Source organism: Pseudomonas sp. LBUM1670, assembly GCF_059695695.1.
Window position 1 is genome coordinate 2,850,792 of sequence record NZ_CP166783.1, and the last position, 230,686, is coordinate 3,081,477.

A 230,686-nucleotide genomic window follows, 5' to 3' on the forward strand; every position below is an offset into this window, starting at 1 on the left:
ACATCGACGCGCTGGTACGCGCCCAGCATCACGACCCCTTTGCAATTCTCGGCCCCCATGGCGATGACGCCGGCGGGCAGTTCATTCGGGCTTATCTGCCTGACGCGTTGAGCGTACAGGTACTGGCCAAGGACTCCGGGGAAGAACTCGGCGCGCTTGAAGCCACTGAAACGCCCGGGCTGTTTGTCGGGCATTTCGATCGGGCGCAGCCGTATGTGCTGCGCACGCGTTGGGCGGGCGGCGAACAGGTTGCCGAAGACCCTTACAGCTTCGGTCCGTTGCTCGGTGAAATGGACTTGTACCTGTTCGCCGAAGGCAATCACCGTGACCTGAGCAGTTGCCTCGGTGCTCAGTTGAAAAACGTCGAGGGTATCGACGGCGTGCGTTTCGCCGTGTGGGCACCGAACGCCAAACGGGTGTCGGTGGTTGGCGACTTCAATAACTGGGACGGCCGTCGGCACCCGATGCGCCTGCGTCACCCTACCGGCGTCTGGGAGTTGTTCATCCCGCGCATGCAGGCAGGCGAGGCCTACAAGTACGAGATCCTCGGTGCCCACGGCATTCTGCCGCTCAAGGCCGATCCGATGGCGCTGGCCACCTCGATGCCGCCGGACACCGCGTCGAGAGTGGCTTCGCCGCTGAACATCGACTGGCAGGACCACGAGTGGATGCAGGCACGGGTCGAGCGTTCACACCCCGGTGCACCGCTGTCGATCTACGAATTGCACGCCGGTTCCTGGCAGTGCGAGCTGGACGATCTGGGCGAAGTGGCCCGTCAGTACAATTGGCATGAGCTGGGCGAACGGTTGATTCCGTACGTCAAGGAACTGGGTTTCACCCACATTGAACTGATGCCGATCATGGAGCACCCGTTCGGCGGCTCGTGGGGCTATCAACTGCTCTCACAGTTCGCCCCGAGCGCCCGTTACGGTTCGCCGGATGATTTCGCGGCGTTCGTCAACGCCTGCCACCTGGCCGACATCGGCGTCATCCTCGATTGGGTCCCGGCGCATTTTCCGACCGATACCCACGGTCTGGCGCAATTCGACGGTACTGCGCTGTACGAATACGGCAACCCGCAGGAGGGTTTCCACCAGGATTGGGACACGCTGATCTACAACCTCGGGCGTACCGAAGTGCACGGCTACATGCTGGCCTCGGGGTTGCACTGGCTCAAGCATTTCCACGTCGACGGCCTGCGCGTCGATGCGGTGGCGTCGATGCTGTATCGCGATTACTCGCGCAAGGCCGGTGAGTGGGTGCCGAACCGCCACGGCGGTCGCGAAAACCTTGAAGCGATCGACTTCCTGCGCCACCTCAACGACGTGGTCAACCTGGAAGCGCCTGGCGCGCTGGTGATCGCCGAAGAATCCACGGCGTGGCCCGGCGTCAGCCAGAGCACGCAACAGGGCGGCCTTGGCTTCGACTACAAATGGAACATGGGCTGGATGCACGATTCGCTGCATTACATCCAGCAGGACCCGGTGTATCGCGCGCATCACCACAACGAACTGAGTTTCGGTCTGGTGTATGCCTGGTCGGAACGCTTCATCCTGCCGATTTCCCACGACGAAGTGGTCCACGGCAAACACTCGCTGATCGACAAGATGCCCGGTGATCGCTGGCAGAAATTTGCCAACCTGCGGGCTTACCTGAGCTTCATGTGGGCGCATCCGGGCAAGAAACTGTTGTTCATGGGTTGCGAATTTGGTCAGTGGCGCGAGTGGAACCACGACCAGCAGCTGGATTGGTACTTGCTGCAGTATTCGGAACACAAAGGCGTGCAGAAACTCGTTGGTGACCTGAACCGGTTGTACCGCGAAGAACCCGCCTTGCATGGGCAGGACGACGCACCGCAAGGGTTCCAGTGGTTGATTGGCGATGATGCGATCAACAGCGTTTATGCGTTCCTGCGCTGGAGCAAAGACGGGCGGCCGGTGTTGGTGGTGGCTAACTTTACGCCGGTGCCGCGCGAGAGCTATCGGATCGGCGTGCCGTTTGCCGGGCGCTGGACTGAGGTGATCAACAGCGATGCGGCGATGTATGCCGGGTCGAATTACGGGAACAGCGGCGGGGTGTATGCCGAGGAAGAGGCGAGCCACGGCCAGGCGTTGTCGCTGGTGCTGAACTTGCCGCCGTTGGCGGTGTTGATGTTGCGGCCGGAGGGTTGATCTAAAACCGCGTCGCTGCTTTCGCGAGCAAGCCCGCTCCCACAGGGATCACGCTGTCCTGTGGGAGCGGGCTTGCTCGCGAAAGCGGTAGACCAGACAACACACCTCTTGAAGTCAGTCCCTCACCAACGCATCCGCACACCCAGACTGCCAATCAAACCATTCAAATCATTGTCATCCACATCACTGCTGTAATCGGCGCTGAAGTACAGACTCACCGCGGGTGTCACTCTGGCCACCAGCCCCAACCCCACTTCGACGGTCGATGAGTAGCGGCTGCTGCTGATCTTGTCGACCTGATCGAGGGTCACGGTATTGCCGGTGTACACCGTATGCCACAAGTTGGTCCGCACATACGGTTCAACCGCCAGACCGTTGATGTCGTAACTACCTTTCAACCGTGCACCGACCCGGCCGCTCCAGGCGCTCAGGTCGCTGGACGAGGCATTTCCCGATCCGGCATAGGGCGTGTCCAGCGTGATTCGCTGATTGATCAACTGCGCCTGGGGTTCGACGACCCAGTTGTCGCTCAGACCAATCGGAAAGCCGCCTTCCACCGAGAAGGTGACTGCACTGCCTTCAGTGACTTGCCGGGCGCCTTGTTCGTTTCGGCTGACGCCGTTGACCCGACCTCCGCTGGCCGTCAAATCCACGTGCCAGCCTTGGGGGGCGGTCAGGCTCCAGTAGGCGCCCAGGCTCTGGCCTTCAAGGTTAAGCGTGTCGGTGTCGGGGGCGGCGAGGGCGCGACTGGTCAGCAGGCCGTTGCCGTTACTCTGGAACTGACTGGTGCCGCCGATCAAACCGATCTGCTGGGTATGGCCGCTGCCACTTTGCAGGGTGAGAATCGCCGGGCCTTTGAATTGATTGGCGCCAGGAAGCGTGAAGCCTTGGGACTGGTAATCGGTTAGCGCCTGCCGCGACGCCTGTCCGTAAAGCTGATCCCAGGCCGAAGGCGCAACGTCTTCGATCGTCAGGTGTGAACTTCGCAAATCAGGGTTGGCACTGAAGCGGCCGGGGTAGGTAGATGCGAGAGTGGGCAAGGTAAGCACCGGGACCTCCTGGTCATACCAGGGGGTTGTTTCTTCCGCGGCAGGCGAGGCCTGCACTTCCATGGATGAGCACAGCAGGAGTGAACTCGATACCGTGCAAAAAGTGACTTTGATCTCTTGTGGGGTGAATGAAGTTCTCATGGGGGTCTACCTTGCAGTCGCATGTGGCATCTCGCTCTGGCGTCTCTCCTACCCCTGATTGAGGGGCGACCGAATGGATTGGGGCAAGCCTCGGCCCGCCCGTTTTCACGGGTGTCTGATGGTTTGCCTCAGGTGATACTTCCGGGGGTAGTACGGTGTAGCTAAGAAGACTCACGGCCCCGCGTCAAGAAAATGAACGATGAGCGGTATGACTAAATTAGCGAATGCAACTGATTGTTTTTCTGCGCTTATCTAAGTTCTTGTTTGTACGAAAAATCATCGTGGAGGCCGTGATTCAGAGGTGTTCGGCAGCCGACCATCGGTAAGGCGCTCAGTAGGACTCACGGGATTTCCGATCACATTCACCCTCAAATTGCTGTCAATAGTGCTTCAGCAAACGGGGGGCGCGGCCGCGTTACAAATGCACTTCCACCGCTAATGGCAAATGATCCGACAAATGCGTCCACGGCTTGCTGCCCAATATCCGCGGGTCGTGACTACTGGCATTGCGCAGATAAATCCGGTCCAGGCGCAGCAACGGAAACCGCGCCGGATAGGTTTTGGCAGGGCGACCATGGTGGCGTTCGAAGGCTTCGTGCAGGTAGTCGCGACGGCCGAGGGCGGTATTGCCTTGTAACTGCCAGTCGTTGAAGTCGCCGGCGATGATCACCGGTGCACGGTCGGGCAGGGATTCCAGCAGTAGGCAGAGCAATTCGAGCTGCAACTGGCGATGGCTTTCCAACAGGCTCAGGTGCACGCAAATCGCATGGACTTCGGTGTGGCCCGGGACGTCCAGCACACAATGCAGCAGTCCTCGGCGCTCGGGACCGGTGATCGAGACGTCGAGGTTGCGATACTCGCGGATCGGGTACTTCGACAGCAGTGCGTTGCCGTGGTGGCCATTGGGGTAAACCGCGTTGCGCCCATAGGCGAAATCGCTCCACATGCTGTCGGCCAGAAACTCGTATTGCGAGGTCCGTGGCCAATTGTTGAAACGGGAAGAATGCCGCTCGTGTTCACCGACGACTTCCTGCAGGAACACCAGGTCCGCCGACGTACTGCGTACCGCCTCACGCAGTTCCGGAAGAATGAAGCGTCGGTTGAATGCGGTGAAACCCTTGTGGGTGTTGACCGTCAGCACCCGAAGTCGATGAATCGCCGGGGACGTGTTCAATGGCACCGAGTCGACGGACTGCCGTTTGGGATCGTCGCTCACTTTCACTCCTATGGATCGGGGTTACTTATGTATGCGACTGAAACCGGTGCGGGCAGTTCAGTTCGAATGCCCCCTTGACCCATGTGGGAGCGGGCTTGCTCGCGAATGCGGTCTGTCATTCAACACTGATGCCATCTGACACACCGCATTCGCGAGCAAGCCCGCTCCCACGGGGGTTTGGGGTAGTTCAGACGAACACGATTTCATACGGCAACCGCATGCGCTCAAGCAGTACCGGTGGCAGCATCGGGGCTATGCCGATGGCCGGTTCGCCGTCGAGCTGGCTGGCGTAGGCGTGAGTGGCGTGGCTTTTGCGCGCGACGGTCCAGGTATCGAGACGGACCTTGCGTGCGCGGTGCCAAGGGATCAACCCTTGATCGCGCGATGGCCAGTGCCAGGCCCAGACCGGCATTTCGTTCAACGCGACCCCGACCGAAGCCGCGGCTTTGGCGCTGGCGCGGCCCACGGCGTCATGATCGACATTGCCGTCCTCGCACCAGGTGGTGAACACCACATCGCCAGGCCGCAGGTAGCGGGCAATGAACTGGGTCATTTGAAGCTCGCGCTCGGCGAGGGCATTGTCGGTGAAACCGCCGCGAATCCACTTCAGGCTGTGCATCGGCAATCCGAGCCGGCGCAAGGCTTCGACGCTTTCCTGGGGACGAAACACGCTGAGGCGTTTCTCCGACCACTGCTGCGACCCCGGATGACTGGCGCTGCCGTCGGTGATCGAGATCAGTTGCAGGGGATGGCCCAGGGCACTGAGTAATTGCAGCAGACCGCCGCAAGTCACGACTTCGTCACCGGGATGCGGTGCAATGACCACGGCGCGTGCGCCGGAGGGGACCAGGGTCTGAGTGTTGATGACCGGAACATTGTCCAGCTGAGGAGCGTTATTCCAGATCTGGGCTGACAGGCTGCTGTCGCTGATGGAAACAGGTTTCATCGGGCTACGTCCTTGTTCTCGTTGATAGCAATGTGCCGCGCTCCCGATCCTGGATTGCGGCGAGCAGAGTATTGCTCAAGTAAGGCTATTCGTCGCGTCGATGTTCGATCGGGTACGTTTTTTATCCGGGTTGCACCAGGTCGCGCAGGTAATCACCGAAGCCGCCCCGGGCCCGACTGTCCAGTCGCGCACTGGTGAGCACCTGAGGTCGCTGGCTCCAGGCAATGGTCGCGCCGCAGCGTTCGAGCTGCCGCACCAGTTGCACGTCTTCATCGCACGCCAGGGGTTCAAAACCACCGGCAAGTCGGTAAGCGTCGGCGCTGATCCCGAGATTGGCGCCGTGAATATGCCGGTGTCCCTCACGGTGCTGATAGTGCTGGTGATAACGAATCTGTGCCGATTCACCGAACGATTCATCCCACGCTTCCACGGTGACCGTGCCGCACACCGCGTCCGCCTCGAGCGACAGTTGCGCCACCAGCCAGTCATGGGCGACGCGACTGTCGGCGTCGGAGCAGGAAATCCAGCGCACCCCGCGCTCCAGTAAAAACCGCGCACCCGCAGCCCGGGCCTGGCCGACGTTGCGTGCATTGATTTCCAGGCAGTGCACCGGGTAACTGCCGACGATGTCGGACGATCGATCGGTACAACTGTCGAGCACCACCAGCACGACGACCGTCTCACCGCCCAACAGCTCATGTTGCGCGGCACGCAGCGCGGCTTGCAGACAGTCTTCCAGCAACGCTTCTTCGTTATGCGCCGGGATCAGAATACCGATCATCGCAAGCCCTCAAGAGCCGCCACAGAGCGTGGTTCGCGGCTCCAGAGTTCCAGCAGGAAGTCGGCTTCCTGATGCAGGACCAGGCGCGGCAGGTGCAGATGCTCGTGCAATACGTCGTGAACCTGCCGGGCGTTAAGCGGGCAGCCATCGATCGGTGGGCGCCAGTGGCAGGCCAGGAGCTGGCCATCGGCGGTCAGCGACTGCGCGGCGTGTTCGATCAGGTGTTTGAGGTCATCAGCGTCCAGGTAGTAACCGACTTCACTGAGCACGATCAGGTCGAACTGTTCGTTCGGCCAGTCGCCGGGCAAGCGGCTGTGGCGCACTTCGGCGTGGTCGAACAGACCCAGGCGAGTTCTGGCCAGCGTCACGGCGGCGGCTGCGGTGTCGCAGCACAACAGGCGATCGCAACGGGTGGCCAGCTCGGCACTCAACTCACCGTTGGCGCAGCCTGGTTCGAAAATGGAGCGGTAGCGGGGACGGGGCAATGCGGCGAGGGTGATCGCGCGTTTGCGCTGTTCGTACCAGCGCTGACGAAACGTCCAGGGATCGTCGCTGCCGGCAAACAACCCGTCGAAATAGCGATCCTCGACACTCATAGAAACACCACCTCAAACGGTTGCAGCAAACGATCGAGCACGTAGGGCGCGAGTACGGGCGGCAAGCCGATGTGCGGGTCGCCTTCCAACTGGCTGGCGAAGGCATGAATGGCATGACGCTTGCGCGCAACCAGCGGCGGGGTCAGCAGGATTTTTCGCGCTCGCTGCCACGGCACCAGGCAGTCTTCAGGGGTTGCCCAATGCCACGTCCAGACGGGCAGTTCATGCATCTTTGCGCCGACACGTTTCGCCGCCGCGGCACTGGCGCGCCCAACCGCTTCATGATCGCAATGACCGTCTTCGCGCCAAGTGGTGAAGACCACATCGGTGGGGCGCAGGTGACGTTCGATGAATTCCCCCAATTGCGTTTCCCGCGCCGCGACCTGACTGTCAGCGAACCCGCCGCGCAACCACTTGAGGCTGTGCAACGGCAGGCCGAGACGACGCAAGGCTTCGACGGATTCTTGCGGACGGACCGCGCTCAAGCGCTCGACCGGCCAGCGCCGGGAGCCGGGGTGGCTGGCACTGCCGTCGGTCACCGAAATCAGTTGCAACGGCCGCTGAGCGGCGGCGAGCAATTGCAGGAAACCGCCGCAGCTGAGCACTTCGTCGTCCGGGTGCGGGGCAATGATCACCGCGCGAGAGCCTTCGGGCACCAGATCAAGGATGTCGATCACCGGCAATTGCGCCAGATGGCTGGAGGTTTGCCACAGGCGCAAGGGCGTGCCCTGACCGACGATGGGATTGGCTTTCATAACGTCCATGTTCCTTTGATGACGTGCTTGCCGAGGGCGGCGAGATCGCGTTCGGCGTGGCTTTGACGCAGGAACACCGGCAGGTCGGCGATCAATCGGGCGAACTGCCGGTCCTTGCAATAAGGACCAGCGCCGAGGGCGTGGCCAACGTGCCGGATCACCTGTTCGACGGCATTTTCAACCACCGCCCGGGTGCGGCGAGCGAGGCGTTCGGCGTCGTCCTGTGGCGCGGCATCGATGCTCAATGCGCTGAATCGCAACACCGTTGCCGCCGCATACAGCGCGCTGTCGACTGCGCCGAGGTGGGCGAGGGCGTGGGGTTCTTCGCGATGGCCGCAGTGACTGCGCAGACGTTCGGCGAGACTTTGCGCCGCGCCGTACCAGCACGCCGCAATGCCGATCCCGCCTTGCCAGAAGCCCGGGCGTTGCAGATAGTCGCCGGGATTGCCGATGGCCTGCGCTTCGGCGCCATCGAACAGCACTTCAACGCTGCCAGTGGCGCCCATGCCCAGCGCTTGCCAGCCTTGATCGGTAATGGTCACGCCAGGTTGATCCAGCGCCACCGCTACCAATTGCTGGCGGTCCTGTTCATCCCACGCCGTCAGCAACGCGTGACTCAACACCGCCGCGCCCGAACACCAGGCCTTGCTTCCGTTCAGCGCAACCCTCTGGCCTTGAGGGCTGACCCGCACCCGCGCGTCCGGCGGCTCGGCGGCCCACATTCCCCAGGTGCTGGACGGCGTGGGCGAACCGCCAAGTTGCTGGATGATCGCCAGGGCATCGGTATGACCCTCGTACAACTTGCACAACCCCAGATCATGCCCGCCGACCTCGGCCAGTCGCAGAAAGCGCTCCAGTGTCTGGCCGCTGCCCGGCAGCGGCAGCTGATCGAGACCGGCCGCGACCAGTTCCCGCAAGCACCGGCCTAGCGCCCGTGTATCGGCGTAGTCCGCTGACTGTCGATGGAGAAAGGCCTGCAGGTCCATTTCACTCTTCTTCCTCATGCTGCAATTCGAACAGCAGCAGCGAACGGCCGGTGACGGAATATTCGTGACCGAACTCGAAGCGTTCCTGACCACGGATCGACGGTTGGTTGGTGTCGATCATGCAAGTCCAGAAACCGCCATCCGGCACTTCGGGCAGGGTGAAGTTGACGATGTCGTGGTGCGCGTTGACCACCAGTAACAACGTCGCGTCACCGCCCTTGCGGCGAATCCCGGTTTCCTGTGCCCGGCCATCCAGCAACATGCCGAGGCATTTGCCGTGTGCTTCCTCCCATTGCTCGATGCTCATCTCGCTGCCATCCGGTGCGAGCCAAGTGACGTCTTTGACGCCGATGTCCTCGTTGTAATTGCCCACCAGGAACCGTCCGCGACGGAGGATCGGGTAGGCCAGACGCAACTTGATCAGGCGTTTGACGAACTTCAGCAAGGCCTTGCCGTCTTCGCTCAAATCCCAATTGACCCAACCGATCTCGCTGTCCTGGCAATAGGCGTTGTTGTTGCCCTCCTGAGTGCGGGCGAATTCGTCACCGGCCACCAGCATCGGCGTGCCCTGGGACAGCAGTAGCGTGGCGAAGAAGTTGCGCATCTGCCGCTGGCGCAGCGCATTGATCTCGGGATAGTCGGTCGGGCCTTCGACGCCGTGGTTCCAGGAGAGGTTGTTGTTGCTGCCGTCCTGGTTGTTTTCGTCGTTGGCTTCGTTGTGTTTGTCGTTGTACGACACCAGATCGTTGAGGGTGAAACCGTCGTGAGCGGTGATGAAGTTCAACGAGGCGTATGGCCGCCGACCGCGCTGGTTGAACATTTCACCGGAAGCGGTCATGCGGCTGGCGAAGTCCGCCAGTTGGCCGTCGTCGCCTTTCCAGAACGCGCGCACGGTGTCGCGGAATTTGTCGTTCCACTCGACCCAGCCAGGCGGAAAACCACCGACCTGATAACCGCCGGGGCCACAATCCCAGGGTTCGGAAATCATCTTCACCTGACGCAGCACCGGATCCTGACGGCAGGCGACGAGGAAGCTGTGACGCTCGTCGAAGCCGTGGTGGTAGCGGCCGAGAATGGTTGCCAGGTCGAAGCGGAAACCGTCGACGTGCATTTCCGTGGCCCAGTAGCGCAAGGAGTCGGTGACCATTTGCAGCACGCACGGATGACTCAGGTCCAGGGTGTTGCCGGTGCCGGAATCGTTGATGTAGAAGCGCTTGTCGTCGGGCATCAAGCGATAGTACGAGGCGTTGTCGATGCCGCGCATGGACAGGGTCGGGCCTTGTTCGTTGCCTTCGGCGGTGTGGTTGTAGACCACGTCGAGAATCACTTCGAGATTGGCTTCGTGCAGGTGCGCGACCATCTCCTTGAACTCGGCGATCTTGCCGCTGGCCAGGTAGCGCGGGTCCGGGGCGAAGAACGCGATGCTGTTGTAGCCCCAGTAATTGGTCATGCCTTTGTGCAGCAAATGCTGGTCATTCACAAACGCGTGAATCGGCAGCAATTCCACGGACGACACGCCGAGTTTGCGGATGTGTTCCAGCACGTCATCGACCATCAACCCGGCGAAGGTGCCACGCAGGTTCTCGGGGACGGAAGGGTGACGCATGCTGATGCCGCGCACGTGAGTTTCATAAATGATCGTCTTGTCCCACGGCACGCTGACACGGTGGTCGTGGCCCCAGGTGTGCGCCGGGTCGATGACTTTGCATTTCGGCACGAACGGCGCGCTGTCGCGCTCGTCGAAACTGAGGTCGGCATCGGGGTGGCCAATGGTGTAGCCAAACAGCGCTTCAGACCATTTCAACTGGCCGACCAGTTGTTTGGCGTAGGGGTCGATCAGCAGTTTGTTGTGATTGAAGCGGTGCCCATTGGCCGGATCATAGGCACCGTAGACGCGATAGCCGTAGATCAGCCCCGGATGGGCGTCGGGCAGGTAACCGTGGTAGATCTCATCGGTGTATTCCGGCAGTTCGATGCGCTCCAGTTCGACCTCGCCGGCGTCATCGAAAATGCACAGCTCGACTCTGGTTGCATTGGCGGAAAACAACGCAAAGTTGACCCCCAGACCATCCCAGGTTGCGCCGAGCGGGAAGGGCAAACCTTCACGAATTCGCGAGGCCTCGGCCTGAGGTTCTGGCGCGGATTTTTTCGGACTGGTCATAGGTGCTCCTGCAAAAAGGGCTAATGCTTTTTGTAGGAGCGAGCTTGCTCGCGATGGACGTTAACGATTACGCGCCTCGTCTGAATAAACGCGGCGCTCTTGATTCCATCGCGAGCGAGCTCGCTCCTACAGTGTTCAATGTTTTATCGGGGACGAACGCGTCCACGGTAGCGAGCGAGCCCGCCACGAGGTCAGTCAGGACAATGCCGGGAAGCGTCAGACCGCAGGCGGTTTTCGCCCTGCGCGAGGTTTCTTCTCGGTGGATTTTTCGCCAGGCGGAATCACCGACGCCCCAGCGGCCGGTTTAGCCTTGGCTTTGGTTTTGGGCTCGCCAGCCTTGCCGTTGGCGGCTTTGCTGGCGGCGGACTTGCCCGCCGTTTTGCTGCCGGCCGCCTTGGGCGATTTGCCTGGGGCCAGGGCTTCGGCTTCAGCCAGCTTGCGAGCCATCTCCCAATGACGGGCTTCCTCGCCCTCCGGTTTTCCTTCCGATTCCCAGATCTGATAGGCAAATTGGCGAATGCGTTTTTCGTCGGTACTCATCGCTATGCTCCTGAACTGAACTCAAGCTTTCGTGCAGAGTTGGATAAAGAGATTGACCGGGAAATCCCCCAGCGCGGCGCTAAGCATCAGCTCCTTGTGTTCTGTGACTGCGACGCTGGAAAAAAGTCCCTTCAGATTGTCGTCAGGGGTGGTCAACGGTAATTTGACCCGCGTATCACCCCACTGCTGCGCGCCGACCCGGGGTTCGGCGCTGTTTTCCAGCAGGCCTGCACAGCGTATCGGTACGATCACGATAGCCTGCTTCTGGTTGTACGAACGCGCAAATGCCAACACCCGGTGCGCCTCGCTGCCGACCACTTCCAGCGCTTGATACGACCCTCGCTGAAACAGCTCGGCATGCTCGGCGCGCAGGTTCAACGTGCGGGCGATCAGGGTTTGTTTGATACGCCCGTCTCGCCAGTTCGCCAGCAGATCAGGCAGGTCCAGAGCACTGTCCGTAGCGTGTTGGCGGCTGGCGTAATCCACCGGGCGGCGGTTGTCCGGGTCGACCAGCGAGAAGTCCCAATACTCGTTGCCTTGGTAAAGGTCCGGTATGCCCGGCACGGTCATGCGCAGCAGGGTTTGCGCCAGGCCGTTGAGTGCACCGGGTGCAGCCATCGACATCGCCGCTTTACCGAGGCCTGCGCGCAGCCGTTCACCTTCAGGGCTGAGCAGCAGGCGTTCGAGGAATTGGTGACACGCTTGTTCGTAAGCGTCGTTGGGTGCGCTCCAGCTGCTTTGCAACTTGGCTTCGCGCAAGGCTTTTTGTTGCCACTGCCACACACGTTGAGCGTAATGCTCGTACGCCGCTTGATCGTCATTGCGCAGATCCAGTGGCCAGCTGCCGAGAAGTGCTTGATACAGGATCAGCTCATCGCCCGGGGACGGCATCTGATCGTCTTCGCGCAGCGGCCGGGCCAGCGTCCGCCAGAGCAACACCTGCTCGGCAAACCACGCGCTGCGTTCGCTCAACACCGCCAGCCTGGCGCGGGTGTCTTCGCCGCGTTTGTGGTCATGGGTCGCGGTGGCCAGCAGATTATCGGGGAATTCTTCAAGGCGATTGAGGCACGCGGCATGGAAGTCGGCCACCGGTGCGCTGAATTGCTCGGTGCTGAAACCCACGTCGTTGCGCGACAGCAAAACCGCCGAGCGATAGAACGCGGTGTCTTCCACGGCCTTTGCCGCCGCCGGGGACGTCAGTTGCTGAAAACGTACGCAGGCGTGCTTGAGGATCTTGCGCGGGCGACCTACCGGGCGTTTGCGCCACGGTTCACCACCCAGCCAGCGGGCGAGGCAATCGAGCACGGGCCAATCGGCCTCACCAAGGGTTTGCCGCGCACCCTCCATGGCTTGCTGGAAAAACACATCGTCTTGCGCGGAGCGCCCACGGGGGCTGATGTAGGTGCGGTACACCGGAAAGTGCACGATCAATTCCTGCAACGCCCGCCGAATCGCACCGAGGGTCAGATCGCGAGTCATCAGGTCGTCCCGGGCCACTTGCAGCAGGGCCTGGGCGACACTTTCGAAATCGCCGGCAAGGGAGCCATTGAGGATTTGCTGACGCGCCAGCTGCGCTTCCTGACGAAAATCGGCGGGCCGTTCGCTGTAGCGACTCCACAGTTCACCCAGGGTTTGTGCGCCGGCGGGATCATGCTGCAGCAACGACAACTGGTTCATGAATTCGTAACCGGTTGTGCCATCCACCGACCAGTCACTGTGCAGGGTTTCCCCCTCGCCAAGGATCTTCTCGACGTAGATCGGCAAGTGCCGACCCGGCGCCAGGCTGTCGACCCGGCGCCGCAGTTTGCGGCAGTAACCACGCGGGTCGGCAAGGCCGTCGATGTGGTCGATGCGCAATCCGTCGATCAGGCCCTCAGCCACCAGTTCGAAGATTTTTGCGTGGGTCGCTTCGAACACGGCCGGACGTTCCACGCGCAGGCCGCCCAGTTCGTTGACATCGAAAAAGCGCCGCCAGTTGATGTCGTCCGCTGCCGTGCGCCAACTGGCGAGGCGATAGCTCTGGTGCTCCAGCAACTGATGCAGACGCTGGAAGCCGTCCGGTGTGAGCGAATCGTAGGCTTTCAGGTTCTGTTCGATGGTTTGAAGCACGGCCGGGTCGCTGGCGAGTTCGCGCAGCTCGTCTTTCAACGGCATCGCCAGACGGTGGGCGTCGGTCTGATAACTCAAGGTGCTGAAGCGGTCGGCCAGTGATTTGAGTTGCTCGTCATCGGCTTTCAGCAGTTCGCCGTAACTCATCGGGCAAATCGGGAAATGATGGTCGTAGTGTTCGACGTAAAACGCGCCGTGTCGTGCATCGAAGCGCAAGGGCAGGGTGCCGTCCTGCAACGCAACGCCGTAATCGCTGCCGAGGAAGGGCAACAGCAGCTGGCCTTCCATCAACGGGTCGGGCGAATGCCACTGGATGTCGAAGAACTCGCCATAAGGACTCAGGCGTCCCCATTCCAGCAAGTCCAGCCACCAGGGGTTATCGCCGCCGCCGACGGCCATGTGGTTGGAGACGATGTCGAGAATCAGCCCCATGTTCTGCGCACGCAACGCGCTGACCAGCCGCCGCAACGCCGCTTCGCCACCCAATTCAGGGTTGACCGTGGTCGGGTCCACCACGTCATAGCCATGCATGGAGCCGGCGCGGGCGCTCAGCAACGGCGAGGCGTAGACATGGCTGATGCCGAGGCTGGCGAAATACGCCACCAGCGGCACCGCATCGTCGAGCGTGAAGCCTTTATGAAACTGCAATCGCAACGTCGCGCGCAGCGGTTGAATGCGTTGCTGATTCATCGGTCACGCTCGGCGGCCTGAAGTCGCGCGCAAGCGAGCAGTTCCAGGCGCCGGGCGGCGTCCGGGTCATCGAGCAGCGCTTCGCTGGCACCGGGCAAGCGTCGCGACCAATTGGGATGAGTGTCGATGGTGCCGGGCAGGTTGGCCTGCTGTTCGATGCCCAGGGCATCCTCCAGCGGCAGCAACACCAGCGGCGCGCGGGTATGACCAAGGAAACGAATGGCCGCGTCGAGCACCTGATCGGTTTCGTGGGACTCCTCGCGGAAGTTCTGCGGGTCTTCCCTCAACACCCGACGCAGCCCTTCGCGCTCCCGTTCGCGATGATGGCGCCACTCGATTTCACTGTGGGCATCGACCAGCCCCAGTCGGGCGTTCCAGTCGATATCGCGGCCATGCCACCAGCCATTGAGCGTGGGCAGGTCGTGGGTGCTGGTGGTTGCCAGGGCGTTGTCCGGCCAGTCGAGGATCGGTTTGAAGTGCGCGTTGTCCTGTTCGAACAACATCACGCGCATGCCGAGAATCGAGCGGGCGATGAGTTTTTCCCGCAGACCGTCCGCCACCGTCCCGAGATCCTCGCCTAGGACGATGGCCTGATGCCGATGGGATTCCAGGGTCAGCAGGCGCAGTAGATCGTCAACCGGGTAATAGAGGTAAGCACCGTCAGCGGGTGATGCGCCGTTGGGGATCACCCACAGCCGTTGCAGGCCCATGACGTGATCGATGCGCAGGCCGCCGGCGTGGGCGAAGTTGGCCCGGAGCATTTCGATGAAGGCGCGAAAGCCGTTGCGCACCAGACCTTCGGGCGAGAACGCGGAAATCCCCCAACCCTGGCCGGTGCGGTTGAGAATGTCCGGCGGCGCGCCCACGGTCAGGGAGGCGAGCAATTCGTCCTGGCGGCTCCAGGCCTGGCTGCCACCGCCGTCGGCACCCACCGCCAGGTCAGCGATCAAACCGATGCTCATGCCGCTGCTGCGGGCCGCGGTTTGCGCGCGCTCCAGGCATCGGGTGATCAGCCATTGGCAGAAGGTAAAGAAGCCGATGCGCCCGGCATTCTCTTCGGCGAATTCGGCCAGCGCCGCGCTGCGCGGATCGCGCCATTGCTCGGGCCATTCGCGCCAGTCGAGGTTTTCACCCTTGGCCGCGCGGTCTTCCTGGATGGCTTCGAAGCGGCAGTGGTTTTCCAGGGCTTCGCCGGCAGCGTGGCGGAAACTGCTGAAGTCGGCATGCAGCGGGTGTTCGCCCTGGACAAAGCCTTCGTACAACGCCTGCAACAGACGATGCCTGGCTTCAGCCGCGACGGGCCAGTCGATCAGGGGCAATTCTTCCAGGTGCTTGAGTTCAGCGGCGAGTCCCGTGGCATCAATCGCCGCGCGCACCGCTCGCTCGCCAAGGATCGCGCCGGGCGCGGCGTACAGGCTGTTGAGAAACAAACGGCTGGATGGTGAATAAGGGCTGTAGCGCTGGGTGTCGCTGCTGAACATCGCGTGCAGCGGACTGATCGCCAACGCTTCGGCGCCACGTTCACCGGCCACCCGGGCGAGATCCTCCAGTGCCTGGGTATCGCCGAAACCGCCATCGCCGGGACGGCGCAGCGAATACAACTGCACGCTGAGGCCCCAGGCGCGCGGGATCGGACTGTCGACGGCATCGCCGACGCTGTAGCAGCGCGTCGGTGCCACGGCCAGCGTAAAGGATTGCCCGTCAATGCTGACGTGCTGGTAACCGATCGGGATCAGACCGGGCAACATCGCCTCGGCATCCAGTTTCAGGCTGAGTCGCGAGCCGTCTTCGAGGTGGATCTCGCAGGGGGTTTGCGGTTCAAAGTAATGCGCCAGGCTGAGGCCCACGCCAAAGTCGGCGGTCAATAGCGGCGGCAGGTGCCGGGTCTGTTGCACCTGCAGCAATTCAAGCAGGCTGGCGTCGATTTCCTGTGCGCTGCCGGCCGGGTGGCCGAGTCCGGTCAGGACATTGCGTAACACTGATGGAGCGACTTTCTGTGGGCGGCCGTTGGCGTCGATCCAGTCGACCGCCAGGCCAGCTCGGCTGGCCAGTATTTCCAGTTGCGCATCGCTCATTGGCGCTCTCCATCCGGGGTTGGCAAAGGGGCTGCGGGCGTGAGGCTGACTAGCGCGCAATACGGGGCAAGCGTGCCCTGATCCAGCAGGTCGGCGGACTTCGGCGGGTGTTCGAACAACAACGAAGCGTTGGCCTGCGGGGAGTGGACCACCGGCTTGTCGCTGAGGTTCAGGTCAATGCGCAGCAGGCTGCCATCGCCCAGTTGCCAGCGCGCCGTCACGGCGCCTTGTGCCAGTACGTCCGCCCCCAACGGGTGGGCGCCCGGCAAGCGGGCGATGATCTGCTCATGACGGATCTGCAACAGTTGGCGATACAGCTCGTAAATGGCGGAGTGTCGGCTCGCCGTCAGGTTCGGACGGGAGTCTTCAAACGTCTGCTGCGCGTTCGGGTCGGGGATCTGCTCGCGTTTGTCCGGATCGGCAAATGCGCTGAACGCGGAAAACTCGTTACGTCGTCCTTCGCGAACCAATTCTGCGAGTTCGCCGTGATGGCTGGTGAAGAACAGGAACGGTGCTTGCGCGGCGAATTCGTCGCCCATGAACATCAGCGGGATCATCGGTGACAACAGCAACAACGCTGTCGCGGCTTTCAACGCGTCGGGATGGGCCAGTTGGTGCAGCCGTTCGCCGAACGCGCGATTGCCGATCTGGTCATGATTCTGCAAGAACAGCACGAACGCCGTGGGTGGCAAGTGACCGCTGGGCTCTCCGCGGGCTTCGCCATGGCGGTTGGTGTGGCCCTGAAACACGAAGCCCTGGCTCAGGCAGCGGGCCAATTGTTCGGTGGGGTTGTCGGCGTAGTCGGCGTAATAGGCATCGGTTTCACCGGTCAGCAGCACGTGCAACGCGTTGTGGCCGTCGTCGTTCCACTGCGCGTCAAAACCTTCCTGTAGCAAGCTGGCCTGATTGTGTTCGTTCTCGACCGTCAGCCACACATGCCGCGCCGGATTGGTCTGCTGGCGAATCCGTTGCGCCAGTTCCTGAAGAAAATCCGGGCTTTCGATGGCGTGTACCGCGTCAAAGCGCAAACCGTCAAAGCGGTACTCCAGCAACCACATCAACGCATTTTCGATGAAGAAGTCGCGCACCTCGCGGCGCCGGAAGTCGATGGCCGCGCCCCAGGGTGTGTGCTTGTCTTCATTGAAGAACGCCTTGGCATAGCGATGCAGGTAATTGCCGTCCGGGCCGAAGTGGTTGTAGACCACGTCGAGGATCACCGCCAGACCATGGCCGTGGGCGGTGTCGATCAGGTGCTTGAGTTGTTCGGGGGTGCCATAGGAAGCCTGGGGCGCGTAGGGCAGCACGCCGTCGTAGCCCCAGTTCCGTTCACCGGGAAATTGCGCAATGGGCATCAGCTCGATGGCCGTAATGCCCAACGCCGCGAGGCGCTCGAGGTGCTGTTCGACTTCGCTGAAACCGCCCAGCGCACCGACATGCAACTCGTAGATCACCGCCTCGTTCCATGGCCGACCCAGCCATGTGCGGTGTTGCCAGGTGTAGGCGAGGGGATCGACCACCACGCTGTGCAGATGAAGGTCACCGGCCTGTGCGCGGGAGGCCGGGTCGGGTACTTCAATCTCTCCGTCGATGTTGTAGCGGTAACGCGTGCCGGCGGGGCAACGCGTCTTGATCACGAACCAGCCATCGGCCTGGGGCAGTAGTGGCAAGGATTGTCCATCTTCCAGTTCGACACTGACAAAAAACGCATCTGGCGCCCACAAGGCAAAACGCGTGTGTTCTGCGTCCAGCATGATTGCGCCGTGGGGCCAGGTCTCATGGGTCCGTAACGGCATCGTTGAAAAACCTCTTACTGTCTGTTCGATTTCCCCAGTGCTTTAGCCACCAGCTGTTCATAGAGTTCGGCGTAGGGTTCGACCGCTTTGCACCAGTTGAACGGCGCAGCCATGGCGCGGCAGCGCATGGCGTTGAGCAGGTCGGGATAGGCAAACACCTTGAAGGCCCGGCTCAAGGCTTCCTGATAACTCTCTACGGTGGATTCGTCGAACAGGAAACCGGTCACGCCGTTTTCGATGGTGTCGGCCAGACCTCCGGTGTTGCGGGCCACCGGCAACGAACCGAAGCGCTGGGCGTACATCTGGCTCAGGCCGCACGGTTCATAACGGGACGGCATCAGCAGGAAATCGCTGCCGGCGAACATACGGCGGGCGTCCGTTTCGTTGAAACCGATGCGTACACCAATCTGCCCGGGGAAACGCAGGGCCAGCTCGCGCATGGCTTGTTCTTCTTCCGGTTCGCCACGGCCGATGATCGCGATCTGGCCACCTGATTTGACGATGTACTCGGACACGGCTTCGGTCAGGTCCAGGCCTTTCTGGTAGACCAGACGCGAGACCACGGCAAACAGCGGGCCTTCTGAATCGTCCAGGCCGAACAGGTCGCGCACGTGCGCCGCGTTGACCGCTTTACCTTCCCAGTCACCGATGCTGAATTGGTGGAACAGGTGCGAGTCGGTGGCGGCGTCCCAGCTTTCATCAATGCCATTGGGAATGCCGCTGAGCAGGCCCTGCTGGGTCTTGGCGGCGAGAAAGCCGTCGAGGCCACAGCCGAAGGCCGGCGTGGTGATTTCCTGGGCGTAGGTGGCGCTGACCGTGGTGATGTGGCTCGAATAAGCCATGCCGGCCTTGAGGAACGACATCTTGCCGTAGAACTCCATGCCTTCCTGTTGCAGGGCATGCGCGGGAATGCCCAGCTCCGGGCAGGACCCGAGACTGGTCACGCCTTGATAAGCGAGGTTGTGAATGGTGAACAGCGTCGGGGTGCGCTGCCCACGCCAGTGCATGTACGCAGGCGCCAGGCCGGCGGGCCAGTCATGGGCGTGCACCAGCTCCGGGCACCAGTGAATCTGGGCGAGGTTGGCGGCGATATCGGCAGCCGCCAGGCCCAGGCGGGCGAAGCGGATATGGTTGTCCGGCCAGTCGCGACCGTTGTTTGCGCCGTAGGGCGACCCTTCGCGCTCGTAGAGTTCAGGGCAGATCAACACGTAAATGACCAGACCGTCGGGCATGTCCATGCGGCCGATCTTGCAGGGGGGCAATGCGGCGTGACCGCCCAGCTCACCAATGACATGAATCGGGTTTTCGCTGTTCAGCACTTGCGGGTAACCGGGGATCAACACACGCACATCGTGCAATTGCGCCATGGCCCGGGGCAGTGCTGCCGAGACGTCGCCCAGACCACCGGTCTTCACCAGGTCGGCGATTTCCGAGGTCACGAACAGGACTTTCTTTCGATTGGGATTCTGAATGGACACCGGCGTCAACGTCTTGGTGCTCGGAACGCTGATCGATTGGGCAGTTGGGGCACTGACGACGCTCGATTCGCCGACCTGCTGATGAGCACGTTCTCCCTGGACATCTAAACCCGCACTGATCATATGAATCTCCCGTGTTGTTGATCTAATTCTCAGGTCCGTTCGTGGCCAATTCCTGTGGCCGAGCGCAAACGCGCCACGCAGTGGCAAGCAAAGGCTTCCCATGCGCTGAAGCAGTATGGCTGGAGAGGTCGTTGCAAGGATTGCACCAGTCGCAACGCACTTACCTTTCAGAAGACCGACCCAAAACCGCAAAAGTTTAGATTTTTTTTGCACTTTGTGACCGGCCGGTTCTACCCCGCGAAAAGGAGTCTAGGCCAGAACTTAGAGCGGTGAGGAAAATGTTCGACAATCGGTTCAAAGAGGTACGAACGTCCATGAATAGCGCTTGAACGCTCCGACGAAGGGCATGTTTTTCCGCGAACGAGCCCCAAAAAGTAATCTGACTTTCACACGAATGTGCCAGCGCTGTACGTTTTGCGCACCATCGTAGTGCGCTCAGCGGTCCTGCTTTTGGCCGAACCGCTGCCTTACTGCCGAACGGGATGCCTTGTTATAGTTCGGGCCTCTTTTTTGCCCGGTAAAGGATCACTGCCATGTCTGAGTACACTGCGTTCACTGTCGAACTGGCCGATAAAATCGCCCATGTGCAAATCAATCGCCCGGAAAAGATCAATTCGATGAACGCCGCGTTCTGGAGCGAGATCATCGAGATCTTCCAGTGGATCGACGACACCGACGAAGTGCGGGTGGTGGTGCTCAGTGGCGCCGGCAAACATTTCTCGTCCGGCATCGACCTGATGATGCTGGCCGGCGTGGCCAATGAGCTGGGCAAGGACGTTGGCCGCAACGCGCGCCTGCTGCGACGCAAGATTCTGGCGCTGCAAGCCTCCTTCAATGCCGTCGACAATTGCCGTAAGCCGGTGCTGGCGGCGATTCAGGGTTATTGCCTGGGTGGCGCGATCGACCTGATTGCCGCCTGCGACATGCGTTACGCCGCTGAAGATGCGCAATTCTCGATCAAGGAAATCGACATCGGCATGGCCGCCGACGTCGGCACATTGCAGCGCTTGCCGCGGATCATCGGTGACGGCATGCTGCGTGAACTGGCTTACACTGGTCGCTCGTTCGGCGCCGAGGAAGCGCGTGGCATGGGCCTGGTCAATCGCGTCTACAGCGACACCGCCAGCCTGCTCGACGGCGTCATGGGCATTGCCCGCGAGATCGCCAGCAAGTCGCCGATTGCGATCACCGGCACCAAAGAGATGATCAGCTACATGCGCGACCATCGCATCGACGACGGCCTCGAATATGTCGCCACCTGGAACGCCGCCATGCTGCAATCCACTGATTTGCGCGTGGCCATGGCCGCCCATATGAGCAAACAGAAACCCGAATTTCTGGATTGATTGAAAAATGACTTCACGCTGGACCACCGCAGTACTGGACACCGATCAGCCGGGCGGCTGGGCCGTTGCGCGCAGCCCTGAAGGCTTTCTGTTCGATGACAATGGCGCGCTGTTCCCGCGTGAATGGCTCAAGCGTCAGGACCTGTCGATTCTCGCCGAACATGGCATCGGCCACCTGGATGGCGAGCCGGTGTATCTGCTGGAGCTGCGCAGTCACAGCGAAGTGTCGGGCTGCAACTGGAAAGGCCTGCGGGCGTTCATGCTCGACGGTGATCACGCCGTTTACAAGGTGCTGGGTTATGCCGCGCAGATCGGCACCTGGGCCCGTGAGCACCGCTTTTGCGGCAATTGCGGACAAGCCACGCAGCAAGTCATCCGGGAACGGGCGATGTACTGCGAACCGTGCGACCTGCGTTATTACCCGCGCATTTCGCCGAGCATGATCGTGCTGATCACCCGTGGCGATGAAGTCCTGCTGGCGCGTTCACCGCGTTTTGTCACCGGGATCTACAGCACGCTGGCGGGATTTGCCGAGCCGGGCGAGTCGGCCGAAGACTGCCTGATTCGTGAGGTTCGCGAGGAAGTGCAGATCGAGGTCAAGAACATCCAGTACATGGGCAGCCAGTGCTGGCCATTCCCGCACTCGATGATGCTCGGCTTTCACGCCGAGTACGCCGGTGGCGAGATTGTGTGCCAGGAAGACGAGATCGAGGACGCCCGGTGGTTCAACGTGCACGAGCTGCCGCCGTTGCCGGCGTCACGCTCGATTGCCCGCTACCTGATCGACGTCTATGTGGCGCGGCGTTTAGGCCACGCTGAACCAGTGTTGCCAGGCTAGCCGCACGGTCAGGCCCAGCACCACGGTGATGAACACCGGACGAATGAACTTGGCTCCGCCGCTGATGGCGGAGCGGGCGCCGAAGAATGCACCGACCATCACCGACAGGCCCATGCACAGGCCGATGATCCAGTCCACTTGCCCGGAAAAGATGAACACCGACAGCGCTGCGATGTTGCTAACGAAGTTCATGCTGCGGGCCACGCCGCTGGCCTTCACCAGGTCGATGGGGTACATCAGCAGGCTGCTCACGGTCCAGAACGCGCCAGTACCGGGGCCGGCCACGCCGTCGTAAAAACCGAGGCTGAAGCCTTGGGTCGATTGCCACTTTTTCCTGATCGGTGCGTTGCTGTCCAGCGGCGCTTTTGGCGTACCGCCAAACAACAGATAAATGCCGCAGGCGAACACAATCACCGGCAGCATTTTGTTCAGCCATTCGGCGGGCAGGTAATGCGCAACCACCGCACCGGTCAACGCACCGACCAGCGTACCGACGATGGCGTGCACCCACTGCCGGGGATGGAACAGCTTGCGTCGGTAGAAGGTGAAACTGGCGGTGGCCGAGCCGAAGGTCGAACTGAGTTTGTTGGTGCCCAGCACCAGATGCGGCGGCAGGCCGGCGGTCAGCAGCGCCGGCGTGGTCAACAGCCCACCGCCGCCGGCAATGGCGTCGATGAAACCGGCAATGAAGGCGACAACGGCCAGAATGGCCAGGGTGGTGAGGTCAACGCTGAGTTCGAAAGGCATGGAATCGGCTTATTCGGCGGGGTGCAGCAAGTGGCTGCGGGAAGGGCCGATATCTTACCTATATCCAACTTCTGCGGCGACCTGTCTGGCCTCTTCGCGGGCAAGCCCGCTCCCACAGGGGGAACGCATTTCAAATGTGGGAGCGGGCTTGCTCGCGAAGGCGTCAGCCGTGACGACACATCACTTGAAGGCAGGCCCATTCCCGATCTGCCACACAAACGGCGGCTCAGCCCCGTTAATCTCCCAATCCCCGACAATCCGCGCCTTGTAGATCACCGGATTGTGCGACGACACGGTCCGCGCATTGCGCCAATGCCGATCAAGGGATTTACCTTCGCGAATATCCGACGCCCCCAGCGCATTGAACAGCTCGGAGGTGGCCCGCTGAATCAACTCCGAAACCACCACCTGCGCTTTCGCCGATTCGATTTCGGCGGCGACATTCGCTGCCCGTTCCAGCGCCTCATCCCCCGAAAACCGCGCCAGATAAGCCCGTTGCGCCGGTTGCGCGGCCTTCAAAGCGCTAGCCTCGGCGGCGTACACCCACGCCGCCACTTCCCCGACCACCTGCTGAACCTGCGCATCCTCACTGGCGCGCGGTGCGTTGCCATGGCTGTAAATACGTTTGCGCTCGCGCACCTGATGCGCCACATCACGCAACGCGGCGCGACCGATCCCGGTGAGCGTCGCGAGCAATACGAGTTGATAAAACGCGGTCTGATACTTGAAGCGGGTGGCGAAGTCGATGACGTTTTCGGCGTCCACCTCGGCATCGATAAACCGCGACGTGCCGCTGCCGGTGGTGCGCTGGCCGAAACCGTCCCAGTCATCGCTTTGCACGATGCCCGGTTGCCGTGTGCGCACCGCCGCAATCACGTCGCCACCGGTGTCACTGCGCTGGGCGTAGACATCGATCCAGTCAGAAAACAGGCTGCCGGTGCTGTAGAACTTCTCACCGTTGAGCCGCCAGCGGTCGCCATGGGGCGTGACTTTGGTGATCACGTCGCCGATGGCCACGCTGCCGATTTCGGTCCAGGCGCAACCGACAATGTCACCCTCGACGAAGCGTTTGAACCAGAGATCCCGGGCCGGTCCCGGCGTGGCGTTCAAGCGGTCCTCGGCAAACGCGAAATGCCCGCGCAGGGCTTGCGGCACGTTGGAATCGGCTTCCGCCAGTTCAATCAGCAGCTCAAACAACTGTGGCAGGGATGCACCGCCGCCCCCGTACTCGACCGGCACGCGCACCGCGCCAAAACCGGCTTCCTTGAGCCATTGAATCGGTTCGTAAGGCAGGCTGCGCGACTGCTCGCGCTCAACGGCCCCGGCGGCAATGCGCTGGAAAACAGGCCGGAACTTTGCGGCCAGCGCTTCATAGTCAGTGCCAATGGACAGCGGATTGATTACCTGGTGTTCGGTCATGGGAGCAGTTCCTTGGATCGGCAGTTAGTGCCGAGGGGGATTGCACGGTCCATGCCGGGTAGAGGCAGTCAGGATTTGCTGAGGTGTAGGGATTCAGATGCCGCTTGAACTGTTGCTGGACCAACAGCTGCGCAGCAAATTGCCCTGACACACCCCAATCATTGTGGGAGCGGGCTTGCTCGCGAAAGCGGTTGAACATTCAACATCTTTGTTGGCTGACATACCGCTTTCGCGAGCAAGCCCGCTCCCACAGGGGTTCTCGTTAGGCTCAAGACAGTCGTGTCAGGCACTGGCACGGTTGCTGCTCTCACCCAAGGACACTCCTAAAGTCCCGAGGACACGCCAATGAGTCAGCAAGCCGTCAAATTTGCCTACTGGGTACCGAACGTCAGCGGCGGGCTGGTGGTCAGCAAGATCGAGCAACGCACCCACTGGGGCATCGACTACAACCGCAAACTGGCGCAACTGGCCGAAGAGGCAGGGTTCGAATATGCCCTGACGCAGATCCGCTTCACCGCCGGTTACGGTGCCGAGTACCAGCATGAGTCGGTTGCCTTCAGCCACGCACTGCTGGCCGCCACGACGAAGTTGAAAGTGATCGCAGCGATCCTGCCCGGTCCTTGGCAGCCCGCGCTGGCAGCCAAGCAACTGGCAACTATCGATCAGCTGACTAGCGGCCGGGTCGCGGTGAACATCGTCAGCGGCTGGTTCAAAGGTGAATTCCAGGCGATCGGCGAACACTGGCTGGAACACGATGAGCGCTATCGTCGTTCCGAAGAGTTCATCCGCTCGCTCAAGGGCATCTGGAGCGTGGACAACTTCACCTTTCGCGGTGACTTCTACCGCTTCGACAATTACAGCCTCAAACCGAAACCGCTGGGCCAACCGGAAATCTTCCAGGGCGGCAGCTCCCGCGCGGCGCGAGACATGGCGGCGCGGGTGTCGGACTGGTACTTCACCAACGGCAATACCCCTGAAGGCATCAAGGCGCAAGTCGACGATATCCGGGCCAAGGCAACCGCGAACAGTCATTCGGTGAAAGTCGGGGTGAACGCGTTTGTCATCGCCCGCGACACCGAAGAAGAGGCGCGAGCGGTGCTGGCGCAGATCATCGATCAGGCCGATCCGGACGCGGTGAATGCCTTTGGCGATGCGGCGAAGCAGGCGGGCAGGGCGTCCCCCGAAGGCGAGGGCAACTGGGCTAAATCGACGTTCGAAGATCTGGTGCAGTACAACGACGGCTTCAAGACCAACCTGATTGGCACACCGCTACAGATTGCCGAACGGATTGTGGCGTTGAAAGCGGTGGGTGTGGATCTGGTGCTGGCAGGGTTCCTGCACTTTCAGGAAGAGGTGGAGTATTTCGGCAAGCGGGTGTTGCCGTTGGTGCGAGAGCTTGAAGCGCAGGCCAGCGTGAAACAAGCCGAAGTCGCCTGAACACCACAAAACCCCTTGTGGGAGCGGGCTTGCTCGCGAAGGCGGTGTGTCAGTCAACTAAGATGTTGAATGTTAAGCCGCTTTCGCGAGCAAGTCGGATCGCCGCACCGTCGCTCCCACATTTGATCTCGGTGAGCTTATAGACCGAGGTCGGACAGGCTTGGATAATCATCCGGCCGACGACCCAGCGGCCAGTGGAACTTGCGGTCGCTTTCCTTGATCGGCATGTCGTTTATGCTGGCGAACCGGTTGGCCATCAAACCGTTCTCGTCGAACTCCCAGTTTTCGTTGCCGTAGGAACGGAACCAGTTGCCCGAGTCGTCGTGCCATTCATAGGCGTAGCGCACGGCGATGCGGTTGTCGGTGAAGGCCCAGAGTTCCTTGATCAACCGATAGTCCAGTTCCTTGGCCCATTTGCGCGTCAGGAAACCTTTGGCTTCTTCGCGGTTGTAGGCGAATTCGGCGCGGTTACGCCACTGGGTGTCCAGGGTGTACGCGAGGGACACACGTTCCGGGTCACGAGCGTTCCATCCGTCTTCGGCGAGACGAACTTTCTCGATGGCCGATTCACGGGTGAAGGGCGGCAATGGCGGACGAACTTCGGCGTTAGGCATTTACAGTCTCCCTGTCAAATTAAAGTTCAGGCAAGTTGTCGGGCTTGGTTAACGTGTTACAGGTCCAATAACTTTCGCGCCATGCATTGCGCATTATCGGCGGCACTGTGATCACCCATGACAAGCGCCACGGTAATGGCACCGTCGATCAGGATCAGCAGCTGTTTGGCCAGCGTCTCCGGATCATGGGCGCCCTGTTCGGTGCAGAGTTCGCGCACGTAGTCGAGCAGCTTCTGTTTGTGTTCTTTGGCGACCAGGCGAACCGGATCATGCGGGTCGCCGGTCTCACCGCTGGTGTTGATGAAGGCGCAGCCACGAAAGCCTTCCGAGGCAAACCAGGCCTTGAGCACGGTAAACAGGTTGAGCAGGCGATCGGCCGGGGTTTCGGCCTGGTCGACGGCGCCTCTGTACCAGTGCATCCAGCGCACGTCGCGCCGTTGCAGCGCCGCGACGGTCAGCTCCTCTTTGTTGGCGAAGTAGCGGTAAATACTTTTTCTGGAGACGCCGGCAGTTTTCACCAGAAGATCCATGCCGGTGGCAGCGATGCCACTTTTGTAGATCAACTTTTCGGTGACATCCAGAATGATGTCGCGGGTTTCGTTGCTAGTGATTTCGTTCATGTTGCTGACAGTAGAACGATCGTTCTCCTTGGTCAAGCGAGTATTTGTGGCGTTAATGAAATCGCCTTCGCGAGCAAGCCCGCTCCCACATTTGAAATGCGTTCCCCCTGTGGGAGCGGGCTTGCTCGCGAAGGGGCACTCAAAGACACCAGCAAGACCCAAGCGAATCGATGGTGTAAGCTCTCAAACTCTCCGGATTTCGACCCATTGCGAGCCCTATGCCGTCGCTTTTCAAACGCTCTCTGCTGCCCAAACTGCGCAGTTTTCCGCTGACCGCCGATGCCGTCACCATCCTTTCTGGCGCTGCCGAGTTTCGTCGTTGCCTGCTGGAAAAAATCGCCGCAGCGACCCGGCGCATCTACATCGTCGCGCTGTACCTGCAACAGGATGAAGCCGGCCAGGAAATTCTCGATGCCTTGCACGCAGCCAAACTGGCGCGTCCGGAACTGGACGTGGTGGTGGTCGTCGACTGGTTGCGCGCCCAGCGCGGCTTGATCGGTGCCGGCAAGCAGCCGGGCAACTCGGCGTGGTATCAGGAAACCACGCGCACCCACGAAAGCGTTGTGCCGGTGTACGGCGTGCCGGTGCAGACCCGTGAGCTGTTCGGCGTGCTGCATTTGAAAGGCTTCGTGATCGATGACTGCGTGATCTACAGCGGCGCGAGTCTCAACAACGTCTACCTGCACAAGTTCGACAAATACCGCTACGACCGCTACCACCTGCTGCAGAACAGCGCTTTGGCCGATTCGATGCAGCACCTGGTCCAGCACGGCCTGGTCGCCTCCAAAGCAGTGCACCGTCTCGATTTGCCGAACCTGCCGACCACTCGCAGCCTGCGTAACGACATCGGCGACCTGCGCAGCCGCCTCAAGCACGCCGCGTACGACACTACGACGGGCAGCACGGTCAAGGACGGTTTGTCAGTCAGCCCGTTGCTCGGGGTGGGCAAGAACAACCCGTTGAGCCGGGTGATCTGCGAGTTGATCGCCAGTGCCCAGCATCAACTGACGATCTGCACGCCGTACTTCAACCTGCCGCTGGCGGTGACCCGGGAAATCAACCGGGCGTTGGCGCGGGGCGTGAAGATCGACATCGTGGTTGGCGACAAGACGGCGAACGACTTCTACATTCCGCCGAGCGAGCCGTTCAAAGTGATCGCGGCATTGCCGTATCTCTACGAGATCAGCCTGCGGCGCTTCGCCAAGCGTCATCATCGCAGCGTCGACAGTGGTCAGTTGAACCTGCACCTGTGGAAGGACGGCGATAACACCTATCACCTCAAAGGCATGTGGGTCGATCAGCGCTACACCTTGCTGACCGGCAACAACCTCAACCCGCGAGCGTTCCGCCTCGATCTGGAAAACGCGTTGCTGATTGATGATCCGAAAGGGGAGTTGCTGGCGCCGCGTCGCAGCGAGCTGGCGGAGATTTTCCAGCACACCACGCGAATCGAGCGCTATCAGGATCTGGAAGCCCTGCCGGATTACCCGGCGGGCGTGGCCAAGTTTCTCAAACGCGTCAGTCGCGTGCGCATTGAACGCTTGCTCTATCGCATTCTATAAAGCCTGACGCTGCCGGGGCCCTGGCCACAGGGCCACCAGCAGCAGCAACGCAGCGGCCACCAGATACGGCAAGCGCGGTTCGATGCCGTAGATCAGCGTGGCGGCCAAGGGTCCGATCACCACGCCGAACCCTTGAGCGGCGCCGATGGAACCGGCGGTCGCGCCTTGCTCCGAGGCCTCGACCGCATTGGCGGCCAGTGCGGCGAAGGACGGGAAAATCAGGCCCATGCCGCCCGCCGAGACAAAGAAGCACAACCACAAGCCCCACGCGGTGTCGGCAATGACGGTGCCGAAAAAGCCCAGCGCAGCCACCACCGCGCCGCCCCGAATCAATCGCAGCGGCGGCCACTCCAGTCGACGCACAACCAATTGCGAACAGATCAACGCGAAACCGACCATGGTCAGGGCAATACCGGCCGTTTGCGCGGCGTCGGCCGGGCTCATGCCGAGTCGGTCGAGGGCAAAAAAGCCAACGGTGATCTGGGCGATAGACACGCACAGCATCGCCACGAACGCCACGGCCATGGGCCGGCGCAGCCGTGGATCATTCAGGTGAACCTTGCGCGGTGCCTGGCGCAAATGCAGCTCCTGAGCCTTGAGCTTGTAACGCAGCACGAGGAACGCCAACAACGGTAAAAAAGCCATGGCGTAGAACGGCAGACTCAGGCTGTATCGGGACAGCAAGGCTGCGATCGCCGGGCCGATCACCAGCCCGCAGGCGTTGGCAGCGCCCAATGCGGCCATGGCTTTGGCCCGGTGTTGCGGTTCGACGTTGTCGGCAATCAACGCATTGCAGCCCACCGGGATCGCCGCGTAGAACGCGCCGATCAGCCCGCGCCCGAGCATCAGCCCGATAAACGCCAGCAGCGCCGACGGCAGGAATCGCAACGAAGTGTCGATGAACAGGCACAAGGCCCAATAGGCGAGGGTGAATCCTGCCGTGCCGAGCAACAGAATCCGCCGCCGCCCGAAGCGGTCGCTGGCCTGACCCCACGGACGCGCCAGCACCATCCAGATCACCCCGGACACCGTCACCGCCGCACCGGCCTGCCAGGTGGCCAGGCCCAATACCCGGGCGATGGGCCCGATCAAAGAGACGAACGCCATCATCGCCATGGTGCAGGCCATGTTGGCGACCATGAGCGGGCGCAGGTCGAAGGTTGGGGCGGACATGGGTGAGTCTTCCGTGATCTTTTGTTATTGGCGGGGGATGTTAGCAGGAGGGAGATGTGTTGAGGCTGAAAATGCCTTCGCGAGCAAGCCCGCTCCCACAGGGGATCGCATACCTCTGTAGGAGCGAGGCTTGCCCGCGAAGAGGCCTGCTCAAACGCTACAAAAATCAGTTCAATCCAAGCTTCCCACGCAACGTCGACAAGTCTTCAGCCAACGTATTCACCGGCCCGACCAGCGCTTTACGGTCGCTGTCTTTCACCTTGTCATAAGTCTCAAAACCACCCTCCTTGGTTTTGTACATGGCCAGTGTCTTGTTCACAGCCGCAAAGTTCTTGTCGACCTTGGCAATGAACGCCGCGTCCTGCTTCTCGATCTGCGGACGGAACAGGTCGACGATTTTCTTCGCGCCGTCGATGTTGCCCTGGAAGTCGTAAAGATCGGTGTGGCTGTAGCGATCTTCTTCACCGGAGATCTTGGTCGCCGCGACTTCTTCCAGCAACGCCGCAGCGCCGCCCACCACTTTCTCAGGCGGGAAGGTCAGGCCGGCCACGCGGGTTTGCAGGTCTTTGACGTCTTTGTTCAAACCGTCAGCCAACTCGCCCAGACCCTTGGTGCTCTTCTCGGAGAACAGCGAATATTCGATGCGGTGGAACCCGGTGAAGTCTTCGGCCTTCACGCCTTTTTCGTGGTCGTCGACACGGGAGTCGATGGACGCGTCGAGGTCACTGAACAGCTCGGCGATCGGCTCGATCGATTCGTAGTAAACACGGGTCGGCGCGTAGAGCTTTTGCGCGGTGGCCAGGTCACCTTTCTTTACCGCGTCGGTGAATTTCTGAGTATGGCTGGCCAGTTCGTCCAGTTGTTCGGTGACGTAGATCTTGTAGTCCGAGATTGGCCCCACCAGTTCCAGCGGCGCCGTCGCCGCGAAAGCCGAAAACGGGGTGTTGAGCAAACCTAGGGTCAGCAGTATCGCGAATGGCGACTTTTGCATGGGACGGTTCCGTGTTGGGGGTTGGTTATGCGATGGCTTTGGGTTGTGTGGCGTCAAGCAGCGAGCGACCGATGAAATCCTGATCGCCCCTCACACCCGGCAGGGTGAAGAAGTACCCGCCGCCGACCGGTTTGAGGTATTCCTCAAGCGGTTCGCCGTTGAGTCGGGTTTGCACAGTGATAAAGCCTTTTTCCAGATCGGCCTGGTAGCAGATGAACAACAAACCCATGTCCAGCTGACCGTTCTTGTTCACGCCGTTGGAATAGTTGAACGGCCGACGCAGGATCAGGCTGGCCTGACTCGCGGCAGTACGCGGGTTGGCCAGACGGATGTGCGCATCGAGTTTGGTCAGTTTTCCTTCGAGGTCTTTGGCGTAATCCGGAACCTCGGTTTCATGGGCACCGCCCATGGGCGCGCCGGTGCTTTTGACCCGGCCGAGGATGCGTTCCTGCTCCTGCAACGGCGTGCGGTCCCAGCGTTCGACGAAGTTGCGGATGATCCGCACTGCTTGATAGCTGCCATTCGCTGCCCATGCCGGTTCGTCGCTGCCGGGCTGGACCCAGACGATGCTGTCCATGGCCTTGGCGTCGTTGGAGTCGGGGTTGGCCGAGCCGTCGCGAAAACCCAGAAAATTGCGCGCACTCTGCGCCGGCACACCGGGTTTCGCCGGTGCTTGCGGCGGCACGCTGCCTTCCTGTTTCCAGCGCACCAGCAGCAGGTCCGGCAGGTTTTTCACAATGTCGCGCAGGGCATGGATGTTGGTGTCGGTGGTGTTGGCGCAGAACTGCAAGCTCAGGTCGCCGTGGCAGCAATCGGCTTCCAGCGCATCATTGGGAAAACCGACCATGCGGCTCAGCCGTTTCGGTTTGGCGCCGGCCAGGCCGAAGCGCTCGTCGAACAACGATTCACCCACCGACACGGTGATGGTCAGGTTGTCCGGCGTGACCATCGGGCCAAGAATCCCTGAATCCACCGGTGGCAGTTTCGGATCGACCTGCGCCACCGGGCCGCCCTTCCTCAGGAACGCGATGCGCTCGTTGAGCCTGCGGAACAGCCGCTCCAGGTCTTCGCGGTCGCTGGCCAACACATCGAACGACACCAGCATGCCGGACGCGGGGCGCGGGGTGACGATGCCGCTCTGGTGCCGGCCTTGGTAATCGTGGCGGTCCTCGGTCTTGTCGCTGCTCGGCGCTTCGGTGACTTGCGCGGGGCTGGCGGCCATGGCCGGGCAGCTCAATGCCGAACCGGCCAGGGCCACGCCGGCGGCGCCCATGCCCATTAATACCCGGCGCCGCTGAAGGTTGAATTGCTCTGAATCGTTCATCTGAAGTTCGTCTTCTGCTAGAGGCCGGAAAGGCCAAGGGCGGGATCGATTCCGTCGAGTGCGTCGGCCAGCGCCTTGGCCTTGTCGGCGATCTGTTTACGCTGTTCGGCGCTGACGCTGTCGTAGCTCGCGTAGCTGTTCTCGACCTTGAAGCCGTTGAGTTCGGCATCGAGGCTGGCGACGGCGCTGTCGAGGGTCGGCAGCAGTTCGGCGGCGGATTTGGTCAGCAGCGGACGCAACAGGTCGACGACTTTGCGGGCAGCAAAGAGATTGCCGGCGAAACCGTTCAGGTCGGTGTGGCTGTAGCGTTCTTCTTCGCCGCTGCTGGCGCGCACGTCACTCAGGTTGTTGAGATTGCGCACGACGATGCTGACCAGTTGTTCCGGCGGCAGCGATTGGGCGAGCAGTTGTTGTTTGAGCGTGGTGACGTCGGTCAGCAGACGCTGGGCGACCGGTGTCAGGCCGTCGAGGGTGCGTTGCTGGAACAGCGCATATTCGAGGCGATGGAAACCGCTGAAGCCCGGATCCTGCTCGCGTTTTTCAAAGTAATCGGCACGGGCATTGATCGTGTTGTCCAGTTCAGCGAGACGCTGTGCAGCCGGGGCAATGCGTTGATAGGCGCTGCGGGCCGGGACGTACAACGCTTGCGCCTGACTCAGGTCGCCGGCTTCGATGGCTTGTTCAAGCGCGGTGACGGCTTTGATCAGCGCGGTGCTTTGGCTGCTCAGGTAAACGCGGAACTCCGACAACGGCCCGACGAAAGCCACCATCGACGGCTTGGCTTTGGCGGCGGCATCGGAAGCCGCGGTAGGCGTTACGTGCAGGGTGCCGCGGGGATTGCTCAACAGGCCGCAGGTGATCGCATAATCGCCGGGCAACAGGTTGGCGTTGATCACCTGGCTCAGGCCGGGCGCGATGTTTTCCCGTTCTTCGACCACCAGCACACCGTCGAGGATTTCCCATTCAACGGCGCGGTCCGAGCGGTTGACGATGCGGAAACTGGCGCGACCGGCCGGCACCGTCAGCGCATTCGGCTCGCAGCTGTGCGGGTGAATGGTCACCAGCACTTCGTCATGGTTGCTCTGACGCTTGGCCGCGGCCATTTTCGAGGCGTAGTAGAACAGGCCACCGGCGGCGATCATCACGATCACCGAACCGGCCACCGCCCAGCGCAAGGCGCGGGGAGGGGAGGCCTGAGGAGGGGCTTGATTTGGCATGGGTGCCCTTACTGACTGGAAATAAATGCGTTAGCGCATGCCCCCTGTAGGAGCGAGCTCGCTCGCGAAAAACCCACAGACGCCGCCGGGCATCTGGTTTCACGCGTTATCGTTAACGACCATCGCGAGCAAGCTCGCTCCTACAGGGGCCAGGCGGAGCCGGGAGAAAAAACATCACCAGCGCCACCACCAGATAAATCAACCAGGCACCGAGGGTGCTGACGGTCGGCGCGTCCTGATAACCGAACATGCCGGCCAGCACCGAACCCAGCGGGCCGTCCATAGGCAGCGTGGCGCTGAAGTCGAACAGCACGGTTTGCAGGTGATTCCAGACCCCGGCTTCATGCAGCGCCTGCACCGAGTTGGCGAGAATGCCGGCGGCCACCACGAGGATGAACAGGCCGGTCCAGCGAAAGAACACGCCGAGGTTCAGGCGCATGCTGCCGGTGTAGATCAGGAAACCGACGATGATCGCCAGGATCAGCCCGAGCAGGGCACCGATCGGTGCGCCGGGGCCTTCGCTTTGCTGGAACACCGCGAGCAGGAAGAACACCGTTTCCAGGCCTTCCCGGGCGACGGCGAAAAACACCATGGCGATCAGCGCGGTGACCTGGTGTCTGGAACCGGTCAACGCGTGATCGAGGGAGTCGTGCAGCGAATGCTTGATCGAACGCGCCACCTTGCGCATCCAGAACACCATGGAACTGAGGATGCCGACGGCGACCAGGCCGACGATGCCTTCAAACAGTTCCTGTTGTTTCTGCGGGAATTCGGCGCTGACCAGCTCCAGGCCTCCGCCCACCAGCAGGGCCAGGGCAGCAGCGAGAAACACGCCGATCCACACGGCGGGCATCCACTGGCCGCGACCGGTTTGCTTGAGGTAGCTGGCGATGATGCCAACGATCAATGCAGCTTCAATACCTTCGCGCAACATGATCAGAAAAGGGACAAGCATTCAGCACCGTCTCGGAATTAGATAGGGTGCTAATTTGTAACATAATGACACTCATTCCCAAATGGCAATCATTGACATTTACCTGAACCTAAGCTGAACAACCCTGAAGATCACCTCATACCCTGTGGGAGCGGGCTTGCTCGCGAAGGGGCCCGGTCAGCCACCATTGATGTTGACTGACACACCGCTTTCGCGAGCAAGCCCGCTCCCACAAGGGGTCTGCGTCGGGCTGTAGGCTGCGCTAATATGCCCACCATTAAACAACACGGCTCACCTCGCTCAATGTCGGAAAAAGACACCATTTCCATTCAACTGGTGCGTGAAGCGCTGTTGCAAAGTTGCGCCCCGGGCGCCGCCACCGACGAGGTGTTGAACAAGGTCGGCATCGATCCGGCATTGCTCGAAACCTCCGACGCCCGCGTCCCGGCCACGGCTTATGCTCGCTTGTGGCGTCTGCTGGCCCGACGTCGTGACGATGAGTTTTTTGGCATGGACCCGCGCAAGCTCAAATCCGGCAGTCTGGCGTTTCTATGCCGCTGCTCCATGGTCCAACCGAGCCTCGCCGCCGGCCTGACCTCGGGGCTGGGGTTTCTGTCGTTGATGCTCGAGCACCTGCCCGCGCAGTTGGTTCGCCAGCAAAGCCTCGCGGAGATCGTGCTGCTGGAGGACGACCATGACCCGCGTCGCGCCTTTACCTATTTCACCTACTGGATGATCGTGCACGGCGTTGCCTGCTGGCTGGCGGGGCGACGAATTCCGATTCTGGCCATCGAGTTGCGTTGCCCGGCGCCGGATTTTTGTGATGACTATCAGGTGATGTTCTCTGAAAACCTGCGGTTCGACCGGCCGCGCACCCGGATGATCTTCTCGGCCGATTGCCTGGATTTGCCGATCAAGCGCAGCGCTGAAGAACTCAAGCGATTCCTGGCCCATGCGCCGGCGAACATTCTGGTCAAGTACCGCGATCCGCAGAGCCTGGCCAGCCGCATCAAGCAGGATCTGCGGCAACTGCCGGCCGAACACTGGCCGGAAACCGAGCCGCTGGCACAGCAATTGTGCATGTCGGCGTCGACTTTGCGTCGACGGCTGGCGGAGGAGGGGCAGACGTATCAGGGGCTCAAGGACAGCGTGCGCAAGGAATTGGCCATCGTCTGGCTGGCTGAACCGAGTATCAGCTTCGCCGAGATCGCCACGCGGCTGGGGTTTGCCGATGCGAGTTCGTTCTACAAGGCGTTTCGCAAGTGGTCGGGGTCGAATCCGGGGCATTATCGGAGTTTGATTCTGACCGAAGCTGACTGATCCGGATTTTGTATTGAGGCAGCCGGCCTCTTCGCGAGCAAGCCCGCTCCCACATTTGGAATGCATTTCCCTGTGGGAGCGGGCTTGCTCGCGAAGAGGCCATTACAGGCACCACACCTCCTGAACCTTGGCCAAACCAGTCAAACAACTTGATAGCTTTGACCATTGCCCCACCCCCCGCGCAGAGCGACTATTCCCCTGTTGATTACGGTTCCCCCAACCTAATAAAAATACAGAGGGATTCTGGCAATGCGCGATTACTTGTCTGCCACGTCACAGTTCAATTATCAGCACACCGTCGACGCCGCACTCGCGGGGGATTTGATGGCCCTCAACGCCTGCGTCGAGTGTTGCGACCGACATGCGTTGCCAGGTCGCATCGCGTTGTTCTGGGAAGGCCGCGACGGCGCCAGCGCGACGTACACCTTCAGCGACCTGCAGGACAAAGCCGCGCGTTTCGCCAATTTTCTGCTCGCCCAAGGTGTGAAGAAAGGCGACAAGGTCGCCGGCCTCCTGCCGCGAAATATCGAATTATTGATCACCGTGTTCGCCACGTGGCGCATCGGCGCGGTGTATCAGCCGCTGTTCACCGCGTTCGGCCCCAAAGCCATTGAACACCGCCTGAGCTGCTCTGGCGCAAAAATGGTGGTCACCGACGCGGTCAACCGCGCCAAACTCGCTGAAGTCGCCGATTGCCCGACCATCGTCACTGTCGGCGGCCCGAAAGGTCAGGGCATCGTCCGGGGCGATTTCAGTTTCTGGGCCGAACTGGCCAACTATTCCCCCGAGTGCGAACCGGTGCTGCTGACCGGCGAAGACCCGTTCCTGCTGATGTTCACCTCGGGCACCACCGGCCCGTCAAAAGCGTTGTCCGTGCCGCTCAAGGCCATCGTCGCCTTCCAGAGCTACACCCGTGACGCCGTGGACCTGCGCCCGGAAGACGCGTTCTGGAACGTCGCCGATCCGGGCTGGGCCTATGGCATCTATTTCGGCGTCACCGGGCCGATGGCGATGGGGCATCCGATCACCTTTTACGATGGCCCGTTCACCCTCGAAAGCACTTGCCGGGTGATCAACAAATACGGGATCACCAACCTCACCGGTTCACCGACCGCGTATCGCCTGTTGATTGCCGGTGGCGACGAGTTCGCCAAGTCGATCAAGGGCAAGCTGCGCATCGTCAGCAGCGCCGGCGAGCCGTTGAACCCGGAAGTGATCCGCTGGTTCGCCGACAACCTCGACGTGGTGATTCATGACCATTACGGCCAGACCGAATTGGGCATGGTCCTGTGCAACCACCACGGCCTCGAACATCCGATCCACATGGGCGCCGCCGGTTTTGCCTCGCCGGGCCACCGCATCGTGGTGCTGGACGACGAATACAAGGAACTCGGCGTCGGCCAGCCCGGCATCCTGGCCATCGACCGCACCCAGTCGCCGATGTGCTGGTTCGCCGGTTACGAAGGCGCACCGACCAAGGCCTTCGTCGGCAACTATTACCTGAGCGGCGACACCGTCGAGTGGAACCCGGACGGCAGCATCAGTTTTGTCGGCCGCAGTGACGACGTCATCACCACCTCCGGCTACCGCGTCGGGCCGTTCGACGTCGAAAGCGCGTTGATCGAACACCCGGCCGTGGTCGAAGCGGCGGTGGTGGGCAAGCCCGACCTGGAGCGTACCGAGTTGGTCAAAGCGTTCGTGGTGCTCAGTGCGCAATACCGCGCCGCGCCCGAACTGGCCGAAGAACTGCGCCAACACGTGCGCAAACGTCTGGCCGCGCACTCGTACCCCCGTGAAATCGAATTTGTCAGCGAGTTGCCGAAAACTCCAAGCGGCAAATTGCAGCGCTTTATCTTGCGCAACCAGGAAATCGCCAAGGCTCAAGAGGCCGCGGCGAAGAACGTTTCAGCTTGAATCCAAGGAAACAATGATGCAGATCGAAAACAAGGTTTTTCTCGTCACCGGCGGTGCCTCCGGGCTCGGCGCGGCCACGGCTGAAATGCTGGTCGCGGCCGGCGCCAAAGTGATGCTGGTGGACATGAACGCCGACGCCGTTGCAGCTCAGGCCGAACGTCTGGGTGCGCAAAGCGTGGTCGCGGACATCAGCAACGAATCGGCAGCTGAGGCGGCGGTGCAGGCCACGGTCAAAGCCTTCGGTGGCCTCAACGGTCTGGTCAACTGCGCCGGTATCGTGCGTGGTGAGAAGATCCTCGGCAAGAACGGCCCGCACGCGCTGGCCAGTTTCAGCCAGGTAATCAACGTCAACCTGATCGGCAGCTTCAACATGCTGCGTCTGGCGTCGGCGGCCATCGCCGAAACCGAGCCGGATGCCGATGGCGAGCGCGGGATTATCATCAACACTGCGTCGGCTGCGGCCTACGATGGCCAGATTGGCCAGGCCGCGTATGCCGCGTCCAAAGGCGCGATCGTCAGCCTGACCTTGCCCGCTGCCCGTGAACTGGCGCGCTTCGGCATCCGCGTGATGACCATCGCTCCGGGCATTTTCGAAACGCCGATGATGGCCGGCATGACCCCGGAAGTCCGCGACTCCCTGGCCGCCGGCGTGCCGTTTCCGCCGCGTCTGGGCAAACCGGGTGAGTACGCCGCGCTGGTCAGGCATATCATTGAAAACAGCATGCTCAATGGCGAGGTGATCCGTCTCGACGGTGCCTTGCGCATGGCCGCCAAGTAAGGAGGATTTGTCATGACCCTTTCCAACGATCCAATCGTTATCGTCAGCGCCGTCCGCACGCCGATGGGCGGTTTTCAGGGCGAACTGAAAAGCCTGACCGCGCCGCAACTCGGTGCTGCCGCGATTCGCGCCGCCGTCGAACGTGCCGGTGTGGCACCGGATGCGGTTGAAGAAGTGCTGTTCGGCTGCGTGTTGCCCGCCGGCCTCGGCCAGGCCCCTGCACGTCAGGCTGCACTGGGCGCCGGGCTGGATAAATCGACCCGCTGCACCACCCTGAACAAGATGTGCGGTTCGGGCATGGAAGCGGCCATCCTGGCCCACGACATGCTGGTCGCCGGCAGCGCCGATGTTGTAGTCGCCGGCGGCATGGAAAGCATGTCCAACGCGCCGTACCTGCTGGATCGCGCCCGTAGCGGTTACCGCATGGGCCACGGTCGCGTGCTCGATTCGATGTTCCTCGATGGCCTGGAAGACGCCTACGACAAAGGTCGCCTGATGGGCACTTTTGCCGAGGATTGCGCTGAAACCAACGGCTTCGGCCGCGAAGCGCAGGATGCGTTTGCCATCGCTTCGACCACCCGCGCGCAGCAGGCGATCAAGGACGGCAGCTTCAAGGACGAAATCGTGCCGTTGACCGTGACCGTCGGTAAGGAGCAGGTCCTGATCAGCAACGACGAACAGCCGCCGAAAGCCAGACTGGACAAGATCGCCTCGCTGAAACCGGCGTTCCGTGAGGGCGGTACCGTTACAGCGGCGAACTCCAGTTCGATTTCAGATGGCGCAGCGGCACTGGTGCTGATGCGCCGTTCCGAAGCCGACAAACGTGGGCTCAAACCACTGGCGGTGATTCATGGCCACGCGGCATTCGCCGACACGCCGGGCCTGTTCCCGGTGGCTCCGATCGGCGCGATCAAGAAGCTGATGAAGAAAACCGGTTGGTCACTGAACGACGTCGATCTGGTCGAAGTCAACGAAGCCTTTGCCGTGGTCGGCATGGCAGCGATGACCCACCTGGAAATTCCCCATGAGAAGCTCAACGTGCACGGCGGCGCCTGCGCCTTGGGGCACCCGATCGGTGCGTCCGGCGCGCGGATCCTGGTGACCTTGCTCTCGGCCCTGCGCCAGAAAGGGCTGAAACGCGGGGTCGCGGCGATCTGCATTGGCGGCGGTGAAGCCACGGCGATGGCCGTGGAATGCCTGTATTGAAACCGACGCTATCCCCCTGTGGGAGCGGGTTTGCTCGCGAAGAGGCCGTGTCAGTCGACATTAATGCTGAATGACACACCGCATTCGCGAGCAAGCCCGCTCCCACAGGGCCCGCGTTTCAACATATAGGCATTTGTACGAAGGCTTATTTTTTAAGGATTTGCCATGATTCCCAATGACGAACAACTTCAGATCAGCGACGCGGCCCGGCAGTTTGCCCAGGAACGGCTGAAACCGTTCGCCGCCGAATGGGACCGCGAGCACCGTTTTCCCAAGGAAGCCATCGGCGAGATGGCTGAGCTGGGTTTCTTTGGCATGTTGGTCCCCGAACAGTGGGGCGGTTGCGACACCGGTTACCTGGCCTACGCCATGGCCCTGGAAGAAATCGCCGCCGGTGACGGCGCCTGCTCGACCATCATGAGCGTGCACAACTCGGTGGGTTGCGTGCCGATCCTCAACTACGGCAACGACGATCAGAAAGAGCGCTTCCTCAAGCCGTTGGCCAGCGGTGCGATGCTCGGTGCTTTCGCGTTGACCGAACCTCAAGCCGGCTCCGACGCCAGCGGCCTGAAAACCCGCGCCCGTCTCGAAGGCGATCACTATGTGCTGAACGGCTGCAAGCAGTTCATCACCTCCGGGCAGAACGCCGGGGTGGTGATCGTGTTTGCAGTGACCGACCCGAGCGCCGGCAAACGCGGGATCACCGCGCTGATCGTGCCCACCGATTCGCCGGGCTACAAAGTCGCCCGCGTCGAAGACAAGCTCGGCCAGCACGCGTCCGACACCTGCCAGATTCTGTTCGAAGACGTGAAAGTGCCGGTGGCCAACCGCTTGGGCGAAGAGGGTGAAGGTTACCGGATCGCCCTGGCCAACCTCGAAGGCGGCCGCGTTGGCATCGCCTCGCAAGCGGTGGGCATGGCCCGCGCTGCGTTCGAAGCGGCCCGGGATTACGCCCGAGAGCGCGAAAGTTTCGGCAAACCGATCATCGAGCATCAAGCGGTCGCGTTCCGCCTGGCGGACATGGCGACTCAGATTGCCGTGGCCCGGCAGATGGTGCATTACGCGGCGGCGTTGCGTGACAGCGGCAAACCGGCGCTGGTCGAAGCCTCCATGGCCAAGCTGTTCGCCTCGGAGATGGCCGAAAAGGTCTGCTCCGCCGCGTTGCAAACCCTCGGCGGTTACGGTTACCTGAACGACTTTCCGCTGGAGCGGATCTACCGCGACGTGCGGGTGTGCCAGATCTACGAAGGCACCAGCGATATTCAGCGCATGGTCATTTCGCGCAGTCTCTAAAAAAACACTGTAGGAGCTGCCGAAGGCTGCGATCTTTTGATCTTAAAAATCAAAGTCAAAAGATCGCAGCCTTCGGCAGCTCCTACAGGGATCGAGCGTTATGCAAGACAGGAGTTATTTATGAGTTACGAAACGATTTTGCTGGAAACCCACGGCCGTGTTGGCCTGATCACCCTCAACCGTCCGCAGGCGCTGAACGCGTTGAACGCGCAGATCGTCAGCGAACTGAACCACGCCCTCGATGGCCTGGAAGCCGATTCCAACATCGGTTGCATCGTGCTGACCGGCTCGAAAAAAGCCTTCGCCGCCGGTGCCGACATCAAGGAAATGGCCGAGCTGACCTACCCGCAGATCTACCTCGATGATCTGTTCAGCGACAGTGATCGCGTGGCCAACCGCCGCAAGCCGATCATCGCCGCGGTCAACGGTTTTGCCTTGGGCGGTGGCTGTGAACTGGCGCTGATGTGCGACTTCATCCTGGCCGGCGACAACGCCAGGTTCGGTCAGCCGGAAATCAACCTCGGCGTGCTGCCGGGCATGGGCGGCACCCAGCGCCTGACTCGCGCCGTCGGTAAAGCCAAGGCCATGGAAATGTGCCTGAGCGGGCGTTTGATTGATGCGGTGGAAGCGGAACGTTGCGGGATCGTGGCGCGGATCGTTCCGGCGGATGAATTGCTGGAAGAAGCGCTGAAAGTCGCGGCGTTGATCGCCAAGAAGTCGTTGCCGATTGCGATGATGGTCAAGGAAAGCGTCAACCGCGCGTTTGAAGTGAGCCTGTCGGAAGGCGTGCGCTTTGAACGTCGGGTGTTCCATGCGGCGTTTGCGACGCAGGATCAGAAGGAAGGGATGGCGGCGTTTATTGCCAAGCGTGAGGCGGAGTTCCAGGGGAAGTGATGTAGTGTTTTCACCGCCGCCTTCGCGAGCAAGCCCGCTCCCACATTCGACCGCGATCCATCAGGAAAAACGCGGTCAACTGTGGGAGCGGGCTTGCTCGCGAAGCTTTTAAGCTTTTAAAGCATTACACCAGGTAGTGCTTCAACTCCCGGGCAATCACCATCCGCTGTATCTCGCTCGACCCTTCATAAATCTGCGTAATCCGCGCATCCCGGTAATAACGCTCCACCGGGTAATCCTCCAGATACCCGTACCCGCCATGGATCTGCATCGCTGACGAGCAGACCTTCTCGGCCATTTCCGAGGCAAACAGCTTGGCCTGCGAAGCCTCCGACAGACACGGCTTGCCCGCACTGCGCAACCGCGCGGCATGCAAAATCAGCAATCGCGCCGCATTCAGGCGGGTGTGCATGTCGGCCAGCATATTGGCGATGCTCTGGTGCTCGATGATCGGCTTGTCGAACTGCACGCGATCACGGGAGTAGGCCAGCGCCGCTTCGAACGCCGCACGGGCGATGCCCAACGCTTGGGCGGCGATGCCAATGCGACCGCCTTCAAGGTTGGACAGGGCGATGGCCAGGCCTTTGCCGCGCTCACCCAGCAGATTGGCTTCGGGAATCGTGCAGTTGCTCAGGGTCACCGCGCAGGTATCGGAGGCGCGGATGCCCATCTTGTGTTCGGTTCGATCAACGATGAAACCGGCGGTATCGGTCGGCACCAGAAACGCGGAAATACCACGCTTGCCCAGATCCGGATCGGTCACGGCAAACACGATCGCGAGTTTCGCCCGTTTGCCGTTGCTGACAAATTGCTTGGCGCCGTTGATGACCCACTGGCCGTCGCGCAGTTCGGCGCGGGTGCGCAGGTTGTGCGCTTCGGAGCCAGCTTGCGGCTCGGTCAGGCAGAAGCAGCCGATCGCCTGGCCACTGGCGAGATCCGGCAACCAGGTCTGTTTCTGCTCCTCGGTGCCGTAGTTCAACACCGGCCCGCAGCCCACGGAATTGTGGATGCTCATCAGTGCGCCCGTGGCGCCGTCACCGGCGGAAATCTCTTCCACCGCCAGTGCGTAAGCGACGTAATCGACATAAGTGCCGCCCCATTCCTCAGGCACCACCATGCCCAACAGACCCAGTTCGCCCATCTTCGCCACCAGACCGTCGTCGATCCAGCCAGCCTTTTCCCAGGCTTGCGCATGGGGTGCGATTTCGCCGCGGGCAAAATCCCGGGCCATGTCGCGAATCATGACTTGTTCTTCGCTCAATTCGATATCGTGCATGGCTCAGCTCCCGCTCCGGTCAAACCCTGTGAAGAAACTCGCGACATGCCCGGCGTCCAGCGCCTGCAAGGTCGGCGGGTTCCAGCGCGGTTTCTTGTCTTTGTCGATCAGCAAGGCGCGCACGCCTTCGATCAGGTCGCCTCGCTCGAACCACTGACGGTCCAGGTGCAGCTCGAGGGCGAAGCAGTCTTCCAGGTTCAAGTGCCGGCCGCGCCGCAGCATTTCCAGGGTCACGCCCATGGCCAGCGGTGAACGGCTTTCCAGCAGATCCGCCGTGGTCGTCGCCCATTCACGGCTGTCGGCAACCGTTACTTCGCGCAGTTGCTCAACAATACTCGGCACGTCGGGCAGGGCGAAGAAGTGATCGATGGCCGGGCGCAGTGCTTTTAATGGCGCATCGGGCAGTTGTTGCAGGGCGAGTTGGGCCTGCAGGCCTTGAAGGTCCTTGAGCGGCGTGTCGCGCCATTCCAGTTGATCGAGGCGCTCGTCCAGCGCACCCAGTTTGTCGCTTTCCAGATACCAGTCGGCCAGCCCGCAATACAGCGCATCGGCCGCACGGATCTGTACGCCGCTGACGCCCAGATAAATGCCCAGCTCGCCCGGAATGCGCGGCAGAAAGTAACTGCCGCCCACGTCCGGGAAGTAACCAATGGCCACTTCCGGCATCGCCAGACGGCTTTTCTCGGTGACCACCCGCAAGTCGGCGCCTTGCACCAGGCCCATGCCACCACCCAGGACAAAACCGTCCATCAAGGCGAGAACGGGTTTGCGGTAATGGTGGATAGCGAGGTCGAGGGCGTATTCCTCGACGAAGAAATCTTCGTGCAGGGTGTCGCCGTTTTTGAAACTGTCGTAGAGCGAACGAATGTCGCCACCGGCGCAGAAAGCTTTTTCGCCAGCGCCACGCAAAACCACGGCGTGAATCTGCGGATCCTGCGCCCAGACGTCGAGCTGGCGTTGCAGGTGGCGGACCATGTCCAGGGTGATCGCGTTGAGACCGGCGGGGCGATTGAGGATCAGGTGACCGATGTGGTTGCGAACCTCGGCCAGCACTTCATTTTGCGTGGCATCCATGGACGAAGTCCCCTTCGATGAAACCTGAGCAGTCATCAATAACTCCCTGCTTTTATTGTTCTTTATAGAGAAGCTCGCGCGCGAGCGATGCCGGATCGTAACAGTGCAAATTTGCCATGCACAACCGGGATATGTGCAGGTTCTTTCTGCATATTTGTAATGGCTATCACTCATACCAAATGTGGGAGCGGGCTTGCTCGCGAAGGCGGTGTGTCATTCAACTTGATGTCGGCTGAAACACCGCCTTCGCGAGCAAGCCCGCTCCCACAAAGGGGGGGGTGTTGTGTCAGGTTCTATTGCTGAGGACTTCGCTGATGCTGCGGCGTTTGGCATGCAATTCACTGGCATGAATCAATTGCTCAAGATCCTCCGGCGTGACGTCGAAGAAGGCTTCCATGTCCGCCAATGCCCGTTTCAGATCCTCGGCAGTGATGGCCTGGCTGTCGGCAGAAGGCATGACCGGCGAGGGTTCGGCGGGTCGTTTCGGGTAACGAATGCGCGTCAGGTTGTTATAAACCAGGGCGCTGAACAACATCGTCGAGGCACCAAGCATCACCGGCGCAAGAGCTTTCCAGTCCAGGGCGATGGTCGCCGGATCGGCCAGCACCAGCGTCAGGGCCAGGGCGCCGGCCGGCGGATGCAGACAGCGCAGCCAGCACATCAGGATCAATGCCATGCCCGCGGCGAGGCACGCGCTGTCGAGTGTGCGTCCGAGCACGTGAGCGACCAGCAGCGCAATCACACCGGCGCTAAAGTAGCCGCCGAGGATCGACCAGGGTTGCGCCAACGCCCCGGAGGACACCGCAAACAGCAGCACCGCCGAGGCTCCCAGCGGTCCGATCAGGTGCTGGGCGACTTCGATGCCAAACACCCGGGAGCAGAGCCAGACGCTGAACATCGTCCCCAGGGCCATGCCGATGGCGGCGCGGCTCCATTCCGAGGGGCGAGTGTTGATGGCGGCGGGTAACCAGCGAGCAAGCATTTGGCAAACGACCCATTGAAAAAATCGAGGCAAAAAAAAGGCTTAGCTGGGATACCCAGAAAGCCCTTGAAGGTGTTCCAACAATTGGGGGAGGAACGGGGCACAGTGTGCCGTTCATTCCACATGCTGACAAATTCATATTAATGCAGTTTGAGTGCATTATTTTTGCTGTAAGGCGACTCGGCGACCGCTCATGAAACACAGTAAGCCGCCGACTGCGGTGAGTGCGGTAAGGGCATAAAACATCGTCGGCGCCGGGGTGTGCATCAGCAGGCATCCGCAAGCCCGCCCCGCATTTAATCTGTGTCGCTCACAAATTTTGTGTCCGCTGGAGATCGAATGTGGGAGCGAGCTTGCTCGCGAAGAACTCGAGAGCAACGCGTTTATTCAGGCAGAACGCATTATCGTTAACCTTCTTCGCGAGCAGGCTCGCTCCCACAAAGGACCGCGCGCGATTGAAACTCTGGGTCCAGTTCCTGGATTGCTTGGTGAGTTAACGATCAAGCAACATCCGAAGCCGCTGGCCATTGCTGATGCGGAATCGGTAAGTTGCGTGAGTCGCCGCGCCCCATCGGGAAGTACATGAACCCGTTGCGTGCCAGGCGATCGGCGTCGTACAGGTTGCGTCCGTCAAAGATCACCGGTGCTTTGAGCCGTTGCTGGATCAGGTTGAAATCCGGGGCCTTGAACTGTTGCCACTCGGTGCAGATGATCAATGCATCGGCGCCGGCCAGCACCGATTCCGGGGTGCCCATGAGCATCAGCTTTGCTTCGTCCGGGTACAAATGCTGGGTTTCCTGCATCGCTTCCGGATCGAACGCCCGCACGCTCGCGCCGGCGGCCCACAGCGATTCGAGCAGCACGCGGCTCGGTGCGTCGCGCATGTCATCGGTGTTGGGTTTGAACGCCAGGCCCCACACGGCGAACGTCTTGCCGCGCAAATCGCCCTTGTAGAACGCGTTGATGCGTTCGAACAGCTTGTGTTTCTGCCGCTGGTTGATCGCTTCCACCGCTTGCAGCAGGTCGCTGGAGCAATGCGCTTCTTCGGCGCTGTGGATCAGGGCGCGCATGTCTTTGGGGAAACACGAACCGCCGTAACCGCAGCCGGGGTAGATGAAGTGATAGCCTATGCGCGAATCCGCGCCGATGCCCAGGCGTACCGATTCGATGTCGGCGCCAAGGTGTTCGGCCAGTTCGGCGATCTGGTTGATGAAGCTGATCTTGGTCGCCAGCATGCAGTTGGCGGCGTATTTGGTCAGTTCGGCACTGCGCAGGTCCATGAACATGATCCGGTCATGGTTGCGGTTGAACGGCGCATAGAGGTCACGCATGACGTCGCGCACGTCATCGCTTTCGCAGCCGATGATGATACGGTCCGGGCGCCGGCAATCGGCCACGGCCGAGCCTTCTTTGAGAAACTCCGGGTTGGAGACGATCTCGAACTGCAACAACCGCCCGACCTTGATCAGGCACTTGTCGATGTGCGCGCGCAAGGTATCGCCGGTGCCCACGGGAACCGTGGATTTCTCCACCAGAATCACCGGTTGCTCGCGATGACGGGCCACCGCTTCGCCCACCGACAGCACGTAACGCAGGTCCGCCGAGCCATCGTCCCGGGACGGCGTGCCCACCGCGATGAACAATACCTGACCGTGTTGCACCGCCAGTTTTTCATCGGTGGTGAACTGCAGTCGCTTGCCTTCCAGGCCTTCACGCACCAGGCTGGCCAGCCCCGGTTCGAAAATGCTCACGTGGCCCTGTTGCAGCAACTCGACTTTTTTCTCGTCGATGTCCATGCAGACCACGTCGTGGCCGACTTCAGCCAGCACAGCGGCCTGCACCAGGCCGACGTAACCGCTACCGAATACACTGATTTTCATAGGTCACTCCTGAGGTTGGACGCATGAGCAGGTCGAGAGTTGATGGTGATGACGCCGAGGATGACCAGGGCCACCCCGAGGGTTTTGGAAAGGTTGAAATCTTCGTTGAACACCGGCAGCGCGGCGGCGAGCAGGTACACCAGCGCGTAGCTGATGCTCAACAGCGAATAAGCCCGGCCCAGCGGCACATCGCGCAGGGCGGCGAGCCAGCTGAACATCGACAGGGCATAGGCGAGGATGGCGGCCAGCACCACGACCACAGCAGTCGGAACAATGGGTGCGGTGAGCCAATGTTCGGGTGACGGCAGGCGCGTCATGCTCCAGCGCATGCCCAACTGCGCGGCGCTGCCCAGCAGCACGCTGCCGAGGGCGAAGGTCAGGCCACGGCGCAGGCTCATGTGTGCAGCCCCAGCAAGATCACGCCGCCAATCACCAGCGCCACGCCCAACCAGTGACGGCGGTCGATGGTTTCGTGGAAGACGAAGCGGGCGACCAGGGTGATCAGCACGAAATTCAGGCTCAGCATCGGGTACGCGACGCCGACTTCAAGGCGCTGCAACACCAGCAGCCACACCAGCAAACCCGCGCCCAGCGCGGCGATTGCCAGCCACAACCACGGTGAGCGCAGTTTTTCGCCCCAGCCCGATGGCCGGCCGCGCCAGTGCTCCACGGCGTATTTCTGGGCGATCTGGCCCAGGCAGGTAAGCAGGCAGGCTGCCAACACCAGCAACAGGCTCATGACGCACCCTGAGGAAAAATCAGAATCACAAGGTTGCCTTGTTCATAGCGTTTTCCATCCTTGGGCAAGCGTTCGATTTCACGCAGTTCGTCCTCCCCTTTGACCCGCATCAGCACGCCCACCGAACCGTTCTGGCGGGCGTCGTGCATCCACTGCTGCACGCGATCGGGATCGACGCGCTGCTGCGCACCGTCAGAATAAGCGAGGCCATATTTCAGTTCGCCTATCGTGTTGTACAACGCCACATCCGGGCGTTTCAGGCGCCAGGCCAGGGCAGCGGCGGCGCCCAGATCGTTGCTGAGCAGCGTGCCGGCCTGACCGAGTTCCTGTGCATGTTCAAGGACGAACTGGTCGGGCATCTTGTTCGCCACCACCGCTTCGGGCATCGCCGCCGGTAGGACGCCGATCAGCAGCAGGCTGCCAAAGGCCGGCGCCGCCCAGCACTGCAACGGCCGGAACGCTTGCAGCAGGTTGGCCATGATCCAGCCGGTCAGGCCGATGAACACCAGCACCAGGCTGTGCAGTTCATGCTCGTACAGCGGTTTTTTCAGTTGCAGGTAGACGAGGGCGAGCAGGGTGGTCAGACCCAGAAGGAGGTTGAGCAAGCCATTGACGCTCAACGCCCGGCCTTGCTCCAGCCGCAAGCGATCCGCCAGTGCGTTGCCCAGCAATAAGGCCAGCGGCAGCAGGCACGGCAGGATGTAGGTCGGCAACTTGCCGTTGCTCAGGCTGAAAAATAGCAGCGGCATCAGCAACCACAGCAGCAGAAAGCCGATGTTGGCCTGACGACGTGTTTGCCACGCCTGTTTCAGCGCCGACGGCAACAACGCGGCCCACGGCAGACTGAATGCCACCAGCAACGGCAGATAGAACCACCATGGCGCGTCATGCTGTGCGTCGTCACCGGCGAAACGGCGAATGTGTTCGTGCCAGAAGAAGAACCGCCAGTAATCGGGCTCGCGCGCGTGCACCGCCAAGGCCCATGGCAGGCTCACGGTGATGGCCACGGCAATCGCCACCGGGCCGAAAAGCAACAATTCGCGCCAGCGTTTTTGCCAGATCATCCAGGGCAGGGCGATCAGCACCGGCAGCAGCCAGGACAGAAACCCCTTGGTCATGAACCCCATGCCACACGCGAAGCCCAGCACCGCCCAACCGATCAGACGCCGGCCACGGCTGACGCTGTCCAGCGCAAACCACAAAGCCACCAGACTCAGGTTGATCCAAAAGGTGAATTGCGGATCAAGGTTGGCGTAACCCGCTTGCCCCGCAATCACGGTAAAACTCATGTACAGCAGCGCGCAGGCAAAACTCTTGCGCGGCTCGTTCCACAGCCGACGGGCGATCAGGTAACACAGCATCACACTGAGCCCGGTGCTGAGGGCTGAAGCGAAACGCACACCGAACAGATTGTCGCCAAACACGGCCTGACCGAGGGCGATCATCCAGTAACCGGCCACCGGTTTTTCGAAGTAGCGCAGGCCCATGAAATGCGGCGACACCCAGTCGCCGCTCAGGAGCATGCCCTGGCTGATTTGCGCGTATCGGGTTTCGTCCGGAATCCACAAACCGTGGCTGCCCATCGGCAGCAGATAAGCCAACAGACAAAGGCCCAGCCACAACGGCAATGCCCAGCGTTTGCTCATACGCCTTGCACTCCCAGCCAGCCTTCACGACCGTCGAGCGCGCCGCGCAACACCCGGCCACCGGGCAAGGCGTCCAGTGTTTCGGGCAGCAGGTCGCCCAAGGGTTGAAAACGGATATCACGCGGGCGGGCGTCGGCCAGCAGTTGACGGAAATCGTCGGCCATCAGAATCCCTTCTACTTCGGCGTGGACAGTGTAGACGTTGAGGTTTTGCGGGGTGAACCGGTCAAGGATGAAGGCGTTGAATTCACTGGCCACGACGGCAGGGCCGACCACTTCATCGAAGGTGGGCAGATCCACCGGGATCTGCGGCGCGCCCGGACCACCATCGGCCAATGTCGGCCGGAACAGACTGCGGCCACGACAATCGCTGTTGTAGCGAAACCCAAAACCCTGCTTGGCTTCGATCACACGCTCGTCCGCCCGCCAACCGGCAGACGCCGAGCAGTCGATTTTGTGTCCGAGGATGTCGCTCAGCGTGTCCACGCCCTGACGAATCTGCTCGATCAACTGCGCGTCGCTCCAGCGCCCGGCATTGGCCTGCCAGCCATGGTGATCCCAGGCGTGCAGGCCGACTTCATGCCCGGCCGCCAGGGTTTGGCGCATCAAGTGCCCGAGATCGCGGCCTATCGGCTTGCCCGGCCACGCGGTGCCGGCCAGCAGAATGTCCCAGCCGTACAGGCCGGCGGCGTTGGAGCGCAGCATCTTCCAGAGAAACTGCGGGCGGATCAGGCGCCACAAGTGCCGGCCCATGTTGTCCGGCCCGACGCTGAAAAAAAACGTCGCCTTGACCTGGGCCTCATCGAGGATTTCCAGCAACCGCGGCACGCCCTCACGAGTGCCTCGGTAGGTGTCGACATCAATCCGAAGGCCCGCCCGCATTAGCGTTTGTCCGCGATTTCGAGCATGGCTTCACGCAGGAAGAAATCCAGGGTGTTGCCGATGGTTTCGCTCATCTCTACGGTCGGCGTCCAGTCCAGAAGCCGTTTGGCATTGTCGATACTCGGTTTGCGGTGAGACACGTCCTGATACCCCGCACCGTAAAACGCCTTGCTTTCGACGTCGCGGAACCCGGCGAACGGCGGGAAGTTGTGGCGCAACGGGTGAGCTTCGAACTGACGCAGCAGCTCTTCGCCCAACTGACGGATGCTGGCTTCGTTGTCCGGGTTGCCGATGTTGATGATCTGGCCATTGCAGGCGTCGTTGCGGTTGTCGATGATCCGCGCCAGCGCTTCCACGCCGTCGGCAATGTCGGTGAAGCAGCGTTTTTGCTCACCGCCATCGAACAGGCGAATCGGCGTGCCTTCCACCAGATTGAGGATCAATTGCGTGATCGCCCGGGAGCTGCCAATGCGTGCCGAATCCAGACGGTCCAGGCGCGGGCCCATCCAGTTGAAGGGACGGAACAGGGTGAAATTCAGGCCTTTTTGGCCATAAGCCCAGATCACCCGGTCGAGCAGTTGCTTGGAAGTGGAGTAGATCCAGCGTTGCTTGTTGATCGGCCCGACGACGAGGTTGGAGCTGTCCTCGTCGAATTTGCCGTCCTGGCACATGCCATAGACTTCCGACGTCGACGGGAAGATCACCCGCTTGTTGTATTTGACGCAGTAGCGAACCAGTTTCAGGTTCTCTTCGAAGTCCAGTTCGAACACGCGCAGCGGGTTGCGGGTGTATTCGATCGGCGTGGCGATCGCCACCAGCGGCAGGATCACGTCGCACTTTTTGATGTGGTACTCGATCCACTCGGAGTGAATGCTGATATCGCCTTCGACGAAATGGAAATTCGCATGGCTGCGCAAGCGCTCGATGGCGTCGCAGCCGATGTCGAGGCCGTACACCTCGTAGTGGCCGTCACGCAGCAAACGCTCGGACAAGTGATTGCCGATGAAACCGTTGACGCCGAGGATCAGCACCCGCGTGCGACGTGGCGCGCGCCCGGATTCGGCACCGCGCAGCACGGAACCGTCGACCAGACCAAGTTCGCCGGCCAGTTGCGGGCCGCTCAGGTACAAGCCGTTGTCGTTGCGCTGACCGGCGCTGATCACCAGCGAATCTTCGCCGCAGGCGATGCGCAGCGGATCGACGCTGATGACCCGGCCCGGTTCCTGGCCTTCGTTGCCCTTGACGACTTGCGCGCTCCAGACAATCAGTTTGTGTTCGCCGACGGCGCAGAATGCGCCCGGATACGGCTGGGTGACGGCGCGTACCAGGTTGAACAGCTCTTCGGCGGGCTTGCTCCACACCAGTTTGCCGTCGGCCGGCGTACGGCGACCAAACGTCGTGGCTTGGGATTCGTCTTGCGCGGTTTCGCTGACTTTACCGGCGAGCAACGCGGGCAGGGTGTCGCGCAACAGGTCGGCGGCGGCTACGCGCAGCTTGCCGTGCAGGCTCAGCGCGGTGTCGGTGCGTTCAATCGAGACTTTTTGCTGAGCAATGATTGCGCCAGCGTCGGCACGCTTGACCATGCGGTGCAGGGTCACGCCCGTTTCGCTTTCGCCGTTGACCAGCACCCAATTGGCTGGCGCACGACCGCGATAGCGCGGCAGCAATGAACCGTGCAGGTTGAACGCGCCTTTGCGTGCCGTGGCCAACAGCGGTTCGCTCAATAGATGGCGGTAGTAGAACGAGAACAGGTAATCCGGATTGAGCTTGGCGATACGCTCGATCCACAGCGGGTGGTTGGCATCTTCCGGGGCGTGCACCGCAATGCCCCGGCGCGCGCACAGTTGCGCGACGCAAGCGTAGAACGCGTTCTCCTTGGGGTCATCGGCGTGGGTGAAAACGGCAGCAATCTCGTAACCGCTGTCGAGCAGGGTTTCAATGCCGGCACAGCCAATATCGTGGTAGGCGAAAACAACAGCTTTTGCGCTCATGAGAGAACCTGATCGGAAGAAGTGGAAGTGAGGCCGTCAACGGTGACCACGGGAACGGGTGTGGCGGGCTGGCTGCGCAGGACTTTTTCGATAAAGAACCGCGGGCGCGCACGGACATCGCTGTACATCCGCCCCAGGTATTCGCCCAGCAGGCCCATGCCGATGAACTGGCCGCCGGTGAACACGAACAGCACGGCGAACAGCACGAACGTGCCGTCACCGGCCCAACTGGCGCCGAACACCAGCCGCAACACGATCAGCGCGGTGGCGAACGCCACGCCGAGTCCGGCCATGGCGAAGCCGACAATGCTCAGCAGCCGCAGCGGCGTGGTGGTCATGCAGGTGATCAGGTCGAACATCAGGTTGACCAGCCGCATCGGGCTGTACTTCGATTCACCGTGTTCGCGTTCGGCGTGGGTCACCAGGATTTCCGTGGTGTGCCGGGCGAAGCTGTTGGCGAGAATAGGAATGAAGGTGCTGCGTTCACGGCAGGCGAGCATGGCGTCGACGATGCTGCGTCGATAGGCGCGGAGCATGCAGCCGTAGTCGCTCATGGCAACCCCGGTGGAGCGCTGCACGGCGAGGTTGATTAGCTTCGACGGCCAGCGACGCAAGGCTGAATCCTGGCGGTTGCTGCGCACCGTGGCGACCACGTCATAGCCAAGTTCGGCCTGGGCCACCAGGCGCGGAATCTCTTCGGGCGGGTTTTGCAGATCGGCGTCGAGGGTGATGACGACATCGCCTTTGCACTGCTCGAAACCGGCCATGATTGCCGCGTGCTGGCCGTAATTGCGGTTGAGAATGACCGCCACCACCGGGCTGCACTCGCGACTGGCGGCCTCTTCGAGGATCTGCGCCGAGTGGTCGCGACTGCCGTCATCGACCATGACGATTTCGTAGTCATGGTGCAATTGCTGGCACGCCGCTTCGGTGCGCCTGAGCAATTCGGGCAGGCTGTCTTGCTCGTTATAAACCGGGATGACGATCGACACGCAACGGATCGGATAAGGTTTCACAGGCGTGTGTCCAGTGTGAGTTCGATGGCGCTGACGACACGATCGACGTCATCGCTGGTCATGTCGGGGAACAACGGGATCGAGCACAGGCGCGCCGAGTTCCATTCGGTGTTGGGCAGGTAAATGTTGGGGAAGCGCTGGCGGTAGTACGTGTGCAAGTGCGTGGCGATGAAGTGAATGCCGGTGCCGATGTTCTGCGCCTGCAGGGCTTTCATGAACGCTTCACGGTCGAGTCCGCAGCGCTCGGCGTCGATGCGCAGGATGAACAGGTGCCAGGCGTGTTGCTGCGGGTAAAGCGGAATGGCCAGCGGTTGCACCGTTGAGCCTTCCAGTCGTTGCAAATAGGTTCTGGCCAGCGCGGTGCGCTTGGCGTTGATCGGGTCCAGACGTTCCAGTTGCACCAGCGCGATAGCGGCGTTGATGTCGGCCAGGTTGTATTTGAAACCCGGCTCGATCACCTGGGCCTGGGGTTTGCGGCCGTGAGTCATGCGATCGTAGGCATCAACGCCCAGGCCGTGAAACTTGAGCATGCGCACCCGGTTGGCCAGCGCTTCATCGTCGCTGACGAACATCGCGCCCTCGGCGCAGGTCATGTTCTTGATCGCGTGGAACGAGAAGATCGCCGTGCCTTGCGCGCCGACGTGACGGTTTTTGTAGCGGGTGCCGGTCGCGTGGGCGGCGTCTTCGATCACCGGAATGCCGTACTTCTCGGCCATGGCATAGAGCGGGTCGAGATCGAACGCCGCGCCGGCGTAGTGCACCGGAATAATCGCCCGGGTGCGCGGGGTGATGGCCGCTTCGATGTGCTCGACGCTGCTCATCAGCGTGTCGCGGTCGACGTCGACAAACACCGGCGTTGCTCCCAGCAGACAGATCATGTTGGCGGTGGAGACCCAGGTCTGCGACGGCGTGATGACTTCGTCGCCGGGACCGATGCCCAATGCCAGTAGCGTGACATGCATGGCGCCGGTGGCCGAGGACAGTGCCACGGCATGGCGGCATCCAACATAGTTGGCGAAGTGTTCTTCGAGTTGCTGGTTTTTCGGCCCGGTAGTGATCCAGCCGGAGCGCAATACTTGCTCTACGGCAGCTATTTCTTCATCGCCGATACTGGGGCGGGAGAAGGGTAGAAAAGCCTCACTCATGGAAAACCTCGGGGCGTAGGCCGTCCTTCGGCAAAAGTACCGAAATAGACAGAGTTTCAAAGGTTTAGTGACCTGTCGGGCACGAGCCATATTTGACTTTTGCAGCCATGGCCGGCAGGTTGGGAGCCCATTGAGGCCCACCGGGTAGCGATGAGGTTAGGCCCGTTTTTGTGAAAGAAACATGAAAAACCGGTCGGTAAATCGTTTATCTGAGGGGTATTAAGCCAATGTTCAGACTTCTGCCGTTCATCGCTCTCTTTAGTGGAAAAGTCCTACAAAGTGCGTCTCTTTATATGAAAGATGTTTCAATCCTTAGTTGTGTTTATTGATCTGTTACCACTCAAGGCCGTTTTGTTTTGATTGACTTACCTGTTGCTGATTCAAGTGCTGCAAAAAACCCGATGCCTCTGTATCTGGCGCGCCTCGCGCCGTCCAGCCAACTGACCATGCGCTATGTGTTGCAGGATGCCGCCGACCGCCTGGGCTTCGAAGACATGAATGTCGAGGAGATTCCCTGGCACCAGTTGCAGCCCGAGGATGTGATTGCGCTGGTGGCGGCGTTGCGCGCGGACGGCTACGCGCCCAACACGTCTTCGCTGTACGTCAACGCCGTGCGCGGGGTGATGAATGAAGCCTGGCGCATGAGCCTGATCAGCCAGGAACACTTGCTGAAAATGCGTTCGGTCAAGGGCATTGCCGGCACGCGTCTGTCCCAGGGGCGCAATCTGCGGCGTTCGCTGATCCAGGAAATGATGGCGGTCTGTGCGGCGGACCCACGGCCACAAGGCCTGCGGGACGCGGCGATCATCGGGATTCTGTACGGCTCGGGCATGCGCAAATCAGAGTCAGTGAACCTCGACCTCGATCAGGTGGATTTCACCGAGCGCAGCCTGCGGGTGACCGCCAAAGGCAACAAGCAGTTGATCAAATACGCGCCGGCCTGGGCGTTCGCCAAACTGGATGCCTGGCTGGCGCTGCGCCGTTCGCAACTCAAGGAAGGCGAAGTGGACGATCCGTTCCTGTTCAATCGCATCCGTCGCGGCAGTCACATCACCCGTGAGCGCATCACCAAACACGCGATCTATTACATTGCCCGGCAGCGCGGCGCGCAGGTCGGGGTGAAAATCATGCCTCACGATTTCCGGCGCTCGTTCATTACCCGGGTGATCGAGGAACATGACTTGTCGATCGCGCAGAAACTCGCCCATCACAGCAACATCCAGACGACGGCCAACTACGACGTGCGCGATGACAACGAACGGCGGCGCGCGGTGGATCGCTTCGATCTTTAAGGTTCGCTCAGAACATGGGCGTGGCCGATGGTCGAGACGTGAACCGCACTGCCGGTCGGTGGCGCGTACAGGCCAGAACTGCGCACCATCAATGTTCGACCGGGCTGGTCGCAGGATGGCAAAGTCTCCAGTTCCACGGTCAAGGTGCAGGTGTTGCCGCTGAAATCCCGCTCGGTCACCACGGCGCGGCACCCGACGGCCTCGACAGCGCTGGGCACGATGCCGACCAGCAGCAACTGTTCGGGCCGCAGCATGATCTGCGCACAGTGGTTGTTGCGATGATTGTTGACCGGGATCCGCCCCAGATCGCAATGGGCCCAGCCGGCTTCGATCCGGGCCGGCATGACCACGGCATCGCCGAGGAACATCGCGGTTTGCTCGTCGCCGGGGTAGCGGTAGAGGTCCAGCGGATGACCGGACTGCACCAGGCGCCCGTCGCGCATGACCGCCAATTGATCGGCAAACGACAGCGCTTCGCTCTGGTCATGGGTCACCAGAATGGTGGTGACACCGGCGTCTGCCAGCAACCGCGCGACCAGTTTGCGCATGGCCGCGCGCAAACCGGTATCGAGCGCGGAAAACGGTTCATCCAGCAACATCAAACGCGGCTGTTGCGCCAGAGCCCTTGCCAGCGCCACCCGTTGTTGCTGACCGCCAGACAGTTCATGGGGCCAGCGGTCGGCCATGTTCGCCTCCAGGGCGACGCTGTCCATCAACTGGGCGACACGCTCGCGTTTTTCCTGGCCCTTGATCGACAATCCGAAACCGATGTTGGCGGCCACGGTCATGTGCGGGAACAAGGCGCCGTCCTGAGGCACATAACCGATCTGGCGTTGGTGCGCGGGTACTTCGTGTGTGTCGTCGACCAGCGTCTGACCGTTGAGCGAAAGGCGTCCCGCATCCGGGAACTCGAAGCCAGCGATCATTCGCAGCAACGTGGTTTTGCCGGAACCCGAAGGGCCGACGATCACTGTGCGGCTGCCCGTCGGCACCGACAGGCTGATGTTTTCCAGGGCCTTTTGTGGGCCGTAGGATTTGCAGATCGAATGCAGTTCAAGCGTGTTCATCGGCCAGCCGTTCGTTTGGATTGGTGATAGAGAAGTCCGGTCAACGGTAGTGACAGCAGAATCATCAGCAAGGCATAGGGCGCCGCCGCGGCGTAGTCGATTTCGCTGGTCAACGCCCAGAACCCGGTCGCCAGCGTGCGCGTACCGTTCGGGGCGAGGAGCAGGGTGGCGGTCAATTCATTGGTGATTGCCAGGAACACCAGCGCGGCGCCGGCGGCAGCACCGGGCGCCGCCAGTCGCAAGGTGATCAGCCACAGCGCCCGACCGGGCGAGTGACCGAGGCTACGAGCGATATGTTCCAGTTCCACCGGCGCCTGCGCGATGCCGGCACGCAAACTCACCAGGGCGCGGGGCAAGAACATCAGCAGGTACGCCAGCAGCACGGTGATCGTTGTTTGATAAATCGGCCGGGCGAAATGCACCGTGACCGTCACCAAGGACAGGGCGACGACAATGCCCGGCAATGAACTGGTGATGTAGTTGCAGCCTTCCAGCACCCGTTGCATCCGCCCCGGCGAGCGAATCGACAACCAGGCAATCGGGATGGCGGCGCAGGTGGTGAGCGCCGCCCCCGCGACGCCGAGCAGGAGTGTCTGTCGCAGTGCCGGCATCAGCTCGGCCATCTGCCAGACCTGCGCACCACCGGCGATCAGCCATTTACCCAAGGTGATTAACGGCACACCCAGCGCGAGGGCACAGGTCACGATCAGCAACGTCAGCGCAAGCACGGTTGGCCCGGTCTTCAAGCGCACGATGCTCTGTTCGCGGGCACTTCCCGAACCGACTCGAGCATACCGCGCATGACCACGCGCCGCCGATTCGACGGTCAGCATCGCCAGGCAACACAGGGCGAGCACGCCGGCCAGCATGTTGGCGGCGGGACCGTTGAAGGTGGACTTGAACTGATCGAAGATCGCCGTGGTGAAGGTGTCGAAGCGGATCATCGCGTACAGGCCATATTCGGCCAGCAAGTGCAGCCCGACCAGCAACGCACCGCCACAGATGGCCAGACGCAGCTGCGGCAGCACCACCCGGAAAAACACCGCCCAGGGTTTGAGCCCCATCGATTCCGCAACATCTTCAATGGCTGGATCGAGCCGGCGCAAGGTGGCCGCAATCGGCAAGTAAAGGAAGGGAAAGTAGGCGATGACCGACACCAGAACCCCGGCAAACAGACCATGAATCGGCGGCACCAGGCTGACCCAGGCGTAGCTGTGAACGAAGGCCGGGACCGCCAGCGGCGCGGTCGCCAGCAATGACCACCAGCGCCGCCCCGGCAGATCGCTGCGCTCGGTCAGCCAGGCCAGCGTCACACCCAGCACGATGCACAAGGGAATCGTGATCGTTACCAGCAACACGGTGTTGATCAACAATTCGCCAACCCGCGGGCGGAACACCAGCGTGGCCAGCGTGGCCCAGCCGGTCTGCATGGACACCCCGATGACAAAGGCGATCGGCAGCAGCGCGAGCAATGAAATCAGCACCGACAAACCGATCACCCACGCACCGCCGCGCCCCGCGAACAATCGGCGGGAGCGGCGGCGTAAATGTGCGGGTATCGCCGCAGCGGCACCCGCCGGTAGCGTTTCAGGCATCAATTCAGAGAAGTCCGGCCTGAGTCATCAGCTCCACGGCTTTTTTACTGTCGAGTTTTGATGCATCGACTTCCGGCGCGTCGAGCTGTTGCAGAGGCACCAGTTTGGGGTTGGATTCAGCGTTTTTGCCCACGGCATATTCGAACGATTTACCCGTCTTGAGGATGGCCTGGCCGTCCTTGCCGGTGATCCATTTCAGGAACGCCTGGGCCTGTTCCTTGTGTTGGCTGGACGCCAGAACGCCGCCACCGGAGAGGCTGACAAACGCCCCCGGATCCTTGTGTTTGAAGTAGTGCAGGGCGGTGTTCTTGCTGTTTTCGCCGGTTCGGGCCTGATCGCCGAAACGGTAATAGTGGTAAATCACACCGCTATCGATCTGTCCGGCATTCACCGCTTTCAACACGGAACTGTTGCCCCGGTACGCGGTGAAGTTGGTTTTCATCCCCTTCAACCATTCGAGGGTAGCGGCCTCACCCTTGAGCGCCACCACCGCGGCGACAATGGCCTGGAAGTCGGCACCGGCCGGTGACGCCGCCCAGCGACCTTTCCATTTCGGATCGGCGAGGTCCATCAGCGACTTCGGCAATTCGGCTTCGGGCAGTTTGCCCGGGTTATAGACAAACACCGTGGAGCGCGCGGCGATTCCCACCCACTTGCCATGGGCCGGACGGTAGGCCGCGTCCACTTGTTCCAGCGTGGTCGGCGCTACGGGTGCAAACAGCCCCGCGTTGTCCACCAGCACCATGGCCGGGGAGTTTTCGGTCAGGAACACGTCGGCGGGGGAGGCAGCGCCTTCCTGGACGATCTGATTGCCCATTTCGGTGTCGTCGCCGTTGCGCACGGTGACCTTGATCCCGGTTTCCCCGGTGAAACCCTCGATCCAGGCTTTGGTCAGGCTTTCATGCTGGGCGTTGTAGACCACGATGCCATCGGCATCGGCTGAGTAAACGTGACCGGCACTCAGCAGGGCAGTGACCAGCAGGGCTTTTTTCAGGAAAGAGGGAATAGGGCGATTCATGCGGTGGCGGCTCCCGTTATTTTTAGAATCGTGCACGCTGACAGACTGGAAGGGTCGTCACTGATTGTAGGTCAATACGAATCATTTGCAGATTTAAGCTGCGCCAAATGTATGGGACGGGATGAGAAAAAATCGTCAATTCAATGCGGCGCCGGGCACCCTTTTTGTATTCCGTTCGCCGCCTGGCTGATCAACGCGGCCAGCCGTTTGACGTTGTTCTGCTGGGCAATGACCAAGTCGTCGATGGACGGTCCTGAAGGTGTTTGTAACGTACTGCGGCAGCTGACCAACGTGTTATCGCCTTGGCCGAGGCTGCGCAGGCGCCATTTGACGTCCATCAGCGCGTACTGACCGGGCACCGAATCAAACCGCTGAACCTCCACGCGCACCGACACTTTGCGCTGGGGATTGCTGTTGGCCAGTTGATCAAGCAAGGCGCTGCGCAACTCGTCCACCAGACTCGCGGCCCACCATTCGGTCTCCAGAATTGCCAGGCCGCTGTTGCCCTGACGAATGACGATCTGCGGACGATCGACCTGCGGCGGTACGCTGAGGCCTTCGATCAGGATTTCCCCGCCGTTGCCGCGCGCCGTCCCGCTCAATTGCGCCGGAGTCAGGGTGTGGAATTGAATCGGCTCACTGCGGCACGCGGCGAGCAGCAAGAGCGCAGTGACCAACGTCATCTTCAGCGAAGAAACCATGGGTGTTGCTCCTGTGGTCAGTTGCGCGGTGGCGCCTTCAAATCAATCGGCTCGGCATTGTCGGGGCGACCGCGAATCAGCGATTCCGGATGCCGGCCCAGGTAATCCGAGAGCTCACGCAAGGAACGCGACATGCGCCCGAGTTCGTCCAGGGTCTGGGTCAACTGCTCGCGTTGCGGCGAGTCATCGGCGAGGGTCGAACTGGCCGATTGCAGGGTCTTGCTGACATCTGCCAGGGTGGTTTGCACGCCGGGCAGGGTCTTGGCGTTGAATTGTGCGAGGCCTTTGCGCAGCTCGACGAGGTTGCTGTCGAGGTTGCCGGCGATGCGTCCGATCGGCAGATCGTTGATTTTGTTGACCATGCTTTCGAGTTTTTCCTGCAACTGTTCAAGGCTGCCAGGAACGGTCGGGATAGTGACGGGCCGGGCGGACGGGTCGAACACGACCTTCTCGGCTTTCGGGTAGAAGTCGAGCGAGATGTACAGCTGACCGGTCAACAGGTTGCCGCTGCGTGCCTGAGCGCGCAGACCATTCTCAACGAACGTTCCCATCAGACGAATGCTGGCGGCTTCGTCATTGGGGTCGTGCTTCAAGACCTCAAGCATTTTGGCGTGGGCCTGACCCAGTCGTTGCGGGTAGATTACGATGCCGACATTGACCGGAAAGGTGCGTTTTTTTGCATCGAAATCCAGATTGACCGACACGACTCTACCGAACTCGATGCCAAGGAATTCCACCGGCGCATCGACCTTGAGTCCGCGCAACGCCTGGTCAAAACGCAAGCTCAGGAATTGCGCCTTGCCGTTGGGCGGGGCGAGGGCGATTTGTTGGTCTTCGAACAGCTCGAAGGCTTTTTCCTCGGTGGCCGGTTTATCGTTGGGGCTGTATTCCGGGGCACGGAAGGCGATGCCGCCGACCAATATGGAGGACAGCGATTCGGTCTTCACTGCAAAGCCGTTGGCGCCGACATTCACATCGATGCCACTGGCGTTCCAGAACCGGGTGTTTTCGGTGACGTAGGCATCGTTGGGCGAATGAATGAAGACTTCGATGTTCACCCCTTTGCCGTCGGCATCCAGGGCATAAGCGACGACTTGGCCGACGGGAATCTTGCGGTAGTAAACGGGCGAGCCGATGTCCAGCGAACCCAGGTCCGGGGTGTGCAGCGTGAAACGCTTGCCAGGCTCGCCATAGGTGATGGGCGGCGGGTTTTCCAGCCCGGTGAAATTCTTCGCCCGGGCATTGGACTGGCCGATGTCGGCGCCGATGTAGTCTCCGGAGAGCAGGGTATCGATGCCCGACACGCCGCCGGCTCCGATACGTGGCCGCACGACCCAGAATTGCGAATCCTTACGGGTGAAGCTTTCCGCCTGCTTGTCCAGTTTGATGGTGGCGTTGACGCTCTTCTGATCATCACTCAGCTTGACGTCGGACACGTGCCCGATCACTACGTTGCGGTATTTCACCTCGGTCTTGTTGGCCGTCAGGCCGCTGCCGGTCTTGAAGGTCACGGTGATGGTCGGCCCTTCCTGCATCAAACTGTGCACCACCAGCGAAATACCCACCAGCACCGCAACAATCGGGACGATCCACACCAGCGATACGCTGAAGCGGCGGGTCTTGATCGGGGCCTGCCCGGGGGCTTGCGGCCCTTCAGTTGCTTGCGACTTCATCCATGACCTCCTCGTTTTTCGAATGGTGTTGGTCCCAGATCAGACGCGGGTCGAAACTCATTGCCGAGAGCATGGTGAACACCACCACCAGACCAAAGAACAGAATGCCCGCGCGCGGTTCGATATCGGCCAAGGCTTGAAATTTAACCAGCGATGCCACCAGCGCGACCACGATCACGTCGAGCATCGACCAATAACCGATGAGTTCGACGAAGCGGTACATTTGTGAGTGCTCCTTGCGCGCCCATTGGCTTTCGCGCTGCACGGTCACCAGAAGTAGCGTCAGGGCGACGAACTTGATGCCCGGCACCGCGATGCTGGCGATGAAAATAATCAAGGCAATGTCCCAGGCGCCGTGGTGCCAGAAATCCAGCACACCGCCCATGATCGTGCTGTCGGCGCCGTTGCCGACCATTTTGGTGTTCATCACCGGCAACAGATTGGCCGGGATGTAAAACACCAGGGACGTGAGCAGGTAGGCCCAGGTGCGGTTCACTGCGTTGGTTTTGCGCCGATGCAGCGGTGCGCCGCAGCGTTCGCATTCGTGGGGTTCGCCGGTCATGTCACAGGCCAGGCCGCAGCTGTGGCAAAGGCACAGGTTGAGTTCGCTCGCGACCGGAGGCATGGTCATAAAACATCCCACAGTTCACGGATATCGCGTCCGGCAATGCGGATCATCATCAGGCTGAGAATGGCCAGGGCGAACAGACCGATACCGGGCAGCACGTCGAGCAAACCGGCGAGTTTGATTACCGCAACCATCGCCCCCAGCAGGCAGACTTCCAGCATGCTCCAGGGCCGCAGTGTTTCCAGCCAGCGCATACAGAATCTGAAACCGGGCGAGCGACGGGAGGCGAGGGCGAAGCTCAGGACCCAGATCAGCAGCAGCAACTGAAAAATCGGCGCGATGATCATGGCGATGGCCGCCACCAGGGCGATGAAGGTAATCGGGCCCAGACTCAGGGCCAGCACGGAATCCCACAGCGTCGCGCTGTTTTTCAGGCCTTGGAGGCTGATGCTCATCACCGGATAGAAATTGGCGAAAATCCACAGCATCAATGCCGTGAACGTCAGCGCCAGCCGCTGCTCCACCGACAGGCCGTTATAGCGCTGAAGCACGCCGCCGCAGCGCGTACACAGGGTTTTCTGATGTTTGGCGAGCGTGACTTTTTGGTACACGCAGTCGCAGTGCTCGCAGATGATCAGTTGGTCAGTCGTAGCCATAGGCCGCACTCGCCAGGAGACAGGAAAGTCAGAGCACCTCCTCAATATAGAAGTGCCTTGCGAATGAGCAAATCGAAAGGCTCAAACTACTGGACGATCGCGTTATCGTTCTTCGTCGGAACGCCGCCCGGAGCAAGCCCGCTCCCACACTGGAGCTTCAGCGAACACAGACACCGTGTACGACGAATATCAACTGTGGGAGCGGGCTTGCTCGCGAAGAGGGCGTGTCAGTCGATTTAGATGTTAAATGCGCGACCGCATTCGTGAGCAAGCCCACTCCCACATAGATTCTCCAGTGCTTGATATGCCGTGTCAGCCGAGCACTTCGCGAAGCCGATACCAGAACATGCCCAGAGCCAACAGCGGAGAACGCAACATCGGGCCACCGGGGAAGGTCATGTGCGGCACGGCGCTGAATACGTCAAACCCTTGGCTGTGCCCGGTATGAATCGCTTCGCCCAGCAGTTTTGCGCACCAGTGGGTCACGTTCAGCCCATGACCGGAGTAACCCTGGGCGAAAAACACGTTCGGTTGCTGGCGCAAGCGACCGACCTGCGGAAAGCGATTGGCCGTGATCCCGATCTTGCCGCCCCATTGATAATCAATGCGTACATCGGCCAGCTGCGGGAAGACCTTGAGCATGTGCGGACGCATGTAGGCGGCGATGTCCGCCGGATCTCGCCCGGAGTAATGACAGGCGCCGCCGAACAGCAAACGCCGGTCTGCCGAGAGCCGGTAGTAATCCAGGCCGACTTTCTGGTCGCACAGCGCCAGGTTCTGCGGGATCAATTGCGCGGCAACCTCCGGCGCCAAAGGCTCGGTGGCGATGATGTAGCTGCCCGCCGGAAGCACTTTTCCGCTGAGTTTCGGTTCAAGTTCGTCCAGATGCGCATTGCACGCCAATACCAGACTGCCGGCACGCACCATGCCGCCGGCACAACGAACCTGCACGGTGCTGCCATGGATCAGTTCCAGTACCGGGCTTTGTTCGAAGATCTGCACCCCGAGGGATTGCGCCAGCCGCGCTTCGCCAAGCACCAGGTTCAGCGGGTGCAAGTGCCCCGAGCCCATGTCGACCAGGCCACCGGCATACACACCCGAGTTGACCACTTGCTCACGGATCTGCTCCGGCCGGACCAGTCGGGTTTCATGGGCGTAATCCGACTCGGCAAGGCTTTCCTGCTCAGCCTTGAACGCCGTGAACTGCGCCTTGGTGTTGGCCAGTTCGCAGAAGCCCCAGCGCAGGTCGCAATCGATGTTGTGCTCACGAATGCGATTGCCCACGAGTTCCACCGATTCGATCCCCGCACGCGAAAGGTAACGCACGCCTTCGTCACCGACATGCTTGGCGAAACCGCTGACGTCATGACCGATGCCGCGTATCAACTGCCCCCCGTTGCGCCCGCTGGCGCCCCAGCCGATACGCCGGGCCTCCAGCAGAATCACCGAGAGCCCGCGCTGCGCCAGTTCAATGGCGGTATTGACCCCGGTAAATCCGCCGCCAATCACGCAGACATCCGCCACGAGGTCTTCGGCCAACGCGGGGAAGGGCGCCAGCGTATTGGCTGACGCGGCGTAATAGGAACGCGCATGTTCGTTGCTGTACTGGTTCATTTGTTGGACTTCACTTTGCTCCAGGAACGGGTCATCAGACGCATGATCGCCTGGGGCGGGGTGGTCGAGATGTAGAGTTTGTCGAGCACTTCCTGAGGCGGATAAACCTCGGGATTGTTCACCAGCTCAGCGTCCATGTAGGGCTTGGCGGCCGGGTTCGGGTTGGCGTAACCGACCGAGGCGCTGACCTTGGCGATCACTTGTGGGTCCAGCAGGTAATTGATGAAGGCATGAGCCTCTTTCGGGTTGCCGGCGTCGGCGGGAATTGCCAGCAAGTCGAACCACAAATTGCTGCCTTCCTTGGGGATCGCGTAAGCGATGTTCACGCCGTTCCTGGCTTCCTTGGCGCGGTTGGCGGCCTGGAACACGTCGCCGGAGTAACCGAAAGCTACGCAGATGTCGCCGTTGGCCAGGTCCGACACGTACTTGGACGAGTGGAAATAGGTGATGTAAGGCCGGATGCTCAACAGCTTGGCTTCGGCTTTTTTAAAGTCTTCCGGGTTTTCGCTGCGTGGGTCCATGCCCATGTAATTGAGGATGGCGGGGAACACTTCGTCCGCCGAGTCCATCATCGACACGCCGCACTGACTGAGTTTCTTGATGTTTTCCGGCTCGAACAGCACGGCCCAGGAATCGATGTGATCAATGCCCAGCACTTGCTTGACCTTGTCCACGTTGTAACCGATGCCGTTGGTGCCCCACAGGTACGGCACGGAATGTTCGTTGCCCGGATCGTTCTTCTCCAGCAGTGCCAGCAGTTTCGGGTCGAGGTTACTGAAGTTCGGCAACTGCGCGCGATCGAGCTTGAGGAACGCGCCGGCCTTCACCTGGCGGGCGAGGAAGTGGTTGGACGGCACCACCACGTCATACCCGGTACGGCCGGCGAGCAATTTCCCTTCAAGGGTTTCGTTGGAATCGAAGACGTCGTAGATCACCTTGATCCCGGTTTTCGACTGGAAGTCGGCGAGGGTGGTTTCGCCGATGTAATCGGTCCAGTTGTAGACGCTGACAGTGGGCTGGGCCTGTGCAACGGCGCTGAACAGCATGGCCAGCGCGACCGGGACCATGGATTTCAATAGACGCATATCGACACCTTTTGGAGTTATTTGATTTTTCAGGCGTTGGCATTCCCCTTGTGGGAGCGGGCTTGCTCGCGAAAGCGGTGTGTCAGACAGCATTAATATTGACTGTGCCGCCGCTTTCGCGAGCAAGCCCGCTCCCACAGGGGGAATGCGGTCTCAGGTGAGAGCTTGTTTGCTAGACGCTGAGCAACAAAAACTCTCGCTCCCAGGAGCTGATCACCCGCTTGAAGTTCTCGTGCTCGGCACGCTTGACCGCCACATAACCACGGACAAACTTGTCGCCCAGATACCGCCCGATGGTTTCGCATTCCTCCATCTGCGTCAGCGCGTCTTCGATGGTGATCGGCAAACGCAGGTTTCGTCGCTCATAGGCCCGGCCCTGCACCGCAGCGCTCGGTTCGATGCGCTCGACCATGCCGAGGTAGCCGCACAACAGGCTGGCCGCAATCGCCAGATACGGGTTGGCATCCGCGCCCGGCAAGCGGTTTTCCACGCGCATTGCCTCGGGGCTGGAGGTCGGCACCCGCAGACCCACGGTGCGGTTTTCTTCGCCCCATTCGACGTTCACTGGCGCTGAGGTGTCCGGCAGAAAACGACGGAACGAGTTCACGTTGGGCGCGAACATCGGCAGCACTTTGGGAATGTATTTCTGCAGGCCGCCAATGTAGTGCAGGAACAGCTCGCTCATCTGCCCGTCGGCATTGGCGAATATCGGTTTGCCGGTGGCGATGTCCACCACACTTTGGTGGATGTGCATGGCGCTGCCCGGCTCGTCGCCAATCGGCTTGGCCATGAACGTCGCCGCGACGTTGTGCTTGAGCGCTGCCTCGCGCAGGGTGCGCTTGAACACGGTGATCTGGTCGGCCAGGTCCAGCGCGTCGCCGTGGCGGAAGTTGATTTCCATCTGCGCCGGGCCGTCTTCGTGAATCAGCGTATCGAGGTCCAGACCTTGCAATTCGCACCAGTCGTAGACATCCTCAAACAGCGGATCGAACTCGTTGGCGGCGTCGATGGAAAATGACTGACGACCACTTTCCGCGCGGCCCGAACGGCCCATTGGCGCCTTGAGCGGCAAGTCCGGGTCTTCACAGCGCTGGGTCAGGTAAAACTCCATTTCCGGCGCGACTATCGGCCTCCAGCCTTTGTCGGTGTACAGCTGCAGGACTTTCTTCAACACGTTGCGCGGCGACAGTTCAATCGGGTTGCCGAACTTGTCGAAGGTGTCGTGGATCACGATTGCGGTCGGCTCGATGGCCCATGGAATTACGTAAACCGCATCAGAAACCGGCTTGCACACCATGTCGATGTCGGCCGGGTCGAGCAGGTCGTAGTAAATGTCGTCGTCGACAAAGTCCCCGGTTACCGTTTGCAAAAGCACACTTTCCGGCAGGCGCATGCCTCGCTCATGCAGGAACTTGTTGGTGGGTGCAATCTTGCCGCGTGCAATGCCGGTCAGGTCGCTGACAACACACTCGACTTCGGTAATCTTGTGATCTTTCAGCCACGTGAGCAGCTGATCGAAAGGGACATTCATAAAGACCTCGTTATTGGTTTTATTAACGCCGGGGAGGGTGGTTTCATCCACCACACACTTCCCCTGTGTCGCGTTGACGTCTATCTTGGGCGAGCCTTGAGGTTCCATCTATCCACTTTCAGCAGCACCAAAACGCACCAAACGAGTGCGTAAGGTCACCCATGACAGCGTGCAATCCATTACAGGTCCAAGCGTTCAACACCGCCGATGTCGCCGAGCAAATCCGCGCCACACCGGGCTGGGTCCAGCATTACCAGCAGATGTCACCGGGGCATTTCGCCGGGCGGGTGCGTTACCTCGACCTGCAGGGCGTAGAGATTTACGAGGAACACATGAACACCCGGGTCGAGCAGAATTTCAGCGCGCCCGAGGGTTCACTGGCGTTCTGTTTCGATCGCAGTGACAACGCGCTGTACGTGTTGAATGAAGAAAGCCGCAACATCTGGATCACGCCGGAGAACTATCAGGAAATCGCCGTGGTGTTCGGGCCGGCGTTCGTCCAGCGTCACGGTCTGAATGTCGCCAGGCTCGAAGGGCTGTTCATGGCGCCGCTGAATTCGCGGCAGAACGCGCTGTTCAGCCGTTGGCTGAGCGGGACCTTGACCCGGTTGGCAGAAACCCTCGATCCGCCGAGCAAAGAGGCCTTGACCCAGCAGTTGCTGGAAGACTGTCTGTACATCCTCGACAACGCCTGTGTCTGCCTGGATCGCGGCGGTTTGCAGCGTCGTGCTGAAGAGCGGGCGGTGATGAAGCGCATCGGCGAATGGGCGGCCGATTCCCCGGAAGAAACCCTGAACCTGATGGAACTGTCCCAGGTTGCCGGGGTTTCACTGCGTCAGTTGCAGCATGCGTTCAAGGCCTATACCGGCATGACGCCGACCCATTGGCTGCGCTTGCGCCGCCTCAACAGCGCCCACCGCGAACTGCTTGGTCGCTCGCCCATGGAAACCACCGTGGCCGAAGTGGCGATGCAGTGGTCGTTCTGGCATTTGGGGCGGTTTTCCAGCAGTTATCGCGCGCTGTTCAAAGAGCTGCCGAGTGAAACGCTGAAGCGTAGCCGTCAGTCATAAGTCGCAAGAGGGCGAGTGGGGGTGATCTACACTCTTGATGGCTGAGAAATACTCGGAGGTCATCATGAACAGGTTGTCTTCCCTTGGTTTGTGTGTCGCGTTGTCGATTGCCGCCACGCAGGCATGGGCCGAAACGGTGGTCCCGATGAAGGGCCAGACTTCGCAACAAACCCAACTGGACATCGACGCCTGCCACAATGTCGCCGCCAGTCAGAGTTCAACGACGCCGCCGCCGGCATCCGGTGGCCGCCTGAAAGGTGCGGCAGTCGGTGCCGCTGCCGGAGCGGCTGGTGCTCAGGTTCGCGGACGCCAGCACGATGAGTATTATGATCGTGTGGATGACGACGTGAAGCAGGATTATCGGCAGAACCGGGCCAAAGAGACGGCCGCCGCCGGTGCGATGGTGGGTGCATCGCGTCAACGCCAGGAGCGCCGGGCGCAGGAGAAAACCGCCGCTTCCACCAGTTCGACGGCCTACACCAGTTGTCTGCAAGGCAAGGGATATCAGGTTAATCCCTGAACACGTTTTGGCGGTCGCTGATCCAGCAGATAAACCATCAGGCAGGCATACAACGTCACCAGGATGAACAGTCCCATGCGCACGGCAAATGCCGTGTAGACGTCTTTGCCCGCGAGACTGTCCTGCACCGACTGACCGAGCAGGATAATCATGGTGATCAGGCTGTTGAGCCAGAACCCCGGGCTTAACCGGGTCGGGCTCAGGGCGTACAACTTGCGCGCCAGGATCAGACCGAACAGCAACATCCACAGAAAAAACATCCATAGGTGCACAAACAGACTGAGGGCACACCAGAACAGCACGGCCAGCGCGCCACCGAGCAGGGTCGAGCCGACCAGTTCGCGACCGGCGTTCCGGGCAGTGATGGAACTCTGCTGTCCCAGGCCGACCGCCTTCAGAATGATCGGCAGATAACTTGCCGGATCGATCAGTGCCAGCAAAAACGCCGGCAGCACGATCAGGGTTGCACGCAGCGCAACCCGACTGACTTCTTCCGGCGGCAACAGCGGGGCGGCGGGTGGCGAGGGGGCGTTAGCCGGGTCGGGAAACAACCAGTGACTCACCGTTACCATCATCACCGCGAGGAGCAATCCTTTGACCAGCGCGCCGATAACCATCGCCGCGAGGTCGAACTCGGCGACACCGGCCGAGGGGATCATGGTCAGGCCGATCACCAGAAAGGTGACGATCAGGTTGTTGCCGCCGCGCAATCCAAAGCGAAAAACCAGAAACAGACTTACGCCGATCAGCAGCACGCCACTGACCGGGTAATAACGCAGGAGCGGAATCAACAACAGGCCGATGCCGGTGGTCAACATCGCAACCACGGCCAGCCCCAGTCCAGCCTTGAACGGCAGCGGGCGATTGACGGTGGCGAGCAGCAACAGCGCAAGCACCGGCGCCATAAACGGAATCGGTAATCCCAAACCGAAACTCGCAGCGAGACACAACGCAGTGCCCGTGGCCAGACGCAGTGCGCGCTGAGTCCGGGGCGTGCGATTAGTAGGCATACGCCAGCCAACTCATCAGGCCAAGAAACAGACGGCCGAGCGGGTTCAACGGATTGCCTTGAGTAGGGAAGGCCATGACTTCAGCCTGGCCCCCGGCACGGATGGCGCGACTGTCACGCAGCTTCGCCATCGAGTCCTCGGAAAACTCGATGATCACCGGAAAGCGCTGGGCCGGACGCAACCAGTCGCGGCTGTTCTGCACACTGGGTAACGTCCCGGGTGCGGGCGTCTGACCGACACTGACGCCATAGCCGACACTGCGCACGCGCCCGTCGAACACTTCGCCCGGCAGCGCATCCAGAACAATCGCCACCGGCGTATCGAGCCTGACCAGGCCAAGATTGTTCTCGGTCATGTCGGCGCTGATCCATACATCGTGAATGGCAATCAGGGTCATGACCGGACTGCCGACGGCGGCGAACTGTCCGGCGTCGGTGCGCAAGTCGGTGATCAAGCCTGCCGAGCGCGCGCGAATCTGCGTATTGGCCTGGTCCAGTTCGGCTTTCGACAACGCCGTGGCGGCACTGCGCAGCAGAGCGTTATCTTCCGCGCTGCCGCCTTCTTGCTCACGCGCACGCTGGACTTCGGCACGGGCGGCGGCGACCTGGCTGACGGCTTGTTCGCGGCTGGCGCGAGACACTTCGAGCAGGCGCACGGAAATGGTACCGGGGTCATCGCGGTACAGCCCCTCAAGGCGTTGATTATCCTGCCGCGCCTTGAGTTCGTTGGCCTGGGCGGCGCGCAAATTGGCTTGTGCCGAGGCAATGCCGGCGGTGCTGGCGCCGATCTGGCGGCGTGTCGATTCGAGATCTGCGCGAGCACGGTCGACTGCGATTTGATACGGCTGGGGATCCACCTCGAACAGAACGTCGCCGGCCTTGACGTCCTGGTTGTTGCGCACGTTGACGCGGATGACCCGGCCGGCAACTTCCGCGGCCACCGGAATCACAAAAGCACCTACCCGGGCCTGTTGGGTGTAAGGCGTGAACCGATCAGCCGTCAGATACCAAGCCAGGCTCAGGACGATCACCAGCAACACCCATTTGATGCCTTTTTTCGCGGGGTCAGCGGGTGGCTCGGGCGCTTTGGGGGAGGGCGGTGCGGCTTCACTCATGGTTTTTTACCTTTTTTGGCTTGCGCAGCTGAAGGCTCATCCAGCAGATCGCCCCAGTCCGTGCGTTGCTCCATTTGCCGGCGGGTCGCCGCATCGATTCTCGGCAGCGGACTGTACCAGCCACCGCCCAAGGCTTTGTACAGGGCGATCACATTGCTCACGGCATTGCTGCGGCTGACCAGGTAATTGTCCTGTTGTTCCAGCAAGGCGCGTTGCGCATCCAGCACCCGCTGGAAATCCGAATAACCTTCACGATATTGCGCGCTGGCCAGCACCAGCGAGCGTTTGGCGGCAACTTCGGCCTCGCGCAGGATTCGTTCGCGCTCCAGGGCTTTGATCAATCCGCTGGCAGCGTCATCGGCCTCGCGCGCCGCCTGGCGAACCTTGTCCCGGTAGGCCTCAATCAACTGCTGCAACCGCGCATCCTGGACACGCACGTTGTTGCTGATCTGGCCGTGGTCGAACAGGTTCCAGCGCAGACTGGGGCCGCCGATCAAGTCCAGGCTTCTGGACGTGCCGTTCAGCGTATCGGCCGACCAGACGATGCTGCCGAGCAAGGTCAACGACGGGTAGAAATCGGTTTCGGCCACGCCGATCAGCGCCGATTGCGCAGCGACATTCAGTTCGGCCGCGCGCACGTCGGGCCGACGCAGCAGCAGATTGGCCGGCACATCCTGCAGCACGGCGCGGTCTACCAGCGGGATCAACCCTTCATTATCAAGCAACTGCGACAGCGCGCCGGGTGGCTGACCGATCAACACCGCCAGCGCATTGCGGGTACGCAGCACCTGGTCTTCGAAGTTGGGAATGGTGCTCAGGGTGCCCAGGTATTGGGTTCTGGCCTGCTGCAAGTCGAGTTCGGCTTGCTGGCCGCTGTTGAACAGCTTTTCGGTGATCTCGAAATTACGCTGTTGCTGTTTGGCGTTTTCCCTGGCAACGCGCAAACGTGCTTCTGTGGTGCGCAACGAAAAGTAGGTGTCCGCCACTTGGGCGCGCAGCAGGACGAGCACGTCTTCATAGTTGGCCTGCGCAGCAAAGTAACCGGCATCGGCCGACTCGATGGCGCGGCTGAAGCGACCCCAGAAATCCAGCTCCCAGCCAATGTCGAACCCGGCGCTGTATTGCCAGAAATGGCTGTCCTGCGGATTGATCCCGCCGGATTGCCTGCGGTTGAAGTACAGACTGTCGACGCTGGCTTGCTGCAATTGCGGGTAACGTCCGCTTTGGGCGATTCCCAGTTGGGCTCGGGCCTCCATCACTCGCAGACCGGCGATCTTCAGATCCGAGTTGTAGGCATCCGCCTCGTCGATCAGACGATTGAGCACCGGATCGCCGAAGATTTGCCACCACTGGCGCATATCAGGATTCAGGCTGCGCTGGCTGGATTGCTCAAGGGCAGGGGAGCTCCAGTGGTCAATCCACGCTTGCTTCGGTGACTGAAAATCCGGCCCCAGGCGCACGCAACCACTCAGGCCGAGCACACACAGCAGGAGCAGTTGGCCAGATCGCGTCAGATGCATGCGTGTTTTCCACTCCAGGAAGTTCACAGGAGCATAGACGCCCGGATGATTAACTGACTGCTAAGCTTTTCAAGCGTCAACACATTCAATACGACCCGTCAAAAAAAGGAACGACAGCCATGAATGCACCCCATACCGCTGGATGGCGCTTCAAACTGGGCATTGCGATCATTTGCCTGATGCTCGGCTCATGGCTGACGGTGCCCATATTGGCGGCAGCGGATGTGCCGGGTTCCAGGATCGCGGCGCTGACAGGTGTCCTGTTTATCAGTAACAAGGTGCTGTTGATTATCGTCATCGCGGTTATGGGCAAGGCGGGGTTTCAACAGCTCAAAAGCAGTGTCTTTGGCTACGTGACTTCACTGGCACCGACAGCCGACACCGAAGTTGGGCCGTGGCGTCATCGGATCGGCGTCGTGATGTTTTGTCTGCCGTTGATTTCGGCATTTCTGGAGCCCTACGTTGACAGTATCTGGCCAGGACTCAGGCCGAATATCTGGCAGTTGCAGTTGTTGGGCGACCTGATGTTGATCGGCAGCTTTTTTGTACTGGGAGGGAATTTCTGGGAAAAAGTGCGTGCGTTGTTTATTCGGACAGCGCGGGTCGTGAACACGAGTGCGGTGTGATTATTGGTTAACTTAACTAAAGGGCTATTTAGTATAGCTATTTGCCATCATGGTATCTGGAGCAACAATTGCGGCTAAACAGTGAAGCAATAGTGACGGCGCTTAACCTTGAACCGCATCTTGAGGGCGGCTACTTCCGACGAACCTTTCAGGCCGATCAGCAGCCTCTGGTCGAGACGGTCGGTGGTCCGCGCTACTTGATGACGTCCATTTACTACCTGTTGACCACAGAGTCTCCGATCGGCCAGTTTCACTTTAACCAATCCGACATCGTGCATTACTACCATCTGGGCGATGCCATTCGGTACAGCCTGATTTTCCCGGACGGCGAACTGAAGACTGTTGTGATGGGCAGCAACCTCATTGCTGGAGAATTGCTGCAGCTGCATGTACCGGGCGGTATCTGGAAAGCTTCGCAGCTTTTGGATGGATCAGCAGGATTTGGTTTGATCAGTGAGGCGGTATCGCCAGGGTTTGATTTCGCGGATATGCAGATGGGTGACAGGCAAAAACTGTGCGAGGCGTTTCCTGAGCATTCGGCGTTGATTGAGCAGCTAACGCGAGAATGAGGGCTGAGGGGGAAATCAGCTGCGCCAAATCCGCGTGCGACCGGGCTAATCTCGAAACACCTTGTTACGTGTAATGTATATTATGTTAAATAAGATGCTATGTTAGAAATGTTCATGTAGACCTTTTCAACAATCACCAGCATCGTTGTCAGCCTTCACCGAACGCTTTCGCCCTCAGCCGCTTAGCACCGCTCCTGAAACCAAAGTCTCAGGAGCCAATTCACCAATCGCCGACTAGAGCGCTGCAAAGCCCGGTGATATTTGACTCAGCCTCAGTCCGCGGCTAAACCTAAAACACCCAGATGCATCGCACCTCTTGATAATACTTCCCTAGAGGCTGCGGCGATGCGTCCATTCATCTTCTTTCCGATCTTTCCTGCATACACCCAATGGCGCCCTGAGCGCGGAACCAACGTTCCCGAGTCCATCGCCGTCTGCGATTGTCTGGAAAGGGTTTGTCCCGATGCTCAGCCATTCATTGGTACTTGGTACTGCATGGAGTTCCTCAAGCGCAGCGCGATTACGAACCCCACTAGCTTCAGGTACAACGAATTGGCCAGGTGCCTGGAACTTATGCTGCTTTGGAGCTTTCATACCCGCGTGCCTCTGTTGGACTGGGACGAACAACAGGTGGATGGCTTCCTGAGTTTTTACTGCGATCCTCCTGTGGAATGCACGGCGGCGTCCGCTCGCAATCGATTTTTGGAGGACTACTCGGCACCATTTAAAGACTGGGCGATCAACCCAGATTGGCGGCTATTCAGACGGACTCCCTGCGGAAATGGATCATTGAACCCCGTCACCCGCGATGTCTTTTTGTGTTTGGTTTTACATGTTAGGCATTTCTTTGACTTCTACCTATTGTCCACAGGTAGCCCGCACGCCAATCCTGCCGATGGATTTTCTAGCGCCTCGAGGAACCTTAACTGGAGTAGAAGCTCGGTCGTACTCACTGAAAGTCAGCTCGACTGGCTTTTGATGGATGCTCTGACGTCACGCGTTCACAGTCGCCATGCCTTACAGGTGATGATGTACCTTGGGTTTGCGCGCTATACCAACCTGACCGCAAAGCAAGTAGTTGGTAGCCCAAGCGCGCAGTTCACACTCGACCGCTTAAGGCACGAGACTGATGGAGGCTGGAGCCTTTCAGCGTCATCCAGCGGCGTGTCGGATAGCTGGTTACGGTTACCCGCACCTATGAGTCCGTTGATTGAAAGGTACCTGCAGTCACGACAAGTGGATTTGATCCGCACATTGCCGAATCTGCCACTGTTCCCTCAGCTTAGTGATGTTGACGGCTATAAATATAATTCCATGTCAACCTATGTGGAGATAATTCGCGAGCTTGTTGCTGATTTAGCGCGTGCTAACGACGATCCCGGTATCGCTGCGTCGGCAGACTGTTTTCGGAAACTCTCATTCAGTATGGTGCGCCGCTCGACTCGCTTCGCTTGACGCTTACCGTCGTGGGAGCAATGGAAAATGTCCTGAGAACAAGATCAGCACCCTCCCCACCTGCGCCTGTGGAGCGTCGACCGACAGCAGCTTTACTCAGTCGAGTCGCCATCCTTCAACCACGGCGCCGCCGTAGGTGGACTTCCACTTTTTGAGCACAGTGTGGTTTCCGCCCCGGGTCTCTATCACATCGCCGGTATGAGGATTCTTGTAGCGTTTGACAGGATATTCCCGTGGACGGCGTGTAGATTTCGTAGCGCCCACTGCCGGCAATTTTTGTATAACGCTTTTGTCAGCATGGGCGGGCTGGGAGGATTCCTTTCGAGGCGCGAGGTACATGAGTATGTCACGAGGTGTAAATTGAAATTTCTCGGCTAGCTCGTCAAGGTCGTTTAGAAAACGCAAAGCGCGTATAACTTCTGCATCGCGTAACAAGGAAGCAGCAGTTTGAAACTCGGACTGAATACGACGGTTGATTTGAAAAACTTCGGCTATCTTTTTCACAACGCCACCTCACAACAGCTTTTCTTAACTTCATCCTTCGTGCGAGCTGGTTTTGTCGATGCTGGTTTTTGAAGCTTGAATGCGTGCTCGAAACTCTTCCGGACTGTACCCATCATAACAAATATCTGCCGGATCGGGTTCGTTGAGGTCATTCTCGTCCAGAATGACTAACGCGCTTAAATTCTCCAGATAAGACATAGTCGAATTATCGTGTTCTGGAGAGTTGATATCAGGGTCACGGGCAAGCAGCAGTCGTGCAACATCTGGAGCATTGAAACCATACGCATCCATCAAATTGTGTAAAGCATTGAAAAATTGCTCATCAAGTATAAAGTCACTGGAGGCCCGAATTTTCTCTACCTCACTGGTGGCTTCAGCCAAACGACTTTCCGCCTGCCTAAGGGCTAAAAATTCGTGAGATCTGGACATGGTTTATCAGCTCCGTCGCGCAAGTGCTAGCCTCGATTCTAGCGCATCAAATTGAGGCTCGAAAGGACACGAGGCAGTTCTAAGATTATGAGGCAGCGAGTCACACCGCTTCACCGGTGCCGCTTTGCAGTCAGTTGAAGTCGCGGAATATCAAGGACATATGAGCATCTGGACGCGCCCTAAGCGAGTTTCCGGACTCGCAATGCCGATTTTTATCGACCGCTACTGTGGGTTTTAGATTTTTTTCGAATATTGTCACTTTGCAACGCCGAGCACTATGCACCTCTCGGTTCCCAACCCTCCCCGGCAGAATGGTAGTTTTCCTACAAACGTGCCCTTCCCTACGCGTCCACTACTGAAAGCTTCCAAGGTGCTAGCACCACGATTTTGTCTTTAATTGACGTGCGACTAAGCTCGTAAAGCCCTCATGTCGTACAGACAATTGAATCCTTAATCGACTGAAATCATTGGCCTAAGCATGGCAGCGCCTTACCAGATTAAAGCTTGTCAATAGGATGAAAAATCGTAGCAGTGGCGTTCTATGGTTTGGGCGTGCCCACGGATATCCATTATCCATGCGTTGCGATCTATTTGGTTTCACAACTTTTTGAGAGCGATAACCCAGGGAAGCCATAAAGCTCTGTAGCCATAAAATATAGCGCCTGAATTTGAAGACATTCGCCCCAAAGTTGATTGTTTCACGGAAAGAGTAGGCCGCATTCTCCAAGCTGATACTTGATTCATGTTGGACACCGTTGAAGTTGATGGCGTCGCTGGTGACTTCTATAAATGGGCCCTTTCAAACATCAGATGCCCACTCATCCGAGGCGTGCTCGTAGAGTATTTGTTGGGTAAGTACATACGGAAGCACGCCCCGTTCATTGCACGCCCAGCGATCATTAGGTTGATCTGGCAGGATGCCAGCGTGAACCGGTCAAGTGATCTTGGACACCAGTTACGGTTTACGCAGCCAATCGCTCCTTCGCGACTGGCGAACGGTAGTCGTTAAGGCATTTGTAGTTTCCGTTCCATCTGATCCATGGTTGACTTCTCCTTTGAGCCAGCTCAGGACTAACCTCGACAGAGTCGAAAACCAGGATACGAACCCATGTCTATCAGCGCCATTGCGAAGCGGTTGCAGGAAGCAAAGCAAGTAGTTGTTTTCACCGGCGCCGGCGTATCAGCAGGGAGTGGCATTCCTACCTTCCGAGATGCGCTAACGGGTCTTTGAGAACGATTCGATCCTGCCCAATTGGCGACCACTGAAGCATTCCGGGCAGATCCAAATCTTTGCTGGGGCTGGTATGAATGGCGTAGACGAAAGGTTCTTCAGGCGCAGCCGAATGAAGCACATTTCGCGATAGCAGAACTTGCCAAGCACGTTCCTAAATTAACAGTCGTCACTCAGAACGTTGATGACCTGCATGAGCGTGCCGGCAGTGATGGAGTGATTCACCTCCACGGCAGCCTCCACTCTCCGAGGTGCATCGACTGCGGCAATGCGCATGAGTCGCCCCTCCCCCCTGTTGAACTGTCCGAAGAAGGGGGCCGTCTCGAACCGCCGCGATGCAATGCTTGCAACGGGTATATCAGACCAGGTGTCGTATGGTTCGGGGAGATGCTACCTGATGCACCGTGGAGTTCAAGAGTCGAACAAGTAGAAAGCTAGGCGTACCGCGTAATGTGACGAATCAAAAGGAAGGGACAAATGTCGGTGCAGTACCGTAAGCGGGTCAAAATTGTGCATGGGCTGTGGTTGCATGTATCCAGCGACTGTCTCTCTCCGACGTTCGAGATTGCCGGGACGGTGGTCAGAAAACTCAACAGGCGAGGCATGGAGGCGGATGAAATCAACATCAAGGATCTACAGGATATCCTCAGCCATATCAACAAGGCGCGTGTAGCGCTCACGAATCAACTCACCCTGCACCAGGAAGCCTTGGAATCGCAGCGCAAGCGTTCTAAGTGGCTACGACCGATCCTGAGTCTTTTTTTTCAACGCAAGGCGAGATCTCGACTCGACCAGGCGGAGGCTCAAGGGGCGCTCCAATTAAAAGAACAGCAGGATGAACTCGAAGCTTACGGCCTGCGTTTTGAATGGTCTATGAGCAGCGACATCTCGCAGAAATATGACACGGTGCTTAAGACCTTTTCGGACGTCAAGCTCAGCGAAGTGATCTGGAATATCACGAGTTCCAGCCCCGTCGATCAGTTTACTGAACGCTCCAATTCTCGCCGCGCTGTAGGTCGTTGCCCCGTAAGCTTTGAAAAGGGCAAGCCGCGTTGCCTTCTAACCGCTGTTGATGATCCCTATGCAAGTGTGCCTCTGCTTCCAAACGGGAATGGAGAGGCGTTGTACCTTTTCCCTGGGATTGTGGTGCTCGAAGGTATTACTGGCCTGAAGGTTCTGTCGATCAAAGATCTCACCATTACGGCGGGTACAGCTCGCTTCATTGAAACGGATGCGGTACCCAGTGACACAAGCATTGCGGGATTCAGCTGGTTGCGGAAAAACAAGGATGGCTCCCCGGATCGACGCTTTATCGATAACTACCAGATCCCGAAAGCTCGGTATGGAGAGGTGCAATCCAAAGGGCGGGGGCTCGATGAGGAATACCACTTTTCGAGCGAAGGCTATGGTCGCTCGTTTGGAAGATCTCTTGAAGCCTTGAAACGCTCAATGGCGTGGGCAGATCAAGATCCTTCCCTGAGCATCCCAGAGAGTCATCACTAAGGCTGACCTTTTCCACCGTACACCTGTACAGCACCGGAGCGCCTGCTCGGCACTCCGATTTTGATCCCTCTTTGCCCGGACTGTCACGCCGTCGTTCGCAGGCGAGTAAACGTCATGAGTATTGAGAAACTCGGAGAGTGCCTGGCTTCGACCGGATCGTCCCGCGACTGATCTGCATTAGTCGACAGAGATGAAACCTAGTCGGAACGCGTAGGCTCTTCCTCGCCAGTGTCTTCTGGGAATGTGATGACGGAGTGGATGATCGCGTTCGTGTACGTGTCCATGAAGACCGTAATGTAAGGCGCCGCAACCTTTCCATCGTCTCTGATTACAAGGGTATCCAATCGCGTACGGTCAACTTGTATGTTCTCCATCACGGATCTCCATGCGTCACAGATAGTTAGCAGGGAAAGAAAGCATTACCTAGTCTAGCACCGCCAACTGTGACTGCTTGAGGAACAGCATTCACTGGATTGCCTTAGGCCAACCGAACCTGCTGTCGCGTGTCCTCAAGTTCCACCGCAGCCTCCTGATGGTGCTGCGGTTACGCGCAGGCGGTTCTCTTAGCTTCACCCTATTTTTTGTGCCTGACCTAGGTTTATTGCCTAAGTGGCCAATCTCCTACGAGCATCCGAAGCTCTCTCTCAGGTGTAGCTGCCACCTCGCGCACACCCTTTCTCACCACGCACGATCATTGTCGATTTATCGCGCGCGCAAGCTAACCACAGCCCTGCCCTTCGAGTATTGATCGCCAAATCGTGGCTCCGCTCGCAATTGCAGATGACCAGCAATCGCATGCTCCCTGAGTCGCTGGAGTGCGTCCCGAAATTCGGATGCGCGTGGTTCATCTCGATGCATATCACTCTTGGCGCTGATCATCTGCTCGCTCGCTCAGTGGTGGATTCTTTTCATGTTGAAGTTGCTTCAGCTCTTGTCGTAGCTGTTTGACCTCTTTCTGAGTCGCCTCCAGCAGCGTCTGTGCATTCTTGGCTCGTGTATCGGCCTGAGTGACAGATTCGCGCAGGGAGACTGATTCTTCGCGGGAATGAGCAAGCTGATCGATAAGCTGCTCTTTAGCCCCCTCCTCTCTAGCTGACGCGATGGCCAATGCATTCAGTTCAGCGGTGAGTCGCGCAATGGTGTCGTCTTGGGTGGACATTACTTTGGTCTGCTGGCGGGAGTCGCTGAGCAGACGCTCGTTGTCTCGATTCAAGCGGCTGAGTTCGTCCTGCTTCACCGAAAGTGTCTGCTGCAACTGACGATGCTCAACTTGGATTTGTTGGAGCTGGCCTTCATGACGGCGCTGTTCTTGTTCGCGCTGATCTTTTACGGCCGTGCGGTAGTGCTCGAGTGCGTCACGAGCATGCAGGTGCTTTTCTTCCAGCGAGCGAATCTGCTCGTCTTTCTCATGTACCCGTACTTCTAGGTCAGCGCAGCTTTGGCTCAGGCGAGCGTTGCGAGTGAGCTCAGATTGCAAGCTGCTTTGGCACGTACTCAATTCGCCTGCCTGGACGTCGAGCGCTGCCTTAAGGCTATCGTGCTGGCGCTGCAAATCCGCTAAGGCGGCTTGAGTCTGCTCAAGCTGTTCATTTATAGACGCTCGGTGCTTATCGAGCTCTGCTCGAGCCTCGGCTACTTCCTCGGCGCCTTCCTCGAGCAAACGATCCAACAACTGGCCAACCAGCCCGTTGAGCTCATCACTCAAGCGTTCGCGACGCTCCTCCGGCCGCGGCACCACTTTTTCGAGTTCGCCTAGATAGCGGGCAATGGTCGTCATCGAGCCAGTATTTCCAAGCTCGACCCGCACAGCGTTGATGCTGGGATTTACACCCCGAGCGATCAGCGCATCTCGTGCTATCTGGACGATTGCCCTGTTAATACCGCCCCGCGCCATGTCATCTCCTACGATTTCGTAGTGTAAAACGTAAAGTGTAATTACATATTACATTGAGCTGAAAAAGCAGTCACACAAATTGAATTTCTATGATCAAATAATGGAGGCTTATGGCTTCTTGACCCTTCGTAACGCGCGGAGAGCCGCCCATTGGCGTATTCAGGCAGAAACGCTCCGATTTTGAAGGCAAAGTACGATGGAAAAGGCAGATCGGTACCTCAGCGCCGGCACCCGTGAGAACACAAGGAAAAGCTACCGAGCGGCGATCGAGCACTTTGAGGTGACTTGGGGCGGATACCTGCCTACGACCGGCGTGGGCGTCGTTCGCTACCTGGCGGAGTACGCCGACAAGCTCTCCATCAACACTCTGAAGCAACGTCTGGCAGCCCTTGCGCAATGGCACATCACTCAAGGTTTCCCTGATCCGACCAAGACGCCTGACGTTCGCCAGATGATCAAAGGCATCAGGGTCGTTCACCCTGCAAAGGTTAAACAGGCCGCCCCACTGCTGCTGAAGCACCTGGAGCAGGCGGTCACATGGCTTGAAAGGGAAGCTGCAGTTGCCCTTGAACGCGGAGATTACAAATCGCTGGTGCGTCACCGTCGCTCGGTGGCGATCATCTTGATTGGATTCTGGCGTGGCTTTCGAGGCGACGAGTTGGCCAGGCTTACGGTGGAGGACACCCAAGCCATAAGCGGCGAAGGCATTACCTTTTTCCTGCCCTACACCAAGGGTGACCGCCAGCATGAAGGAACTACGTTCCAGACGCCGGCGCTCGCCATGCTCTGCCCAGTGGAGGCCTACATCAACTGGATAACAGTTACCGGGATCGCAAAAGGCCCGGTGTTCCAGCGGATTGATCGCTGGGGCAATCTGTCAGGCAAAGCCATGCAGCCGCATAGCCTGATCCCCGTGCTACGCCGCATTTTCAAAGAGGCAGGATTGCCAGCGGAGCTGTATAGCAGCCACTCGATGAGGCGCGGCTTTGCAACTTGGGCGTCCGCCAACGGGTGGGACATCAAGGGGCTGATGAGCTATGTGGGCTGGAAGGACATGAAGTCGGCGCTGCGCTACGTGGATGCCAGCATGTCGTTCGGCGGAATCGCTTTGCGCGCGGCTCAGCAAGCGCCCTCCATTGAGAGTAGAAGGATTTCCGGTGATCACCCACGCACTGATTGACTCCTAGGCATGCGAGACCTACAGGTGTTCTGCTTTGCCCCGGTCGACGCCGCACGTCACTAGCCGCCAGTGTTACCTTGCGTGCTATGTCGATGCTGGGGGGCGTTTGCAGGGCCGGCGGTTCGAGCCCCAATGGCGCAAATCGATGCGCCCTAAGCTACACAACGTGAAGGCAAGTTAGAGAGGAAGGAGTAACGCCATGGCATGGTTTACTGATGATCGTTCGGAGCGGGAGAAAAACAGAGAAAAAGCCTTCATCAAAGCTGTTAACAACCTCAAGACCCTCGCCGTCACCGCGGATGGAGGCATGTCCATTGACCCAATTGAGATCCAGGACAAAGTCATAGCGGCGCGCTTAGGGCTTCGGCATTTCGTCACACTGAAAAGGGACAAATAATTTCTATGCAAGGTGAAGTACGCTGTTGTGTTTGAGATCCGCAGGCCGAGAGGAACGCCATGTCAGATAAAAAAATGCTCACCTCTCGGGAGGTTTACGTAGTGCTGCGCGATGCCCCCACGATTTCACGCTCAATGCGCAGAATTACAAACGCCACTTGGGATGAAATCTATTGCGGGCTGATGACCGTTAACGTCGACGACTGGGTGATAACGCTCTACAACGACTGCGGAGAGTTAGACTACTGCGATAGCTGTTACAGCCCCGATGGCCGAAAATACGATTTCTCCTCACGGGATATCTCAGATCCCATTGAGCTTTTATCCGCCGAGGAGCATGGGGGGGTGGAGGAACTACTACGCCGTATCTGAACAACCTTTGCCGCACTTGAGCACTGCGAAACGGCTGACGAACCATCAAATGAATGGTGGCTCGAGAATACGCGTGACGATTCAAGCCCCACAGTATTGTTCTAACGCTGGGGTAAAACGCCTTGGGGTCTGCTAATCATAGCCGTTGTTTCCAAAACATCGAGATGGTCACCCCCCGTCGCATCCATGAGTGCATTAACAAGCCAAACCGCGTCAAGCATGCTGAACGAATAACCCATAAAGCCCACAACCAGCTCGATACCGCCATCATCAATCGTATTCACGCTGACATTGCCCTCTGAAGTATCGCAATCGTGTAACGGGTCACAAAACCGTATTTCGTCCGTCGTTCCGTGACAGCTAAACTTTCCGTCAGCCGTGTAAACCCAACCGGATACGCGTTTTCGGTATTTCCTCTGCAAAGTACATTCACGTCCTGCCGGTGTAGGTACAAACTTCGCTTTGTTTCCGACAGTGATTAAGACAGCGTCATACAAGCAACGCGCGATTTCCTGTGCGACATGGTCGGAAAACCTGATTGAGTCTATGGACATTTTTATTGAAACGCCGTAATCGCCCTGGGTAGACACCAAGCAATCATATTTATCATCGTACTCACGATCTCGCCAGCAAGTGAACTCGCGCTTCGCCAGATATGCTACTGATTCGATACTGCAGTTTTCCACGTAAGCTCTCCGTCATTGGGTGTTAGAAATAACAACGGACGCTTGAATTGAAAACTTTAGCGAAATGACAAAATATTGTTATCTCGGACTTGTATAGACCTGACGCGGCTACACTTGGCCGGATCTAAAACGCCAGGATACAGTGATCATTTGTGCGTGCCCCTTTCAGGGGTGGGTTGTCGTGAACCAAGCCGGTCGCAAGCTTCCGTCTTGGCCCTGTGGGCATCCATCCCGCACGCCTCCGGCCGCCGGCCTGCGCGCTCCGCTCGCTTCGGAGCTTTGCTCAGGCGAACTGTAACGTAACTTTTGATTTGTAACGTAAGCAACGTTACTGAGCACAAAGCACGTTACAGACCAATCAATTCGGGTGTTTCCTGGAGATGGATGCGTCACCAAGCGTCAGGCCCTATGCGTTTCTCTCTGATCAACTCGGAAAGCAGGCTACTGGATTAGAGTTGGCGGCTGATACCTCACCACCTTCCAATAGGCTGGACGAAATGATCAGGACATTGTCCTGCTCATCATTGAAAATACTGCCAAGGGTCACGAATACAGGAGCGCGGCATGAAGTGGCTAGATCGATTGATGGGATTCGTTTGTCGAGACAAAAGATCGGGCCGCGAGCAAGCCAGAGATCGCGCGTTCATAGCCGCCCTCTCAACAATCTGCAGTCTCTTCGCGTTACGCCAGACGGCGGCATGTCGATTGATCCCAACGAGATTCGAGAGAAAGTGATAGCGAGTCGACAGTCACTTAAGCGATTCGTGCGATGACCATTACTGTTCATTCACTGTCCACGCAGCCGAGCCTATGGCTCGAAGGAGCGATAGCAGGACAGAAATGGCATCGTGTTCAGCGACTTTATGGTGCATTGCGCAAGGGCCGCGCCAATTTCATACTCGAATTTTAGGCAAAAAAAGTCCCAATTAAGGGACTTTTTCGGCATGCATTACGATCCGTGCTGTCGGGTGACTCTACGATCAGAATTGGCATCGTCAATGCAACTGAGACAACTGTATATTCATACATAATTCTCGTCAAGCAAAAATTTCGGGTAGGTATAAACGCGGAAAACGAACGCGCACAGGCTCAGACTACCACTCCCCTTTCGAGCCTACCAATCAGATCCAAAACAGCGTTCGCTTCCACCCTGGTGCCAAACATGTCCAATGGCCGCCTCAGTCCAAGACCTTGAACCGGCGAGCTCATCCATTCTGCTGCAGCGACCGTATCGTTTTCGAACAGAGAAAGGGCTTCCTCGAACACCGTAATTAATGCGATCAGGCGATCGCTTTCAGCAGTGTTGAAGCGACCAGCTTTTGCCCTACGCGCCAACGTCGTGGGCGACACGCATATAGCATGGGAGATGTCCGCACGCGGCATCTGAACCAGGGTCGCTATCTGGTCGAGCAATTCGAAAGGAAGACCTTGGCGTACGAGTTCATACAACCTGGCTCCACGCGAAGGCAATCCAATGGCTCCCCAAATGCTCTCAGAGACTGACGGCGCTGGCTGATATTCAATAGTCATATTTCAGATCCGTATGAGCCGGGCGGAACTGGCATTCCCCATTTGTGAGCATCAGCAGCAAGACTAATTACCAATGGTCGATGCACTCAACGGTCTCCTTCGGAACGGGACGTACGGATTGTGTGGTGACTGGAGATATAGCTAGCTTCACTACACTCACCGCCAGCATCAATGATGCTAAGCCCCTGATCGAGCATCTGCACCTTTAGCGGCGATGGCCGCATTCATGTCCTCTATGCTCACGGCAACTGTCGGCTTCCGGATTATGCCCTTGAGGCTTTGCACAGGATGAATAGCCGCAACCATCGCGAACTGGCCATCCGAAATTTCAAAGAAATCAACTCGATCTCCTGGCTTCAGGCCTAGCGAATCGCGTACATGAGCAGGGATTGTGATTCGACCGCGAGATGTGAGGGTTGCGGAAGGCATGGGGATACCTACGAGAATGACTTATTACATAGTAGCTAGGCTTTGCGCCGAGATGTCATGTCGACCATCGAGTTGAGCTGGGCTTTGTGGGCCCGAAAAAACGACTATCGAATGAAGCGTGGGGTGAAGTGTATCCCTCTCCTGAGGCTAATGCCCGTCATCAACTCCTTCGTGTTTATCTCTAGCAGATCTATGTTTATCTAATAGCCGCATTTCATGCTGCCACTCGAAAAGAAACCGATCCCAATCGTGGGCATATGGCCCTTCCGGGACACGTGTTGATCCCACACTGGCACGCAAGAAACGCTCGCGCCAAGGCTGTGGGATGTTTTCTTCGCGGACTATGCGGCAGCCTATCGGGTGGGGCTCGGTGGGTATCGAATCACGAAGCTGTTCAACACTGAGTGCCTGTGCAGGCATCGACGTGTCATGGCGCTCACGTAGCTCGATATCGTCGAGAACAGCTAAGACGTCGAGCGCCTTGGGATCTCCAGGCGAGATGGAGGCAAGCGCCCAGAGCGCCTTTCGCCTGGATAACTCTCGATGCCGGAACTCTTTGTCATGACTCATCGCAATCAATCTCTAACCGACTTGGAGGCCGCTGCCAGGCGCTCGCAAAGCTCAGCAAGGAGCCGGGCATCGAGCAAAGCATGATGTGGAAGTTCGGGTAGCGTAATGTCACCGATGTCGTCGGCTTCAAAATGCCTGAACAAGTGGATCAGATTGGTAGGCCTGTTCACCACATGGCTTGGCCACCTGTGATCGACATACGCGAGCTCACAGAAAAAATCCCAGTCCCAGTCTGGCGCGTCCGTGCAGATTTCTATCGGGCCGTCGATATTGCTGAGGAAAACCCACAGAGCGGCTTGGGCCTTCACAAGTGACATTCCATGACGGGGTAGATCCAGCTGAGGCAGTACGTTCTGAATTACAAAATCACTGCAGTCCGCGACCTGGTAAGTATCCGTCAGCTCTACATAAAACTCGTCACCAGTCTCTGAGACTAAAGCCAATGAGATCAGCTTCGAATTCCGGTTGAGCTCAGTAAACTCACAGTCCAAAAAAAGCTTCATGGTCTTCCTTCCTATGCGGGAGCTCATCCTTACTCATAACTGCGGTGTATCCTAAACCAAGGGCAGAAACCAGCTGCGTGCACCTTAGCGAATCGAGGAGAAGCGAATGGCCGAAGCTGTGCGGGGATCTGATTAATGAAGCATGTCCGTCTAATCCGGCATGGAGAAAGTGCAGCCAACGCTGGTGAAGCCAGTCTGGATCACGCGAACATCCCTCTTACGCCGAAGGGTTGAGCAAGCACACTTGCTGGCCCAGTCGTTCAACAATGCTCCAGCTTTGATCATTGCCTCCCCATTCGCTCGAGCGCAAGCAACCGCGAAGGCTACTGCAGCGGCCTTCCCTGCCACCCCGCTTGAGACTTGGCCCATTCACGAATTCACCTACCTTGAACCAGCGCGGTGTGCGAACACGACTGTTGCCCAGAGACGGGATTGGGTCGAAGCATATTGGGCCAAGTCAGATCCTACATTCACGGATGGTGTGCGGCACCAGGCCATCTTCCCCACTACAAGATATGCATAGTGTTCGGCATGACCAGTGCCGACACGGCCGTACGTAGCGCTCTACGCCGCAACACGTGCGCCTATGACGCACCTGCGTCTTCGCATTCGGTAGTTCTCCTTCGGTAGACATGGAGTCGTGCGTATACTTCGCTTCTTCTCAATTGCTTAAGCTTTCCAATGAAAAAACTGCTTTCCGTAGTAGCGCTGGCCCTCTCGGTAATTACCCCCGCCTTCTCAAGCCCTCCCTCGACCTTTTCCGAAGCCAAAGTCATAGCCAAGCAGAAAATCTACCTTGACCAAGCGAACAGCTCCATGGGCGAGTTGTATTGCGGCTGCAAATGGACGTGGGTTGGCAAATCAGGTGGTCGTATCGATGCTGAGTCATGCGGCCTTAAGGCCAGAAAGCAGGAGAATCGAGCAGAGCGGACTGAGTGGGAACACATAGTTCCAGCCTGGACATTCGGTAACCAACGCCAATGCTGGAAGAACGGTGGTCGAGAACGTTGCGTGGATGATGATCCCGTATTCCGAGCGATGGAAGCTGATCTGTTCAACCTATACCCATCTGTTGGAGAGGTGAACGGCGACCGTAGCAATTTCAACTATGGTATGGCCTCGGGAGTAGCGCCGCAGTATGGGCAGTGCAAGACACGGGTTGATTTCAATCAACGAGCTGCGGAACCGCGTGACGAGGTTAAAGGGCTGGTCGCTCGGACAACCTTTTACATGTTCGACAGATACAACCTCAATATGTCTCGTCAGCAGCAACAGCTACTGATGGTCTGGGACAAGCAGCACCCGGTTTCGGCTTGGGAGCAAGAGCGGGATAGACGCATTGCGGCAATCATGGGGCACCCTAACCCTTTCGTGACCGGTGACCGACGCTGGACGCAAGGATACAAGACAGTTGGTGATGGCGTAGTTAGCGCCATTCCAGTGAGTCCTCCACGAGCAGCCGCTCAGCCGACTCTAGCAAGCTCGACTGGGGTAGGTTTGATCATCGGTAACCGGAAGAGCCAGGTGTATCACCTCTCAATGGGTTGTCCTGGTTATGGGCAGGTGTCTGCGAAAAATCAGATTTCCTTCACGTCAGAATCTGAAGCTCAAGCGGCGGGGTATCGTAAAGCAGGCAATTGTAAGTAGCTGCAGTCGCGTATTGTGGAGTCTACGGAGTGTCTGGCTCAATAAAGCGTCAAATCGAGCCGGGCCTAACTGGCCCGAAGAAGCGATAGCAAAAATCAGCCTGAGCTCCCGTGGCCGAGTGAAGCGTGCGATGAAGCTAAGATAGGACTCCCCTCTCCAGTCGACGGATAAGATCGAGGACAGCGTTCGCTTCTACCCTCGTCCCCAACATTTCCAACCTTGGAGCTCTGGGCCACCTGATAGGTGGTCTTGAGACGTAGTTTCTCTTCGTTGTCATAGACGTTCAATCCTATGGGCGCGGTTTCGCAGTAGAAGCGCGCTCCGTTACGCATTGATCCCGTTTCCATTGAGATTCGGCATCGTCCGGAACTCCAAGCTTGCGACGTCTCGATCATGTGGCGAGCACCCGGAAGTAACGCCGACCCGCCAGCTACACTAATTCGATACATTTCTGCACAGAGACTTCGACCATGGCTACCAAAACCGCAATCGTATTCGCTGGCGGCGGCAGTTTGGGTGCGGTGCAGGTAGGTATGTTGCGGGCCTTGGTCGAGGCCAATGTTCGATTCGACATGGTGGTTGGCGCTTCGGTAGGCGCTATCAACGGTGCGTACTTTGCCGCAAGGCCCGATTCCGATGGCGTCGAGGCGCTCGCCGGATTCTGGCGCGGGCTGAGTAAAACTGACATCTTCCCCCTCTCTTGGCTCGATACCTGTAGAGGACTGATCAAACGGCGTGGCTATCTGTTGCAGCCGGCGGCCTTGAATCGACTGCTGGGTCAGGCACTGCCCATTCACCGCATTGAGGATGCAGCGCTCCCCCTATACATCGTCACCACCAATCTGCTCAGTGGTGCCGAGACGGTTCTGTCCAATGGCGAACTCGAGCAGGCGTTACTGGCCAGTGCTGCCATCCCGCTGGTGTTCCCCTGCGTACAAATCGCCGATCAGTTCCTGGTTGACGGCGGTGTGGCGAGCAATACACCTATTGCGACCGCCGTAGCCTTGGGAGCCACCAACGTCGTGGTAATCCCTACCGGGGTGAGTTGCGACCTAACGCAACCGCCCCGAGGGCTGGTCGCCCTAGCCCTGCACACCGTCAATCTGATGAGCATGCGCCAGTTGGTGAGTGACATCGAACACTTCCGCACTCTCACCAGCCTGCACATCGTCCCGCCCTTGTGCCCCGTGGATGTCTCGGTGTTCAACTTTGACCAGACCGAGTCTTTGCTGCAGCGTGCCTATGAGCAGACCCTCCGGTGGCTGGAAAGTGGGGGGCTCGAACGCACCAAGGTACCTGGAGCCCTGACCATCCATTCACATGCCCATGAGCATTGAGTGATGTGAATTACCTATAAAAGAGTCCCTCAACACTCCCTGCAATATCGCGAGAGTACCTGGAGAGGTTGAACGAGCCCCATGAAAGACAGGACACCGTTTCCCCCTTACGATAAGGGATAGGCAAACGGTTATGTTTATGACTAACAGCAATGATAAGAGCGGTGAGTGACGCGGCGTTTTCTCTAGGCAAAGCACCCTCCTCGCCCCGGCCTCGCTTCTTTTAATCGAAGTTCAATTTTTGGGCGAGCGAACAATTCTCTATGGGATTGGTCGTATTACCGATGCACCTGGTTGCGCCCATTGCGCTTGGCTTTATAGAGCGCATTATCGGCACGAGTCAGCAGCGTTTCCAGGTTGTCGCCAGCCTCGAAGAGTGCGATACCGAAGGACGCCGTAATCGTGTCGAGCATTTTGTCGCTGCTACGAACCCTTATCCGCAACGACTGGATTTTCAAGCGCAGTTGCTCAGCGAACGCATGGACACTTTCGAGATCGGCGCAACCCTTCAAGATCACGCAAAACTCTTCGCCGCCATAGCGGGCCGCCGTGGCGTGCGGTGGTAGCAAGTTACGCAGCACCTGACCAACGTGTTGCAGCACGCGATCACCTAACTGGTGACCGTACTGATCATTAAATTGCTTGAAGTGATCGATATCCAACATGACCAGCGCCACACCATCGGGGGCATTGTTTAGTGCTTGCTCCAGCAAGCGATTGAACGTGGCACGGTTGAATACTTGGGTCAGGCCATCCAGCATTGCTGCCAGGCTGGCCTTCTCCAGTTTGTCACGCAAGGTTTTAATCTCATTTTGAGCGGCGCGCAGCTGGTAGAGAAAAAGCGCTTGCTGATCCTGCATCACCTGAGCGCTCTGCTGTAGCTCATTGAGGATAGTAGGGAGACTATTGTCGACCGGAGCCTCAAGCATTTCCATGCAGTGCCCAAGGCTCACCTGAAAATTGAGATTGCCTTTCACGCTACGCGAAACGTCGCGCTCCATACCATCTACCAATTTGATGGCTTGCTGCTGTCCAATGCGGGCGTCCTCCAGCTCATCACGGATGATGTACTCGCGAAAAAGCTTTGCTGCGGACTCCGGAGGGAAACAGTCGAAGTCTTTGACCAGTCTGTCCAGATGGCGATTGAGTTCCGGCTCCTGGCCTTTGCTATAGGTGTACCAAAGGGCGTACTGCACAGGGTTGGCTGGAATGTTGTGACGCACCATCAGCGGTACAGCTTGCTTCAGCAGCGCCGCTGCTTCGAGGGCGTCCTCTGGGTACAGCGCCAAGGCTGTCGCACGCATCTCTGACGGGTTCATATCGTAACTGTCGTTGTCGATTATTGTTGGCCAATGTACAGCATATATTTATTGTAGATATGCGTGAATTTCGCCTTTTTTCGGCACATCTCTTAGTTACGCAAGGTGTGATGGTCGGGCGGACTAGCTAGTTAGGAATTTTCTTTTCGTGGGTTTGCGCTCAAATTGCGCCTTACTTGGCCTCTCACTCATAGCGTCCATTCGCCGTCATTTGCGTTTGATCTAACGTAGTATTTTCATACAAGATAACCACCTCAATGCCGCCGCACCTTGATGAGCAGTCAAGACCAACGCACATCGCAGCTAAGGAACGCCATGCGAATAATGATCCTGGAAAATGATTCTTGGAGTGCAGACCTACTCAAACAGATCGTGTTGAGTATTCGTCCCGGTGTCCAAGTCGATCGGTTCACCCGAGTCCAGAATGCGATTGAGGCCTGGCAGCTTGCTCCCTACCAATTGGTCTTGACCGAATGGAATCTATCCGATGCCACCGGCATCAATCTGCTAAAAAGTATCCGCCAGGAGGATCGCAGCACGCCTGTGGTCATCGTCACCGGTCATGCAGAACGGGCTAGTGTCATGGCGGTTCGCACTCTGGGAGTTAGCGCCTTCATCACCAAGCCGTTTCAAGTGCCGCGTGTAATCGAGTACCTTGCGAAGTTGATTCCACAGCCTGACGCAGCCCCCAGCAGCCCGCTCTTGGGGGAGGATTTGATCGCGTATCTTGCCGGGAAAGATGTCGGTGAGCTCGACATGCCGTTGATCGGCAATGTGCGGGAGCAGTTGTTGAGCTGTCTCAAAGGAGAGGAGCAAGATCTGCGTGAACTCGCTGAGTCCTGGCGACGTGACCCTGCCCTTTGCGCCAAATTGATTGCCGTCGCCAACAGTAGTGCCTATAACAATGGTGGCAGGCCGTGCCTCAACCACATAGAGGCTCTACGCAAACTTGGCGTACAAACTTGCCTCAATTTGGCCACGGGGATGGCCTTGCGCCAGCACACCGAACAGGCAAGTCCTCTGCTTCAGCTGAAAATCCAAAGTCAGTTGGACGAAATCGAACAGCTCAGTGATCGAACGATAGCCTTATCGAGGCAGTGCCGCATTGATCCAGCCCCTCTGCACACAGCAGCGCTACTCCATCGGATGGGCGAGCTATGTGTGCTCCACCTCGCTCAGATCTGGGAAAATAGCGGCCACATCATTGACGACGACCAGCTCATGCAGGCCATTGCCAAGTTCAGCAGCCCCTTCGCCATTAACCTGAAAGCCCATTGGGGCTTGCCCATGCCTCTGCGCGAATTGATCGGGGCAGTTTATGTATTGCCACCAGCCCAGGTACGGCGCGAGCAGGTGGTAATGCGCCTGGCAGCTGCAGAACTCCAAGGAGAAGAGCTCTTGACGATTGAGCGGCTGAAGAGACTGGCGGGGCTGGCTTAGCCCAATTGCCCAGGGGGGAGTCCTTGCTCGTGACCGACCTATCGATGCGGCCTGATCATCATCCGCCTCGGTGCTTTTCTTGCGCTCCTCTTAGCCAACATGAGTAAGCTAGATCCATACAGATCTAGCCAAACCTTCAGGATGGCGAGCGTTGTCATGCCTATCTGGAAGTCTGTCAGAGTCAACGCGATGAATACGCCAACAATCCCCCCAAGGGCCGTAGTCCAATGCAAACCCGCCAGTGGAATACTCATGCCGACAGCCGCTTGCACCCAAGCCTTCATGGGTGATGCCGAGATACGGCAAAAAAATCCGGATACTTTCGTCGCGAGGGATTGACCTATAAAGGTTGCGTGTAACCAACTTTAGGTTTCACTGAAGTGAAAGCCGCAGTCCTCGACCTATCCTCGCACGCCTGTCGCGTGGCCTCTGGAATTTTCAATTCCACCCCGTCCCCATGCTAATGTGCACCAATGAAAAAAAATGATATCACTGTGCCAGTGAGCACGAGGGTGATCGATCTCTGCTAAATAGTGGCTATCTATATATGGATATAGTCTATAAATGATTAAGCTTATTCCTGTTAATGAGCTTTGCCTCGGCATGTATGTTCATGATTTCAGCGATTCAGGAATGGATCCGACATTCTGGAAAGGCCGATTCCTGATCCAGACTTCATATGATCTGAAACGTATCAAGGACTCGACTGTTCATGAGGTGTGGATCGATGTCGGCAAAGGCATAGATGCCGTGTCCGGGCGACTTGAGGCGCCACATCTTTCGACAGTAGTTGGTACTGCGCCACGAGTCTTGACGACGTTAGCGGCTGAGTTGCCTCAAGCACAAAAGCTCTGTGCGGAGGCCAAAATGGCTGTGGTCGCGATGTTCCGCAAGGCGCGCATGGGCCAGCCGTTAAAACTGGCCCGTATTGGCGAACTGGTTTCGGAGTTCTCTGAGTCCGTGTTGCGCCACCCCAGTGCACTGATCAACCTGGCTCGCCTGAAAACCGCCAACGACTACACGTACATGCACTCGGTGGCGGTCAGCACGCTCATGATCGCCCTCGCTCACGAGTTGAATCTGAGTCAAGATTTAGTACTTGAGGCAGGCATCGCAGGGTTGTTGCACGACATCGGAAAAATCGCGATCCCAGAAACAATTCTTGACAAGCCTGGAAAGCTAACCGACGAAGAATTTGAAATTATACGCAAGCATCCGAAAGCGGCAATCAGCATACTTACCGACAATGAGTCCGTAAGTGATTTAGTGCTTGATGTGTGCCTGCACCATCACGAAAAGTACGATGGAAGTGGCTACCCACATCGACTTGCCAGCGAGCAAATCAGCCTATTTTCGCGCATGGGAGCGGTGTGCGATGTGTTCGATGCGCTGACATCGACACGCCCTTACAAAACCGGTTGGGATCCCGCCGAGGCTATCCATCAGATGGCGACGTGGCAAGGCCACTTCGATACCGAAATATTGCACGCCTTTATTAGAACAATCGGCATCTACCCGGTGGGTGCTCTGGTTCGCCTGGAGAGTGGGCTGCTGGGCGTAGTGATTGAGCAGCATGAAAAATCGCTGCTGACACCACAGGTCAAGGTATTTTTCTCAACGCATTCTAATCTACCCGTTCCTCATGAAATCATTGACCTCGCCAAATTAGCAGGGCGTGAAAAAATCACTAGCCGAGAGAACCCAACGAAGTGGGGCTTTAGTCAGCTCGATTTACTCTGGAGGGGTTTACCGACCACCGTGGAGACCAGCACCTAGTTGAAACCGGCTGGATCTTCCTTCTGTGGCTCACGGCCTTTGCCTGCAAACTCGATCAGCTTTAATGGCAACGCTGGAGACGCTCGCACCGGGTTGCAGGCATTCCTGAACAACCTGGGCTTTGAACGGTTTGGGGTAAGAGCTTCGTTGGCACTTGAAAATCCTGGCGTTAAGGGTCGCGGTAGGGATGGCAGTTACCTGCCACCCCCCGGGTCATCGGAAAGTGAATGGTTCACCGACCGCTGCGAGAAAGTCTTCAAGGAAACGAGCGAGCTCATATCGCACGAGTTTTAGTCATTGCAATGCCTTTTCGCCCCAGTTGTTTGACGCCATACATGGCCTGATCCGCCGCCTTAAGCAACGTATCGAGACTCTGTCCATGGATAGGACACAGCGAGACTCCGATACTGCACGAGAGAGTTACCTCTCCTATGGTTGTCGCGACCGACTGCGCGATAGCTTCTAGCATCCTCTCGGCTTTGATTTCAGCACTTTCGGGGTTGATGAGGTCTGTAATCAGAGCCACAAATTCATCTCCGCCGTAGCGTGCGACGGTGTCACAAGAACGCGTTGCCTGAAGCATACGATTTGCGACTGCTCGCAGAACCTGGTCGCCCACTTCATGGCCGTACTTGTCGTTGATTCCCTTAAAATGATCCAGGTCGATCAAAAGTACAGCAAACGGAATCCCTTTCACTTCCCAATCCGAGAAGGCCTGGGCAAAACGCTCGGCGAATAGGTAACGGTTAGGCAGTTGTGTGAGCACATCATGTGTTGCGAGATAGGCGGCGCGTTCGTGCTCAACTTCGGCCCTTTCTATAGCCTTGAAATGCCTGATCAATACCGTCGGCATCAACACCAGTGCCCCGGCGAGTACTAAAAGAATCATCAACATTTCTTCGGTAAGGACATCCCCGAGACGGAGTTGCCGCTCGAATACCAACGTCATGGGCTGCGATGCGCTGCGGATCTCGACCCGGTCACCCAATTGCGGCAAGAAGAGGCGATCTAGAAAACCTGCTTGTTGAACCTGCGTTGAAAACACACTGCTTTCAGACCCGGCAGCGGTTTTCAGAACAGCATTGATGTGAACCAGAGGATCCGAGTTCGCATGGTTCACCACATCCACTAACGCGCTCGTCTTGATCAGTAGCAAAGACACCATCGTGCTACCAAAAAAATTGGGGCGGGTGTTCTTTTGCTCCCCTTCAGGTCGACTAACTGACTGCATCAGTATGTACGCGTCGCCACCCTCATACATTGTAAAAACGGGGGATACTACGGGCTTCTTATTATTATGGGTTCGAGCCAACGCGTAGGAGAGATAGGCGACGGTTTCCAGCCTGACACCATAAATGGAGCTGGATTCCGGGAGCAATGGGTACATAAACAGTACAGGCCAAGTCTCGCTCAGATAGGCCTGATGCTGGGTAGGCTGCTGAGTGAGGCTTGGGAAGTCTTTGAGTTCAAAGTCTGGCCGCCAGGTGCGGCGCAACAGGTCTTCAAAGGCTGCCTGCTCAGCGATGGGTACCGCCCTCGCCGCCTCGAGCATGTAAATGTGAGGATAAGCGGATAAAACGGCCGCCGCATAACGAGCCGCTGCTTGCGTATCACTTTGATCGACCGCCTGGAGAAATGCTGAGAAACCCGCCAGCACAGCTTCATTGGTATCGAGCTGATTGCGCACGATGCCGGAAATATTCTGCACGTATTCCGAGAAACGCGTTGCTCGGCGTTCGGTCTCAGACTTCAACAGCAACATGGCCGAAAAACCAATCAGGCCGACAGCCAGAATAATGAACCCCACTAAGGAGCTGCGCCGCTTAGTCAAGGTCATCCGGGTCGACCAACGCGTAGAACGTACACGGCATCTTTACCAGCCCCTCTTGAATCCTTATTCCCCATAGCGTCTCGTCCCTGTCTTATTTTCACGCGGCTTGCGTGCCTGGTCTAACCATCTATTGCGTTCGGGGCTAAAAATCTCAGCCTTTCGAGGAGTGACGTTTGCAAGGTTATGAACTTTGCTTGCAACATTAGAAAAGCTGATTATAGGGCAATTCGCCACTATCCAGAAGAGCGCTCTACTCCCATGGCACAAGCCCAATTCTGCGCAGTCTGCCAATGAGGGACTGGCGCGCACGCTTAGACCCATTTTCCGCGTACATGCTGCTCCACGGTGAACACGCCCGGCGTGTAATCCAGCTTCTCGCTGACGTCCTCGCCGATCCGCTGGAGCTGGCAGCCGCAGGCGCATTGGGTGTTGTCTGGTTCGTGATAAATCACGGTGCGCGGAAACTGCGCAGGCAAAGGAACACGCTTTGGCTGCTTGCGTGGCTCGGCCGGCGCAGCCGGCGGATGCAAATCAGCCTCGATGGCCGCGATGTCGGTGTCAAGCAGGTGGTCGAGCAGGCTGCCTTGAGCAGGGATCAATTGTTCACTGCGCTTGGCAAACTTGTTCCGTTTGAACCTCGTTGGCGCATGGAAATCCTGACGTTAAGGGCGATCGCGTCCGCTCAAAAATACGCGGACACCATCGCCCTTAATGCTGGAGTTCGGAAGGTGTGTTGGCTAGACGCTTACTTCGCAGCTTCTTGAAAATGTGAAATCTCACCGTCTCCATTGCGTTGCTTTGAAGGTCATCCAATCCTGAAAATTCTCATGCTGCTAAGCTGACCTCTTTCACGGAGGAATCGCGATGCCAAATTCAGACCTGCTCCCTTCACTGCTTTTTAAAATCAACGAAAATCAGCTTGCCCTCGAAGCAGCCATTCTGGAATTGACACTCTGGGTGGAGCAGCGAGGATCAGGCGAGGTTGGCGGCAATGTACGCGGCGCTCTAGAGACGATTGGTAAAAACGAAGAGTTCATCAAAATGACGCTCGCGGTGTTGATGACACCGGAGTGATCCGGCCCACTCGTCGAGGCGGCCCTTTGAGTAATCGCATGTTCAGAAATTTTCTAAGAGCCAGGAGCTTCACTGTCTGGTCTTTACCATGACGAACATTTTGATGCGTTCATGAATTTCTTGGAGCGCGTGACGAAAAGGCTCATGCCGCTCACTGATTGTTGGGTCTTCAAAATTCCACACGATCATCTCGCCGGAGGTCGGCATTTGCGATGCTTCTTCGGAAGACTTGTCACACAGCGTGATGACGTAGTGAAACTCTTGCCCTTCAAAGTCATCGATCGATTTGCTACGTAGGCCGTTGGTCTCTATGCCTATGTGTTCGAGAGACTCCAGGGTTCGAGGATCAACCTGGCCAGGCTCAACGCCAGCACTGAAAGCTTCGAAGTCTGATGAGTCGGTGTGGCGAAGCAGTGCTTCGGCCAACACGGAGCGGACATCATTTTTGGCACAGACAAACAGAACCCGTAATTTGTCAGTCATACCTTTCCTCCCCGCTCGAACAGTGATCTGAGAAACCGACATTGTTCAGTTAAGCAACGTTTCTGATCGCCCGACTTCGAGTCGATGGAATGTACTATTTCCAAATCTTTCAGCGCCCGCACGATCCTTTTTGCGGTAGCAACAGGCAGGTCAGATTAAGCAGAGCTGAATCAGTTTGCTTCCTCTAACACACTCAAAAGATCAACAAACTGGCCTGTCAGTTTGTGATGCTTGTCGAGATAAATCAGGGGTAGGCACCGCTGGTGAGATTCACGCATCTTGACCGAGCTGCCAAGATACACCGGGAGAATTGGCAACCCTTCCTTGATGAGTTCGTCGACCAGATTGCGGTGGAAGCCAGTGGTGCTCAGATAGTGATTGATAACAATCCCTTCAACGACCAGTGACTCATTATGGTCAGCCTGTAGTTCTGTAACCTGTTCCAGCACTTGATATAACGCCTGGCGAGCGAAGGTATCGCAATCAAATGGAATCAAAACCGAATCCGCTGCGATGAGCGCACTGAACGCATAGAAATTCATCGCAGGAGGCGTATCGATGTAAATCCGGTCGTAGTCTTGCGAAATATCGTCCAGCAGCCGGCGCAGCTTGTTTATCTTGAACTTCGCTTCCAGCTTGGGCTGGAGATCAGCTAGCTCGCCGCTGGCTGTGATGACGTGAAGATTGTCATGGGCGGTCTCGAATATCTGCACGCGACTTTTCTTCGCCGCCGGCCCTGAAGACAGCGTTTGCTTGAAAAAATCGGCAATGCCCACTGGGATGTCATCCCCGGTCAGCCCTGTCAGGTAGTAAGTGGAATTAGCTTGGGCATCCAGATCGACAACAAGCGTGCGATAGCCTTCAGCTGCGCTTGCGGCGGCGAGGTTGCATACGATGCTCGACTTACCTACTCCACCTTTTTGATTGAAAATGACACGACGCATCAATGCCCTCCCTTTGGCAAAAGACTCCAGTCTATCGATTTGTTATTGACCTAAAGCATTAACTTGATGAATTTTATGTGTCAGTGAGCTGGGGCGATATATGCCTAGCGGGTGCGCGACCGCTGAGTTCATTTTCCTCACACTCGCCCTATGAGAGAATCAGGCATCACCGACACGGAGAGCAGGCGTTGCTGACACTAGACGGACTACGGGCGCAGATGCGAAATGCAGAACCCGTCTTGAAAGCACTGGATTGGAACTGGATAGGATAAGGGTCGATCTCCAGGAGCCTGGTAGTGTTGAAGCCTGCATCAAGCAAGTCATCGAGGTCATCGATACCCATCTGATGGAGTTCAAATCCAACCCGACACTTGGGCCAATGGCGGAAGAGCTCAAAGCGCAATACGTAGAAGGGATACAGTCTCAGGCGACACAGTCGCGGTCGTAATAATCCATCGTGTAAATCGCTGCAACACATCGCTGACACACGCCGGACGTCTGGCTCATCGCCGTAAGAAAAACGTCATCTAGGCGAACCACTATGGAAATAGGCGACCCGCCTCTCTTCCGAGTGCTCGTCATGACAACACCTCTCCCTTCAGGCCCAGCGGAAAACGCAGACGATGAGGCGCACGCTGCACTGAAATCCCTAGTGGCTCTGCGAAAAAAGATGAGCAGCGCATCGCAGTCTCACCTTGATGTATCGCGCATTCATCCGAGCTATCGCGACAGTGCCGCAAACCTCCTCGATTACCTTGTCCTCAGGCGCCACGACATCCGGCCACTGCAGACTCAGTTGACTGCATTGGGCCTATCGTCACTTGGAAGAAGCGAACGCGATGTCCGTGGCTCAGTAGACCGAGTGATATCTGTACTGGAGCGAATGACCTCAGGAGGGGTGTCCTGCGGTACTGAAGGCCAGAAAAAACCTCCAAAGAAAGATGCAATATCGTTGGTTGAACACGGCGAGGCTCTCTTCGGCAGCCACGACCGTGACAGAGCCGTTCGTATCATGGTCACCATGCCTACAGAAGCCGCCGGTGATTATGAGTTCGTTGAACGCCTGGTGGCAGCGGGCATGAACTGCCAACGGATCAACTGTGCGCATGACGGGCCGGAACAATGGCTGGCGATGATTGTCCATGTTCGCCGGGCGAGCCTCAAGTTGGGCAAACCCTGTCAGGTCGCAATGGATCTCCCTGGGCCAAAACTTCGCACCGGTGCCCTGGCTGAAGGTTTGCCAGTGCTCAAGATCCGCCCGCTACGCGACGACACGGGCAAAGTGCTGAAACCAGCGCGGCTTCATCTAACCTCAGACGCTTTTCCGGCAGCCGACTCCATCCAGTTACCCGCTGAATGGCTGGAACAGATCGAGGTGGGTGACGTCCTGAAATGCCGTGATGCACGCTTTTCCAAACGCACAATGCGCGTGGTCGAAACGCATACTCAAGGGATTTGGGTGGAGCTTGATCAAACCACCTACCTCGTGCCGGAAATGGAGCTGAAACTCCAGACGCCCGCTGAACGCAAATCCACCGGGCGAGTTATCGCTGTGCCTCCTAAGTCTCAAACCATTAAATTGCATGAGGGTGATCTGCTAACGCTCACCAGAGATCCTGATGCAGGAGGCCCGGCGATAGTGGACGACGCAGGTAATGTGATTACCCCGGCACACATCAGCTGCACGTCTGACGCAGTCTTTCTTGCAGCGAAATCCGGCGACCCGATATGGTTTGACGATGGGAAGATCGGTGGTGAGGTGGTATCCAAAACGACCAATGCGTTGCACATTGAGATTCATCACGCACCGGGTGATGTGAAGCTCAAGGCTGACAAAGGAATCAATCTTCCCGACACAGATCTCGGTCTCCAGGCTTTGGCCGAAGACGATATCGCAGCGCTTGAGTTTGCCATTCAGCATGCTGACATCGTTGAGCTCTCCTTCGTCAATCAAGCAGAAGATGTTCGATCCCTTTTTGAGCATCTGGAACGCCTTAATGCTGAGCATTTAGGCATTGTATTGAAAATCGAAACCCGACAAGGCTTCGAAAATCTCCCAGAGCTGCTGCTCACCGGAATGAGGAGTCCAAGGTTAGGGGTCATGATCGCCCGGGGCGACTTGGCCGTGGAGACAGGTTTCGAACGAACCGCTGAGCTGCAAGAAGAGATGCTTTGCCTATGCGAGGCCGCCCACGTCCCCGTCATCTGGGCCACGCAAGTCCTCGAGTCCTTGGCCAAGACGGGCGCCCCAACTCGAGCGGAAATCACTGACGCAGCCATGGGCATCCGGGCCGAGTGCGTGATGCTGAACAAAGGGCCGTTTATCCTCAAGGCCATAAGCACCCTGGACGATCTGCTTAAACGTATGCAAAGCCACCATGACAAGAAACGCGACATGCTGAGAAAGCTGCGCGTTGCAAAGCTACCCGTACAATCAGCGTAATAAAATTGCCATCTGCTACTCTGTCCTCACATTTCACCGTGCGAGGACGACGATGTCTTTTGTCGACGATTTCGTGGCCCAGATCATTTCCTTGGAAGTCTCCCTCTATCATTCGCGCGCTCGGCTGCAAGCCAACAGTGACAGCGAAGCTCTGCATGACTTGAGGATAGCGGTTCGCAAAATACGAAGCCTTTTGCGTCCTCTGCGCAACATGCCTGAGGTAGAAGCGTTGAATCAGGCCGCCGCTGAAATCGGCAAAGCGACTACCCCCACGAGAGATCTGGAGGTCATCATTGGTGAACTGCAGGAAATGGGCTATCCGCGCCAGGCGATGAGTCGTAGCGCAACCCTGACAGAACAGTATCGGAAGATCGCCGGCAGCCCAGTGCTCGACAAACTGTTTGGCGAACTGGATCGATGGCCAGAGCTGTTCAGGACTGCCGAGAGAGCCGGCGAGCTGGCTGATGTCAAAAGACAGATTCAGAAAGCCCTAAAGAAAAGAATCAATCAACTGATCGCCGGGCTTCGGGACAAGCATTTTGATCGGCACGAGTTGAGAATCATCGTGAAAAACGCGAGATACCTCACCGATGCCTTTCCAGCATTGTCACCACTCAAGGCTAAATCCAGAGCGCAACTGAAGTCGGTACAAGCGTCGCTCGGCTCTTGGCATGATCATCATCAATGGTGCCTGCGGGTCGCAGTCTGAAGGTGACCTGCTCGAAATCGCCCCTTACTGGCAAGTCGCGTCAGAAGAGGCACTGGCCGACGCCGAGCTGAAATTGGCGTCACTGCTTGTTCACCTTGAGAAAGACCTAGTGAAGTCAAACGATTAACGTCATGCCACATGGGAACCCCCGTTGTAGAGCGCTCGATACGGTTTGAATCATCGGAAAAATACGCTACCCTCCGCCGCATCAACCGAAGGGGTTTGCAGATGAAAATTACAATTGAGACAAATGAGCAAGGAAGCGGCTGCAAGGTCTGGCTTGGCGAAAATGCAGTTTCATTTCCCAATTTGGAGGACGCTAAAACTTACATTTCCCAGCTCGAAGAGCGGATAGAGGCGGCCTCTCATACATTTGCCCAGGAAGCTGGAGACCCCGAGGTTAGGTAAGCATTTCGTCAGAGGTCGCCTATCAGGACAGTCTGCATACGCGAACTGAGTAATCGCAGAGGTTGAGCATTAACCTTCACGGTTTCTAACAAGCGACAGTAGCAGCTGGATTGCGGTCTGAATCGGATGCGCAGCGCTTGAGCAACGTCCTGATCGAGCCACGGACATTACGCTTGTCCAAATCTTTTGTTGAAAACCAGCGGCAGTCATCGATCTCATTGCAAGGGTGAGGTTTGCGCTGCGCCGACAGCGGTGCTTCGAACAGAAAATGGATGACTCTGCTGTCTTCGTATTCGGAGACGTAGGAGAGCTGGTCAAAGGTCAGCCCAGTCTCCTCTGCCATTTCACGCAGAGCGGCTTGCAAGGGCGTCTCACCTTGCTCGACGCGGCCACCGGGCAAATTCCATTTGGCATTACGTTTGCGAACAAAAAGAATCTCCTCGTCACGGCGATAGATTACCGTGGCGCGTCTTTTCAGATCTTTTTGCTTTGCAGTGGCTTCCGCTGCACCCATGAGTGGCGCCCTCCGTCTGCTTATACGATGGCAAATCAAGCACGAAGTAATTCTCCTACCAGGGTGCGCCCCGAAGGTGTCCATTTGATGACCATTTAAATCGTTGCTTGGTCATGCACGTCATCGGATGAAGCTTCATACATATGTACGTTGCACGGCAACCAGTCCCAACGATGTTGCGTTAAACGGTCTGCCGATTCCACGTCGCTGGGGCCTTGGTGAACAGTTTGGGAGGACTCGCCAGTGGTTTGCAGATGTTGCTGCCCACGCTCGCAGGTTTCCGCAATCCCGAGGTGATCCGTCTGCACTGGCAACTGGTTGAGCAGTACCAGTTGTGTATCACTTGGCCACTAAAAACGAGCGCCTGCTTTCGCCCGCGAGCTCGGCATGGCGGTTGTGAATACCCTTGATCTGGTATCGATGGAGTGACTGCCGGTCTCACCTTTTGTCTTAAGTCGATTGACTGACGGGGGTCTTTGGAGCCCAGTATTTGGCGGGCTAAACCAGGTCAACAGAAGAAAACCATGTCGAGAATAAACGTGATATCCGGTGACTTTCTGGCAGGCGACGCCGAGTTTCAATCAGGACTGTTCACCCTAAAGACTGTGTTAAAACCGTCTCTTGAACTAACGATACCCATATCAAAAATAAAGGAATTGGAAACAGCAACCGAAGAAGTCGTAAAAAATCAAGGAAGCATTATTCGATGGAGCTTGGCTGGAGCATTGCTTTTAGGGCCGATTGGGCTAATTGCAGGCTGGTTGCTATGTGATACAGAAAGGGAAATAACCTTCTACGCAAAGTTCAAGGATGGCCGCTGCCTTCTTGCTACAACTGATATCGACACTTACTCCAAGATCTCGGCCAATCCCCACAAGTAACACGTCACTACTTCCCCCCTTCAAAGTCAGTCAGCCGCTATAGCGGCAAAGTGCTCTGCGGTATCAAGATATTGCAGATCGAAGCTTGCAGACCAATTTATGACGGCCTTGCCCAGCTCTGCAAGGGAAGCCAATTTCAAGGTGGCCACACAATTATCCACCGGTAACAACGCCCGGTCGAAGCGCTATCGCTTCCGTGCAGCGATCTTTTTAACCGGACGCATTAGCCAAGTTTCACCAACAATGCCCGCAGTGCCGCACCCGTGTAATCCCAGGGCTATCGATGGAGTTGGTCAACCTCGTGGACGCCGGCGAAATCGACATGGCCGCAATCATTCGCCCGCCCTTCTCGCTTCAAAGCGATCTGCGCTGGACGACCTTGGCGCTTGAGCCCTACCGTCTGATTGTGCCGCGTGAACTGCCGGGAGAAGATTGGTCAGAACTACCGTCCAGCCAACCGTTCATTCGGTATGACCGATCATCATTCGGGGGCAGACAGGTTGATCGCTTCATTCGGCAGATGCATTTCACCTTGCGTGAGGTTTGCGAGCTGGATGAACTAGAGGCCATCATCAAGCGGGTTGAGAATGGTGTCGGTGTAGCTCTAGTGCCGCAGACGGCAACCCATCAGGAATGACCCATAGGTGTACGAGCGCTCGATCTCGGACAGCACACCTTCCATCGTGATATCGGGCTCGGCAAAGCTTTACCGAACCTGTGCGGATACTGGCCCAACTTATTAGTGACCAGGTAAAGACCGGTACTGAATAAAACACGGACTGCAAAAAGGGCCCTCTAGGGCCCTTTTGTACTCAAATCAAAATCACTTGCTCAGCCAAGACTCGACGGTGTCAGAGCCGTATTTCGCTTTCCACTCTTTCAAAGTTTTGTGATTGCCGCCTTTGGTTTCGACGACTTCACCAGATTCCGGATTTTTGTAGACCTTCACCTGGCGTGGCTTTCTCGTACCGGATTTTGCCTCGGCAGCTGGTGCGCGACGACCAGCCTTAGGGTCAAGCAAGTTGATCACGTTCAGCAGGCTATAGCCGTACTCGGCGAGCAAAGCGCGCAGCTTTGTTTCAAATTCAATTTCTTTCTTCAGGCCAGCATCGCGCTTCAAGGCTTCAAGAGCCTGAAGTTGCTCGGCGAGGTGTTTTTCCAGCTGACGAAATTCTGCAAGCTTAGACATGGGCAGTCTCTATGTAATTAGTCTCCTAACAGTACACCAAAACAGCGATGTGCATGAAGTGGCGACAAGAGAATGTTTGAATAATCGCGAATAGGGAAAATTAGTGCGATGGCGCCACCTCTGAGACTGGCTCGCGGAACGGAACTGGAAGCGAAGGTGTCATTTGTATTAGACACCATAGTGTCGTAATCCTGTTGAGATAGAGAGGTGGTTTTCATGAACAATATTATCTACATCGTCGGGGCAGTTGTGATCGTCCTAGTTATTCTTTCGTTTGTCGGTCTTGTATAGCCTCAGCTGCTGGGCACATTTCGACGAGGTACATGGACGTCGCTCGGTCTTAGATTTTGTACGCTGAAGAGAGTTAAGGCTCTCGAGTTATCACCGAGATCTTGCATTTCGCTCGATGATCGCGATTTTGATTTGGTCAATGGCATTGGGGGGGGATAGAACTATGACTGTTCCGCTGAGATGTTTGTCAGTTGACTCTTTTTGACGCCGATCATTCCCATTAACCTGGCAACTCGTCTCCGGCGTACACCCAGCGATAAAGATCAAGCCCCGAGAAAAATACGGGGCTTGATGTATCACACGGCACTAGGATTTACGTCCGCCACCGGGGCTGTGTTCACCTCCTTTTCGGCCCGCCTCAGAGGCTTTTTCCCTGTCTGCAAGGTTATCGCCGCGACCACTTCCCTGGCCACCGCTGGTCGACCGATCTACATCGCTAGACTGCCGTCCGCCCGAAGCCTGGCCGCCTTTCTGGCCCGCCTTAGAGGCTTTGTCGGTGTCTTCGGCAAAGCTGCCTCCGCGACCCGCTCCCAGTCCACCGCCAGACATGCGGTCAGCATCTTTCGACTGCTGTCCGCCTGAAGCCTGACCACCTTTTTGGCCCGCCTCAGAAGCTCGTTGTGGATCATTAACAAAATTGCCGCCTGACGCCTCTCCGCCTTTCTTGCCGGCTTCAGAGGCCTTATCCCGGTCATTGCCAAAGTTTCCGGGGGTTTTGTTTCCGATATTAGCCATTTTTGTTCACCTCTTCCTTTCTCAGGGAGGAACTCATGCGCTGATCTCTAATTATAGGTCAGGAAAAATCGAAAGTTAAACTGAAATGCCCATCTCCGGATGGGCGGAATGAGGAAGATAGTTCCCCGCAAATTTGGCCTGATCGACTGGCGGCGGAAGTAGTCGCCGATCATCCTGCACTTGGATTACTCTCAAAAGGAGTCCAATTTTTTACTAGGATATAAATCCTGTTAAGTCCTACGAGTGTCGTGCAAGGGAGGTAAGCCGATGACCGAACACATCGTCCATTTTCACTGCCAGATCGATCAGGGAACCACCGAGCGCTTCAGGGATTGTTGTCTCGAGGCCATCGACCAAGGCGCTACGTCGCTGTTACTAAATCTGTCCACCTGCGGTGGCAGCACCAATTTCGGCTTCACGCTCTACACCTTCCTGAAGTCATTGCCGGTGCCACTTTGCGCGATTAATGCCGGCAACATCGAGTCGATGGGCATCATCATGTTTTTGGCGGCAGGTCGTCGCATCACGTCGCCTCACGCGCGCTTCCTGATTCACCCGATGAACTGGTACTTCAGTCAAAAATCGGTCGACCATCAACGCTTGCGCGAGTACCTGTTGAGCCTCGACAACGACCTCGCGCGCTACGTGCAAATTTTCACACTCGAAACCGCTGACGCAACGACCAAACTCGATATTTTCCATTGCCTTTCAGCGGAAGAGAAGGTCATCGCTGCACACGAATCCCTGGCCTACGGCATTGCTCATGAGATGCAGCAAATGATGTTCGCAGATGATGTCAAACACTGGAAAGTAAGTGGTGGATGAGGTCGAAGCGGTCGTCATGAGCAGACAGCGTGAAAACTCCATAACGCATCCACACTCCTGTACTCCGCTAACCCGTGGATTTCCGAGGGTCTGCGGTACGAGGGAATGTCCTTTCTTCCTGAAAATCCCGTCCGCTACCTTCGTTCGTAGTAGGCGTCGATATCGGTTTCAAGTTGCCTATCGATCACCCTTACGTCCTCGCAGTGAACTCCATGGTCTATCCATGTAGAAACCCGCCTCACCTGCAGTAAACAGTCCAGAGCTGATCAACCCGAGTCGTGAAGCTCTGACTCATCATCTCTCGTCGCATCCCCCAATCCGGATCGGTCGGCACACTCGCCAAGCGCATAGTCCCCCTACCCCACCTGCCATTGATCGCATCCAAAACGCCCATCACCTTATCTGTCACTTCCGGCTGAGAGATCGAAAAAAGATCTTCGGTGTATTCGCCTTTTTGGCAAAGGTTAACCAGAAGCACCTCGGCCTTGCTGTATTTGAAACCTTGTCGGAAAATCCGATCTACCGCGTCCACCGCAGCTTTGGTTATTAAGCGAACGTCGTCTGTTGGATAGGGCAACTCCACCAACACTCCGTTGGCGTACTTGGCCTCTTCTGGATTGAACATGCCGGTACGAATGCTGACTCGAATTTTCTTGCACAGTGACTGTTGAGCGCGGAGCTTTTCGGTAGCGCGCTGCATGTAGGTGGCGACGGCCTCTTTGATCGGCCCAATGACGGTGAGACGCTTGCCGAACATTCGGCTGCAGCAAATCTCTTGCTTGGGTGGATCAGGCTCATCGAGCTCAAGGCACGGCGTGCCGGCTAACTCACGTGCCGTCTTCTCGATCACTACACTGAATTTTTTGCGCAACATCCAGGGATCAGTTTTGGAGAGATCCCAAGCTGTCTTGATGCCCATGCCTTCGAGGTGAAGCGTCATCTTCCGTCCCACACCCCATACGTCCGAGACCGAGCATTTCTTGAGTACCCAGTCGCGCTTGGTTTGATCACGAAGGTCGACTACCCCGCCACTCTGCGCCTGCCATTTCTTCGCAGCATGGTTGGCGAGTTTGCTCAGGGTTTTGGTACCGGCAATACCGACGCCAACGGAATGCAGGTGCTTCGATACACCTGCGCCCGAATCCGACGCCCTAGCGCTTCAAGATCACCCGGTACACCTGCTAAATCCGCAAACGCCTCATCGATGCTGTAGACCTCGACAGAGGGAACCAGCGACTCGATCACACTCATCACTCGCTCACTCATGTCGCCGTACAACGCGTAATTTGAAGAGAAGGCAACGATGCCGTGTTGCTTAAGCTTGTGCTTGATCTGGAAGTACGGCTCACCCATTTTTACGAACGGCTTGCTGTCTGCGCTGCGGGCGATCACACAGCCGTCATTGTATCTGAATGACTCTAACTATTAGTAGATTATAAGTCATTGTTTTATAACGATATTTATTTGATAACATTTTTCGTACTTTTGATCTCCGCCATCACCCTTTTTGCGGGGGTGTGATGGGAACAATTCTGCCCATCTGCTTGGCGCGAATAGCACTGCTTTTGAGGTTCTCATGCGATTGACTATATCCTCCCATGGGGGATAGGATGCCGCCGTAATTCATTGAGACCTGAGGCTCAAGTCATGAGTGAGCACGAAAACGAGCACAGCCATCCCCACACCCACCAAAGCCACGAGGCGATCATCAAACGCCTTAAGCGAGCTGACGGTCATCTACGCGGCATCATCACCATGATCGAAGAGGGGCGCGAGTGCGTGGATATCGCCCAGCAGCTGCATGCAGTTGAAAAAGCGGTGTGCCAAGCCAAGCGCACGCTCATCCAGGATCACATTGATCACTGTCTGGAGGACACCGTCTCGGCCTTGAACAACGGAGAGCGTGCTCCGCTAGAAGCTTTCAAACAAATCACCAAGTACCTCTAGGTCTGATATGCCCAACTTCGCTGAACTCTTGCAACAGGGCGGTTCACACGCCTGGCTGTATTTCCCGAGCGCTATCCTGCTCGGCGCTCTGCATGGTCTGGAACCGGGCCATTCAAAAACCATGATGGCGGCGTTCATCGTGGCCATTCGTGGCTCGGTTAAACAGGCCGTATTGCTGGGCTTGGCCGCGACGCTTTCGCACACTGCCGTAGTGTGGCTGGTTGCTATCGGCGGGATGTACCTGGGCAAAGGCCTGGACGCGCAAACGACTGAGCCGTACTTTCAGCTCGCGTCCTCCGCGCTGATCATTGTGATTGCGCTCTGGATGTTGTGGCGTACTTGGCGTGGTGAGCAGATGTTCAAGTTCGAGCAAGGTGATGATCACCACCACGACGAGCATGACCATGGTCATCATGATGAGACCCACCGAATCGATACTGGCCATGGCCGTGTTGAGCTGTCGATCTTCGAAGAAGGCACGCCACCGCACTGGCGCCTGAAGACATTGACCGGACACGCCTGGTCAGCCTCAGATGTTCGCCTGATGACTACCCGCACGGACGGCAGCACTCAATCGTTCTCTTTCGTCGAGCGCGAAGGCTTCCTGGAGTCGGCAGTCGATATCCTGGAGCCTCATGAGTTCAGTGCCCGCTTGAGTCTGGGCCATGCGGGTCATTCCCATGATTATGACCTGGAATACCAAGAGCATGATCACGGGCACGCGCATTCCGAACTGGAAGGCCTGGAGTTGTCGATTGATGGCTATCAGGATGCGCATGAGCGCGCTCATGCCAACGATATCCGCAAGCGATTTACCAACCGAGAGGTCACCACGGGACAGATCATTATGTTCGGCTTGACGGGGGGGCTCATTCCTTGCCCTGCGGCCATCACCGTTCTACTGCTCTGCCTTCAGGTCAAAGAAGTCGCCTTGGGCGGCGTGCTCGTCCTGTGCTTCAGCATCGGATTAGCGCTCACCTTGGTCACTGTCGGCGCTGCGGCAGCTATTGGTGCTAAACAGGCTTCGAACCGTTGGCCATGGCTGGGCGCCGTTGCTCGTCGTGCCCCGTACCTGTCCAGTGTCTTGATCATCGGTGTTGGTCTTTACGTGGGCATTCATGGCTGGATGGGCTTGACCGCATAGATTGGGAATGAAGCGCGAGATACTTAGTCCCAGCTACACAACCAGGCTCGATCAGATTTCGACTGTAAAATGCCAATAGGGGCTATCTGCCGGGCTTTTGAGTCAGAGCGACAACCTTTCCGCTGGCGACCGCTTTCAACTCAGCCATTTCGAATAGCAGGCGCTGATTTACGGAAGCGACTCGGGCAAGCTCTGCCAAAAGCTGGTCGTTTTCCGCACGAAGCGCTCTGTTTTTTCCTTCTCACTCATAACAAACGCGTGCGCTTCTACTCCACGGTGGATCTGGTCAATTTGCTGGAGCGCGAAAAATACGATGGCAAGGCAGGCCGAATCGCTCAAGGGCTGCTTCGCACAGACCTGGTGATACTCGATGAACTGGGGTATTTGCCCTTCAGCCAGAGCGGTGGAGCCCTGTTATTTCACCTGCTGTCCAAGCTGTACGAGCACACCAGCGTGGTCATCACGACCAACCTCAGCTTCTCGGAACGGTCGAGTGTGTTTGGCGACGCCAAGATGACCACTGCGTTGCTGGATCGGCTCACGCATCACTACCATATCGTCGAAACAGGGAACGAGTCGTACCGCCTGCAACACAGCAGCTTGATTGCACAGACGAAGATCAAATCACGCGGGGTTTCGCAGCTCATGGGCCACCGTCGCCAGTATACTTTTTTGCTGACTCAGTGCGTGCTCGGCTACAGCCTGAAGGTCTTGAGCGCTGAGCGCGGCTATGACCAGCTGTGAATTAGCATCACGCAGCTCCTGGTACAAACTCTGCTCTTCCAAGCGAGGGGCGACTATAGCGTCTGACTGCACCAGGAGTTTCGCCGGTACTAGCTGCTGATTGGCATCAATCACTTGCTCGACCTGCTGGCTATCCACTAGCTGGCTGCTGGCGTCACTCAACTCTTTTTGCAGGGCTGCCAGCACGGCGCGCCCTTCAACGGTTTTCTGGCCAAGCAGAAAGAGTTCGTGAGCGGCATTTGCGATTTCACGCTCATTCTTGCCATCGACATTACTCATGATGTCGGGCTCAAAGATTTTTATCTCCTGTGCGTTGCGCACCTGAACTCTGTTTTGTCGGTCGGCCACCGAGCAGGCCTTCCTGGTCATGAAGCATTTCGCCAATCTGCAGGCCGTTTTCGTCGATGCTGTACAGGCGCAGCTCATCGGAGTGAGCGCTAGCCCGCAACTTGACCACGGCCATGATGCGCAGTAAGCGACTCTCTACTTCGATATAGCGTTGGACAACGATCGCATCGGTGAGAAACGCCGTGCCGTAAGGGCTGAAACGCAAGTCGGTGTAGCGGTCTTCCAGCTCGGAGGTCATCAGCACACTGACCCCGGCACCGGTTAGCGCGGTGACCATGCGCGACAGCGATTCACGGAAGTCTTCACGGAAGGTCGGCGCCAGCGCCAGTTCGAAGCCTGACAACGAGTCGATCACTAAACGAGTGGCTTTCAGGCGAAAGATCTCGGCCAACAGCAACTGGACGATTTCGTCGATGGACAAGTCCGGTGCACGACTGTCCACCAAACCGACCTGACCGTTTTGGATCAACTGAATGAGGGTGGCATTTTGGAAGTGATTGGGCCGTTGCTCGAACACCGCGATCACGCCGGTTTCGCCGTTGCGTGCGCCTTCGGCCAGGAAGGTCGCCGCCAGAATGCTTTTGCCCGACCCTGACGGCCCGGCCACCAGTAAGGAATAACCACGGGGCAGGCCGCCGCCGAGCATCTCATCGAGTTGCGGCACGCCCATTTTCAGGCGCTTGATGGGGAACTCCAGCGGCGCTTCAACCGGGTTGAGTGGCGCGGGTGCAAACACCTTGATCCCCGACGTCGCAATGCGGAAGGTGTGCAGGCCTGGCAGCGTTGGCTGGCCGCGCATCTTCATGATTTCCAGCTTGCGCACCATCGAGTTGCGCTGAACGCTCTGGCGCAGCCAGATCAAGCCATCGGCCACGGTGAAAATCGGGTTGGTGTCGGTTTCGGTGAAGTATTCGCCAATCAGGAAGGTCGTCGCCTGCCAGGTGGTCATCAACATGCCCAGTTGCTGAACGAATTGCGGCAGGTTGTTGTTGGGGTTGTCCTGGGTCTGGCTGGCCAGCACCACCGAACGGAACGAGTCGACGAACACCAGCGCCGGGGAGTACGCCTCCACCTCGCTGACGATGCGCCGCAGCACTTCGTCCAGATTCCCGGCCAGGGTGTTGTCGGTCAGGTTGATATAGCGGATCGACTGGTTGATCGCTTCGCTGTCGAAAAAATCGAATTGCTGTTGATAACGCAGCATCTTCAGCGGCGGCTCACCCAATACGGTAAAGAACAGCGCTGGGCGCTCGGGCGTCGCCAGGGCAAACATCATCTGATGTGCCAGGGTGGTTTTGCCACAGCCAGGCGGGCCGGCGATCAGGTTGAACGAAAACTCCGGCAATCCTCCGCACAGCACCTCGTCCAGTCCTGGCACGCCGGTGGCCAAGCGGTTGATAGTCACTTTGGTGCTCATGCCGATTTTTCCTGCGAAGGGGTGTCGCTCAAAGAAGGTTCCCACACGCCACGAAGCAAACGTGCGGTGAGCGAGGGCCCGATCAGCGCGATCAGTAACTCGTAGAAGGTGGTCAGCAGCATTTGACCGAAAAACAGCGCATCGACTTCGCTTTGCTCAACGAGTACGGACTTGAGGGCAATCAGATCCAGGGAGGCCTGCACACTCTCATAGGTGCCGGCCAGTCGCGGATGAGTGGAAACGCACAGATTGAGGCTGCGGCGATAAAGCGCTGCAACCCCTTGCTGGCCGATGATGGGCCTGAGGGCTGCGTCCATATCCTGCAAGGTTGAAATAATTGCGTGGGCGGTCTTTGCAAGATCAGCAATGTCACCGACCCGGCGCGCCAGAGAAGCTATGATCTGGCGGCCCTCTTCGCTTTCCCTGGACATGGCTCACTAATTTTTGATGGGCACCTATCGATGGTACACCCTATAACCTGTGATCGAGTTTTCATTTGGGCGCAGAGCTGATGATGTCCGAATATCTCTCTCAAGCACCTAGTTTGGTGATTTGAATACAAACCGACCAAATGCCAAGCAATACCCAGAACGTCGCAAAGATCCAAGGTGTGCGCACCGAAAACAGCAACGCCTTTCGATACCCCTTTTGCGTGGACTCTCGCTCACAAAATAAAGGCGATTCGTCATACGCCAACCCCATTAAAGGCTCGCTATGCAATAGCTCACTCTGCTTGAAATGCCAATGGCCGATAATGTCGTATGCCGCACGAATACCGGGCCAAGCATTCAACGAACTTAGCACTCCAAGCAACGTAAGAAACGGTGGTACTACCAGCGTGAACAACTTGCCCCATTCGGGGTTGAGATTGCCCATAGAAGAGGCAAATGCGATGACCAAAAAAGACTGAGATGCCAAAAAGGCGTCAGTTCGATTAGCCAAGATGCTGGTTTCGTACTGAATCTCTCTTCGGTAAAAATCCAAGCGCTCCTTTGGCGATCCGAACATCCTGGCATTGTGCTCGTTTAGTGCAGTGTCACTTATCTGGGAAGTCAAAATTCTCGGCAAGGTGGGTTCATCCTTATCAAACATGTGAAGCCGGCTTACCACCCATCCCAACCTGCGAATTGAACTGGATTTCTCCCACGTTAGCATTGGTACTCACTAACATCTGTGTTAGCCGGACGTTTATCCGCATTCCCCGCAACGCCAACAAAAATGGCCCTCTCGGGCCGTTTTGTACTCAAACTAAACTCACTTGGAAAGCCGGGACTCGACGGTGTGGGAGCCGTGTTCAGCGTTCCATTTTTTAAGACCCTTGTGGTTACCGCCTTTGGTTTCGACGACCTCGCCGGTATGCGGATTTTTGTAGAATTTTACCCGCGAGGCTTGCTCAGCATGTCGCAGATGACAACTGTCGCCACTTCGTACTCATGATGTATTTCTAACGCTTTTGCTAAAAACACTCCTTGCCGACTCATAGAACTCTCCTGCATCAGACAAAAAGCATTGATCGAGATTGTCAATCTCAGCTAGTGAGCCCGTCCTTTTCAGAATCTGCAATTTAAATATTTGTGTTCGGCGTATTCATAAAGGCATCCCAGCTTTCATAGGCGTCGTGCTGCCTCTTGCTGGCAAAATCCCAGTCGGGGCCTGAAACGCATTTGGATGTCACCAGCGTCATCATTTCCATCGTAGCGGCGTCGAGTTCTATCAGGAGCTCGTGTGATTTCATCCTGAAATCTTCGATCGATGCCATTAGCTTTGCCTCGGCGCGGAGGTCACCGCCATTGAGAAACAACTGCTCCTCGAGCGGTGGAGTACGAACACGCCAAATAATTCATACCGTCTGATCGCTGGTTCGTTTAGCCCCGAACCTTCTCCGTCAAAGTCAGCCGCTATAGCGGGACGGAGGAGTCGTGCATGAAATAAGGGAACGGCCCGATCTTTGTCCCCGCATTTAAAAGCGACGCGGATCAGTCGATGTCGCCGACAATGCGCACAGCGCGCTGGACGCCATCGACAGAAACGAAAAGTTCATCAAACTGACGCTCGCGGTATTGACGTCCCCCGGCGTTACGGCGTTCGGCCAGAAGCAGCCATTCAAATTACCCAAATTAGATTCATACATGAAAGATTCACATCGACAAACAGCTCGAACTTGCGGCTTGAATTGAAAGGTGGCCAGCAAGGCAACGGGCCCTCCTGGTGAGCGCCTCTACTTGGACAGGAGAAAACGCAAAGCCCGGTGATGCATAGAGAGATCCGTGTCTTTCCAAACTCCTGAACTAGCTTAGATAGATGTCTTTCAAAGATTCTTCGCTCACGCTTTTCCCCGCCAACACGGAAACGATCTCCCCCGACGCGAATCGCATACACCCGGGTCGCCATCTGGATGGCTTCCACTGTTTTCTGTTCGACTAGCAGGATTGGCGTTTTACGCGAGCGGATCTCTCGAAGGGTATCCAGCACAACCTCAATTATTTTAGGTGAAAGCCCCATTGTCGGCTCATCCAAATTCAACAACTCCGGACGGGACATAATCGCCTGGGCAATGGACAGCATTTGTTGCTCGCCGCCGGACATGGTGCCCGCATGCTGCTTGCCTCTTTCCTTCAGCAGCTGGTACATATCCTCGATATCTTCATCAATGGCTTTGCAACCTATCTCGTGTTAATCCACGAGATGCCATCAATTAGAAGTCATCAATATCAACTATACAATTCCTACCCTTGGATTTTGCGTGATAGAGCGCACTGTCTGCGGAGATTAACAACTGCTTGAGAGTGGATCGCGATTCATTCATCGAGGCACACCCAATACTGACTGTGATTTTAATTTCCTCACCACCAGTATCGACACTAGATGCTTCAATGCTGCTCCTGAGTCGCTCCGCAATAATTGACGCATCGAGGCTATTTATCTTAGGCAACATAACGACAAACTCTTCGCCCCCAAACCTAGCTATAGTATCTCCGGGACGAAGAACTCCCTCAGCAATTTTCACTATCGACTTAAGAACTTCGTCGCCAATGGGATGCCCCCAGCAATCATTAACATGCTTGAAGTGATCGGCGTCTAGCATGATTATCGATATTGAGTGCTGGTATCGACTTGCCCGAGCAAACTCTTTCTCTGCCAAGTTGAAAAAGTGAGCGCGATTAACTGCGCCTGTGAGGTGGTCTTTAGTGAGCAAGTTGGCTAGATTATCACTCGACACTTTTCGCTCGGTGATATCTCGAAGCACAACTGTATAGCCAGAAAACTCATCATCTTCTTCACGTAGAACGGCGATCATCGTTTGAGCGAAAAAACTGTGTCCTGATTTGTGTTGGCAAAGATAGTCTCGTGAATGCCAACCTTCTTCACGTGCGAATGTGAGATGTTCATCCAAAACATTAACTTCCAAGGCGGACAAATTACAGAAGCGGCGCAACGTCTCACCAATAGCCTCGGATTCCGTGTAACCTGTTAAACGCTCTGCCGAAGGGCTCCAGCTATTAATTACTCCCTGTTTAGTCAAGCCGAGAACTGCGAAATCGTTAACAATCGTATAGATGGCGTCCAGCCATGAGTCTGTTTGCCTTAGTCTCCTTTCAGTTGCAACTTGGCAAGAGACATCAGTCAGAACTGTTATTAGAACCTCGTCATTGACCTTTACAATTGTACATGCGAGAACAATACCTCCGTCAGCTGCGGACGACACGTGGATTCTATGATTTACACATATTGATCCGCATGATTCTCTAAAACTCGTTACAAGGTTACGTAATTCAGGCGCTACGGAAGCAAGTGTTTCAAACAGATTTTCAAGGCCAATAGACTTAACCAATGGCATCAACAACTGTGTTGCCATGGGGTTAAGCATATCAATTTTTCCGCTGGGGTCGGTTCTTACCAGCCCTACTGGCGATAGATACATGAATGAAAGTAATGCTTCGTACTCTGACTCGATTGAGTCATTGCCCTGCTCTATACTACTCATTTTTTATGCCCATTCAACCAGTAGGAAGCGGGTATTATTATCAATTTTTTTAAGTAGTCTTAATCTGACGGGGATTGGCCGCATTCTAAGCGCCAGAACGTAAGAAATGATCACGTCTAACTCAGGTTCATTCTCAAATCTGTGAGCGACCATGGCGTTATTCATGCAGGGAGCAATTTCCAAAAATAAATTCTTACCTAAAACACGTGCCTGTCGTAAGGCCGCACTTGTAGCTTCAAAAGTATTGTAAATTACCACCTTTGAAGCGTCGTTAAAGCCAATTATGCCGAAGTTCAGAGTATCCAGCTGATCAGGCGCACCCAACAATGCTTGTATCGATGCTTCTTCGAACGTAAGATTCATTTTCCTACTCACTCCCAAAGTGCAATATTAATTTGTAATCCCAGTCGGGCTGTATTCACCCTGCCATATAGCAATAAGTACTCTCCCCTTTTAGAATTTAATGATGACATATAGTAGCAGCAAATTATTTTGAAGAGCGGATGGATATTTTCCAACTTGACCTTGAGCCCCTCTACCACCGCCTAGCATCTCAAGCGCCTACCTTCGGAACGTTGCAAAAAGAGTCTAGTATCAAATCAAGCATAGCTACTCATTTGCTATTGTGCTGTCCACTCACTGTATTTTAGCCAATCCCGGACTGTCACCCTGGGTAGCTATCGATCCCTTATGGGTAATCTGTGATATAGATACTCAGGTGCGAGGTGCGACGTTTACCTTTAGTGCCTTTGGCTACGGCGCTTTTCAGATTAAAAGAGCATCGGCGTCACTACGCCTCTGTGTAATCTACGCTTTTTTCCAAGCATTAGGTGCGACCAGAGCCATTGCTTGAAATGCAGGCTTGGCGAACCAAAACCCTTGCATTAGATAAACTCCGCAATCGGCCAGAAAATCCCGTTCCTCGGCATGTTCGATTCCTTCTGCAATGATTTTAATATCCAGCTCCGCACATATTATGACAACACCACGGACGATAGCCTGACGGGAGCGATCACGATGGATATTACGCACTAGCGCTATATCAAGCTTTATAAGATCCGGTTGAAAGTCTGCCAACAGTGTGAGCCCTGAATACCCTGAGCCAAAGTCATCAATTGCTATTTTGAAACCGAACTCCCGGTATTCACGTAGAATATTGGTCAGATGGTGATTATTCTCAACGTATTCGCTTTCGACTGCTTCGAAAATCAGCCTGTCGAGCGGGAAGTTATGAATTCGCGCGGCTTCCAACGTGCTTCTAATGCACAATTCTGGACGGTAAACCGCGTTGGGTAGAAAATTAATCGATAGGTTTTGAGTCATTCCAAGTTGCGCAGCAGTGGAAATAGCCCGTGTGCGGCAAAGCTGATCGAATCGATAACGGTTATTATCGTTTACTTTCTCCAGCACTGACAGAGCACCCTCACCATTAAGGCCTCTCACCAACGCCTCATGTGCAAAAACCGATTGATCGCGCACGTCCACAATTGGCTGAAAAGCGAAAGTAAAATCTAAATCCAGTTCAAGAGTGTTTTTGCAACCTTGGCAACCATTGGACGAAGTCAATGAGCTTGGAAAAATTGTCACGCCGTACTCCAAAAATTAATTACCATTTTTATGGTAGTTATTCTAACCAAGCCATAAGTATTGGAACAAACAACAAATTAACTTTGGGTAAAGTGATGATGATTCACTTAGGAATTTTGATTGTAGCAGTTTATTTGTAAATCGATTCTTCCCGGCTGATAAATGCACGATTATCTTCCCTCAAAATCACACGATGATGTTAAAAACGGTTATGACTTAGACACTTACCCTTATTTCACACCGCTGGATTTTTTTGATTTAGGGAACTGTCAGTCGATGATTACAAGGCTCTGCGACGAAAATAGAGGCCAAAATAGTCAGATGGGCAGCTCCAGATGAGGGGGCTTGGGGTACAATGCTGGGTGAATTGCCCCCAGTTGCTTAGACTCATCAACGGATAGCTATGAGACGGGGGTATCTGATACACCCCGCAACGGTACCGCCATCAACCACCTACCTGCACAAGCCTTGGTCATTGGACGACTTGGTAATCGCGGTAGCGTCTCTCCTGCAGCCTGATTACCCCATTCGTAAGATTTGAGTCGTTGTTGGCCTGTTAGCTCTGATGCTCCCAAGTCCACCATTTGCCCTCGGGCTCACGCACAGATCGCTTGGCGCGCCGCCATTTCAATTCTGAGTTCGCCAATCAAATTTGAAATCGCCCGACTGGACGTGAGATCCGATGCCAACACGCCGGGGACAAACAGTTCCACGCGGCCAGAGGAAGGCTCAATCATCTTGATCAATAGCGAACCTTTGGGATTCACGGAGCAGGTGCAGGAGCGAGGTAATAAACCGCTTTCAATGATATGTCGGAGCTCAAGAGAAGAAATCATGGGGTACGTCCGAAGGAAAAATTCCTTCTCAGTCTTGTCTATGAAACCAAGTAGTCAAGGAACGCGCCGGAGTAAATTCACGACCAATTGTTTCCCGTCCACTGGCCTTGAGCTGACGCGGCTGACTATTCATTTTTTATACTGCTAGGCTTGGCGTTTTCATGGAGGAACCTTGATGCCAAATTCAGATTTGCTCCCTTCCCTGCTCTTCAAAATCAATCAAAACCAATTAGCTCTTGAGGCCGCCATCATGGAGCTGACGCTCTGGGTCGAGCAACGTGGTTCTGCTGAAGTCGCGGCAACGTTCGCGGTGCTTTAGACACGATTAGCAAAAACGAGGAATTCATCAATATGAGTCTTGCGGTGCTTATGTCACCTGAGTGACCTGGCCAAAACGCTATCAGTGGCGTCGTTCAGTCAATACTGCGCCAAGGATCGCGTGAGTAATGAGACAAGCTGCCGAGGCTATGTATCGTCGTCGTGGCCGAAGAATTTGGGATCAAGCACCAACGCGCGTAATGGCTTCAAACGTTTTTCGGCGAGATCAGCTTGCCGGGAGCATTCAGTGGCGTCCCCGGCAGCGCCCACAGCCGTCGCCTGCTCATTCAAATAAGTTTGGTCACAGCAGTGACCAAAACTTAATTCTTTATATTTATGAAGTTATATTCAAGCCGGAGACCTAGTTGCCATAATGGGAAATCGTTTAATCTAGGTGTCTACGATATCGATCTAGTTAATACCCATAATAAAAACAAAGCATCACACATGGATAGCACACTAATTAAAAGCTGATTAACTTTTTTACTTCCAATTTGCCATTCGTCGTCATGCAGAAAAAAAATTCAACTTTTTCGAAAGCGGGTGACTCTCACTAATACAGCCATCAAGGCGGTGGGTGCATTTTCTGATTGATTGGCGATTGCTGATAGGAGATAGTAATGAACTACGAAGATCGCGATACCTATGGCATGTACAAAACCAACCTCCTACGAGATACCAGCTCTGAGGAACAGGGGCCTGGCCCCGACCTGATGGGGGCAGACACACTCATTGGAAATGATGTTTATAACCATAATGAAGAAGACTTGGGAGATATCAAGGAAATCATGCTGGATGTTCGCAGCGGTAGAGTGAGTTATGCTGTTCTCTCTTTTGGTGGCTTTCTTAGCATGGGAGAAAAACTGTTTGCGGTACCCTGGAATGCATTGACACTCGATACAGTAAATAAGCGCTTCGTACTAAACGTAGAGAAAGAACGCTTGGAAAATGCACCAGGTTTTGACAAGGACAATTGGCCTAATATGGCCGACGAATCTTGGGCAACTGAAATCCATTCTTTCTATGGAACTAAACCGTTCGATTACGATACTGTCTAGATACGAAGTATCGACAAAAGCTAACTGTCCATAACCAAAATGAAGAGTGATGCGCGCCGAGCAAACAACGACATGTTAAGATTGGTCGTTGGTGGCCAAACCCTAAGGCGCGCATTGCGGTGAAAAAGCGCTAACAACAAGGGTTTAGGGTGGATTCTGCTGACCGCGGTCGAATCCAAGGCTAGCCCAGCCGCATCGTACCCGAAAGCTATTCGTTTGAAGTCCAAAAGCTCGCGCGTCACGCGGGCTTTTTTTGATGCGACATCTAGGCTCATCACGTGACTCTAACGATTTTGGCTAGCGAATGAGACTAATGGCGGTGGCTCGGATCAGAATTTCTTCCTGTTGAAAACGCCCTGCAAGATCGCGCTTAAAGCTTTGCCACCAAAGCCGATCAATAGCTTCAACCATGACCTCATAGACGATGATGTCGTCCTCTGCTCTCTCGTTATCTTTCTGCAATGAAATACCTTTCGCCGGATTGCGAGTGAAAGCCGTCACTCCTCCGAACTGTTCGGCCAACTGCTCCCGTACACGGCGAAAAAGCTCGACGGGCTGAGGCGTGCCATCGTTCGTGTTGAGCGGCAAAAAAATCTCGATCAGGTGCATTAGATAACCACAGCAGCCCACGGCTGTAAGTAATGCGATTCCCCTTGGGCCCCCAAGGCCTGCGTTTCAGTTTCAGCTTCTGTTCCAGCTTTCAATCCTGTGGGATTAAAAAGCTAAAAAAAACAGAAGAAAAACCGGCGGCTTCCTATCGGATAAAGGTGTTTGGCGGCAGCGCTGCTTTTCTCTTGCCTTCAAATATATAAACCCTGTTCCATCCTTGTATAAAGGCCCACTCTCACCATAAAGAATTTAATTCTGGAACCCGCTCCGGGTTTTATACTGTGGTTCCCAACAGGGTACCAACTCCTGCTGCCACCGCCATCGAAAGCGCACTCCAAAAAGTCACACGTAAAACCCCATTTTTAATATTCGCCCCGCCGACCTTGGCCGCCAAGCCGCCAAGGATAGCAAGGAAGACCAACGACGCGACGACGATGACTGGGATGAGATGTTCTTGTGGAACTACTACGACCACGAGTAATGGTAGTGCCGCACCTACGGCAAAGCTTAGCGCAGATGCAAGAGCAGCCTGTAATGGCTTTGCACTCATCGCATCGGTGATTCCCAACTCATCTCGGGCATGCGCCCCCAAGGCGTCGTGATCCATTAGTTTAGTCGCGACTTCTTTTGCAAGCGGCACCTCAAGTCCTCGCTCAACATAAATTCCTGTCAGTTCACGATTCTCGCCCTTCGGATTTTCCTGAATCTCAATTCGCGCCGTCTCTAGGGCAGCCGCTTCCGTGTCGGCTTGGGACTGCACGGAAACGTACTCTCCGGTAGCCATCGACATAGCACCGGCGACGAGAGCAGAGACACCCGCTATAAGGATGCTGTTGTGAGTTGCGTGAGAGGCGGCTACGCCCAGAATCAGACTTGAAGTTGAAACGATTCCGTCATTGGCCCCCAATACGGCAGCGCGCAGCCAACCAATGTTGTCTATTGAGTGTTTCTCTTTATGATGCGCTGCCATTCTGGAATTCTCCGTGTGAAAAATTGCACATTAGGTCGGGTCACTCTGGCGTCATGAGCACCGTGAGATTCATGTTGATGAACGGAGATCCAATCACCGGTAATGGACTGAATCAACCGATTAAATTGCGGATTCCACGCCATCCGGCCACTCAGCCCACCAGCATCCGGCCACCTTTTCCACGGTCATCCGGCCGGGCAGTCGGAGCGCAGCGACGCAGGTTTGCATTGTTAGTCTGAAGTCTCTGTCGCCGTCAATTTCGTTGCGCGTCTGCGCATCGATTCGCCCTTCAGTTCGATCCGATAAGCGTTGTGCACCAGCCGGTCGAGGATCGCATCGCCCAAGGTTGGATCGCCGATCAGCGCATGCCATTTGTCCACCGGCATTTGACTGGTCACCAGCGTCGAGCGGTTGCCGTAACGGTCGTCCAGCAGTTCAAGCATGTCGCGACGGCCATTACTACTCGGTGCCGTAGCAGGACGTTGGTGCTGGAGCAGGATGTGGTGTTCAGACCATAAAACATCGTTGACTGAAAGTCAGTCATCGCGGGCAAGCCCGTGATGGTTTTAACGGTTACGCAAACCTTCTAGCAACATGGGTGTCGGGTAGCCGTCTGCTGGCCAGCCGAACGACTGCAGAGCCGCAAGGATCGCATTGCGGGGTTGGTGCCGAGATACCGTCGGCGTTGCCCGCGTCGTAGTTGTGGCGGCTCAACAGGGTCTGTAATTCCATGCGCTCGGAACGGTTCAGCGGCAGGTCATCCTCGGGCCATTCGCCGTTGATCAGGCCTTTGCCCGTAAAACGCTCCGACAGCAGATATTAAGACCTAGACCGCGTGTGCTAATCGTGCATTCAAATTTGTCCGTCAAGAACTAGCCTGCGGGAGGACGCGAACTTAGTACGGGAGAAAAAATTATCTGAAAAGTTGTGCCGCCAAGGTTTGCATCGGGCTCATGACTTAGCCTGCCACCAAGGTTCTTTACTAACGAAGTGATTACTTTCATTCCCAGTCCCGACATTTTATTTATATCAAAATCGGCTGGAAGTCCTCTGCCATCGTCACTTATGGTTAGGCAGTATTGATGCTCATAGGGTGCTAATTGTACGGTGACCTTGGAGGCTCCATATTTCAGAGCATTTGTTACCAGCTCGTTCACGATAAGGCCGAGTTGACTGAGTTGTTCGCTCGCCAAGGCTAGTGAGACGGCTTCGACCGAGATTGCTACCTGATCTCCACAACCTAACATTGTCGATAAGCCAACACACAGTTGAACCAAATAGTCAGCGCTATCGAGTGTCGTGGCAGCCTTGCCGACGTTGATATGTTGATGCACATTCGCTACGGCAAATATTTTGGCTGCTGCTCTAGAAATCTCCTGAGCTGCCTCAGAACTGCCCAACTGCGCACTCTGAATGCTCAACATCGACACAATCAGATGAAGGCTATTCATGACTCGATGGTCAATTTCCTCGCCCATCAAGTGGGAATGTTTCAGCGCCGCTTCCTTCTCAGCTATGGATCGCATGGCGGCAAGGCGAAGTTCAAGCTGATCCATTACAACGCTAGCAAGATCCGCCAACGTGTCTATCTGTTCTTGGGTAACCGTGCGCGGCTGGGTGTCCAGCACACATAACGTACCGAGATTGAAGCCGTCGTGAGTATGCAGCGGCACACCCAAATAAAATTGAAGACCAAATTCGCCTGCGACAAGGGGATTAGAAAGCGTTCTAGGATCATGCCTAGCGTCTGTTACTAACCAAGGCCCGCTCTGTAAAATCGCAGAGGCACAGAGCCCTGGATTGCGGGGAATTTGATTTGCGTCGAGCCCATGATGGGATTTGAACCAGATTCGATCCGTATCGACGATGCTCACGATTGCTATCGGAGTACCTAGAAGACGCGCTGCTATTGCGGTCACACGATCAAAGGCGCCGTCCGGAGGGGTATCAAGAATGGCGTACCTACGGACGACGTTCATCCGAAGGGATTCATCTGGAGTTGTTTCACTGGAGCTAACGGAATGAGGCGTGGTGTTCGCAGTCATTTTTACTCCCGAACGGCTCAAGGTCACTGCTTTAGGTCAGAGTTATCCTGATGGAATGCCAGCTCCAGCAGTTCAAACCGTTGCGCCAAGGTCGCACTCGATTGATGGCCTGGATGGCAGCAGAACGATGTATGGTCTCACGTTTGTATAAGCCATGTCAGGCACGCACACAAACCGCTGCAATCAGTGGGGTGGTGGCAATGATCCCGCTGCCCGCAGGTCACGCCCTTACCTACCTACCGGATTGTAAAAACCGTGCCAGGGAAGCGACAAGCACCAACAGGGCAGATTCCGCGCCTGCGCGAGTAAGCCCTCCGGTGAGTAACGGATGGTGCAAACTGGCTCACCATTCTTTGGCGAATCGAGGCTAAGGTTCATGTATTGGAGATTCAAATTCCACGACTAGCCCGTTTTCATCGCCCCCGTGGAGCTACTCAGAGGATGTAACGCTTTAGATGGGCAGGACTCACACAATTCAATGATTATCTAAAAAACCAAAAAAGAGGTGATGATGTCTCCCTTTGATATTCAACGGATGTTGATAGATGAGTTTCCACTAACATTTTTGCTAGAGGTAGGGTTTCGGGCAGCTTTTGCCTTTCTTGCCGTTTTCTTGTTCTTAAAATCAAGTGGCCGACGCGGGATAAGACAGCTCTCACTTTTTGAGTTGGTCGTGATTTTGACGCTGGGCTCCGCTGCCGGAGACGTGTCCTTCTACCATGATGTACCACTGTTGCCCGTTGCAGTCGTTTTCCTCACGCTGTTGCTGCTCTATCGCATGACGGTTTGGGTCATGACCAAAAGCAAGAAATTTGAAGCATGGATTGATGGTCTACCTGTAACCGTCATTCGCAATGGCTTATATGAACTTAAATCCTTAGAGAAGCTGAATATTTCATCGAGCGAAATATTGATGGAGCTTCGACAACGGGGCGTTGAGCACTTAGGCCAAGTAAGATTGGCGCTTATGGAAACAGATGGCGACATCAGTCTTTATTTTTACGATCAAGAAGACCTGCGCCCTGGCTTGTCAGTCCTACCTTTAGAACATCGTGCGGAGTTTATAAAAGTGCCCGCTTCGGGACTTTATTGCTGCGTGAGTTGTGGCTTTGCACAATCTATTCTTGAAGAACACGAAGCACGCTGCTCGCGGTGCGATCATGACATCTGGTCAAAGGCGCTGAGCACCCAACGCTGTAGGTGATGGTTGCTGGAAACAATCCCACCAGGCATCAGTCAAATCCACAGGCGCCAGCATTTTGAGGGGAACAGATGAAGGTATTCATAAGCTCGGTGGTAAGGGGATTTGAGCAATTCAGAGCGGCTGCCAAGGACGCCGTAGAAGCTCTGGATATGAAGCCGGTCATGAGCGCGCATTTTGGAGCCCGCACCTATTCTTCCGTGCATGCCTGCCTGACAGAGGTTGATCAGTGCGACGTCTTTGTCCTCATCTTGGGCGCTAACTACGGCTACGAGCCTGAGCCGGGTCTGTCGGTTAGCCTTGGCGATTGCCTCTCACCACACTCAAGAATTCGACATTAGCCCCTTCGTGCTGGGCCTTCTGCTGTCCTCCTTTTTATGGCTTTACCTCTTCGCACTCATACCCATGGGAATGCTGGAGGATCGATACGATACTCGGCTGGTCAACGCCTGGGGCATCGGCGTCTGGTCTGTCGCCCCCCTCCTCTCTGCAGCATCAGGGGGTTTCTTCTCCATGCTGATCACTCGTTTGCTGATGGGTGTCGGAGGGTCGACTTCGTACCCCGCCGGGGGACGCGCTCTGCGCGAATGGGTGCCTGCCGGCGAGCGCGGAATGGCGACCTCACTGTTCCATGCCGGTAGCCTGATAGGCCCGGGGATTGCTGCGTTGGGCCCGAGCATTGTCGTCAACAGTTACGAATGGCGTGTTGCCTTCGTCATAACTGCCGCTGTTCGATTCTTATGGCTGGCTGCCTGGCTGATATGGTTCAGGCAACCTGAAGTCGCGCGCTGGTTACATCCGCTTCAGGCGCTGCTCGCTGTCGTTAGGAATCTTGCTGCCTGAGCTAAGAGGCATAATTAAAACTTTAGCTGGGAAGGGGTGGATGGCTCGGCAATGTGCTCACTGCCGCCCGCCTTCGGGCCTGGCCTCATTTCACGGAAAAACATTCGCCGATACTCAGAAGGCGATGTGCCGAGGTGAACGCCGAACTGTTGTCTCAACGACAAAGGCGTTCCGAAACCCGCCTCACCGGCGACACACTCGATATGTAGGTCGGTCGTTTCGAGCAGCTGTTGTGCTCTGGCGACTCGCTCAGCATTCAACCATTTTGAGACGGTGCTGCCGGTCGCCTCTCTAAAACGCCTGGTGAATGTGCGCCGACTCATTTTCGCCATGTCCGCCAGCACGTCTAGCGACAGATCACTGGACAGGCTCAGGCGGGCCCACGCCAATACTTCAGACAAATGAGTCTCGCTGGATAGCTGCGGCACGGGATGCTCAACGTATTGAGCTTGGCCGCCCTGCCTGTGCGGCGGTGTCACCAGCATCTTCGCGGTGCGATTCGCTACGTCGGCGCCGAGCCGCTGCCGTACCAAGTGAAGGCAACAATCGATTGCCGCCACGGTTCCCGCAGAGGTCATGATATTGCCGGCACTGACGTAGAGCACCTCGGGCCTGAAACGGACTTCAGGGAAGCGTCGCGCAAACTCGTCTCTGACTGCCCAGTGCGTAGTTGCTTCTTTGCCATCAAGCAGCCCGGCATCGCCAAGCACAAATGCTCCCAAGCATAGCCCGACGATGAGCTTTTCTTGGGCATTAGCGAGCTGTAAGGCTTTCACAAGCTGTGCAGATGCAGCGACCGATTGATCGCCCCACGCTGGAATGACAATTACATCAGATGCCTCCATCAGTTCCAGGCCATGAGTGACCTCCAAGCCGATGCCTTGGTCGCTACTCACCATACCCGGCGACTCTGCGCAGTAGCTGACCTCGTATTGAGGTTCACCAGGTGCGGATTGAACTATCCCCAGCACCACTCCTTGCACAGAAAGATGGAACAGGCTTACGCCGTCAAAAGCTAGAGTGGAATCACGCAGGAACTGGTCGAGCAGATAGCTGTTGGCAGAATGGACTTCCACACCGTCGAAACCGGCTCGCTTGGCATTTTCTGCCGCATGCCTGTACTGCTCGATGATCCCCGGGATCTCTGAAGTCTCAAGCGCCCGAGGCATGGACACTTCGACCATGCCATTGTTGGTATAGGTGGTACCTTCGGCCTTGATTGCCGAGGGCGCGACCGGCGCTTCGCCGTTTGGCTGCAACTCAACGCTGGAGAAGCGACCTACGTGCCACAACTGGCTGACGATTTTTCCGCCGGCGGCATGCACTGCATCGGTGACTTTTTTCCAGCCAGCCACCTGCTGCTCCGACCAGATACCCGGCGTCATGGCATAGCCTCGCCCCTGAGCAGAAATGTTCGTCGCCTCGGCGATGATCAAACCGGCAGTGGCACGCTGAGCGTAATAGGTCGCGTGCATTTCATTCGGCATGCCGTCGTCGGCCATTCGGCTGCGTGTCACGGGCGCCATTACAATTCTGTTAGCCAGTTGCAGCGCGCCCATATTCATGGGCGAAAAAAGGTCGGTGTCTACAGCAATATCAGTCATAAAAACTCCAGGCGAATAGACCGGTCGTCTAGTAAAAATCTTAAAAAAAACGCCCCTATGCCAGCAGGCGCTCACTCGTCATTAGTGCCGTGTCAAAGGCAGCTGTTGTATTGCGGACTTTCACCAGCAGTGATGCCCCCAACCACAATTGATACAGCGACTCAGCCAGTGTTTCTGCGTCCTGGGTCGAAGTGATGGAGCCATCAGCCACTCCTTGCTGAACACACCGCGTGATTCTCTGGATGATCATCGCGGTGCCCTCCTCCAGTACGCCGCGCATGTCTTCCGACAGGTCGCACACTTCGGCGCCGAGTTTCACCACCAGGCATTTCTCCTCGGGATGATCGAACGCCTGTGTCTTCGCCCAATAGCGCAAATAGCCAAGGAGCCGCTCGGCGCCCGTCCCTTGCGCCGCCATAACAACGTCTACCCGCCCGATGTACTCCTGAAAGTATTCTTCCAATAGTGCCTGGCCGAATTCCTCTTTGGAGCGGAAGTAGTGATAAAACGACCCTTTGGGTACACTCGCTGCCTTCAGCACTTCCATAAGACCGACAGCGGTGTAGCCCTTGTGGGTCATCAATGCCTTCGCTACATCGATGATGTGTTGTCGCATGTCTTGAGTAGGTTTTTTCATAGTGGGCAAAGCCTAACCAAAACTAGACCGGTCGTCTAGAAGTCCTATTCAATATCTGACGAACGACTAGACGCTAGCTGCTGGATGAGCCCGCGCGGGTTCCAGTTCGACCCTTTCCCACTTGGCGATCACCAAAGGTGCGATGGCATTGCCCAATACGTTCAACGTGGTGGTACCGCTGTCGATAATCCTGAAAATGCCGGCAATCAACGCCACCCCTTCCAACGGCAACCCGGCAGACGCCAATGTCGCTGACAAGATGATGATGGCAAAACCCGGCACCCCTGCTGCGCCCTTCGAAGTCAGAACCATCGTCACCACCAACAGGATCTGCTGCGACAGCGACAGTTCGATGCCATAGAGCTGCGCTACGAAAATTGTCGCCACACCGAGAAAAATCGATGCGCCATCCAGGTTGAACGCATAACCCACCGGCACCACAAAACTGACAATCCGACGCGGTACACCGTAGCTCTCCAATCGCGTCATCAACTGCGGCATGACGGCAGCTGACGCGGCACTCGAAAATGCCAGAATCAACTCATTGCGAAAGTAGCGGATCAACTTGAAAATGTTTTCGCCAATCAAGTAGCAAATACCGCCGAGTATCAACAACGCGAAAACAATCAGCGCCAGATAAACCACCCCGATTAACTTGAGCAACGGCAACAATGAGGCGAAACCAAACGTTGCCACGGTCGCCCCGATCATCCCAAACACACCGATCGGCGCGTAAGCCATGACGATTGAGACGACCTTGAACATAGCATCGGAAAGGCTCTGAACCACAGCGATGAAAGGTGCGCTTTTGTCCTTCGGCAGAGCGTTGAATGCCATGCCTAACAGCACGGCGAAAAACAGCACGGACAGCAATTTCGCTTCTGACATAGCAACCAGCACGTTGTCAGGGACGATGTTCTGCAAGATGACTAATGCGCCTTTAGACGGCTCCAGAGTGATCGCTGCAGTACCGCGCGAAATACCGGAAATGTCGGTGCCCGTACCAGGCTCGAAAACGTTGGCGAAACACAAGCCGATGACAATGGCCAAGGCCGTAATCGCAAAAAAGTAGCCCAGCGACTTTATTCCCATACGGCCAAACGACTTGTTATCGCCACCGCCTGCAATGCCCAGAATCATGCAACAGAACACGATCGGTACAACCACCATCTTCATCATCTTGATAAAAATGTCACCGAGTGGTTTGAGGATCTCCGCACTCACCCATGTCTGATAGTACGGATGCGTATTGAAGTACCAACCGACAAGTACGCCAAGCAACAGCCCGGCAATGATTTGCCACACCAAGGGAATACGTTTCATGTCTAGCCTTCTTGTTGGAATGAAAGGACTGCATTAATTGGCAGTTGCTAGATTCATGAGCTTCCAGCTCACTTGAGTTCAAATGGCACAACGCTGTTGTGCCAACACGTTTCTTATTTTGCAAAAAGCTGGCTCATATCCTTGAAGGCCTTGAATTCCAGGGCATTGCCACAAGGGTCAAACAAAAACATGGTGGCTTGCTCGCCGACCTGCCCTTTGAAACGAATGTAGGGTTCGATCACAAACTCTGTGCCGAAAGACTTCAGGCGCTCGGCCAGCGCCTCCCATTCTTCCCAGCCCAGGATGATGCCGAAGTGCGGAACAGGTACGTCGTGGCCGTCTACCGGGTTGCTATGGACGCTTTCCTGGGAAGCGGTTTTTGGGTGTTCGTGAATAACCAGTTGGTGGCCATAAAAGTTGAAGTCGACCCACTGGTTGCTGGAACGACCTTCTTCCAGGCCGAACACTTCGCCGTAAAATGTGCGTGCGCCAGCAAGGTTGTAAACGGGGATTGCGAGGTGGAAAGGCGAGAGGCTCATCAGAACTCCAATACAGTTTTTTTATTGGTGAAGGACGGAGCGTATAAATGCTGGTCGTTGGTTTTTCGCGACGATTCACGTTCCGCCGTCCCACCGACATCGGCTTATAGGTTCGGGCAGTTGCCGGGGGATAGGCACATCGTAGGGCGGCCAACCAAACAAAAAAATCAATATAATTTTCTTAGAAACACAATTAATATTTGTGAATGATCAAAGAACTCAAAACACTCATCGCCGTTGCACGGGAAGGTACGTTTGCCGCTGCAGGGAATAAAATCGGCCTCACCCAAGCAGCGGTGAGCGCCCAGATTCAACGTCTGGAGGCCGAGCTCGGCTTTGAGATATTCGACAGGAAGGGACGCTCGGCCCACCTCAACAGGATGGGCCATCAAATACTCCTGCAAGCGCAAGAGCTGCTTCGGCTTTACGACAATCTGGGCTCCACCACGGTCGGACTTCCTGCGAGCGTTCTGGTGAACATCGGTGCTATCGCTTCCGTACAGCGCTCCTATCTTCCAGATGCACTAGCCAAGTTTCACCGACAATGCCCGCAATGCCGAACCCGCGTAATCCCAGGGCTATCGATGGAGTTGGTCAACCTCGTGGATGCCGGCGAAATCGACATGGCCGCAATCATTCGCCCACCCTTCTCGCTTCAAAGCGATCTACGCTGGACGACCTTGGCGCTTGAGCCCTACCGGCTGATCGTTCCGCGCGACGTGCCGGGAGAAGATTGGTCAGAACTACTTTCCAGCCAACCATTCATTCGGTACGACCGATCATCCTTCGGGGGCAGGCAGGTGGATCGCTTCCTTCGGCAGATGCATTTCACCTTGCGGGAAGTTTGCGAGCTGGATGAACTAGAGGCGATCATTAAGCTAGTGGAGAATGGCGTTGGTATAGCACTGGTGCCGCAGACAGCAACTCATCAGGAATGGCCCATAGGTGTACGAGCGCTCGATCTCGGACAGCACACCTTTCACCGTGATATCGGGCTCGTACACAGGTCTCGACAGAGCTTTACCGAACCGGTGCGGATACTGGCCCAACTTATTAGTGAGCAAGTTAAGACCGGTTCTGAATAAATCCACACAGAAAAAAGGCCCTCTCGGGCCTTTTTGTACTCAAACCAAAATTACTTGGTCAGCCAGGACTCTACGGTGTCAGAACCGTATTTCGCTTTCCATTCCTTCAGCGTTTTGTGATTGCCGCCTTTGGTTTCCACGACTTCGCCAGATTCTGGATTTTTGTAGACTTTCACCTGGCGCGGCTTGCGGGTGGCCGATTGCGACTGGGCAGCTGGAGCGCGACGACTAGCTTGTGGGTCAAGCAGGTTGATGATGTCTTTCAAGCTGTAGCCGTACGTAGCAAGCAAGGCGCGTAGCTTCGTTTCAAATTCGATTTCTTGCTTCAGACCAGCATCACCCTTGAGCGCTTCTAGCGCTTGGAGCTGTTCGGCTAAGTGTTTTTCGAGCTGACGGAACTCTGCGAGCTTGGACATGGGAAATCTCTCCGTGATTGTTATTCTAACGTTACACCAAAAACTCCAATTTGCATGAAGCGAGGTGCGTTTACTTTTACTCATTAAGTCGTCTCCGTTGCAGGATTCGCACTTGAGCAAACGTCCATTAATAGACATTTGGCGACGAGCGAAGGTTCGTAATATCGCAACAGAACATTGGTGAGATGGTGCCGCATCTGACTCTGGTTTGCGGAACGGAATTGTCAGCAGTGGTGTCGTTTGTATTAGACACCTTGGTGTCGAAATCCCGTTCAGATAAAGAGGTAGTTTTCATGAACAATATCATCTACATCGTTGGGGCAGTGGTAATCGTCCTAGTCATCCTGTCGTTTGTCGGCCTTGTATAGCCTGCCCCAGCTGAAACCCATTCTGGTGACGCCGCTAGCGGTTCAGTCCGAACTAAACCACGGTACTCAGATGAGTTTCAGACATGTAACTGGCACAACCGCCTCCTCACAAACGTCCAACCAGGAGCCGCAACATTAATCATGTCGCAGTAAATTCGGATGTTCGTATAGACGAAGCGCCGTTCAATGTAAGCTTCTTGATGGGTGTGCCACCAGGACGCCAAGATTACGAACTCACGAATGAATTCTTCTCGGTGCGAAAATGCCTGATGGTGATGGTGACTGTTCAATACGAATAGCTTGAGCTCATCTAACAGGTTGGTGGTACGCGGATTCGGATAACCGCTGCGTAAGGCAAATCGGCTGTTCTCATGACGTACTTTTTCCCAGAACCCCACCACGGCGGCGCTAGGCGACAGCACGGTCACATCCTTCCGATAAGCAGTTCTAGTTGCACCATCACTCCAACGCTGGATCCGGATACGGGCCTCGGAACCGAGACCGCCGCGGATCAGATGAAGGTCGGAATCACGGGTGTACCTTGCCAGCCCTCCTACAACCCAAAGGCCGGGTAACGGCTTGACTGAGTCCTTTGTCGCGTCAGGGCTTGCAGCTGCGGCTGGCGCGTCGTTCGGATGCGTTGGGGATGGCTTGGAGGGGTGGGTTTTGGGCGGGCACATGGTAGCTACCTGATGTAGCGACTCGATCTACCTGTTGTACCACCGCTAGGACATAGTTGTGTTATCAGCGACGGACGGCGCTATTTTTGTCAAATATCGCCGATTGTTTTGAATCGCTTTGCTGGTGATTGTTGGCATCATAATTTGAAGGCTTTTGCAGTCAATGGGTTAGAGGGGGAACGGTGATTGGAGAAAATGTCTATCATGAGATTCGTAAAACACCGTTCCGAGTGAAACATCGTCGCAAGCGCTCGGTGATTCCCGCTTTCCAATCGCAAAGCCTAAAGAGTTGTCATCTGAATATCATCGCCCCATCAATTTTCAATCTCAAAATCTGCTAATGAACTGCGCGATGCATCAGGAAGGGAAATGCGTTAACCCTGCTCCCGCCTCAATTCCGCCCATTCGATCAGAGCCTGAATGGATGGCCCATGCGCATGGCCTATATCGGTGAGCTGATACTCAACTCTAGGTGGCACCTGCGGGTACACAGTCCGATGAACAATCCCATCCTTTTCAAGCTGCTTTAGCTGTTGAATCAGCATCTTCTGATTGATCCCTTCGATCAGCTTCTCCTCTGCGATGTGTAATTAGACGTTTCAGCACATATTTGAAATTTCGCGGCGGGTTGGCCCCGCCGCGCTTTCCGGATTATGCGGGCTGGACTACAAGGGCGCGGCGGCTGTCTGGCTTGATCTTGAACCAAATGGAATACATGGCTGGCAGGAACACCAAAGTCAGTACCGTACCCGCCAATGTCCCACCGATCAGCGTATAGGCCAACGTTCCCCAGAACACCGAATGAGTCAGAGGAATAAAGGCTAAAATCGCCGCCAGTGCGGTCAGAACCACCGGCCTGGCACGCTGTAGGGTTGCTTCAACCACGGCGTTGAAGGGATCCAGCCCTGCCTGCTGATTGTGGTGAATCTGCCCAATCAGAATCAGCGTATTTCGCATAAGAATGCCCGACAGCGCAATTAGTCCAACTAACGCATTGATGCCAAATGGCTGTTGAAAAAGAATCAGAGTAGGCACTACACCGATCAACCCCAACGGACTGGTCAGGAAAACCATGACCATGGCGGAGATCGAGCGCACCTGCAGCACAAGGATGATCAAAGTGAGGGCTAGCATGATCGGAAACAGCGGCAACATCGCTTCCGTAGCTTTACCGGACTCCTCGATAGAGCCCGCCTGCTCGATGCGATAACCCTTCGGTAATTTCTCCATAATGGGTTGCAGCTGTTGGGAGATAGCCGTTGATACATCAGGAGGCTGTAAGCCCTCAGCGATATCGCCACGAACAGTGATCGTCGGAACGCGGTCGCGCCGGCGCATGACCGGCTCTTCCATCCACACATCAACCTCTCCAACCTGCGACAGTGGGATACGTTGTCCGTTGGCACCGGCTAACGTGAAGTTCATGATCATGGCGGGGTCGAAGCGGACACCCCCCGCTGAACGAGCTACCACCTGCACCGTACGAATGTCCTCTCGCACATCGGTTACGGGAACACCACTCAATAGGAACTGCAATTGTTGCCCGACGGCGCTGGAAGTCAGTCCGAGTGCCTGCAAGCGATCCTGCTGCAAAGTGAAGTGCAGGGCAGGCGTGCGAGAGCCCCAGTCGCTGTTGACTGTGCGCATCATGGGACTGGCAACCATAACTTGCTGCATCTGAGCAGCAATATCACGTAGCCTTCCTGGCTCCGGGCCGGTCACCCGATAGGCAACAGGGCACTGTGAATAGGGGCCAAATACAAGCTGAGTCACCCTCACCCGTGCCTGCGCAGCCAAGCCCTCGGAAATCGCTAGGCGCAAACGATGCTTCAACGCCTCGCGCTCTTGCTCATTATCGGTTCGGATCACGATTTTGGCGAACGACGGGTCAGGAAGCTCCGGCCCCATCGCCATGTAGAAACGTGGCGCACCCTGGCCTATGTAAGCGGTGACGATGCGGGCTTCTTTTTGATCTGCCAGCCAAGCCTCCACTTCCGCTGAAGCTTCGCCAGTCTGGCTTATAGAGGTGCCGTAGGGCATCTGCACTTCTACAAGCACTTCGGGGCGGTCAGAGATCGGGAAGAACTGCTTTTTGACCAGCCCCATCCCGAGTACGGCTGCTATGAAGAGACTGACCACGGCACCAGCGACTAGCCACTTATGAGCGATGACACGCATCAGCATCTGACGGAAGCGGTTGTAGCGCGGCGTATCGTAGAGCGCATCGTGACCGCCAGCGATCCGCTTGATGTCAGGTAGCAACTTGACACCAAAATAGGGCGTGAATATCACAGCGACCAGCCACGAGGCGATCAAGGCAACTCCGACGATCCAAAACATATTGCTGGTGTACTCGCCAGCAGTAGAGCGGGCAAATCCATTGGGCATGAAGCCGACAGCTGTTACCAGTGTGCCCGACAACATTGGCGCAGCTGTGTGACTCCAAGCGTATGCGGAAGCGGCAAAGCGGCTGTAGCCCTCCTCCATCTTCACCACCATCATCTCAATGGCGATGATAGCGTCATCTACCAGCAACCCTAGGGCCAGAATCAGTGAACCCAGAGTGATACGGTCAAAGTTCTTGCCGGTTGCGGCCATTACCACAAAGACCATTGCCAGGGTCAGTGGTACCGCCGCAGCGACCACCACGCCAACGCGCCAACCCATACTGAGAAAGCTCACCAGCATCACCACTAACAACGCGACGAAGAACTTGATCATGAACTCATCGACCGCCGAACTAATGTTGACGGCCTGATCAGTGACCTTGGTCAGACTCACGCCCAACGGCAGCTCTGCATTGATCGCACCCACTTCAGTGTCCAGCGACTTGCCCAGATCCAGTCCGTTCCAACCATCGCGCATGACGATGCCAAGCAGTAACGCCGGCTCGCCACCGTTGCGAATCATGAAGGTTGTGGGGTCTTCATAGCCTCGCTTAACGGTGGCGACATCCGACAGCTTGAGAGTACGACCATTCGCGACAATCGGTGTGTCGCGAATTTTCTCCAATTGGTCGAACGCGCCGTCCAGTCGAACGAATACTTGCGGCCCTTTTGTTTCCACAGAACCGGCAGAAGTTAATACATTCTGTCCGTTGACGGCGGCAAATACCTCCTGTGGGCCGATTCCCAGCGTTGCCAAACGCTCATGGGAAAATTCAACATAGATTCGCTCAGGTTGCTCCCCGACAATATTGACCTTTTTCACCCCTGCTACATGCAGTAATCGCTGACGCAGCATCTCCGCATCCCGCACCAGCAATCGTTGTGGTTCGCCCTTAGCCTTAAGAGCAAACAGGGCAAACGTGACATCTGAATACTCGTCGTTGACCATCGGCCCGATCACGCCCTCCGGGAGCCCCTTTGCTTCATCACTGACCTTCTTACGCGCTTGGTAGAACTCTTCCGGCACCTGCGATGGCGGCGTGCTGTCGAGCAGAGTGAGTGTCGTGAACGCCAGTCCGGGTCGCGTATAGGTTTCACTACGGTCGTACCATCGCAGTTCCTGAAGGCGCTTCTCGATCTTTTCCGCTACCTGATCCTGCATTTCCTGTGCCGTAGCCCCGGGCCAAGCCGTGACGATGGTCATCACCTTGACCGTAAATGCCGGATCTTCCGCCCTCCCCAACTTGAGGAACGCTACCAAGCCGGCTACAGAGATCAGACAGACTAGGAAGAGAGTAACGGAACGCTCGCGTACAGCGAGTGCCGACAGATTGAAGCGGCCCTCGCTCATGGACGAACCCTCTCAGCCGCTGCCACATTGTCTTGACTAGCTACCCGCACGGGTTGACCTTCGTGCAACAAGTGGGCGCCCAGCGCGACGATCCGCTCGCCTGGCTTCAGCTCGCCGGAGACTCCAGCGAGTTCATCACCAAGGTTTTGAACGACAATTGGCTGCCAGTGAACCTGCGGAGGCTCGCCCTTAATGATCCACACACCTGGGCCGTTGCCTGCGTCGTAAAGGGCGCCGATCGGCACCTGTGCAAAGCCTGCATGTGGGGAAGAAGACTCGCTTGGAATTTGCAGTGTGACGGTGGCGCCCAAAGGAGCGTTGGCCAACTCGCCATTCAGTACGTAGCGCGCTTCGAACGTACGGGTCTGGCTGTCCGCAACCTCCGATAGCTGTCGCAGCTTGGTTTCAACATTGCTGCCTTCCTTGCCGAAGAGCGTGGCCTGCGCGACAGAACCTACCATCGGGCGTAGGGTTTCGGGTAATTGGATCACCGCCTCCCGAGGCCCCGCATGCGCCACGCGCACTGCGACCTGCCCAGCGCCGATGACCTGACCGGGCTCGACGAGCGTGTCCATGACAATGCCATCGGAATCCGCCAGTAGTTCGGCATACCGGGTTGCGTTGAACGCCACTTGCGCCTGGGCTTGGGCTGAGCTGAGTTGAGCCCTGGCCGAATCGGCATCCGCCTTGAATCGATCGTAGCTGGAAGCCGATATCGCGCCCGTTCCACGAAGCACCCGATAACGAGCCTCTTCATCGGCGGTCTGCCTCGCTCGCGCTTGGGCAGCCGCGACCGCTTCGCTCTGCGCATGAGCGGCCAGCTTCAGATCGACAGGGTCGATACGCATCAGGATCTGGCCGCGCTTGACGGACTGACCCTTATCAACGAGTCGCTCCAATACTTTTCCGGAGACTCGAAAGCCCAAATCACTCTGGACGCGAGCCGCTACGATCCCGGTGAAAGCACGCGGCGCCGGCGCTGTCGTTTCAGCAATAGCGACACGCACCAGCGGCAATTTAGTGCGGGGATCGGCTTGCGAGGTTTCGCCGCAAGCGACCAATGCAAGCGGCAACACGCAGATAAAAACAGGTTGGGCAAAACGGCGCAGGAGCATGAGAGTCCCATACACAAAAGGATCGGGACGCTCACTTTGTATCCAGTGACTATTTTAGTCAATAGTCACCATCGCGTAGCGTTCACTCCGAGAGGCTCCGCAGCACCAGACTGGACAATTTCCCGGGCGCCTCATCGATGTAATCGAAGCCGTGCTGCAAGAGCAGCGGGTTAAGGTATGGCCGAATGACCAGATAGACCGCCATGACGGTCTCATCCAGAGGCGTCTTGCGCTCGAAGTCTCCGCTTTCGCGACCTTCCTGCAGAATGTTTTGAAGCAATTCGCGGATGCGCTCCTCATAATCGATCGTCGCCCCCCAGCGCTCGGACGCCGCCGAAGTGGCAATCTCGTAGAGCTTGCGATCCTGGGAGAAAAGGCGAAGGCTCGCATCGACTATCGCCTTGAACAGCCTTCGTAGCTTCTCCGGCGGGTGATCGGCTTCGTTGACCGCAGCCCTCACCTCAGCCTCGATTTGGCTAAGACAATTGGCACAAATCATCTCGCCAATCGCCTGCTTGGATTCGAAAAACTTGTAGATATAGGCCTTGGAGAAACCGATAGATCTAGCGAGATCGGAGACGGTCGTCTTCTCGTAGCCATAATGACTGAAGTGCTCGGTGGCGGCGGCGACGATCTGAGTGCGTACATCGTGATCGGCCGGGCCGCGAGCAGGAGTTGAGTTGGAGACTGTTTGACCCATGATTACCGCTTACCCTCAGTCGTAAATTCTTAAGATTAGTGACCGATTTCACGTCTGGTTACAAGCATAATGGTCAGATCCTCTTAAATTCCTCCATACAGTGGAAAATGGGCCCGGTCGGTAAAGCGCTTTGATCCAGATGACAGTTGGAAGGCGGTGACTGTTGACCCAGAGTAGCGAGATACACCTGGGTCACCAGCTGCAATGGACAACGGGTACCGCCCGAGCCCTTCAGTTCAGTGCGCCCTCTCGGATGAGCTTCTTGTTGATTTTGCCGACGCTGGTCTTTGGGATCTCGGCGACGAACTTGAACTGTTTGGGGATCGCCCATTTGTTGATTCGGCCACGATCGACAAACGCTTGCAGGTGCGTTTCCAGGATCTTGCGAGAGCAATTCGTCCCGCAAGCATTCACTGAATGCAGGCGTATATTGGTATTGGCGATCCGGGAAGTTGAAGCGGCAGGAGGTCGCCAATGGTGTGGCGGACGAGAGTGCTGGCGAAAACTAACGGATAACCCAGAATGCTGGAGGTGCGACATGAGCCAATATCAACGCCTCTTTCTGATTGTCGGTCCAACCATGCGTCACACACCGGCGATGGAGCGGGCAGTCGCACTTGCCAAAGCCACTGGCGCAGTGCTGCATATCGCGGTGTTCATTGAAGACGTCGACATCTTGGGGTTGATGAGCGGGAATGAGCAATTTCGCGAAATCTGTCAGCAAGAGAACCAGAAGTGGCTGCAAGATGAAGCCCAACTGATACGTGGCAATGGCATTACGGTGACCACCGAAGTTGTATTGGCTCGGGACGTACTGCAAGAAATCCTTCAGCATGTGGAGGACTTGCAACCGGACCTGGTTATCAAGGACGTACACCACGAATCAGCACTCAAACGCGTATTCGTCACGCCTCTGGATTGGCATCTGGTGCGCGATTGCCCGGTTGCTGTTCATCTGGTCAGCGAAGTCAGGTGTCCACTTCCGCGGGTGATAGTGGCAGCAGTGGATCTGTCGCATCCAGAGCACCAGATTATTGACCTCAACGATCGGATCATCGTGGCAGCGCAGCGGATGGCAATGCAGTGCAATGCAGAGCTGCACCTGCTGCACGCCTTCGATCCCTCGCAAACACATATCTCTGACGCCGGCGCCGGCGCCGTGACGATGCCAGGCTTCAGCACCGACGTACGTCGGTCACTGCATAAGTCCTTCATTACGTTGGCTGAAAGCTACCGCGTTCCCTCTGAACGACAACACTTCATTGAAGGGCCGCCAACCAAAGTGATGTCCGACTTCGCAGCCCATAGCCGAGCCGATGTGATCATAATGGGAGATACGCATCGAAAAGGGCTGCACAAACTGATCGGCAGTACTACAGAGCACGTGCTGTATAAGGTGCCCTGCAATGTTTTGGCAATAAAGGCGCAAGTAGATCAGTAATGGATCGGTCTTTAATGCACGACGGCAGCTTTGGAGACCGAATAGGCCGCGACGCCCGGCATCACCCGCTCACCCTGAATTGGCCCGGTGAATGATGAACGTGCAGCCTTATTTTCCATGGATCTGCACAGTGATGCCGGTAGCTCTGGAGTTGTTGTGAATTTCAGTCTAGTCATCCGCCGTCGAGATCAGGTTTTCGATTATTGGCCTGGCTCCTGATGTTGGATATAACCCATTGATATATAAGTAGTCTTTACTACAAGCAGGGTCGAATGACGCGCTACAAACATTTGCTTACAAAGCAGCAGCTCGCTAAAGACCGAGTCTGTAAGTACAAGTGTTAGGTTGAGCTGCCTGAACTGGCCATGAGATGCACAGCCTTAATTATGCGCATCCAACTACCCTGCCTTCCTTCCTTTTGGGTTTACGTTGCCCTTTCTTGCCTGTTTGCGGCCGCATGGTTCACCCACCCTGCTCCTGTGCATTCTTCCTTTGCCCTGATGAATCCGGTGGGCGCTGTGGCTGATCAAGTCGCCAAACCCATCTATACCAGTCGTTTTGCCTCATCCGGGCTGGTGGACTTCGTGCATTCCTCGGCGGTAACCGCCCTGCCTGACGGTAGCCTGATGGCGGTCTGGTTCGCCGGCACTCGCGAAGGTGCAGCCGACGTGCAGGTGCGCTCTGCCCGCTTCGACGCGAAAACCGGTGAATGGGGTGCGGAACAGGTATTGGCGACTCGGGATTCGACCCAACAGGGCACTCGAAAATACATCCGGAAACTGGGCAACCCGGTCGTGGCGCTGGCACCGGACAACCGCCTCTGGTTGTTCTACGTTTCCGTGTCCATGGGGGGCTGGGCCGGTAGTGCGGTCAATGTGATGGTCTCTGACGACTATGGTCGCCAATGGTCCGAACCACGCCAGTTGATCACCTCACCCTTTCTGAATATCAGCACCCTGGTACGTTCGGCCCCGGTGTTTCATGCCGACGGTTCCATCGGCTTACCGGTCTACCACGAATTCCTGGGCAAGTTTTCCGAGTACCTGTACCTGAGCGCAGACGGTGAGGTGATCGATAAATTCCGCATCAGCCACGGCAATAATTCATTGCAACCCACGGTCGTTCCGCTGGATGGGCAGCGCGCTATCGCCTTGCTGCGCTATGCCGGCGACACCCACCACCGTGTGCTGGCGACCCGCACTGAAGACGCCGGGCAAACGTGGAGCGAACCTTATCCGCTCGACCCCTCGAATCCGAATTCCTCGTTGGCGGCCGTCGCGACGCCCGAACATGGGGTGCTGGTGGCACTCAATGACTTGCAGGACGGGCGCTTCAAACTGAGTCTTTATGGTACCGATGCAAAAATGGACGATTGGCGCTCGCTACGGGACCTCGACAAATCACCGGATCCAGAGGGCGATACGTTTTCACCCGAGGTTTACAAGGAGATCATCGGCAGAGAGTTTCGCGGATCCAGTGGCGCACTTCGCCGGCCGCTGGAGACGCAGTTCCTGAACAACCTCGACGGCCGGGTCTGTGACGATCAAGGCTGCAGTTTCGAATATGAATACCCGTACTTCATCCGAAGTCCCGACGGTATGTATCACCTGGTTTATTCCTGGAACAACACTTTCATCAAGCACGTCACCTTCAATGATGCATGGCTGTCGGAGCAGGCCAAATGATCAACCTGTGGCAAGCCCATATCAGCTTCACAATGATCATCTTTCTGTTGCTGCCTTCTTTTGGCTTAAAGAGGACCGCGCAGATCGCGCTGTTGATCACATTGCAGGCAGCCAGCTTTATACCGCTGGATGGCTTGTCGTTGGCTGCGTACTTGCGCAGCCACATTGATGACCTCGCGGTCACGACCTTGGTGTTCATGGCGTGGGGCTGTTTGCGTCGACTGGGTTTCCTGCCGCCAGCGCAGCAAGGCACGACCAGCGTATTGATCATTTTCGCTGCGATGGCGCTGGTGCTCTATCCGGCAACGCTAGGATTAAGTGATCTGGACCCTTACCGATTTGGCTTCAGCCCGCGCCCGATGCTGATCTTCGTCGCCCTGTTCACCGCAGGTTTGTTTTACCTGCGCAGTTACCTGGCCGCCGTGATGCTGGCCACTGCGACCCTGGCCTTCATCGCCGGGGTGAAACCTTCGCATAACTATTGGGATTACCTGGTTGATCCGCTGCTGGGGCTGTATTGCTGCGCGGCACTGCTGGTGCTGGCGGTGCGCTGGACGTATGGCCGGTTAAACACGCTGCGTGAATCAGTCAAAGACTCCAGATCCGTTTGAAATTCAACGACATTTTTAACAGGGGAACAGGGATGGGTTGGCTGCGATCGAGACGTTTGCATTATTGGCTAGGCGCAACAGCGATTGCGTTTGTGCTGTTTGCATTGCTGCGGGTGGTGTTCTTTTTCGGTTTTTCCGGTTTCGACGCCAGAGCGTTGAGCGACGAAAATGCAGTCCTGGAAACCCTGGGCATCGGCTTTCGTTTCGATCTGCGCCTGGCCATCCTGCTAATGCTGCCACTGGCGTTGCTGGCCTGGATGCCGCGCTGGAATCTTGTCAGCAGCCGCCTGCTCCGCCGATTGGCACGCGTGTATGTGTCAGCCGCCATGGGCGCCCTGCTGCTGATCTATATCGTCGATTTCGGCCATTACGCCTACCTGGGCGTGAGGATCAACGCCACCGTGCTGCGCTTCATCGAGGACGCGCAAATATCCCGTGACATGGTCTGGCAAACCTACCCGGTTATCTGGATTTCACTGGGGTGGCTGGCGACGGTCGCACTGGTGACTTGGGCCTTGGTGCGCCTGGAGCGCGTGACGCTGGACCGAGCCCGCAAAGCCATTCACCCGCTCTCCGCCACATGGGGTAGCGCGTTGATGGTCGTGTTGGTGCTGTTGGGTATTTTGGGCCGTGTCGAGAACATGAACCTTGAAAACCCGGTTCCATTGCGCTGGAGCGATGCGTTCTTCTCCGGCAATAACCAGGTCGCTGCGCTGGGCCTGAACCCGGTGATTTTCCTCTACGACACGGTCAAGGTCGGCCAGTCGCGCTATGACGAAGCGCAGGTGCGTGAACACTACGCCGTGATTGCCAAGTACCTGGGGGTTGACCAGCCCGACCCGCAAACCCTGAATTTTGTCCGTCACCAGGCGCCACAGCCCTACAAAGTATCGAGCACACGGCCGCCGAACGTGATGTTTGTCATGCTTGAGTCGCTGGGCACCAGTGCCGTCGGGGCTTATGGCAACCCGATCAATCCGACGCCCAATATCGATCGTCTGGCCACGCAGAGTTGGTTCTTCGAGCACTTCTATGTGCCAGTCACCGGAACCGCAAAAACCGTTTGGGCCAGCATTAGCGGGGTTCCAGACGTCACTCGTCAGGAAACCGCGACGCGTAATCCGCTGATCACCAAGCAGCACACACTGATCAATGCCTTCACCGGTTACGAGAAGATTTACACCATTGGCGGCAACTCCGGTTGGGCCAACATGAACGCCTTGATTCGGCAAAGTATCGACGGCGTTCGTTTGCTCGAAGAGCGAGACTGGAAATCCCCGGTAGTGGATGTCTGGGGGATTTCAGATCTGGATCTGTTCAAGGAAACCGACAAGATCCTGCAGGCACTGCCCAAGGACAAACCGTTCTTTGCCTATGTGCAGACGGCCGGCAACCATCGCCCCTTCACGATTCCCGAGAGCAATGATGGATTCGAGGTCAAGCACCCTACCCTGGCGGAAGTTCAGGCCGCAGGGTCACGCAGTGTCGAGCAGTACAATGCCGTGCGCTTGCTGGACTTCAACATCGGACGCTTGATGGAAATTGCCAAGGAAGGGGGTTACTACGACAACACCATTTTCGTGCTGTTTGGCGACCATAACACCCGTATCGCCCAGATCCCCTTCCTGGCACCGGCTTATGAGCAACTGGGTCTGGAAAGCAACGCCGTGCCAATGATCATCCACGCACCGGGTCTGCTCGGCACGCGGACCGTCAAGGAAGCAGTCGGTCTGGTGGACTTGCTGCCAACCGTGGCGGGCATGGCTGGCCTCGAGTTTCGCAACAGCGGCCTGGGGCGTGATATCCAGCAGCCTGCGCCCGAAGGTGAACGCGTGGTGCCGTTGGTGCTGCGTGAAGGCACGTTCCCGTTGATTGCGGGCGTCACTCAACACTACATGGTGCAGATGCAGCACGACGGCAGCTCGCCGACGCTGCACGACCTGGCCTCACCGACGCCGCTGGACAACGTGGCCCGGCAAAATCCTGACGAGTTCAAGCGCCTCGTGGAACTGACCCGCGGCATGCATGAAACTTCAAGGTTGATGCTGTACCAGAACGTGCGCAAGTAACCGGGGTTGCCTGCCCGATTGCGTCGGGGCCGGACTACCGCCCCGACTCCGATCTACTTGCGATCCTCGTCCTGCCCTTCCTTCCGGTCCTCCGGATGGACCTTGAGATAGCTGTGGACGGCGACGCCTAATGTCGGAAAGAACGCAGCTTCGCCAAACCGCTCGAACAGTCCGAATCGCTTCAACTTGTCTTTGACGGGGTCCTTCATCTCGGCCACGCACAACGTGATGCCAGCCGCGTTCAAGGCTTCGTCCAGTTCGGCCAGCATGTCGGCGGAAGTCACATCCACGCTGGTGACCGGTTCCGCTGCGACCACCAGCCAACGAACCGGCGTGGGCGATGTCGCAACGGCGTCCAGCACTCGGTCATGGAACAGTTCTGCGTTGGCAAAAAACAACGGCGCATCCCAGCGAAACAGCACCAGACCGGGAATACGATGCGCCTCCGGATAACGCGTGATGTCGTGATAGCCCTGAACGCCTTTTACGCGACCCAAAACCGCAGAATACGGACGCCAGCCATCCCATAGAAACTCGATCACCGCTACGACGATGGCCAGGCCAATGCCCTCGATGGCGCCGAATACGGCCACACCTGCCGTACAAACGATCGATAACCAGAATTCCCAGCGCTGGATACGATAGATCCGTCGCAGGTCGGCGACTTCGATCAGGCCGATCGCCGAGGCGATGACCACCGCCGCCAGTGCGCTGGTGGGCAGGTTCTTCAGCAAATCCGGGGCAAACACCAGCAATAAAGCAACAGCCAGCGCTCCAACCACGCCGGCGAGTTGGGTTCGGGCGCCTGCGGCCTCGGCCACGGGAGTCCGTGACGAACTGCTGCTGATCGGAAAGCCCTGGAACAAACCGCCGGCAAGGTTGGCGACGCCGAGTCCTACCATCTCCTGGTTTGGATCGACATAGGTCTGGGTCCGCGCCGCATAGACACGCGAGAGCACACTGGTGTCGGCGAACGAGACAAGCGCAACGGCGCAACCTCCGATCAGCACCGGAACGATATCGGCGCTGCTGATCCAGGGGATGGCAAACGCAGGCAAGCCTTGGGGCAGAGAACCGAGGACCGCGACATCGTGGGCTGCAAGGTCCAGCACGCCAACGGCGACGGTGGCTCCTGCCACGGCGATCAGAATCCCCGGCACGCGTTTTTTGTCCTTGAGCAACAAGATGACCGCCACGGTGGCCGCGCCGATCATGAAGGTGGTCCAGTTGGTTTTTCCATCCATCACCGAGGTGGCAATGGCCCACAGGTTTCTCAACGGTCCGTCGGTTTCGATCGAAAAACCGAAAAACCTGGGTAGTTGACTGATCAATACCGTCAGTGCGATGCCGTTCATGTAGCCATAGCGGATCGGTTTGGAAAGCAGCTCGGTGACGAAACCCAGCCGCGCTACACCGGCCAGGATGCACACCGTTCCCGAGACGATCGCCATCATGCCGGCGAGGGCGATCGCGCGATGCGGGTCGCCGCCGGACAGCGGCAGAACGACGGCGAGAATCACGGCTGCCAATGAGGAATCCGGCCCCAGCACCAGGATTCGGCTGGGGCCGAACAACGCATAAGCGAGCAATGGAACAATGGTCGCGTAAAGGCCATAAATGCCGGGCACCCCCGATGCCACCGCGTAGGCGATGCCGACGGGCACCAGCATGGTGGTGAGCACGAGTCCGGCCACAATGTCGTGCTGCAACCATGCCATTTTATAGCTGCCCAACGTCCGCAGCCCCGGCATCCAACGGCTCCAGCTGGTTAGATCGCCAGTATGCCTGCGCGTAATCCGACCCGGTTCAGGAACGGGGGGCGGAGCATCCGAATCGCTCATGGGACTTTAGCCCTCAGGGGTAACAAGCAGAGTAGTTATCAAACGTCGCAATTTCATAAATTCTCGCCGGTCACACGATCTTTTTTTCCTTAATCTCCGTAGATGATGCCAATGTGCCTTCATTGCAGCTTACGCTGACCTCTCGTTCGCCCATCGACTAGCTGACTCAGGAACTACGGACTATGGAAAGCTGGAAAATCAGGACTCATCTGCTTGTGCTCACCAGCACTTTGCTACTGGGTTTGTTGTGCGTCGGCGGGCTTGGACTCTTGGGAATGCAATCCGCTGTACACAGTCTTGAGACCGTGTATCTCGATCGAGTCGTGCCGCTGCGGGACTTGAAAAAAATCGCTGACCTGTACGCCGTGGACATCGTCGATGCCACCCACAAGGCACGCAATGGCAACTTCACCAACGCTGAATCATTGACCCGGATAGAGCAAGCGCAGCGGGAAATCGATCACACGTGGCAAGCGTACAAATCGACACAGCTGATCCCCGCTGAAGCCCGTTTAATCGCGCAAATCAACCCGCTGATGGACGCCACCCACGGGCCATTGCAAAACTTGCAGGGCATGCTGCGCCAGAACGACGCCGCGGGTCTCGCACGTTTCGCGACAGATCAGTTGTATCCACTGATCGATCCCTTGTCAGTCAAGTTTTCCGATTTGATCGAGGTTCAACTGGTGGAGGCCAAGCACCAGTTCGAGCAGAACCAGATCGCCTATACCTCCAGTCTCCGGTTCAGCCTGTTGATTCTGGCACTGGCGCTGATCGCGGGCGTGGCCTACACGTTCTGGTTCTCCCGACTGTTGAGCCGCCAGCTCGGCGCCGAACCGGCAGAACTTGCCGCCATCAGTTCGAATATCGCCCTGGGAAAACTGGTCGCTACACAGTTCGATCAGCAACAGCAGTCGACGGGTGTGCTGCACTCCGTCAAGGCGATGCGCCACAGCCTGAGCGATATGATCGGCAAGATCAGCCAGGCCTCCGAGCAGATTGAAGGTGCCACGTTGCAATTGTCTGCGTCCTCCGAGCAAGGATTGAGCAGCGCCGCCATGCAAAGCGAGACAGCCTCCTCCATGGCGGCCACGGTAGAAGAGCTTTCCGTAAGCATCACTCACATCGCCGACAATGCTCGACAGGCTCAGAGCACTGCGCAGAAAGCAGGCGAAATCACCAGCGAAGGCATGGCGGTCATGCAGGCATCCATCGAGGAAATGGGCCAGATTGCCGATCTGGTTACACAAAGTTCATCGGACATCGATCAACTGGCGATTCAGTCTAACGACATCAGTCTGATTGTCGGTGTGATTCGGGGCATCGCCGAACAGACCAATCTCCTTGCCCTCAATGCCGCCATCGAAGCGGCACGCGCGGGCGAGCAAGGTCGCGGCTTCGCCGTGGTCGCCGATGAAGTGCGCAGCCTGGCCGCCCGCACAGCCCAATCCACCACGGAAATCGTTGCCTTGGTCAATGCCATACAAAGCGGCATGGTCAAAGCCAAAGACAGCATGGCCGCTGGTTGCGAGCGCGTGACCCATGGCCAGAAACTGGTCGAAAGCGCGGGCGTTTCCATGGGCAGGATCAAGGGTGCACTGGACGAATCCCTTGAGGCCGTCAGTTTCATTTCGTTGTCGCTCCAGGAACAACGCGCCGCCAGTGAACAGGTCGCCTGCAACGTCGAAAGAGTGGCGCAAAGTGTGGAAGAGAACGCCACAGCCCAAAGCGGGATCGTTCGCACAACCCAGGAACTCAAGGCAATGTCCGACGGACTGGGCGTTATTCTGCAGCGGTTCAGTTTCTAGCCCCCGACGCTATCGTTGAGGTGCCCTCGCTTTGGCGAATCACCTCAACCACCTGCTGACGGAGCAGGGTTCGTCACATCGTCGCGCTACTGATCCAGCCGCAGATTCGCTACTATGTTTGTCCGTTTCCTTTACCGTCAGCTTTCCTCGCTTTGGAGCCAGAATGCCTAGTCAAAAGGACATCGCCACCGAAAACGGCGCACCGATGATCCCTGAACAGCGCCGTGAATTGATGCTGCGACAGTTGCGCAAGCATCAGGTGCTGAGCGTTCATCAATTGATGGAAATGTTCGACTGTTCGCACATGACCATTCGCCGCGACATCGCGTTGCTGGAGCAGGAAGGTCGTGCTTACTCGGTAACGGGTGGGGTGCGGATCGCCAGCCAGCTCCATAGTGAGCCCAGCCATCAGTTCAAGGCGGTGGTCGAGTTGCCACAGAAGCAGGCCATGGCCAGGCTCGCCGCCGGGTTACTGCATGCCGATATGACGATTTACCTGGATGCGGGAACCAGCACACTGGAAATCGTCCCCCACATCAAGGCGCTTTCCGGCATGACCGTGGTGACTAACGACTTCGGTATTGTCCAGGCACTGATCGACGCACCCCATGTCACGGTAATTCATACCGGCGGGCAGCTGGATCACTCGAATCAATCGTGCGTGGGCAGCCTGGCGGTTGCCACCTTGCGTCAAGTCGTTACCGATATCGCCTTCATATCGACCAGTTCCTGGGATTTGCGTCGCGGCCTCACCACGCCTTCGGCGCTGAAGGTGGAGGTCAAGCAAGCCGCGATGCAATCGGCCTCGCAAGCGGTGCTGGTGGCCAGCAGTTCGAAATACGGCACCTTCAGTATGTACAGGATCGCCGGGCTCGAGCAGTTCGACATCATCCTTAGCGATGACGCGTTGGCCCCTGCCGCGGCCGATGGTATTCGTAAGCAGGGTGTCGAGTTGTTGCTGCCGTCGGACAATATTCCGGCTTGAAACAACGGGCTCTCGCATCCGGCAGAGCCCGTCTCCCCTCCTGTGCTGCGCCTAGCGCGCCTTCCAGTCCCGCAACCACTGCAAGCCGGCAGACGTGTTGCCTCGCGGCCGGTATTCGCACCCTACCCAACCGTCATAACCCAACTGGTCGATCAGCTCGAACAGATAGGGATAGTTGACTTCTCCCAGGTCCGGTTCATGCCGGTCAGGCACGCCGGCGATCTGGATATGGCCAATTCCGTCGAAGTCCCGACGCAGTTTAGTGGCCAGGTCACCCTCGACGATTTGGCAGTGGTAGCAGTCGAACTGAACCTTCAGGTTACTCGCGCCCACTTCCTTGCAGATGGCCTGGGCCTGATCCTGCCGATTGAGGAAAAAGCCCGGCATGTCCCGTGTATTGATCGGTTCGAGCAATACGGTGACGCCTACCTTGGCCGCCTGTGCGGTGGCGTAGGCAAGGTTCTCCAGGTAAACGCCGTGATGCCGTACCCGGTCATCCTCGGAGGGCAGCAGGCCGGCCATGACATGGATGCGTGAATTGCCCAGCACGCCGGCGTATTCCAGTGCGCGATCAAAACCGCTACGAAATTCACTCTCCCGACCGGGCAACGACACTATGCCCCGCTCGCCCGCCGCCCAATCACCGGGTGGCGCATTGAACAGTGCCTGTACCAGGCCGTTGTCACTCAAGCGTTGCTTGAGTTCTTGAGCGCTGAAGTCGTAGGGAAACAGATACTCCACCGCTTCGAAACCATCGGCAGCCGCGGCGGCGAAACGATCCAGAAACTGATGCTCCGGGTAGAGCATGCTTAGATTGGCAGCAAAACGAGGCATGGTAGCTCCTATAGATGGCGTTATTGCAGGTGCACGGCTTGCCGTAATTGTAGGAGCGAGCTTGCTCGCGATGGACTTCAGGACGACGCGTGTATCCAGAGAATACGCGTTATCGTTGGCGTCCATCGCGAGCAAGCTCCCTCCTACAAGAGTCAGCTTTCGCTTAACTGACTGGCATTACGGCTTGCCGGCTCCTACAGGTCGACAGTTCGTTAGACAAAGGGCCAGATCAACAGGGTAATACAGAAACCCAAGGTGCCGAGCAAGGTGGTCAATACTGTCCAGGTGCGCAAGCCGTCGGCCACATTCAGCCCGGCCAGTTTGGTGAAAATCCAGTAACCGGCATCATTGATATGGGACATGGCCAACCCGCCACCACCCATGGCCAGGCACAGCAGCGCCATGTGGTTCGGGGTGAGATTGAGGGTCGCAATCAGCGGGCTGATGATGCCGGCAGTGGTCACCAGCGCCACCGTGGTCGAACCCTGCACCGCGCGCAACAGCATGGTCAGCAGAAAGCCCAGCGCCAGCACCGGCAGACCGGTGGTACGCAACATATCGGAGACCACGGCACCGATTCCGGTATCCACCAGCACCTTGCCAAACACACCGCCGGCACCGGCAATCAGAATCACCATAGCTACACCGGGCAAGGCCGAACCGATCACATCGGACACCTGAGTGCGGCTCCAGCCCCGACGCGAACCCAGCAGCCAGGCACACAGCAAGGTGTCGATCAGCAACGCCACCAGTGGAGCGCCGAGCACGGTCATGATGCCGCGCAGGGTCGATTCGGCAGGCAGCAATGAGGTGGACAGTGTTCCCATCAGAATCAGAATGATGGGGAGCAGGATCAGGCTGACGATCAGACCAAAACCCGGTGCTGGTGCCGGCGGCAACTTCGAAACGATGCTGCTGGTGGACTCTTCCAGGCCCATGTGCGACACGGCCACAGCCGCCCGTTCAGAGCTCTTGTCGTTGCCATTGGACCAGGCGGCCAGATCTTCGTTGGTGACATGCGGGCCATAGACCTCGGCACGAATATCGTCGGTCATTGGGTACACGCGACGGGCCATGCGCCCGGCCACGCGGTAACCGACATAGCAAAGGAACGCGGTGAGCGGCAGCCCGAACATCAGCACGCGGCCCAGATCGGCGCCCAATTGACTGGCAGCGGCGACTGCGCCCGGGTGTGGCGGCAGAAAGGCGTGTACGGTCAACAACGCCGCGCACATCGGCAGCGCGAACACCAACAGCGGCTTACGCGCACTGCGCGCAACGCCATAGGCCAGCGGCATGAGGATGATCACTCCGACCTCGAAGAACACTGGCACCCCGACCATGAAGCCGGCAATCGTCAACGCCAGGGGAGTACGCCGGTTGCCGAAACGGGAAATCAGTGTCTTGGCCAGCGCCTCGGCGCCACCGGAGAGTTCGATGATCCGCCCGATCATCGCGCCCAAGGCAATGATGATCGCGATATGGCCTAAGGTCTTGCCCATGCCTCCTTCGATGGTAGCGACCAGATCGGCCGGTTTTACCCCGGCCACCAGCGCCACCAGAATGCTCACCAGCATCAAGGCCACGAAGGGCTGGAACTTGTATTTGAGCACCAGAAACAACAGCAGAGCGATCCCTAGCCCCGCGGTAACTAACAGGAGTAACGGGCTCATTTCGAAAGCCCTCCACGCCGGGACAACGAAAGGGTACTTCTAATAATGCTGCAGTTAAAGTGAGTCATACCTAGATGTCCTCTTGTTATTGTATTTTTCAGGCAAGCCGGGGTAATTGGGAGTCGCTACGCGTCTCCCGAACAAGGCCTGCGATATCGATCTATCGTGTTCTGTCGTGCTGAACCAGCGCTCTACCAGTGCGCGCCAAAGGTCTCTCGCAGCTCGTCCAGCGCTGCCTGATCAAGCGGTTCGGGCTTGGGATTGCTCATCAGCCACAGCCGCGCGGTTTCCTCGAGTTCTTCCAGGGCGTAGCTGGCCCTGGATACCGAACTCTCCCAGACGACCGGGCCCAGCCGTTCGAGCATTACGCCGCGAACGCTGTTGGCCAGTTGAGCGACCTGCTCGGCCACCTTCGGCGAACCGGGGCGCTGGTAGCCAATCAACGGGATATGTCCGACTTTCATGACCTGATACGGCGTCAGCGGCGGCAGAATATCGTCCGCCTGCCAGACTCCGGCCAGCGTCAACGCCACCAGATGGGTGGAGTGGGTATGCACCACGCCGCCGACGCTCGGGTTGCGGTCGTAGACCTGGCGATGCAGCGCCAGGGTCTTTGAAGGTTTGTCACCAGACACCCATTCACCGGCCAGATTGACCTTGGCGATGGCCGCCGGATCGAGGCGCCCGAGGCAGACGTCAGTCGGGGTGATCAACCAGCCGTCGTCCAGGCGTGCGCTGATATTGCCGGCGCTGCCGACGGTGTAACCGCGCTGGTAGAGACTGCGGCCCACCTCACAGATTTCTTCGCGCAGAGCGTTTTCGTTACTCACTGCGCGCCTCCGGTCTGGGCAAGTTGATTCAAGGCCTTGGTGAAGAAGTCGCGGCCACCGAAGTTGCCCGACTTGAGTGCCAGCGCCAAAGGCTCGTCAGTACTGCTGACGGTCGCCGGCACACCCGGATCGATCTGCGCGCCGATCTGCAGCAGTTGTACGCCCAGCGCCTGAACCACAGCGCCCGACGTTTCACCGCCGGCGATCACGAAGCGGCGCACACCGCTCTGGCGCAGACCTTGTGCAATTTCGCCAAGGGCGTTTTCCACCAGGCTGCCAGCTTGCTCCACACCCAATTGCTGTTGCACCGACTTGACCTCTTCCGGCGAACTGGTGGCGTAGATCAATACGGTTTCTTCGTTATCACGGGCGAAGGTCAAGGCTTGCGCCACCACCGGTTCACCCGCAGCCAAGGCCAACGGATCAATCCGAAAGGCTGGCCGACCGGCTTCAAGCCAGGCCGCCACTTGCCCATTGGTGGCGATCGAAGCACTACCGGCCAACACCACTTCTCCACCGAACACTGCCGGGAGTTTCGAGGCATCGAGGTCGCGCAACTTGCCGGCGCGACGAAAATTCTCCGGCAAGCCCAGGGCCAGCCCCGAACCACCCGTCAACAATGGAAGATCGGCGCAAGCGGCACCGAGGGTATACAGATCGCTGTCAGACAAGGCATCGGCGATTGCCATGCCGACACCTTGAGCTTTCAACTCTGCGATGCGCGCACGTACCGGCTCGATACCACGAGCAATGGTGTCGTAGCGCAACAGGCCGACATTCAGGCGGGTCTGCGATTGAAGCACCCGAACCAGATTGGCATCGTCCATCGGCGTCAGCGGGTGATGTTGCATGCCCGACTCGCTGAGCAGTTGATCCTGCACAAACAAGTGGCCGCGAAAGATCGTCCGGCCATTCTCCGGGAATGCCGGGCAGGCCAGGGTGAAGTCGCTACTCAGTGCGGCCAGCAGTGCTTCGCTGACCTGGCCGATATTGCCGGCCGCGGTGGAGTCGAACGTCGAGCAATACTTGAAGAAGATCTGCTCGCAGCCTTGTTCGCGCAACCAGGCCAGCGCAGCGAGAGACTCTTCGACCGCTTCGGCGACCGGCGTGGTACGCGACTTCAGGGCAATGACGATCGCATCGGCGTCAAGCCCGGCAGCAACTTCCGAACTCGGGATACCGATGCTCTGCACGGTACGCATACCGCCGCGCACCAGCATGTTGGCAAGGTCCGTGGCACCCGTGAAATCGTCGGCGATGCAGCCCAACAGAGGGCGTGCGGTGGAGGTAGTCATGACGTGTTCCTCAAGCAGACTCAGGCTTGGCCGTCGGCAAATCGATGCCCGGGAAAATCTTGATCACTGCCGAATCATCCTCACGACCGAAACCGGCACTGGAAGCCTGCATGAACATCTGGTGAGCGGTGGCCGAGAGCGGCAGCGGGAATTTACTGGCCCGGGCGGTATCCAGCACCAGGCCCAGGTCCTTGACGAAAATATCCACCGCGGACAACGGCGTGTAGTCAGCCTTGAGAATGTGCGGTACGCGGTTTTCGAACATCCAGGAATTACCGGCGCTATGGGTGATCACCTCATACAGCGCATCGGCATCGACCCCTTCACGCAGGCCCAGCGCCATGGCTTCGGCAGAGGCGGCAATATGTACGCCGGCGAGCAGCTGGTTGATGATTTTGACCTTCGAACCCAGGCCATGGACGTCACCCAGGCGATAAACCTTGCCGGCCATGCCAGCCAGGATCGACTCAGCCTTGGCATAGGCGTCGGCCGGGCCCGAGGTCATCATGGTCATCTCGCCAGCGGCAGCTTTGGCGGCGCCCCCGGAAATCGGTGCATCCAGATACAGCAGGCCCGACGCGGCCAGGCGCTGGCCCAGCTCCACGGCATAGGTCGGGGCCACGGTGGCGCAGCCGATCACCAGGCTGCCCGGCCGTAGCGAGGCCACGGCACCACCCTCACCAAACAATACGGTCTCGGTCTGCTCGGCGTTGACCACGACGGTAATGATCACGTCACACTCAGCGGCCATGTGCGATGGCGAAGGGCAAGCCACACCGCCCTCCCCGGCGAACTGTTCTGTTACGGCAGCGCGCACATCACAGGCATGCACATTGAAACCGCTGCGCAGCAACGAGCGGGCAATGCCCAGCCCCATCGCGCCCAGACCGACAACACCTACATTCTTGTTATTCATGGCGTACTCCAGAGGAAAGCTGCGACTGCTTCCACGCCTGTAAGGCGCGGACGGCGGGCGCGTTGTAGATAGGGGCGCGACAGGCAGGATCAGCACCGAGCGGATAAACCAGCTGAGGGGCGCTGTCGTTCAGCACGTGAGTCGGGATCTCATCGAACATCAAGGCAGTCCTGCTTTTATCTTGTTATCAAGTTGTCATACCGGCTGCACAGATCATCCACCAATGAGCGGATTATGTGAAGTATTTTTTCTATATAACATTTTTTAACACTGCGGCCGATCAAAGCATTCAAATGTCGCTGGTCTCCGGCTACCTGATCCATGCCTGAGGCTGGCGCGAAATGTTCAGGTCGAAGGCCCTCCGGCGGTGCTCCGGGCTTTTGTCTGATGGTGTCCGGCCCGAGAGAAACCCAGGCATTTGACTCTATGTAGGGGCGAGCTTGCTCCGGGCGGCGTTCCGACGATGGACTTCAGGACGACGCGTGTATCCAGAAAATACGCGTTATCGTTGGCGTCCATCGCGAGCAAGCTCGCTCCTACAAATTCTCTTAACTGACTGGCATTACTTCAATCCTCTGCCGGCTTTCTGAACACCAGCAACTTCCCGGTCGCACGCTGCACCACCTTGTCATTCTGATTCAGCGTTTCCATGAACAGCGTTACCACGCCCCGATCCGGTTTGGAGGCAGACGGATCGATGGCCTGCACCGTGCTGAACAGGCGCAACACGTCATCAGGATAGGTCGGCGTTGGCCAACTCAGCTCGATGTTCAGGCCAATGATGCCGTCCGCCAAGGGCACGCTGGCCACCAGCAGCTTCATGGTCAGGGCCGCGGTGTTCCAGCCGCTGGCTGCCAGACCGCCGAACAGACTCAACTTGGCCTCTTCGGCGTTCAGGTGAAAGGGTTGCGGGTCGTATTCGCGAGCAAACGCCAGCATCGCTTCCTGGTGGACGCGAACAGGGTCGCTTTCAAATTCCTGACCCAGGCTCAGGTCATCGAGATAGAGTTTTTCCCAGGAATGCAGGGTCATGATTCATTCCTCCGCAGTGCATTACGAGTAGCCGATGTCGCTGAGGTCGATGGCCACCAGCAAGGCGTCCTTATCCGCCTGACCGTCGGCCTTGCGGCGATAGGCGCGCCGCTTGCCGGGCATGCGCAAGCCATCGGCTTCAACATAGCCATGAACGTACTGGGCGGCAGGCAGGCCGCCGCTGACGTCCACGTTGTAGTCGTGCCGACGTAGCAAAAAGTCTTCACCGAAGTAGAAATCCTGCACGGTGCAGTGCGTGGCGACGTTCTCGGGAAAGGTCACCCGCAATCGCCGCCAGCGTTGTGAACCCTCGTGCCAGGTCTCGACCTCCTCGGTCACGACACCCGGCCAGGTGAACTGGAAAGGCATGGTCAGGTAGGACCAGAGTGCGTATCCGTTGAAGTACGCACGATGCAGCGGATCCCATGGACTGTTTTCCCCGTGCTCGCGGAAGGATTCCCTCGGCGCTGCTCGCTCGGCAATCACCTTGCCGGCGGTATTTTCGATGGCGATTCGTTCTGGTGTGTAGACGGTGAATTGATCGGCGCCACCAAAGGGCGTCACCGAAGCTCGCTGTTCATGCAGCCAGACGGTCATCTCGCGTGGTGCGCTGTCCTGGGTCAGCCCTTTCATCGCCCAAAGCGAGCCACCGGTCACGAGGGTGGCGCGTACCTGATTGAAACTGTTCCAGCGTTCCAGACCACCGTGGGCGGTCAATACCTTATCCAGCAGTTCATGACGCTGCGCATTCATGGTTGCGGCCCTCCTCCCTCCGGCGGCCGATCCTGGACCCATTGCCAGAATAATTGATACCCGACCGCCAGCACCACCGGGCCGATGAACAGTCCGATGATGCCGCTGGTGACCATGCCGCCGAGGGCACCGATCAGCACCACCGGCATCGGCACATCGACACCGCGCCCCAGCAGCAGTGGTTTGAGCACGTTATCCACCAGTCCGGCAACGAACACGTAGATGGCAAACACGATGGTTGCGGTGTTGGCGCCTTCGGTGGCGAACACAAAGGCAATCACCGGAAGGGTAATCAGCGTCACCGGTAGTTGCATGATGCCGAGCAACAGCACGGCCAGGGCCAGCAAACCGGCGCCGGGAATGCCTTTGAAGACAAACCCGAGGCCCACCAGCAGCATCTGAATGAATGCGATCCCGACCACGCCCAGCGCGACCGCACGGATCGTCGCGGTGCACAGTGCGGCGATTTTCGGTCCCTTCGCCGGACCGCTGACGCGCGAGGCAATCTGCACTGCGCTGCGGCTGCCGCCCTCGCCATGAGCCATGAAAATACCGGCAATGATCAAGGCAAAAATAAAGGTCAGAAAGCCCATGCCGACGCCAGCCATCTTGCCCAACAGGGTCAGGCTGACGTCTTTGATCTGCGGAATGTATTTGGCGGTCAGGTCGGGAAGATTGGTTGAGGCCTCTAGCCACAGATCAGACAGCGGCTGGCCCACCAGCGGCCAACTGGCGACTGATTCTGTGGGCGGTGGAATGTGGAAGTCGCCCCCCTTGACCATTTCCATCGCACGTTCGACCGAGTCGGCAATCGAGGTGCCCAGAAAGTAAATCGGCAACACCAGGATGACGATGGCGATGAGGATAATCAGCGTGGCAATGCGCCCGTCCCTTTGCCCCAAGGGCCCTTTCAGCCGCGCCTGCAACGGGTAAAGGGTGATCGCCAGGATCAGCGCCCACAGCATCAGGTCGCGGAACGGGCTGAAAATCTCGAAGCAGAACAGCACCAGCACGGCGATCAAACCGGCACGGATAAAGACATCGAGCAGCGTGCGTGTGAGCGTTTTCTCGGAGATGGACGTGGGTTCCATGAAGGCCTTCCTGATCACTGCAACGGTACGGGATCGGTTAGCCCAGCATAGACGTTCGATGGAAAACCAGAGGATTCAACGCAGCTTCAACGGATCAACCAGTCCGGCGGCAATGGCCATGCCGACCAGGTCCGGCAGGGTATTGGCCTGCATGCGCTTCATCACGCGTGAGCGGTAGAGGTCGACGGTTTTTGCACTTACACCCAGTTGCTCGGCGATTTCGCGGGTGGTGTAACCCTGCACCAGCGGTAGCAAGACGTCGCGCTCCCGTGGGGTGAGCGTGAGCAAGCGCGCCTGCAACGCTTCATGCCCTTGATTGCCCGAACGGTGGGTCGCGCAGTTGCTGAGGGCCTGCTGCACGCTGTCCAGCAGCAATTGTTCGTTGTAGGGCTTTTCAATGAAGTCGTGGGCGCCGGCCTTGAACGCACGCACCACGATCGGCACATCGGCGTGACCGCTGACGAAGATGATCGGCAGGTTCAGTTCGCGTAAACGCATTTCTTCCTGCACATTCAAGCCGCCCATGCCAGGCATGCGCACATCCAGCAGGACACAAGCCGCCAGACTGGCATCGCAGGCATTGAGGAACTCGACGCCACTGGTAAACGGCAACGCCTTGAGGCCGACCGACTCGAGTAACCAGACCGTTGAATCGAGCATGCCTTGATCGTCATCGACCACATACACCACGTGCTCCGTCACACCCGCCATTGCATTATTCCTGTTGTTGTTTTGTTGGGCCGGCAAGTGGCATGCGACAGCACATCAGCAGTCCGACCGGTTGACGTCGGGCCTGCAATTCGCCACCGAAACCTTCGATGATGCTGCGGCTCATGGACAATCCGAGCCCCAGGCCATCGGCCTTGCTGGTATAGAACGGGGTAAAAATCTGCTCCAGTTCGGGCTCACTCACGCCGGGCCCCTGGTCTTGCACATTGATGTCCACGGCGGCAGCACTGCCCTGCCCCGCCGTCATCACGATCAGCGAAGGCTGGCCGGGATGCTGTTCGCGGTTGGCATCGATGGCATTGCGCAACAGATTGAGCAGAACTTGTTCCAGCAACACCCGGTCGGCATAAACGGGCGGCAGATTATCCGGCAGTCGATCCTCGATTGTCACTTGGCAATTGCTCGCCTCCCAGGCGCACAAACGCACGGCTTCGCGGGCGACATCGGTGACATTCAGCGCCTGCATGCGGCGCTGGCCTTTGCGCAGAAACGCCCGTAAACGCCGGATCACTTCCGAGGCGTGCGTGGCGTGATGGGTGATGCGTTCCAGCCCTTGCGCCACTCGGGCAGCGGCCTGGGGATTGGAATCCACGGTCTGCAAATAGCGCTGGCTGGCATTGGCATAATTGACCACGGCGGCCAGCGGCTGATTGATTTCGTGGGCGATGCCCGAGGCCAGTTCACCGAGGGTGACCAGGCGCGCAGTGTGCGCCAGTTCATCCTGATGGCGGCGCTGTTGCACTTCGCGCAGTTCACGTTCGGTCATGTCACGCGCCACCAGGGAATAGTAGCGCTCGCCGCCTGCCGAACGGTGCGCCAACAGCACCAACGACACTGGCACCGATGCGTCACCGCCCGGTGGTTGCAAGCGCGCATCGGTGCTCCAGACGCCGTCGCGTTCGGCGCCGCTCCAGCCGTCACGTTGCAGACGCGTCAGGTCAGCGCTGGCGAACAGTTCCGCCAGGGTCGGCATCGGCTGTTGCTCGCCGATCCCGAGAATGCGTCGTGCAGCCGGGTTGAGGTAAGTGACTTGCCCCTCGGGGTCGATAAACAGCACCGGATCGATGTTGGCCTCGACGACTTCGGCCAGGCGCCGCTTGTTCTCTTCGGCCTGAACCCGGGCGGTAATGTCCCGGGAGACGCTGACCACCTCGACCATCGTGCCGGTGTAGGTTTCACGAATCGCCCGGCTGGCGGTTTCGAACCACAGGTAATGCCCGTCCCGATGGCGAATGCGATAGGTCATCGTGTGATAACCGTCCTGCTCCAGCGCATCGCGGGCGCGTTGCACCAGGCTGGCCAGGTCCTGACCGTGGAACAAACCCTGGGCCATTTGCCCGCGCAATTCTTCCGGCCAGTAACCGAGCAATGTCCACGAGGCGGGTGAAGCATCGAGAAAACGGCCGTCCGGCGTGTGTCGGGAAATCAGGTCGGTGGTGTTCTCGATGATCAACCGGTACAGCCGCCGCGCCTGGACCGCTTCGCGTTCGGCCAGCACTTGCGCGGTGGCGTCGCGGCAACGGGCAAGCACGCGGTTGTCCTGGGGATCGGGAATGAACGTCCAGATCAGGATCTGCGTTTCGAACCGGGCTTCGACCCCTTCAATGGCGCGTTGCTGGTCCAGACACGCGCGCACCAGCACCCGGTGGTTGACCGGCAGAAAACCCAGCACGTCGGTTAGCGGCTTTTCCGCCAGCAGCGCCAGCAACGCCGCGTTGAATTCCTGCGGCCGGCCCTGCGCGTCGAGCAACAGGCTCGGCTGCGGATCGTGGCCCAACAGCGGCGAGCCGCGCAGCATGCCGTTGACGCTGCTGAGCAAGGTCGTCAGCAGATCCTGCACCCAACCCAGCCAATCGAAACTCACGCCCTCGCACACTTCCACCAGCAACAGGCCCGCCTGCCCCGGCTGCAACGCCAGATCGAACACCTGGCCATGGCTGATGGCGGCGCGGCGCAGTCGGCCGGCCAACCAGCAATCCAGTTGCCGTACTTGCGCCAGATCGAGGCGCCCCGCTTCCAGCAGCCGCTCGAACAACAACTGATCGCTGGCCAGCGACGGGTCGCCCTGGCCCGGTGGAAAATGCTGGGCGGCGCCTTCGTGACTGTAGATCCGCGCATGGGGTTGCCAGCTCAGGTAAACCGCGCGACGCACCTCGGGGCAATCCTGCAAGGCCCGACACAACGCATCGGCCCGGGCAGCCAGCGAAACGCCCTCGCGCTGCAGGCGCAACCAGCTGTGCAATCGAACGGGAGTCAGGGTCATCACGGGTCCGCTTTGTCGGGGAAGCCAAGGATATACCGGCCTCGGCAATATGACTGTAGTCATTTAGATTCGCAAGAATCAAATATAGTACATATCCTATACGCTATAGGTTGTACTTCCATATTGGTGGAGGATTGTTATATAAAGCAGACCGGACATAAAAGGTGACCTCAGCGGCTACGCTGAAAGGCCACCGATAGAGCTAACAATCAGCCACCGAGTACCCGCATATGTCGATCTATGAACAAGGGCTAGGCCCTTCGGCTGTCAATCACATCGCCTTGTCTCCGCTCAGCTTCCTTGAGCGCACGGCCAACGTTTACCCCGACTACCCCGCCGTCATCCACGGCTCCATTCGCCGGACCTGGGCGCAGACCTACACCCGTTGCCGACGCCTGGCTTCGGCGCTGGCCGGTCGCGGCATCGGCAAGAACGACACCGTGGCGGTGATGTTGCCCAACATCCCCGAAATGCTTGAAGTGCATTTTGGCGTGCCGATGATCGGCGCCGTGCTCAACCCGCTCAACGTGCGCCTGGATGCCGAAGCCATTGCGTTCATGCTCCAGCATGGCGAGGCCAAGGTGCTGATCACCGACCGCGAGTTCCATGACGTGATTCACGCCGCCATCGGCATGCTGGATCACCCGCCGCTGGTCATCGACGTCAACGACCCGGAGTACGGCGAAGGCCAGGCCGTCAGCGATCTGGACTATGAAGCATTGCTGGCTGAAGGCGACCCGGCGTTCGCCTGGCAATGGCCGACCGACGAGTGGCAAGCCATCTCGCTCAATTACACCTCAGGCACCACCGGCAATCCGAAAGGCGTGGTCTATCACCACCGCGGCGCTTATCTGAATGCCTTGGGCAACCAGATGACCTGGGCGATGGGCAATCATCCGGTGTACCTCTGGACCCTGCCGATGTTCCATTGCAACGGCTGGTGCTACCCGTGGACCATCACCGCGCTGGCCGGGGTTCACGTGTTCTTGCGTCGGGTCGATCCGCAGAAAATCCTCACGCTGATCCGCGAACACCAGATCACCCATCTGTGCGGCGCGCCGATTGTGCTCAATGCGCTGGTCAACATGCCGGAATCGGCGAAAGCGGCCATCGATCACCCGGTCAACGCCATGGTCGCCGGTGCTGCGCCGCCGGCCAAAGTCATTGGCGCCGTGGAAGAAATGGGCATCAAGGTCACCCACGTCTACGGCCTGACTGAAACCTATGGCCCGGTGACCCTCTGCGCCTGGCATGCCGAATGGGATGAACTGCCGCTGGAACAACGGGCGCAGATCAAATCCCGTCAGGGTGTGCGCTACCCGACGCTCGAAGGTGTGATGGTCGGCGATTCGAAGACACTGGAGCCGACCCCGCGCGATGGCCAGACCATCGGTGAAGTGTTCATGCGCGGCAACACCGTGATGAAGGGCTACCTGAAAAACCCGACGGCCACCGCCGAAGCCTTCGAGGGTGGCTGGTTCCATACCGGCGACCTGGCGGTGTGTCATCCCGACGGCTATGTCGAGATCAAGGACCGCCTCAAAGACATCATCATTTCCGGTGGCGAGAACATTTCCACCATCGAACTCGAAGGCGTGCTCTATCGCCATCCGGGCGTGATGGAAGCCGCCGTGGTCGCCCGTCCCGATGAAAAATGGGGCGAAACGCCCTGCGCGTTCATCACGTTGAAGGCTGATCACCAGGACGTTCGCGAGGCCGACATCATCAGTTTCTGCCGCGAGCATCTGGCCGGTTTCAAAGTCCCGCGCACGGTGATTTTCACCCTGCTGCCGAAGACCTCCACCGGCAAGATCCAGAAGTACGTGCTGCGCGACAGGGCCAAGGCCCTCTAACCCTCACCCTCGTTTCACCTATCAGGCGGCAGGTGTTTTACCTGCCGCTTCGGGCTCGTGCAGGCCAAATTCGACCTGCCCTGCCCCCACACACCGACAACAAAAACAATGTGGAGCCCGCCATGATCGACATCCATGCAACCGATACCCAACGCTGCGAACGCATTCGGAGCAACCCGAAATTCCTTCAATTGGTCAGCAGTCGCTCGCGCCTGGCCTGGTCATTGAGTGCTGCCGTGCTGGGCACTTATTACCTGTTCATGCTCGTGGTGGCGTTTGCCCCGCAGTGGCTGCACGCACCGCTCGGCGAGCATCGGATGTTGACCCTGGGCATGCCGGTTGGCGCGGCGATCATTATTTTTTCCTGGCTGCTGACCGGCTGGTATGTCTACAGCGCCAACACGCGCTTCGATGCGCTGGGCGCCGCCATTCTTGAGGAGAGCAAGTGATGCGTAAACTCATCCTCGCCGCAGCGTGCCTATTGCCGGCCTCCGTTGCATTCGCCGCACCCGCGCTGGGCATCGTGGAAAAACAACCGCTGAACCTGCATGCGATCGGCATGTTTTTCCTGTTCGTCCTCGGCACGCTGGCCATCACCTGGTGGGCCGCACGCCAGACCAAATCCACGTCGGACTTCTACACCGCCGGCGGTGGCATCACCGGGTTTCAGAACGGCCTGGCGATTGCCGGTGACTACATGTCCGCCGCCACTCTGCTGGGGCTGTCCAGCCTGGTGTTCGCCAAGGGTTACGACGGTTTCATCTACACCATCGGCTTCTTTGTCGGCTGGCCGATCATCACCTTTCTGATGGCCGAGCGTCTGCGCAATCTGGGGCGCTACACCTTTGCCGACATCGTCTCCTATCGACTGGACCAGAACAAAGTACGGATCTTCGCCGCCTTCGGTTCGTTGACGGTGGTGTGCTGCTACCTGATCGTGCAGATGGTCGGTGCCGGCCAGTTGATCAAATTGCTGTTCGGCCTCGACTACCCCGTAGCGGTGATGATCGTTGGCGCGTTGATGCTGGTGTATGTGATTTTCGGCGGGATGATCGCCACCACCTGGGTGCAGATCATCAAGGCTGTGCTGCTGCTCGCCGGCGGCACGACCCTCGCGGTCATGGCTATGTCGCAGTTCGGTTTCAGCTACGAAACCCTCGCCACCAAAGCGGTCGAGGCGCATGCCAGCGGCTGGAACATCATGGGCCCCGGTTCAATGCTCGCCGACCCGATCAACACCGCTTCGATGTCCCTGGGACTGGTGTTTGGCATCGCCGGCCTGCCGCACATTCTGATGCGTTTCTTCACCGTGCCTAACGCCAAGGAAGCGCGTAAATCGGTGTTCTACGCCACCGGTTTCATCGGTTTCTTCTTCCTGGTGGTCTGCACCCTGGGCTTCGCCGCGATGGTGATTATCGGCACCGATCCGCAGTACTACGTCAACGGCCAGGTCGGCGGTGCCTTGATCGGTGGCGGCAACATGGTCGCGATGCACCTGGCTAAAGCCGTGGGTGGCAATCTGTTCTTCGGTTTCCTCTCGGCGGTGGCCTTCGCCACCATTCTTGCGGTGGTCTCCGGGTTAGCCCTGGCCGGCGCCTCGGCGATTTCCCACGATCTCTACGCCACGGTGTTCAAGAAAGGCAAAGCCACCCAGAAACAGGAAATGCGCGTGACCCGTCTGGCGACCGTGGGCCTGGGCATCATCGCGATCTTGCTGGGCATTCTGTTCGAGAAGATGAATGTCGCGTTCCTGGTCGGACTGACCTTCGGCATCGCCGCATCGACCAACTTCCCGGTACTGATCATGGCCATGTACTGGAAAGGCCTGACCACCAAAGGCGCGATCATCGGCGGTTTTGCCGGCCTGATCTGTGCGCTGGTGCTGGTGATCCTTTCCCCGGCTGTTTGGGTGACCGTGCTCGGTCATGCTCACGCGATTTTCCCTTACGACCACCCGGCCCTGTTTTCCATGCCGCTGGCGTTCCTGGTGATTGTCGTCGTCTCCCGACTCGACCGCAGCGTGCGGGCCGACAAGGAACGTGACGCCTACGCCGACCAGTTCGTGCGCGCCCAGACCGGCCTCGGTGCCGCCAGCGCTTCCAGTCATTGATCGAAGACACGGCGCGCCGTTGCGGCGCCGTGCACAACCGTCCTGTTGAGGTTCACGTTATGCACGAATTCAAAGCCCCCCTGCGCGACCTGCGCTTCGTCCTGCATGAAGTGTTCGATGCTCCGGCCCTGTGGGCGCGCCTGCCTGCCCTGGCTGACAACATCGATGCCGATATCGCCGACGCGATCCTTGAGGAAGCGGGGAAAGTCACCGCGCACTTGATCGCCCCCTTGAACCGCAGCGGCGACGAGGAAGGCGCGCAGTGGCATGAAGGTCAGGTCACCACGCCCATCGGCTTCAAACAGGCTTATGCCACGTACATCGAAGGTGGCTGGGTCGGCCTGTCCGGTAATGCCGAGTATGGCGGCATGGGCATGCCGAAGATGCTGGCCGTGCAGTTTGAGGAGATGCTCTACGGCGCCAATTCAAGCTTCGCGCTGTATTCGGCATTGAGTTCCGGTGCCTGCCTGGCACTGGATGCCCACGCCAGCGACACCTTGAAAGACCTTTACCTGCCGCCGATGTATGAAGGTCGCTGGGCCGGCTCCATGTGCCTGACCGAAGCCCATGCCGGCACCGATCTGGGGATCATCCGCACCCGCGCCGAACCTCGGGCCGACGGCAGTTTCTGCATCACCGGCAGCAAGATCTTCATCACCGGTGGCGATCAGGACCTGACTGAAAACATCGTCCATCTGGTGCTGGCAAAACTGCCCGACGCGCCGGCCGGACCGAAAGGCATCTCGCTGTTCGTGGTGCCCAAAATACGGGTGAATGCCGACGGTTCCCTCGGCGACGCCAACGCCGTGAGTTGCGGCTCGATCGAACACAAGATGGGCATCAAGGCCTCGGCCACCTGCGTGATGAATTTCGACGGGGCCAGCGGCTGGCTGGTGGGCGAAGCCAACAAAGGCCTCGCGGCGATGTTCACCATGATGAACTACGAACGCCTGTCCATCGGCATTCAGGGCATTGGCTGCGCCGAAGCGTCCTATCAGAGCGCCGTGGCGTACGCCCGTGAGCGTATTCAGAGCCGCGCCCCGACCGGCGCCATGGCCCCGGACAAAGTCGCCGATCCGATCATCGTTCACCCCGACGTGCGCCGCATGCTGCTCAGCATGAAAGCCATGACCGAAGGTGGCCGCGCGTTTGCCAGTTATGTCGGACAGCAGCTCGATCTGGCGAAGTTCTCCGACGATGCGCAAGAACGCGACACCGCCCAGACCCTGGTCGCCCTGCTGACACCGATTGCCAAGGCCTTCTTCACCGACACCGGCCTGGAAAGCTGCATCAACGGCCAGCAAGTGTTCGGCGGCCATGGCTATATCCGCGAATGGGGCCAGGAACAATTGGTCCGCGACGTGCGCATCGCACAGATCTACGAAGGCACCAATGGCATTCAGGCGCTGGACCTGCTCGGGCGCAAAGTGCTGGCTGACAACGGTGTCGCGCTGCGTCAGTTCACCGGCGAGATTCGTCATTTTGCCCATCAGCCTGACGCACCCTATGCCGCGCAACTGTTCGATGCCGTGCAGCGACTGGAAGGCCTGAGCGACTGGTTGCAGGACCGGGCGGCGACCAATCGCAACGAAGTTGGCGCCGCTTCCGTGGAATATTTGCACCTGTTCGGTTACGTCGCTTACGCCTGGCTGTGGGCGCGCATGGCGCAGGTTGCCCAGCAAAAACGCGGCGAAGACGAAGGGTTTTACGGGGCAAAGATCGCCACCGCCGACTTCTACATCCATCGCCTGCTGCCGCGCACTTTGAGCCTTGAACAGTCGATTCGCGCCGGCAGTGCCTCGTTGTTCGGTCTGAGCGCCGAGCAGTTTTAACGATTGAACCGCACGCGGCGCCACGCTCCTCTCTTTTCGGCGCCCGTGTTTTTTCCTGATAAGCCCTCGCCCGGTTGGCGAGGGCCGCGCAAGCCGTCATTCCATAATAAAAACAAAGGGGCTTCACCATGGATCGCAGCACCCGCATTCTCGCTACCCGACTGTTGCTGGCCGGCGGTGTCATCAGCCTCTCAGCCCCCGCCGCTGCTGACTTTATCAAGGACAGCAAGGCCAGCCTCGAGCTGCGTAACTTCTACTTCAACCGTGACTATCGTCAGGCCAACGCGGCGCAATCGAAACAGGAGGAATGGGCGCAAGGCTTCCTGTTGCGCTACGAATCCGGCTTCACCGATGGCCTGATCGGCGTCGGTTTCGATACGATCGGCCTGGTCGGCGTCAAACTCGACTCCAGCCCGGATCGCGCCGGTTCCGGTGTGCTCCAGCGTCATCGCGACACGCGCAAAGGTGCTCAGGACGAGTACGGTGAACTGGGCCTGGCCGCCAAAGTGCGCGCCTCCAAAAGCACGCTGAAACTCGGCACGCTGCTGCCCAAGCTGCCGACGGTGCTGGCCAACGATTCACGGCTGTTGCCGCAAACCTTCAAAGGTGGCCAGCTGACTTCGCTGGAAGTCGAGGGCCTGAGCGTTGATGCCGGACGACTGACGCAGGTCAACCAGCGTGACTCCTCGGACTATGAGGACATGGGCATCACCCGAACCGGCGCCAAGGGCATTACCAGCCGCCATCTGGATAGCGACAGCTTCGATTTCGCCAGCCTCAACTACAAATGGACCAGTAACCTCGCCACCGGTTACAGCTACGGTCACCTCGACAACTTCTACAGCCAACACCTGGTCAACCTGACCTACGTGTTGCCGGTCACCACCGGCCAGTCGTTGAAGACCGACCTGCGTTTCGCCCGCTCCACCGACGACGGCGGCAGCAATGTCGACAACAAGGCGATTGGCGCGATGTTCACCTACAGCCTCGGCGGGCATGCGTTCGGCTTGGGTTATCAAGGTATGAGCGGCGACACCGGGTATGCCTACGTCAATGGCACCGATGCGTTCCTGGTGAACTTCGTGCAGATTGGCGACTTCGCCAGCAAGGATGAAAAATCCTGGCAGGCCCGTTACGACTACAACTTTGCCGCGATGGGCGTGCCGGGCCTGACGTTTATGACGCGCTATATCAACGGGTCCGATATCGATCTGGGCAACAACCGCCCGGAAGGCAAGGAATGGGAGCGCGATACGGACATTGGCTATGTCGTTCAAAGCGGTCCACTGAAGAATGTCGGGGTGAAATGGCGTAATGCGACCGTTCGCTCGACCAACTTCGGCAGCGACCTTGATGAAAACCGTTTGATTGTCAGCTACACCTTGCCGATCTGGTAAGGCCATTCAGGGTTCCACCAGGGGACTCGCTTCACAGCGCAGTCCTCTGTTGTCTATTGGAGTTGTGGTGTGATGGCGGCCCTCATCGCGGGCAAGCCCGCTCCCACAGGGGTTCTCTGTGAATGCGGCATTTGTGAGCAACAGAGATCACTGTGGGAGCGGGCTTGCCCGCGAAGGCGGCCTCAAAAGCAATAAAGATGTCAGTCCTGGCTTCCCTCCCCCGACACCAACCCGTGGCAGTGGCCATAGTAGGTTAAGATGCCTGCAAACCAGGCTCGCCACGAGACGCCCCGCATGCCAGATAACAGTCGGAACACCCCCCGCCTGATCAAGAAGTACCCCAATCGCCGACTGTATGACACCCACACCAGCAGTCACCTGACTCTGGCGGACATACGCCAGTTGGTCGTCGACAAGATTGCGTTTCAGGTGGTCGATGCCAAGTCTGGCGAGGATCTGACTCGCAGCATCTTGCTGCAGGTGATTCTGGAAGCGGAAAGCGGCGGTGAGCCGATCTTCACCAGCGACATGCTGATGGGGATCATCCAGTTCTACGGTCCTTATCAAGGAGTACTGGGCAGCTACCTCGATAAAAGCATTCAGACCGTGATCGACATCCAGTCCCAGACAGGCGCGCAATCCTCCGAGGCCTGGAGCACTTTCATGCACCAGCAGGCGCCGGTCATGCAGGACCTGATGCGCCAGTATGTCGACCAGTCCAAAGCGCTCTACCTGAACACGCAAAACATGTTTGGCCTGTTCACCGGCAAACCAGAAAGCGAAAACGGCACGAAAAAAAATGGCGACGGGGAATAAACCCGTCGCCATCGGTGCTGCCGGCCTGATTTGGACTTACTTGTTACCGTTGGTTGCCTTGGCACCCGCTTCTGGCGCTGCTTTGGCGGCAGCGGCAGTGGCGGCGTCAAAATTGCTCTGAGCCACATCGGAAGCCTGTTTCACGGCTTTCTGTGCGCTATCAAACACCGTACCGGCATTCGCCAGGCCCGACTTGAATGCAGCCACTACAGGCTCGGAGCCGGCCGGTGCATTCTTGCTGATCGATTCAACAAACTCATTCACCTGCTGGGTGCCCGCCTCGACCTGACTTGACGTCAGTTTGGCGATGTCCGACTGCGTGCCCATGATCAGCGCCTGAACCTGACGATTGAACTCAGCCAGACGTTCAGCTTGCGCGCTCGGCTGGGTGAACGACGCCTGCAGGTCAGCGAAGCCCTGTGGATCGCGCACGGCGAGCAGCTTGCGAACGCCTTCGAAATGCTCTTCGGTGGAGTCACGCAGTGCCTTGAACTGCAACTGGCTCAGTTGCTCAACGCTGGCGAACACTTTGCCGCTGATTTGCTGCAACAGGTCGAGGTTGGCTTTCTGAGCGGTTTGCAGATTTTCCGGGTTGAAAAAAGACATGCTTGAATCTCCTGGTACGGGAAGGCCCGGATGGGCCTGAGGACGCGATAGCGATCCTGCCAGTCATCGCGCTGGTTTTGATATTGCAGTGCACAAAACTATTTGGCAACGGCTATTTTGTGCAGCGCACAATAAAGTTCGCTTCCTCGACTGATATTCCCTATACACTCGTGACAATCGAATGGCCGGCTTGGCTTCTATTAGTCAGGGCGACGTTCCCACGCATGGCGTCAGGAGTTCACGATGGGTCAGGAAGAAAATATTGCGCTGCAAGATGGATGGCTTTCAGCTCAGTCCGGTTTGTTCGAGCACCTGAACCATCTCCAGCGCCTCAACACCCTCAACGTTCTCGACGCCGCGCAACAGCGCCAGGCCAAAACCTACGCGCCTTCAAGCCTTGGGCTACTCACACAGCCGAACACCGCTGACTGGCAGGAATACGTCACCGATCTCGGCCAACGCAGCGTACTGTTCTGGGACACCTTGCGTCAGCGCGGTGACAACACCCTGGCCCACGAACGCGCCGGGTATCCGCTGCTGCTCAAGTTCAATCATGAAACCCTGGTCGCCGGCGAAGACCTGCTTCGCCCGGTCAACTACTCGTTGCTGCAGATCCTCGCGGGCCCCGGGCAACTGCTCGACAGCAAAAAACAGCCGGTGATCATCATTGACCCGCGCGGCGGTCACGGCTCGGGGATTGGCGGTTTCAAACAGGATTCGGTCATCGGCGAAAGCCTGCGCGCCGGCCATCCGACCTATTTCATCTCGTTCAGCCATTCGCCACGCCCGGGGCAAACCCTGGCGGACATCGTTGAAGCCCAGGCGCGGTTCCTCGAAGAGGTCAGCGCGCGACATCCCGCCAGCGCCAAACCCGTGGTGATCGGCAACTGCCAGGCCGGCTGGGCATTGATGGGCCTGGCGGCGACCCGGCCGGAACTGCCAGGACTGATCATCGTCAATGGCGCGCCTTTGTCGTACTGGGCCGGCGTCAATGGGCGCAATCCGATGCGTTACACCGGCGGTTTGCTGGGTGGCGGCTGGATGGCGCGCCTGGGCAGCGACCTGGGCAATGACCGTTTCGACGGCACCTGGCTGGTGAGCAATTTCGAAAGCCTCGACCCGGCCAACACCTGGTGGGGCAAGTACTACCACCTGTTCAGCGAAGTCGACAGCGAAGCCCCGCGCTTTCTGGATTTCGAACGCTGGTGGGGCAGCCCGACCCTGCTCAATGCTGAAGAGATCGAGATGATTGTCGACGATCTGTTCATCGGCAATCAGCTGTCCGGCGGCCTCGGGCGCAAGAGCAGCGGGCTCGACCTCAAACGCATCGAAGTGCCGGTGGTGGTGTTCTGCTCCTATGGCGACAACATCACCTCGCCGCAGCAGGCACTGGACTGGATCACCGACGTCTATCCCAGCGATTTCGCCCTGCAAAATGCCGGACGCACTATCGTTTACCTGCGGCACGCGAGCATCGGTCATCTGGGCATCTTCGTGTCCGGTGAAGTGGCGCGGCGTGAACACCGTGAGTTGCTGGGCGCGGTCGACGCGATCAATGAACTGCCGGGCGGACTCTATGAAATGCTCATCGATGACCTGCCGGAAAACCCGGATACGCAGTACGCCGTGCGTTTCGAGCCACGGCGTATCGCCGACATCCACGGCAAAGTGCAGCCATCCCGTGACGACGATCGCGAATTCGCGCTGGTCGAACGTGCCTCTGATTTCAACAATACGCTTTATGACGGATTTGTACGGCCGTGGTTGCGTCAGTTGATCAACGAGCCGATCGCCGAAATGATGCGCAAGGCACACCCGTTCCACCAGCAACAGGTGATGTGGAACAGTCTGAACCCGGCGCTCTGGTGGCTGGCAGGCAGTGCCGCTCAAGTGAGCAAGGATCGACATCCCGCCAGTCCGTCCAATCCGTTGCTGGCTTGGCAGGAACTGTTATCCAACCAGATACAGGACGCCTTGAATGGCTATCGGGACCTGCGTGATGCCGCTCAGGAGATGAGTTTTTACGGCGTGTATGGCGTCCTCAATAGCCTCGCCGGCAATACCCCGGGGCGAGATCTCCAGGCGCATGCCAAGCAGCACGATAAAGTCCTGACCGAACGCCTTCAGGACGCCCTGCCCCTTGGCGGTTTGATGGAAGCCTTGATCCGGATCCTATTCCTGCTGGGCCGCGACAGCGATGAACCGGGCAAGCAAAGCGTCGAGAAACTGATCGTGCAATTGCAAGTGCTGCTGCAGGACTACAGTGCCGAGCCACTGGACCTGCGCGAAACCCTTCGCCTGCAAAAACTGCTGGTCGCCACCCACCCGCAGGAAAGCCTGCACAGCTTGCCCCTGATGCTGGTTGAGGCCGAAGAACGCCAACAAGTGTTGGCGGCCGTCGCCAATTTGCTGCCGGAACTGCTGACCAGCGGCGCAGACAACCCGTTCTGGTGTGAATTGCACACGCTGCTCGATGTGCCGTTGCCGGGTTTCAGCCTGACCCAACCTCCGGGTGAAGCCGATGTTGTCATGGAGAAACCCCCGGCGATAACCCCGGAGCCGATCAAGCCGAAAACTCCGGTCGTCGTACCAGAGCCGATCAAGCAAATAGCCCCGGTCGTCGTCGCTGAGTCGATTACCCCGGTAACGCCGACAAAAACGCGCAAACCCGCCAAGGGCAAAAAAGGCGCGAAGAAACCTCCTGCACCATGATGAACAACCTGTGGGAGCGAGCCTGTGTGGCGAGGGAGCTTGCTCCCGCTGGGTCGCGAAGCGGCCCCAAAAGCTTTGCGACTGCTTCGCAGCCGAGCGGGAGCAAGCTCCCTCGCCACACAGGGTCGCTCCCACAGGGTATTCGCTGCTTACAAAATGGTGGACCAGGCTCAAGCGCTGACGAGCACCGCGTCACACCGGCGCGGCTTCCTCGATCTCAAACGATTCATCGGAGCGGTACTGCCCCGGTGTCATGCCAAACCAGCGGCTACAGGCTTTGTTGAAGCTGCTGTGATCATGAAAACCAAGGAGATACGCGACATGCTTCATGTTGAAGTGAGAATGACGCAGGTAGAAATCGGCCAATTGCCGACGCACCGCGTTCAGCACGTCCTTGAATTGTGTCCCTTCCTTTTCCAGCGCGCGTTGCAGCGTGCGCTTGCTGATGCTCAACGCCGCCGCGATCGATTCCATGTCGCACTGCCCCTGGCCCTGACTCAAGCGCTCGGTAATCAGCGCGCGAACCCGGCCGACAATGCAAAAACCAAACAGCAGGTCCAGTTGCGCCTCGGCACAACTGTCATGCAGCACCGCCAACGCTTCGTTGGCCATGCTCAAAGGCCGCATCAGCTCCTCCCCGTCAAACAAAATGCTGTCGTAAGGCGCGTCGAAATGCAGATTGCAGCCAAACAGCCGTCGATGCTCGGAGATGTCTTCAGGTTTGGGATAGGTGAACTCGACACTCAAGGGTTGCGGTGCGTTGCCGCCCGACAGCTTGCGACAGAAACCCAGCAACGACGCCAGCGCGGCATCGGTGTACTGGCGCGGTTTGACCGATCCCTGCTGCTGATGGTCGAGCCCGGACAGACGGTAATGTTGCTGTTCCGAAGTGAAGAAAAGGCTGAACCCGGTGCCAATCAACGGACTGAAACGGACCAGGCGTTCAAGGGCTTTTTTCAGATTCAGGCTGGACATCATGGTGTAGCCGACGATCTGAAAGCTGCCGGGGTGGAAACTGCCATAAGCCCGTAAGCCAATGTCGGGATCGCCCGAGGCCTCAGTGGCCAGTTCCCAGAGTCGATAGATGGCCTTTCGCTCGCAAAACGCTCCTGGTTTGTTTGCGAGATTGATGTCTAGTCCAGCCTCCCGACACAGACTGGCAACATCCAGTCCTTGAGCCGAGAGCGTATTTACCAGCACGCTGGCATAGCCTGAACTCATTCTATACATGGCGTCCTCAATGACCTGTGGAACCGAACATCCTGTCCGGAGCCATGATTGATCTGCGCTGAATCAAAATTCTAACGGGTTGTTTCGTTGCCAATATTGACCCCAGTATAGGTAATCCTCACTTTTAGCCAGTCATTCGTCGCCCAGTAGCCGCTAAACCGCGCATGGCACCGTTGGACACCACACCGTCACCTCCCAACACTTCCGCATCCCCCGCCAATACCGAACAATCCCCCATCTTGCAGCGCAAAATACAAAAAGGAACGGAGCTTATGAAGTCGCTTGGTCGTATTGCGTTGGTCACGGGTGGTATGGGTGGGATTGGCACGGCGATAAGCCAGCGCCTGTACAAAGAAGGATTCAAGGTCATCGTCGGTTGCAGCGCTGATTCCGCCCGCAAGGACGACTGGATAGCCACTCAACTGGCGGCGGGTTTTCAGTTCGAGTGCATCTACGGCGACATCACCGATTGGGAGTCAACGCGCAAGGCCTTCGAGATGGCGCGGGAACAATTCGGCCCGATCGATGTACTGGTCAACAACGCCGGCATCACGCGTGATGCCTCCTTTCGCAAGCTGACGCCCGAGGACTGGAATGCGGTCATCGGCACCAACCTGAGCGGCATGTTCAACACCACCAAGCAGGTGATTGAAGGGATGTTGGCCAAGGGCTGGGGACGAGTGATCAATATCTCCTCGATCAACGGTCAGCGCGGCCAGTTCGGCCAGACCAACTACAGCGCAGCCAAAGCCGGCGTCCACGGTTTCACCATGGCACTGGCACGGGAAGTGTCCGGAAAGGGCGTGACCGTCAACACCGTCTCCCCAGGCTACATCCAGACCAGCATGACCGCGGCCATCCGCCCGGACATCCTCGACACTATGATTGCGGCCACCCCGGTCGGGCGCCTCGGCCAACCCGAAGAAATCGCTTCGATCGTTGCCTGGCTGGCTTCCGATGAATCGGGCTACAGCACCGGCGCCGACTTCTCGGTGAACGGCGGCATGAACATGCAGTAGACCGATCAGGGCAAGGAGGCCCTGCTCCCGCTCGACAACATTTTAATGAGGTCACGCATGAACGAAGTCGTAATCGTTGCCGCTACTCGTACCGCCATTGGCAGTTTCCAAGGTGCCTTGTCCGCGATTCCAGCCCCCGAACTGGGCGCCGCAGTGATTCGCCGTCTGCTGGAAGAGACCGGTCTGGACGGCGCGCAGATCGATGAAGTGATCCTCGGCCAGGTCCTCACCGCAGGCTCGGGACAAAACCCGGCACGCCAGACGGCGATCAAGGCTGGCCTGCCCTTTACCACCCCGGCCCTGACCCTGAACAAGGTCTGCGGCTCGGGCCTCAAGGCAGTGCAACTGGCTGTTCAGGCGATCCGTTGCGGCGACGCCGAACTGGTGATTGCCGGCGGTCAGGAAAACATGAGCCTGGCGCCTTATGTGCTGCCCAAGGCACGCACCGGCCTGCGTCTGGGCCATGCGCAATTGCAGGACAGCGTGATTCAGGACGGTTTGTGGGACGCCTTCAACGACTACCACATGGGCATCACCGCTGAGAATCTGGCCACTCAGTACAGCCTCAGCCGCGAAGATCAGGACGCCTTCGCCGCCGCCTCGCAACAGAAAGCTGCCGCCGCCATCGAAGCGGGCTACTTCAAACGTGAAATCACGCCGATCCTGATCCCTCAGCGCAAGGGCGATCCGCTGGTTTTCGACACAGATGAACAACCGCGCCCGGGCAGCACGCTGCAAGCGTTTAGCAACCTGAAACCGGCGTTCCAGAAAGACGGCAGCGTGACCGCCGGCAACTCGTCGACCCTCAACGATGGCGCCGCCGTGTTGCTGCTGGCCAGCGCCGCCAAGGCCCAGGCCCTCGGCTTGCCGGTTTTGGCACGCATCAAGGCTTACGCCAGCGCCGGCGTGGACCCATCCATCATGGGCATCGGCCCAGTGCCGGCCACCCGTCTGGTGCTGGAGAAAGCCGGCTGGAGCCTGGACGACCTCGACCTGATCGAAGCCAACGAAGCGTTCGCCGCGCAATCACTGGCGGTCGGCAAAGAACTGGGCTGGGACACCCGCAAGGTCAACGTCAACGGTGGCGCGATTGCGCTGGGTCATCCGATCGGCGCGTCGGGCGCGCGGATTCTGGTGTCGCTGGTGCACGAACTGATTCGCCGTGACGGCAAAAAAGGCCTGGCCACGTTGTGCATCGGCGGCGGCCAAGGCGTCAGCCTGGTCATCGAACGATAAGAAGAAACACAGGACTGCTTGCTTGACTGCTGACGCGGCGCCGAATTCCGGCGCCGCGGTTTTTTTCTGCCCGGTTTACTGATGTGGGCAAGGAGTTCCATGGACACTAACGCGCACACCTTCAACACCTACTGGTCTGGCCAGGTTCCGTTCATTGCCTCCTTTGCAGTGCAACAATTGCGATTATGGGTCAGCACCAATCCGTGGTTCACCGGACAAAAATACAATGATTGGTTCGACCTGCCACGCAGCACTCTGGACAGCCTTCAATCGGACTATCAAGTGCAATGGGCGGACCTCGGCCAACGCTTGATGAGCGGCCAGCCCTTCACCTTTGAAGATCGACGTTTCTCCAGTGGCAACTGGAGCGAGCCGCTGTTTGGCTCCCTCGCCGCGTTTTACCTGCTCAACGCTGGGTTCCTGCTCAAACTGCTCGACAAACTGCCGATCAAAGACAAGAAACCCCGCCAGCGCCTGCTGTACCTCGTGGAGCAAGCCATCGCCGCGGGTGCGCCGAGCAATTTTCTGGCGAGCAATCCCGATGCTCTGCAGCGAGCCGCAGACACGCAAGGCGGCAGCCTGCTCACGGGCCTGTTGCACCTGGCCAGCGACCTGCAGGAAGGCAAGATGCGTCAGTGCGACAGCGGCGCCTTCAAGGTCGGAGTCGATCTGGCCAGCACACCCGGTGAAGTGGTATTCGAGAACGAACTCTTCCAGTTGATCCAGTACTACCCCCAAAGCGAAACCCAGTACCGGCGCCCGGTGTTCATCGTCCCGCCGTCGATCAACAAGTACTACATCCTCGACCTGCGCCCGGACAACTCGATGGTTCGCCATCTGTTGCAACAAGGTCATCCGGTGTTTCTGATGTCGTGGCGTAACTTCGACCAGGCACACGCTGACACCAGCTGGGATGACCTGATCGAAACCGGCATCATCAAAGGCCTGCACGTCACCCGTGAAATCAGCGGCGAGCAACGGCCCAACTGCGTCGGTTTCTGCATTGGCGGCACGTTGCTGAGCACCGCGCTGGCGATGCTGGCGGCTCGCGGTGATCGTGAGATCGCCAGCGTCAGCCTGCTGACCACGTTCCTCGACTACCTCGACACCGGCCCCATCGACATCTTCGTCGACGAGCAACTGGTGGCTTACCGCGAGCGCACCATCGGTGGCGTTGACGGCCCCATCGGCCTGTTCAAGGGCGAGGACATGGGCAACACCTTCTCACTGTTGCGCCCCAATGACTTGTGGTGGAACTACAACGTCGACAAGTACCTCAAGGGCCAGAAACCGATTGCCCTCGACCTGCTGTTCTGGAACAACGACAGCACCAACCTTCCCGGCCCGATGTATTGCTGGTACTTGCGCCACACCTATCTGCAGAACGATCTGAAATCCGGCGAGCTGGACTGCTGCGGGGGCAAGCTCGACCTGCGCGCCATCGACGCGCCGGCGTACATCCTCGCCACCCATGACGATCACATCGTGCCGTGGCGAAGCGCCTACGCCAGCACCGAACTGCTGTCCGGCAGCAAGCGCTTCGTGCTGGGCGCTTCGGGGCATATTGCCGGGGTCATCAACCCGCCCGCCAAGGAAAAGCGCCATTACTGGACCAATAACCGGGTCACGAAAAACCCGGATACCTGGTTCAAGAATGCCGAGCAACATCCCGGCAGCTGGTGGAATGACTGGTTCGCCTGGCTGGCCGAACACGCCGGTGAACGCCAGCCTTCGGCGCTGCACACCGGCAATGCGCAGTACCCTGCACTGGAATCGGCACCCGGTCGTTACGTGATGCAATGATGGGCCTCACACACAGGACACGGGCCAGGCGCTGGCCGGCGCCATTGAACAGCGCTCAGGCGGGCGATGATATCGACCGGGTTTATGTGGTTATCGAATATCCGCTTAACTTCGGTCCTTTCTGATCAACATCGGCCCTGTAGGAGCGAGCTTGCTCCGGGCGGCGTTCCGACGATGGACTCAAGAGCAACGCGTATACCCGGAAGTCACGCGTTTTCGTTAACGACCATCGCGAGCAAGCTCGCTCCTACAGGGGCTTGGCGCTTATCATGTCTGCCGAATTAATCCCGGCCTTTATGAGATGAGCATGACTTTCGATTTTGATCAGGTGTTCGACCGCCACAACACCGGCAGTACCAAGTGGAGCCGCTACCCGGCCGAGGTATTGCCGATGTGGGTCGCCGACATGGATTTTGCCGCGCCGCCGGTGATCATCCAGGCCCTGCAAAAACGTCTGGAACACCCCTTGCTCGGCTACAGCGTGGCTCAGGATAACTTGCGCCACGCCATCGTGGCCGACCTCTGGAACAAGTACGCCTGGCGCATCGAGCCGCAGGAACTGATTTTTCTGCCGGGCGTGGAATCGGGTTTCAACATGGCCCTGAACGCCTTGGTGCAACCGCAGCAGAACGTCGTGGTCCAGGTGCCCAACTACCCGCCGCTGCGGCATGCCCCCGTCCATTGGGGCCTGAACAAGGTTGAACTGAATTTCGACATACTGGCTGACGGCACCTATGCCACACCACTCGACGCCTTGCGCCAGTCACTGGCCGGTGGCGGTGCGTTGCTGCTGAGCAATCCGCACAACCCGCTGGGCAAGACGTTCCCACGGGACGAACTGCAAGCGGTGGCCGACATCTGCCTGGAACAGGACGCCTGGATCATCTCCGACGAGATCCACGCCGAACTGTGCTTCGACGGGCGCAAACACATTCCCACCGCGTCGTTGAGCCCGGAAATCGCCCAGCGCACCATTACGCTGATGTCGGCGAGCAAGGCCTACAACATCGCCGGCCTGAAGACCTCGTTCATGATCATTCAGGACCGGGCCTTGCGCGAGCGGGTCAACCACGCCCGTTGCGGCATGGTCGACAGCGTCAATCCGCTGGGCATGGAGGCGACACGCGTCGCGTACACCGACGCCGGCCCGTGGCTGACTGAGCTGTTGTGCTACCTGCAAGCGAACCGCGATTATCTGGTGGATGCCGTTCGCACACGGCTGCCCGGCGTCACCATGAACGTACCGCAGAGCACCTACCTGGCCTGGCTCGATTGCTCGGCGCTGGGTCTGGAGAATCCGCAGCATTTCTTCCTCGAACAGGCGAAGGTCGGGCTCAGCCCAGGCCTGGATTTTGGCGATGACTGCAAACAGTTCGTACGCCTGAACTTCGGCTGCCCGCGAGCGTTGCTGGAGGAAGGGATTGCGCGCATGGAACGCAGCCTGATCAACCTCAAGGCCTGACCGAACTTCGTCAACACCTCAAATCCCCTGTGGGAGCGGGCTTGCTCGCGAAGGCGGTGTGTCATCCAGCATTAATGTTGACTGACACACCGCCTTCGCGAGCAAGCCCGCTCCCACAAGGGAATCTATGCAGTTTGAGAGATTCGACAGCCCTTCGAAATCCAACCGAACTCAAGACAAAAGAGCAGGGTCCACCCTTTGACTCTTCTACCTTGAGAACGGAGATTTCCCGATGACTGACTATCCAAAACCACCCTTCAAGAAACAGGGCCAGCCCGTCCCAGGCTCCCAGAAGAAAATGGACCCGTACCCGGATTGCGGCGAGCAGAGCTACAAAGGCTCGGGCCGTCTGGAAGGCAAGATCGCCCTGATCACCGGCGCCGACAGCGGTATCGGACGCGCGGTCGCGATCGCCTTCGCCCGTGAGGGTGCGGACGTCGCCGTTGCCTACCTCAATGAACATGAAGACGCGCAGGAAACCGCGCGCTGGGTCGAACAGGCCGGGCGCCAATGCATCTTGCTGCCCGGTGACATCGCGCAGAAAGCGCTATGCCAGGCGCTGGTCGACAAGACCGTCGAGCGCTTCGGCCGGATCGACATTCTGGTCAACAACGCCGCGTTCCAGATGACTCACGAACACATCGAGGACATCCCGGACGAAGAATGGGTGATGACCTTCGACGTCAACATCACCGCCATTTTCCGCATCTGCCAGGCGGCGCTGAAGCATATGCAACCCGGCAGTTCAATCATCAACACCAGCTCGGTCAACTCGGACACGCCCAAGCCGACCCTTCTCGCCTACGCCACGACCAAAGGCGCGATTGCCAACTTCACCGCCGGTCTGGCGCAAATGCTCGGTCCGAAAAACATCCGGGTGAACTGCGTGGCACCGGGGCCGATCTGGACACCGCTGATCGTCTCGACCATGCCAGATGAAGAAGTGCAGAACTTTGGTGGGCAAACACCGCTGGGACGGCCAGGACAACCGGTCGAAGTGGCGCCAATCTATGTGCTGCTGGCATCGGATGAGGCCAGCTACATCACCGGTCAGCGCTACGGAATTACCGGCGGCAAGCCGATGCTTTGAATGAGCCGCCTGTGGCGAGCGAGCTTGCTCGCGCTTGAGTGCGCAGCACTCACAAAAATGGCAGCGGCTGGCAGATTTTGGGGCCGCTACGCAGCCCAGCGGGAGCAAGCCCCCTCGCCACAAAAGCGGATCACGGCGACTCTTGAGCAATCACCGAAATCTTGCCGTTTCGTTCAAGGATCGCAAACTTGATCTGGTCCAGGGTTTCGATGCCCTGACTCGAACGGGCGGCCTCCATGATGTCGGCCTCGATCAAACGTACGTGGCGCAGTCGCTTGTGCAACACCTTGCCGTTCTCGACGATGATCGTCGGCTCGCCATCGATCAGCTGAGAAACCCCAACACCACCAGGACGTACCAGCCCATGCGCTCAAACCGCCAGACTTTGACCTGGTACGCCATGTCTTCCTGCACGGGATAGTCGCGACTTTGGTAATCGCGCTGACTGGATTCATCGTTCATGGCGTGCTCCTGGTCAACGAGCAAGGATGGAGAAGGGCAGCAGCTTCAATTCATGCGCTGCGGCCATCACCTGATCGTGTCTGCTCGGTTGACCTTCCTCGCCTGCAAACATTCCCTCTATCGGACCACGCCCGGATGCAGCGAGAAAAACTGAACCCCTGACAATTTTCGCCCCTCAATACGCTTAGGTGCCCCTGTCACGGGGCCAGAACAGGACTTGCTGAATGCGGCCTGCGTCTGGGGTGTCGGGATGGCCCAACATCGCAGCACCTGTCCGGCGAGTACAGCGCATGAGTTTCATTCTCTGGGTGGCGGTGTTGGGTGCGGTGCTGCTGACGCTGGCGTTGACTTCGTCGTACCTGCGCTGGATGCCGGTGACCACGTCAGCGGTGTGCCTGGCGCTGGGCGTTGCCATCGGGCCAGCGGCACTCGGCTTGTTGAAACTGGACATGAACGACGCCTCCACCTGGATGGAGCACCTGACGGAAGTCGCGGTGCTCTTTTCGCTGTTTGTGTGTGGTCTGAAGTTGCGCTCGCCCTTCAAGGACAAAAACTGGCGCATCGCCGTCGGACTGGCCGGCCCGGTGATGGTGTTGACCATTGCCGGTGTCAGCCTGCTGCTGCACTACGGTTTCGAACTGTCGTGGGGCGCCGCCGTATTGATTGGATCGATACTGGCACCTACCGATCCGGTACTCGCCGCGCTGGTTCAAGTGAACGACGCCCGGGATGACGACAGTGTGCGATTCGGCCTCTCCGGTGAAGCGGGGCTCAACGACGGGATTGCCTTTCCGTTCGTGATCCTCGGGTTACTGCTGTTGCAACATGACGGTAACCCCGGCTGGCTGGGCGACTGGGCGCTGCGCAGTCTGCTCTGGGCCGTCCCTGCCGGTTTGCTCACGGGTTATGCGATGGGGCGCGGCATTGGTCGGCTGACGCTGGCGCTGCGGATCAAAAATGACGACAGCACCCTTTCACCTAACGACTACCTGGCCCTGGCGTTGATCGCCCTGGCGTACGTCGGCGCCGAATCGATTCATGGCTACGGCTTTCTGTCAGTGTTTGCAGCGGGCCTGGGCCTGCGCCATGAAGAAGTCAAATCCACCGGCGACGACGAATTGCCGGCCGAGCATCTGGTACAGCCGGTGGTCGGCCATCAGAACGTCGAACCGCACCAGGCCGTGCATGGCGATACCGAAGGTCTGGAAGACACGCAGGTCGCCGCTGGCATCATGATGGGCGACATGCTCGCGTTCGGCAGCCTGGTCGAACGGGCCATGGAAGTGTTTTTGGTGACGCTGCTCGGTGTCGTGCTGATTGGGCACTGGGACTGGCGAGCGCTGCTGATCGGCGGCGTGTTGTTTTGCCTGATTCGACCGCTGAGCGTCGTCGCCCTGCCCTGGCGTGGCTTGCTGGACGGTCGCCAGCGCTTGTTGATCGGCTGGTTCGGCATTCGCGGGATCGGTAGCCTGTATTACCTTTTCTATGCCCTGAACCATGGGCTGGCTCCGTCGATTGCCACGCTTTGCACTGACCTGACGTTGTCGGTGGTTGCGCTGAGCATCCTCATCCATGGCATCAGCACGCAACCGATGCTGGCCTGGTACGAAGAGCGCAAAAAGCAAAATACTTGATTTGAGGCCGGTGAATTTTCGCCAGCCGACACGAACTGTGGGAGCGGGCTTGCTCGCGAATGCGGTGTTTCAGAAACAGAGATCGACTGACACACCGCATTCGCGAGCAAGCCCGCTCCCACAATGGGTCTGTTCTACAACGCTGGTATCGGGGTGATTTCCAGATTTTCGGTCAGCGGCACATCACTGGAACCGGGCGTCAGAATGACCTTGCGGCACTCCTCCTGCTTTTTATCGAAAATCCTGTATCCCTCGGCCACCTGCTCCAGCGACATCCGGTGAGTGATGATGGCGTCCGGTTGCAGGCGTCCGGTTTCAATGTGCCCCAGCAGCTCCGGCAGATACCGCTGCACGTGTGTCTGGCCCATTTTGAAGGTCAGGCCTTTATCGAACGCATCGCCGAACAGGAAACCATGGATGAATCCGGAATAAACGCCCGGCACACTCACCACGCCCCCGCGACGCACGGCCGCAATGCATTGGCGTAATGCCTTGCCGCTGCTGCCTTCCAGTTTCAGGGTGGCGAGCACTGTCTCCGTGGTGCTGCCCTTGGCTTCGAACCCTACGGCATCGACTACTCCGTCCACCCCGCGACTGCCCGCCGTCGGGCGGATGATCGTGTCGGCCGGATCATCATCGTCATCAAAATTGATCGGGATTACACCGTAGGTACGCTGGGCATAAGCCAGTCGATAAGCGTGATGATCCACCATGAAGATTTGCTCGGCACCGAGCATTTTTGCGCAGGCGGCGCTCAACAACCCGACCGGCCCGGCACCATAGATCGCAATGCTTGAACCCGGCCCGATCCCGGTATTCAGTACGGCTTGCCAGGCCGTTGGCAGGATGTCCGATAGAAACAGGACCTTCTCGTCTGCCAGCGTTCCCGGCACCTTGAACGGCCCGGTATTGGCCTTGGGCACTCTGACCAGTTCGGCCTGCCCGCCCGGAATACCCCCATACAAACGGCTGAAACCGAATAGCGCGGCAGGCGGTGGAATCGCTTTTTTATTGATGATCGCGCCACGCCCGGTGTTGGTGGTTTCGCAACTGGCAAACAGCTCCTGCTGGCAAAAAAAGCATTCGCCACAGGCGATCACGAACGGAATCACCACCCGGTCACCGCGTTGAACGGCCGTGACGGCAGAGCCGGTTTCTTCGACGATGCCCATGAACTCATGGCCGAAAATGTCGCCGTGCTCCACGGTGGGAATTTTCCCTCGATACAAATGCAGGTCCGATCCACAAATGGCGGTGGCCGTCACTCGCAGGATGATGTCGTCGGGGGCTTCGATGACGGGATCGGGCACGGTTTCGATTTTGACGTCATGGGCTCCGTGGTAAGTCATTGCACGCATGGCTGCATCCTCACTGTTCAATTAAGGCATCGGTGTCTGTATTAAGGGAGCGAGGCTTTGCTGCGCGTTCAGTTGCATGAATGGCGAATCTGATTAGTGGTCGCACTCGAAAAACCGGGTTTATGGCGCTTCGAAAAGTAAAGCCGCGAACTGCATGAGTCAAAATCCGGACCCATGCAGCCTGCATGACCTCAGTTCGCCATCAGCCAATGCAACCCATTGTTTTTTAAGGCTATTACTTCGGCAGCCAATCCGGCACGACAAATGCTCCAGGACTAGAAGCGACCTTCGGCCCTGAGACCGTTAGCGCTCATCCCCGTGACTATTCGAGAGACTTGACCATGAACGCCATTGACCTGTTGCAAGCCGACCATGAACGCGTAAAAGGCATCCTGACCCAGCTGAGCGAATCTACTGAACGCGGTGTTAAAAAACGCACCGAGCTGCTGGCCAAGCTGGAGATGGAAATTGCCATCCATACCCGACTTGAAGAGGAAGTCTTGTACCCGGCGTATAAAAAAGCGGGCGGCAAAGAACAGGACGTCATGTATTACGAAGCCAAGGAAGAACACCGCACCGTTGATTCACTGGTGCTGCCTGACTTGAAAGTCACCGATCCGTCCACCCCGGAATTTGCAGGTCGCGTGAAAGTGGTCAAGGAGCTACTGGAGCACCACATCGAAGAGGAAGAAACGGAAATGTTTCCTCAGGCTAAAAAACTGCTGGGCAAAGCCACTCTGGAAGAGTTGGGTGCGCAGATGGAAACCTTGAAAGCCCAGTACAAGAAAGAAATGAGCGCCAATCTGGCAGCTTGATCGGATTGGCAGACACAAAAGGCCCGGCATTTGCCGGGCTTTTTGCTTTTCCACGATTATCCGCCGGGGTTTGTGACCTGAATGAAAACCGCGTAACTGCCGAGCAGCACCCAAAACGTGGCGAAAATCCAGGGTGTACGCACCGAGAACAACAGCGACTTGCGGTAGCCCTTGTGGGACGATTCCATCTCGCTGAACAGCGGCGACTCGTCGTAGGCGAGTCCCATCAAGGGTTCACTGCGCAGCAATTCACTCTGTTTGAAGTGCCAGTGATCGATGATGTCATACGCTGCGCGAATGCCAGGCCAGGCGTTGAGGGAACTGAGCAGCCCCAACAGCGCCAGAAACGGCGGCACCACCAGGGTGAAGAGTTTGCCCCACTCGGGATTGAGGTTGGCCATGCACGATGCGAAGGCAATCACCAAAAACGATTGCGCTGCGAGGTAGGCGTCGGTGCGATTGGCCAGAATGCTGGTTTCGTATTGTATTTCCCGGCGGTAGAAATCCAGGCGCTCCTTGGGCGAGCCGAACATCTTGGCGTTGTGTTCGGTCAGGGCTTCTTCGCAAGGGACTTCAGTCAGTATTCTTGGCACGAGAGTCACGCACAGGATGGAAAACGTTTAGAAGAAACGCCTACTGACAAGTTCACCTGGATTAACACTGCAAGGGGCGTGCAATGGACAATCTTGATTGGGTGCAATGGCCGGCGATGCTGGTGACGGTGCTGGCGGCGTGGCTGATCGGTTCACGAAACCCCAGGCTCCGGCTCCGGGGGTTCATCTGTTTTATCCTCAGTAACATTTTGTGGGTGATCTGGGGGTATCACTCCCAGGCCTACGCGCTGATCGTGTTGCAATTTTGCCTGTGTGCCATGAACCTGCGCGGTTTCAAAAAGAACGCAGGCGCCGAGACCGGACAATGAGTGAGCCGGTCATTTCATGGTCAAGGCAATGATTTCCACCAGATTGAGTTGAGTAAAGGGCTTGGACAGGCGCGGGAGTCTGGTCGCAAAGCCTTCCAGCCGCTCGGCGTAACCCGTGGCGAGGATGATCGGCAGGTCCGGTTTGAGGGTTCGGATCGCCTGCGCCAGTTGCGCGCCGTTCATTTGCGGCATGGCCATGTCGGTGATGACCAGATCAATGGCTTTTTCGCTGTCGAACACTTTCAGCGCATGAGCTCCGGAGGTTGCACTGATCACCCGATGCCCCAAATCTTCGAGCAACAGACAGGTACTGGTCAGCACAAGGCTGTCGTCATCCACCACCAGCACGCACAGACGCGACACCGGCGGCACGGCTTCCTCCTGGGCAGGCTTGGCAACCGAGCCGTGTGTGGCAACGGGGATCCACAGTTCGGCCGTGGTTCCCTTGTCCTTCTGGCTCTTGAGAATGAATCGTCCACCCAATTGTTCAATGAAACCATGAACCATCGACAGCCCGAGCCCCGTACCTTTGCCGACGCCCTTGGTGGTAAAGAACGGGTCCATCGCCACGGCCAGTGTTTCGTCATCCATGCCCTCCCCCGAATCACTGATGCTCAGGCAGACATAACGGCCCGACATCGGGGTGAGCGAAGAGTGATCGCCGGCTTCTTCAGACCTTGCGCTGATCAGGATTTTCCCGCCGTGGGGCATTGCGTCACGGGCGTTGGTCACCAGGTTCAGGACCGCCAGTTCGAGCTGGTTAACGTCTGCCAGAACCGGTTCGACTTCTTGCGGAAAACGGGTTTCGAGTACCACGGAAGGCCCGAGGGAACTGCGCAAAAGGCCGGTAATGCCCTCTACTAACTTGGGTATCTCGACGGACTCGGTCTTCAGTTCCTGCCGTCTCGCAAACGCCAGCATGCGTTGGGTCAGCGAAACCCCGCGCAAGGCGCCCTGAGTGGCGTTGTCCAGCAAGCGCGTGATTTTCGAATCCTCCCCCACGCGCTTGCGAACGATTTCCAGATTGCCAAGGATCACTGTCAGCAGATTATTGAAGTCATGGGCAATGCCCCCGCTGAGTTGCCCGATGGCTTGCATTTTTTGTGCTTGAAACAGCGCCTCACGGGTTTGTTCGAGGGCCTGCTGGGCGTGGGTCGCTTCGGTGATGTCCCGGGTGATTTTGGCGAAACCGAGCAATGTGCCAGTGTCGCCCCAAATCGGGTCGACCACGACATGCGCCAGGAACCGTGTGCCGTCCTTGCGCAGTCGCCAACCCTTGTTTTCAAACCGTCCCTCACGCACGGCAATGGTCAACGTGCGTTGCGGTTCGCCGGCTTCGCGATCCTCCGGGGTGTAGAACATCGAAAAATGCTGGCCGATCACTTCTTCCGGCAAGTAACCCTTGATGCGCTGGGCACCCGGATTCCAGTTGGTCACTCGTCCATCAGGGTCGAGCATGTAGATGGCGTAGTCCGTGACGCTTTGAACCAATAGCCGGAACTGCTGCTCGCTTTGCTTGAGGACTTCTTCGGCCATCTTGCGGTCGGTCAGGTCCCGGGTAATCTTGGCAAACCCCAGCAACTTGCCCGTCGGATCGAGGATCGGATCGATCACCACGTGGCACCAGAAATGCGTACCGTCCTTGCGAACCCGCCAGCCTTCCCCCTCGAAACGCCCCTCGCGAATCGCTGTGTCCAGCGCCCGTTGGGGCATCCCCTTGAGACGGTCCTCTTCGGTGTAGAAACGCGAGAAGTGCTGACCGAGAATTTCGGCTTCCTCATACCCTTTAAAGCGCTTGGCGCCGGCATTCCAACTGGAGATGATGCCGTCGGGATCAATCATGTAGATCGCGTAGTCAATCACCGCATCGATCAACAGACGAAAACGCCCGTCCTCGATGGTGCTGGCTTTGCTTCGATCTTCGCTCATTGAGCCCTCACGTCAGGATTGTTTTTGAGGAGTATGCGACAAACCGGGATTTTGGAAAGCCGAAAAGCAGCACTGGACGCAAAGGGTTATCGATACACGTATTTGACGATGTAGCCATACAGGGCGTTGTTGACAGAATCAGGAACATCCTTGGCATGGCCCTGAATTTTATGCAGCGCAACGTGACATTCCTTTACGACCTGGTCGCGTTCGCGAATCGCGAAGACTTGATTGTCGATGATGTTGGAGTAGTCGCTGAACGCAAATTCCTTTTTGGTTGTCGTTGTGGTGACCGCCCCTCCGACAGCCTTTGTGTAGGTGCTCTGAGCGACCAGGACTCGTTCTTGCAACGCGCCGAACCCGCGCTCGTACAAGCAGGTTTGCCCACCGCTGATCGCCTTCGCAGCTGTATCCACAGCAAGAATGATCGCTTGCGCGTACCCCATGCTGGTCTCCAGCGTCGATGCCGGGAGGAACCTTTCCATTTCTTTGGTTTCCAGACTTTTCAGTGCTCTTTTGATGCTCGACACATGAGCGAACTCTTGAGTGCAACCGACAATGTGGTTCTCGAATTGATAACCTTCGGCTGTTGCCCCCAGTGGAAAAGTCGCGAAATCGATGCTGTCGAACGCGCACTCCATGATGATGTTGTATTTGCCGACGAATGCGTGCTCAAAGATCCTTTTGCTGACTTCCCTGACAAACGCGTCCGTATGCTCATAAGCATGCAGGACGCCAAGTTTGATCATCTCCTCATATTGAGGGTGTTTTTTCCGGTATTCGGGAAGGTACAAACGAACATAGTTATCGTAGCGCTTTGACGGTATGAGGGTCTTTTCCAGCAGATACGTTTTGCCTGACGCCTGTAGCCCGGCGACCACCAGCATTTTTCGCGTGTCCTCGACAGTTTTGCCTTTGAACAGCGTCGCTGTGATCTCATCGAATGCATCCGTGACCTGGTCGGGGGTGTAGGTGTATTTCGGTGCTTCTGACATACCTTGATTTCCTTATCAAAGACGGGCTTGAAAGTGATGACTTGCCCTATCAATAAAGCGGCGATTCGCTGTTTGTTCAAACGGGCTTGGTTTACAAGGTATGTCGATGTTTTTTAAGGTAAAAAATCCTACTCGACAGAGAGCGAAATCGACGGAGCAACCGACCACCAACGCGGCAGCAATTGCTTGACCTTGCTGTCGCCAAACCGGTCATCGATCAGCATCACCACCCCTTGATCCTGTTGGGTACGGATCACGCGTCCTGCCGCCTGAACCACTTTCTGCACGCCGGGAAACAGGTAGGTGTAGTCATAACCGGCACCGAAAATCGCTGCCATCCGATGTTTCAACTGTTCATTGACGGGGCTGAGTTGTGCCAGTCCGAGGGTGGCGATAAATGCGCCTATCAACCGGGCACCGGGCAAGTCGATGCCCTCGCCAAACGCCCCGCCCAGCACCGCGAAGCCGATGCCCTGACTGTGCGCGGTGAACTGATCGAGAAAATCCTGACGCTGCCCTTCCCCCATGCCTCGGGATTGCGCCCACAGATTGATATGTGGATGTGTCTCGGCCAGCAACTGCGCCACTTGCTGCAAGTAATCGAAGCTGCTGAAAAACGCCAGGTAGTTGCCGGGTCGCTGGCTGAACTGCTTGGCAATCAGCTCGACAATCGGCGCGAGAGAAGATTGCCGATGGACAAACCGCGTGGAAATCTGGCTGATGACATGGACCTTCAACTGGTCAGCGTGAAACGGCGATTCGACGTCGATCCAGACCGTGTTCGCGGGTGTCCCGAGCAGGTCGGCATAGTAATGCCGGGGGCTCAACGTCGCGGAAAACAGCACCGTGCTGCGTGCCGCCGTCAGGCGCGGGCGGATGAAACCGGCGGGCACCACGTTACGCAGGCACAGTTGCGACAGGTTGCGCTTGCGGTCGAGGTCGCGCTTGCTGATGTCGAACAGGAACTGCTCATCGAAGAGTTCGGCTACCCGGCAGAATTGCAGCATGTCGAAATAGAAATTCTGTAAGGCGCTGTCCAGACCCTGGGGATGATCGTTGAGGTAATCGCCAATGCTCGCGCTGCATGACGACAATGCCTGGAGCAATTTCTCCGGGGGTTTGTCGTACGCCTGGTACGGCGCGAGTTGCAGGTTATGCAGGGCGTTCCACTCACGATTGACCCGCTGCAAGGCTTTCTTCAAGGGCTCGGGAGCGGTTTTGCGCACACCGTTGAGGGTCGACTGGTCAAGGCTGGCGCTGTACATCTGCCGCCCGCGTTCCACCAGATTGTGGGCTTCGTCCACCAGTGCCGCGACTTTCCAGTTGTTGGCCTGGGCCAGCCCGAACAGCAGCGCGCTGAAATCGAAATAGTAGTTGTAGTCAGCGACCACCACGTCGGCCCAACGGGCCATTTCCTGGCTCAGGTAATAAGGGCAGACGTTGTGCTTCAGGGCCACTTCGCGCAAGGCGTTCTGATTCAACAGTGACAGCTCGCTGGCGGCCTGGCGCGCGGCCGGCAGCCGATCATAGAAACCTTGGGCCAACGGGCAGGACTCGCCATGGCAGGCCTTGTCCGGATGTTCGCAAGCCTTGTCCCGGGCGATCATTTCCAGGACACGCAACGGTGGCGCAGCGGCGCTGTCGAGAATGACCTGCGCCGCATCGAGCGCCAGTTTGCGTCCGGGGGTTTTCGCCGTGAGGAAAAACACTTTGTCCAGCTGCTGCGGCGCCAGGGCCTTGAGCATCGGAAACAGCGTGCCGACGGTCTTGCCGATACCGGTCGGCGCCTGGGCCATCAGGCAACGGCCGGTGCTGACGGCCTTGAACACGGATTCGGCCAGATGCCGTTGCCCCGGACGAAAGTCGGCATGGGGAAACGCCAGTTTCTGCGCCGCGCCGTTGCGTGCTTCGCGATGGGCCATTTCCTGTTCGGCCCAGCGCAGGAACAGCTTGCAATGGTGTTCGAAGAACGCCTTCAGTTCTTCAGCGCTGAACGCTTCGACCAGGCAGGTCTCCTTTTCGCTGACGATGTCGAAGTACACCAGCGCCAGGTTGATCTGCGCCAGCTCCAGTTTCTGACACATCAACCAGCCGTAGACCTTGGCCTGCGCCCAGTGCAGTTGACGATGGTTGGCCGGTTGCCTGCTCAGGTCGCCACGGTAGGTTTTGACTTCTTCCAGGCAGTTTTGCGCCGGGTCGTAGCCGTCCGCCCTGCCCTTGACCTTCAACGTTTGATAGAGGCCTTCAAGCGCGACTTCGCTCTGATAACCGTCGCTACGCCGGGACGCCACCGTTCGGTGGCCGACGATGCCTTCCAGCGCAGTCGGCGATGGTGTGAAGCGCAGGTCGAGGTCGCCGAGCTTGGCGGTGAACTCACACAACGCCCGCACCGCGATGCTGTAGCTCAAGCGCTCTGCTCCGCCCATTGCACGTAACAGACGGCAACGGGCATCCGGTGTTCATGGCAGAACTCGAGCCAGCGCAACTGGTTGTCCTGCAGGCGATCGCCAGGGCCTTTGACTTCGATCATGCGGTAGGTCTTGTGCTGCGGCCAGAACTGGATCAGGTCCGGCATGCCGGCGCGGTTGGCCTTGATGTCCAGCAGCAAACGGTTGAACCAATGTTTGAGATGCTCGGCCGGCAGGCAATCAAGCGCCTGATCGAGCAATTCTTCGTTTAACGCGCCCCAGAACACAAACGGCGATTGCACGCCCCACTTGGCCGCATACCGTTCCCGGATCGTCTGCAGGTAACGGCCGTCATCGAGCTCGGCAAGGCAGGCCTGGAACAGATCGGCCCGCCGTGCATGGAAGTCTTCATTGAGCAGGTCCACCGGCCCACGCTGGAACGGGTGGAAAAACGCCCCCGGCAAGGGCGCGAAGATCGCCGGCCAGCACAGCAACCCGAACAGCGAGTTGATCAGGCTGTTTTCGACGTAATGCACCGGTGCCGAATCCTCCGCCAGATGCGCCTGTACGTAGAACTCCACCGACAACGCCGGGTCGGTTCTGGGCAGTTGCAGGTCCAGGCGTAGCATTTCCCTTGGGGACGAACGTTTTGTTGGCGGCCCGCCGAGCTTGCGCCGCAGCCTGGGCAACACACGCAAAAGCTGCTGTTGTTCGGCAGGGCTTTCCGGCGATTGGCCGGCAACCGTGGCCAGGTCCATGGCCAGTTGATACTCGCCGCAGCGCTCCAGCACACGAATCAACCGCGATCTCGCGCCGGGCCAGGCACAGTCGCGGTAGATGCTCAGCGCATTGGAGAAATCCGCCATGCGCTCGCAGTGCTGACCGATCTGGAACAACAGCTTGCCGCGCCGTTTCTGCAACCACGGATTGGCCAGTGTCAGCCCGTTGATCTGTTCGACAATGTGTGCCACCGCCTCCCCGGCTTCGAAATGTTGTAGACATTCGTGAAGGAAGAGACAGGCATCCACGTCCTCGCGACTGCGCAAGCCTCGGGATTCGGCGCAGAACTCGACTTTTTCGTAGGTGAAGATGCCGAGATCGGCCAGCACGAACTCCGACCAGTCCTGATAGAGATTGCCGAAGAACATCAGGCGCAGACGATCACACAGGCCCATGATGGTCAGGCTGAACAACCGGTCCTCCAGCGGTGCGCACCAATGGGTAAAGCTGAAAGCTTCGGGAAACTGCTCGCTCAGGGTCGGCAGCCAGTCGGTCTTTTTGCCTTTGGGCTGTTCAATGGCGGTGCCGAAGCACTGCACAATTTCCGCCTTGAGCAACACGTCGAATAACGTTTCGAGTGGCAGCGGCGCCTGCTCATCGATCCAGCCCAGTTCCAGCAATGGCCCGGCGGCGCTGGCGATGTCGCCAATCTCGAGGTAATGCAGTTTGCTCGCCCGAAAGTGAATCCCCTTGCGCATCACCATCCGTACCAGCAACGCCCTGGACTCCCTGGGCAACCGGTTGAAATCACGGATGAAGGCTTGCTCCTCGACACTCAGCACATCGGCATAGCGATGCTCAAGCCAATCAAGCACTTGCATGAAGTTGTTCAGATAATAGAACGGATCGTCGAGAGGGTTTGTGGTCACGGGAAAACAGGGCCATGGGAAACGAGTACTGGTTATGCGTACAGATACCAGCAACGCCCTGTCCGGTGCAAACGGAAAAGGATAAGCGGCGGCGTGATCCGGAAATATTTCAACGACCCGTCGAACTTTCCGCCGATCCGTTGTACCAACCGCGTTAGAGGTACAGTGACGATTGAAGGATTCGAAGCAGTCGCGCTGTTTTTTTTGGAGGATTAGAGGTGGTTATGAATATCAAGACCCTGGGTTTGCCCCTGGCAGTGGCGGCCTTGCTGGCCCTGGCCGGTTGCTCGACGCCAACGGTTGTGACGCTGCAGAACGGCACCCAGTATTTGACCAAGGACATGCCGAAAGCCAATAACAAAGAAGGCTTTTACGAATTCGAAGATATTTCCGGGACGAAAGTGAAGATCAAGGTTGATGAAGTGGCCACGGTTCGCAAAGAGGATTGAGACCGCGTCATCGTTCTTCGCGAGCAAGCCCGCTCCCACAGGATATACGCGAACCCTGTGGGAGCGGGCTTGCTCGCGAAGAGGCCCTTACAGGCGCCGAATCACCTTCGTGAAATGACAATCCCCACTCCAGAAAAACTGTCCAGCCTCCCCCAACCGGCATTATCGTTCCTCCCGAGCCCTCCTCGATGTGGCAGGTTTCGCACACTGCCTTAAACTGCGATACAGCCCATGTAAACGAATGACGATGCATGGTTTCCATTGCACCACGGGCCTCATGAAATGATCCGGGTGAAGCCGACATGAAAATGGTCACGCCTTTTTTGGCCGCTCTCATCGCCGCCAGCGCGTGCGCGGCAACGAACCTTTGTGCAAATGCCGAGACTTCTACAGTCCTGGCAACCAGCTTCGATTGCGCCACGGCCAGCGCGGCCGTCGAGAAGCTGATCTGTCGCGACCCCCTACTGAAGCAGATGGATATTGAACTGACGCGCCTTTATCGCCTGGCGCTCACGGACGATCATTCGGTGCCGCGTCCTGACAAAGTCGAGATCGATCAGCGGTTCTGGGTCGACGCCCGCAATCAGTGTGCGGCCGGATCAGAGCCCAAGGCCTGCACGATCCGAAGTTATGCCGAGCGTGCGCATCAGCTTCGTCAGGGCTCGGCGATTGCGCGAACCAAGGATCCGAGCAGACTCACCGAGGGCCCCGTAGCCTTTCGTTGCGCAGGGTTCAACGCGTTGATTGCCGCCACTTTCTTCAATGTCGAGCCGGGTGTCGTGTACCTGAAATGGGCGAATACCGCTGTCACCCTCATCCAGGTGCCGAATGATTCCGTGACCCAATACAACGGCAAGGACTACCGGGGAAGTTACAGCTTCTGGCAAAACGGCAACGAGGCCTTTTTGCAGATGCCGGGATCGGGGCGAATGAGTTGTACGGTCGAGCCGGTCGGTTGATCGCGCAACGGGACATCCTGTCCCGATGGCTTGATCCCGCCTGTCAGCTGCCGGTGCGAATCTTGTTCCACACCCGCGTCCGAATCCGGTCAATGTTCAGCGGCATCGCTTCCAGCGCAAACAACTTCCCCATCATTTCCGGGCTCGGATAGACCTTGGTGTCGTTCTTGATCGCCGGGTCGATCAGGCTGTCGGCCTGTTCATTGCCGTTGGCGTAATGCACGTAGTTGCTGATGCTGGCCATGACGTCCGGGCGCAACAGGTAGTTCATGAAGGCGTAACCGGCTTTTCCGTCCGGGGCATCGGCGGGCATGGCAACCATGTCGAACCAGATGGCGGCGCCTTCCTTGGGAATCGCATAGCCGATGTCCACACCGTTCCTGGCTTCCCTGGCGCGGTTTTCGGCCTGAAGGATGTCGCCGGAGAAACCGACCGCCACGCAGATGTCACCATTGGCAAGGTCGCTGGTGTACTTGGACGAGTGGAAATAGCTGACGTAAGGCCGGACTTTCATCAGCAGCGCTTCAGCCTTTTTGTAGTCTTCCGGGCTCTTGCTGTGATGCGGCAGGCCCAGGTAGTTGAGCGCCGCCGGGAGCAATTCCGGGCCATTGTCGAGGATTGCCACACCGCACTTCTGCAGTTTGGCCATGTTCTCGGGTTTGAAGATCAGGTCCCAGGAATCCACGGGCGCGTTATCGCCCAACACCGCTTTGACCTTGGCGATGTTGTAGCCGATGCCGGTGCTGCCCCACAGGTACGGGAAGCCGTGCTCGTTGCCCGGGTCGTTGGTCTGCAACGCTTTGAGCAACACCGGATTGAGGTTCTTCCAGTTCGGCAACTGGCTCTTGTCGAGCTTCTTCAGTGCGCCGCCCTGAATCTGCCGGGCCATGAAGTGGTTGGACGGGAACACCACGTCGTAGCCGGATTTACCGGTCATCAACTTGCCGTCGAGGGTTTCGTTGCTGTCGTAGACGTCGTAGCTGAAACCGATACCGGTTTCTGTCTGAAAGTTTTTGGTGGTGTCCGGTGCGATGTAGTCCGACCAGTTGTAGATCTTGACGGTCTCGGCCGCGTGACTGAGGGACACGACGAGCGCCAATGGCGCGAGTGCCAGGGTCTTTCGGATCATGAGTGGATTCCTGTGTGGTTTTTTTCTTTTTATTGAAGGGCTGGCAGGCAATCAGAGGATCAAAGAATCAACACGTAGGTCTTGCGCACGGTTTCCTGGATGTCCCAGATACCGAGGCTGTTGGCTGGCAACATCAGTGCGTCGCCGGCTTCTATGCGGAGGGTTTCACCGTCGTCCGGGGTGAAGGTGCAGCGCCCCTGGATGAAATGACAGAATTCCTGGGCAACGATCTGCCGGCGCCAGCGACCGGGAGTGCATTCCCAGACGCCGGTTTCGACGCCATCGTTGCGCTCGACGCTGGTGGTGGAGGCCACCGCCACCGGGGTGCCCAGCGGCACGGCGACCGGGTTCGATTCGTCCAGCTTCAGGGTTCCGGTGTTCTTGAATTGCGTGATGCTCATGGGAGTACCTTTCGATGTAGAGAGCGCCGATTACTGCATGAAACCTTCCATGAACCCGGCAACCCCGCTGGCCAGTTTGCGCCGCCAGGGCGCAGTGGCAGGGTTGGCCAGGGTCTGGTCTTCGTGGATGAAGCTGCGGATGATCGCGTTGTAGCCGAGCCAGCGGCAGGGTTCCGGTTCCCAGGCTTTGAGCGCTTCGAGACCGCCCTGAGGAATGACCCATGGCTGGCGAACCAGCTCGGTATCGCGTTGCAGAATCAAGTCGGCCAGGGTCCGTCCGCCCAGGTTGCTGGCACCGACGCCCTCCCCGCCATAACCGCCGGAAATCGCAATGCCACTGGCTTGATCACACAACATGTGCGGCTTGAACCGTCGGGACATGCCCAGGTTGCCGCCCCAGCCGTGGGTGATGCGTACGTTCTTGAGTTGCGGGAACAGCTCGCCGAAGAGGTAACGGCGCAGCGCTACTTCACTGCTGGTCAGGTCGAAGTCATGGCGAAGTTTGCCGGCGAACTGATAGCCGCCCCGTGCGCCGAATACCAGGCGGTTATCCGCCGTACGCTGGCCGTAAGTGACCTGACGGCTGCTTTCGCCGAATGCCTGGCCATGACTCAAGCCGATTTCGTCCCACGTCGCAGCGGACAGCGGCTCGGTTGCCACAATCAAGCTTTGCACCGGCAACTGATAACGACCCAACGGTGGCAGCGTAGTCGCGTAACCTTCTACCGCCGGAACGATCCAGCGACTGCGTACGGCGGCTTTCGCCATGCTCAGGCTGCCCGACTGCCAGTGGCTGACCGGGCTGTTCTCGTAAATCCTGACGCCCATGCGCTCCACCGTCCGCGCCAGGCCTCGCACCAGTTTTGCCGGGTGAAGGGTCGCGACGTGCGGTGCATAGATACCGCCGTAAGGCTTGGCAATTCTGATCTGTTGCGCCAACTGCTCCGTGCTGAGCCAGCGGTAATCGCTTTCGGTCAGGCCCTGTTGATAGCGCTTGTCCAGATAGCGCCGCAGGCTGGCTTCCTGTTCCGGGTAGCGCGCTGCGCAATACAGCGCCCCACCTTTGCGATAGTCACAGTCGATACCTTCACGTTCGAGGACAATCTCGACTTCATCGGGAATGCTGTGGAGGAGATCGTAAGAGGCACGACGCTCTTCCGCCGGTAGATCGGCCAGCAAGCGGTCTTCGCCGAGGATGTTGCCCATCAACCAGCCGCCGTTGCGTCCCGAGGCACCAAAACCGGCGGTCTGCGCTTCAATGATGGCGATGTCCAGGCCCGGCGCCAGGCGTTTGAGGTAGTACGCTGTCCAGAGTCCGGTGTATCCCGCGCCAATGATGGCGACGTCGACGTCCAGATCCTGCTCCAACGCCGGACGCGCCAACAACGGCTCGTCAAGTTGGTCCATCCACAAACTGATAGTGCGCCACGCCGGCATGCAAGACTCCGCCACTCAAACTTCGATGGCGTTGATCCTAGTGCGTGGGCTCAGAGGCTGTCTTGCGCGCGTGCACGCAAAGAAATTTGTTTGGCGTAGGCCTTCGGTGACAGGCCGGTGTGCTGACGGAAACAGCTGTAGAACGCCGACAGCGAATTGAAACCGGCGGCAAACGCCAGCTCATCAATCCGCAGCGGCGGCGTGGCGGTGTCCAGCGCGGCGAGCAGATGCTGCAGCCGTGCCTGGTTAACGTAGCGATAGAAACTCTGGCCCAGCACCTGATTCAGCAGATAGGAAATCTGATTGCGACTGTAGCCGCACTCCTTCGCCACCCGTTGCAGGTCGAGCTCGGGATCCAGATAGGGCTGCTGACGCTCGAAATACTGTTGAAGGTCTTCAGCCATGAAACTCAGCTGACGCGGTGATAACCCGAGTCGGCTGGCGGCCGGCCGCTGATTGTTGGCGGTTTTGCTGACAGGTTGCTCATGCACCAACGAGGCATATTCATTGACCCGCCAGATCAGCGCGTCGCGGACGGTAATCGCCTCACTGGCGCGAAATGACACCAACCCTGCACCGCCGCGCAGGGTGATGCGGTATTGAATGAATGCCGTGTTGCCGTCCAGTCGAATGCGGTCCGAGTGTTCCAGCGCTTCATCGGGATCGCGCGGCATGCTGCTGCGCACGTACTCGCGCAACTCGTCCAGCCCCATCACACGGTTCTGGAAAAAATCGTTGTATTGAACATCCGGGTGATAAAGCGCCATGACCGCGTCCAGGTCGCGGTGTTTCCAGCGCAGGTGATAGCGCATGACCGTCTCGCTCGTGGCCTGGGTTTGCAGCGGACCATCATCATCGACGGGCATAAAGGTCTCGATAGGAAAAAAGTGAGCTTGCCGAAATTCAGCCCCGGCTTCAACGCTGATCCAATACCGGCCCTTTGCCTAATCTTCGTGATGCTGTGACCTGAATCAAAAAAAACTCAACCATTTGCTAAACAGCCTCAAAAATCCACATTAAATTCACATCCAGATGCTACTTTTAAGGGCAGTCACCGGTTGAGCCAATGAAGGCTCTTCCCTCCTAACATGAGCTAACGGAAGCGCTCGATGAAGAAGGCGGGCAACATATGAATAAAGGGTGCAGTAAGGTCACTTTTCCAAATGCCTGCCAGCTGATGCGCTGGCATTTTCATCCCATGGGTTTTGAGGCGAGCATGGACGCCCCGGGCAGCATGATCGCCCGTCTGTTTGACCGCGCCAGTGGCGAGACCATGATCGCCATTGCCGGTATTCCGTGCGCAACGGTCATGAATGCCGCGGATGTTGAACGAATAATCGAAGCGGTGGAGGATGAGCTTGAGTCATTTATTCCGCCCGTGGCCCTCAGGAGTTATGCCTGAAGGTTGAGGCGCATTTGCCTTAAAAAAAGCCCACATTTTGTGGGTTTTTTTGTGGGGGTGAAAAGATCGCAGCCTCGTTTCACTCGACAGCTCCTACAAGGATTGCGGATACCTGTAGGAGCTGTCGAGTGAAACGAGGCTGCGATCTTTCAAGGCTTACGCTGATGTCTTGCCTGCGCGATGATCTGCAAAAAACGCCTTGCCCTTGCCAACCCGGTCGGAAGCCTTGGGCATGTTCGCCGCCTGGGTGTCCTGACCGTCGACATACCAGTAGCAATGGCTCACCGCCCGTGTGATGCCGACATACGCCAGCCGCAAGATTTCGTCCTTCTGTGAGTTGTCGTATGCCTCGTTGTCGCCAGGCTTGCCGAGACCGGCCATGCGGTAGACCTGATTCTTGTAAGGTGAACTGGTCAGGTGTTGACAATCCCCCAGCAAAAATACGGCATCAGCCTGAAGGCCTTTGGCGCTGTGGTAGGTCAGTTGCTTCAGCCGTCGGCTTTCGTACGGCAAGCTAGAATCAACATTAACTACAGACTGAATATGCTCTTCTATCAATGACTTATCGCTACTTTTACGATAAAGCATCAAGATTGAATCACCCTTCCTGTAGTGCTCCATCAAGCGTTTGGCCATGCCCTGATCGTCGCGATCCAGCACATTGACCGGAAGCAGCGATTTGGGCTCGCCGCTGGCCTTGGCCTTTTTCCCGGCGATGGCCGGCGCAGCGCGGACGATGTGTTCCGCCGCATCGATGATGTGCTGATGGCTGCGATAGTTGTCACTGAGCATGACTTTGGTGGTGCTCGGCGACGCAAACTCCTTGTTGAACTCCATGAAGTACGTTGGCGAACTGCCGCGCCATCCATAAATCGACTGCCAATCATCGCCCACGCAGAGCAGTGACGAACGCTGGGCGCCGCGACCGACGTGCATGGCCGGGCCGCGACTGCGAATTTCGGCCAGGCTGGCCCGAATCCACGAGACGATCTGCGGCGATACATCCTGAAACTCGTCGATCATCAAGTGCGACAGTGGCCGCAGCAATTCATCACTCAGCAGTTTCTGGTTTTCCGGGGAGTGCTCGCTGAACAAGGCAAACATGCGGTTGTAGGTCATCACCGGCGGCTTCTGATCCAGTAGATGGTCCTCCAGAGCACGCCAGTAAAGGCTCAGGGCTTCGAAGAAAAAACGGTCCGGGTCGTCCTTGGCGAAACTCATCTGGCCAACCGCGCCTGGAACATCCAGCCCCAGGTTCTCTATAAACCCGGCCGCAGCGACGAAACAATCGAGCAACGGCGCGGAACCGAGCTCTCCTTTGACCTTGTAATCGAACCCCGGCCCGGCGCTGGCATCCCCTGACAGCGAGCCCAAAACCCGTTTTGACGACTCATAACTATCTAACCATATCAATGGCTTACGACAGAAAGCTTGAAACAGGGTTCGCTTTACAGCCCACTCCGCGCGAACGCTGAGCTTGGCATTTGCGCGACTGACTTGCGGGTTTTCCCGCGGATCGAATCCCAGCACCACCCACGCGTCGAGGCTCGGAATATAGCCATGGCAATGAAACGTCGAGCCATTGATATCGAACGACTGACGATTGGGCTCGATACCCTTGATCGGCCAGGCACCCGCGCGAAACCACAGATCTTCGATGAAATCGCACAGCTCTTCATCACGCTTGGCCGCCAGTTCGGTCACGGCCATACGCTTTTGCACGTCCGGATGATCCCTTTCCAGCTCCTTGAGCTGCAAGGCATGGCGGGATAATGGCTTGATCAGTTCGCGGAAACGCTCATCGCGGGTGTGCAGGCTGTGATAGCAGGCATTGAGCTGCTGACGCTGGGCGTCATTGATACGCAAGTCGAACGGATTGCTGTCGGCTTCCTCATCGCCATTTTGTGAGCGGTGACTGAGGTTTTCGAAGGCTTGCAGCCTTTCGAAGCCCGGCAGGCTGCGCACCATTGGCAGGATTCGCGAGTGGAAGGTGCGTACCAGATCCCGCGCTTCTTTCAAGCTGAGCGCCCGTCCCCAGAGCGCAAACAGCTCGATCAGCTTGTTGATGAAGTCCTTGCGTGACTCGCGGGTAAATGTCACCACGGTCATCGAATCAAGTTCGAAGCCCAGATAGTGGGTCAGCAGCAATATACGCAACACCAGGGTGGTGGACTTGCCCGCGCCTGCGCCGGCGATAACCGACGTCGATGGCGTGTCGCTGAAGATCATCTTCCACTGCGCGGCACTGGGCTGGGCATGGGGCGGCAGCAACCGGGCGACGTCGGCCTTCATGCGCTTTTTCAAGTCGGCACTCAATGGCAGGCGCCAATCATCAAACAGGTTGTCGTCGACGTTGGGTGGGCGGTGTTCGGTCGAGCGCGAATCGCGGATCAGCAACACCTGCCGACCTTCCTCCAACCCTTCGAGCTTGCCTTCCTTATAGCCATAATCCACACCCGCGCTGTGGCCACTGCGAAAGCCATCGGCCTGGCCATGCAGCCATGACGCACGGTGTTGCGCGCGCAGCCGGGTCAGGCCATGGCCGAAGAACCGGGCTGCAAGACGCTTGAGCAGCGGCATCTCGTCCAAGGGACGAAGTTCAGGAGGAAGATCGGGGGTGTGTTGCGGCACGCGGGCTGACTCCAGGGTGTGAGGCTGTTGAGGGCTATGGTGTCTGCATTTGCCGTTCAGTTCTAGTGAAATGCTTACAGGTCATTGGCTTATGCGATGAAGTGAAGGCTGGGTGAGAATGTTTCGAGGTAATCTGATATCAATTTATTCGATGGTATTGAGGCATTTTTTACGCTTTTTATCGATCAGTTCCTAATGGATGATGCTCGCCATCAAAACCCATTTCAGGAGACGATCATGCTCGAACTCAGACCTTTCAACTCCCTGGGCGGCGCCCACCATGGCTGGTTGGATGCCCATCACCACTTTTCGTTCGCCGAGTACCACGACCCCAAGCGCATGAACTGGGGCAACCTGCGGGTGTGGAACGACGACGTGATCGCCTCCGGGACCGGGTTCCCGAAACACCCGCACCGGGACATGGAGATCATCACCTACGTTCGTGAAGGCGCGATTACCCACGAAGACAACCTTGGCAACAAGGGCCGCACCGAAGCGGGCGACGTTCAGGTCATGAGCGCCGGCACCGGGATCGCCCACAGTGAGTACAACCTGGAAGCCACCGAAACCAAAATCTTCCAGATCTGGATCATCCCGAACGAAACCGGCCTGGCACCGTCGTGGGGCGCCAAGCCGTTCCCTAAAGGTCAGCGTGAAGGCTTCGTAACGCTGGCGAGCGGCAAGCGCGGCGACGACCAAAGCCTGCGGATTCGAGCGGATGCGCGACTGGTGGCAGCCAACCTGAAGGCCGGCGAGTCTGCCGAATATCGACTGGACAACGGCCGTCGTGCTTATCTGGTGCCGGCGACGGGTGTCATTGAAGTCAATGGGTTGCGTGCACAAGCTCGAGACGGTGTAGCGGTGGCCGATGAGCAGGTGTTGCGGGTGACGGCGGTTGAGGACAGTGAGATTGTGTTGGTGGACCTGGCTTGATGTTGTAAACGCCAGATATGCAAAAGGGGCGAACCTTGATGGTCGCCCCTTTTTTGCATGCTGTTAATTGTGGCGAGGGAGCTTGCTCCCGCTGGGCTGCGAAGCGGCCCTAAATCCAGCGAACGCAGTTTTCTTGATGCACCGCGTACTCGGATTTACGACTGCTTCGCAGCCGAGCGGGAGCAAGCTCCCTCGCCACAGGGCCCTCGATCACTTCGCAGAAATTGCGCCATCCACGAGGGTTTGCGCTTCGGCCACCAACTGCTTCAGATGCTCGTCACTGACGAAACTCTCGGCGTAAATCTTGTAGATGTCCTCCGTACCCGACGGACGCGCCGCGAACCAGCCGTTCTCGGTCATGACTTTCAGACCGCCGATGGCCTGGTCGTTGCCCGGCGCATGGCTGAGGATGCTCTGGATCGCTTCGCCCGCCAGTTGGGTCGAAGTGACCTGTTCCGGCGACAACTTGCTCAGCAGCGCTTTCTGTTGCGGATTGGCCTTGGCATCGACCCGCACCGAGAACGGTTCGCCCAGTTCGTCGGTCAACGCGCGGTAAGCCTGGCTCGGATCACGACCGGTACGAGCGGTCATTTCTGCCGCCAGCAGCGCCGGGATCAAACCGTCCTTGTCGGTGCTCCAGACACCGCCGTCCTTGCGCAGGAACGACGCGCCGGCGCTTTCTTCGCCGCCAAAACCCAGCGAGCCGTCGAACAGACCGTCCGCAAACCATTTGAAACCGACCGGCACTTCGTAGAGGCGACGGCCCAAACGCCTGGCCACACGATCGATCAAGCCGCTGCTGACCACGGTTTTGCCCACGGCCGCATCGGCGCGCCATTGCGGACGGTTCTGGAACAGGTAGTCGATCGATACCGCGAGGTAACTGTTCGGCGCGAGCAAGCCACCCGACGGGGTGACGATGCCATGGCGGTCGTGATCCGGATCGCAGGCGAACGCCACGTCAAAGCGCTCTTTCAGGCCGATCAGGCCTTGCATCGCGTGGCTGGATGACGGGTCCATGCGGATCTGGCCATCCCAGTCGACCGTCATGAAACGGAAAGTCGGATCGACCTGCTTGTTCACCACTTCCAGGTCCAGCTTGTAATGCTCGGCAATCGCCGACCAGTAGCGCACCCCTGCTCCGCCCAGCGGATCAACGCCCAGACGCAGCTTGGCATCGCGAATGGCATCGAAGTCGATCACGTTGATCAGGTCGGCCACATAGGTGTTGAGGTAATCGTGACGATGGGTGGTGCTGGCCTTCAGCGCCTGTTCGTAGCTGATGCGTTTGACGCCGGCGAGCTTGTTGCCCAGCAGTTCGTTGGCCTTGGCTTCGATCCACTTGGTGATGTGGGTATCGGCCGGACCACCGTTGGTAGGGTTGTATTTGTAGCCACCGCTTTGCGGCGGGTTGTGCGACGGCGTGATGACGATACCGTCCGCCAGACCGGAAGTGCGGCCGCGGTTGTAGCAGAGAATGGCGTGGGAAATCGCCGGTGTCGGGGTGTATTCGTCGCCCTCGGCAATCATGACTGTCACGCCGTTGGCCGCCAATACTTCGAGGGCGCTGGCGCCGGCCGGAGTAGACAGCGCGTGGGTATCGATGCCGACGAACAGCGGCCCGTCGATGCCTTGGGCTTCGCGGTACAGGCAGATTGCCTGGCTGATCGCCAGGACGTGCCACTCGTTGAAACTCAGGTCGAACGAGCTGCCCCGGTGCCCGGACGTGCCGAAAGCGACGCGCTGGGTGGAGATGGCGGCATCGGGCTGGCCGGTGTAATAGGCCGTGACCAGTCGCGGGATGTCGACCAACAATTCTGCCGGTGCCGGTTTGCCCGCAAAAGGACTGAGTGTCATGCAAAACCTCTGGAATAGAGTGGTTCAGGAATAGGACCGCAGTTTACTGGCAGTTTGACCGCAACGCGATGGGATCGATCCACGGGCACAGAGGATGTTATCGACCGCGTTCAGTCCATCGACTCCAACCGCAAGGCATCTCCCAGCAGGCTCAATGCAGCACCGATGTCATGATCTGCGCCGAAAGCATGACTCAGGCGCAAGTGCTGCGAGTACAGGCCCTGCAGACTGAACAGCTCCCCCGGCGCAATCACCACGTGATGCTTGAGCAGTCGCTGGAACACTCGACGCATATCGACCTGACGCAGTGAGCGTGCCCAGACCGTTGCCCCGCCTTGAGGCTCGACGACATGCAGGGCGTCGCCCAGACGCTCCTGCAATAGCTGCGTCATGTGCACCTTGCGATCCTTGAGCAACCTGCGCAGCACCTGAAGATGCTGATCGATCCGGCCATTGCCGTACAAACGGGCAATGGCTTTCTGGCGAATCGGCGACAAGCGGAATGAGCGTAGCAGAAAGTGACGCTGCAATTGCTCGCTGAAATGCCGCGAAAGCAGATAGCCGTAGGGCGCTTCCGGACCGATGACTTTCTCGAACGTGGAGAACACGATCAGCCGGTCGGGGTCGAGCAGGTCACGGAATCGCAAGCCGCCCGGCTCGAATTCCAGCTCACCGTAACAGTCGTTTTCCAACACCCAACTGCCATGTTGTTCCAGCAACTGCGCAATGACTTGTCGATTGTCGTCGGGCGGCAGGCTGCCCCGTGGGGCGCTCAACCCCGACGACAGCATCACCAGCCGCACCGGCCAGGTTTCCAGCAGTTCCTTGAGTCGCTCGGCGTCGAGGCTGCCATTGGCTTGCACCGGCCATTCGATCACTTGAACGTCCGCCGCCTCAAGCAGGCGCAGAATCGTCCAGTCACATGGCGACTCGACCACCACGGCGGCATCCTTGAGACCCAGTACAGCAATCAGTATTTCCAGGACACCGCGCAAGTCTGCGCCGACATAGACGTCATCGGCATGCCAGCAGCGCACCGGCGACGTGGTGTAACGCGCCGCGAGGGCGGTGCGCAGTTCGAGCTCGCCGCAAGGTTGTGAAGGCAGTTGTGGCTGACGCGGGTACTGGCGCAGCAGTTCGCGCTCCAGCAGCAACAACGGACTGTCGAGGGGTTGCAGCAACGCCGGCTCATCAGCGCTTAAGACCAGCATGCCCGGCCGCCGGGCACTGACATAGACGGTTTCGAGCAGGTCGTTGCCACTGCCGGGCATATTGATCGAGGACACCGGCAACGCGTGATAGCCGGACTTGGCCACCGAATAGACACGCCCTTCTTTCTCCAGCAGCGAATAAGCGTACTGAATGGTCGAGATCGACACGTTCAGACGGTTAGCCAACTGGCGTAACGATGGCAAGCGCACACTCGCGTCGCTGACCGGCTCGTTGATCAGGTGGGTCAAGTATCGGTACACCGCCTGATAGGCAAAGTCGGTCTCGCGAGGTGCTTTCAATGTCCCGCTGACCATTCACCCGCCACCGCAGCATCGTGATCATAGTCGGCGGCTTCTGACTGCCCGTCCGCGCCTTCGGATTCCCCGTCAGTCACCCTGCCTTCGACGCCAGGCACCGGCCCCATGCGGTACAGCTTGCCGATCAGGCTGACGGGCAGCCCGCTGACATCGACCATCCATTGGGCAATCTGTTCCGGCACCGGATTGCCCTGCATCGCCCGGTGCAGGTCAGGCATTGCGACCAGCATGCCCGGGTGGCACTGACGCAGAAAACGCTCAAGCCCGGCACCGTTTTCGACAAAAGGCGCGAAGATCAGGCACACCAACTGCGCCTCGTTCAACCCGAGGTTTTTCTGCGCCTCCGCCGCTGCCAGTGCGCGCTGATCGGACACCCCTGTCGGGTTGCCAAAGGCCTCCACGGCTTGTTCGCACAGACGCTCCGGTAGTCGCTTGCGACGCATCATCACCAAGGCTCGCTGCAAGTATTCTGCGACACCCGACTCATAGCTGTGACCGTGCACGAAGCACGCTTGCAACCCCCGGACATGGGCAGAGATCGACGGGCTGACGAATTCGTTGTCGCTGAGCTGTACCGAGAGTTCGTCAGGTTGAAAACCCAGAAACTCGGTGAGCAGCGGCCATCGCTCTTCCCGGTTGCTGACCAGCATGTCGTGAATGTCGATGAACGTGGCGCGACGGCAGGCTTCAAACTGTTCGGCCGGACGCCATTGCGCCTGGTCATGCCCGGCATAAAACGTGCGGTAACAATCGCTGCCGAGCTCATCGAGCACTGCAAACAGCTCTTCAAAGCCTGTTCCAGGATGATTCGACGTCTTGAGCCCGGCCTTCGCGGCGGCCCGCTTCAAGCCCTCGATAAACTGTTTCTGCTGATGCAGCGTATCGCTGCTGATCAATGCATCGACACCGCTGTTCCACCGGGCAATTTGCCCAACGAACTCGCCAGTGGCCAGATATCCGTCGTCCCATAGATCGATCGACCCTTCCAGGGTCCGACGATGCCCCACCATCAGCAGATTGAGTCGATTGGCTTCGCGACCCGCCTCCGAAATCGGCGCCAGGTGCCTGAACGGCAAAACCTCCCGATTATCGACCATCAGTACTTCGACCCGGGGATCGTCGTAGAGGAACAATGCACTGCCGGTGCGATGAATGTTGTCTTGAGCCGACGAACTCAGGCCGTTCATGCGCAATGAAGCCACGCGCAACTGGAACGTGGAAGGTGCCCTGCCGGCAATACTCAACTGCGCGGCGCGCAACAGCGCCAGGGTGTAGCAACTGTCCCGGGACCCCGACTGGATCGCCAGCACCTTGTAATCGCCAATGCGCTCCATACCACCGGCGGTGACCACCAACCGCTGAATCATCAGCTGCAATGCCGTGCGTTCGGCCCGGGAAAAGAAACTCAGCAAACGTTGCAGCATTTGCTGATAGACATAATTCATCGCCTGATCATGGATACGGGTCATCTTAATTTACCTGATGCTTGTAAGTTCAATATGCGCAAACAACGATATGCAGTGCACAAATAGATTGCCGCCACACAGAAGTGCTGGGCGTTATTGCCAAATGCTAGCACTTAAGCTTTTGCGTAGTTATTTGAAATGCCTGGACAGTGCGACCCTCGCGGCCAAAGGCAGCTCGCCGCAAAGCCCCGTATTACTGGCGCTCCGGGGCTGCGAGATATATCCTAGGAAATGTCCGACAGAGTCCCACAGACATTTAGCACAAGAAATAAAGAAAGAAGTCGCACAGGATTGTTTGGCAACTGCGCAATGATCAACGGTTTGTCGCGAAAATATTAACGAAGTGCGTTGAAAAGTATCAAACCGATACCCAGCCATGACTCTTTCCTTGAGATGAAAGTAATCATTCAATTATCAGGGCTTAAATGGCGATTAGAAGATACAGATCGAGAGCAAAAACCAGCTCAGTTGCTGAACTGGCCCCCCACACCTCATGTTTTCAGACCTGTAGGAGCGAGCTTGCTCGCGATGGACTTCAGGACGACGCGTATATCCAGAGAATACGCGATATCGTTGGCGTCCATCGCGAGCAAGCTCGCTCCTACAAAGGCAGGCAAAAAAAAGTCCGTGCAGGCACGGACTTTTTCAGAGGGTGTTACGCAGGATCGACCTGCAGGGCAACCCTTTCGCGGCATGGGCATTCGTCCATGTAGCGGTGTGCTTCGACAAACTCGGAAAACGGGAAGACCCGAGTCTTGAGCGGCAGCAGAACGCGATCGGCGGTCAGCTGATTGATGTCGCGCAAGGCACGTTGCAGTGCGACCTGGTCCTGAACGATGCCCAATTCCGGCTTGCCGGTGAAGTTGCCGATGCAGTGCACAAAGAACTGAATGTTCTTCTGGAACGCTGCGCAGGCCGGGAATGGCGTCTGGTTGCCACCTTGCAAACCATATAGAACCAGGCTGCCGCGCGGTGCCAGCACGTCGCCGAGCAACGACATCTGTGGGCCGCCCAAGCCATCGAACACCACGTCCACGCCACGGTTGTCGGTGATCTTGTTGATCCGCATCAGCAGATCTTCTTCCTCGGTGACGATGACCTTCTCGGCACCCAGCGACAGCAGGTATTCACGCTCTTCCGCTGTCTTGGTAGCGGCAATCACCCGTACACCCAGGGCTTTGCCCAGTTGCACGAACGAAGGCCCGGCGCAGTGGCTGGCGTCAGTCACCAAGGCAAACTGCCCAGGCTTGACCCGTGCCAGATCGGCATAGGCAAAGTAAGCAATCAACAGCGGCGTGTAGTGCACCGCCGCTTCAATCGGGCTCAGCACGTCCGGATAACGGGTCAGTGCCGAGCGTGGCAAAACGATCTGCTCGCCATAGACCGGATAGTCGTTCGGGCTTTCAGCCGGGAAACTGGCGACCTTGTCGCCGACGGCCAGGTCATCGACGCCCTCGCCGACCGCCGTCACGACGCCCGACATTTCATGGCCGAGGCCTGAAGGCAGACGAGCGTGGGACGAGGCCAGGTTCTGGCGCCAGAGAATGTCGTACCAGCTGATGCCAATCGCCTCGACGCGCACCTGCACTTCGCCCGGCGCAGGGAGAGTGGCCGCATGCTCTTCGCATTTGAGCACCTCGGCTGGACCAAACTTGTGAAAACGGATCGTGCGGGACATCGCAAACCTCGTCAAAGAAACCTCTAATGCCCTGAACTCTATCCGGGCTTTGTACCCAAGACCATCAGTGGCTATTAATAGTCGACATGCCTGTCATTGATTCCGCAGCGCCGGCGACATCTTCTAACGTCGTAAGAAACCGAAGCAGCCTTTGTAGGAAAACTGAATTACTCGGTGCAGAGTAGCAGTCTTTGCCCGTAATATTCATGCCGGCCATTGTTCTCATATGGCCGCTCTCGTCAAGCTTGATGACTCTGCCAGGACTCCAGATGAATCGTAATGACCTGCGTCGTGTCGACCTGAACCTGTTGATCGTGTTCGAAACATTGATGCACGAACGCAGTGTGACCCGCGCTGCGGAGAAATTGTTCCTCGGCCAGCCCGCCATCAGTGCGGCGCTCTCGCGCCTGCGCGGGCTGTTCGATGATCCGTTGTTCGTGCGCACCGGCCGCAGCATGGAGCCGTCCGCCCGGGCCGTGGAGATCTTCGCCCTGCTCTCGCCTGCCCTGGACTCGATTTCCACCGCCGTCAGCCGTGCGGCGGAATTCGATCCGGCGACCAGCACCGCGGTGTTCCGCATTGGTCTGTCGGACGATGTCGAGTTCGCGTTGTTACCGATGCTGCTCAAGCGCCTGCGCGCCGAATCGCCGGGGATTGTGCTGGTGGTGCGGCGGGCCAACTACATCCTGATGCCGAGCCTGCTGGCCTCGGGCGAGATTTCAATCGGCGTCAGCTACACCGCCGACCTGCCGGCCAACGCCAAGCGCAAAGTGCTGCGCCGCAGCCTGCCCAAGCTGTTGCGCGCCGATACCGTGCCGGGGCCGGTGAGCCTGGACGACTTCTGCGCGCGCCCTCATGCACTGGTATCGTTCGCCGGCGACCTGAGCGGCTTTATAGATGAAGAATTGGAAAAACTCGGGCGCAAACGGCATGTCGTGCTCGCGGTGCCGCAGTTCAATGGGTTGAGTACGCTGATCAGCGGCACTGATATTGTCGCCACCGTGCCGGATTACACGGCTGAAGCGCTGACGGCAGCCGGTGGCGTGCGGGCTGAAGATCCGCCGTTGCCGGTGCGCAGCTTTGAGTTGCACATGGCGTGGCGTGGGTCGCAGGACAATGATCCGGGTGAGCGCTGGTTAAGGTCGCGGATTCAGATGTTCTTCGGGGATCCGGATAGCCTGGCCTGATCCCTGATTTTTATGTGGGGGTTGAGGGCCTCTTCGCGAGCAAGCCCGCTCCCACATTTGAAATGCATTCCCATGTGGGAGCGGGCTTGCTCGCGAAGGGGTCAACTCGGTCTCGAGCCAATCTTTTGCATTCCCCGCAACACAGAATTGCCATCAAACACATTGATCGCTTTCTAACCTGAGGTGCATGCTAGAGGGCTCGCTTTGAACTTATATCATTCCGAATGATAGTTACCTTCGCTTCATTCGATTCGTGCGATACCACCCCGCCGAGCATCATCCGCCCATCTCAATACATTGGCGGATGCATCCATGGAACAGTCACTCAAACATTTGCGCTTCCCCTTGGCCATGTTGGCCGTGCTGGTGATGAGCGCTTGCGGCAAGGCTCCGGAGTCTGCTGCGACCCTGCCTGCGGCGAAAGTCAGTGTCGCCAAGGTGCTGGAACAACCGGTCAACGAGTGGGACGAATTCACCGGGCGCCTTGAAGCGCCGGAAACGGTAGAAATACGTCCACGGGTCTCCGGCCAGATCGATGACGTTGCCTTCACTGAAGGCGCGCTGGTCAAGAAAGGTGACCTGCTGTTCCAGATCGACCCACGCCCTTTCCAGGCTGAGGTCCGCCGCCTCGAAGCACTGGTTGCCCAATCCCGCGCCAATGCCACCCGCAGCGAAAATGAAGCCCAGCGCGGTGAACGTCTGCGCACCAGCAACGCGATTTCCGCTGAACTGGCCGATTCGCGCACCAGCGCCGCGCAAGAAGCCCGCGCCGCCGTTGGTGCCCTTCAAGCGCAACTGGACCTGGCAAAACTGAACCTGAGTTTCACCCGCGTCACCGCGCCAATCAGCGGCCGCGTCAGCCGTGCGGAAATCACCGCCGGCAACCTGGTGACCGCCGATACTACCGCGCTGACCAGCGTGGTCTCCACCGACAAGGTCTACGCCTACTTCGACGCCGACGAGCGTGTGTTCCTCAAGTACACCCAGCTCGCTCGCCAGGGCAAACGCGGCGCCACCACCCCGGTGTACCTCGGTCTGTCCAACGAAGACGGCAACCCGCACCAGGGCGTGATGAACTTCGTCGACAACCAGGTCAACCCGAAAACCGGCACCATCCGTGGTCGCGCGGTGTTCGACAACACCGACGGCACCTACACCCCAGGCCTGTATGCCCGCCTGAAACTGGTCGGCAGCGGCACCTACTCCGCCGTGCTGATCAACGACGAAGCCGTCGGCACAGACCTCGGTAAAAAGTTCGTGCTGGTGATGGATGCGGACAACAAGACTGCGTACCGCGCGGTCGAGCTGGGTCCGAAAATCGAAGGTCTGCGCATCGTGCGCAACGGCCTGAACAAGGACGACACGATCATCGTCAAGGGCCTGCAACGGGTACGTCCCGGTTCGCCAGTCACCCCTGAAGTGATCCCGATGGCCAGCGAGCAAACCCTCGCGGCACTCGCACAACAACGACAAGCGCTGGAAGCCAGCAACCTGCCCCAAGTCGCGCCTGCCAAGGTCGCACCGGGTTCGGTTGTGAAACTGGCTGCTGCGACTCCACGCGGTTAAGGGACAACAACTCCGATGAATTTTTCCCAATTCTTCATTTCACGGCCGATCTTCGCAGCGGTGCTGTCGCTGCTGATCCTGATCGCCGGCGCCATCTCGCTGTTCCAGTTGCCGATCAGCGAATACCCGGAAGTCGTGCCGCCGACCGTTGTGGTCCGTGCCAACTTCCCGGGCGCCAACCCAAAAGTCATCGGTGAAACCGTGGCCGCTCCACTGGAGCAAGCCATCACTGGCGTCGAGAACATGCTGTACATGTCCTCGCAATCTACCGCTGACGGCAAGATCACCCTGACCATCACCTTCGCGCTGGGCACTGACCTGGACAACGCACAGGTGCAGGTGCAGAACCGCGTAACCCGGACCGAACCGAAGCTTCCAGAAGAAGTGACGCGCATCGGTATCACCGTGGACAAGGCGTCGCCCGACCTGACCATGGTTGTGCACTTGACCTCGCCGGACAAACGCTACGACATGCTGTACCTGTCCAACTACGCCCTGCTCAACATCAAAGATGAGCTGGCGCGACTGGGCGGTGTCGGTGATGTGCAACTGTTCGGTATGGGCGACTACTCGCTACGGGTGTGGCTCGACCCGAACAAGACCGCTTCGCGCAATCTGACCGCGACCGATGTGGTCACCGCGATTCGTGAACAAAACCGTCAGGTCGCTGCCGGTGCCTTGGGTGCACCACCCGCGCCGAATGCCACTGCGTTCCAATTGTCGGTCAACACCCAAGGTCGTCTTGTTTCTGAAGAAGAGTTCGAAAACATCATCATCCGCTCCGGCGAAAATGGTGAAATCACCCGACTCAAAGACATTGCTCGCATTGAACTGGGTTCCAGCCAATACGCCCTGCGTTCCTTGCTGAACAACCAGCCGGCGGTGGCGATTCCGATCTTCCAGCGTCCGGGTTCCAACGCGATCGAAATCTCCAACGAAGTGCGCGACAAGATGGCGGAGCTGAAGAAGAGCTTCCCGGAAGGCATGGACTTCAGCATCGTCTATGACCCGACGATCTTCGTGCGCGGTTCCATCGAGGCGGTGGTTCACACCCTGTTCGAAGCGCTCATTCTCGTTGTTTTGGTAGTGATCCTGTTCCTGCAAACCTGGCGTGCCTCGATCATTCCGTTGGTGGCGGTGCCGGTTTCGCTGATCGGTACGTTTGCGGTGATGCACCTGTTCGGCTTCTCGCTGAACGCCTTGTCGCTGTTCGGATTGGTATTGGCCATCGGTATCGTGGTGGACGACGCCATCGTGGTGGTGGAAAACGTCGAGCGAAACATCGGACTCGGGCTGACCCCGGTCGAAGCGACCAAGCGCGCCATGCGTGAAGTGACCGGCCCGATCATCGCCACGGCGCTGGTGCTGTGTGCGGTGTTTATCCCGGCGGCGTTCATCTCCGGGTTGACCGGGCAGTTCTACAAGCAGTTCGCCCTGACCATTGCGATCTCGACGGTGATCTCGGCCTTCAACTCGCTGACCCTGTCGCCCGCACTGGCCGCTGTGTTGCTCAAAAGCCATGACGCGCCGAAGGACCGTTTCTCCAAGGTGCTGGACAAGATCTTTGGCGGCTGGTTGTTCCGTCCGTTCAACCGCTTCTTTGACAAGGCCAGCCATACGTATGTCGGCACGGTCGGCCGGGTTATCCGCAGCAGCGGTATCGCTCTGTTGTTGTACGCAGGCCTGATGGTGCTGACGTTCTTCGGTTTCTCCAGCACCCCGACCGGTTTCGTACCTGGCCAGGACAAACAGTACCTGGTGGCCTTCGCGCAACTGCCGGACGCTTCGAGCCTGGACCGCACCGAAGACGTGATCAAACGCATGTCCGACCTGGCGCTGAAACAGCCGGGCGTGGAAAGTGCGGTGGCCTTCCCTGGCCTGTCGATCAACGGGTTCACCAACAGCCCGAACGCCGGCATCGTGTTCGTGACCCTGAAACCGTTCGACCAGCGTAAAGACCCGAGCATGTCTGCCGGTGCGATTGCCGGTGCCTTGAACGGCCAGTTCGCCGGGATTCAGGAAGCCTACATGGCGATCTTCCCGCCGCCGCCGGTACAAGGCCTGGGCACCATCGGTGGTTTCCGCCTGCAGATCGAAGACCGGGGCAACCTGGGCTACGACGAGCTGTACAAAGAAACCATGAACATCATCACCAAGAGCCACAACGTGCCGGAACTGGCCGCGCTGTTCACCAGCTACACCGTGAACGTGCCGCAGGTCGATGCCGCCATCGACCGGGAGAAAGCCAAGACCCACGGCGTGGCCGTCAGCGACATCTTCGACACCCTGCAGATCTACCTGGGCTCGCTGTATGCCAACGACTTCAACCGCTTCGGTCGCACCTATCAGGTCAACGTTCAGGCTGAACAGCAATTCCGCCTCGAACCCGACCAGATCGGTCAGCTGAAAGTGCGTAACAACAAAGGCGAGATGATCCCGTTGGCGACCTTTATCAAGGTCAGCGACACCTCGGGCCCGGACCGCGTGATGCACTACAACGGCTTCATCACTGCTGAAATCAACGGCGCGGCAGCCCCAGGCTTCAGCTCCGGCCAGGCTCAGGCGGCCATCGAGAAACTGCTCAAGGAAGAACTGCCGAACGGCATGACCTACGAATGGACCGACCTGACCTACCAGCAGATTCTGTCCGGCAACACCGCGCTGTTCGTGTTCCCGCTCTGCGTATTGCTGGCGTTCCTGGTACTCGCGGCGCAGTACGAAAGCTGGAGCCTGCCACTGGCGGTGATCCTGATCGTACCGATGACGCTGCTGTCGGCCATCACCGGCGTGATTGCTTCGGGAGGCGACAACAACATCTTCACCCAGATCGGCTTGATCGTACTGGTGGGACTTGCGTGCAAGAACGCGATTCTGATCGTCGAGTTTGCCAAGGATAAACAGGAAGAAGGCATGAACCCGCTGGCAGCGGTGCTCGAAGCTTGCCGCCTGCGTCTGCGGCCGATCCTGATGACCTCCTTCGCGTTCATCATGGGTGTGGTGCCACTGGTGTTCTCCAGCGGTGCCGGTGCCGAAATGCGTCATGCCATGGGTGTGGCGGTGTTCTCCGGGATGCTCGGGGTGACCTTCTTCGGTCTGTTGCTGACGCCAGTGTTCTACGTGTTGATTCGTAATTTCGTGGAGCGCGGCGAGAAGCGCAAAGCGGCCAAGGCCCTGAAACTGGAGGCGCAACAATGAGCCTGAAAGCCTTCCTGCCGAGCCTGCTGGTACTGGCCCTGAGCGCTTGCGCAGTAGGCCCGGACTACAAAACCCCGGCCACCGAACCGGCCAACATCACCACCGCCACCGATGGCGCTGCCGGTCAGAAAAACTTCGACCGCTCACGTTTCGAAGGCATCTGGTGGCAGCAGTTTGAAGACCCGACCCTCAACCAGTTGGTGACGCAATCCCTGCAAGGTAACCGCGATTTGCGCGTCGCCTTCGCTCGCTGGAAAGCGGCCCGGGCGATTCGTGATGACGCCAGCAATGATGCCATGCCGACCATCACCAGCCGCGTCAGCAGCGATCTGGGTAAAGGTCAGATTCCGGGCGAGACCACCAAACGGGTCAATAGCGAACGCTATGATCTGGGTCTGGACATGGCCTGGGAACTGGACTTGTTTGGTCGTATCCAGCGCAACCTGGAATCCAGCGACGCTGAACAGCAAGCGGCCGAAGCCGATCTGTACCAGCTGCAAGTCACCATGATTGCCGAACTGGTGGACGCCTACGGTCAGCTGCGCGGTGCGCAACTGCGGGAAAAGATTGCCCTGGCCAACCTGAACAACCAGCAGGAATCGCGCAAGATCACCGAAAGCCTGCGTGATGCCGGTGTCGGCGATCAGCTCGATGTGGTCCGCGCCGATGCACGCCTGGCGGCCGTCGAAGCCAGCGTGCCGCAGTTGCAGGCTGAACAGGTTCGGCAGAAAAACCGTATCGCCACCCTGCTGGGTGAACGTCCGGACAAGCTGACAGTGGACCTGAGCCCGAAAGATTTGCCAGCGATTGCCAAGGCGCTGCCGATCGGTGATCCGGGTGAACTGCTGCAGCGCCGTCCGGACATTCTCAGCGCCGAACGCAAACTGGCTTCGGCCACGGCGCGTATCGGTGTGGCCAAGGCGGATCTGTTTCCACGGGTCAGCCTCAGTGGCTTCCTCGGCTTTACCGCCGGGCGCGGTTCGCAGATTGGTTCCTCGGCGGCCAACGCCTGGGCGCTGGGCCCAAGCATCACCTGGGCAGCGTTTGACCTGGGCAGTGTTCGAGCCCGCTTGCGCGGTGCCGACGCAGATGCCGAAGGCGCACTGGCGACCTATGAGCAGCAAGTGCTACTGGCCCTGGAAGAATCGGAAAACGCCTTCAGCGATTACGGCAAACGCCAGCAACGCCTCATTTCGCTGATTCGTCAGAGTGAGTCAAGCCGCGCAGCCGCCGACCTGGCGGAAATTCGCTACCGCGAAGGCTCGTCTGACTTTCTCGTCCTGCTCGATGCCCAGCGCGAACGTCTGGCAGCGGAAGACACCCAGGCCCAGGCCGAAGTCGATCTGTATCGGGGCATTGTCGCGATCTACAAGGCCCTTGGTGGCGGCTGGCAACCAGAGACGGTCGCCAGCAAGTAACAGACTCCTTTGGTTGGCCGCAACCAACCCGTTTTTTTGCCCCGCGCCTCATTCGGTCGCGGGGCTTTTTTTTGCGCACGTGAATCCACCGCCAATCCAATGTGGGAGCGGGCTTGCTCGCGAAGGCGGTGTGTCAGTCAATACACATGTCATCTGACCCACCGCCTTCGCGAGCAAGCCCACTCCCACATTGGTTCAGTGTTGTTTTTCAGATGTGCGGATTCCTGGACGGTAACCGTAGCTGTCGTCCCCGCCCGCAGGTCGCGGGGCTTTTTTGTTTGCACAATTTCCGAATCCACCACCGCCCCTGTGGGAGCGGGCTTGCTCGCGAAGGCGGTGTTTCAGTCGACATCAATGTTGCCTGACATACCGCCTTCGCGAGCAAGCCCGCTCCCACAGGGGATGTTGGGTTAATCCATCAATCCCCAGTCACCCGGTGGCGATTGGGGCCCGGGTGATGCTTCGGCGTGCAACTTGAGCCGCAGGCGCAAATTGTTCACCGAGTCCGCATGCTTCAGCGCCTCTTCTTCATCGATCGCACCTTCTTCAACCAATGCGAACAGCGCGCCATCGAACGTCTGCATGCCCTGCTCGCCGGACTTCTCCATGATCCCTTTGAGCTCATCAAATTCGTTACGCCGGATCAGGTCACCGATAGTCGGCGTACCGAGCATCACTTCCACCGCCGCCCTTCGTTGCCCATCACGGGTACGCACAAGCCGTTGGGAAACGAACGCTTTCAGATTGTTGCCCAGGTTATGCAGCAGCTGCGCCCGTCGTTCTTCCGGGAAGAAGTTGATGATGCGGTCCAGCGCCTGATTGGCGTTGTTGGCATGCAAGGTGGAAATCACCAGGTGCCCGGTATCGGCGAATGCCAGCGCGTGCTCCATGGTTTCGCGGTCGCGGATCTCGCCGATCAGCACCACATCCGGCGCCTGGCGCAGCGTGTTCTTCAACGCCGCATGAAAACTGCGGGTGTCCACGCCGACCTCGCGCTGATTGATGATCGATTTCTTGTGCCGATGAATGTATTCGACCGGGTCCTCGATGGTGATGATGTGGCCGCTGCTGTGGCGGTTTCGATAATCGATCAGTGCGGCCAGTGAAGTAGACTTGCCCGAGTCGGTGGCGCCAACGAAAAGGATCAGTCCTTGTTTGAGCATGACCGATTCCAGCAACACGGCGGGCAACTGGAGGTCTTCGAAACGCGGAATGTCGAGTTTGACATTACGCACCACGATCGACACATCGTTGCGCTGCTTGAAAATGTTGACCCGAAAACGCCCGACACCCGTCAAAGAGATCGCCAGGTTCATCTCCAGCTCCCGATCGAACTCCAGCCGCTGCTCGGCGTCCATGATGGACATGGCAATCGCCGTGATTTCCCCCGGTTTGAACGGCCGCTCGGTCAAGGGTTTGAGCACACCATCAAACCGTGCGCAGGGCGCCGCGCCGGTGGACAGGTACAGATCGGAACCTTCCTGGCTGGCCAGGATCTTCAACAGTGCATCGATTTCCATGGCAAAAAGCACCCGCGAAGCATTCAATGAACAGAAATGACCCCGAAAAACCGGTCATACAGCGTCTACCGCCCAAGGATAGTAGACGCCAGCCACACGGACTGACGTGCAGGACACCTTGATGAACACATCATTGACCGGCAACGATGCCCAGGCCTTGATTGCCAGACTGGACTGGACGCGCACCCCGCTGGGTGCCGCCAGTGCCTGGCCGCAGAGCCTGCGTACGGCGGTGGACATCGTCATTCATTCACCGATGCCGATGCTGTTGCTGTGGGGTCCGGAACTCACGCAGATCTACAACGACGGCTTCGCCCTGCTGGCCGGCCGCAAGCATCCGCACGCTTTCGGACAACCGACACACCAGATCTGGCCAGAACTCAAAGTCTTTACCGACCCGATTTACAGCGCCGTCCTACAGGGCCAGGTGCGGACCTACAGCGAACAGCGCTTCACCCTGCAACACAACGATGATGATTCCGACTTCTGGCTGGATTTGACCTACAGTCCGATCCGCGATGAAAGCGCCGAGGTCGCCGGGATTCTGGTCACCGCCATCGAAACCAACGAACGCCGACGCATTGCCCTCGAACTTGAACAGCGTTCGGCCGCCAGTCTGAAGGCTCAGCGCGAAACGGAGGAACGCCTGCAATTGGCGCTGGCCGCCACCGACGCCGTCGGCACCTGGGACTGGGACATCAGCGAAGACCGCTTCATCGCCGACGCGCACTTCGCCCATTTGCACGGCATTGACCCCCTCCTCGCCAGCCAACTGCCGATCAGCGACTACCTCAAGGCAGTGCACCCGGAAGACCGCTCGATGGTCACCCGCAGCATCAAGCATTGCATCACCCACGGCACCGAATACGCCGAGGAATATCGCCTGCTGCAACCCGATGGTCAGCTGCGCTGGGTGTTTGCCCGGGGCCGTTGCTACAAGGACCATCATGGCCGGCCCATCCGTTTTCTCGGCGCCGCCCTGGACCTGACCGAACGCAAACATACCGAACAGGCCTTGCGCCAGAGCCAGACCGAGCTGCAATTGATCATCAACGCCATGCCGATCCTGATCAGTTACGTCGACAGCGAGCAACGCTTTCGCCTGAACAACGCCGCGTACCTGGATTGGTACGGCCTGACGCCCCAGGAACTTTACGGTCGGACCATTCGTGAGGTGCTGGGCGAAGAGGCCTACGCCTTGCGCGCCGAATACATCACCGAAGCACTGGCGGGCAGAACCTGCTGCTTCAGCATCAGCACGCCGCATCGTGATGGCAGCACCCGTCAGGCCTTGATGAATTACCTGCCCCGCCACGGGCCGGACGGTGCGGTGAACGGTTTCTACATCTTCGTGATCGACGAAACCGAGCGCAAACAGACCGAAGAAGCCTTGCGCAACCTCAACGAAACCCTTGAGGAACGGGTGGTCGCCCGCACCCAACAGTTGGCCGAAGCCAACGAGCGCCTGCAAAACGAAATGTTCGAGCGCGAGCGTGCCGAAGATGCCTTGCGCCATGCGCAGAAAATGGAAGCGGTCGGTCAGCTCACCGGCGGCATCGCCCATGATTTCAACAACATGCTCACCGGAATCATCGGCAGCCTCGACCTGATGCAGCGCTACATCGCCGACGGGCGCACCGCCGAGATCGGCCGTTTCACCGAAGCGGCCATCTCGTCCGCCAACCGCGCGGCCGCCCTGACCCATCGCCTGCTGGCCTTCTCCCGGCGCCAGTCGCTGGATCGCAAGACGCTGAATGCCAACGAGCTGATTCATTCCCTGGAAGACCTGCTCAGCCGCACCAAGGGCGATCACATCGCGCTGAAACTGCAACTGGCCGATGAAGTCTGGCCGGTCAGCACCGACGTCAGCCAACTGGAAAACGCGTTGCTCAATCTGGTAATCAACGCCCGCGATGCCATGCCCGATGGCGGCGAGTTACTGATCGAAACCGCCAACGTGTATCTCGACAGCAAAGACATCATCCCTCTGGAATCGGTCAAGGCCGGGGACTACGTGATGATTGCCGTCAGCGACAACGGCACCGGCATGACCCCGTCGGTGCTGGCCAAGGCCTTCGACCCGTTCTTCACCACCAAACCTATCGGCCAGGGCACGGGTCTGGGCCTGTCGATGATTTATGGTTTTGCCCAGCAGTCAGGTGGACACGTCAAACTCGACAGCCTTCCAGGCCAAGGCACCTGCGTTCGCCTTTACCTGCCGCGCCTGCATTTCCCGGAGCCGGAGAACACGCTGATGCCCTTCAATAGCGAAGCACCAGCGGCGATTGCCGGTGAAACCGTGATGTTGGTGGAAGACGATCCGGCCGTGCGCATGCTGGTCCTCGATTTGCTGAATGAGCTGGGTTACCACGCCCATGACGCCGAAGATGCGAAGACCGCCCTGCCCTTGCTGGAGTCCGACTTGCGCGTTGATCTGCTCGTGACCGATGTCGGGCTGCCGGGCATGAACGGTCGGCAACTGGCCGAAATCGCGCGTCAGCACCGACCGAAACTCAAGGTGCTGTTCATGACCGGTTACGCGGAAAAAGCCGCCGAACGCCAGGGGTTCCTCGAGGAAGGCATGGACATGGTGACCAAACCGTTTTCCATTGATCTGCTGGCCAACAAGATTCGCACGATGATCGGCCAACCGTAGGAGCTGCCGCAGGCTGCGATCTTTTCAGCGAGTTAAGGCATAATCGCGCGCGCCGATCGCCCCCACATAGCCACCACCGTTGCAAGGTACTTGCCCCAATGAAAGCTCAAGCCCGCCATATTCTGGTGAAAACCTCGGAAGAAGCCGAGCAGCTCAAACAACGCATCGCCAAGGGCGAAGCCTTCGATGTGCTGGCCAAGAAATACTCCACCTGCCCGTCCGGCAAGCGCGGCGGTGATCTCGGTGAGGTGCGGCCGGGGCAGATGGTCGGGGTGATCGATGCGGTGATTTTCAAGAAACCACTGCGGGTGGTACATGGACCGATCAAAAGCAAGTTCGGCTATCACCTGGTGCAGGTGTTTTATCGGGATTGAGGGGGTGGTTTGAGGGCCCCTTCGCGAGCAAGCCCGCTCCCACATTGGAATGCGTTTTCCTGTGGGAGCGGGCTCGCTCGCGAAGGCCGCACCTCGGTCTCAAGCCTTAGAAACAGGTTTCCATGGTTTCAACGACATTCAACTGCTCATCCACCAGACACCCGGTCCGCCACTTGTCGAATGTCAGGCACGGGTGCGAAGTCCCGAACGAAATGATGTCGCCCACCCGCAACTCAACCCCCGGCGCCACCGTCATGAACGCATGCTGGTCCATCACCGCCGTCACCTTGCAGGCGCTGACGTCGTCGCCCGTCGCCGGCACCACACCGGCCTTGTAACGCAACAACGGCACCGGCAGACCGGCGTCGTAGGCCACATCGCGTTTGCCCAGCGCAATCACCGCAAACCCCGGCTCCGGCAATGATTGCACGTGTGCCCAGACTTCCAGCGCCGGGCGCAGGCCTTCGTGCAAATCGCTGCGGCGGTCGAGTACGCAGCATTGCGCATCTTTATAGATGCCATGGTCGTGCGCCACGTAACTGCCGGGGCGCAACACGCTGAGGAAACGCCCGCCGGCGTTCTGTGCTTCAAAGGATTCGGCGATCAGGTCGTACCAGGCCGAACCCGACGCGGTGATGATCGGCTTGGCGATGGCGAACGCGCCGCTGTCCTGCAACTGCACCGCCAGACACACCAACGACGCCGCAAATTCACGGATACCGGTGACGGCATGATCACCATGGATCACGCCTTCGTAGCCTTCGATGCCCGTCAGCGCCAATGCCGGTTGGGCGTTGATGGCCTTGGCCAGTGCGAGCACTTCCTCTTCGGTGCGGCAACCGCAGCGACCGCCGACCACGCCGTACTCGATCATCACGTTCAAGCGCACACCGCGCGAAGCGAAGTAAGCACCGAGGTCAGCGACGTTGTCCGGGTGATCGACCATGCAATGGAAATCGAACGTCGGGTCCGCCAGCAGATCGGCGATCAGCGCCATGTTCGGCGTACCCACCAATTGGTTGGCCATCAGCACCCGACGCACGCCATGGGCGTATGCCGCGCGGGTTTGCGTGGCGCTGGCCAGGGTGATGCCCCAGGCGCCAGCGTCCAGTTGGCGGCGGAACAGCGCCGGGGTCATGCTGGTTTTGCCGTGAGGCGCGAGTTCGGCGCCGCTGTTGCTGACGAACGTCTGCATCCAGCGAATGTTGTGCTCCAACGCTTCGCGGTGCAGCACCAGCGCCGGCAGGCTGACGTCGCGCACCAGATTGGCACCGGTCTGGGCAAAGCCCTTTTCCACGGCGGCAGTATTTTGGGCTGTAGACATGGTCGAACTCCTCACATACGCGGCCGCAGGCAGCCGCTGTTATTCGTTGATACGCCGGGCGAGGCTGTTGGCGCTGTCGATCAGCACCCGGCGATAGTCGTTGTAATTGTTTTTGGCATCGGCCCGTGGAGCGACGATGCACAGGGTCGCAATGGCAATGCCGTTCGGGTCTTTGACCGGGGCGGCGAAGCAATGGGTAAAGGTGTCGGCGACGCTATCGAAGGAGAAAAAACCGTCGATACCGGCCTGACGGATTTCACCAAGAAACTGCTCCAGCGGCAGGCGTTCGCCGTTGGGCAGGATGAAGTCATCGTGGTCGATCAGGTCGATGATTGCCTGGTCGCTCAGGTGCGCCAGCAGCAGGCGTCCGGAGGCGGTCCAGGGAATCGGTGCGTTCTCGCCGATGTCCGAGGAAATGCGAAAATGCCGCTCGCCCTCTTTCATCAGGGCGACGGTGTATTTGCGCCCGTTGAGCAGGCACATCTGCGCGGTTTCGCGGGTCTGGCTGACGATTTCCTGCAAGGCATGATCGGCCTCGCGGGTGAGGTCGAAATGGCGCAAGTGCGCTTGGCCGAGGAAGTAAAGCTGACGGCCGAGGTAGACGTGACCTTCCTTGCCCACGGGCTCGAGAATCCGCCGTTCCAGCAGCGAGGCCACCAGTTCGTAGACCGTGGATTTGGGGCTGCCGATGCCGCTGGCGATTTCATTCGGACGCAGGGGCTGGCCGATCTCCTTGAGGAAATCGAGGATATCGAACGCCCGGTCCAGACCGCGAGCCCGGCGCTTGATGGTGTCTTCGGTCATTTCAGTGGTTCCCAATCAAATTTGCCGGGGAGTTTAACCAGAGTGCCGTGCTGACTCTTAGGCCGCCTTCGCGAGCAAGCCCGCTCCCACATTGGAATGCGTTCCCCCCTGTGGGAGCGGGCTTGCTCGCGAAGAATTCACCGCAAATCTCAGGCCTTTTTCTTGTACGCGATGCAGTCGATCTCGACCTTGCAATCAACCATCATGTTCGCCTGCACACAGGCCCGCGCCGGAGCATGTTCGCTTTTGAAGTACTCGGAAAACACCTTGTTGAAACTCCAGAAATCCCGCGGGTCTTCCAGCCACACGCCAGTGCGCACCACATCTTCCAGGCCATAACCGGCCTCTTCGAGAATGGCGATCAGGTTCTTCATGGTCTGGTGAGTCTGCTCGACGATGCCACCCACAATGATTTCGCCATCCAGCGCCGGCACTTGCCCGGACACGTGCAGCCAGCCATCGGCTTCAACGGCGCGGGCGAAAGGACGGGGCTGACCGCCACCGGCGGTGCTGCCGGTGCCGTAACGAGTAATGCTCATGAGTGTTTCTCCTGTTTGATAAGTGAAACTCTTTTGAAAAAAATCAGAACCGCGTGTTCTTGAGAAACGCCCCATCCGCTCCCTGGAAATGCCACGGCGCCTGGGCCACACCCACGGCAGCAGCCGAAGCCGCAAAGAGAAAAACACGCGCTTTAAAAAAGGAAGGCCGGCGATGCATGGCAAGCACTCCAGGCCAATGACAATTCCGCTATAACGGAGCGATGTGTGTAACAACGGAATAGCAAGCCGAAAGTGTGCCACAGGTTGTAAGGCGAATGCAGGGGAAATTGAAAAGTGTTTTGAATCAGAGGGGTGCGCATTACTGCGCTGAGGGTGTTACGGAAGGAACGGATGGAATAGCGCTACCGTTGGCAACGGGCGCGGGTATCAGGTTCACAATCGGTACGTTATTGGCTTCCGCATTTCTGTGTTTCCTGTCAGGGGCGTCCTGCAACATAATGGTGCATGGCCGAGCTAGCGTAGGGAATTTCAAAATTTCAGCAATCAAAATGGACGTTCTTGCAATCGCCTTCGTCAATCACTATCGACGGGCAACCGTTGCACTTGATCGACTTCAACCAAGCATCAAAGCGAATTGGACAAGCCCCGATTCGGCTGCTTTCATTTAAATTTCAGCATGCGAAATAACGCTGATGGCCTTGCGCCAGAGCCTTGTCACCTACCCAGGAGGGGTTAATGTCTTTCAACGTCATGATGGTTTTCGGTACGCGTCCGGAGGCCATCAAGATGGCGCCACTCGCCAGAGTGTTGCGTCAATGGCCCGGGATCAAACTGAACATCTGCTCCACCGGCCAACACCGGGAGATGCTCAAACAAGTGTTGGATTCCTTCGAGCTGACGATCGACGAAGACCTGCAGGTGATGACTCAGGGCCAGACCCTCAACGGATTGTCACAACAACTGCTGATCAAGCTCGATCAGGCTTACGAGCGGGCGAAACCCGACATCGTGCTGGTCCACGGCGATACCACCACCAGCTTCATCGCCGCTCTTGCCGCCTTCAACCGCCAACTGCCCATCGGCCACGTCGAGGCCGGTTTGCGTACCGGTAACCTGCGCGCACCGTGGCCGGAAGAAGCCAACCGCCGCCTGACGGGGGTCATCGCCGACCTGCATTTCACACCGACCACCAAGGGTGAAAACAACCTGCTGCGCGAAGGCGTGCCCAAGGCCAGTATTGAAGTCACCGGCAATACGGTGATCGACGCACTGTTGTGGATGCGCACCCATCAACAGGAGGTCAACTGGCATCCTGCCGCCGACTCGTCGCTGGCGGTGCTCGAAGACGATCGACGTCTGGTGCTGATCACCGGCCACCGCCGGGAGAATTTCGGCCATGGTTTTCGCAATATCTGCCAGGCGCTCGCCGACCTCGCGGTGCGCTACCCGGATGTGCAATTCGTCTACCCGGTGCACCTGAATCCGCAGGTTCAGAAAGCGGTATATGGCGTGCTGTCGGACAAGCCGAACATTTATCTGGTGGCGCCGCAGGATTATCAGCATTTCGTCTGGCTGATGGGCCGTGCGCATTTCATCCTCACCGATTCGGGCGGTATCCAGGAGGAAGCGCCGGCTATCGCCAAGCCGCTGCTGGTGCTGCGTGATGTGACTGAACGGCCATCCGTGCTTGAAGGCGGGACCGTGTTGCTGGTCGGCACCGACACCGATCGCATCGTCAAGGAAGCCAGCCGGTTGCTGGATGACAAGACTCACTTCGAGCGCATGAGCCGCGTGCACAGCCCTTATGGTGACGGCCACGCCAGCGAACGCATTGCCACCCGTCTGTGCGAGTGGCTGAGCGAACGCTCGGCGGCGGTCAAAGCGCGATGACTTTCGGTTTTGTCGATTTTTTTGCCTACGTCCTGTTCGGTCTCAAATACCTCGCGATTACCCTGGCGCTGTTGATGTTCCTCCTCGGGCTCGATGACCTGTTCATCGACCTCGTGTACTGGGGCCGCAAGCTGGTCCGGCGCTGGCGGATCTATGAAAAATTCAAGCGCGCCGATGAGGAACGTCTGTACGCCATTGCCGAAAAACCCCTGGCGATCATGGTCCCGGCGTGGAACGAAGTCGGTGTGGTTGGCGAAATGGCGCGTCTTGCGGCGTCGACCCTCGATTACGAGAACTATCAGATCTTCGTCGGCACTTACCCCAACGATGCCGAGACCCAGGCCGACGTCGATGCGGTGTGTCAGCACTATCCCAATGTGCACAAAGTGGTCTGCGCCCGCCCCGGTCCCACCAGCAAGGCCGATTGTCTGAACAACATCATCGACGCGATCCTGCGCTTTGAAAGCGAAGCGAAAATCCAGTTTGCCGGGTTCATCCTGCACGATGCCGAAGACGTGATTTCGCCCATGGAGTTGCGCCTCTTCAACTACCTGCTGCCGGCCAAGGACCTGATCCAGATTCCGGTCTACCCCTACGCACCGGAATGGCGAGGTTTCACCGCCGGGCACTATGTCGACGAATTTGCCGAGAACCACGGCAAGGACGTGATCGTCCGCGAAGCCATGACCGGCCAGGTGCCCAGCGCCGGCGTCGGCACCTGTTTCAGCCGTAAAGCCATCAGCGCCCTGCTCGAAGACGGCGACGGCATTGCCTTCGACGTGCAGAGCCTGACCGAAGACTACGACATCGGTTTCCGTCTCAAGCAAAAAGGCATGAAGTGCATCTTCGCCCGCTATTCGGTGACCGATCCGAAACTGGCGCTCGAACAACCCTGGGTGTTCGGCATGGACCGCGTGTTTTCCCAGGTGATCTGCGTGCGCGAGCATTTCCCTCGGGACTTGCAGCATGCCATCCGGCAGAAATCCCGCTGGATCGTCGGCATCGTGTTTCAGGGCACCAAGAACCTCGGCTGGAGCCCCAAGGGCGTGCTCAACTATTTCCTGTGGCGTGATCGTCGCGGCATGATCGCCTACCTGCTGAGTTTCCTGGTCAACCTGCTGTTCCTGGTGCTGCTGGCGATGTGGCTGGTGACAATCATTGTGCCCGAGGCCTGGCGCTACCCGTCGATCCTGTCCAACAGTCCGCTGCTCGCGATCCTGCTGTGGCTCAACGGTTTGATGCTGATCAATCGGTTGTTCCAGCGCGCCTGGTTCGTCACCCGCTACTACGGTTTGATCGAAGGTCTGTTGTCGGCGCCGCGGATGATGTGGAGCAACTTCATCAACTTCTTCGCCAACGTGCGGGCACTGCGCCAGGTTATGGAGATGGGCGATTCGCGCCGCGTGGCGTGGGACAAGACCACCCATGAGTTCCCGGCCCTGACCAAGGCCCAGCGCACCCCGCTCGGACATCGTCTGGTGGAAAAAGGCCTGCTCACCGAAGAGCAACTGGAAGCGGCGATCACCAGCCCGATTCGGCGCCGTCTGGGCCACGAACTGCTGTTGCGCGAACACATCAACAGCACGCAACTGGTGGAAACCCTCGCCGAACAACTGGACCTCGAATGGGCGCCGCTGAACCCGTTCAAGCTCGACAAACGCCTGATCGACGCCGTGCCGCGCAAGATTGCCTCGCACTATGGCGTGCTGCCGGTGGCCGAGGAAGGCCACACGCTGGTGCTCGCCTCCGAAGGGCCGGTGAGCCAGGTCTCCCTCGGCGCCATCAGCCGTCAATTGAAACGCCCGGTGCGCTGCCGTCTCGCGCCTCAGGGCCGGGTCACGCTGGGTATCCGTTACTGGTACGCCAGCCCCCGTCAGAATGAAGAAGTCCACCACATGCTCGAAGTGCTTGAGCGCCATCAGGACGATGAAGCCTTGCTCGAACGCGTCAGTCATCACCAGGTGCTCCTGGGTAACCTGCTGCAAGTGCGCGGCATGGTGCCGCCGAGTCTGTTCAATCAGGCCTTGATCGACTTCGATGCCGAGCACATGTCCTTGGGCGAGCACCTTATCTCGCGCGGTATGATCACTCAGGGAATCCTCGATCAGGCCCTGGCGGACCAGGCCAGCGAACAACAAGCCGCCTACCGCATTGTCCGGGAGGTCGCATGAAGCCTGTCAATCGTCATGCCCTGCTCGTCGGCGGCCTGTTACTGAGTCTGACTACAGCAACGTGGGTGCAGGCAGAACCGCTGAGCGAATTCGAACAATTTCGCAGTTTCCCCTACATGGATCGCAGCTACCGCGAAGCGAAAAAGGGCAACTGGGCCGAAGTCGAACGGCTGATGCGTCACCTGCTGGCCATGGTGCCGAAAAACGATGAAGCCCGTGCCCTGCTGGTGGAAGCATTGGCCAAGCAACGACGTTACAAGGATGCCGTGCAAGCGTTGCCCGACAATCCGGATAACAACGACGCCCTCCTCAACCTGCGCCTGACCTGGATCGAACAGGATCCGCCGGGCAGCGAGCAGGTGGAAGAATGGCTGGCCACCAGCAACCTCAATCAGCGTGTACGCCTGTGGCAGGCCTACAGCCTGAGCCTCGCCAGGTTTGGTGGCGCGGGCCGGGCCCACGACTGGCTGGCGCAACTGACACCCAAGGGTGACGACGAGATCCTGCACCTCGCCCGCGCCAACTGGTCGGAGCAATTGCACGACTGGAACGGGACCATCGAGCAACTGGCACCACTGGCCGCCAGCAAGCAACTGGACGCCGAAGGGTGGCAGCGACTGGCCAATGCGTACGTGCAACGTCTCGACGAACAGCCTTTGCAGCAATTGTTGCAACAGGCGCCGACACCCGAAGCGGCGCGCAAGGCCCGGCTTGCGATGATTGATCGGGCGATCGCCATGGGCCACGTTCAGCAGGCCCAGCGCTGGATTCAATCGTTGCCGGCCAGCGACCTGGCTGATCCGGCGCAACGCCAGCGCCTGTGGGAACTGGCACGGCAGACCGGCGATGTGCCGACCGTGCAACGCTTGAGTGGCGAATTGCAGCGTCCGTGCCTGGAAACGGCCGAATGGCTGTCCGGTCGCGATCCGGAAGCCGCACGCACGCAATTGCGTGACTGCCAACCGAACGACGACCCGCAAACCTGGCTGATCCTGGCCCAGCGTCTGCAGGCCACCGAGCTGCTGCAAAGCACGCGGCTGCCCGAACCCTGGGACAGTCGTCGACAGGCACGGCTGCTGGATATCTGGCAGGAACAGGGCCAGAGCGACAAAGTCATGGCCTGGCTCGCCGGCCAGCCACAGACCGCTGACGTGCTGAAACGTCGGGCCGAACTGGTTCAGGCATTGGGGCGCAACACCGAAGCGGCGACGCTTTGGGAGCGGCATTACCAGCAGACCGGCAACCTCGGTTCGCTCAATCAGGCGACGTATCTGGCGCTGAACGGCGGTCAGCGTGAACACGCGCAACAGTTGCTCGAAAGCGCTTACGACCGTCATGGCGGCCAGTTACCCGTCGCCATGCTGCAACGGCTTGCGGGGCTCTATGCATCGTCGACGCCGACCCCGGCGCAGCAGCAACGCATGCTGTCGCTGCTCAATCGCGTCGATCCCGCCACGCGCGGCCAACTGCTGGCGCAACTGGCCGAGAAAGGTCAGTGCGAGGCGGTGCAACAAGCCATCGGCAACCACCCGCAAGTCGCTGGCGACTATCGTGCCCTGGGCCGTTGTGCCATGCCGGATCGGCCGGGCGAAGCGGTCGTCTATTACCAAGCGGCAGAAAAACTCGGCGACCGTGGCAGCCGTCTGCCACTGGCGTATGCCCTGGAAGCGGCCGGCGATTCATCCGGTGCCCTGGCCATCTGGCGCAGCCTGCCGGAGGCCGAACTGAGTGATAACGCCAAACTGACGGCCAGTCGCAGCGCCCTCACCGCTGGCGATCCTCAGGCGGCGGAAGGTTACTGGCAACACAGTCGCGCACGGGGCGCCAATGAGTGGGCGCTCGGCGCAGCCATTGCCGACGCTCGCGGCGATCATACACAGGCGTTGCAGCGCCAACGCTCGGCCGTGCAACAGTCGCCGGATGCCAGTCATTTTTATGCGGCGTCGATCACCGCGCAAAAGGCCGGCGAGCTGGAACAGAGCACAGTCTGGCTCGCCGAAGCCGTGCGCCGCGAGCCGAACAACCCGCGTTTTCGCGCCGATTACGGCATGCGTCTGGCCGGGGCCGGCACCCGGGAACAGCGTGCCCACGCTGTCCCTTATCTGCAAAGCGCCACCCGGGATTTCCCGGAAGACTATCGCCTCGGCGAAACCCTCGCGCTGCGTTATGACGAAGTCGAAGACAGCGCCGCGGCGCGCAAGGAACTGCGCAGGGTCATTGATCTGGAACAGCACCCGGTGGCTGCCGACGATGAGGACGCCAGCATGGAAGCCAGGCGTTATCGCCAGCGCCGCGCTCACGAAACCTTGTCCCGCCGCGACAGCCGCACGCTGGCCAGCACCTGGTCGCCGGCCGGGGTGTCGACCAACGACAGCTTCCGCCCCGACGGCAACCGCAGTGACACATCACGGCGCTCCACCTCGCAGAATGTGCAAGTGGCGATCTGGGACCACGCGCTCGGTGAAGAACCGAGCCGCGCCGGCAGCACGTTGTCGGTCTACGGTCGCGTGCTGCTCGGCGGTCAGGGGCGATCGAGCTATGCCGAGTCCATCGGCACGGGCGTGGGTCTGCGTTACAAGCCCTGGGGCACCGCTAACATCAACTTCTACGGCGAAGTCTATAAGCAGAGTACGTTCGATGATGACGACAGTCAGCGTCTGAGCCTCGGGCAAATGCTCATTCCCGAGAAACTCGCGGACCAGATCAACAACCATCGTCAGGACGGCCACACCAGCACCGATTACCTGCTGCGTGCCACCGCGTCATTCCTCGATCAGGGACGGTTTCGCAACGATTGGCGCGTCGATGAAAACGACTGGGAAGAACGCTTCCTTTACCTCGACGCGGCGTGGTGGACCAAGGCCGGTGATCACCAATGGCTGTCGCGATTCCAGCAAGGTCACACCTGGAAGCTGCCGTTCAACGGGACGCAAACCTTCATGCCTTACGGCTTTCTCGAGTTCGCCACACAGGATCCGAGCAACGACTGGCGCCAGGACCTGCGCACGGGTGTCGGCCTGCGCTGGCAATGGTGGTTCGACGACGACATCTACAACGCCTACCGCGCACACCTGACGGTTCGTACCGAATATCAGCAATCCCTGAGCGGCAACTTGTATGAAGGCGGTAACGGTGTGCTGCTGGGTGTGGAGTTGAATTTCTGATGACGCGTCTTCTCCTGGTTTTTTGCCTGTTACTGAGCAGCATAATGGCCCGCGCCGATGAACGGATTTTCTATCAACCGCTGAACGTCGACGCCGGTCTCAGCCAGGCGCAATGGCAGCGGATCTGGCAAGACAGCGCCAGACACGGGGTGCAGACCGTCATCGTGCAATGGACGGCGTACGGTGATTCGAACTTCGGTGGCGCCGATGGCTGGCTCGCCAACAGCTTGGAACTGGCCCATGAACAAGGTCTGAAACTGGTGCTTGGCCTGAGCATGGACCCGGCCTACTACCAGCGCATCGATGAACTGGACAGCGCCGGGCTCGCGGCTTATTGGCAGGCGCAACTCGGGCAGTCGCTGGCTCAGCAACAGCGGCTGCGCCAGGACTGGAAGCTGCCTGTCAGCGGTTGGTACCTGCCGATGGAGCTCGACGACGTTCACTTCCTGGCGGTCGATCGACGGCAAACCCTGCAGCGCCAGCTCAAGGATTTCGCCGGCAAACTGGACGCACCGTTGCACGTCAGCGCCTTCAATGCAGGCAAGCTCGCGCCGCAGGTGAACGGCCAGTGGCTGGGGGGGCTCGCGGGCATCGGTGTTCAGGTCTGGTGGCAGGACGGCGCCGGCACCGGGCGTTTGCCGCCACTGGTGCGCAACGGCTACGCCAGCGCACTGCCCTGCCCGGTCGGCATCGTGCGCGAAGCCTTCCGGCAGGTCAGCGCCGAGGGCCAACCGTTTCGCGCGGAACCGGCCACCCCGGACACCACGTCGGCTGGCTGCCACTCAACGGCAGTGTTTTCCCTGCGTTATCGGCCGTGGGGCAAGGTGATTCTCGACAACCAGCGCAAGCACCAGGTCGGCGATATTTCAAAACTTAGGGGGAAGGATCGGACTAGCGTTCATCAATAGGGGCTGCGTCGTATTGGAGTCAGCCTTCGCGAGCAAGCCCGCTCCCACAATTTGACCGAAGTCTTCCGGACAACTCGATCAAATGTGGGAGTGGGCTTGCTCGCGAAGCTTTTGCTCTTATTGATGCCTGACCCGCTCGATATACCTGATAACCGCCGCCGATTTCTCAAACCGCCGATAGATCAACGACAACCACGAACTCACCTCACAGCCCTTGATCGCCCGGTACAGCACACCAGGCAATCCGACATGCCCGACCACCGATTCCGGCACCACCGCCACACCCTGCCCCAGTGACACCAGCGCCAGCACCGCCACCAGTCCGCCCGGTTGCGCGCCCAGCTTCGGCGCAAACCCGCCCTCGGCGGCGACTTGCAAGGTGCCGCTGATTTGTTCCGGCAGGATGAACGTCTCAGCCTGTAGATGCTCCGGGCCGATCTCAGTCAAACGGCACAACCAGGATTCCGCCGACAGCGCCAGCACAAAGCCCTCTGCGTCGAGGCGAATGGCGTCCAGGCCTTCGGGCAAGATCATGGGTGAGCGGACATAACCCATATCGAATCGACCTTCGAGCACCATCGCCGGCAAGGTCACCATCGGGCTTTCCTGCACGTTCAGGCTGACGTCCGGACACTCGCGACTGAACGCCTGCACTTGTTTTTGCAGCAATCCCGAGTACACCGCCGAGGCCACGTAACCCAGTTCGATATGACCCATATCCCCTCGCCCGGCGAGCTGGGCATTTTGCTGGGCGTATTCGAATTGCCGCTCCGTCGCCTCGGCTTCAATCAACAGTGCGGCGCCGGCTTCGGTCAGGCTGACTTCACGTGTTTGACGCACGAACAGTCGCGTGCCGAGTTCGTTCTCCATGTCCTGAATCTGTCGAGTCAAGGTCGGCGGTGCGATACCGAGCTGTTCGGCGGCGCGAGTGAAGTTGCCTTGCCGGGCAACGGCCAGAAAGTAGCGGAAATGCCGTATGTCCATGAGTGCATTAGCTCAAAGGTAATGAAGTGCCGATGCTGGGTGCGTTGGTGGTGGGCACGTTGGTGCGCAACCCGATCCCCGCCCCATCAGCTACCTCCATCAACGCGAAGGCTTGAATGAAGCCAGCACCCGCTCGGCATTCGCATCGCAGCCCATGCCGTCGGGTTTCGCCTGAATATCGTCAATCACCGCCAACAGCTTCGCCTTGCTCTGCGCCAGGTGCAGCTGCATTTCTTCGATCTGGTCGACTTTGCGCCTGAGACCCGCCACCAGTTCGTCGTGCTTGAACACGCCGGTCGCAGTGTCCGGCAGCAACTGCTTCAACTCTTCCAGACTGAACCCGGCCTGCTGCGCACACTGGATGAGATACAGCGTTTGCAACACCTGGTCGGGATAATGCCGGTAACCGTTCGCCCGGCGCTCCACTTTCTGGATCAGGCCCTGGGCTTCGTAAAAACGAATACGCGACGCGTTAAACCCGCTCAACTGCGCCAATTCACCAATCTTCATCTCAGCCTCAACTTGCCTGCTTGACATTAAAGTTAACTTTAAGCTTAGCCTCTACGCATCACTGATGAGGAGTCAAGCATGTCGCCCTTCCAAGCGTTAAATTTGCCCAACGGCCAGACGATCGGCAATCGCATTGCCAAAGCGGCCATGGAAGAGAACCTCGCCGACACCGGGCAGGCACCTTCCGACGCGCTGTTTCGGTTGTATCAGGCCTGGGCCGGGGGCGAAGCCGGATTGTTGCTGACCGGCAACGTGATGATCGATCGCCGTGCGATGACCGGCCCTGGTGGCGTCGTGCTGGAAGATGATCGCGACATGGAACGCTTCCGCCAATGGGCAACGATTGGCCGTTCCGGTGGCGCGCAATTCTGGATGCAACTCAATCATCCGGGCCGCCAGACCATGGCCAACCTCGGCCAGCAAGCGTGGGCGCCCTCGGCGGTGGCGCTGGATCTTGGTTCATTTTCCAAGATGTTTGCCGAACCCAAACCGATGTCCGAGGGTGATATCGCCGAGGTGATCACGCGCTTCGCCACCAGCGCCGCGCTCGCTGAAAAAGCCGGATTCAC

193 protein-coding genes and 19 pseudogenes (2 of these 212 only partly in view) are annotated in these 230,686 nt (G+C 58.1%); 82 read left to right on the top strand and 130 right to left on the bottom strand.

Annotation, left to right across the window (positions count from 1 at the left end; all coding sequences use genetic code 11):
* On the top strand, positions 1–2,171 hold the 3' portion of the coding sequence (glgB, locus tag ACA073_RS12885) for a 1,4-alpha-glucan branching protein GlgB (protein ID WP_497403894.1). It extends 61 nt beyond the left edge of the window; only the last 2,171 of its 2,232 coding nucleotides appear in the window; its start codon lies off the left edge, out of view; the stop codon is at positions 2,169–2,171.
* Between the two features lie 122 nt (positions 2,172–2,293).
* Here glgB and ACA073_RS12890 read toward each other — a convergent pair whose 3' ends face one another.
* The 13 genes from ACA073_RS12890 to glgA form a co-directional block, all read right to left on the bottom strand.
* Positions 2,294–3,361: an autotransporter outer membrane beta-barrel domain-containing protein gene (locus ACA073_RS12890; RefSeq protein WP_497403896.1), complete on the bottom strand. Its 1,068-nt coding sequence runs from the start codon at positions 3,359–3,361 to the stop codon at positions 2,294–2,296.
* Between the two features lie 415 nt (positions 3,362–3,776).
* Positions 3,777–4,577: an endonuclease/exonuclease/phosphatase family protein gene (locus ACA073_RS12895; RefSeq protein ID WP_497403898.1), complete on the bottom strand. Its 801-nt coding sequence runs from the start codon at positions 4,575–4,577 to the stop codon at positions 3,777–3,779.
* A gap of 187 nt (positions 4,578–4,764) precedes the next feature.
* Positions 4,765–5,523 (bottom strand): PIG-L deacetylase family protein, encoded by a 759-nt coding sequence (locus ACA073_RS12900; RefSeq protein ID WP_497403900.1) that lies wholly within the window; start codon positions 5,521–5,523, stop codon positions 4,765–4,767.
* Between the two features lie 121 nt (positions 5,524–5,644).
* The gene (locus tag ACA073_RS12905) at positions 5,645–6,304 is read right to left on the bottom strand and encodes a glycosyltransferase family 2 protein (RefSeq protein WP_497403902.1); all 660 of its coding nucleotides are present in this window, start codon (positions 6,302–6,304) and stop codon (positions 5,645–5,647) included.
* Positions 6,301–6,900 (bottom strand): SAM-dependent methyltransferase, encoded by a 600-nt coding sequence (locus ACA073_RS12910; protein WP_497403904.1) that lies wholly within the window; start codon positions 6,898–6,900, stop codon positions 6,301–6,303. Before ACA073_RS12910 ends, ACA073_RS12905 begins: the two co-directional genes overlap by 4 nt.
* Entirely contained in the window at positions 6,897–7,655 is a 759-nt protein-coding gene (locus tag ACA073_RS12915; protein WP_497403905.1) for a PIG-L deacetylase family protein, read from the bottom strand. Before ACA073_RS12915 ends, ACA073_RS12910 begins: the two co-directional genes overlap by 4 nt.
* Complete coding sequence (locus ACA073_RS12920) at positions 7,652–8,641, bottom strand: acyl-CoA dehydrogenase family protein (RefSeq protein WP_497403907.1); 990 nt, start codon at positions 8,639–8,641, stop codon at positions 7,652–7,654. The genes ACA073_RS12915 and ACA073_RS12920 overlap by 4 nt, the downstream gene beginning before the upstream one ends.
* A gap of 1 nt (position 8,642) precedes the next feature.
* Positions 8,643–10,802: a glycogen debranching protein GlgX gene (gene glgX / locus ACA073_RS12925; protein WP_497403909.1), complete on the bottom strand. Its 2,160-nt coding sequence runs from the start codon at positions 10,800–10,802 to the stop codon at positions 8,643–8,645.
* A gap of 216 nt (positions 10,803–11,018) precedes the next feature.
* Positions 11,019–11,342 (bottom strand): DUF2934 domain-containing protein, encoded by a 324-nt coding sequence (locus ACA073_RS12930; protein ID WP_497403911.1) that lies wholly within the window; start codon positions 11,340–11,342, stop codon positions 11,019–11,021.
* A gap of 21 nt (positions 11,343–11,363) precedes the next feature.
* A complete protein-coding gene (locus tag ACA073_RS12935) occupies positions 11,364–14,141 on the bottom strand; it encodes a malto-oligosyltrehalose synthase (protein WP_497403912.1) in 2,778 nt (925 codons plus the stop codon).
* Entirely contained in the window at positions 14,138–16,216 is a 2,079-nt protein-coding gene (gene malQ / locus ACA073_RS12940; RefSeq protein ID WP_497403914.1) for a 4-alpha-glucanotransferase, read from the bottom strand. Before malQ ends, ACA073_RS12935 begins: the two co-directional genes overlap by 4 nt.
* Positions 16,213–18,009, bottom strand: a complete 1,797-nt coding sequence (gene treZ, locus ACA073_RS12945; RefSeq protein WP_497403916.1) for a malto-oligosyltrehalose trehalohydrolase — start codon at positions 18,007–18,009, stop codon at positions 16,213–16,215. The genes malQ and treZ overlap by 4 nt, the downstream gene beginning before the upstream one ends.
* A gap of 14 nt (positions 18,010–18,023) precedes the next feature.
* Entirely contained in the window at positions 18,024–19,610 is a 1,587-nt protein-coding gene (glgA, locus tag ACA073_RS12950; RefSeq protein ID WP_497403918.1) for a glycogen synthase GlgA, read from the bottom strand.
* A 533-nt stretch (positions 19,611–20,143) separates the two neighbouring features.
* Here glgA and ACA073_RS12955 point away from each other — a divergent pair.
* The gene (locus ACA073_RS12955) at positions 20,144–20,956 is read left to right on the top strand and encodes a crotonase/enoyl-CoA hydratase family protein (RefSeq protein ID WP_497403920.1); all 813 of its coding nucleotides are present in this window, start codon (positions 20,144–20,146) and stop codon (positions 20,954–20,956) included.
* 7 nt (positions 20,957–20,963) lie between these two features.
* Positions 20,964–21,794 carry an NAD(+) diphosphatase gene (gene nudC / locus ACA073_RS12960; protein ID WP_497403922.1) on the top strand — a complete coding sequence of 277 codons (831 nt, stop codon included), beginning with the start codon at positions 20,964–20,966 and terminating at the stop codon, positions 21,792–21,794.
* Here the strand turns inward: nudC and ACA073_RS12965 are convergent.
* Together ACA073_RS12965 and ACA073_RS12970 are read right to left on the bottom strand one after the other, a co-directional pair.
* Positions 21,762–22,541 (bottom strand): TSUP family transporter, encoded by a 780-nt coding sequence (locus ACA073_RS12965; RefSeq protein WP_497403924.1) that lies wholly within the window; start codon positions 22,539–22,541, stop codon positions 21,762–21,764. The two genes, nudC and ACA073_RS12965, sit on opposite strands and share 33 nt — an antisense overlap.
* A gap of 180 nt (positions 22,542–22,721) precedes the next feature.
* Complete coding sequence (locus tag ACA073_RS12970) at positions 22,722–23,960, bottom strand: acyl-CoA dehydrogenase family protein (RefSeq protein WP_497403926.1); 1,239 nt, start codon at positions 23,958–23,960, stop codon at positions 22,722–22,724.
* A 345-nt stretch (positions 23,961–24,305) separates the two neighbouring features.
* Here ACA073_RS12970 and sfnG point away from each other — a divergent pair, with 345 nt between their 5' ends.
* Entirely contained in the window at positions 24,306–25,397 is a 1,092-nt protein-coding gene (gene sfnG, locus ACA073_RS12975) for a dimethylsulfone monooxygenase SfnG (protein WP_497403928.1), read from the top strand.
* A gap of 137 nt (positions 25,398–25,534) precedes the next feature.
* On the opposite strand, the gene ACA073_RS12980 is transcribed toward sfnG, so the two are convergent.
* Together ACA073_RS12980 and ACA073_RS12985 are read right to left on the bottom strand one after the other, a co-directional pair.
* Positions 25,535–26,011: a nuclear transport factor 2 family protein gene (locus ACA073_RS12980; RefSeq protein WP_497403929.1), complete on the bottom strand. Its 477-nt coding sequence runs from the start codon at positions 26,009–26,011 to the stop codon at positions 25,535–25,537.
* A 56-nt stretch (positions 26,012–26,067) separates the two neighbouring features.
* Entirely contained in the window at positions 26,068–26,631 is a 564-nt protein-coding gene (locus ACA073_RS12985; RefSeq protein ID WP_497403931.1) for a TetR/AcrR family transcriptional regulator, read from the bottom strand.
* A gap of 218 nt (positions 26,632–26,849) precedes the next feature.
* On the opposite strand from ACA073_RS12985, the gene pssA reads away from it, so the two are divergent.
* A complete protein-coding gene (pssA, locus tag ACA073_RS12990) occupies positions 26,850–28,193 on the top strand; it encodes a CDP-diacylglycerol--serine O-phosphatidyltransferase (protein ID WP_497403933.1) in 1,344 nt (447 codons plus the stop codon).
* Here pssA and ACA073_RS12995 read toward each other — a convergent pair.
* The 5 genes from ACA073_RS12995 to efeU form a co-directional block, all read right to left on the bottom strand.
* The gene (locus ACA073_RS12995; RefSeq protein ID WP_497403935.1) at positions 28,188–29,366 is read right to left on the bottom strand and encodes an MFS transporter; all 1,179 of its coding nucleotides are present in this window, start codon (positions 29,364–29,366) and stop codon (positions 28,188–28,190) included. The genes pssA and ACA073_RS12995 overlap by 6 nt on opposite strands.
* 166 nt (positions 29,367–29,532) lie before the next feature.
* Positions 29,533–30,357 (bottom strand): iron uptake system protein EfeO, encoded by an 825-nt coding sequence (gene efeO, locus ACA073_RS13000; RefSeq protein WP_497403937.1) that lies wholly within the window; start codon positions 30,355–30,357, stop codon positions 29,533–29,535.
* 25 nt (positions 30,358–30,382) lie between these two features.
* Entirely contained in the window at positions 30,383–31,681 is a 1,299-nt protein-coding gene (efeB, locus tag ACA073_RS13005; protein WP_497403939.1) for an iron uptake transporter deferrochelatase/peroxidase subunit, read from the bottom strand.
* Positions 31,682–31,698: 17 nt separating this feature from the next.
* Positions 31,699–32,898, bottom strand: a complete 1,200-nt coding sequence (gene efeO / locus ACA073_RS13010) for an iron uptake system protein EfeO (RefSeq protein ID WP_497403941.1) — start codon at positions 32,896–32,898, stop codon at positions 31,699–31,701.
* A gap of 112 nt (positions 32,899–33,010) precedes the next feature.
* The gene (efeU, locus tag ACA073_RS13015) at positions 33,011–33,853 is read right to left on the bottom strand and encodes an iron uptake transporter permease EfeU (RefSeq protein WP_497403943.1); all 843 of its coding nucleotides are present in this window, start codon (positions 33,851–33,853) and stop codon (positions 33,011–33,013) included.
* Positions 33,854–34,135: 282 nt separating this feature from the next.
* Between efeU and ACA073_RS13020 the strand changes: the two genes are divergently transcribed.
* From ACA073_RS13020 to ACA073_RS13045, 6 genes are all read left to right on the top strand, one after another.
* Positions 34,136–35,152: an AraC family transcriptional regulator gene (locus ACA073_RS13020; RefSeq protein ID WP_497404085.1), complete on the top strand. Its 1,017-nt coding sequence runs from the start codon at positions 34,136–34,138 to the stop codon at positions 35,150–35,152.
* A gap of 249 nt (positions 35,153–35,401) precedes the next feature.
* Positions 35,402–37,066 (top strand): AMP-binding protein, encoded by a 1,665-nt coding sequence (locus ACA073_RS13025; protein WP_497396646.1) that lies wholly within the window; start codon positions 35,402–35,404, stop codon positions 37,064–37,066.
* A 16-nt stretch (positions 37,067–37,082) separates the two neighbouring features.
* Positions 37,083–37,844 carry an SDR family NAD(P)-dependent oxidoreductase gene (locus tag ACA073_RS13030; RefSeq protein ID WP_497396648.1) on the top strand — a complete coding sequence of 254 codons (762 nt, stop codon included), beginning with the start codon at positions 37,083–37,085 and terminating at the stop codon, positions 37,842–37,844.
* A 12-nt stretch (positions 37,845–37,856) separates the two neighbouring features.
* Positions 37,857–39,050: an acetyl-CoA C-acyltransferase gene (locus ACA073_RS13035; protein WP_497396650.1), complete on the top strand. Its 1,194-nt coding sequence runs from the start codon at positions 37,857–37,859 to the stop codon at positions 39,048–39,050.
* A 165-nt stretch (positions 39,051–39,215) separates the two neighbouring features.
* Positions 39,216–40,343, top strand: a complete 1,128-nt coding sequence (locus ACA073_RS13040) for an acyl-CoA dehydrogenase (protein ID WP_461950359.1) — start codon at positions 39,216–39,218, stop codon at positions 40,341–40,343.
* 120 nt (positions 40,344–40,463) lie between these two features.
* Positions 40,464–41,237 (top strand): enoyl-CoA hydratase, encoded by a 774-nt coding sequence (locus ACA073_RS13045; protein WP_131062141.1) that lies wholly within the window; start codon positions 40,464–40,466, stop codon positions 41,235–41,237.
* Between the two features lie 124 nt (positions 41,238–41,361).
* Here ACA073_RS13045 and ACA073_RS13050 read toward each other — a convergent pair whose 3' ends face one another.
* From ACA073_RS13050 to arnB, 12 genes and pseudogenes are all read right to left on the bottom strand, one after another.
* Complete coding sequence (locus tag ACA073_RS13050; RefSeq protein WP_059402381.1) at positions 41,362–42,513, bottom strand: acyl-CoA dehydrogenase family protein; 1,152 nt, start codon at positions 42,511–42,513, stop codon at positions 41,362–41,364.
* Between the two features lie 3 nt (positions 42,514–42,516).
* On the bottom strand, positions 42,517–43,623 hold the full coding sequence (locus ACA073_RS13055) for an enoyl-CoA hydratase/isomerase family protein (protein WP_497396653.1): 1,107 nt from the start codon (positions 43,621–43,623) through the stop codon (positions 42,517–42,519).
* 250 nt (positions 43,624–43,873) lie between these two features.
* Positions 43,874–44,569: an HPP family protein gene (locus ACA073_RS13060; RefSeq protein ID WP_497396655.1), complete on the bottom strand. Its 696-nt coding sequence runs from the start codon at positions 44,567–44,569 to the stop codon at positions 43,874–43,876.
* A 159-nt stretch (positions 44,570–44,728) separates the two neighbouring features.
* Positions 44,729–44,851: pseudogene (locus ACA073_RS13065) on the bottom strand (MFS transporter); the annotation flags it as partial.
* Positions 44,852–45,069: 218 nt separating this feature from the next.
* A complete protein-coding gene (locus tag ACA073_RS13070) occupies positions 45,070–46,449 on the bottom strand; it encodes a UDP-glucose dehydrogenase family protein (protein ID WP_497396657.1) in 1,380 nt (459 codons plus the stop codon).
* Entirely contained in the window at positions 46,446–46,847 is a 402-nt protein-coding gene (gene arnF / locus ACA073_RS13075; protein ID WP_497396659.1) for a 4-amino-4-deoxy-L-arabinose-phosphoundecaprenol flippase subunit ArnF, read from the bottom strand. Before arnF ends, ACA073_RS13070 begins: the two co-directional genes overlap by 4 nt.
* Complete coding sequence (arnE, locus tag ACA073_RS13080; protein WP_497396661.1) at positions 46,844–47,188, bottom strand: 4-amino-4-deoxy-L-arabinose-phosphoundecaprenol flippase subunit ArnE; 345 nt, start codon at positions 47,186–47,188, stop codon at positions 46,844–46,846. Before arnE ends, arnF begins: the two co-directional genes overlap by 4 nt.
* Positions 47,185–48,834, bottom strand: a complete 1,650-nt coding sequence (gene arnT / locus ACA073_RS13085; protein WP_497396663.1) for a lipid IV(A) 4-amino-4-deoxy-L-arabinosyltransferase — start codon at positions 48,832–48,834, stop codon at positions 47,185–47,187. The genes arnE and arnT overlap by 4 nt, the downstream gene beginning before the upstream one ends.
* Positions 48,831–49,715 (bottom strand): 4-deoxy-4-formamido-L-arabinose-phosphoundecaprenol deformylase, encoded by an 885-nt coding sequence (arnD, locus tag ACA073_RS13090; protein WP_497396665.1) that lies wholly within the window; start codon positions 49,713–49,715, stop codon positions 48,831–48,833. Before arnD ends, arnT begins: the two co-directional genes overlap by 4 nt.
* Complete coding sequence (gene arnA / locus ACA073_RS13095) at positions 49,715–51,706, bottom strand: bifunctional UDP-4-amino-4-deoxy-L-arabinose formyltransferase/UDP-glucuronic acid oxidase ArnA (protein ID WP_497396667.1); 1,992 nt, start codon at positions 51,704–51,706, stop codon at positions 49,715–49,717. Before arnA ends, arnD begins: the two co-directional genes overlap by 1 nt.
* Positions 51,703–52,722 carry an undecaprenyl-phosphate 4-deoxy-4-formamido-L-arabinose transferase gene (gene arnC / locus ACA073_RS13100; protein WP_497396669.1) on the bottom strand — a complete coding sequence of 340 codons (1,020 nt, stop codon included), beginning with the start codon at positions 52,720–52,722 and terminating at the stop codon, positions 51,703–51,705. The genes arnA and arnC overlap by 4 nt, the downstream gene beginning before the upstream one ends.
* Complete coding sequence (arnB, locus tag ACA073_RS13105) at positions 52,719–53,867, bottom strand: UDP-4-amino-4-deoxy-L-arabinose aminotransferase (protein WP_497396671.1); 1,149 nt, start codon at positions 53,865–53,867, stop codon at positions 52,719–52,721. Before arnB ends, arnC begins: the two co-directional genes overlap by 4 nt.
* A gap of 401 nt (positions 53,868–54,268) precedes the next feature.
* On the opposite strand from arnB, the gene ACA073_RS13110 reads away from it, so the two are divergent.
* The gene (locus ACA073_RS13110) at positions 54,269–55,159 is read left to right on the top strand and encodes a site-specific integrase (protein ID WP_497396673.1); all 891 of its coding nucleotides are present in this window, start codon (positions 54,269–54,271) and stop codon (positions 55,157–55,159) included.
* Here the strand turns inward: ACA073_RS13110 and ACA073_RS13115 are convergent.
* From ACA073_RS13115 to ACA073_RS13160, 10 genes are all read right to left on the bottom strand, one after another.
* Positions 55,156–56,226, bottom strand: a complete 1,071-nt coding sequence (locus ACA073_RS13115) for an ABC transporter ATP-binding protein (RefSeq protein ID WP_497396675.1) — start codon at positions 56,224–56,226, stop codon at positions 55,156–55,158. The genes ACA073_RS13110 and ACA073_RS13115 overlap by 4 nt on opposite strands.
* Entirely contained in the window at positions 56,223–57,821 is a 1,599-nt protein-coding gene (locus tag ACA073_RS13120) for an ABC transporter permease (protein ID WP_497396677.1), read from the bottom strand. The genes ACA073_RS13115 and ACA073_RS13120 overlap by 4 nt, the downstream gene beginning before the upstream one ends.
* A gap of 4 nt (positions 57,822–57,825) precedes the next feature.
* Positions 57,826–58,839 carry an iron ABC transporter substrate-binding protein gene (locus ACA073_RS13125; protein WP_497396679.1) on the bottom strand — a complete coding sequence of 338 codons (1,014 nt, stop codon included), beginning with the start codon at positions 58,837–58,839 and terminating at the stop codon, positions 57,826–57,828.
* A 140-nt stretch (positions 58,840–58,979) separates the two neighbouring features.
* Positions 58,980–59,540: a PqiC family protein gene (locus tag ACA073_RS13130; RefSeq protein ID WP_497396681.1), complete on the bottom strand. Its 561-nt coding sequence runs from the start codon at positions 59,538–59,540 to the stop codon at positions 58,980–58,982.
* 17 nt (positions 59,541–59,557) lie between these two features.
* Complete coding sequence (locus ACA073_RS13135; protein ID WP_497396683.1) at positions 59,558–61,213, bottom strand: PqiB family protein; 1,656 nt, start codon at positions 61,211–61,213, stop codon at positions 59,558–59,560.
* Positions 61,194–61,844 carry a paraquat-inducible protein A gene (locus ACA073_RS13140; RefSeq protein ID WP_497396685.1) on the bottom strand — a complete coding sequence of 217 codons (651 nt, stop codon included), beginning with the start codon at positions 61,842–61,844 and terminating at the stop codon, positions 61,194–61,196. Before ACA073_RS13140 ends, ACA073_RS13135 begins: the two co-directional genes overlap by 20 nt.
* A complete protein-coding gene (locus ACA073_RS13145) occupies positions 61,841–62,437 on the bottom strand; it encodes a paraquat-inducible protein A (RefSeq protein ID WP_497396687.1) in 597 nt (198 codons plus the stop codon). Before ACA073_RS13145 ends, ACA073_RS13140 begins: the two co-directional genes overlap by 4 nt.
* A gap of 312 nt (positions 62,438–62,749) precedes the next feature.
* Entirely contained in the window at positions 62,750–64,051 is a 1,302-nt protein-coding gene (locus ACA073_RS13150) for an NAD(P)/FAD-dependent oxidoreductase (RefSeq protein WP_497396689.1), read from the bottom strand.
* Entirely contained in the window at positions 64,048–65,136 is a 1,089-nt protein-coding gene (locus ACA073_RS13155) for a polyamine ABC transporter substrate-binding protein (protein WP_497396691.1), read from the bottom strand. The genes ACA073_RS13150 and ACA073_RS13155 overlap by 4 nt, the downstream gene beginning before the upstream one ends.
* A gap of 172 nt (positions 65,137–65,308) precedes the next feature.
* Entirely contained in the window at positions 65,309–66,667 is a 1,359-nt protein-coding gene (locus ACA073_RS13160) for a glutamine synthetase family protein (RefSeq protein WP_497396692.1), read from the bottom strand.
* A gap of 161 nt (positions 66,668–66,828) precedes the next feature.
* On the opposite strand from ACA073_RS13160, the gene ACA073_RS13165 reads away from it, so the two are divergent.
* Positions 66,829–67,737: a helix-turn-helix domain-containing protein gene (locus ACA073_RS13165; protein ID WP_497396694.1), complete on the top strand. Its 909-nt coding sequence runs from the start codon at positions 66,829–66,831 to the stop codon at positions 67,735–67,737.
* 64 nt (positions 67,738–67,801) lie between these two features.
* Positions 67,802–68,257: a hypothetical protein gene (locus tag ACA073_RS13170; protein WP_497396696.1), complete on the top strand. Its 456-nt coding sequence runs from the start codon at positions 67,802–67,804 to the stop codon at positions 68,255–68,257.
* Here the strand turns inward: ACA073_RS13170 and ACA073_RS13175 are convergent.
* From ACA073_RS13175 to ACA073_RS13185, 3 genes are read right to left on the bottom strand one after another with little or no spacing between them, the layout of a single operon-like run.
* Positions 68,242–69,267: a DUF2955 domain-containing protein gene (locus tag ACA073_RS13175; protein WP_497396698.1), complete on the bottom strand. Its 1,026-nt coding sequence runs from the start codon at positions 69,265–69,267 to the stop codon at positions 68,242–68,244. The two genes, ACA073_RS13170 and ACA073_RS13175, sit on opposite strands and share 16 nt — an antisense overlap.
* Positions 69,257–70,381 (bottom strand): HlyD family secretion protein, encoded by a 1,125-nt coding sequence (locus tag ACA073_RS13180; protein ID WP_497396700.1) that lies wholly within the window; start codon positions 70,379–70,381, stop codon positions 69,257–69,259. Before ACA073_RS13180 ends, ACA073_RS13175 begins: the two co-directional genes overlap by 11 nt.
* Positions 70,378–71,901 carry an efflux transporter outer membrane subunit gene (locus ACA073_RS13185; protein WP_497396702.1) on the bottom strand — a complete coding sequence of 508 codons (1,524 nt, stop codon included), beginning with the start codon at positions 71,899–71,901 and terminating at the stop codon, positions 70,378–70,380. The genes ACA073_RS13180 and ACA073_RS13185 overlap by 4 nt, the downstream gene beginning before the upstream one ends.
* Before the next feature lie 119 nt (positions 71,902–72,020).
* Here ACA073_RS13185 and ACA073_RS13190 point away from each other — a divergent pair, with 119 nt between their 5' ends.
* From ACA073_RS13190 to ACA073_RS13200, 3 genes are all read left to right on the top strand, one after another.
* Complete coding sequence (locus tag ACA073_RS13190) at positions 72,021–72,527, top strand: transporter suffix domain-containing protein (protein WP_497396704.1); 507 nt, start codon at positions 72,021–72,023, stop codon at positions 72,525–72,527.
* A 68-nt stretch (positions 72,528–72,595) separates the two neighbouring features.
* Complete coding sequence (locus ACA073_RS13195; RefSeq protein ID WP_497396706.1) at positions 72,596–73,096, top strand: cupin domain-containing protein; 501 nt, start codon at positions 72,596–72,598, stop codon at positions 73,094–73,096.
* Between the two features lie 345 nt (positions 73,097–73,441).
* On the top strand, positions 73,442–74,551 hold the full coding sequence (locus ACA073_RS13200; RefSeq protein ID WP_497396708.1) for a hypothetical protein: 1,110 nt from the start codon (positions 73,442–73,444) through the stop codon (positions 74,549–74,551).
* Positions 74,552–74,647: 96 nt separating this feature from the next.
* Here the strand turns inward: ACA073_RS13200 and ACA073_RS13205 are convergent, their stop codons facing one another.
* A complete protein-coding gene (locus tag ACA073_RS13205; RefSeq protein WP_497396710.1) occupies positions 74,648–75,055 on the bottom strand; it encodes a histone-like nucleoid-structuring protein, MvaT/MvaU family in 408 nt (135 codons plus the stop codon).
* A 30-nt stretch (positions 75,056–75,085) separates the two neighbouring features.
* Entirely contained in the window at positions 75,086–75,484 is a 399-nt protein-coding gene (locus ACA073_RS13210; RefSeq protein ID WP_497396712.1) for a hypothetical protein, read from the bottom strand.
* A gap of 1,108 nt (positions 75,485–76,592) precedes the next feature.
* On the opposite strand from ACA073_RS13210, the pseudogene ACA073_RS13215 reads away from it, so the two are divergent.
* Both ACA073_RS13215 and ACA073_RS13220 read left to right on the top strand, forming a co-directional pair.
* A pseudogene (locus tag ACA073_RS13215) lies at positions 76,593–77,147 on the top strand (Sir2 family NAD-dependent protein deacetylase); the annotation flags it as partial.
* 45 nt (positions 77,148–77,192) lie between these two features.
* Positions 77,193–78,218, top strand: coding sequence for a hypothetical protein (locus tag ACA073_RS13220; RefSeq protein ID WP_497396714.1), 1,026 nt, complete (start codon positions 77,193–77,195; stop codon positions 78,216–78,218).
* An 859-nt stretch (positions 78,219–79,077) separates the two neighbouring features.
* Here the strand turns inward: ACA073_RS13220 and ACA073_RS13225 are convergent.
* Positions 79,078–80,112: a DNA-binding protein gene (locus ACA073_RS13225; protein ID WP_497396716.1), complete on the bottom strand. Its 1,035-nt coding sequence runs from the start codon at positions 80,110–80,112 to the stop codon at positions 79,078–79,080.
* Positions 80,113–80,308: 196 nt separating this feature from the next.
* Here ACA073_RS13225 and ACA073_RS13230 point away from each other — a divergent pair, with 196 nt between their 5' ends.
* The 3 genes from ACA073_RS13230 (at position 80,309) to ACA073_RS13240 (ending at position 82,060) form a co-directional block, all read left to right on the top strand.
* Positions 80,309–81,292, top strand: coding sequence for a tyrosine-type recombinase/integrase (locus ACA073_RS13230; protein ID WP_497396718.1), 984 nt, complete (start codon positions 80,309–80,311; stop codon positions 81,290–81,292).
* A 199-nt stretch (positions 81,293–81,491) separates the two neighbouring features.
* Positions 81,492–81,689, top strand: a complete 198-nt coding sequence (locus tag ACA073_RS13235) for a hypothetical protein (protein WP_172790919.1) — start codon at positions 81,492–81,494, stop codon at positions 81,687–81,689.
* Positions 81,690–81,748: 59 nt separating this feature from the next.
* Positions 81,749–82,060 (top strand): DUF7693 family protein, encoded by a 312-nt coding sequence (locus ACA073_RS13240; protein WP_497396720.1) that lies wholly within the window; start codon positions 81,749–81,751, stop codon positions 82,058–82,060.
* A 101-nt stretch (positions 82,061–82,161) separates the two neighbouring features.
* On the opposite strand, the gene ACA073_RS13245 is transcribed toward ACA073_RS13240, so the two are convergent.
* From ACA073_RS13245 to ACA073_RS13260, 4 genes are all read right to left on the bottom strand, one after another.
* The gene (locus ACA073_RS13245) at positions 82,162–82,746 is read right to left on the bottom strand and encodes a hypothetical protein (RefSeq protein ID WP_497396722.1); all 585 of its coding nucleotides are present in this window, start codon (positions 82,744–82,746) and stop codon (positions 82,162–82,164) included.
* Between the two features lie 1,089 nt (positions 82,747–83,835).
* The gene (locus ACA073_RS13250; RefSeq protein ID WP_497396724.1) at positions 83,836–84,276 is read right to left on the bottom strand and encodes an Xre family toxin-antitoxin system antitoxin; all 441 of its coding nucleotides are present in this window, start codon (positions 84,274–84,276) and stop codon (positions 83,836–83,838) included.
* Between the two features lie 177 nt (positions 84,277–84,453).
* Positions 84,454–84,705: an AbrB/MazE/SpoVT family DNA-binding domain-containing protein gene (locus tag ACA073_RS13255; RefSeq protein ID WP_497396726.1), complete on the bottom strand. Its 252-nt coding sequence runs from the start codon at positions 84,703–84,705 to the stop codon at positions 84,454–84,456.
* Between the two features lie 575 nt (positions 84,706–85,280).
* Positions 85,281–85,778, bottom strand: a complete 498-nt coding sequence (locus tag ACA073_RS13260) for a hypothetical protein (protein ID WP_497396728.1) — start codon at positions 85,776–85,778, stop codon at positions 85,281–85,283.
* Positions 85,779–85,913: 135 nt separating this feature from the next.
* On the opposite strand from ACA073_RS13260, the pseudogene ACA073_RS13265 reads away from it, so the two are divergent.
* The 3 genes and pseudogenes from ACA073_RS13265 to ACA073_RS13275 form a co-directional block, all read left to right on the top strand.
* Positions 85,914–86,259 (top strand): annotated as a pseudogene (locus tag ACA073_RS13265) (phosphoglycerate mutase family protein); the annotation flags it as partial.
* A 200-nt stretch (positions 86,260–86,459) separates the two neighbouring features.
* On the top strand, positions 86,460–87,425 hold the full coding sequence (locus ACA073_RS13270; RefSeq protein WP_497396730.1) for an endonuclease: 966 nt from the start codon (positions 86,460–86,462) through the stop codon (positions 87,423–87,425).
* Between the two features lie 470 nt (positions 87,426–87,895).
* Positions 87,896–88,762 carry a patatin-like phospholipase family protein gene (locus ACA073_RS13275; RefSeq protein WP_497396732.1) on the top strand — a complete coding sequence of 289 codons (867 nt, stop codon included), beginning with the start codon at positions 87,896–87,898 and terminating at the stop codon, positions 88,760–88,762.
* A gap of 278 nt (positions 88,763–89,040) precedes the next feature.
* Here the strand turns inward: ACA073_RS13275 and ACA073_RS13280 are convergent, their stop codons facing one another.
* A complete protein-coding gene (locus ACA073_RS13280) occupies positions 89,041–90,081 on the bottom strand; it encodes a GGDEF domain-containing protein (protein ID WP_497396734.1) in 1,041 nt (346 codons plus the stop codon).
* A 315-nt stretch (positions 90,082–90,396) separates the two neighbouring features.
* Here ACA073_RS13280 and ACA073_RS13285 point away from each other — a divergent pair, with 315 nt between their 5' ends.
* Positions 90,397–91,521, top strand: a complete 1,125-nt coding sequence (locus ACA073_RS13285; RefSeq protein ID WP_497396736.1) for an HDOD domain-containing protein — start codon at positions 90,397–90,399, stop codon at positions 91,519–91,521.
* A gap of 564 nt (positions 91,522–92,085) precedes the next feature.
* A complete protein-coding gene (locus ACA073_RS13290; protein ID WP_497396738.1) occupies positions 92,086–93,297 on the top strand; it encodes an HD-GYP domain-containing protein in 1,212 nt (403 codons plus the stop codon).
* Positions 93,298–93,571: 274 nt separating this feature from the next.
* Here the strand turns inward: ACA073_RS13290 and ACA073_RS13295 are convergent, their stop codons facing one another.
* Positions 93,572–95,134: a diguanylate cyclase domain-containing protein gene (locus ACA073_RS13295; RefSeq protein WP_497396740.1), complete on the bottom strand. Its 1,563-nt coding sequence runs from the start codon at positions 95,132–95,134 to the stop codon at positions 93,572–93,574.
* A 311-nt stretch (positions 95,135–95,445) separates the two neighbouring features.
* A pseudogene (locus ACA073_RS13300) lies at positions 95,446–95,760 on the bottom strand (IS66 family transposase zinc-finger binding domain-containing protein); the annotation flags it as partial.
* 232 nt (positions 95,761–95,992) lie between these two features.
* Here ACA073_RS13300 and ACA073_RS13305 point away from each other — a divergent pair.
* Complete coding sequence (locus ACA073_RS13305; protein WP_497396741.1) at positions 95,993–96,202, top strand: hypothetical protein; 210 nt, start codon at positions 95,993–95,995, stop codon at positions 96,200–96,202.
* Between the two features lie 69 nt (positions 96,203–96,271).
* Here the strand turns inward: ACA073_RS13305 and ACA073_RS13310 are convergent, their stop codons facing one another.
* Both ACA073_RS13310 and ACA073_RS13315 read right to left on the bottom strand, forming a co-directional pair.
* Positions 96,272–96,685: an arsenate reductase ArsC gene (locus ACA073_RS13310; protein WP_497396743.1), complete on the bottom strand. Its 414-nt coding sequence runs from the start codon at positions 96,683–96,685 to the stop codon at positions 96,272–96,274.
* A gap of 170 nt (positions 96,686–96,855) precedes the next feature.
* Positions 96,856–97,629, bottom strand: coding sequence for a ParA family protein (locus ACA073_RS13315; RefSeq protein WP_497396745.1), 774 nt, complete (start codon positions 97,627–97,629; stop codon positions 96,856–96,858).
* Between the two features lie 253 nt (positions 97,630–97,882).
* On the opposite strand from ACA073_RS13315, the gene ACA073_RS13320 reads away from it, so the two are divergent.
* From ACA073_RS13320 to ACA073_RS13335, 4 genes are all read left to right on the top strand, one after another.
* Entirely contained in the window at positions 97,883–98,077 is a 195-nt protein-coding gene (locus ACA073_RS13320; RefSeq protein WP_497396747.1) for a YuaX family protein, read from the top strand.
* Positions 98,078–98,209: 132 nt separating this feature from the next.
* Positions 98,210–100,072, top strand: a complete 1,863-nt coding sequence (locus ACA073_RS13325) for a pyruvate kinase (RefSeq protein ID WP_497396749.1) — start codon at positions 98,210–98,212, stop codon at positions 100,070–100,072.
* A 52-nt stretch (positions 100,073–100,124) separates the two neighbouring features.
* A complete protein-coding gene (locus ACA073_RS13330; RefSeq protein WP_497396751.1) occupies positions 100,125–100,781 on the top strand; it encodes a CHAD domain-containing protein in 657 nt (218 codons plus the stop codon).
* A gap of 228 nt (positions 100,782–101,009) precedes the next feature.
* The gene (locus ACA073_RS13335; RefSeq protein WP_497396753.1) at positions 101,010–101,189 is read left to right on the top strand and encodes a hypothetical protein; all 180 of its coding nucleotides are present in this window, start codon (positions 101,010–101,012) and stop codon (positions 101,187–101,189) included.
* Positions 101,190–101,274: 85 nt separating this feature from the next.
* On the opposite strand, the gene ACA073_RS13340 is transcribed toward ACA073_RS13335, so the two are convergent.
* The gene (locus tag ACA073_RS13340; RefSeq protein ID WP_497396755.1) at positions 101,275–101,703 is read right to left on the bottom strand and encodes an NUDIX hydrolase; all 429 of its coding nucleotides are present in this window, start codon (positions 101,701–101,703) and stop codon (positions 101,275–101,277) included.
* Between the two features lie 524 nt (positions 101,704–102,227).
* On the opposite strand from ACA073_RS13340, the gene ACA073_RS13345 reads away from it, so the two are divergent.
* Both ACA073_RS13345 and ACA073_RS13350 read left to right on the top strand, forming a co-directional pair.
* Positions 102,228–102,584 (top strand): hypothetical protein, encoded by a 357-nt coding sequence (locus tag ACA073_RS13345; protein WP_497396757.1) that lies wholly within the window; start codon positions 102,228–102,230, stop codon positions 102,582–102,584.
* 184 nt (positions 102,585–102,768) lie between these two features.
* Positions 102,769–103,355: pseudogene (locus ACA073_RS13350) on the top strand (LysR substrate-binding domain-containing protein); the annotation flags it as partial.
* Between the two features lie 52 nt (positions 103,356–103,407).
* On the opposite strand, the gene ACA073_RS13355 reads toward ACA073_RS13350, so the two are convergent.
* The 3 genes and pseudogenes from ACA073_RS13355 to ACA073_RS13365 form a co-directional block, all read right to left on the bottom strand.
* Positions 103,408–103,773, bottom strand: a complete 366-nt coding sequence (locus ACA073_RS13355; protein ID WP_497396759.1) for a histone-like nucleoid-structuring protein, MvaT/MvaU family — start codon at positions 103,771–103,773, stop codon at positions 103,408–103,410.
* Positions 103,774–104,370: 597 nt separating this feature from the next.
* Positions 104,371–104,613, bottom strand: coding sequence for a con-10 family general stress protein (locus ACA073_RS13360; RefSeq protein WP_497404087.1), 243 nt, complete (start codon positions 104,611–104,613; stop codon positions 104,371–104,373).
* Positions 104,614–104,637: 24 nt separating this feature from the next.
* Positions 104,638–104,799: pseudogene (locus ACA073_RS13365) on the bottom strand (con-10 family general stress protein); the annotation flags it as partial.
* A 267-nt stretch (positions 104,800–105,066) separates the two neighbouring features.
* On the opposite strand from ACA073_RS13365, the gene ACA073_RS13370 reads away from it, so the two are divergent.
* Entirely contained in the window at positions 105,067–105,624 is a 558-nt protein-coding gene (locus ACA073_RS13370; protein ID WP_497396761.1) for an ATP-dependent Clp protease proteolytic subunit, read from the top strand.
* A gap of 238 nt (positions 105,625–105,862) precedes the next feature.
* On the opposite strand, the pseudogene umuC reads toward ACA073_RS13370, so the two are convergent.
* Positions 105,863–107,028, bottom strand: a pseudogene (gene umuC, locus ACA073_RS13375) (translesion error-prone DNA polymerase V subunit UmuC); the annotation flags it as partial.
* Positions 107,029–107,271: 243 nt separating this feature from the next.
* Here umuC and ACA073_RS13380 point away from each other — a divergent pair.
* From ACA073_RS13380 to ACA073_RS13390, 3 genes are read left to right on the top strand one after another with little or no spacing between them, the layout of a single operon-like run.
* Positions 107,272–107,571, top strand: coding sequence for a metal-sensing transcriptional repressor (locus ACA073_RS13380; RefSeq protein ID WP_497396762.1), 300 nt, complete (start codon positions 107,272–107,274; stop codon positions 107,569–107,571).
* Positions 107,572–107,578: 7 nt separating this feature from the next.
* Positions 107,579–108,715, top strand: a complete 1,137-nt coding sequence (locus tag ACA073_RS13385; RefSeq protein ID WP_497396764.1) for a nickel/cobalt efflux protein RcnA — start codon at positions 107,579–107,581, stop codon at positions 108,713–108,715.
* Between the two features lie 7 nt (positions 108,716–108,722).
* A complete protein-coding gene (locus ACA073_RS13390) occupies positions 108,723–108,794 on the top strand; it encodes a DUF4113 domain-containing protein (protein WP_497404089.1) in 72 nt (23 codons plus the stop codon).
* A 3-nt stretch (positions 108,795–108,797) separates the two neighbouring features.
* Here the strand turns inward: ACA073_RS13390 and ACA073_RS13395 are convergent.
* Positions 108,798–108,950: pseudogene (locus ACA073_RS13395) on the bottom strand (TetR family transcriptional regulator); the annotation flags it as partial.
* A gap of 11 nt (positions 108,951–108,961) precedes the next feature.
* On the opposite strand from ACA073_RS13395, the pseudogene ACA073_RS13400 reads away from it, so the two are divergent.
* A pseudogene (locus tag ACA073_RS13400) lies at positions 108,962–109,345 on the top strand (ATP-binding protein); the annotation flags it as partial.
* Between the two features lie 403 nt (positions 109,346–109,748).
* On the opposite strand, the gene ACA073_RS13405 reads toward ACA073_RS13400, so the two are convergent.
* From ACA073_RS13405 to ACA073_RS13450, 10 genes and pseudogenes are all read right to left on the bottom strand, one after another.
* Positions 109,749–111,224, bottom strand: coding sequence for an ATPase domain-containing protein (locus ACA073_RS13405; RefSeq protein ID WP_497396766.1), 1,476 nt, complete (start codon positions 111,222–111,224; stop codon positions 109,749–109,751).
* Entirely contained in the window at positions 111,221–111,655 is a 435-nt protein-coding gene (locus tag ACA073_RS13410; protein WP_497396768.1) for a hypothetical protein, read from the bottom strand. The genes ACA073_RS13405 and ACA073_RS13410 overlap by 4 nt, the downstream gene beginning before the upstream one ends.
* A 100-nt stretch (positions 111,656–111,755) precedes the next feature.
* Positions 111,756–112,292: a hypothetical protein gene (locus ACA073_RS13415; RefSeq protein ID WP_140678747.1), complete on the bottom strand. Its 537-nt coding sequence runs from the start codon at positions 112,290–112,292 to the stop codon at positions 111,756–111,758.
* Positions 112,293–112,478: 186 nt separating this feature from the next.
* Positions 112,479–112,607 (bottom strand): annotated as a pseudogene (locus tag ACA073_RS13420) (transcriptional regulator); the annotation flags it as partial.
* Between the two features lie 181 nt (positions 112,608–112,788).
* Positions 112,789–112,983 (bottom strand): hypothetical protein, encoded by a 195-nt coding sequence (locus ACA073_RS13425; protein WP_497266473.1) that lies wholly within the window; start codon positions 112,981–112,983, stop codon positions 112,789–112,791.
* 344 nt (positions 112,984–113,327) lie between these two features.
* Positions 113,328–113,855, bottom strand: a complete 528-nt coding sequence (locus tag ACA073_RS13430; protein ID WP_497396770.1) for an ATP-binding cassette domain-containing protein — start codon at positions 113,853–113,855, stop codon at positions 113,328–113,330.
* Between the two features lie 64 nt (positions 113,856–113,919).
* The gene (locus ACA073_RS13435) at positions 113,920–115,209 is read right to left on the bottom strand and encodes a sensor domain-containing diguanylate cyclase (protein WP_497396772.1); all 1,290 of its coding nucleotides are present in this window, start codon (positions 115,207–115,209) and stop codon (positions 113,920–113,922) included.
* Between the two features lie 3 nt (positions 115,210–115,212).
* The gene (locus ACA073_RS13440; protein ID WP_497396774.1) at positions 115,213–115,572 is read right to left on the bottom strand and encodes a hypothetical protein; all 360 of its coding nucleotides are present in this window, start codon (positions 115,570–115,572) and stop codon (positions 115,213–115,215) included.
* A 444-nt stretch (positions 115,573–116,016) separates the two neighbouring features.
* Positions 116,017–116,796, bottom strand: a complete 780-nt coding sequence (gene rimA / locus ACA073_RS13445; RefSeq protein ID WP_497396776.1) for a S6 modification regulatory phosphodiesterase RimA — start codon at positions 116,794–116,796, stop codon at positions 116,017–116,019.
* 596 nt (positions 116,797–117,392) lie between these two features.
* Positions 117,393–117,632, bottom strand: a complete 240-nt coding sequence (locus ACA073_RS13450; protein ID WP_497266481.1) for a DUF1652 domain-containing protein — start codon at positions 117,630–117,632, stop codon at positions 117,393–117,395.
* A gap of 175 nt (positions 117,633–117,807) precedes the next feature.
* Between ACA073_RS13450 and ACA073_RS13455 the strand changes: the two are divergent.
* Positions 117,808–118,016, top strand: a pseudogene (locus ACA073_RS13455) (hypothetical protein).
* Positions 118,017–118,570: 554 nt separating this feature from the next.
* Positions 118,571–119,008, top strand: coding sequence for a PRC-barrel domain-containing protein (locus ACA073_RS13460; protein ID WP_497266485.1), 438 nt, complete (start codon positions 118,571–118,573; stop codon positions 119,006–119,008).
* Between the two features lie 297 nt (positions 119,009–119,305).
* Here the strand turns inward: ACA073_RS13460 and ACA073_RS13465 are convergent, their stop codons facing one another.
* The 5 genes and pseudogenes from ACA073_RS13465 to ACA073_RS13485 all read right to left on the bottom strand — a co-directional run bounded on the left by ACA073_RS13465 (position 119,306) and on the right by ACA073_RS13485 (position 122,632).
* Positions 119,306–119,617, bottom strand: coding sequence for a hypothetical protein (locus ACA073_RS13465; protein WP_497396778.1), 312 nt, complete (start codon positions 119,615–119,617; stop codon positions 119,306–119,308).
* A 274-nt stretch (positions 119,618–119,891) separates the two neighbouring features.
* Positions 119,892–120,587: a VIT1/CCC1 transporter family protein gene (locus tag ACA073_RS13470; protein WP_497396780.1), complete on the bottom strand. Its 696-nt coding sequence runs from the start codon at positions 120,585–120,587 to the stop codon at positions 119,892–119,894.
* Between the two features lie 230 nt (positions 120,588–120,817).
* Positions 120,818–121,039 (bottom strand): annotated as a pseudogene (gene istB, locus ACA073_RS13475) (IS21-like element ISPre4 family helper ATPase IstB); the annotation flags it as partial.
* A gap of 114 nt (positions 121,040–121,153) precedes the next feature.
* A pseudogene (locus tag ACA073_RS13480) lies at positions 121,154–121,403 on the bottom strand (peptidoglycan-binding domain-containing protein); the annotation flags it as partial.
* Between the two features lie 56 nt (positions 121,404–121,459).
* Positions 121,460–122,632 (bottom strand): sensor histidine kinase, encoded by a 1,173-nt coding sequence (locus ACA073_RS13485; RefSeq protein WP_497396782.1) that lies wholly within the window; start codon positions 122,630–122,632, stop codon positions 121,460–121,462.
* 511 nt (positions 122,633–123,143) lie between these two features.
* Here ACA073_RS13485 and ACA073_RS13490 point away from each other — a divergent pair.
* The 3 genes from ACA073_RS13490 (at position 123,144) to ACA073_RS13500 (ending at position 124,676) form a co-directional block, all read left to right on the top strand.
* Positions 123,144–123,836 (top strand): DUF421 domain-containing protein, encoded by a 693-nt coding sequence (locus ACA073_RS13490; protein ID WP_497266493.1) that lies wholly within the window; start codon positions 123,144–123,146, stop codon positions 123,834–123,836.
* Between the two features lie 68 nt (positions 123,837–123,904).
* Positions 123,905–124,174, top strand: coding sequence for a DUF4062 domain-containing protein (locus ACA073_RS13495; RefSeq protein WP_497396784.1), 270 nt, complete (start codon positions 123,905–123,907; stop codon positions 124,172–124,174).
* A complete protein-coding gene (locus ACA073_RS13500; RefSeq protein WP_497396786.1) occupies positions 124,134–124,676 on the top strand; it encodes an MFS transporter in 543 nt (180 codons plus the stop codon). The genes ACA073_RS13495 and ACA073_RS13500 overlap by 41 nt, the downstream gene beginning before the upstream one ends.
* Before the next feature lie 14 nt (positions 124,677–124,690).
* Here ACA073_RS13500 and ACA073_RS13505 read toward each other — a convergent pair whose 3' ends face one another.
* From ACA073_RS13505 to ACA073_RS13525, 5 genes and pseudogenes are all read right to left on the bottom strand, one after another.
* Positions 124,691–125,575 carry a GlxA family transcriptional regulator gene (locus tag ACA073_RS13505; protein WP_497404091.1) on the bottom strand — a complete coding sequence of 295 codons (885 nt, stop codon included), beginning with the start codon at positions 125,573–125,575 and terminating at the stop codon, positions 124,691–124,693.
* A gap of 120 nt (positions 125,576–125,695) precedes the next feature.
* Positions 125,696–126,280: pseudogene (locus ACA073_RS13510) on the bottom strand (oxidoreductase); the annotation flags it as partial.
* Positions 126,281–126,335: 55 nt separating this feature from the next.
* Complete coding sequence (locus ACA073_RS13515) at positions 126,336–126,917, bottom strand: TetR/AcrR family transcriptional regulator (protein WP_497396788.1); 582 nt, start codon at positions 126,915–126,917, stop codon at positions 126,336–126,338.
* Positions 126,918–126,983: 66 nt separating this feature from the next.
* On the bottom strand, positions 126,984–128,240 hold the full coding sequence (locus ACA073_RS13520; protein WP_497396790.1) for a cation:dicarboxylate symporter family transporter: 1,257 nt from the start codon (positions 128,238–128,240) through the stop codon (positions 126,984–126,986).
* 113 nt (positions 128,241–128,353) lie between these two features.
* Positions 128,354–128,779, bottom strand: coding sequence for a VOC family protein (locus ACA073_RS13525; protein WP_046054868.1), 426 nt, complete (start codon positions 128,777–128,779; stop codon positions 128,354–128,356).
* 206 nt (positions 128,780–128,985) lie between these two features.
* Here ACA073_RS13525 and ACA073_RS13530 point away from each other — a divergent pair, with 206 nt between their 5' ends.
* On the top strand, positions 128,986–129,864 hold the full coding sequence (locus ACA073_RS13530) for a LysR family transcriptional regulator (protein ID WP_497396792.1): 879 nt from the start codon (positions 128,986–128,988) through the stop codon (positions 129,862–129,864).
* 50 nt (positions 129,865–129,914) lie between these two features.
* Here ACA073_RS13530 and ACA073_RS13535 read toward each other — a convergent pair whose 3' ends face one another.
* From ACA073_RS13535 to ACA073_RS13565, 7 genes and pseudogenes are all read right to left on the bottom strand, one after another.
* Entirely contained in the window at positions 129,915–130,280 is a 366-nt protein-coding gene (locus ACA073_RS13535) for a histone-like nucleoid-structuring protein, MvaT/MvaU family (protein WP_497396794.1), read from the bottom strand.
* A 445-nt stretch (positions 130,281–130,725) separates the two neighbouring features.
* Positions 130,726–131,328, bottom strand: coding sequence for a hypothetical protein (locus ACA073_RS13540; protein ID WP_497396796.1), 603 nt, complete (start codon positions 131,326–131,328; stop codon positions 130,726–130,728).
* 374 nt (positions 131,329–131,702) lie between these two features.
* Positions 131,703–131,903: pseudogene (locus ACA073_RS13545) on the bottom strand (winged helix-turn-helix transcriptional regulator); the annotation flags it as partial.
* Positions 131,904–131,979: 76 nt separating this feature from the next.
* Positions 131,980–135,066: an efflux RND transporter permease subunit gene (locus tag ACA073_RS13550; protein ID WP_497396798.1), complete on the bottom strand. Its 3,087-nt coding sequence runs from the start codon at positions 135,064–135,066 to the stop codon at positions 131,980–131,982.
* The gene (locus tag ACA073_RS13555; protein ID WP_497396800.1) at positions 135,063–136,181 is read right to left on the bottom strand and encodes an efflux RND transporter periplasmic adaptor subunit; all 1,119 of its coding nucleotides are present in this window, start codon (positions 136,179–136,181) and stop codon (positions 135,063–135,065) included. The genes ACA073_RS13550 and ACA073_RS13555 overlap by 4 nt, the downstream gene beginning before the upstream one ends.
* An 82-nt stretch (positions 136,182–136,263) precedes the next feature.
* On the bottom strand, positions 136,264–136,881 hold the full coding sequence (locus ACA073_RS13560; RefSeq protein ID WP_497396802.1) for a TetR/AcrR family transcriptional regulator: 618 nt from the start codon (positions 136,879–136,881) through the stop codon (positions 136,264–136,266).
* A 231-nt stretch (positions 136,882–137,112) separates the two neighbouring features.
* Positions 137,113–137,283: pseudogene (locus ACA073_RS13565) on the bottom strand (AMP-binding enzyme); the annotation flags it as partial.
* Positions 137,284–137,419: 136 nt separating this feature from the next.
* On the opposite strand from ACA073_RS13565, the gene ACA073_RS13570 reads away from it, so the two are divergent.
* The 4 genes from ACA073_RS13570 (at position 137,420) to ACA073_RS13585 (ending at position 142,687) form a co-directional block, all read left to right on the top strand.
* Positions 137,420–138,322 (top strand): universal stress protein, encoded by a 903-nt coding sequence (locus ACA073_RS13570; RefSeq protein WP_497396804.1) that lies wholly within the window; start codon positions 137,420–137,422, stop codon positions 138,320–138,322.
* A gap of 386 nt (positions 138,323–138,708) precedes the next feature.
* A complete protein-coding gene (locus tag ACA073_RS13575; RefSeq protein WP_497396806.1) occupies positions 138,709–140,007 on the top strand; it encodes a sialidase family protein in 1,299 nt (432 codons plus the stop codon).
* Complete coding sequence (locus ACA073_RS13580; RefSeq protein WP_497396808.1) at positions 140,004–140,618, top strand: hypothetical protein; 615 nt, start codon at positions 140,004–140,006, stop codon at positions 140,616–140,618. Before ACA073_RS13575 ends, ACA073_RS13580 begins: the two co-directional genes overlap by 4 nt.
* Positions 140,619–140,650: 32 nt before the next feature.
* Positions 140,651–142,687, top strand: a complete 2,037-nt coding sequence (locus tag ACA073_RS13585; protein WP_497396810.1) for an LTA synthase family protein — start codon at positions 140,651–140,653, stop codon at positions 142,685–142,687.
* Positions 142,688–142,740: 53 nt separating this feature from the next.
* Here the strand turns inward: ACA073_RS13585 and ACA073_RS13590 are convergent, their stop codons facing one another.
* Entirely contained in the window at positions 142,741–144,528 is a 1,788-nt protein-coding gene (locus ACA073_RS13590; protein ID WP_497396812.1) for a SulP family inorganic anion transporter, read from the bottom strand.
* Between the two features lie 182 nt (positions 144,529–144,710).
* Between ACA073_RS13590 and ACA073_RS13595 the strand changes: the two are divergent.
* From ACA073_RS13595 to ACA073_RS13605, 3 genes and pseudogenes are all read left to right on the top strand, one after another.
* Positions 144,711–145,235 (top strand): annotated as a pseudogene (locus ACA073_RS13595) (Tar ligand binding domain-containing protein); the annotation flags it as partial.
* Positions 145,236–145,727: 492 nt separating this feature from the next.
* Positions 145,728–146,336 (top strand): methyl-accepting chemotaxis protein, encoded by a 609-nt coding sequence (locus tag ACA073_RS13600; protein ID WP_497404093.1) that lies wholly within the window; start codon positions 145,728–145,730, stop codon positions 146,334–146,336.
* Positions 146,337–146,499: 163 nt separating this feature from the next.
* Positions 146,500–147,321, top strand: a complete 822-nt coding sequence (locus tag ACA073_RS13605) for a DeoR/GlpR family DNA-binding transcription regulator (protein WP_497396814.1) — start codon at positions 146,500–146,502, stop codon at positions 147,319–147,321.
* Between the two features lie 51 nt (positions 147,322–147,372).
* Here ACA073_RS13605 and otnI read toward each other — a convergent pair whose 3' ends face one another.
* From otnI to ACA073_RS13660, 11 genes are all read right to left on the bottom strand, one after another.
* Positions 147,373–148,155: a 2-oxo-tetronate isomerase gene (gene otnI, locus ACA073_RS13610; protein ID WP_497396816.1), complete on the bottom strand. Its 783-nt coding sequence runs from the start codon at positions 148,153–148,155 to the stop codon at positions 147,373–147,375.
* Positions 148,156–148,367: 212 nt separating this feature from the next.
* A complete protein-coding gene (locus tag ACA073_RS13615; RefSeq protein ID WP_497396818.1) occupies positions 148,368–149,828 on the bottom strand; it encodes a GntT/GntP/DsdX family permease in 1,461 nt (486 codons plus the stop codon).
* Between the two features lie 191 nt (positions 149,829–150,019).
* Positions 150,020–150,658 (bottom strand): 3-oxo-tetronate 4-phosphate decarboxylase, encoded by a 639-nt coding sequence (gene otnC, locus ACA073_RS13620; protein ID WP_497396820.1) that lies wholly within the window; start codon positions 150,656–150,658, stop codon positions 150,020–150,022.
* Positions 150,655–151,953, bottom strand: a complete 1,299-nt coding sequence (otnK, locus tag ACA073_RS13625) for a 3-oxo-tetronate kinase (protein WP_497396822.1) — start codon at positions 151,951–151,953, stop codon at positions 150,655–150,657. Before otnK ends, otnC begins: the two co-directional genes overlap by 4 nt.
* Positions 151,954–151,963: 10 nt before the next feature.
* Positions 151,964–152,869, bottom strand: a complete 906-nt coding sequence (gene ltnD, locus ACA073_RS13630; protein WP_497396824.1) for an L-threonate dehydrogenase — start codon at positions 152,867–152,869, stop codon at positions 151,964–151,966.
* The gene (locus tag ACA073_RS13635; protein ID WP_461950479.1) at positions 152,862–153,029 is read right to left on the bottom strand and encodes a hypothetical protein; all 168 of its coding nucleotides are present in this window, start codon (positions 153,027–153,029) and stop codon (positions 152,862–152,864) included. The genes ltnD and ACA073_RS13635 overlap by 8 nt, the downstream gene beginning before the upstream one ends.
* A gap of 407 nt (positions 153,030–153,436) precedes the next feature.
* Entirely contained in the window at positions 153,437–153,901 is a 465-nt protein-coding gene (locus tag ACA073_RS13640; protein ID WP_497396826.1) for a MaoC family dehydratase, read from the bottom strand.
* 21 nt (positions 153,902–153,922) lie between these two features.
* The gene (locus ACA073_RS13645; RefSeq protein WP_497396828.1) at positions 153,923–154,654 is read right to left on the bottom strand and encodes a hypothetical protein; all 732 of its coding nucleotides are present in this window, start codon (positions 154,652–154,654) and stop codon (positions 153,923–153,925) included.
* Positions 154,651–155,745: an AI-2E family transporter gene (locus ACA073_RS13650; RefSeq protein ID WP_497396830.1), complete on the bottom strand. Its 1,095-nt coding sequence runs from the start codon at positions 155,743–155,745 to the stop codon at positions 154,651–154,653. The genes ACA073_RS13645 and ACA073_RS13650 overlap by 4 nt, the downstream gene beginning before the upstream one ends.
* Positions 155,746–155,820: 75 nt before the next feature.
* Positions 155,821–156,456 (bottom strand): response regulator transcription factor, encoded by a 636-nt coding sequence (locus ACA073_RS13655; RefSeq protein ID WP_084323405.1) that lies wholly within the window; start codon positions 156,454–156,456, stop codon positions 155,821–155,823.
* 4 nt (positions 156,457–156,460) lie between these two features.
* Entirely contained in the window at positions 156,461–158,737 is a 2,277-nt protein-coding gene (locus ACA073_RS13660; protein ID WP_497396833.1) for a PAS domain-containing sensor histidine kinase, read from the bottom strand.
* 230 nt (positions 158,738–158,967) lie between these two features.
* Here ACA073_RS13660 and ACA073_RS13665 point away from each other — a divergent pair, with 230 nt between their 5' ends.
* The 6 genes from ACA073_RS13665 to phaR all read left to right on the top strand — a co-directional run bounded on the left by ACA073_RS13665 (position 158,968) and on the right by phaR (position 166,745).
* Entirely contained in the window at positions 158,968–160,590 is a 1,623-nt protein-coding gene (locus ACA073_RS13665) for an acyl-CoA synthetase (RefSeq protein WP_497396835.1), read from the top strand.
* A 122-nt stretch (positions 160,591–160,712) separates the two neighbouring features.
* Positions 160,713–161,039 (top strand): DUF485 domain-containing protein, encoded by a 327-nt coding sequence (locus tag ACA073_RS13670; RefSeq protein WP_253428087.1) that lies wholly within the window; start codon positions 160,713–160,715, stop codon positions 161,037–161,039.
* A complete protein-coding gene (locus tag ACA073_RS13675) occupies positions 161,039–162,700 on the top strand; it encodes a cation acetate symporter (protein ID WP_497396837.1) in 1,662 nt (553 codons plus the stop codon). The genes ACA073_RS13670 and ACA073_RS13675 overlap by 1 nt, the downstream gene beginning before the upstream one ends.
* Before the next feature lie 59 nt (positions 162,701–162,759).
* Positions 162,760–164,532 carry an acyl-CoA dehydrogenase C-terminal domain-containing protein gene (locus ACA073_RS13680; protein ID WP_497396838.1) on the top strand — a complete coding sequence of 591 codons (1,773 nt, stop codon included), beginning with the start codon at positions 162,760–162,762 and terminating at the stop codon, positions 164,530–164,532.
* A gap of 128 nt (positions 164,533–164,660) precedes the next feature.
* On the top strand, positions 164,661–165,929 hold the full coding sequence (locus ACA073_RS13685) for an OprD family porin (protein WP_497396840.1): 1,269 nt from the start codon (positions 164,661–164,663) through the stop codon (positions 165,927–165,929).
* 294 nt (positions 165,930–166,223) lie between these two features.
* Entirely contained in the window at positions 166,224–166,745 is a 522-nt protein-coding gene (phaR, locus tag ACA073_RS13690) for a polyhydroxyalkanoate synthesis repressor PhaR (RefSeq protein WP_497396842.1), read from the top strand.
* A 36-nt stretch (positions 166,746–166,781) separates the two neighbouring features.
* On the opposite strand, the gene phaP is transcribed toward phaR, so the two are convergent.
* Positions 166,782–167,351 (bottom strand): TIGR01841 family phasin, encoded by a 570-nt coding sequence (gene phaP, locus ACA073_RS13695; RefSeq protein ID WP_497396844.1) that lies wholly within the window; start codon positions 167,349–167,351, stop codon positions 166,782–166,784.
* A gap of 243 nt (positions 167,352–167,594) precedes the next feature.
* Here phaP and ACA073_RS13700 point away from each other — a divergent pair, with 243 nt between their 5' ends.
* Positions 167,595–170,063 (top strand): DUF3141 domain-containing protein, encoded by a 2,469-nt coding sequence (locus tag ACA073_RS13700; protein WP_497396846.1) that lies wholly within the window; start codon positions 167,595–167,597, stop codon positions 170,061–170,063.
* A gap of 192 nt (positions 170,064–170,255) precedes the next feature.
* Here the strand turns inward: ACA073_RS13700 and ACA073_RS13705 are convergent, their stop codons facing one another.
* Positions 170,256–171,293: an AraC family transcriptional regulator gene (locus ACA073_RS13705; RefSeq protein WP_497396848.1), complete on the bottom strand. Its 1,038-nt coding sequence runs from the start codon at positions 171,291–171,293 to the stop codon at positions 170,256–170,258.
* Between the two features lie 272 nt (positions 171,294–171,565).
* On the opposite strand from ACA073_RS13705, the gene phbB reads away from it, so the two are divergent.
* From phbB to ACA073_RS13730, 5 genes are all read left to right on the top strand, one after another.
* Positions 171,566–172,312: an acetoacetyl-CoA reductase gene (phbB, locus tag ACA073_RS13710; RefSeq protein WP_497396850.1), complete on the top strand. Its 747-nt coding sequence runs from the start codon at positions 171,566–171,568 to the stop codon at positions 172,310–172,312.
* 57 nt (positions 172,313–172,369) lie between these two features.
* The gene (locus tag ACA073_RS13715) at positions 172,370–173,548 is read left to right on the top strand and encodes an acetyl-CoA C-acetyltransferase (protein WP_497396852.1); all 1,179 of its coding nucleotides are present in this window, start codon (positions 172,370–172,372) and stop codon (positions 173,546–173,548) included.
* Positions 173,549–173,647: 99 nt separating this feature from the next.
* Entirely contained in the window at positions 173,648–175,351 is a 1,704-nt protein-coding gene (phaC, locus tag ACA073_RS13720) for a class I poly(R)-hydroxyalkanoic acid synthase (RefSeq protein WP_497396854.1), read from the top strand.
* A 307-nt stretch (positions 175,352–175,658) separates the two neighbouring features.
* Positions 175,659–176,813, top strand: coding sequence for a MalY/PatB family protein (locus tag ACA073_RS13725; RefSeq protein WP_497396856.1), 1,155 nt, complete (start codon positions 175,659–175,661; stop codon positions 176,811–176,813).
* Between the two features lie 232 nt (positions 176,814–177,045).
* Entirely contained in the window at positions 177,046–177,903 is an 858-nt protein-coding gene (locus tag ACA073_RS13730) for an SDR family oxidoreductase (protein ID WP_497396858.1), read from the top strand.
* 130 nt (positions 177,904–178,033) lie between these two features.
* Here ACA073_RS13730 and ACA073_RS13735 read toward each other — a convergent pair.
* Positions 178,034–178,240, bottom strand: a pseudogene (locus ACA073_RS13735) (YetF domain-containing protein); the annotation flags it as partial.
* A complete protein-coding gene (locus ACA073_RS13740; RefSeq protein WP_497396860.1) occupies positions 178,228–178,365 on the bottom strand; it encodes a hypothetical protein in 138 nt (45 codons plus the stop codon). The gene ACA073_RS13740 and the pseudogene ACA073_RS13735, both read right to left, overlap by 13 nt.
* A 290-nt stretch (positions 178,366–178,655) precedes the next feature.
* On the opposite strand from ACA073_RS13740, the gene ACA073_RS13745 reads away from it, so the two are divergent.
* Positions 178,656–179,999, top strand: coding sequence for a cation:proton antiporter (locus tag ACA073_RS13745; RefSeq protein WP_497396862.1), 1,344 nt, complete (start codon positions 178,656–178,658; stop codon positions 179,997–179,999).
* A gap of 134 nt (positions 180,000–180,133) precedes the next feature.
* Here ACA073_RS13745 and ACA073_RS13750 read toward each other — a convergent pair whose 3' ends face one another.
* A complete protein-coding gene (locus tag ACA073_RS13750) occupies positions 180,134–181,357 on the bottom strand; it encodes a zinc-dependent alcohol dehydrogenase (protein ID WP_497396864.1) in 1,224 nt (407 codons plus the stop codon).
* Between the two features lie 341 nt (positions 181,358–181,698).
* Between ACA073_RS13750 and ACA073_RS13755 the strand changes: the two genes are divergently transcribed.
* Positions 181,699–182,172, top strand: a complete 474-nt coding sequence (locus ACA073_RS13755; RefSeq protein WP_497396866.1) for a PA2171 family ribosome-binding persister protein — start codon at positions 181,699–181,701, stop codon at positions 182,170–182,172.
* Positions 182,173–182,228: 56 nt separating this feature from the next.
* Here ACA073_RS13755 and ACA073_RS13760 read toward each other — a convergent pair whose 3' ends face one another.
* Positions 182,229–182,765: a hypothetical protein gene (locus ACA073_RS13760; RefSeq protein ID WP_497396868.1), complete on the bottom strand. Its 537-nt coding sequence runs from the start codon at positions 182,763–182,765 to the stop codon at positions 182,229–182,231.
* 83 nt (positions 182,766–182,848) lie between these two features.
* On the opposite strand from ACA073_RS13760, the gene ACA073_RS13765 reads away from it, so the two are divergent.
* Positions 182,849–183,094 carry a hypothetical protein gene (locus ACA073_RS13765; RefSeq protein ID WP_497396870.1) on the top strand — a complete coding sequence of 82 codons (246 nt, stop codon included), beginning with the start codon at positions 182,849–182,851 and terminating at the stop codon, positions 183,092–183,094.
* Between the two features lie 9 nt (positions 183,095–183,103).
* On the opposite strand, the gene ACA073_RS13770 is transcribed toward ACA073_RS13765, so the two are convergent.
* The 4 genes from ACA073_RS13770 to ACA073_RS13785 form a co-directional block, all read right to left on the bottom strand.
* Positions 183,104–185,023 carry a hybrid sensor histidine kinase/response regulator gene (locus tag ACA073_RS13770; protein WP_497396872.1) on the bottom strand — a complete coding sequence of 640 codons (1,920 nt, stop codon included), beginning with the start codon at positions 185,021–185,023 and terminating at the stop codon, positions 183,104–183,106.
* 86 nt (positions 185,024–185,109) lie between these two features.
* Complete coding sequence (locus ACA073_RS13775) at positions 185,110–186,018, bottom strand: zeta toxin family protein (protein WP_497396874.1); 909 nt, start codon at positions 186,016–186,018, stop codon at positions 185,110–185,112.
* 128 nt (positions 186,019–186,146) lie between these two features.
* Positions 186,147–188,426, bottom strand: coding sequence for an ATP-dependent DNA helicase (locus ACA073_RS13780; protein ID WP_497396876.1), 2,280 nt, complete (start codon positions 188,424–188,426; stop codon positions 186,147–186,149).
* Complete coding sequence (locus tag ACA073_RS13785) at positions 188,423–190,075, bottom strand: VRR-NUC domain-containing protein (RefSeq protein ID WP_497396878.1); 1,653 nt, start codon at positions 190,073–190,075, stop codon at positions 188,423–188,425. Before ACA073_RS13785 ends, ACA073_RS13780 begins: the two co-directional genes overlap by 4 nt.
* A gap of 224 nt (positions 190,076–190,299) precedes the next feature.
* Here ACA073_RS13785 and ACA073_RS13790 point away from each other — a divergent pair, with 224 nt between their 5' ends.
* Both ACA073_RS13790 and ACA073_RS13795 read left to right on the top strand, forming a co-directional pair.
* Entirely contained in the window at positions 190,300–190,524 is a 225-nt protein-coding gene (locus tag ACA073_RS13790) for a YgdI/YgdR family lipoprotein (RefSeq protein ID WP_497396880.1), read from the top strand.
* A gap of 302 nt (positions 190,525–190,826) precedes the next feature.
* The gene (locus tag ACA073_RS13795; protein ID WP_497396882.1) at positions 190,827–191,483 is read left to right on the top strand and encodes an MliC family protein; all 657 of its coding nucleotides are present in this window, start codon (positions 190,827–190,829) and stop codon (positions 191,481–191,483) included.
* A 43-nt stretch (positions 191,484–191,526) separates the two neighbouring features.
* Here the strand turns inward: ACA073_RS13795 and ACA073_RS13800 are convergent, their stop codons facing one another.
* The 4 genes from ACA073_RS13800 to ACA073_RS13815 are packed head-to-tail and all read right to left on the bottom strand — an operon-like array spanning position 191,527 to position 195,316.
* Positions 191,527–192,612 carry a polyamine ABC transporter substrate-binding protein gene (locus tag ACA073_RS13800; protein ID WP_497396884.1) on the bottom strand — a complete coding sequence of 362 codons (1,086 nt, stop codon included), beginning with the start codon at positions 192,610–192,612 and terminating at the stop codon, positions 191,527–191,529.
* Positions 192,613–192,671: 59 nt separating this feature from the next.
* Complete coding sequence (locus ACA073_RS13805; RefSeq protein WP_497396886.1) at positions 192,672–193,013, bottom strand: cupin domain-containing protein; 342 nt, start codon at positions 193,011–193,013, stop codon at positions 192,672–192,674.
* A gap of 30 nt (positions 193,014–193,043) precedes the next feature.
* Positions 193,044–194,450 carry an NAD(P)/FAD-dependent oxidoreductase gene (locus ACA073_RS13810; protein WP_497396888.1) on the bottom strand — a complete coding sequence of 469 codons (1,407 nt, stop codon included), beginning with the start codon at positions 194,448–194,450 and terminating at the stop codon, positions 193,044–193,046.
* A 50-nt stretch (positions 194,451–194,500) separates the two neighbouring features.
* Positions 194,501–195,316, bottom strand: a complete 816-nt coding sequence (locus ACA073_RS13815; RefSeq protein ID WP_497396890.1) for an AraC family transcriptional regulator — start codon at positions 195,314–195,316, stop codon at positions 194,501–194,503.
* 263 nt (positions 195,317–195,579) lie between these two features.
* On the opposite strand from ACA073_RS13815, the gene ACA073_RS13820 reads away from it, so the two are divergent.
* Entirely contained in the window at positions 195,580–195,852 is a 273-nt protein-coding gene (locus tag ACA073_RS13820) for a DUF1652 domain-containing protein (protein ID WP_497396892.1), read from the top strand.
* Positions 195,853–196,008: 156 nt separating this feature from the next.
* On the opposite strand, the gene ACA073_RS13825 is transcribed toward ACA073_RS13820, so the two are convergent.
* Entirely contained in the window at positions 196,009–198,483 is a 2,475-nt protein-coding gene (locus tag ACA073_RS13825) for a UvrD-helicase domain-containing protein (RefSeq protein WP_497396894.1), read from the bottom strand.
* 237 nt (positions 198,484–198,720) lie between these two features.
* Here ACA073_RS13825 and ACA073_RS13830 point away from each other — a divergent pair, with 237 nt between their 5' ends.
* Positions 198,721–199,416 carry a pirin family protein gene (locus ACA073_RS13830; protein WP_497396896.1) on the top strand — a complete coding sequence of 232 codons (696 nt, stop codon included), beginning with the start codon at positions 198,721–198,723 and terminating at the stop codon, positions 199,414–199,416.
* Between the two features lie 210 nt (positions 199,417–199,626).
* Here ACA073_RS13830 and pgm read toward each other — a convergent pair whose 3' ends face one another.
* The 4 genes from pgm to ACA073_RS13850 form a co-directional block, all read right to left on the bottom strand.
* The gene (pgm, locus tag ACA073_RS13835) at positions 199,627–201,273 is read right to left on the bottom strand and encodes a phosphoglucomutase (alpha-D-glucose-1,6-bisphosphate-dependent) (RefSeq protein ID WP_497396898.1); all 1,647 of its coding nucleotides are present in this window, start codon (positions 201,271–201,273) and stop codon (positions 199,627–199,629) included.
* Between the two features lie 110 nt (positions 201,274–201,383).
* On the bottom strand, positions 201,384–202,784 hold the full coding sequence (locus ACA073_RS13840; protein WP_497404095.1) for an aminotransferase-like domain-containing protein: 1,401 nt from the start codon (positions 202,782–202,784) through the stop codon (positions 201,384–201,386).
* Positions 202,781–204,271, bottom strand: a complete 1,491-nt coding sequence (locus ACA073_RS13845) for a hypothetical protein (protein ID WP_497396900.1) — start codon at positions 204,269–204,271, stop codon at positions 202,781–202,783. The genes ACA073_RS13840 and ACA073_RS13845 overlap by 4 nt, the downstream gene beginning before the upstream one ends.
* A 652-nt stretch (positions 204,272–204,923) precedes the next feature.
* Complete coding sequence (locus ACA073_RS13850; RefSeq protein WP_497396902.1) at positions 204,924–205,946, bottom strand: zinc-dependent alcohol dehydrogenase family protein; 1,023 nt, start codon at positions 205,944–205,946, stop codon at positions 204,924–204,926.
* A gap of 269 nt (positions 205,947–206,215) precedes the next feature.
* Here ACA073_RS13850 and ACA073_RS13855 point away from each other — a divergent pair, with 269 nt between their 5' ends.
* The 4 genes from ACA073_RS13855 (at position 206,216) to ACA073_RS13870 (ending at position 213,312) form a co-directional block, all read left to right on the top strand.
* Positions 206,216–207,133 carry a LysR family transcriptional regulator gene (locus tag ACA073_RS13855; RefSeq protein ID WP_497396904.1) on the top strand — a complete coding sequence of 306 codons (918 nt, stop codon included), beginning with the start codon at positions 206,216–206,218 and terminating at the stop codon, positions 207,131–207,133.
* Positions 207,134–207,445: 312 nt separating this feature from the next.
* A complete protein-coding gene (mexE, locus tag ACA073_RS13860; protein WP_497396906.1) occupies positions 207,446–208,699 on the top strand; it encodes a multidrug efflux RND transporter periplasmic adaptor subunit MexE in 1,254 nt (417 codons plus the stop codon).
* A gap of 15 nt (positions 208,700–208,714) precedes the next feature.
* Complete coding sequence (locus ACA073_RS13865) at positions 208,715–211,894, top strand: efflux RND transporter permease subunit (protein ID WP_497396908.1); 3,180 nt, start codon at positions 208,715–208,717, stop codon at positions 211,892–211,894.
* A complete protein-coding gene (locus ACA073_RS13870; RefSeq protein ID WP_497396910.1) occupies positions 211,891–213,312 on the top strand; it encodes an efflux transporter outer membrane subunit in 1,422 nt (473 codons plus the stop codon). Before ACA073_RS13865 ends, ACA073_RS13870 begins: the two co-directional genes overlap by 4 nt.
* A 410-nt stretch (positions 213,313–213,722) precedes the next feature.
* On the opposite strand, the gene ACA073_RS13875 is transcribed toward ACA073_RS13870, so the two are convergent.
* Complete coding sequence (locus tag ACA073_RS13875) at positions 213,723–214,832, bottom strand: PilT/PilU family type 4a pilus ATPase (protein ID WP_497396912.1); 1,110 nt, start codon at positions 214,830–214,832, stop codon at positions 213,723–213,725.
* A 121-nt stretch (positions 214,833–214,953) separates the two neighbouring features.
* Here ACA073_RS13875 and ACA073_RS13880 point away from each other — a divergent pair, with 121 nt between their 5' ends.
* Together ACA073_RS13880 and ACA073_RS13885 are read left to right on the top strand one after the other, a co-directional pair.
* Positions 214,954–217,488: a PAS domain-containing hybrid sensor histidine kinase/response regulator gene (locus ACA073_RS13880; protein ID WP_497396914.1), complete on the top strand. Its 2,535-nt coding sequence runs from the start codon at positions 214,954–214,956 to the stop codon at positions 217,486–217,488.
* A gap of 98 nt (positions 217,489–217,586) precedes the next feature.
* Positions 217,587–217,862, top strand: coding sequence for a peptidylprolyl isomerase (locus ACA073_RS13885; protein ID WP_007898282.1), 276 nt, complete (start codon positions 217,587–217,589; stop codon positions 217,860–217,862).
* 106 nt (positions 217,863–217,968) lie between these two features.
* Here the strand turns inward: ACA073_RS13885 and ACA073_RS13890 are convergent, their stop codons facing one another.
* The 4 genes and pseudogenes from ACA073_RS13890 to ACA073_RS13905 all read right to left on the bottom strand — a co-directional run.
* Positions 217,969–219,186, bottom strand: coding sequence for an amino acid deaminase (locus ACA073_RS13890; protein WP_497396916.1), 1,218 nt, complete (start codon positions 219,184–219,186; stop codon positions 217,969–217,971).
* Positions 219,187–219,225: 39 nt separating this feature from the next.
* The gene (locus ACA073_RS13895) at positions 219,226–219,990 is read right to left on the bottom strand and encodes an IclR family transcriptional regulator (RefSeq protein WP_497396918.1); all 765 of its coding nucleotides are present in this window, start codon (positions 219,988–219,990) and stop codon (positions 219,226–219,228) included.
* Positions 219,991–220,139: 149 nt separating this feature from the next.
* Positions 220,140–220,529 carry a RidA family protein gene (locus tag ACA073_RS13900; protein WP_007898265.1) on the bottom strand — a complete coding sequence of 130 codons (390 nt, stop codon included), beginning with the start codon at positions 220,527–220,529 and terminating at the stop codon, positions 220,140–220,142.
* A gap of 70 nt (positions 220,530–220,599) precedes the next feature.
* A pseudogene (locus tag ACA073_RS13905) lies at positions 220,600–220,707 on the bottom strand (transporter substrate-binding domain-containing protein); the annotation flags it as partial.
* Between the two features lie 518 nt (positions 220,708–221,225).
* Between ACA073_RS13905 and wecB the strand changes: the two are divergent.
* From wecB to ACA073_RS13925, 4 genes are read left to right on the top strand one after another with little or no spacing between them, the layout of a single operon-like run.
* Positions 221,226–222,380 (top strand): non-hydrolyzing UDP-N-acetylglucosamine 2-epimerase, encoded by a 1,155-nt coding sequence (gene wecB, locus ACA073_RS13910; protein WP_497396920.1) that lies wholly within the window; start codon positions 221,226–221,228, stop codon positions 222,378–222,380.
* Positions 222,377–224,551: a cyclic di-3',5'-guanylate-activated glycosyltransferase NfrB gene (gene nfrB / locus ACA073_RS13915; RefSeq protein ID WP_497396922.1), complete on the top strand. Its 2,175-nt coding sequence runs from the start codon at positions 222,377–222,379 to the stop codon at positions 224,549–224,551. Before wecB ends, nfrB begins: the two co-directional genes overlap by 4 nt.
* Positions 224,548–227,715: an NfrA family protein gene (locus tag ACA073_RS13920; RefSeq protein ID WP_497396924.1), complete on the top strand. Its 3,168-nt coding sequence runs from the start codon at positions 224,548–224,550 to the stop codon at positions 227,713–227,715. Before nfrB ends, ACA073_RS13920 begins: the two co-directional genes overlap by 4 nt.
* Complete coding sequence (locus ACA073_RS13925; RefSeq protein WP_497396926.1) at positions 227,715–228,623, top strand: DUF4434 family protein; 909 nt, start codon at positions 227,715–227,717, stop codon at positions 228,621–228,623. The genes ACA073_RS13920 and ACA073_RS13925 overlap by 1 nt, the downstream gene beginning before the upstream one ends.
* A gap of 117 nt (positions 228,624–228,740) precedes the next feature.
* Here ACA073_RS13925 and ACA073_RS13930 read toward each other — a convergent pair whose 3' ends face one another.
* Positions 228,741–229,607 carry a LysR family transcriptional regulator gene (locus tag ACA073_RS13930; RefSeq protein WP_497396928.1) on the bottom strand — a complete coding sequence of 289 codons (867 nt, stop codon included), beginning with the start codon at positions 229,605–229,607 and terminating at the stop codon, positions 228,741–228,743.
* Positions 229,608–229,706: 99 nt separating this feature from the next.
* Positions 229,707–230,117 carry a MerR family transcriptional regulator gene (locus ACA073_RS13935; RefSeq protein WP_497396930.1) on the bottom strand — a complete coding sequence of 137 codons (411 nt, stop codon included), beginning with the start codon at positions 230,115–230,117 and terminating at the stop codon, positions 229,707–229,709.
* 78 nt (positions 230,118–230,195) lie between these two features.
* On the opposite strand from ACA073_RS13935, the gene ACA073_RS13940 reads away from it, so the two are divergent.
* Positions 230,196–230,686, top strand: the 5' end (the start) of a protein-coding gene (locus tag ACA073_RS13940; RefSeq protein WP_497396932.1) for an NADH:flavin oxidoreductase/NADH oxidase family protein. 733 nt of this gene lie beyond the right edge of the window; only the first 491 of its 1,224 coding nucleotides appear in the window; it begins with the start codon at positions 230,196–230,198; the stop codon falls past the right edge of the window.

Excerpts from the sequence above, each read along its gene's own strand:
- ACA073_RS12890 (WP_497403896.1), bottom strand. The coding sequence starts at position 3,361 with ATGAGAACTTCATTCACCCCACAAGAGATCAAAGTCACTTTTTGCACG.
- ACA073_RS12900 (WP_497403900.1), bottom strand. The coding sequence starts at position 5,523 with ATGAAACCTGTTTCCATCAGCGACAGCAGCCTGTCAGCCCAGATCTGG.
- ACA073_RS12905 (WP_497403902.1), bottom strand. The coding sequence starts at position 6,304 with ATGATCGGTATTCTGATCCCGGCGCATAACGAAGAAGCGTTGCTGGAA.
- ACA073_RS12910 (WP_497403904.1), bottom strand. The coding sequence starts at position 6,900 with ATGAGTGTCGAGGATCGCTATTTCGACGGGTTGTTTGCCGGCAGCGAC.
- ACA073_RS12915 (WP_497403905.1), bottom strand. The coding sequence starts at position 7,655 with ATGAAAGCCAATCCCATCGTCGGTCAGGGCACGCCCTTGCGCCTGTGG.
- ACA073_RS12920 (WP_497403907.1), bottom strand. The coding sequence starts at position 8,641 with ATGGACCTGCAGGCCTTTCTCCATCGACAGTCAGCGGACTACGCCGAT.
- glgX (WP_497403909.1), bottom strand. The coding sequence starts at position 10,802 with ATGACCAGTCCGAAAAAATCCGCGCCAGAACCTCAGGCCGAGGCCTCG.
- ACA073_RS12930 (WP_497403911.1), bottom strand. The coding sequence starts at position 11,342 with ATGAGTACCGACGAAAAACGCATTCGCCAATTTGCCTATCAGATCTGG.
- ACA073_RS12935 (WP_497403912.1), bottom strand. The coding sequence starts at position 14,141 with ATGAATCAGCAACGCATTCAACCGCTGCGCGCGACGTTGCGATTGCAG.
- malQ (WP_497403914.1), bottom strand. The coding sequence starts at position 16,216 with ATGAGCGATGCGCAACTGGAAATACTGGCCAGCCGAGCTGGCCTGGCG.
- treZ (WP_497403916.1), bottom strand. The coding sequence starts at position 18,009 with ATGCCGTTACGGACCCATGAGACCTGGCCCCACGGCGCAATCATGCTG.
- glgA (WP_497403918.1), bottom strand. The coding sequence starts at position 19,610 with ATGATCAGTGCGGGTTTAGATGTCCAGGGAGAACGTGCTCATCAGCAG.
- ACA073_RS12955 (WP_497403920.1), top strand. The coding sequence starts at position 20,144 with ATGTCTGAGTACACTGCGTTCACTGTCGAACTGGCCGATAAAATCGCC.
- nudC (WP_497403922.1), top strand. The coding sequence starts at position 20,964 with ATGACTTCACGCTGGACCACCGCAGTACTGGACACCGATCAGCCGGGC.
- ACA073_RS12965 (WP_497403924.1), bottom strand. The coding sequence starts at position 22,541 with ATGCCTTTCGAACTCAGCGTTGACCTCACCACCCTGGCCATTCTGGCC.
- ACA073_RS12970 (WP_497403926.1), bottom strand. The coding sequence starts at position 23,960 with ATGACCGAACACCAGGTAATCAATCCGCTGTCCATTGGCACTGACTAT.
- sfnG (WP_497403928.1), top strand. The coding sequence starts at position 24,306 with ATGAGTCAGCAAGCCGTCAAATTTGCCTACTGGGTACCGAACGTCAGC.
- ACA073_RS12980 (WP_497403929.1), bottom strand. The coding sequence starts at position 26,011 with ATGCCTAACGCCGAAGTTCGTCCGCCATTGCCGCCCTTCACCCGTGAA.
- ACA073_RS12985 (WP_497403931.1), bottom strand. The coding sequence starts at position 26,631 with ATGAACGAAATCACTAGCAACGAAACCCGCGACATCATTCTGGATGTC.
- pssA (WP_497403933.1), top strand. The coding sequence starts at position 26,850 with ATGCCGTCGCTTTTCAAACGCTCTCTGCTGCCCAAACTGCGCAGTTTT.
- ACA073_RS12995 (WP_497403935.1), bottom strand. The coding sequence starts at position 29,366 with ATGTCCGCCCCAACCTTCGACCTGCGCCCGCTCATGGTCGCCAACATG.
- efeO (WP_497403937.1), bottom strand. The coding sequence starts at position 30,357 with ATGCAAAAGTCGCCATTCGCGATACTGCTGACCCTAGGTTTGCTCAAC.
- efeB (WP_497403939.1), bottom strand. The coding sequence starts at position 31,681 with ATGAACGATTCAGAGCAATTCAACCTTCAGCGGCGCCGGGTATTAATG.
- efeO (WP_497403941.1), bottom strand. The coding sequence starts at position 32,898 with ATGCCAAATCAAGCCCCTCCTCAGGCCTCCCCTCCCCGCGCCTTGCGC.
- efeU (WP_497403943.1), bottom strand. The coding sequence starts at position 33,853 with ATGCTTGTCCCTTTTCTGATCATGTTGCGCGAAGGTATTGAAGCTGCA.
- ACA073_RS13020 (WP_497404085.1), top strand. The coding sequence starts at position 34,136 with ATGTCGGAAAAAGACACCATTTCCATTCAACTGGTGCGTGAAGCGCTG.
- ACA073_RS13025 (WP_497396646.1), top strand. The coding sequence starts at position 35,402 with ATGCGCGATTACTTGTCTGCCACGTCACAGTTCAATTATCAGCACACC.
- ACA073_RS13030 (WP_497396648.1), top strand. The coding sequence starts at position 37,083 with ATGCAGATCGAAAACAAGGTTTTTCTCGTCACCGGCGGTGCCTCCGGG.
- ACA073_RS13035 (WP_497396650.1), top strand. The coding sequence starts at position 37,857 with ATGACCCTTTCCAACGATCCAATCGTTATCGTCAGCGCCGTCCGCACG.
- ACA073_RS13040 (WP_461950359.1), top strand. The coding sequence starts at position 39,216 with ATGATTCCCAATGACGAACAACTTCAGATCAGCGACGCGGCCCGGCAG.
- ACA073_RS13045 (WP_131062141.1), top strand. The coding sequence starts at position 40,464 with ATGAGTTACGAAACGATTTTGCTGGAAACCCACGGCCGTGTTGGCCTG.
- ACA073_RS13050 (WP_059402381.1), bottom strand. The coding sequence starts at position 42,513 with ATGCACGATATCGAATTGAGCGAAGAACAAGTCATGATTCGCGACATG.
- ACA073_RS13055 (WP_497396653.1), bottom strand. The coding sequence starts at position 43,623 with ATGACTGCTCAGGTTTCATCGAAGGGGACTTCGTCCATGGATGCCACG.
- ACA073_RS13060 (WP_497396655.1), bottom strand. The coding sequence starts at position 44,569 with ATGCTTGCTCGCTGGTTACCCGCCGCCATCAACACTCGCCCCTCGGAA.
- ACA073_RS13070 (WP_497396657.1), bottom strand. The coding sequence starts at position 46,449 with ATGAAAATCAGTGTATTCGGTAGCGGTTACGTCGGCCTGGTGCAGGCC.
- arnF (WP_497396659.1), bottom strand. The coding sequence starts at position 46,847 with ATGAGCCTGCGCCGTGGCCTGACCTTCGCCCTCGGCAGCGTGCTGCTG.
- arnE (WP_497396661.1), bottom strand. The coding sequence starts at position 47,188 with ATGAGCCTGTTGCTGGTGTTGGCAGCCTGCCTGCTTACCTGCCTGGGC.
- arnT (WP_497396663.1), bottom strand. The coding sequence starts at position 48,834 with ATGAGCAAACGCTGGGCATTGCCGTTGTGGCTGGGCCTTTGTCTGTTG.
- arnD (WP_497396665.1), bottom strand. The coding sequence starts at position 49,715 with ATGCGGGCGGGCCTTCGGATTGATGTCGACACCTACCGAGGCACTCGT.
- arnA (WP_497396667.1), bottom strand. The coding sequence starts at position 51,706 with ATGAGCGCAAAAGCTGTTGTTTTCGCCTACCACGATATTGGCTGTGCC.
- arnB (WP_497396671.1), bottom strand. The coding sequence starts at position 53,867 with ATGAGTGAGGCTTTTCTACCCTTCTCCCGCCCCAGTATCGGCGATGAA.
- ACA073_RS13110 (WP_497396673.1), top strand. The coding sequence starts at position 54,269 with ATGCCTCTGTATCTGGCGCGCCTCGCGCCGTCCAGCCAACTGACCATG.
- ACA073_RS13115 (WP_497396675.1), bottom strand. The coding sequence starts at position 56,226 with ATGAACACGCTTGAACTGCATTCGATCTGCAAATCCTACGGCCCACAA.
- ACA073_RS13120 (WP_497396677.1), bottom strand. The coding sequence starts at position 57,821 with ATGCCTGAAACGCTACCGGCGGGTGCCGCTGCGGCGATACCCGCACAT.
- ACA073_RS13125 (WP_497396679.1), bottom strand. The coding sequence starts at position 58,839 with ATGAATCGCCCTATTCCCTCTTTCCTGAAAAAAGCCCTGCTGGTCACT.
- ACA073_RS13130 (WP_497396681.1), bottom strand. The coding sequence starts at position 59,540 with ATGGTTTCTTCGCTGAAGATGACGTTGGTCACTGCGCTCTTGCTGCTC.
- ACA073_RS13135 (WP_497396683.1), bottom strand. The coding sequence starts at position 61,213 with ATGAAGTCGCAAGCAACTGAAGGGCCGCAAGCCCCCGGGCAGGCCCCG.
- ACA073_RS13140 (WP_497396685.1), bottom strand. The coding sequence starts at position 61,844 with ATGACCATGCCTCCGGTCGCGAGCGAACTCAACCTGTGCCTTTGCCAC.
- ACA073_RS13145 (WP_497396687.1), bottom strand. The coding sequence starts at position 62,437 with ATGGCTACGACTGACCAACTGATCATCTGCGAGCACTGCGACTGCGTG.
- ACA073_RS13150 (WP_497396689.1), bottom strand. The coding sequence starts at position 64,051 with ATGAACCAGTACAGCAACGAACATGCGCGTTCCTATTACGCCGCGTCA.
- ACA073_RS13155 (WP_497396691.1), bottom strand. The coding sequence starts at position 65,136 with ATGCGTCTATTGAAATCCATGGTCCCGGTCGCGCTGGCCATGCTGTTC.
- ACA073_RS13160 (WP_497396692.1), bottom strand. The coding sequence starts at position 66,667 with ATGAATGTCCCTTTCGATCAGCTGCTCACGTGGCTGAAAGATCACAAG.
- ACA073_RS13165 (WP_497396694.1), top strand. The coding sequence starts at position 66,829 with ATGACAGCGTGCAATCCATTACAGGTCCAAGCGTTCAACACCGCCGAT.
- ACA073_RS13170 (WP_497396696.1), top strand. The coding sequence starts at position 67,802 with ATGAACAGGTTGTCTTCCCTTGGTTTGTGTGTCGCGTTGTCGATTGCC.
- ACA073_RS13175 (WP_497396698.1), bottom strand. The coding sequence starts at position 69,267 with ATGCCTACTAATCGCACGCCCCGGACTCAGCGCGCACTGCGTCTGGCC.
- ACA073_RS13180 (WP_497396700.1), bottom strand. The coding sequence starts at position 70,381 with ATGAGTGAAGCCGCACCGCCCTCCCCCAAAGCGCCCGAGCCACCCGCT.
- ACA073_RS13185 (WP_497396702.1), bottom strand. The coding sequence starts at position 71,901 with ATGCATCTGACGCGATCTGGCCAACTGCTCCTGCTGTGTGTGCTCGGC.
- ACA073_RS13190 (WP_497396704.1), top strand. The coding sequence starts at position 72,021 with ATGAATGCACCCCATACCGCTGGATGGCGCTTCAAACTGGGCATTGCG.
- ACA073_RS13200 (WP_497396708.1), top strand. The coding sequence starts at position 73,442 with ATGCGTCCATTCATCTTCTTTCCGATCTTTCCTGCATACACCCAATGG.
- ACA073_RS13210 (WP_497396712.1), bottom strand. The coding sequence starts at position 75,484 with ATGTCCAGATCTCACGAATTTTTAGCCCTTAGGCAGGCGGAAAGTCGT.
- ACA073_RS13220 (WP_497396714.1), top strand. The coding sequence starts at position 77,193 with ATGTCGGTGCAGTACCGTAAGCGGGTCAAAATTGTGCATGGGCTGTGG.
- ACA073_RS13225 (WP_497396716.1), bottom strand. The coding sequence starts at position 80,112 with ATGGCGCGGGGCGGTATTAACAGGGCAATCGTCCAGATAGCACGAGAT.
- ACA073_RS13230 (WP_497396718.1), top strand. The coding sequence starts at position 80,309 with ATGGAAAAGGCAGATCGGTACCTCAGCGCCGGCACCCGTGAGAACACA.
- ACA073_RS13235 (WP_172790919.1), top strand. The coding sequence starts at position 81,492 with ATGGCATGGTTTACTGATGATCGTTCGGAGCGGGAGAAAAACAGAGAA.
- ACA073_RS13240 (WP_497396720.1), top strand. The coding sequence starts at position 81,749 with ATGTCAGATAAAAAAATGCTCACCTCTCGGGAGGTTTACGTAGTGCTG.
- ACA073_RS13250 (WP_497396724.1), bottom strand. The coding sequence starts at position 84,276 with ATGACTATTGAATATCAGCCAGCGCCGTCAGTCTCTGAGAGCATTTGG.
- ACA073_RS13255 (WP_497396726.1), bottom strand. The coding sequence starts at position 84,705 with ATGCCTTCCGCAACCCTCACATCTCGCGGTCGAATCACAATCCCTGCT.
- ACA073_RS13260 (WP_497396728.1), bottom strand. The coding sequence starts at position 85,778 with ATGAAGCTTTTTTTGGACTGTGAGTTTACTGAGCTCAACCGGAATTCG.
- ACA073_RS13270 (WP_497396730.1), top strand. The coding sequence starts at position 86,460 with ATGAAAAAACTGCTTTCCGTAGTAGCGCTGGCCCTCTCGGTAATTACC.
- ACA073_RS13275 (WP_497396732.1), top strand. The coding sequence starts at position 87,896 with ATGGCTACCAAAACCGCAATCGTATTCGCTGGCGGCGGCAGTTTGGGT.
- ACA073_RS13280 (WP_497396734.1), bottom strand. The coding sequence starts at position 90,081 with ATGAACCCGTCAGAGATGCGTGCGACAGCCTTGGCGCTGTACCCAGAG.
- ACA073_RS13285 (WP_497396736.1), top strand. The coding sequence starts at position 90,397 with ATGCGAATAATGATCCTGGAAAATGATTCTTGGAGTGCAGACCTACTC.
- ACA073_RS13290 (WP_497396738.1), top strand. The coding sequence starts at position 92,086 with ATGATTAAGCTTATTCCTGTTAATGAGCTTTGCCTCGGCATGTATGTT.
- ACA073_RS13295 (WP_497396740.1), bottom strand. The coding sequence starts at position 95,134 with ATGACCTTGACTAAGCGGCGCAGCTCCTTAGTGGGGTTCATTATTCTG.
- ACA073_RS13305 (WP_497396741.1), top strand. The coding sequence starts at position 95,993 with ATGCCAAATTCAGACCTGCTCCCTTCACTGCTTTTTAAAATCAACGAA.
- ACA073_RS13310 (WP_497396743.1), bottom strand. The coding sequence starts at position 96,685 with ATGACTGACAAATTACGGGTTCTGTTTGTCTGTGCCAAAAATGATGTC.
- ACA073_RS13315 (WP_497396745.1), bottom strand. The coding sequence starts at position 97,629 with ATGCGTCGTGTCATTTTCAATCAAAAAGGTGGAGTAGGTAAGTCGAGC.
- ACA073_RS13325 (WP_497396749.1), top strand. The coding sequence starts at position 98,210 with ATGACAACACCTCTCCCTTCAGGCCCAGCGGAAAACGCAGACGATGAG.
- ACA073_RS13330 (WP_497396751.1), top strand. The coding sequence starts at position 100,125 with ATGTCTTTTGTCGACGATTTCGTGGCCCAGATCATTTCCTTGGAAGTC.
- ACA073_RS13335 (WP_497396753.1), top strand. The coding sequence starts at position 101,010 with ATGAAAATTACAATTGAGACAAATGAGCAAGGAAGCGGCTGCAAGGTC.
- ACA073_RS13340 (WP_497396755.1), bottom strand. The coding sequence starts at position 101,703 with ATGGGTGCAGCGGAAGCCACTGCAAAGCAAAAAGATCTGAAAAGACGC.
- ACA073_RS13345 (WP_497396757.1), top strand. The coding sequence starts at position 102,228 with ATGTCGAGAATAAACGTGATATCCGGTGACTTTCTGGCAGGCGACGCC.
- ACA073_RS13355 (WP_497396759.1), bottom strand. The coding sequence starts at position 103,773 with ATGTCTAAGCTTGCAGAATTTCGTCAGCTGGAAAAACACCTCGCCGAG.
- ACA073_RS13360 (WP_497404087.1), bottom strand. The coding sequence starts at position 104,613 with ATGTCTGGCGGTGGACTGGGAGCGGGTCGCGGAGGCAGCTTTGCCGAA.
- ACA073_RS13370 (WP_497396761.1), top strand. The coding sequence starts at position 105,067 with ATGACCGAACACATCGTCCATTTTCACTGCCAGATCGATCAGGGAACC.
- ACA073_RS13380 (WP_497396762.1), top strand. The coding sequence starts at position 107,272 with ATGAGTGAGCACGAAAACGAGCACAGCCATCCCCACACCCACCAAAGC.
- ACA073_RS13385 (WP_497396764.1), top strand. The coding sequence starts at position 107,579 with ATGCCCAACTTCGCTGAACTCTTGCAACAGGGCGGTTCACACGCCTGG.
- ACA073_RS13405 (WP_497396766.1), bottom strand. The coding sequence starts at position 111,224 with ATGAGCACCAAAGTGACTATCAACCGCTTGGCCACCGGCGTGCCAGGA.
- ACA073_RS13410 (WP_497396768.1), bottom strand. The coding sequence starts at position 111,655 with ATGTCCAGGGAAAGCGAAGAGGGCCGCCAGATCATAGCTTCTCTGGCG.
- ACA073_RS13425 (WP_497266473.1), bottom strand. The coding sequence starts at position 112,983 with ATGGCATCGATCGAAGATTTCAGGATGAAATCACACGAGCTCCTGATA.
- ACA073_RS13430 (WP_497396770.1), bottom strand. The coding sequence starts at position 113,855 with ATGTACCAGCTGCTGAAGGAAAGAGGCAAGCAGCATGCGGGCACCATG.
- ACA073_RS13435 (WP_497396772.1), bottom strand. The coding sequence starts at position 115,209 with ATGAGTAGTATAGAGCAGGGCAATGACTCAATCGAGTCAGAGTACGAA.
- ACA073_RS13440 (WP_497396774.1), bottom strand. The coding sequence starts at position 115,572 with ATGAATCTTACGTTCGAAGAAGCATCGATACAAGCATTGTTGGGTGCG.
- ACA073_RS13450 (WP_497266481.1), bottom strand. The coding sequence starts at position 117,632 with ATGATTTCTTCTCTTGAGCTCCGACATATCATTGAAAGCGGTTTATTA.
- ACA073_RS13460 (WP_497266485.1), top strand. The coding sequence starts at position 118,571 with ATGAACTACGAAGATCGCGATACCTATGGCATGTACAAAACCAACCTC.
- ACA073_RS13465 (WP_497396778.1), bottom strand. The coding sequence starts at position 119,617 with ATGCACCTGATCGAGATTTTTTTGCCGCTCAACACGAACGATGGCACG.
- ACA073_RS13470 (WP_497396780.1), bottom strand. The coding sequence starts at position 120,587 with ATGGCAGCGCATCATAAAGAGAAACACTCAATAGACAACATTGGTTGG.
- ACA073_RS13485 (WP_497396782.1), bottom strand. The coding sequence starts at position 122,632 with ATGACTGCGAACACCACGCCTCATTCCGTTAGCTCCAGTGAAACAACT.
- ACA073_RS13490 (WP_497266493.1), top strand. The coding sequence starts at position 123,144 with ATGTCTCCCTTTGATATTCAACGGATGTTGATAGATGAGTTTCCACTA.
- ACA073_RS13495 (WP_497396784.1), top strand. The coding sequence starts at position 123,905 with ATGAAGGTATTCATAAGCTCGGTGGTAAGGGGATTTGAGCAATTCAGA.
- ACA073_RS13505 (WP_497404091.1), bottom strand. The coding sequence starts at position 125,575 with ATGGTGAGTAGCGACCAAGGCATCGGCTTGGAGGTCACTCATGGCCTG.
- ACA073_RS13515 (WP_497396788.1), bottom strand. The coding sequence starts at position 126,917 with ATGAAAAAACCTACTCAAGACATGCGACAACACATCATCGATGTAGCG.
- ACA073_RS13520 (WP_497396790.1), bottom strand. The coding sequence starts at position 128,240 with ATGAAACGTATTCCCTTGGTGTGGCAAATCATTGCCGGGCTGTTGCTT.
- ACA073_RS13525 (WP_046054868.1), bottom strand. The coding sequence starts at position 128,779 with ATGAGCCTCTCGCCTTTCCACCTCGCAATCCCCGTTTACAACCTTGCT.
- ACA073_RS13530 (WP_497396792.1), top strand. The coding sequence starts at position 128,986 with ATGATCAAAGAACTCAAAACACTCATCGCCGTTGCACGGGAAGGTACG.
- ACA073_RS13535 (WP_497396794.1), bottom strand. The coding sequence starts at position 130,280 with ATGTCCAAGCTCGCAGAGTTCCGTCAGCTCGAAAAACACTTAGCCGAA.
- ACA073_RS13540 (WP_497396796.1), bottom strand. The coding sequence starts at position 131,328 with ATGTGCCCGCCCAAAACCCACCCCTCCAAGCCATCCCCAACGCATCCG.
- ACA073_RS13550 (WP_497396798.1), bottom strand. The coding sequence starts at position 135,066 with ATGAGCGAGGGCCGCTTCAATCTGTCGGCACTCGCTGTACGCGAGCGT.
- ACA073_RS13555 (WP_497396800.1), bottom strand. The coding sequence starts at position 136,181 with ATGCTCCTGCGCCGTTTTGCCCAACCTGTTTTTATCTGCGTGTTGCCG.
- ACA073_RS13560 (WP_497396802.1), bottom strand. The coding sequence starts at position 136,881 with ATGGGTCAAACAGTCTCCAACTCAACTCCTGCTCGCGGCCCGGCCGAT.
- ACA073_RS13570 (WP_497396804.1), top strand. The coding sequence starts at position 137,420 with ATGAGCCAATATCAACGCCTCTTTCTGATTGTCGGTCCAACCATGCGT.
- ACA073_RS13575 (WP_497396806.1), top strand. The coding sequence starts at position 138,709 with ATGCGCATCCAACTACCCTGCCTTCCTTCCTTTTGGGTTTACGTTGCC.
- ACA073_RS13580 (WP_497396808.1), top strand. The coding sequence starts at position 140,004 with ATGATCAACCTGTGGCAAGCCCATATCAGCTTCACAATGATCATCTTT.
- ACA073_RS13585 (WP_497396810.1), top strand. The coding sequence starts at position 140,651 with ATGGGTTGGCTGCGATCGAGACGTTTGCATTATTGGCTAGGCGCAACA.
- ACA073_RS13590 (WP_497396812.1), bottom strand. The coding sequence starts at position 144,528 with ATGAGCGATTCGGATGCTCCGCCCCCCGTTCCTGAACCGGGTCGGATT.
- ACA073_RS13600 (WP_497404093.1), top strand. The coding sequence starts at position 145,728 with ATGCAGGCATCCATCGAGGAAATGGGCCAGATTGCCGATCTGGTTACA.
- ACA073_RS13605 (WP_497396814.1), top strand. The coding sequence starts at position 146,500 with ATGCCTAGTCAAAAGGACATCGCCACCGAAAACGGCGCACCGATGATC.
- otnI (WP_497396816.1), bottom strand. The coding sequence starts at position 148,155 with ATGCCTCGTTTTGCTGCCAATCTAAGCATGCTCTACCCGGAGCATCAG.
- ACA073_RS13615 (WP_497396818.1), bottom strand. The coding sequence starts at position 149,828 with ATGAGCCCGTTACTCCTGTTAGTTACCGCGGGGCTAGGGATCGCTCTG.
- otnK (WP_497396822.1), bottom strand. The coding sequence starts at position 151,953 with ATGACTACCTCCACCGCACGCCCTCTGTTGGGCTGCATCGCCGACGAT.
- ltnD (WP_497396824.1), bottom strand. The coding sequence starts at position 152,869 with ATGAATAACAAGAATGTAGGTGTTGTCGGTCTGGGCGCGATGGGGCTG.
- ACA073_RS13635 (WP_461950479.1), bottom strand. The coding sequence starts at position 153,029 with ATGTTCGATGAGATCCCGACTCACGTGCTGAACGACAGCGCCCCTCAG.
- ACA073_RS13640 (WP_497396826.1), bottom strand. The coding sequence starts at position 153,901 with ATGACCCTGCATTCCTGGGAAAAACTCTATCTCGATGACCTGAGCCTG.
- ACA073_RS13645 (WP_497396828.1), bottom strand. The coding sequence starts at position 154,654 with ATGAATGCGCAGCGTCATGAACTGCTGGATAAGGTATTGACCGCCCAC.
- ACA073_RS13650 (WP_497396830.1), bottom strand. The coding sequence starts at position 155,745 with ATGGAACCCACGTCCATCTCCGAGAAAACGCTCACACGCACGCTGCTC.
- ACA073_RS13655 (WP_084323405.1), bottom strand. The coding sequence starts at position 156,456 with ATGGCGGGTGTGACGGAGCACGTGGTGTATGTGGTCGATGACGATCAA.
- ACA073_RS13660 (WP_497396833.1), bottom strand. The coding sequence starts at position 158,737 with ATGACCCTGACTCCCGTTCGATTGCACAGCTGGTTGCGCCTGCAGCGC.
- ACA073_RS13665 (WP_497396835.1), top strand. The coding sequence starts at position 158,968 with ATGTCGATCTATGAACAAGGGCTAGGCCCTTCGGCTGTCAATCACATC.
- ACA073_RS13670 (WP_253428087.1), top strand. The coding sequence starts at position 160,713 with ATGATCGACATCCATGCAACCGATACCCAACGCTGCGAACGCATTCGG.
- ACA073_RS13675 (WP_497396837.1), top strand. The coding sequence starts at position 161,039 with ATGCGTAAACTCATCCTCGCCGCAGCGTGCCTATTGCCGGCCTCCGTT.
- ACA073_RS13680 (WP_497396838.1), top strand. The coding sequence starts at position 162,760 with ATGCACGAATTCAAAGCCCCCCTGCGCGACCTGCGCTTCGTCCTGCAT.
- ACA073_RS13685 (WP_497396840.1), top strand. The coding sequence starts at position 164,661 with ATGGATCGCAGCACCCGCATTCTCGCTACCCGACTGTTGCTGGCCGGC.
- phaR (WP_497396842.1), top strand. The coding sequence starts at position 166,224 with ATGCCAGATAACAGTCGGAACACCCCCCGCCTGATCAAGAAGTACCCC.
- phaP (WP_497396844.1), bottom strand. The coding sequence starts at position 167,351 with ATGTCTTTTTTCAACCCGGAAAATCTGCAAACCGCTCAGAAAGCCAAC.
- ACA073_RS13700 (WP_497396846.1), top strand. The coding sequence starts at position 167,595 with ATGGGTCAGGAAGAAAATATTGCGCTGCAAGATGGATGGCTTTCAGCT.
- ACA073_RS13705 (WP_497396848.1), bottom strand. The coding sequence starts at position 171,293 with ATGTATAGAATGAGTTCAGGCTATGCCAGCGTGCTGGTAAATACGCTC.
- phbB (WP_497396850.1), top strand. The coding sequence starts at position 171,566 with ATGAAGTCGCTTGGTCGTATTGCGTTGGTCACGGGTGGTATGGGTGGG.
- ACA073_RS13715 (WP_497396852.1), top strand. The coding sequence starts at position 172,370 with ATGAACGAAGTCGTAATCGTTGCCGCTACTCGTACCGCCATTGGCAGT.
- phaC (WP_497396854.1), top strand. The coding sequence starts at position 173,648 with ATGGACACTAACGCGCACACCTTCAACACCTACTGGTCTGGCCAGGTT.
- ACA073_RS13725 (WP_497396856.1), top strand. The coding sequence starts at position 175,659 with ATGACTTTCGATTTTGATCAGGTGTTCGACCGCCACAACACCGGCAGT.
- ACA073_RS13730 (WP_497396858.1), top strand. The coding sequence starts at position 177,046 with ATGACTGACTATCCAAAACCACCCTTCAAGAAACAGGGCCAGCCCGTC.
- ACA073_RS13740 (WP_497396860.1), bottom strand. The coding sequence starts at position 178,365 with ATGAACGATGAATCCAGTCAGCGCGATTACCAAAGTCGCGACTATCCC.
- ACA073_RS13745 (WP_497396862.1), top strand. The coding sequence starts at position 178,656 with ATGAGTTTCATTCTCTGGGTGGCGGTGTTGGGTGCGGTGCTGCTGACG.
- ACA073_RS13750 (WP_497396864.1), bottom strand. The coding sequence starts at position 181,357 with ATGCGTGCAATGACTTACCACGGAGCCCATGACGTCAAAATCGAAACC.
- ACA073_RS13755 (WP_497396866.1), top strand. The coding sequence starts at position 181,699 with ATGAACGCCATTGACCTGTTGCAAGCCGACCATGAACGCGTAAAAGGC.
- ACA073_RS13765 (WP_497396870.1), top strand. The coding sequence starts at position 182,849 with ATGGACAATCTTGATTGGGTGCAATGGCCGGCGATGCTGGTGACGGTG.
- ACA073_RS13770 (WP_497396872.1), bottom strand. The coding sequence starts at position 185,023 with ATGAGCGAAGATCGAAGCAAAGCCAGCACCATCGAGGACGGGCGTTTT.
- ACA073_RS13775 (WP_497396874.1), bottom strand. The coding sequence starts at position 186,018 with ATGTCAGAAGCACCGAAATACACCTACACCCCCGACCAGGTCACGGAT.
- ACA073_RS13790 (WP_497396880.1), top strand. The coding sequence starts at position 190,300 with ATGAATATCAAGACCCTGGGTTTGCCCCTGGCAGTGGCGGCCTTGCTG.
- ACA073_RS13795 (WP_497396882.1), top strand. The coding sequence starts at position 190,827 with ATGAAAATGGTCACGCCTTTTTTGGCCGCTCTCATCGCCGCCAGCGCG.
- ACA073_RS13800 (WP_497396884.1), bottom strand. The coding sequence starts at position 192,612 with ATGATCCGAAAGACCCTGGCACTCGCGCCATTGGCGCTCGTCGTGTCC.
- ACA073_RS13805 (WP_497396886.1), bottom strand. The coding sequence starts at position 193,013 with ATGAGCATCACGCAATTCAAGAACACCGGAACCCTGAAGCTGGACGAA.
- ACA073_RS13810 (WP_497396888.1), bottom strand. The coding sequence starts at position 194,450 with ATGCCGGCGTGGCGCACTATCAGTTTGTGGATGGACCAACTTGACGAG.
- ACA073_RS13815 (WP_497396890.1), bottom strand. The coding sequence starts at position 195,316 with ATGCCCGTCGATGATGATGGTCCGCTGCAAACCCAGGCCACGAGCGAG.
- ACA073_RS13820 (WP_497396892.1), top strand. The coding sequence starts at position 195,580 with ATGAATAAAGGGTGCAGTAAGGTCACTTTTCCAAATGCCTGCCAGCTG.
- ACA073_RS13830 (WP_497396896.1), top strand. The coding sequence starts at position 198,721 with ATGCTCGAACTCAGACCTTTCAACTCCCTGGGCGGCGCCCACCATGGC.
- pgm (WP_497396898.1), bottom strand. The coding sequence starts at position 201,273 with ATGACACTCAGTCCTTTTGCGGGCAAACCGGCACCGGCAGAATTGTTG.
- ACA073_RS13845 (WP_497396900.1), bottom strand. The coding sequence starts at position 204,271 with ATGACCCGTATCCATGATCAGGCGATGAATTATGTCTATCAGCAAATG.
- ACA073_RS13850 (WP_497396902.1), bottom strand. The coding sequence starts at position 205,946 with ATGTCCCGCACGATCCGTTTTCACAAGTTTGGTCCAGCCGAGGTGCTC.
- ACA073_RS13855 (WP_497396904.1), top strand. The coding sequence starts at position 206,216 with ATGAATCGTAATGACCTGCGTCGTGTCGACCTGAACCTGTTGATCGTG.
- mexE (WP_497396906.1), top strand. The coding sequence starts at position 207,446 with ATGGAACAGTCACTCAAACATTTGCGCTTCCCCTTGGCCATGTTGGCC.
- ACA073_RS13865 (WP_497396908.1), top strand. The coding sequence starts at position 208,715 with ATGAATTTTTCCCAATTCTTCATTTCACGGCCGATCTTCGCAGCGGTG.
- ACA073_RS13870 (WP_497396910.1), top strand. The coding sequence starts at position 211,891 with ATGAGCCTGAAAGCCTTCCTGCCGAGCCTGCTGGTACTGGCCCTGAGC.
- ACA073_RS13875 (WP_497396912.1), bottom strand. The coding sequence starts at position 214,832 with ATGGAAATCGATGCACTGTTGAAGATCCTGGCCAGCCAGGAAGGTTCC.
- ACA073_RS13880 (WP_497396914.1), top strand. The coding sequence starts at position 214,954 with ATGAACACATCATTGACCGGCAACGATGCCCAGGCCTTGATTGCCAGA.
- ACA073_RS13885 (WP_007898282.1), top strand. The coding sequence starts at position 217,587 with ATGAAAGCTCAAGCCCGCCATATTCTGGTGAAAACCTCGGAAGAAGCC.
- ACA073_RS13890 (WP_497396916.1), bottom strand. The coding sequence starts at position 219,186 with ATGTCTACAGCCCAAAATACTGCCGCCGTGGAAAAGGGCTTTGCCCAG.
- ACA073_RS13895 (WP_497396918.1), bottom strand. The coding sequence starts at position 219,990 with ATGACCGAAGACACCATCAAGCGCCGGGCTCGCGGTCTGGACCGGGCG.
- ACA073_RS13900 (WP_007898265.1), bottom strand. The coding sequence starts at position 220,529 with ATGAGCATTACTCGTTACGGCACCGGCAGCACCGCCGGTGGCGGTCAG.
- wecB (WP_497396920.1), top strand. The coding sequence starts at position 221,226 with ATGTCTTTCAACGTCATGATGGTTTTCGGTACGCGTCCGGAGGCCATC.
- nfrB (WP_497396922.1), top strand. The coding sequence starts at position 222,377 with ATGACTTTCGGTTTTGTCGATTTTTTTGCCTACGTCCTGTTCGGTCTC.
- ACA073_RS13920 (WP_497396924.1), top strand. The coding sequence starts at position 224,548 with ATGAAGCCTGTCAATCGTCATGCCCTGCTCGTCGGCGGCCTGTTACTG.
- ACA073_RS13925 (WP_497396926.1), top strand. The coding sequence starts at position 227,715 with ATGACGCGTCTTCTCCTGGTTTTTTGCCTGTTACTGAGCAGCATAATG.
- ACA073_RS13930 (WP_497396928.1), bottom strand. The coding sequence starts at position 229,607 with ATGGACATACGGCATTTCCGCTACTTTCTGGCCGTTGCCCGGCAAGGC.
- ACA073_RS13935 (WP_497396930.1), bottom strand. The coding sequence starts at position 230,117 with ATGAAGATTGGTGAATTGGCGCAGTTGAGCGGGTTTAACGCGTCGCGT.